The sequence below is a fragment of the Arthrobacter sp. SX1312 genome, assembly GCF_002929295.1.
Taxonomy (GTDB): domain Bacteria; phylum Actinomycetota; class Actinomycetes; order Actinomycetales; family Micrococcaceae; genus Arthrobacter_D.
In genome coordinates, this window is record NZ_PJIM01000001.1 from 912,218 (window position 1) to 1,107,297 (window position 195,080).

The 195,080-nt window shown below is 69.8% G+C and carries 187 protein-coding genes, 2 tRNA genes, 1 other RNA gene and 1 pseudogene (1 of these 191 cut by a window edge); 71 read left to right on the plus strand and 120 right to left on the minus strand.

The window, feature by feature from the left end:
- Together CXQ92_RS04320 and CXQ92_RS04325 are read right to left on the minus strand one after the other, a co-directional pair.
- Positions 1–1,219 carry the 5' portion of a PfkB family carbohydrate kinase gene (locus CXQ92_RS04320; protein ID WP_104165543.1) on the minus strand. The gene continues 341 nt to the left of window position 1, outside the view, so only the first 1,219 of its 1,560 coding nucleotides appear in the window; it begins with the start codon at positions 1,217–1,219; its stop codon lies off the left edge, out of view.
- A complete protein-coding gene (locus tag CXQ92_RS04325) occupies positions 1,219–2,628 on the minus strand; it encodes an aldehyde dehydrogenase (protein ID WP_104165544.1) in 1,410 nt (469 codons plus the stop codon). The genes CXQ92_RS04320 and CXQ92_RS04325 overlap by 1 nt, the downstream gene beginning before the upstream one ends.
- Positions 2,629–2,851: 223 nt before the next feature.
- Here CXQ92_RS04325 and CXQ92_RS04330 point away from each other — a divergent pair, with 223 nt between their 5' ends.
- Complete coding sequence (locus CXQ92_RS04330) at positions 2,852–4,003, plus strand: glycosyltransferase family 9 protein (protein WP_104165546.1); 1,152 nt, start codon at positions 2,852–2,854, stop codon at positions 4,001–4,003.
- Here CXQ92_RS04330 and CXQ92_RS04335 read toward each other — a convergent pair.
- From CXQ92_RS04335 to CXQ92_RS04365, 7 genes are all read right to left on the minus strand, one after another.
- Complete coding sequence (locus CXQ92_RS04335) at positions 3,969–4,679, minus strand: SDR family oxidoreductase (RefSeq protein ID WP_104166716.1); 711 nt, start codon at positions 4,677–4,679, stop codon at positions 3,969–3,971. The genes CXQ92_RS04330 and CXQ92_RS04335 overlap by 35 nt on opposite strands.
- Positions 4,680–4,768: 89 nt before the next feature.
- Positions 4,769–6,136: a PfkB family carbohydrate kinase gene (locus tag CXQ92_RS04340; protein WP_104165548.1), complete on the minus strand. Its 1,368-nt coding sequence runs from the start codon at positions 6,134–6,136 to the stop codon at positions 4,769–4,771.
- Positions 6,133–6,756: an SIS domain-containing protein gene (locus CXQ92_RS04345; RefSeq protein WP_258069795.1), complete on the minus strand. Its 624-nt coding sequence runs from the start codon at positions 6,754–6,756 to the stop codon at positions 6,133–6,135. The genes CXQ92_RS04340 and CXQ92_RS04345 overlap by 4 nt, the downstream gene beginning before the upstream one ends.
- A 29-nt stretch (positions 6,757–6,785) precedes the next feature.
- Positions 6,786–8,078, minus strand: coding sequence for a glycosyltransferase (locus CXQ92_RS04350; RefSeq protein WP_104165552.1), 1,293 nt, complete (start codon positions 8,076–8,078; stop codon positions 6,786–6,788).
- A complete protein-coding gene (locus CXQ92_RS04355; RefSeq protein ID WP_104165554.1) occupies positions 8,075–9,076 on the minus strand; it encodes a glycosyltransferase in 1,002 nt (333 codons plus the stop codon). Before CXQ92_RS04355 ends, CXQ92_RS04350 begins: the two co-directional genes overlap by 4 nt.
- Positions 9,073–10,176 (minus strand): glycosyltransferase family 9 protein, encoded by a 1,104-nt coding sequence (locus tag CXQ92_RS04360; protein ID WP_104166718.1) that lies wholly within the window; start codon positions 10,174–10,176, stop codon positions 9,073–9,075. Before CXQ92_RS04360 ends, CXQ92_RS04355 begins: the two co-directional genes overlap by 4 nt.
- The gene (locus tag CXQ92_RS04365) at positions 10,173–10,721 is read right to left on the minus strand and encodes an HAD-IIIA family hydrolase (protein ID WP_104165556.1); all 549 of its coding nucleotides are present in this window, start codon (positions 10,719–10,721) and stop codon (positions 10,173–10,175) included. Before CXQ92_RS04365 ends, CXQ92_RS04360 begins: the two co-directional genes overlap by 4 nt.
- A 117-nt stretch (positions 10,722–10,838) precedes the next feature.
- Between CXQ92_RS04365 and CXQ92_RS04370 the strand changes: the two genes are divergently transcribed.
- Positions 10,839–11,867 carry a glycosyltransferase family 9 protein gene (locus CXQ92_RS04370; protein ID WP_104165558.1) on the plus strand — a complete coding sequence of 343 codons (1,029 nt, stop codon included), beginning with the start codon at positions 10,839–10,841 and terminating at the stop codon, positions 11,865–11,867.
- Here CXQ92_RS04370 and CXQ92_RS04375 read toward each other — a convergent pair.
- Positions 11,864–12,691, minus strand: coding sequence for a sigma-70 family RNA polymerase sigma factor (locus CXQ92_RS04375; protein WP_104165560.1), 828 nt, complete (start codon positions 12,689–12,691; stop codon positions 11,864–11,866). The genes CXQ92_RS04370 and CXQ92_RS04375 overlap by 4 nt on opposite strands.
- Positions 12,692–12,972: 281 nt before the next feature.
- Between CXQ92_RS04375 and CXQ92_RS04380 the strand changes: the two genes are divergently transcribed.
- Positions 12,973–13,389 (plus strand): VOC family protein, encoded by a 417-nt coding sequence (locus CXQ92_RS04380; protein WP_104165562.1) that lies wholly within the window; start codon positions 12,973–12,975, stop codon positions 13,387–13,389.
- 180 nt (positions 13,390–13,569) lie between these two features.
- Here the strand turns inward: CXQ92_RS04380 and CXQ92_RS04385 are convergent, their stop codons facing one another.
- The 4 genes from CXQ92_RS04385 to CXQ92_RS04400 form a co-directional block, all read right to left on the minus strand.
- A complete protein-coding gene (locus CXQ92_RS04385) occupies positions 13,570–14,034 on the minus strand; it encodes a GNAT family N-acetyltransferase (RefSeq protein WP_104165564.1) in 465 nt (154 codons plus the stop codon).
- Positions 14,031–14,726 (minus strand): SGNH/GDSL hydrolase family protein, encoded by a 696-nt coding sequence (locus tag CXQ92_RS04390; protein WP_181033547.1) that lies wholly within the window; start codon positions 14,724–14,726, stop codon positions 14,031–14,033. The genes CXQ92_RS04385 and CXQ92_RS04390 overlap by 4 nt, the downstream gene beginning before the upstream one ends.
- A gap of 97 nt (positions 14,727–14,823) precedes the next feature.
- A complete protein-coding gene (locus CXQ92_RS04395; protein ID WP_104165568.1) occupies positions 14,824–15,171 on the minus strand; it encodes a hypothetical protein in 348 nt (115 codons plus the stop codon).
- A 308-nt stretch (positions 15,172–15,479) separates the two neighbouring features.
- Positions 15,480–15,998 (minus strand): MarR family winged helix-turn-helix transcriptional regulator, encoded by a 519-nt coding sequence (locus tag CXQ92_RS04400; RefSeq protein ID WP_104165569.1) that lies wholly within the window; start codon positions 15,996–15,998, stop codon positions 15,480–15,482.
- 169 nt (positions 15,999–16,167) lie between these two features.
- Here CXQ92_RS04400 and bcp point away from each other — a divergent pair, with 169 nt between their 5' ends.
- The 9 genes from bcp to CXQ92_RS04445 all read left to right on the plus strand — a co-directional run bounded on the left by bcp (position 16,168) and on the right by CXQ92_RS04445 (position 27,049).
- A complete protein-coding gene (gene bcp, locus CXQ92_RS04405; RefSeq protein WP_104165571.1) occupies positions 16,168–16,641 on the plus strand; it encodes a thioredoxin-dependent thiol peroxidase in 474 nt (157 codons plus the stop codon).
- A gap of 83 nt (positions 16,642–16,724) precedes the next feature.
- Positions 16,725–16,806 (plus strand) — tRNA-Leu (locus CXQ92_RS04410).
- Positions 16,807–17,015: 209 nt separating this feature from the next.
- Positions 17,016–17,657 carry a GAF and ANTAR domain-containing protein gene (locus CXQ92_RS04415; protein ID WP_104165573.1) on the plus strand — a complete coding sequence of 214 codons (642 nt, stop codon included), beginning with the start codon at positions 17,016–17,018 and terminating at the stop codon, positions 17,655–17,657.
- Between the two features lie 342 nt (positions 17,658–17,999).
- Positions 18,000–18,701 (plus strand): fasciclin domain-containing protein, encoded by a 702-nt coding sequence (locus tag CXQ92_RS04420; protein ID WP_104165574.1) that lies wholly within the window; start codon positions 18,000–18,002, stop codon positions 18,699–18,701.
- A gap of 205 nt (positions 18,702–18,906) precedes the next feature.
- Positions 18,907–20,637: an ABC transporter substrate-binding protein gene (locus CXQ92_RS04425; RefSeq protein ID WP_306738400.1), complete on the plus strand. Its 1,731-nt coding sequence runs from the start codon at positions 18,907–18,909 to the stop codon at positions 20,635–20,637.
- 119 nt (positions 20,638–20,756) lie between these two features.
- Entirely contained in the window at positions 20,757–22,241 is a 1,485-nt protein-coding gene (locus CXQ92_RS04430; protein ID WP_104166720.1) for a malate:quinone oxidoreductase, read from the plus strand.
- Positions 22,242–22,292: 51 nt separating this feature from the next.
- Complete coding sequence (locus tag CXQ92_RS04435; protein WP_104165577.1) at positions 22,293–25,466, plus strand: efflux RND transporter permease subunit; 3,174 nt, start codon at positions 22,293–22,295, stop codon at positions 25,464–25,466.
- Between the two features lie 86 nt (positions 25,467–25,552).
- Positions 25,553–26,074, plus strand: a complete 522-nt coding sequence (locus CXQ92_RS04440; RefSeq protein ID WP_104165579.1) for a MarR family winged helix-turn-helix transcriptional regulator — start codon at positions 25,553–25,555, stop codon at positions 26,072–26,074.
- A gap of 51 nt (positions 26,075–26,125) precedes the next feature.
- Entirely contained in the window at positions 26,126–27,049 is a 924-nt protein-coding gene (locus tag CXQ92_RS04445; RefSeq protein ID WP_104165581.1) for an oxidoreductase, read from the plus strand.
- Between the two features lie 20 nt (positions 27,050–27,069).
- Here the strand turns inward: CXQ92_RS04445 and CXQ92_RS04450 are convergent, their stop codons facing one another.
- From CXQ92_RS04450 to CXQ92_RS04475, 6 genes are all read right to left on the minus strand, one after another.
- Positions 27,070–27,855, minus strand: a complete 786-nt coding sequence (locus CXQ92_RS04450; protein ID WP_104165582.1) for a hypothetical protein — start codon at positions 27,853–27,855, stop codon at positions 27,070–27,072.
- Positions 27,856–27,890: 35 nt separating this feature from the next.
- Positions 27,891–29,060: a cysteine desulfurase family protein gene (locus CXQ92_RS04455; protein WP_104165584.1), complete on the minus strand. Its 1,170-nt coding sequence runs from the start codon at positions 29,058–29,060 to the stop codon at positions 27,891–27,893.
- Positions 29,057–29,998: a carboxylating nicotinate-nucleotide diphosphorylase gene (gene nadC / locus CXQ92_RS04460; protein ID WP_104165586.1), complete on the minus strand. Its 942-nt coding sequence runs from the start codon at positions 29,996–29,998 to the stop codon at positions 29,057–29,059. The genes CXQ92_RS04455 and nadC overlap by 4 nt, the downstream gene beginning before the upstream one ends.
- Positions 29,995–31,653: an L-aspartate oxidase gene (gene nadB / locus CXQ92_RS04465; RefSeq protein ID WP_104165588.1), complete on the minus strand. Its 1,659-nt coding sequence runs from the start codon at positions 31,651–31,653 to the stop codon at positions 29,995–29,997. Before nadB ends, nadC begins: the two co-directional genes overlap by 4 nt.
- A complete protein-coding gene (nadA, locus tag CXQ92_RS04470) occupies positions 31,650–32,942 on the minus strand; it encodes a quinolinate synthase NadA (protein WP_104165590.1) in 1,293 nt (430 codons plus the stop codon). The genes nadB and nadA overlap by 4 nt, the downstream gene beginning before the upstream one ends.
- Positions 32,943–33,029: 87 nt before the next feature.
- Positions 33,030–33,770 carry an NUDIX hydrolase gene (locus CXQ92_RS04475; protein WP_258069700.1) on the minus strand — a complete coding sequence of 247 codons (741 nt, stop codon included), beginning with the start codon at positions 33,768–33,770 and terminating at the stop codon, positions 33,030–33,032.
- A 153-nt stretch (positions 33,771–33,923) separates the two neighbouring features.
- Between CXQ92_RS04475 and CXQ92_RS04480 the strand changes: the two genes are divergently transcribed.
- Both CXQ92_RS04480 and CXQ92_RS04485 read left to right on the plus strand, forming a co-directional pair.
- Entirely contained in the window at positions 33,924–34,721 is a 798-nt protein-coding gene (locus tag CXQ92_RS04480; RefSeq protein ID WP_104165594.1) for an alpha/beta fold hydrolase, read from the plus strand.
- A 138-nt stretch (positions 34,722–34,859) separates the two neighbouring features.
- Positions 34,860–35,843 carry a serine/threonine-protein kinase gene (locus tag CXQ92_RS04485; protein WP_258069701.1) on the plus strand — a complete coding sequence of 328 codons (984 nt, stop codon included), beginning with the start codon at positions 34,860–34,862 and terminating at the stop codon, positions 35,841–35,843.
- Positions 35,844–35,964: 121 nt separating this feature from the next.
- Here CXQ92_RS04485 and CXQ92_RS18055 read toward each other — a convergent pair whose 3' ends face one another.
- The 4 genes from CXQ92_RS18055 to CXQ92_RS04500 form a co-directional block, all read right to left on the minus strand.
- Positions 35,965–36,120 carry a hypothetical protein gene (locus CXQ92_RS18055; RefSeq protein WP_181033548.1) on the minus strand — a complete coding sequence of 52 codons (156 nt, stop codon included), beginning with the start codon at positions 36,118–36,120 and terminating at the stop codon, positions 35,965–35,967.
- An 83-nt stretch (positions 36,121–36,203) separates the two neighbouring features.
- Complete coding sequence (locus CXQ92_RS04490; RefSeq protein WP_104165596.1) at positions 36,204–37,574, minus strand: MFS transporter; 1,371 nt, start codon at positions 37,572–37,574, stop codon at positions 36,204–36,206.
- Positions 37,575–37,644: 70 nt separating this feature from the next.
- Positions 37,645–40,713 (minus strand): AAA family ATPase, encoded by a 3,069-nt coding sequence (locus CXQ92_RS04495; protein ID WP_104165598.1) that lies wholly within the window; start codon positions 40,711–40,713, stop codon positions 37,645–37,647.
- 8 nt (positions 40,714–40,721) lie between these two features.
- The gene (locus tag CXQ92_RS04500) at positions 40,722–41,885 is read right to left on the minus strand and encodes an exonuclease SbcCD subunit D (RefSeq protein WP_104165600.1); all 1,164 of its coding nucleotides are present in this window, start codon (positions 41,883–41,885) and stop codon (positions 40,722–40,724) included.
- Positions 41,886–41,987: 102 nt separating this feature from the next.
- On the opposite strand from CXQ92_RS04500, the gene CXQ92_RS04505 reads away from it, so the two are divergent.
- On the plus strand, positions 41,988–43,082 hold the full coding sequence (locus tag CXQ92_RS04505; protein WP_104165602.1) for an ADP-ribosylglycohydrolase family protein: 1,095 nt from the start codon (positions 41,988–41,990) through the stop codon (positions 43,080–43,082).
- Between the two features lie 66 nt (positions 43,083–43,148).
- A complete protein-coding gene (locus CXQ92_RS04510) occupies positions 43,149–44,063 on the plus strand; it encodes an SDR family NAD(P)-dependent oxidoreductase (protein ID WP_104165604.1) in 915 nt (304 codons plus the stop codon).
- Positions 44,064–44,090: 27 nt separating this feature from the next.
- On the opposite strand, the gene CXQ92_RS04515 is transcribed toward CXQ92_RS04510, so the two are convergent.
- A complete protein-coding gene (locus tag CXQ92_RS04515; RefSeq protein WP_104165606.1) occupies positions 44,091–45,083 on the minus strand; it encodes an exonuclease domain-containing protein in 993 nt (330 codons plus the stop codon).
- A 95-nt stretch (positions 45,084–45,178) separates the two neighbouring features.
- On the opposite strand from CXQ92_RS04515, the gene CXQ92_RS04520 reads away from it, so the two are divergent.
- Positions 45,179–45,814: an HAD family phosphatase gene (locus CXQ92_RS04520; RefSeq protein ID WP_104165608.1), complete on the plus strand. Its 636-nt coding sequence runs from the start codon at positions 45,179–45,181 to the stop codon at positions 45,812–45,814.
- On the opposite strand, the gene CXQ92_RS04525 is transcribed toward CXQ92_RS04520, so the two are convergent.
- The 8 genes from CXQ92_RS04525 to clpS all read right to left on the minus strand — a co-directional run bounded on the left by CXQ92_RS04525 (position 45,792) and on the right by clpS (position 51,498).
- Positions 45,792–46,481 (minus strand): GNAT family N-acetyltransferase, encoded by a 690-nt coding sequence (locus CXQ92_RS04525; protein WP_258069702.1) that lies wholly within the window; start codon positions 46,479–46,481, stop codon positions 45,792–45,794. The two genes, CXQ92_RS04520 and CXQ92_RS04525, sit on opposite strands and share 23 nt — an antisense overlap.
- The gene (locus tag CXQ92_RS04530) at positions 46,478–47,140 is read right to left on the minus strand and encodes a DedA family protein (protein WP_258069796.1); all 663 of its coding nucleotides are present in this window, start codon (positions 47,138–47,140) and stop codon (positions 46,478–46,480) included. The genes CXQ92_RS04525 and CXQ92_RS04530 overlap by 4 nt, the downstream gene beginning before the upstream one ends.
- Before the next feature lie 154 nt (positions 47,141–47,294).
- Entirely contained in the window at positions 47,295–47,927 is a 633-nt protein-coding gene (gene rdgB / locus CXQ92_RS04535) for an RdgB/HAM1 family non-canonical purine NTP pyrophosphatase (protein ID WP_104165610.1), read from the minus strand.
- Positions 47,920–48,708: a ribonuclease PH gene (rph, locus tag CXQ92_RS04540; protein ID WP_104165612.1), complete on the minus strand. Its 789-nt coding sequence runs from the start codon at positions 48,706–48,708 to the stop codon at positions 47,920–47,922. The genes rdgB and rph overlap by 8 nt, the downstream gene beginning before the upstream one ends.
- An 83-nt stretch (positions 48,709–48,791) precedes the next feature.
- Complete coding sequence (locus tag CXQ92_RS04545; protein ID WP_104165614.1) at positions 48,792–49,589, minus strand: MBL fold metallo-hydrolase; 798 nt, start codon at positions 49,587–49,589, stop codon at positions 48,792–48,794.
- Positions 49,586–50,497, minus strand: a complete 912-nt coding sequence (gene murI / locus CXQ92_RS04550) for a glutamate racemase (protein ID WP_104165616.1) — start codon at positions 50,495–50,497, stop codon at positions 49,586–49,588. The genes CXQ92_RS04545 and murI overlap by 4 nt, the downstream gene beginning before the upstream one ends.
- Before the next feature lie 107 nt (positions 50,498–50,604).
- On the minus strand, positions 50,605–51,180 hold the full coding sequence (locus tag CXQ92_RS04555) for a DUF2017 domain-containing protein (protein ID WP_104165618.1): 576 nt from the start codon (positions 51,178–51,180) through the stop codon (positions 50,605–50,607).
- 9 nt (positions 51,181–51,189) lie between these two features.
- Complete coding sequence (clpS, locus tag CXQ92_RS04560; protein ID WP_104166730.1) at positions 51,190–51,498, minus strand: ATP-dependent Clp protease adapter ClpS; 309 nt, start codon at positions 51,496–51,498, stop codon at positions 51,190–51,192.
- Positions 51,499–51,633: 135 nt separating this feature from the next.
- Here clpS and CXQ92_RS04565 point away from each other — a divergent pair, with 135 nt between their 5' ends.
- Together CXQ92_RS04565 and CXQ92_RS04570 are read left to right on the plus strand one after the other, a co-directional pair.
- Positions 51,634–52,950, plus strand: a complete 1,317-nt coding sequence (locus CXQ92_RS04565) for a nicotinate phosphoribosyltransferase (protein ID WP_258069797.1) — start codon at positions 51,634–51,636, stop codon at positions 52,948–52,950.
- Positions 52,947–53,570, plus strand: a complete 624-nt coding sequence (locus CXQ92_RS04570) for an isochorismatase family protein (RefSeq protein ID WP_104165620.1) — start codon at positions 52,947–52,949, stop codon at positions 53,568–53,570. The genes CXQ92_RS04565 and CXQ92_RS04570 overlap by 4 nt, the downstream gene beginning before the upstream one ends.
- Before the next feature lie 17 nt (positions 53,571–53,587).
- On the opposite strand, the gene CXQ92_RS04575 is transcribed toward CXQ92_RS04570, so the two are convergent.
- From CXQ92_RS04575 to CXQ92_RS04585, 3 genes are all read right to left on the minus strand, one after another.
- Positions 53,588–55,366 (minus strand): DEAD/DEAH box helicase, encoded by a 1,779-nt coding sequence (locus CXQ92_RS04575; protein ID WP_104165621.1) that lies wholly within the window; start codon positions 55,364–55,366, stop codon positions 53,588–53,590.
- Complete coding sequence (locus tag CXQ92_RS04580) at positions 55,363–56,820, minus strand: MFS transporter (protein ID WP_104165623.1); 1,458 nt, start codon at positions 56,818–56,820, stop codon at positions 55,363–55,365. The genes CXQ92_RS04575 and CXQ92_RS04580 overlap by 4 nt, the downstream gene beginning before the upstream one ends.
- Positions 56,821–56,940: 120 nt before the next feature.
- Entirely contained in the window at positions 56,941–57,240 is a 300-nt protein-coding gene (locus tag CXQ92_RS04585; RefSeq protein ID WP_104165625.1) for a DUF3039 domain-containing protein, read from the minus strand.
- Positions 57,241–57,404: 164 nt separating this feature from the next.
- Between CXQ92_RS04585 and CXQ92_RS04590 the strand changes: the two genes are divergently transcribed.
- Positions 57,405–58,652 carry an HNH endonuclease signature motif containing protein gene (locus CXQ92_RS04590; RefSeq protein ID WP_104165627.1) on the plus strand — a complete coding sequence of 416 codons (1,248 nt, stop codon included), beginning with the start codon at positions 57,405–57,407 and terminating at the stop codon, positions 58,650–58,652.
- 35 nt (positions 58,653–58,687) lie between these two features.
- On the opposite strand, the gene CXQ92_RS04595 is transcribed toward CXQ92_RS04590, so the two are convergent.
- The 7 genes from CXQ92_RS04595 to CXQ92_RS04620 form a co-directional block, all read right to left on the minus strand.
- Positions 58,688–59,353 (minus strand): hypothetical protein, encoded by a 666-nt coding sequence (locus CXQ92_RS04595; protein WP_104165629.1) that lies wholly within the window; start codon positions 59,351–59,353, stop codon positions 58,688–58,690.
- Between the two features lie 298 nt (positions 59,354–59,651).
- Positions 59,652–60,314: a DUF6318 family protein gene (locus CXQ92_RS17785; RefSeq protein WP_146067382.1), complete on the minus strand. Its 663-nt coding sequence runs from the start codon at positions 60,312–60,314 to the stop codon at positions 59,652–59,654.
- Between the two features lie 235 nt (positions 60,315–60,549).
- Positions 60,550–62,112: a transporter gene (locus tag CXQ92_RS04600; protein ID WP_104165631.1), complete on the minus strand. Its 1,563-nt coding sequence runs from the start codon at positions 62,110–62,112 to the stop codon at positions 60,550–60,552.
- Entirely contained in the window at positions 62,094–62,903 is an 810-nt protein-coding gene (locus tag CXQ92_RS04605) for an ABC transporter ATP-binding protein (protein ID WP_258069703.1), read from the minus strand. The genes CXQ92_RS04600 and CXQ92_RS04605 overlap by 19 nt, the downstream gene beginning before the upstream one ends.
- A gap of 62 nt (positions 62,904–62,965) precedes the next feature.
- Positions 62,966–64,078 carry an NADH:flavin oxidoreductase/NADH oxidase gene (locus tag CXQ92_RS04610; RefSeq protein WP_258069704.1) on the minus strand — a complete coding sequence of 371 codons (1,113 nt, stop codon included), beginning with the start codon at positions 64,076–64,078 and terminating at the stop codon, positions 62,966–62,968.
- 64 nt (positions 64,079–64,142) lie between these two features.
- Complete coding sequence (locus tag CXQ92_RS04615; RefSeq protein WP_104165633.1) at positions 64,143–65,096, minus strand: tetratricopeptide repeat protein; 954 nt, start codon at positions 65,094–65,096, stop codon at positions 64,143–64,145.
- 60 nt (positions 65,097–65,156) lie between these two features.
- On the minus strand, positions 65,157–66,875 hold the full coding sequence (locus CXQ92_RS04620; protein ID WP_146067383.1) for a hypothetical protein: 1,719 nt from the start codon (positions 66,873–66,875) through the stop codon (positions 65,157–65,159).
- Between the two features lie 474 nt (positions 66,876–67,349).
- Between CXQ92_RS04620 and CXQ92_RS04625 the strand changes: the two genes are divergently transcribed.
- Positions 67,350–68,468 (plus strand): AI-2E family transporter, encoded by a 1,119-nt coding sequence (locus tag CXQ92_RS04625; RefSeq protein ID WP_258069798.1) that lies wholly within the window; start codon positions 67,350–67,352, stop codon positions 68,466–68,468.
- Between the two features lie 25 nt (positions 68,469–68,493).
- On the opposite strand, the gene CXQ92_RS04630 is transcribed toward CXQ92_RS04625, so the two are convergent.
- Together CXQ92_RS04630 and CXQ92_RS04635 are read right to left on the minus strand one after the other, a co-directional pair.
- Positions 68,494–69,303: an alpha/beta hydrolase gene (locus CXQ92_RS04630; RefSeq protein WP_104165637.1), complete on the minus strand. Its 810-nt coding sequence runs from the start codon at positions 69,301–69,303 to the stop codon at positions 68,494–68,496.
- A 61-nt stretch (positions 69,304–69,364) separates the two neighbouring features.
- Positions 69,365–69,688, minus strand: a complete 324-nt coding sequence (locus tag CXQ92_RS04635) for a hypothetical protein (protein WP_181033549.1) — start codon at positions 69,686–69,688, stop codon at positions 69,365–69,367.
- Positions 69,689–69,785: 97 nt separating this feature from the next.
- Here CXQ92_RS04635 and nucS point away from each other — a divergent pair, with 97 nt between their 5' ends.
- Entirely contained in the window at positions 69,786–70,481 is a 696-nt protein-coding gene (gene nucS / locus CXQ92_RS04640; RefSeq protein ID WP_104165639.1) for an endonuclease NucS, read from the plus strand.
- Between the two features lie 32 nt (positions 70,482–70,513).
- Entirely contained in the window at positions 70,514–71,722 is a 1,209-nt protein-coding gene (locus tag CXQ92_RS04645) for an N-acetylglucosamine-6-phosphate deacetylase (RefSeq protein WP_104165641.1), read from the plus strand.
- 32 nt (positions 71,723–71,754) lie between these two features.
- On the opposite strand, the gene CXQ92_RS04650 is transcribed toward CXQ92_RS04645, so the two are convergent.
- The 13 genes from CXQ92_RS04650 to CXQ92_RS04710 form a co-directional block, all read right to left on the minus strand.
- On the minus strand, positions 71,755–72,186 hold the full coding sequence (locus tag CXQ92_RS04650; protein ID WP_104165643.1) for a DUF2550 domain-containing protein: 432 nt from the start codon (positions 72,184–72,186) through the stop codon (positions 71,755–71,757).
- A 10-nt stretch (positions 72,187–72,196) separates the two neighbouring features.
- Complete coding sequence (locus tag CXQ92_RS04655) at positions 72,197–72,490, minus strand: F0F1 ATP synthase subunit epsilon (RefSeq protein ID WP_104165645.1); 294 nt, start codon at positions 72,488–72,490, stop codon at positions 72,197–72,199.
- 5 nt (positions 72,491–72,495) lie between these two features.
- Positions 72,496–73,959, minus strand: a complete 1,464-nt coding sequence (gene atpD, locus CXQ92_RS04660; RefSeq protein WP_104165647.1) for a F0F1 ATP synthase subunit beta — start codon at positions 73,957–73,959, stop codon at positions 72,496–72,498.
- 85 nt (positions 73,960–74,044) lie between these two features.
- The gene (locus CXQ92_RS04665; RefSeq protein WP_104165648.1) at positions 74,045–74,938 is read right to left on the minus strand and encodes a F0F1 ATP synthase subunit gamma; all 894 of its coding nucleotides are present in this window, start codon (positions 74,936–74,938) and stop codon (positions 74,045–74,047) included.
- A 92-nt stretch (positions 74,939–75,030) separates the two neighbouring features.
- The gene (atpA, locus tag CXQ92_RS04670) at positions 75,031–76,665 is read right to left on the minus strand and encodes a F0F1 ATP synthase subunit alpha (RefSeq protein ID WP_104165650.1); all 1,635 of its coding nucleotides are present in this window, start codon (positions 76,663–76,665) and stop codon (positions 75,031–75,033) included.
- Positions 76,666–76,764: 99 nt separating this feature from the next.
- Complete coding sequence (locus CXQ92_RS04675) at positions 76,765–77,577, minus strand: F0F1 ATP synthase subunit delta (RefSeq protein ID WP_104165652.1); 813 nt, start codon at positions 77,575–77,577, stop codon at positions 76,765–76,767.
- Positions 77,577–78,146, minus strand: coding sequence for a F0F1 ATP synthase subunit B (locus tag CXQ92_RS04680; protein WP_104165654.1), 570 nt, complete (start codon positions 78,144–78,146; stop codon positions 77,577–77,579). Before CXQ92_RS04680 ends, CXQ92_RS04675 begins: the two co-directional genes overlap by 1 nt.
- Positions 78,147–78,196: 50 nt before the next feature.
- A complete protein-coding gene (locus CXQ92_RS04685; RefSeq protein ID WP_104165655.1) occupies positions 78,197–78,412 on the minus strand; it encodes an ATP synthase F0 subunit C in 216 nt (71 codons plus the stop codon).
- A 75-nt stretch (positions 78,413–78,487) separates the two neighbouring features.
- Positions 78,488–79,309: a F0F1 ATP synthase subunit A gene (gene atpB / locus CXQ92_RS04690; RefSeq protein ID WP_104165657.1), complete on the minus strand. Its 822-nt coding sequence runs from the start codon at positions 79,307–79,309 to the stop codon at positions 78,488–78,490.
- Between the two features lie 88 nt (positions 79,310–79,397).
- Positions 79,398–79,712: an AtpZ/AtpI family protein gene (locus CXQ92_RS04695; RefSeq protein WP_104165658.1), complete on the minus strand. Its 315-nt coding sequence runs from the start codon at positions 79,710–79,712 to the stop codon at positions 79,398–79,400.
- A 1-nt stretch (position 79,713) separates the two neighbouring features.
- A complete protein-coding gene (locus CXQ92_RS04700; protein WP_104165660.1) occupies positions 79,714–80,223 on the minus strand; it encodes a hypothetical protein in 510 nt (169 codons plus the stop codon).
- 147 nt (positions 80,224–80,370) lie between these two features.
- Positions 80,371–81,393 carry a glycosyltransferase family 4 protein gene (locus CXQ92_RS04705; RefSeq protein ID WP_104165662.1) on the minus strand — a complete coding sequence of 341 codons (1,023 nt, stop codon included), beginning with the start codon at positions 81,391–81,393 and terminating at the stop codon, positions 80,371–80,373.
- Positions 81,390–83,297, minus strand: a complete 1,908-nt coding sequence (locus CXQ92_RS04710) for a nucleoside-diphosphate sugar epimerase/dehydratase (RefSeq protein ID WP_104165664.1) — start codon at positions 83,295–83,297, stop codon at positions 81,390–81,392. The genes CXQ92_RS04705 and CXQ92_RS04710 overlap by 4 nt, the downstream gene beginning before the upstream one ends.
- A 200-nt stretch (positions 83,298–83,497) precedes the next feature.
- Here CXQ92_RS04710 and CXQ92_RS04715 point away from each other — a divergent pair, with 200 nt between their 5' ends.
- Together CXQ92_RS04715 and CXQ92_RS04720 are read left to right on the plus strand one after the other, a co-directional pair.
- Positions 83,498–84,472 (plus strand): glycosyltransferase, encoded by a 975-nt coding sequence (locus CXQ92_RS04715; protein ID WP_181033550.1) that lies wholly within the window; start codon positions 83,498–83,500, stop codon positions 84,470–84,472.
- Positions 84,472–85,422, plus strand: a complete 951-nt coding sequence (locus CXQ92_RS04720) for an NAD(P)-dependent oxidoreductase (protein ID WP_104165667.1) — start codon at positions 84,472–84,474, stop codon at positions 85,420–85,422. The genes CXQ92_RS04715 and CXQ92_RS04720 overlap by 1 nt, the downstream gene beginning before the upstream one ends.
- A 1-nt stretch (position 85,423) precedes the next feature.
- Here the strand turns inward: CXQ92_RS04720 and CXQ92_RS04725 are convergent, their stop codons facing one another.
- The 10 genes from CXQ92_RS04725 to argS all read right to left on the minus strand — a co-directional run bounded on the left by CXQ92_RS04725 (position 85,424) and on the right by argS (position 98,433).
- Positions 85,424–86,143 carry an L-threonylcarbamoyladenylate synthase gene (locus CXQ92_RS04725; protein ID WP_104165669.1) on the minus strand — a complete coding sequence of 240 codons (720 nt, stop codon included), beginning with the start codon at positions 86,141–86,143 and terminating at the stop codon, positions 85,424–85,426.
- A 68-nt stretch (positions 86,144–86,211) separates the two neighbouring features.
- A complete protein-coding gene (locus CXQ92_RS04730) occupies positions 86,212–87,153 on the minus strand; it encodes a glycosyltransferase (protein ID WP_104165671.1) in 942 nt (313 codons plus the stop codon).
- Positions 87,150–88,022 carry a peptide chain release factor N(5)-glutamine methyltransferase gene (gene prmC, locus CXQ92_RS04735; protein ID WP_104165672.1) on the minus strand — a complete coding sequence of 291 codons (873 nt, stop codon included), beginning with the start codon at positions 88,020–88,022 and terminating at the stop codon, positions 87,150–87,152. Before prmC ends, CXQ92_RS04730 begins: the two co-directional genes overlap by 4 nt.
- 2 nt (positions 88,023–88,024) lie before the next feature.
- The gene (gene prfA, locus CXQ92_RS04740; RefSeq protein WP_104166738.1) at positions 88,025–89,104 is read right to left on the minus strand and encodes a peptide chain release factor 1; all 1,080 of its coding nucleotides are present in this window, start codon (positions 89,102–89,104) and stop codon (positions 88,025–88,027) included.
- Between the two features lie 183 nt (positions 89,105–89,287).
- Positions 89,288–91,477, minus strand: coding sequence for a transcription termination factor Rho (rho, locus tag CXQ92_RS04745; RefSeq protein ID WP_104166740.1), 2,190 nt, complete (start codon positions 91,475–91,477; stop codon positions 89,288–89,290).
- 330 nt (positions 91,478–91,807) lie between these two features.
- Positions 91,808–92,791 carry a homoserine kinase gene (gene thrB / locus CXQ92_RS04750; RefSeq protein ID WP_104165674.1) on the minus strand — a complete coding sequence of 328 codons (984 nt, stop codon included), beginning with the start codon at positions 92,789–92,791 and terminating at the stop codon, positions 91,808–91,810.
- Between the two features lies 1 nt (position 92,792).
- The gene (gene thrC / locus CXQ92_RS04755) at positions 92,793–93,896 is read right to left on the minus strand and encodes a threonine synthase (RefSeq protein WP_104165676.1); all 1,104 of its coding nucleotides are present in this window, start codon (positions 93,894–93,896) and stop codon (positions 92,793–92,795) included.
- The gene (locus tag CXQ92_RS04760; protein WP_104165678.1) at positions 93,897–95,228 is read right to left on the minus strand and encodes a homoserine dehydrogenase; all 1,332 of its coding nucleotides are present in this window, start codon (positions 95,226–95,228) and stop codon (positions 93,897–93,899) included. It lies immediately after the preceding gene.
- Positions 95,225–96,787 carry a diaminopimelate decarboxylase gene (locus CXQ92_RS04765; protein WP_104165680.1) on the minus strand — a complete coding sequence of 521 codons (1,563 nt, stop codon included), beginning with the start codon at positions 96,785–96,787 and terminating at the stop codon, positions 95,225–95,227. Before CXQ92_RS04765 ends, CXQ92_RS04760 begins: the two co-directional genes overlap by 4 nt.
- Positions 96,788–96,792: 5 nt before the next feature.
- A complete protein-coding gene (argS, locus tag CXQ92_RS04770; RefSeq protein WP_104165682.1) occupies positions 96,793–98,433 on the minus strand; it encodes an arginine--tRNA ligase in 1,641 nt (546 codons plus the stop codon).
- A gap of 213 nt (positions 98,434–98,646) precedes the next feature.
- Here argS and CXQ92_RS04775 point away from each other — a divergent pair, with 213 nt between their 5' ends.
- The 7 genes from CXQ92_RS04775 to CXQ92_RS04805 all read left to right on the plus strand — a co-directional run bounded on the left by CXQ92_RS04775 (position 98,647) and on the right by CXQ92_RS04805 (position 103,711).
- Complete coding sequence (locus CXQ92_RS04775) at positions 98,647–99,171, plus strand: hypothetical protein (protein ID WP_258069705.1); 525 nt, start codon at positions 98,647–98,649, stop codon at positions 99,169–99,171.
- Between the two features lie 10 nt (positions 99,172–99,181).
- Complete coding sequence (locus CXQ92_RS04780) at positions 99,182–100,042, plus strand: FAD:protein FMN transferase (protein WP_104165686.1); 861 nt, start codon at positions 99,182–99,184, stop codon at positions 100,040–100,042.
- Positions 100,039–101,550 (plus strand): FAD-dependent oxidoreductase, encoded by a 1,512-nt coding sequence (locus CXQ92_RS04785; protein ID WP_104165688.1) that lies wholly within the window; start codon positions 100,039–100,041, stop codon positions 101,548–101,550. The genes CXQ92_RS04780 and CXQ92_RS04785 overlap by 4 nt, the downstream gene beginning before the upstream one ends.
- 99 nt (positions 101,551–101,649) lie before the next feature.
- The gene (locus CXQ92_RS04790) at positions 101,650–102,045 is read left to right on the plus strand and encodes a VOC family protein (RefSeq protein WP_104165690.1); all 396 of its coding nucleotides are present in this window, start codon (positions 101,650–101,652) and stop codon (positions 102,043–102,045) included.
- Between the two features lie 65 nt (positions 102,046–102,110).
- The gene (locus CXQ92_RS04795; protein WP_146067384.1) at positions 102,111–102,527 is read left to right on the plus strand and encodes a hypothetical protein; all 417 of its coding nucleotides are present in this window, start codon (positions 102,111–102,113) and stop codon (positions 102,525–102,527) included.
- 90 nt (positions 102,528–102,617) lie between these two features.
- Positions 102,618–103,115: a tetratricopeptide repeat protein gene (locus CXQ92_RS04800; RefSeq protein ID WP_104165693.1), complete on the plus strand. Its 498-nt coding sequence runs from the start codon at positions 102,618–102,620 to the stop codon at positions 103,113–103,115.
- 56 nt (positions 103,116–103,171) lie between these two features.
- Positions 103,172–103,711 (plus strand): tetratricopeptide repeat protein, encoded by a 540-nt coding sequence (locus CXQ92_RS04805; protein WP_104165695.1) that lies wholly within the window; start codon positions 103,172–103,174, stop codon positions 103,709–103,711.
- A 42-nt stretch (positions 103,712–103,753) separates the two neighbouring features.
- On the opposite strand, the gene CXQ92_RS04810 is transcribed toward CXQ92_RS04805, so the two are convergent.
- Complete coding sequence (locus CXQ92_RS04810) at positions 103,754–104,704, minus strand: NAD(P)-dependent alcohol dehydrogenase (RefSeq protein WP_104165697.1); 951 nt, start codon at positions 104,702–104,704, stop codon at positions 103,754–103,756.
- Positions 104,705–104,849: 145 nt separating this feature from the next.
- Here CXQ92_RS04810 and CXQ92_RS04815 point away from each other — a divergent pair, with 145 nt between their 5' ends.
- On the plus strand, positions 104,850–105,638 hold the full coding sequence (locus CXQ92_RS04815; protein ID WP_104165699.1) for an SDR family oxidoreductase: 789 nt from the start codon (positions 104,850–104,852) through the stop codon (positions 105,636–105,638).
- Between the two features lie 58 nt (positions 105,639–105,696).
- Here CXQ92_RS04815 and CXQ92_RS04820 read toward each other — a convergent pair whose 3' ends face one another.
- Together CXQ92_RS04820 and CXQ92_RS04825 are read right to left on the minus strand one after the other, a co-directional pair.
- Positions 105,697–107,076, minus strand: coding sequence for a glutamate decarboxylase (locus CXQ92_RS04820; protein ID WP_104165701.1), 1,380 nt, complete (start codon positions 107,074–107,076; stop codon positions 105,697–105,699).
- 30 nt (positions 107,077–107,106) lie between these two features.
- On the minus strand, positions 107,107–109,179 hold the full coding sequence (locus CXQ92_RS04825) for a chloride channel protein (protein ID WP_104165703.1): 2,073 nt from the start codon (positions 109,177–109,179) through the stop codon (positions 107,107–107,109).
- A gap of 442 nt (positions 109,180–109,621) precedes the next feature.
- Between CXQ92_RS04825 and CXQ92_RS04830 the strand changes: the two genes are divergently transcribed.
- Together CXQ92_RS04830 and CXQ92_RS04835 are read left to right on the plus strand one after the other, a co-directional pair.
- Positions 109,622–110,350, plus strand: coding sequence for an ABC transporter ATP-binding protein (locus CXQ92_RS04830; RefSeq protein ID WP_104165705.1), 729 nt, complete (start codon positions 109,622–109,624; stop codon positions 110,348–110,350).
- Positions 110,347–111,108 (plus strand): ABC transporter permease, encoded by a 762-nt coding sequence (locus tag CXQ92_RS04835; RefSeq protein ID WP_104165707.1) that lies wholly within the window; start codon positions 110,347–110,349, stop codon positions 111,106–111,108. The genes CXQ92_RS04830 and CXQ92_RS04835 overlap by 4 nt, the downstream gene beginning before the upstream one ends.
- A 63-nt stretch (positions 111,109–111,171) precedes the next feature.
- Here the strand turns inward: CXQ92_RS04835 and CXQ92_RS04840 are convergent, their stop codons facing one another.
- The 6 genes from CXQ92_RS04840 to CXQ92_RS04865 all read right to left on the minus strand — a co-directional run bounded on the left by CXQ92_RS04840 (position 111,172) and on the right by CXQ92_RS04865 (position 115,894).
- Positions 111,172–112,254: an alpha/beta fold hydrolase gene (locus CXQ92_RS04840; RefSeq protein ID WP_104165709.1), complete on the minus strand. Its 1,083-nt coding sequence runs from the start codon at positions 112,252–112,254 to the stop codon at positions 111,172–111,174.
- Between the two features lie 345 nt (positions 112,255–112,599).
- Positions 112,600–113,400: an ABC transporter permease subunit gene (locus CXQ92_RS04845; RefSeq protein WP_104165711.1), complete on the minus strand. Its 801-nt coding sequence runs from the start codon at positions 113,398–113,400 to the stop codon at positions 112,600–112,602.
- A complete protein-coding gene (locus CXQ92_RS04850; protein ID WP_104165713.1) occupies positions 113,393–114,331 on the minus strand; it encodes an ABC transporter ATP-binding protein in 939 nt (312 codons plus the stop codon). The genes CXQ92_RS04845 and CXQ92_RS04850 overlap by 8 nt, the downstream gene beginning before the upstream one ends.
- Positions 114,332–114,369: 38 nt before the next feature.
- Positions 114,370–115,068 carry a TetR/AcrR family transcriptional regulator gene (locus CXQ92_RS18600; RefSeq protein WP_104165715.1) on the minus strand — a complete coding sequence of 233 codons (699 nt, stop codon included), beginning with the start codon at positions 115,066–115,068 and terminating at the stop codon, positions 114,370–114,372.
- A 240-nt stretch (positions 115,069–115,308) separates the two neighbouring features.
- The gene (locus tag CXQ92_RS04860) at positions 115,309–115,704 is read right to left on the minus strand and encodes a hypothetical protein (protein WP_146067385.1); all 396 of its coding nucleotides are present in this window, start codon (positions 115,702–115,704) and stop codon (positions 115,309–115,311) included.
- A complete protein-coding gene (locus CXQ92_RS04865) occupies positions 115,694–115,894 on the minus strand; it encodes a hypothetical protein (RefSeq protein WP_146067386.1) in 201 nt (66 codons plus the stop codon). Before CXQ92_RS04865 ends, CXQ92_RS04860 begins: the two co-directional genes overlap by 11 nt.
- Before the next feature lie 177 nt (positions 115,895–116,071).
- On the opposite strand from CXQ92_RS04865, the gene CXQ92_RS04870 reads away from it, so the two are divergent.
- The 3 genes from CXQ92_RS04870 (at position 116,072) to CXQ92_RS18610 (ending at position 117,141) form a co-directional block, all read left to right on the plus strand.
- Positions 116,072–116,362 carry a hypothetical protein gene (locus CXQ92_RS04870; RefSeq protein WP_146067387.1) on the plus strand — a complete coding sequence of 97 codons (291 nt, stop codon included), beginning with the start codon at positions 116,072–116,074 and terminating at the stop codon, positions 116,360–116,362.
- Between the two features lie 356 nt (positions 116,363–116,718).
- Positions 116,719–116,952: a hypothetical protein gene (locus tag CXQ92_RS18605; protein ID WP_258069706.1), complete on the plus strand. Its 234-nt coding sequence runs from the start codon at positions 116,719–116,721 to the stop codon at positions 116,950–116,952.
- 3 nt (positions 116,953–116,955) lie between these two features.
- On the plus strand, positions 116,956–117,141 hold the full coding sequence (locus CXQ92_RS18610; protein WP_258069707.1) for a hypothetical protein: 186 nt from the start codon (positions 116,956–116,958) through the stop codon (positions 117,139–117,141).
- 195 nt (positions 117,142–117,336) lie between these two features.
- Here CXQ92_RS18610 and CXQ92_RS04880 read toward each other — a convergent pair whose 3' ends face one another.
- The 11 genes from CXQ92_RS04880 to CXQ92_RS04930 form a co-directional block, all read right to left on the minus strand.
- Positions 117,337–118,173: an alpha/beta fold hydrolase gene (locus CXQ92_RS04880; RefSeq protein WP_104165724.1), complete on the minus strand. Its 837-nt coding sequence runs from the start codon at positions 118,171–118,173 to the stop codon at positions 117,337–117,339.
- Between the two features lie 655 nt (positions 118,174–118,828).
- Positions 118,829–119,665, minus strand: a complete 837-nt coding sequence (locus CXQ92_RS04885; protein ID WP_104165726.1) for a hypothetical protein — start codon at positions 119,663–119,665, stop codon at positions 118,829–118,831.
- A gap of 537 nt (positions 119,666–120,202) precedes the next feature.
- Positions 120,203–120,457: a hypothetical protein gene (locus CXQ92_RS04890; protein ID WP_104165728.1), complete on the minus strand. Its 255-nt coding sequence runs from the start codon at positions 120,455–120,457 to the stop codon at positions 120,203–120,205.
- A 224-nt stretch (positions 120,458–120,681) separates the two neighbouring features.
- On the minus strand, positions 120,682–121,143 hold the full coding sequence (locus tag CXQ92_RS04895) for a DUF1801 domain-containing protein (RefSeq protein ID WP_104165729.1): 462 nt from the start codon (positions 121,141–121,143) through the stop codon (positions 120,682–120,684).
- Between the two features lie 156 nt (positions 121,144–121,299).
- Positions 121,300–122,640 (minus strand): APC family permease, encoded by a 1,341-nt coding sequence (locus CXQ92_RS04900; protein ID WP_104165731.1) that lies wholly within the window; start codon positions 122,638–122,640, stop codon positions 121,300–121,302.
- Between the two features lie 393 nt (positions 122,641–123,033).
- Positions 123,034–123,738: a response regulator transcription factor gene (locus CXQ92_RS04905; RefSeq protein ID WP_104165733.1), complete on the minus strand. Its 705-nt coding sequence runs from the start codon at positions 123,736–123,738 to the stop codon at positions 123,034–123,036.
- Positions 123,739–123,895: 157 nt separating this feature from the next.
- Positions 123,896–125,542 (minus strand): MFS transporter, encoded by a 1,647-nt coding sequence (locus tag CXQ92_RS04910; RefSeq protein WP_258069708.1) that lies wholly within the window; start codon positions 125,540–125,542, stop codon positions 123,896–123,898.
- On the minus strand, positions 125,536–126,009 hold the full coding sequence (locus CXQ92_RS04915) for a hypothetical protein (RefSeq protein ID WP_104165735.1): 474 nt from the start codon (positions 126,007–126,009) through the stop codon (positions 125,536–125,538). Before CXQ92_RS04915 ends, CXQ92_RS04910 begins: the two co-directional genes overlap by 7 nt.
- A gap of 363 nt (positions 126,010–126,372) precedes the next feature.
- Complete coding sequence (locus CXQ92_RS04920; RefSeq protein ID WP_104165737.1) at positions 126,373–127,278, minus strand: YsnF/AvaK domain-containing protein; 906 nt, start codon at positions 127,276–127,278, stop codon at positions 126,373–126,375.
- Between the two features lie 148 nt (positions 127,279–127,426).
- The gene (locus CXQ92_RS04925) at positions 127,427–128,050 is read right to left on the minus strand and encodes a hypothetical protein (protein WP_104165739.1); all 624 of its coding nucleotides are present in this window, start codon (positions 128,048–128,050) and stop codon (positions 127,427–127,429) included.
- 426 nt (positions 128,051–128,476) lie between these two features.
- Positions 128,477–129,697: a beta-ketoacyl synthase gene (locus tag CXQ92_RS04930; RefSeq protein ID WP_104165741.1), complete on the minus strand. Its 1,221-nt coding sequence runs from the start codon at positions 129,695–129,697 to the stop codon at positions 128,477–128,479.
- 275 nt (positions 129,698–129,972) lie between these two features.
- On the opposite strand from CXQ92_RS04930, the gene CXQ92_RS04935 reads away from it, so the two are divergent.
- From CXQ92_RS04935 to hrpA, 12 genes are all read left to right on the plus strand, one after another.
- The gene (locus tag CXQ92_RS04935; RefSeq protein ID WP_104165743.1) at positions 129,973–130,764 is read left to right on the plus strand and encodes a ZIP family metal transporter; all 792 of its coding nucleotides are present in this window, start codon (positions 129,973–129,975) and stop codon (positions 130,762–130,764) included.
- A gap of 230 nt (positions 130,765–130,994) precedes the next feature.
- Entirely contained in the window at positions 130,995–131,435 is a 441-nt protein-coding gene (locus CXQ92_RS04940; RefSeq protein WP_258069709.1) for a hypothetical protein, read from the plus strand.
- Complete coding sequence (locus tag CXQ92_RS04945; RefSeq protein WP_104165747.1) at positions 131,429–131,665, plus strand: helix-turn-helix transcriptional regulator; 237 nt, start codon at positions 131,429–131,431, stop codon at positions 131,663–131,665. Before CXQ92_RS04940 ends, CXQ92_RS04945 begins: the two co-directional genes overlap by 7 nt.
- Positions 131,662–132,633 (plus strand): NAD(P)-dependent alcohol dehydrogenase, encoded by a 972-nt coding sequence (locus tag CXQ92_RS04950; protein ID WP_104165748.1) that lies wholly within the window; start codon positions 131,662–131,664, stop codon positions 132,631–132,633. Before CXQ92_RS04945 ends, CXQ92_RS04950 begins: the two co-directional genes overlap by 4 nt.
- Before the next feature lie 158 nt (positions 132,634–132,791).
- A tRNA-Arg gene (locus tag CXQ92_RS04955) sits at positions 132,792–132,864 on the plus strand.
- A gap of 103 nt (positions 132,865–132,967) precedes the next feature.
- Positions 132,968–133,699 carry a DUF4129 domain-containing protein gene (locus tag CXQ92_RS04960; protein WP_181033551.1) on the plus strand — a complete coding sequence of 244 codons (732 nt, stop codon included), beginning with the start codon at positions 132,968–132,970 and terminating at the stop codon, positions 133,697–133,699.
- Positions 133,696–134,160, plus strand: a complete 465-nt coding sequence (locus tag CXQ92_RS04965) for a hypothetical protein (protein ID WP_104165752.1) — start codon at positions 133,696–133,698, stop codon at positions 134,158–134,160. The genes CXQ92_RS04960 and CXQ92_RS04965 overlap by 4 nt, the downstream gene beginning before the upstream one ends.
- Positions 134,161–134,261: 101 nt before the next feature.
- Positions 134,262–135,197, plus strand: coding sequence for a MoxR family ATPase (locus tag CXQ92_RS04970; RefSeq protein WP_258069799.1), 936 nt, complete (start codon positions 134,262–134,264; stop codon positions 135,195–135,197).
- Complete coding sequence (locus CXQ92_RS04975; RefSeq protein ID WP_104165756.1) at positions 135,190–136,575, plus strand: DUF58 domain-containing protein; 1,386 nt, start codon at positions 135,190–135,192, stop codon at positions 136,573–136,575. The genes CXQ92_RS04970 and CXQ92_RS04975 overlap by 8 nt, the downstream gene beginning before the upstream one ends.
- A complete protein-coding gene (locus CXQ92_RS04980) occupies positions 136,572–137,099 on the plus strand; it encodes a hypothetical protein (RefSeq protein WP_104165758.1) in 528 nt (175 codons plus the stop codon). The genes CXQ92_RS04975 and CXQ92_RS04980 overlap by 4 nt, the downstream gene beginning before the upstream one ends.
- Positions 137,100–137,178: 79 nt before the next feature.
- Complete coding sequence (locus tag CXQ92_RS04985; RefSeq protein ID WP_104165760.1) at positions 137,179–138,195, plus strand: YafY family protein; 1,017 nt, start codon at positions 137,179–137,181, stop codon at positions 138,193–138,195.
- Between the two features lie 47 nt (positions 138,196–138,242).
- Positions 138,243–142,283 (plus strand): ATP-dependent RNA helicase HrpA, encoded by a 4,041-nt coding sequence (gene hrpA, locus CXQ92_RS04990; RefSeq protein WP_104165762.1) that lies wholly within the window; start codon positions 138,243–138,245, stop codon positions 142,281–142,283.
- On the opposite strand, the gene CXQ92_RS04995 is transcribed toward hrpA, so the two are convergent.
- The 4 genes from CXQ92_RS04995 to CXQ92_RS05010 form a co-directional block, all read right to left on the minus strand.
- Positions 142,255–142,857, minus strand: coding sequence for a hypothetical protein (locus tag CXQ92_RS04995; protein WP_146067388.1), 603 nt, complete (start codon positions 142,855–142,857; stop codon positions 142,255–142,257). The genes hrpA and CXQ92_RS04995 overlap by 29 nt on opposite strands.
- A gap of 53 nt (positions 142,858–142,910) precedes the next feature.
- Positions 142,911–143,336 (minus strand): HIT family protein, encoded by a 426-nt coding sequence (locus CXQ92_RS05000; protein ID WP_104165766.1) that lies wholly within the window; start codon positions 143,334–143,336, stop codon positions 142,911–142,913.
- A gap of 186 nt (positions 143,337–143,522) precedes the next feature.
- Positions 143,523–144,350 carry a sulfurtransferase gene (locus CXQ92_RS05005; protein ID WP_104165768.1) on the minus strand — a complete coding sequence of 276 codons (828 nt, stop codon included), beginning with the start codon at positions 144,348–144,350 and terminating at the stop codon, positions 143,523–143,525.
- 130 nt (positions 144,351–144,480) lie between these two features.
- Positions 144,481–145,140 carry an MBL fold metallo-hydrolase gene (locus CXQ92_RS05010; protein WP_104165770.1) on the minus strand — a complete coding sequence of 220 codons (660 nt, stop codon included), beginning with the start codon at positions 145,138–145,140 and terminating at the stop codon, positions 144,481–144,483.
- A gap of 77 nt (positions 145,141–145,217) precedes the next feature.
- On the opposite strand from CXQ92_RS05010, the gene CXQ92_RS05015 reads away from it, so the two are divergent.
- The 3 genes from CXQ92_RS05015 to CXQ92_RS05025 all read left to right on the plus strand — a co-directional run bounded on the left by CXQ92_RS05015 (position 145,218) and on the right by CXQ92_RS05025 (position 146,976).
- Complete coding sequence (locus CXQ92_RS05015; protein ID WP_104165772.1) at positions 145,218–145,715, plus strand: Fur family transcriptional regulator; 498 nt, start codon at positions 145,218–145,220, stop codon at positions 145,713–145,715.
- Between the two features lie 94 nt (positions 145,716–145,809).
- The gene (locus CXQ92_RS05020) at positions 145,810–146,361 is read left to right on the plus strand and encodes a MarR family winged helix-turn-helix transcriptional regulator (protein WP_104165774.1); all 552 of its coding nucleotides are present in this window, start codon (positions 145,810–145,812) and stop codon (positions 146,359–146,361) included.
- 75 nt (positions 146,362–146,436) lie between these two features.
- Positions 146,437–146,976, plus strand: a complete 540-nt coding sequence (locus CXQ92_RS05025; RefSeq protein WP_104165776.1) for a MarR family winged helix-turn-helix transcriptional regulator — start codon at positions 146,437–146,439, stop codon at positions 146,974–146,976.
- Between the two features lie 43 nt (positions 146,977–147,019).
- Here CXQ92_RS05025 and CXQ92_RS05030 read toward each other — a convergent pair whose 3' ends face one another.
- From CXQ92_RS05030 to CXQ92_RS05055, 7 genes are all read right to left on the minus strand, one after another.
- Positions 147,020–147,925 (minus strand): metal ABC transporter permease, encoded by a 906-nt coding sequence (locus CXQ92_RS05030; protein WP_104165778.1) that lies wholly within the window; start codon positions 147,923–147,925, stop codon positions 147,020–147,022.
- A gap of 3 nt (positions 147,926–147,928) precedes the next feature.
- Positions 147,929–148,708 carry a metal ABC transporter ATP-binding protein gene (locus CXQ92_RS05035; RefSeq protein WP_104166744.1) on the minus strand — a complete coding sequence of 260 codons (780 nt, stop codon included), beginning with the start codon at positions 148,706–148,708 and terminating at the stop codon, positions 147,929–147,931.
- A 133-nt stretch (positions 148,709–148,841) separates the two neighbouring features.
- Positions 148,842–149,882: a metal ABC transporter solute-binding protein, Zn/Mn family gene (locus tag CXQ92_RS05040; protein WP_104165780.1), complete on the minus strand. Its 1,041-nt coding sequence runs from the start codon at positions 149,880–149,882 to the stop codon at positions 148,842–148,844.
- A gap of 90 nt (positions 149,883–149,972) precedes the next feature.
- Positions 149,973–151,064 (minus strand): hemolysin family protein, encoded by a 1,092-nt coding sequence (locus CXQ92_RS05045; RefSeq protein ID WP_104165782.1) that lies wholly within the window; start codon positions 151,062–151,064, stop codon positions 149,973–149,975.
- A complete protein-coding gene (locus CXQ92_RS05050; RefSeq protein ID WP_104165784.1) occupies positions 151,061–152,485 on the minus strand; it encodes a hemolysin family protein in 1,425 nt (474 codons plus the stop codon). The genes CXQ92_RS05045 and CXQ92_RS05050 overlap by 4 nt, the downstream gene beginning before the upstream one ends.
- 2 nt (positions 152,486–152,487) lie before the next feature.
- The gene (locus CXQ92_RS17790) at positions 152,488–152,682 is read right to left on the minus strand and encodes a hypothetical protein (RefSeq protein WP_146067390.1); all 195 of its coding nucleotides are present in this window, start codon (positions 152,680–152,682) and stop codon (positions 152,488–152,490) included.
- Positions 152,683–152,806: 124 nt separating this feature from the next.
- On the minus strand, positions 152,807–154,258 hold the full coding sequence (locus tag CXQ92_RS05055) for a GuaB1 family IMP dehydrogenase-related protein (protein WP_104165786.1): 1,452 nt from the start codon (positions 154,256–154,258) through the stop codon (positions 152,807–152,809).
- Between the two features lie 167 nt (positions 154,259–154,425).
- On the opposite strand from CXQ92_RS05055, the gene CXQ92_RS05060 reads away from it, so the two are divergent.
- The 6 genes from CXQ92_RS05060 to CXQ92_RS05085 all read left to right on the plus strand — a co-directional run bounded on the left by CXQ92_RS05060 (position 154,426) and on the right by CXQ92_RS05085 (position 165,471).
- A complete protein-coding gene (locus CXQ92_RS05060) occupies positions 154,426–158,283 on the plus strand; it encodes a multifunctional oxoglutarate decarboxylase/oxoglutarate dehydrogenase thiamine pyrophosphate-binding subunit/dihydrolipoyllysine-residue succinyltransferase subunit (RefSeq protein WP_104165788.1) in 3,858 nt (1,285 codons plus the stop codon).
- A 114-nt stretch (positions 158,284–158,397) separates the two neighbouring features.
- A complete protein-coding gene (locus CXQ92_RS05065; RefSeq protein ID WP_104165790.1) occupies positions 158,398–158,997 on the plus strand; it encodes a GDSL-type esterase/lipase family protein in 600 nt (199 codons plus the stop codon).
- Between the two features lie 229 nt (positions 158,998–159,226).
- Complete coding sequence (locus tag CXQ92_RS05070; protein WP_104165792.1) at positions 159,227–161,011, plus strand: ABC transporter family substrate-binding protein; 1,785 nt, start codon at positions 159,227–159,229, stop codon at positions 161,009–161,011.
- A 102-nt stretch (positions 161,012–161,113) separates the two neighbouring features.
- A complete protein-coding gene (locus CXQ92_RS05075) occupies positions 161,114–162,646 on the plus strand; it encodes an ABC transporter permease (protein WP_104165794.1) in 1,533 nt (510 codons plus the stop codon).
- A 9-nt stretch (positions 162,647–162,655) separates the two neighbouring features.
- Positions 162,656–163,690, plus strand: a complete 1,035-nt coding sequence (locus CXQ92_RS05080) for an ABC transporter permease (RefSeq protein ID WP_258069712.1) — start codon at positions 162,656–162,658, stop codon at positions 163,688–163,690.
- Positions 163,690–165,471, plus strand: a complete 1,782-nt coding sequence (locus CXQ92_RS05085; RefSeq protein ID WP_104165797.1) for an ABC transporter ATP-binding protein — start codon at positions 163,690–163,692, stop codon at positions 165,469–165,471. The genes CXQ92_RS05080 and CXQ92_RS05085 overlap by 1 nt, the downstream gene beginning before the upstream one ends.
- A 69-nt stretch (positions 165,472–165,540) precedes the next feature.
- Here CXQ92_RS05085 and CXQ92_RS05090 read toward each other — a convergent pair whose 3' ends face one another.
- From CXQ92_RS05090 to CXQ92_RS05105, 3 genes are all read right to left on the minus strand, one after another.
- Positions 165,541–166,506 carry a zinc-binding dehydrogenase gene (locus CXQ92_RS05090; protein ID WP_104165799.1) on the minus strand — a complete coding sequence of 322 codons (966 nt, stop codon included), beginning with the start codon at positions 166,504–166,506 and terminating at the stop codon, positions 165,541–165,543.
- Between the two features lie 326 nt (positions 166,507–166,832).
- Positions 166,833–167,093: a mycothiol system anti-sigma-R factor gene (gene rsrA / locus CXQ92_RS05100; RefSeq protein ID WP_104165803.1), complete on the minus strand. Its 261-nt coding sequence runs from the start codon at positions 167,091–167,093 to the stop codon at positions 166,833–166,835.
- Positions 167,090–167,899 (minus strand): sigma-70 family RNA polymerase sigma factor, encoded by an 810-nt coding sequence (locus CXQ92_RS05105; RefSeq protein ID WP_104165805.1) that lies wholly within the window; start codon positions 167,897–167,899, stop codon positions 167,090–167,092. The genes rsrA and CXQ92_RS05105 overlap by 4 nt, the downstream gene beginning before the upstream one ends.
- A gap of 240 nt (positions 167,900–168,139) precedes the next feature.
- On the opposite strand from CXQ92_RS05105, the gene CXQ92_RS05110 reads away from it, so the two are divergent.
- The 11 genes from CXQ92_RS05110 (at position 168,140) to CXQ92_RS05160 (ending at position 177,816) form a co-directional block, all read left to right on the plus strand.
- Positions 168,140–168,655 carry a DoxX family protein gene (locus tag CXQ92_RS05110; protein WP_104165806.1) on the plus strand — a complete coding sequence of 172 codons (516 nt, stop codon included), beginning with the start codon at positions 168,140–168,142 and terminating at the stop codon, positions 168,653–168,655.
- 5 nt (positions 168,656–168,660) lie between these two features.
- Entirely contained in the window at positions 168,661–170,031 is a 1,371-nt protein-coding gene (gene aroA, locus CXQ92_RS05115) for a 3-phosphoshikimate 1-carboxyvinyltransferase (RefSeq protein ID WP_104165808.1), read from the plus strand.
- The gene (gene rsgA, locus CXQ92_RS05120) at positions 170,028–171,158 is read left to right on the plus strand and encodes a ribosome small subunit-dependent GTPase A (RefSeq protein WP_104165810.1); all 1,131 of its coding nucleotides are present in this window, start codon (positions 170,028–170,030) and stop codon (positions 171,156–171,158) included. Before aroA ends, rsgA begins: the two co-directional genes overlap by 4 nt.
- Before the next feature lie 162 nt (positions 171,159–171,320).
- Complete coding sequence (locus CXQ92_RS05125; RefSeq protein ID WP_043446208.1) at positions 171,321–171,524, plus strand: cold-shock protein; 204 nt, start codon at positions 171,321–171,323, stop codon at positions 171,522–171,524.
- A 134-nt stretch (positions 171,525–171,658) separates the two neighbouring features.
- Positions 171,659–172,468 (plus strand): histidinol-phosphatase, encoded by an 810-nt coding sequence (gene hisN, locus CXQ92_RS05130; protein ID WP_104165812.1) that lies wholly within the window; start codon positions 171,659–171,661, stop codon positions 172,466–172,468.
- A 30-nt stretch (positions 172,469–172,498) separates the two neighbouring features.
- Positions 172,499–173,260 (plus strand): class I SAM-dependent methyltransferase, encoded by a 762-nt coding sequence (locus CXQ92_RS05135; RefSeq protein ID WP_306738419.1) that lies wholly within the window; start codon positions 172,499–172,501, stop codon positions 173,258–173,260.
- A gap of 31 nt (positions 173,261–173,291) precedes the next feature.
- Entirely contained in the window at positions 173,292–174,215 is a 924-nt protein-coding gene (locus tag CXQ92_RS05140; RefSeq protein WP_104165815.1) for a metal ABC transporter substrate-binding protein, read from the plus strand.
- The gene (locus CXQ92_RS05145) at positions 174,212–175,012 is read left to right on the plus strand and encodes a metal ABC transporter ATP-binding protein (RefSeq protein ID WP_104165817.1); all 801 of its coding nucleotides are present in this window, start codon (positions 174,212–174,214) and stop codon (positions 175,010–175,012) included. The genes CXQ92_RS05140 and CXQ92_RS05145 overlap by 4 nt, the downstream gene beginning before the upstream one ends.
- 1 nt (position 175,013) lies before the next feature.
- Positions 175,014–175,910 (plus strand): metal ABC transporter permease, encoded by an 897-nt coding sequence (locus tag CXQ92_RS05150; RefSeq protein ID WP_104165819.1) that lies wholly within the window; start codon positions 175,014–175,016, stop codon positions 175,908–175,910.
- The gene (locus CXQ92_RS05155; RefSeq protein ID WP_104165821.1) at positions 175,910–176,662 is read left to right on the plus strand and encodes a metal-dependent transcriptional regulator; all 753 of its coding nucleotides are present in this window, start codon (positions 175,910–175,912) and stop codon (positions 176,660–176,662) included. Before CXQ92_RS05150 ends, CXQ92_RS05155 begins: the two co-directional genes overlap by 1 nt.
- 53 nt (positions 176,663–176,715) lie before the next feature.
- Positions 176,716–177,816 carry a glutamate--cysteine ligase gene (locus CXQ92_RS05160; protein WP_104165823.1) on the plus strand — a complete coding sequence of 367 codons (1,101 nt, stop codon included), beginning with the start codon at positions 176,716–176,718 and terminating at the stop codon, positions 177,814–177,816.
- Between the two features lie 4 nt (positions 177,817–177,820).
- Here the strand turns inward: CXQ92_RS05160 and CXQ92_RS05165 are convergent, their stop codons facing one another.
- The 18 genes from CXQ92_RS05165 to CXQ92_RS05250 form a co-directional block, all read right to left on the minus strand.
- Entirely contained in the window at positions 177,821–178,705 is an 885-nt protein-coding gene (locus CXQ92_RS05165) for an SDR family NAD(P)-dependent oxidoreductase (protein WP_104165825.1), read from the minus strand.
- Between the two features lie 123 nt (positions 178,706–178,828).
- Complete coding sequence (locus CXQ92_RS05170) at positions 178,829–180,973, minus strand: alpha-galactosidase (protein WP_104165827.1); 2,145 nt, start codon at positions 180,971–180,973, stop codon at positions 178,829–178,831.
- A 41-nt stretch (positions 180,974–181,014) separates the two neighbouring features.
- Positions 181,015–181,242 (minus strand): hypothetical protein, encoded by a 228-nt coding sequence (locus CXQ92_RS05175; protein WP_104165829.1) that lies wholly within the window; start codon positions 181,240–181,242, stop codon positions 181,015–181,017.
- Positions 181,243–181,287: 45 nt separating this feature from the next.
- Positions 181,288–182,421, minus strand: a complete 1,134-nt coding sequence (locus CXQ92_RS05180) for a D-alanyl-D-alanine carboxypeptidase family protein (protein ID WP_104165830.1) — start codon at positions 182,419–182,421, stop codon at positions 181,288–181,290.
- Positions 182,422–182,553: 132 nt separating this feature from the next.
- Positions 182,554–182,921, minus strand: a transfer-messenger RNA (tmRNA) gene (gene ssrA / locus CXQ92_RS05185).
- 146 nt (positions 182,922–183,067) lie between these two features.
- Positions 183,068–183,442: a hypothetical protein gene (locus CXQ92_RS05190; protein WP_104165832.1), complete on the minus strand. Its 375-nt coding sequence runs from the start codon at positions 183,440–183,442 to the stop codon at positions 183,068–183,070.
- The gene (gene smpB, locus CXQ92_RS05195; protein ID WP_043446231.1) at positions 183,439–183,912 is read right to left on the minus strand and encodes an SsrA-binding protein SmpB; all 474 of its coding nucleotides are present in this window, start codon (positions 183,910–183,912) and stop codon (positions 183,439–183,441) included. The genes CXQ92_RS05190 and smpB overlap by 4 nt, the downstream gene beginning before the upstream one ends.
- 64 nt (positions 183,913–183,976) lie before the next feature.
- The gene (locus CXQ92_RS05200; RefSeq protein WP_104165834.1) at positions 183,977–185,578 is read right to left on the minus strand and encodes a M23 family metallopeptidase; all 1,602 of its coding nucleotides are present in this window, start codon (positions 185,576–185,578) and stop codon (positions 183,977–183,979) included.
- Positions 185,579–185,583: 5 nt separating this feature from the next.
- Positions 185,584–186,498 (minus strand): permease-like cell division protein FtsX, encoded by a 915-nt coding sequence (gene ftsX, locus CXQ92_RS05205; protein WP_104165836.1) that lies wholly within the window; start codon positions 186,496–186,498, stop codon positions 185,584–185,586.
- On the minus strand, positions 186,495–187,199 hold the full coding sequence (gene ftsE, locus CXQ92_RS05210; protein WP_104165838.1) for a cell division ATP-binding protein FtsE: 705 nt from the start codon (positions 187,197–187,199) through the stop codon (positions 186,495–186,497). Before ftsE ends, ftsX begins: the two co-directional genes overlap by 4 nt.
- Positions 187,200–187,367: 168 nt before the next feature.
- On the minus strand, positions 187,368–188,483 hold the full coding sequence (gene prfB, locus CXQ92_RS05215; protein ID WP_104165840.1) for a peptide chain release factor 2: 1,116 nt from the start codon (positions 188,481–188,483) through the stop codon (positions 187,368–187,370).
- Positions 188,484–188,520: 37 nt separating this feature from the next.
- Positions 188,521–188,997 (minus strand): pilus assembly protein TadG-related protein, encoded by a 477-nt coding sequence (locus CXQ92_RS05220; RefSeq protein ID WP_258069715.1) that lies wholly within the window; start codon positions 188,995–188,997, stop codon positions 188,521–188,523.
- Complete coding sequence (locus CXQ92_RS05225) at positions 188,994–189,383, minus strand: hypothetical protein (protein WP_104165842.1); 390 nt, start codon at positions 189,381–189,383, stop codon at positions 188,994–188,996. Before CXQ92_RS05225 ends, CXQ92_RS05220 begins: the two co-directional genes overlap by 4 nt.
- 142 nt (positions 189,384–189,525) lie before the next feature.
- Positions 189,526–189,933 (minus strand): TadE family protein, encoded by a 408-nt coding sequence (locus tag CXQ92_RS05230; protein WP_104165844.1) that lies wholly within the window; start codon positions 189,931–189,933, stop codon positions 189,526–189,528.
- Positions 189,934–189,936: 3 nt separating this feature from the next.
- Positions 189,937–190,152 carry a hypothetical protein gene (locus CXQ92_RS05235; protein ID WP_104165846.1) on the minus strand — a complete coding sequence of 72 codons (216 nt, stop codon included), beginning with the start codon at positions 190,150–190,152 and terminating at the stop codon, positions 189,937–189,939.
- 33 nt (positions 190,153–190,185) lie between these two features.
- Entirely contained in the window at positions 190,186–191,127 is a 942-nt protein-coding gene (locus CXQ92_RS05240; RefSeq protein ID WP_104165848.1) for a type II secretion system F family protein, read from the minus strand.
- Positions 191,124–191,981 carry a type II secretion system F family protein gene (locus tag CXQ92_RS05245; protein ID WP_104165850.1) on the minus strand — a complete coding sequence of 286 codons (858 nt, stop codon included), beginning with the start codon at positions 191,979–191,981 and terminating at the stop codon, positions 191,124–191,126. Before CXQ92_RS05245 ends, CXQ92_RS05240 begins: the two co-directional genes overlap by 4 nt.
- Positions 191,978–193,204: a CpaF family protein gene (locus tag CXQ92_RS05250; RefSeq protein ID WP_104165852.1), complete on the minus strand. Its 1,227-nt coding sequence runs from the start codon at positions 193,202–193,204 to the stop codon at positions 191,978–191,980. Before CXQ92_RS05250 ends, CXQ92_RS05245 begins: the two co-directional genes overlap by 4 nt.
- A gap of 586 nt (positions 193,205–193,790) precedes the next feature.
- On the opposite strand from CXQ92_RS05250, the pseudogene CXQ92_RS18060 reads away from it, so the two are divergent.
- A pseudogene (locus tag CXQ92_RS18060) lies at positions 193,791–195,080 on the plus strand (M43 family zinc metalloprotease); the annotation flags it as partial.

Sequence of the window (195,080 nt, forward strand, 5' to 3'; positions counted from 1 at the left end):
CGTCCCCGAGCTGCTTCGCCTGGTTGAGGTAGCGCGTGTGTCCGCGGTGGAGCACGTCGAAGCAGCCGTTCGTGAGGACGATCCGCTTGCCCGCGGCGCGGTCCGCCTCCACCTTCCGCAGCAGCTCGTCCGTGGCGAGGGCGGTGTCCGCGAACTGCTGCAGGTGGCCCGTCAGGTCCGCCGTCGTGCACACGGACGTGCCGGGACGGTGGACGACGACGTCCGCCGCGGCCTGCGCGAGGTCCAGGCTCGTCGTGAGGGGCAGTCCGGCGGCGCGGGCTGCGGTGAGGCTCGCCACGAACGTGTCCCCCGCACCGGAGGCCTGCCGCTCGGTGGCGGGCTTGGCATACGTGCGGTGCTCCTCGCCGTCCGGCCCGAGCAGGACCGTGCCGTCGCGGTCCAGCGTCACGACGACGTTCACCGCGTTGGTCGCCGAGAGCAGTTCGCTGCGGCGCGCTGCGACGGCGGCGGCGCGATCGGTCCGGGTATCCAGGCGCATGCCGAGGACCTGGGCGGTCTCCTGCGCGTTCGGGGTGACGATGTCCGGGTGCAGGGCGGACCACGCCGCGGTGTCGTGGGCGTCGACCACGACCACCGCCCCGGGATCGAGGGTCGCGCGGCGCGCCAGGGCGGCACGGACCTCCCCGTCGAGCGCCCCCGAGCCGTAGTCGCAGACGATGATCGCATCGGCGCCCGTCACGGCGTCGGGGATCCGCGCGGCCAGGGCGGCGATCGAGGCCGGAGGCAGTCCGTCAGAGGTGTCGTCGAGCCGCAGCATCACCTGGTCCCCGGCGAGGATGCGGTACTTGGTGGTGGTGGAGACGCGCGGGTCCTGGACGAGGTCGGTGGTGTCCACGCCCGCGTCCGCCAGGATGTCGCGCAGGCGGCGGCCGGCGTCGTCGTCCCCGATCAACCCGCACATCCGCACGCGGGCGCCGAGCGCCGCGAGGTTCACGGCCGTGTTCGCCGCACCCCCGGCGGCGTACTCTCGGCACGCGATGTCGACCACCGGGGCGGGTGCCTCCCGGCAGAAGCGCTCGATGGTGCCGCTCCACCAGCCGTCCAGCATCGCGTCCCCTACCACCGTGACGGACGGTGCACGATCGGCGATGGCAGCGGGCACCCAGGCCGCGAGCCCACGCACCTGCGCCAGATCCGCCGTGCCGTCCCGATCCGAGGGCGCGGCGTCGGCGGGGTGGCGCTGCAGGGCGTCGTCCATCAGCCCTCCTGCGGTGGAGCGCTGATGTGCACGACCTTCACGAGGGAGAACTCGTCCAGCAGTTCGGGGCCGTAGCCGAATCCCGCCCCGCTGATGCCGCGGGGCTGCGCGGAACCGCCCGGAGCGCCCCCGAACACCGCGTTGACCTTGACGGTGCCGACGGGGAGCCCGGCGACGGCCTGCTGGGCGTGGGCGATGCTCCCGGTCAGGACGGACGCGGCGAGCCCGTACGGGCCGGCGGCAGCGAGGCGCAGGGCGTCGTCGAAGCTGTCGACGACGGTCACCGGCGCCACCGGGCCGAAGGTCTCCTCCGTCATGACGGTCATGGTCCCGGTGCACTCCGAGAGCACCGTCGCCGGGTAGTGGGCACCCGGCCCGTCGGGTACGGCGCCGCCCTCGAGGCACACGGCGCCCTGCTCGAGGGCCTCGCCGACCTGCCCCTCGACGACGTCCCGCATGCGGCGGTCCACGAGCGGGGGGAAGGACCCGCTCGCATTCCGGCTGCGGGCCTCGGCGGCGAGGGCGGCCAGGAACGGCTCCGCGATCGGCCTGCACACGTAGATCCGTTCCACCGAGGTGCAGATCTGCCCGGCGTTGGCGAAGGCGCCGAGTGCCGCCTGGCCGGCCGCCCACACCGGGTCGACGTCGGCGTCGACGATCAGGGGGTCGTTGCCGCCGTTCTCACGGATGACGTGGGCGTCGGTGAGGACCGCTGCGCGGGCGATCCTGGCGCCGGTGTCACTGGAGCCCACGTGCGCCACCACGTCGACATCCGTCTCCGTGGTGAGCTGCTGCCCCACCGCGGCGCCGCCCGTCAGGGTGACGAGGACGCCGTCCGGGAACGCCGGCTGGAGCAACCGGCCGAGGAGCTCGCCCACGTGCGGGCAGCGTTCGCTGGGCTTGTGGATCACCGTGTTGCCCGTGACGAGCGCCGCCCCGATCAGGCCGGCCGCCACCGCCACGGGGTCGTTCCAGGGTGTCAGGAGGACCGCGACGCCCCGCGGCTCGGCCACCGTGTAGTCGGTGGCCGTGACGGCCCCGCGCAGGCTGAGCCCGCGGTGGACGGGACCGAGTTCCGCGTACTGCTCGAGCGTGGAGATGGCCGCCTCGACGCCACCGAGCGCGTCCTCGGGCGGTTTGCCCGTCTCCCGGGTGTTGAGGTCGGCCAGTTCCCGGGCGCCGTCGCGCAGCGCCGCGGCCGCCCGCCGCAGGGCGGAGCCGCGCTCCGCCGGGCTCGTGGCCGCCCACTCCGGCTGCACGGACCGGGACAGGGCGACGGCGAGCGAGACCTGCTCCCGCACGGCGCAGGGCAGGGTGCCCACCGCGCTGCCGTCCCGGGGATCGACGATGGTGATGGACTCGTCGCCGAGCACGTCGGGCATCGTGGGTGTCTGGGAGTTGATGGGCATGGTGCTCCTCGAGGTCGAAGGCCGTAACGGCTGATCTACTCATCCCGTACCCGGCTCCCGCGCGTTCACACAGGCGGAGGGCCGCTTTCTCTCCTCCGTCCCGCAGCCATCAGCACGCTTAGCATATGGTGGCAGGAGGAGTGGGACCGGCCTCTTCCTTCGACGGGAAACAGCTGGACAGCGGTGGGTCGCAGGACTCTGCAGACGGACGGAGAGGACATCCATGCGGGACGGCACGACGGCGGATTTCGGCGGGCGGCAGGACACGGCGCGGGCGGTGGGCCCCGTGCTCGAACCGTTCCGGGACATCCGGCGGATCGCCGTCCTGCGCGGGGGCGGGCTCGGGGACCTCATGTTCGCGATGCCGGCGATCTCCGCCCTGGGTGCCCGCTACCCCGACGCCGCGATCACCCTGCTCGGCATGCCCGGCCACGCAGCCCTGCTTCAGGGCAGGCCGGGACCGGTGTCCTCGGTCGTGGAGCTGCCCGTCGCCCCCGGTGTCCGCCCCGGGGACGAGGATCCGGGAGCGGTGGACGCCTTCTTCGACGGGGTCCGGGGGTCCTTCGACCTCGCCGTCCAGCTGCACGGTGGCGGCCGCAACTCGAACCCGTTCCTCCTGCGGCTGGAGGCCCGCCACACGGTCGGCACCCGCACGCCGGACGCCGTGGCGCTGGAACGCACCATCCCCTACGTCTACTACCAGCACGAGGTGTTCCGTGCCCTCGAGGTCGTGGGGCTGGCCGGGGCCTCACCCCTCGGCCTGGAACCGCGGGTGACGGTCCTCCCGGAGGAGGTGGACCGGGCGGCGCAGCTGACCGGCGCGGGCGCCGTCGTCGCCCTGCATCCCGGCGCCACGGATCCGCGCCGCCGGTGGCCGCCGTCGTCGTTCGCGGAGGTCGCGGTGCGCGCGGCCGCAGACGGCTGCGAGGTGGTGGTGGTCGGGGACGCGACGGACGTGCCGGCGGCGGAGGAGATCGTCCGCCTGGCGCTCGCGCAGGATCCGGCGGCGGACGTCCGGTCGCTCGCGGGGCAGCTCTCGCTCGGTGAGCTGGCCGGCATGCTCCACCGCAGCGCCGTCCTGGTCGGCAACGACAGCGGGCCCCGGCACCTGGCACAGGCCGTCGGGACGCCCACGGTCGGCGTGTACTGGCTCGGCAACGTGATCAACGCGGGGGCCATCGGGCGGACCCTGCACCGCGTGCACTTCTCCTGGATGACCCATTGCCCGGTGTGCGGCGTGGACATCACCCAGGTGGGCTGGACGGCGGAACGCTGCGAGCACGATGACTCGATCGTCGCCACCGTCCAGCCCGGGGCCGTCTACGCAGACGTCGCCGAACTCAGGGCCACGAGCCTTCTTCTGCGTGGGCGATGACCATCTCGCGGATCTCGCAGCTCCTGGGCTGTGAGAGCGCGAAGAGGATCGCCTCGGCGACGCGCTCGGGATCGTTCAGGCGGGAGTCGTCCTGCGGCTTGTACTGCTCGTCGCGGTCGTCGAAGAAGCGCGTCTTCATGCCGCCGGGGATGATCGTCGTGACACCGATCTGCCCGGCGGTCTCCGCGGCGAGGGCCTGGGAGAAGCCCATGACCCCGAACTTCGAGGCGCAGTAGGCCGTCGCGTCGCCCACGGCCTTGATGCCGAGGGTCGAGGCGATGGTGACCACGCGGCCGTGGGTCTTCTTGAGGTACGGCAGGGCGGCGCGGGCGGTGGATGCCGTCCCCATCAGGTTCACGCCGATCACCTTCTCCCACTGGTCGGCGGGCACGGTGTCGAGCGCACCGCACCGGTCGATCCCGGCGGCGGTGACGACGGCGTCGAGCCCGTCCATCATCTCCGCGGCCTCACGGACCGCGGCCTCGACGGCCTCGCGGTCCGCGACGTCGACCTCGAAGGCCTTGACGCCGGTGACGCGGCTGATGTCGCGGTCCAGCACCACGGGGGTGCCGCCGGCGGCGAGGACGCCCTGGACGATGGCCGCGCCGAGGCCGGAGCCTCCGCCGGTCACCAGGACGCGCCCCGGGTTGAAGCCGTTGCCGGTCGTGGTGGTCATGGTGTTCCCGGTCATGGTGTTCTCGGTCATGTGCGTTCCTTTCGTAGCGTGCATGGGGCCGGCCGGACGGGCCGGAAGATCTGTGTGGGTCAGCCGACGCGGGCGAGTGCGGCTGCCAGGGTGGTGGTGGAGCGTGCGGGGATGTAGGGGACGGTGACGGTCCTGCCGCCCCAGCTGCTCACGAGTGCGGCCTCGGGGAGGTCCTCGGCGGCGTAGTCACCGCCCTTGACCCAGATGTCGGGCTGCAGGCGGGAGATGGCGTTCTCCGGCGTCGACTCGGAGAACACCAGGACGGCGTCCACGCACCCGAGGGCCGAGAGCAGCTCCGCCCTGTCCTCCTGCTTGATGATGGGACGGCTCTCCCCCTTGAGCCCGCGCACCGATTCGTCCGAGTTGAGGCAGACGATCAGGCAGTCGCCGAGCTGCCGTGCCGCGGCGAGGGTCCGCGCGTGCCCGGCATGCAGCAGGTCGAAGCATCCGCCGGTCGCGACGACGGTCCCCCCGGCCTCACGCGTCCGCCGTGCGACGGTCAGGGCGTCGAGCCCGTCGACCGGCAGATGCTGCGGCGCGTCCTCGCGCTGCCGGCCCAGCGCGCCGACACCCCCGGAGGCGAGGAAGTGCGCGGCGGCCTCGGTCGCCTGCTGGGCGGCCGCGTCGATCGGCAACCCCGCGGCGAGCCCGACGGCGAGCGCCGAGGCGAAGCGGTCACCGGCCCCGCAGGGATCGGGGGCGCTGACCCGGGGCGCGGGCACCACCTGCGGCAGGAGGCCCGCCGCGGCGACGAGGGCCCCGTGGTCGCCCATGGTGACGAGCACGGCCCTGCTCCCCCACGCGGCCAGCAGGACGTCGGCGGCTGCTGCCGCGGCCTGCGTTCCCGACCCCTGGACGTCGGCGAAGCGAAGGGCCTCCCCGAGGTTCGGCGTCACCGCGGCCACGCCCGGGACCGGCAGGGCGCCGGCGGGATGGGGATCCCACACCACCGGGATCGTCCGGGCGAGCGTCCCGAGGCGCGCGCGCAGGTCCTCGTTGGCGAGCAGGCCGCGGCCGTAGTCCGCCGCGATGATTGCATCGGCCCCGTCGAGGGCGGCCAGCATCTCGTCCGTGGATCCCGGCACGGGAGGCGTCGCGCAGCCCTCGTCGAACCGGACGACCGCCTGGCCCGAGGCCCGGACCCTCGTCTTGACGGGGGTGGGTGCGCCGGAGGGGCCCGCGACGAGGGTCACGCCGTCGAGCTCGGCCCGCAGGAGTCCCGATGCCTCGTCGTCCGACAGGACGGTGACCAGGACGGCGTCGTGTCCGTCGGCGTGCAGCATGCGGGCCACGAGGCCCGCGCCGCCGGCGCGGCGCTGGACGTCGTCGACGTCGACGACGGGCACGGGCGCGTCCGGCGACAGCCGTCCGGCCCCGCCGGAGAGGTCCGTGTCGAGGAGGACGTCCCCGACCACCACGATCCTCATCGCTGCTCCTCCCGACGGCGGCGGTGCACCTCGGCGTCGAAGGCCCGGCAGATCGCGTGCAGCGCGATGAGGTGGCCCTCCTGGGCGTTGGCCGACTGCGCGTCCACCGCGACGAAGTCGTCGACGCACTCGGTGAGCGGGTTGGGTCCCGCCCCGGTGAGCGCCCACGTGGTGATGCCCGCCGAACGGGCGGCCTCGACGGCGCGCAGCAGGTTGGGGCTCCTGCCGCTCGTGCTCAGGAGCACCAGGATGTCCCCCGCCCGGCCGTGGGCACTCACCTGACGGGCGTACAGGTGGTCGAACCCGTAGTCGTTGGCGATCGCCGTGACCGCGGAACTCTCCGCATGGAGGGAGATCGCCGAGAACGGCTCGCGCTCGCCGTCGAACCGGCCGACGAGTTCCGCCGTCAGGTGCTGGGCCTCTGCGGCGGAACCGCCGTTGCCGGCCGCGAGCAGCCGCCGGCCGGCCAGGAGCCGGTCCGCCATCTCCACGCCCCAGCCGGCCAGCGTGCCGGCGTTGAGCGCGAGGGATTCGAGGGCCGGTGTGACCGCCCGGAGGTGGTCCAGGACGAGTCGCCGCGAGTCCTCCTGCACGGTGTCCGGGACGAGGTTCGGACGGATGTCGGACTGGATGTCCGTGAGATGCGTGGTCACAGTGCCCTGCCTCCTGTGCTTTCGAGTCGACGCGCGGCACTACGCCGCGCGGTGGCCGGTTCTGCGGGTGCTGCGGCGGCGAGGGCCGCCTGGTAGGCCTTCTCCGTGTCGGCCGCGATGCGGCTCCATGAGTACCGTGCCTTGACGCGGCGGTAGCCGCTGGCGCCGAGCTCGCGGGCCCAGTCGGGCTGGCCCACGATGTCGGAGATCGCGGCGGCGACGGCCGCCGGATCCTGCGGCGGCACGTGCAGTCCGGTGGTGCCGTCCACCACGGTGTCGACGAGGCCGCCGACGGCCGCGGCGATCACCGGGACGCCGCACGCCATCGCTTCGAGCGGGACGATCCCGAACGGCTCGTACCAGGGGGCGCAGACCACCGCGTCGGCGCTGCGCAGCACCGCGGGCATCTCCACCCGCGACACCTGCCCGCGCAGCACCACGCGGTCGGCGACGCCGAGATCGACGGCGAGCGCGCGGAGGCGCTGCGCCTCCGGGTCGTCGTCGAGTCCGGTCGAGCTGCCGGCGCCGCCCACGATGTGGAGTTCGACGTCGTCGCGGCCCAGGTCGGCGAGTTCGCGCATCGCCCGGATGACGAGGTCCATACCCTTGCGCGGGACGAGCCGTCCCACGCTCACGATGCGGTGCGCGCGTCCGCGGCCCTCCACCGGCCCGTGCGGCGTGAACAGCTCGACGTCGACGCCGCACGGGGCGATCGACACGCGGCTCCCCGGGACCCCCATGGCCTTGAGCTCGAACACCTCGTCCGAGCAGGTCGCGACGATGCGGTCGGCGCTGCGTCCCACCATGGCCTCGAGCATGAGCCGCTCGGACGGGCTGGTGTCCTCGGCGCCCTGGTGGCGGCGCTTCACCGTACCGAGGGCGTGGAAGGTCTGGATGACCTGCACGGGCCGGCCTGCGGCGCGCGACCGTCCGGCGGCATCGAGGGCGGCGAGCCCGGACATCCAGAAGTGCCCGTGCACGATGTCCGGCGGTTCCGGCCCCCAGTCCTCCATGATGCCTTCGGCCAGCTCGCCCATGTAGGGCAGCAGCAGGTCCTTCGGGACGTTCCGCACGGGGCCCGCGGTGATGTGCACGACCTCCAGGTGCGGATCGGTGCGCACCCGGTCCGGCAGGGCCGGGTCGTCGCGGCGCGTGTAGACCGTCACGTCGTGTCCCCGGCGTGCCAGCGCGAGGGACAGCTCGGCGACGTGGACGTTCTGCCCCCCGGCGTCGACACCCCCCAGCGCGGCGAGCGGACTCGCGTGCTCCGACACCATAGAAATCCTCACTGGGCTTTCCTCTCTGTTACCGCCAGGACGCGGTGCCGCGTGGGTTCCTGCTCCAGGATGTCGTCCCAGTCGGCCAGGAACCGGGCCAGCCCGTACCGCGCCAGGACCGCCTCCCGTGCTGCCCGTCCCCGGGTCCGGGCCTCGTCGGGGTCGTCGATGAGCCGTGCCGCCATGCGGACGAGGTCCTCGACGCTCGTCGAGATCGCCCCCGCCTCGGGGGGCACCGCGCGTGCCGCCTCCGTGGTCGCGAGCGCGAGCACGGGGAGCCCCACGTGCATCGCTTCGAGGAGCGAGAGCCCGAGGGACGTCCAGCGCAGCGGGTGGACGTAGGCCCGGGACCGTCCCAGCCGTGCGTGCAGCTGCGCCATGGGCAGGTCGCCGCCGATGCGCAGCTCTCCGGGTGCGAGGTCGAGGGCATCGGCGAGCCCCTCGGTCCCCATCCCGAAGACCTCCAGGGGCGCGACGCCCGCGAAGCGCGGCAGCAGGTCGGTGCCGGTGATCCGGCCGCGGCGCACCGGCTCGTTGATGACGGCGGCGAGCTGCTCCAGCTCGCCCGTGTAGAGGTAGCCCGGGTCCACGATGCCGTGTTCGATCACGGTGGTGTCTGCACGGCCGTTGTCCCAGAAGAGGGCGTTGAAGTGCGTGACGTGGACGATCGGGATGGTGGTCTGGCCCGCCAGCGGATGGACCGTGCCGACGATGTCGCGGCGCGGTGTGTTGTGCTCGAGGAAGACCGCGGGGAGGTCGCAGCCCGGGGTGCGCCGCAGGAGCCGCTCGCACTCGGCGATCTCCGCGACCCTCTGCAGGACGACGACGTCGATGTCGGCGTCGGCGAGGTCATGGGGTGCCACCTCGATGACGGAGGCCGGCCAGTCGCGGCCCGCACGGCCGAGACCCCAGACTCCGCCGTCCGGCGTGGTCGGCAGCACATAGGTGTGCTCCCCCCGCACGAAGGCGTCGGTCCACCCTCCGTGCACGTGCCATAACAGGATCCTCATCGGTGTCCCCTCGTTGGTCGGCGGCCCTCGGTGCGGCCGATGCTGCGGCGTGAGCCGAGTGACGATATCCCGGAGCTGAGCCGGAGCACGGCGTCCATGACGTCCTCCGGGGAGACGCCGGACAGGCAGGGATGCCCCTGCACGGGGCAGACGCGGGCCCGGCTGAGCGCGCAGGCCGCGTCCTGGTCGCCCAGCAGTTCCACGGGCACACGGTAGGGCGCCCAGCGTACCGCCGGGACCACGGGCGAGAACAGGCAGACGACGGGCGTGCCGACGGCGGCCGCCAGGTGCGCCGGCCCGGTGTTGCCGGTGACGATGACGGACGCCCCGGCGATGACGGAGCCCAGCGTGGCGAGGTCCGTCCTGCCCCCGAGGTCCAGTGCCTCGGGGCCCGCGACCGTGGACGTCAGGTCGGTCTCGTTCGGCCCGCCGGTGACGACCACGCGGAAGCCCGCGGCGGTCAGGAGCTCGACGGCGGCCGCGTGGTGGAGCGGGGGCCAGGCGCGCGCGGGCACGGTGGCACCCGGGTGGACGACGACATAGGGTCCGCCGCCGACGAGGCCGGAGGCGTCGGTGAGGCCCGTGACCTGCAGCCGGCCGTCGTCCTCCGGGGGCAGGGCGTAGCCCGCCGCCTCGGCGATGCCGAGCGCCCGTTCCGCTTCCGGCTGGTCCTCCGGGAAATCCTCACCCGGCTTGAGCCGGACGTCGAGGAGCGATCCGGCGTAGTCGACGGACGCCCCCGCGATCCGGCGGACGCCGGCGAGCCGGAGCAGCAACGCGAGCGGCAGCGGCGACTGGTGGAACGAGGTCAGGAGCACGGCCTCGTCCACGGCGAGCGCCACCACGGCATCGTGCAGCTCGGTCATCAGCTCCGGCGTGGGCTCGGGGGCCGGGTCCACGATCCAGGGGGCGGACCAGGTGATGACGTCGACGACGCCGGGCAGCAGCCGCGCGGCAGCGGCGCCCTGCGGCCCGCACAGCATGACGACGTCGTTCGGGGAGTCCCCGTGGTCCCCCGCGGCGATGGCACGGACTGCGGGCCCGGCGAGGAGGACGTCGCCGGCGCTGTCCAGGCGGGCGACGAGGACCCGGCGCCTCACGGCGCCCCCGTCCACAGCGTGTCGACGGCCTCGGCGAGGGTCCGTGCGACGGCGGGAGCCGACCGGATCTCGTCCTCGAGCGTGACGCTCGTCGGGACGAGGACGGCCCGCGCACCCGCGGCGGCCGCGGCTCCCATGTCCGCCCCGATGTCCCCGATCACGGCGACGTCCCGGGCCTCGAGCCCCAGGCGGGAGCTGGCCGCCAGGACCATCCCCGGCGCGGGCTTGCGGCACGCGCAGCCGTCGTCGGACCCGTGGGGGCACAGTTCCCAGACGTCGAACGGTCCGAGCAGTTCCTCGACGCGGGCGTTGACGGCGTCCACCTGGTCACGGGTGATGAGTCCCCTCGCGATCCCCGACTGGTTGGTCACCACTCCCACCGGGATGCCGCGGGAGCGCAGGCCGTCGAGCACCTCGCGCGCCCCGGGCATGGGCCGGACGAGCGCGGGATCGCCGTTGTAGGGGACGTCCACGACGATCGTCCCGTCGCGGTCGAACAGGACAGCCCGGGGAGCTGTCCGCGTGGGTCCGGCCGAAGTATGCATACAGGCTTAGTTCCCGGACAGGAGCACTGCTAAACACTTTCCGTCGAACTTCTTCCCGGGAGGCGCTCTCGCATGCCCCGCGAGGTGCAGCACTCATCCTCTGGCAGGATCATTCCCATGACTCCCGAGGGCACCAGCACCACAGGCACGTCCGCTCGACCGTCCGGGCCCGATTCGGGGCCCGGTCCGTGGCCGGTGCCGGCCTCGACCCCCGCACCGGACGGGCGCCCCGAGATCCTGGCGCTGCGGGCCCTCAAGCTCGGGGACCTCCTCGTGGCGGTGCCCGCGCTGAAGGGGTTGCGGCGTGCCTTCCCGGAGCACCGCATCCTCTATGCCGCCCAGGAATGGCTCCGTCCGATCATTCCGCTCACGGACGCCGTCGACGACCTGCTGCCCACCCATGGTCTGGACGACCCCCTGCCCATCGAGCACGGCCGGATCGACCTCGCCGTGAACCTCCACGGGAGCGGCGGGGAGAGCCGGGGGCGTCTCGAGGAGATCGGCGCACGACGCCGGATGGGGCACCGCTCCCCGGGCTGGGACGGCCCCGAGTGGCGCACCGGCATCCTCGAGCGTGAGCGGTGGGCGTCGCTCATGACCTGGCACGGGGTCCCCGCCGACCCCCTGGACTGCAGGCTCCGTGTGCCCGACGTCGGGAATCCGGCGCCGGGCGCGGTCGTCGTGCATGTCGGGGCCGCCTACGGGAGCCGGCTCTGGCCTGTGGAACGGTTCGCCGAGGTTGCACGTACCCTGGCCGCCGCCGGACACCGGGTGGTGTTCACGGGTAGCGCCAAGGAGCGTCCGCGCGCTCTCGCGGTCGCCGACGCCGCGGGCCTGCCGGAGGCTTCGGTCGCCGCCGGGGACCTGCCGCTCCACGTCTTTGCGGGACTGGTGGCCGGCGCTTCCCTCGTGATCTCCGCGGACACGGGGGCGGCACATCTCGCCTCGGCCTATGCGCGGCCCTCCGTGGTGCTGTTCGGGCCCGCGCCGCCCTCGGAGTGGGGCCCGCCGCCCGGACCCCACACCGTCCTGACGGACGAATCGGTGCGGGTCGGTGAGACGTTCTCCGCCACACCGGATCCGGCCCTCCTCGCCGTCACCGTGGACGAGGTGCTGGCCGCGGCGGCGGACCACGGAATCTCCTAGGCGATACCGGACCGCACGGGGTGCTCGGCCTCGGCGACGGGGGCGCCCAGGAGCCTCTTCTGCAGCTTCACCAGGATGCGTGCCAGCGCCCGCGAGACCTGCATCTGGGACATACGGAGGTCGTCGCCGATGCCCTGCTGGGTCTGCTCCATGAAGTACCGGCGGTAGAGGAGTTCCTTCTCGCTGCCGCTCAGTTCGTTGACCGCACCGCGCAGGGAGATCAGGTCGTCGCTGCGCTCCGCGCCCCAGGTATCGCTCGCCAGGGTATCGGCCCACGCGCGCCCCTCGACGGGCGCGTCGAGCGACACCGGCCGGAGGCTCGACGAGCAGGCCTGCGCTTCGAGGACCCTGCCCTCGGGCCGGCCGAGCTCGAGCGCCAGCTCCCGGGCGGTGGGCTCCCGGCCGAGCCGCTGTGCCAGGGCGGGAGCCGTCCGGGCGATCTCCGTGCGGAGGTCCTGCACCTCCCGCGGCGGCCTGACGACCCAGCAGGAGTCACGGAGGTAGCGTTTGATCTCACCGCTGATGGTGGGGACGGCGAACGAGGCGAACGCGATGCCACGCGAAGGGTCGAAGCGCTGCACTGCCTTGATCAGTCCCAGATAGGCGACCTGACGGATGTCGGCTGCTTCGGGGCCGCTGACCGCGAAGGACCGCGCGACCGATTCGGCGATGTCCAGGTGCCGCAGGGCGATGTCGTCCTGCAGGGCGGCTTTGAGGGGCCTGTCCCGAGGTGCAGGACCGGCCTGAGCATCCACGGCAGCTGCATCGGCGGAACGGCTCGGGCGCGCCAGGACGGTCGGCCGGGCTTCGGCGGTGGTCTGCATGCTGTTCTCCGATGGGCGCTGGACACTCACGTGTCCCAACCAAACATCAGCACGCTTAGTAAGCAAGGGTGCTCGGCAAGAAAAGCACAATCAGCCGGGGGTCTTCCCTTTTCCGCCGCGTGGAGGTACAGCACGGTGGTCCGTGCCGGCCGCCGCCGGGCATCGTCCCTTCCGATGGCTTCGGACCGTTGTCACGGCGGGTGCGTGGTGGCAGGATCGCAGCGGGGTCACCCTGGGACCCCCGTGAAGTCATCGCACACGAGCGCATCGAGGAGTTGTTCATGAACTGGACGCTGGAGGTCGTGGTCGTGCCGGTGGCCGACATCGACCGCGCCAAGGCCTTCTATTCCGACAAGCTTGGCTTCGTGGTCGACCACGACATCACCATGGGTCCCGGCCACCGGCTCGTTCAGCTCACGCCGCCGGGCTCCGGCTGCTCGGTCGTGATCGGCGAGGGGGTCGTACCGCGGATGCCCCCTGGCTCCCTCCAGGGATTGCAGCTGGTCGTCCCGGACGTGGTCGAGGCGCACGCGCAGCTCATGGAGCGCGGCGTCGACGTCGGCGATATCCAGGTGATGGGCGGTGACCCGGATGCGGTGCGGCAGGGCGGGACGGCCCTCGACAACGTCGGGTTCGTGTTCTTCAGCGACCCGGACGGCAACGGCTGGGCGGTGCAGCAGATCTCCGCGCGGGCCTGATGGGGCGTCAGGAGCCGCATGGAAGTGCCACTGGCGGGTTCAGTGCAGCTCTGTCGGATTGCCCCCACTTCCCCCGTCAGGGAAGGCTCGCTGCTACGCCGGCGCCGCCGTCCGCATGCGGAGGGCCGGCGAAACGCTTCAGGGCGCTCCCATCAGAGCCGCGGCCGATCGACGATCCATCTACGGGAATGCCTTCCCTCGCATGCTGAGGTCCTTGAACGCGACCACCTCACCGAAGAGTTGCTCTCCGGTGGGAACGAAGCCGAGCTTGAGGTAGAACCCTTCCGGACCATGCTCGCCTCGCTCCCACAGGACGGAGATGCGCTCCACGCCGCGGTCACGGGCCTCCTCTTCCAGGGCATTCACGGCGAACCGTCCCACGCCGCGTCCTTGAGCGGACGCGGCCACGCTGAGTCGCCAGATGCCGGCACGGAATGCTTCGAGTTCGTGGTCGGGATCGAAGTTACCCATGATGAAGGCCAGCACGTCGTCGCCGTCAACCACGACCCGTGGCCAGGCCGTGGGGTTCACGTAAGCTTCGGCGATCGAGTGCACAACCGGTGCGACGAAGGCCTCCTGTTCGGGCCGGAGCGTGATGCCGACGGCCTTGCCGAGGTTCTCCGGAGTCAACGGCACAAGTCTCATGAACCGACAATAGGTGCAGTTGCGGTCACGTGCGGTCCTGATCGGCGAACAGGAACAGGTGCTTCAGACGATCCATACCGGGATAACGAGGCGTGCTGGATGAGGGCCTGCTGGACGAGGGCCTGCTGGACGTAGGGCGACAGAGCCGCCGTCATGACGGCGGCCAGGACCGCATGCCCCTGGTCGTTGGGGTGGAGTTGGCCTTCTTCGGGGTAGAGGTATGGGAGGTGGTCCTCACCGAAGATGCCCCGCTGTCCCTTGATGAATGGCAGTCCTGTTTCCTCGGCACAGTCGCCGTGCAGATCGAAAACCCGCCGGCCTTTCGGTGGTTCCTGGAGCGTTGATGGCCAGTACGGTTCCACGACGAGGACCTGAGACTCGGGCAGGGCGTCCCGGAGCGTGGTCATGTCCTGGATCATCACGCGGCGGAGTTCGCTCTCCCGGTCAGGGATGCACTCGTAGTCGTTCTGCCCCAGAGCGACCAGAGCAATTTGCGGTTGAGCGTTGATGACCATCTGCAAGGGGTGCAATGGAAACGCGTCTGTGTCGCGCCGACGGATGAAGCCCAGGCCGTCCACGGAGAAATTGTGCTCCTCCAGATTCAGGCCGGCACAGGTGATGCTCGTCCAGCGCTTGCTCGGGTCCGAGATCCCCCGCCATCCTGTGCCGATACTGTCTCCGTAGATCCCCATTCTTGTAGTCATCGGCTCACGCTAGCAACGCACCGGGCCGATGCCCTGCCATCACCGCGAGTGGCCGGCAGAGGATCCTTGACGATACCCGGCGGGTTCAGAACCGGAGATTCTCCGGAATCAGTTCTTCGGCACAATCTGTGATGTCGAAGAACTGATTCGTCACCGGGCCCAGGGGGTCTTCTACGGGGGCGCCGTCGAGCCACGCCTGCAGTCGGGAGGACAGGGCGGCGCCCGCTTGATCCCACCATTGGATTCGATCGGGAAGTATCACGCCGACGCGGACGTAGTCCGCCGCTTGGTGGAGCACGGCCCACTCGATGGAGTCTCGCCTGACGTTCATCGAACCGCGGTCCCGGAGGTGCTCTTCGACTTCAGCGAAGAGGATCCAGTCACGCCACCCTCGGGAAAGTGTTGTGAGGTCAGGAACCGGAAGCAAGGTCATGGCCATCCTTCCAGATGCATTCCCGGCGATACGGTGCCACCCTGCCCGTACCGAGCCCGGCCCTCCCGCCGAGCCCGGCCCTCCCGCCGAGAGGTCGCCCGTCGGACGTTTCGCCGGTGGGTGCGACGATCGTTGTCGGGGATCGGTCGGGTGATTGCCCATGTGGCGGTCGAGGGTCGATCGGAACGGGGTCGTGGGTACGGGTCGGCTCGCTTCGAGGCGGCCGGGAGTGCGGCGTCCGGACTTGCAAGAGGTCTCTGCCTCCCGGGCGAGGGGCTTTCATCAGGACACTGGGTCCCGCAGTCGGGTCAGTTGGGCACCGTAGGGACGGTGGCAGCGGGCCCGGCAGCGTTGGAGCCCTCGGCTGCGATACCCTCGCTCGAGGCCGCGCCCGCCGCCGTGTAGTTCCAGCGCGGCGCACCGAGTTCCCGGATGACGGTCTTCAGGTGGCTCCGCAGCTCCTCGGAGACCAGACCCCCGCCGGCCACCAGGGTGCGCTCGATGTCCTCGGAGGCCTCGAGGACCTGGCGCCCCGCGGGCGAGATCGAGACCATGTGGGAGCGCCGGTCCAGATCGTTCCGCACACGCGTGACATGGCCCCTGGATTCCAGCCGGGAGAGGGTCTTGCCCATCGTCTGCGCCTGCACACGCACGATCTGGGCGAGACTCGCCTGCGTCATTGCTCCCTGATCAGCGAGGACACCGAGGGCTATCACTCCGGCGTGGGTCACTCCGATGTCGACCAGACGCTCATTCCATGCGTGCTCGACCAGACGCGCCGCTGTCGTCAGCAGTCGACCGGTAGGCCATTGCTCCAGATCGGGCATAGAACCGTGCACTTCCTCTCGCTCACGAGACCGGCGGCCGCCATCGGCGTCGGACCTTCCAACTATGATAGCTAGGCTGGCTGCCCGATCTCTCCATTCCGGCCACCAGGGCCCCGGCCCTGCGGCGCGTCCCGCGACGCCGCCGTCCCATCGATTCCCAGGAGCATGCATGTCGCAACGACTGACCACGGGCGCTGGTGCCCCCGATTTCACGCTCAGGGATGCCTCGGGCCGGGACGTGACGCTGTCCTCCCTCAGGGGCACCAACGTCGTCGTGTACTTCTACCCGGCCGCCGCCACTCCGGGCTGCACCACCGAGGCCTGCGACTTCCGCGACAACCTGGCCTCGCTCGGCGCGGCCGGTTACAAGGTGCTGGGAATCTCCCCGGACCCGGTGGGTAAGCTGGCCGCCTTCTCCGAGAAGGAATCGCTCACCTTCCCCCTCCTCTCGGACGAGGACCACGCGGTCGCCGAAGCGTACGGGGCGTGGGGCGAGAAGAAGAACTACGGGAAGACCTACGAGGGCCTCATCCGCTCCACGGTGGTGGTGGACCCCGAGGGCAGGATCGCGATGGCCCAGTACAACGTGCGCGCCACCGGTCACGTCGCGAAGCTGCGTCGCGACCTCGGGATCGACCGGTAGGAAGTTTCCAGGAACCACGGACGCCGATCCATTGGCGTTACAGTGAAGGACAAGGAATGCCCTCCGCGTGAGCGGCATCCCGAGCGCGAGTGGCGGAATTGGCAGACGCGCTGGATTTAGGTTCCAGTGTCTTCGGACGTAGGGGTTCAAGTCCCCTCTTGCGCACGGTAGGACGCCCAGGCAGAAGCATTCCCGCGGGCTTGGGCCCGCCACTGTCAGCATGTGCTGATCGCGTTCAGTCATGGCGATCGAGGACGTACCGTCTCGCCAAGACCTGCGTCGATTTGTTATCGTGTCGACTTTGGAGTCGAGTTGAGGAAACAGCTCGGCTCAAGCACGGCGAACGGCCAGCTGTGACCCCTGCAAGTGAGAACTTGACCCCCCTACCGGGGGCTGTATCCGGTATCGAGTACTTCGTTGGTTGCCCGACCGGCACCGCCGAACAGTACTTCTCCGATGGCGCTCTCCGGTGGTCGGTCGGGCTGTACCGCATCCACGGCTACGAGCGCGGCGACATCATTCCCACTCTTGACCTGTGCCTGTCCCACATCGAACCCCCCGACCGCGATGCCGCCCGCAACTTCTGGGACGGCCTCTCCTCGACAGGGAAGCCCACATCGATATGCATGTCCATCCGTGACCTCAAGGGGCGAGCCCACAAGGTCCTCATCTTCGGCGACCGCATCCTCGACGGCGCGGAAGCGATCGGCCGGATGATTCTGGTCGTGGACCTCACCCGTTCGATCCACTCCGATACGCTCCAGGTCGCGAACGAAGCTGTCACCGCCTCGGCAGCGGGCCGCGCGGTCATCGAGCAGGCCAAGGGCGTCCTCATGGCCTTCGCCGGCCTGAACGCCGCAGAAGCCTTCGACCGGATCACCTCATACAGCCGGCGAACGAATGGCAAGGTCCTCATCGTGGCGCAGGAGATCATCGACTGCGCAGTCAAGCTCACCCCCGAGAATCAGCACCAATCCCGCGAGCAAGCCTTTCTGGACCTCGTCGTCGCACATTGAGTCATGAACTGAACGGGCGCCCGATGTCGCAGGCAGCGGCAGTGGGTGACCCAGAGCCCCTCCGTGATGGCGCCGGCTGATCAGAGGCGCGGCAGCTGGTGACCACTGCCCCCCTCTTGCGCACCATCACCACCACGCACCGGACCGGACCGACGCCGCATCCGCCCGCATCGTCGCAGGTCACGGCCCGGTCACGGAATCGGCCTGGGATACCTTCCCGAGAAATCCGACCCATCCACCTCTCCGGCACGCCCGAAGTACCTCCGAGACATCGACACGATGTGTTTCACACGACAGTCACAGACCGAGGCAGATGCCGGGTCGTAACTATGGAGGAATTTCATGCAGATCACCAAGCGTAGGAACCTGTCCATCCTGGGTATCGCGGCAGTCTCGATGTTCGGCCTCGCGGCCTGTGGCGGAGGCGACGAAGCAGCGTCCGGTTCGGACTCGAGCAGCATGGCCGAGGAGACCACCATGGCCAGTGAGTCCCCCTCGATGGAGGCCAGCATGAGCCCCTCCGCTGACGCCATGATGGACCCCGCAGCGAACCTCGTCGGCCCCGGTTGCGAGGGCTACGCCGCTGAAGTTCCCGAGGGCGACGGATCGGTGGCCGGCATGGCGCTCGATCCCGTGGCGACCGCCGCCGGCAACAACCCCCTCCTGACCCAGCTGACCGCTGCCGTCTCCGGCGGCATCAACCCCGAGGTAGACCTCGTGGACACCCTCAACGGCGGCGAGTTCACCGTCTTCGCACCGGTCGACGACGCCTTCGCGGCACTGCCGGCCGAGACCGTCGAGGGCCTGAAGACCGACACCGACGGCCTCAACAGCATCCTCACCTACCACGTGGTCCCGGGCAAGATCCAGCCGTCCGAGCTCGAGGGCACCATGCAGACCACGGTCCAGGGCGCGGAGCTGGAGGTCACCGGTTCGGGCGACGAACTCCAGGTCAACGGTGCCAACGTGATCTGCGGCGGCGTCCAGACCGCCAACGCCGTCGTGTACCTGATCGACACCGTCCTCACGCCCCCCGCCGGCTAAGGACTCCCCCGCCTCCCTGGCGCATCCCTCTAACATGTCCCAGGGATCACGGACGGGCCCTCGCACCCCTCGGGGTGGGGGGCCCGTTCGTGTGTCCGGACCGGCCAGTCCCTGGGCGGGCCGGACAGGACCATCGCCTACACTGGGGCATTCCAGCCACCGGCCCATGACGGACCGGCCCCCTGCCCTTCGGAGACCGACGCCAGTGAACAACCCTGCCGCGCGCCGCACCAGCCACGCACGGGCGACCCACGGTGTGAAACGCGTCGCCGCTATGGCAGCCGCCCTCGTCTCAGCGGTATCGCTCGCCTCCTGCACGGTGGGCCAGGTTCCGTCCCCCGAACCCGTGACGACGACGTCGGCCCCGGCCTCGGACGCCGCCACGTTCACGTTCGGCACGGCCGCGCATCCCCGCACGCTGGACCCGGCGCTCGCGAACGACACCGAGTCCTACCGCGTGAGCCAGCAGATCCTCCAGGGACTCGTGGGCGTCGATCCGCTGACCTCCGAGCCGACGCCGCTCCTGGCGGAATCCTGGGACGAGTCGGACGACGGGCGGACCTACGAGTTCACCCTGCGCGACGACGTCGTCTTCCAGGACGGCGAGACGTTCGACGCCGCCGCCGTGTGCGCCAATTTCGACCGCTGGTACACGCTCCCCGAGAGCGCGCGAGCCGCTACGAACCGGCTGCCCTTCGAGAACGTGTTCAAGGGATACTCCGACACCCCCGAGGTGAGCCTCTACGAGGACTGCACCGCGACCTCGGCCCACACCCTGGACCTCCAACTCACCTCCCGGATCACGGGGCTGATCCCGGCGCTCGCCACACCCGCCTTCGCCATGTCCTCGCCCGCCGCGCTCGAGGCCGGTGCTGCGGACGAGTTGACCGGGACACGGGACGGCGCCCCCATCTCCCGCTACGGCCAGGCGCCCGTCGGAACCGGACCGTTCCGACTCGTCTCCTGGGAGGAAGGGGATGTGGAGCTCGCGTTCTTCGACGACTACTGGGGTGAGCGCGGCGAGGTGGATCGCGTGGTCTTCACCACCATCGCGAACCCCGACTCCCGGGCGCGCGCCCTGACCTCGGGCCGGATCGACGGCTACGACTTCGTGTCCGTGGACAGCGCCGTCGACCTCGCCCGCAACGGTCTCCAGTTCCTGCAGCGCGATCCGTACTCCGTGCTCTACCTGGGCATGAACCAGGGCTTCCCCGGCGTCGACGACCCCCTGTTCCGCGAAGCCGTAGCGCACGCCATCGACAAGAGCGCCCTCATCGACGGCCGTTTCCTCAACGGGACGAAGCCGGCCCGTCAGTTCATCCCCGAGAAGCTCGGTGTGAGCAACGAGACGGTCGAGGATTACGGCTACGACGTCGAGCTCGCCAAGGACCTGCTCGAGCGCTCCGGGTACGACGGGCGCGAGCTGCCCTTCTACTATCCCCGCAACGTCTCCAGGGCCTACCTGCCCTCCCCCGAGAAGGCCTACGCGGAGCTGAGCCGGCAGCTGACCGAGGCCGGCTTCAACATCAAGCCGGTACCCGTCGACTGGAGCGAAGGCTACGTCGAGGCGGTCCAGCAGTCCGGGGACCGGGCGTTCCACCTGCTCGGATGGAGCGGCAGCTACCAGGACCCCGACAACTTCGTGAGTGCACTCTTCGGCATGTACTCGGAGGAGTTCGCCTATGAGGACCCGCAGCTGTTCAGCAAGATCAACCGGGCACGGGGACTGCCTGCGGGCGAGGACCGCACCGAGGCCTATGCGGACATCAGCGCGCAGGTCTCCGACCGGATCCCGGCCGTCCCGCTCGCCTTCCCGATCTCCGCGCTGGCGATGAGCCCGCGCGTGACCACGTACCCCGTGAGCCCCGTCATGAACGAGGTCTTCAACCGCATCGACCTGGCCGATGTCGAACCCCGGCCGACGCCGTCGGACTGAGCTGCCCGGCACGGCATCCCGGGGGCGGCCGCGACCTCAGGACGATTTAAGTTCGGTCACCACCAGACGCTAGTGTTTGTCTCCTAGTGACCTCGCGACTGGAGACTCCGTTGACCACAATCCATCAGGGCACGCCCGCCAAGACCACCGACGTCGTCCTGATCGGCGGCGGGATCATGAGCGCCACCCTCGGCGCGTTCCTCCGGCAACTGCAGCCCGAGTGGGACATCTCCCTCTTCGAACGGCTCGACGTCGCGGGCCTCGAGAGCTCCGACCCCTGGAACAACGCCGGCACCGGCCACTCGGCCCTCTGCGAGCTGAACTACTCCCCCGCGGGGAAGGACGGTTCCGTCGATCCGGCGAAGGCCGTGGCGATCAACGAGCAGTTCCAGGTCTCGCGCCAGTTCTGGTCGCACATGGTGTCCGAGGGGTTCATCGGCGACCCCCGCACCTTCATCAACCCGGTGCCTCACATGAGCTTCGTATGGGGCCAGGCCAACGCCGAGTACCTGCGCCGGCGCTACGAGGCACTCAGCCCGCAACCGCTGTTCAGCACCATGGAGCACAGCGAGGACCACGACACCATCGCGGGATGGACCCCCCTCGTGATGCAGGGCCGCAACCCCTCCCAGCCCGTCGCCGCCTCGCGCGTCGAAGGCGGCACCGACGTCGACTTCGGTGCCCTCACCCGCCACCTCACCACCTACCTCGAGGGAACCGGCGTCGACCTGCACTACGGATTCGATGTCCTCGACGTCGCTCGGGCGACGGACGGCCGCTGGGACGTGAAGGTCAGGAACAAGGCGACCGGCGAGACCAGCACCGTCACCACGAAGTTCGTCTTCATCGGCGCCGGCGGAGGCGCCCTGCACCTGCTGCAGCGCAGCGGCATTCCCGAGGGCCGCGGGTTCGCGGGCTTCCCGGTCTCCGGCCAGTTCCTGCGCTGCACCGATCCGGACCTCGTGGGCCGGCACAACGCGAAGGTCTACGGCCAGGCGTCGGTGGGTGCCCCGCCGATGTCCGTCCCGCACCTGGACACGCGCTTCGTCAAGGGCGAGCGCTCCCTGCTGTTCGGCCCCTACGCCGGTTTCTCCACCAAGTTCCTCAAGAGCGGCTCCTACCTGGACCTGCCGACGTCGATCCGCCCGTCGAACCTCGTGCCGATGCTCGCGGTCGCCAAGGACAACATGTCCCTGACGAAGTACCTCATCACGGAGGTCCTCAAGAACCGCGATGCCAAGAACGACGCCCTCACCGACTTCCTGCCGATGGCCGAGGGCGGAAGCTGGGAACTGATCTCCGCGGGCCAGCGTGTACAGGTCATCAAGAAGGCTCCCGGGAAGGGCGGCGTGCTGCAGTTCGGGACGGAGGTCATCACCTCCTCGGACGGCTCGGTCGGTGCTCTCCTCGGCGCCTCTCCCGGAGCGTCCACGGCGGCGCCGATCATGGTGGAACTGCTCAGGCGATGCTTCCCGGCCAAGATGTCCGGCTGGGAGCCGAAGCTCAAGGAGATGCTGCCCGGGTACGGCGTCAAGCTCAATGAGACCGCGTCCCTGGCAGCTGAGGTGCAGTCGATGACCGACCGGGTCCTCAAGCTCGCATAACGTCCGACGGAGCCAGCCGGCCGGTCGACCCCAGCATCAAAGGCAGGTTCCTTGTTCCGTCTGGCTCACTTCTCCCTGGGCAACAGGGCGCTGATCGCGCTGATCACCATCCTCGCTTCCGTCTTCGGCGTCATCACCCTCGGCTCCCTCAAGCAGGAACTCATCCCGTCCCTCGAGTTCCCGCAGATCACGGTCATCTCCGCGCTGCCCGGGGCGTCCCAGGAGTACCTCGACCAGCAGGTCGGCGGGCCGCTGGAGGCGGCGCTGAGCGGCGTCGAGGGCCTCGAGTCGTCGTCGTCCACCTCGCGCTCCGGCATCTCGACCGTCAGCCTCGTCTTCGTGTACGGCACGAACCTCGACCGGGCCCGGGCGCAGGTGGACCGCGCGATCTCCACGGTGCGCCCCACCCTGCCGGAGGACGTCGAGCCTCAGGCCCTCGCCGGCAGCATCAGCGACCTCCCGATCGTGTTCATGGCGGTCTCCTCCGACCAGTCGCTGAGCGAACTGAACGGTGACCTGGCCCGGTTGACCGTCCCCCGCCTGCAGAAGATCGACGGCGTGCGGACCGCCGACGTCTCCGGAGGATCCACCCAGCACGTCGCGATCCTTCCGCGCGAGGGCGCCCTCGCGGCCGCGGACCTGATGGTCGGCGACATCAGCAGCACCCTCGAGGACAACGGTGCCCTGTTCCCCGTCGGCAGCCTGGAGGAGGACCCGCGATCGCTGACCATCCAGGCGGGCAGCCGCATCGGGTCCCTCGAGGACATCGAGGCGCTCCCGGTGCTCCCCTCCTCGGACACCCCCTCCCCGGGTCCGGTCAGCACGATCGGCGACCTCGCGGACGTCGGCCTGGCCGACGACGAGCCCACCTCCGTCGCGCGTACCAACGGGATCGAGACGCTCGCACTGACGGTGACCAAGGTGCCCGACGGCGACACCGTGGAGATCTCCCAGCAGATCGTGGGCCTCGTTCCCGAGCTCGAGACCGAACTGGGCAACGCCGCGGACATCACCGTGGTCTTCGACCAGGCCCCGTTCATCGAACGCAGCATCGACGACCTCACCACCGAGGGGCTGCTGGGCCTCGGCTTCGCCGTGCTGATCATCCTCGTCTTCCTGCTCTCGGTCCGCTCCACCCTGGTCACCGCGATCTCGATCCCGCTGTCCCTGCTCATCACGTTCATCGGGCTGTACGTCGCGGGGTACTCCCTCAACCTGCTGACCCTCGGCGCCCTGACGATCGCCGTCGGGCGCGTGGTCGACGACTCGATCGTCGTCATCGAGAACATCAAGCGGCACCTCGGGTACGGGGAGGAGAAACGGGAGGCCATCCTCACGGCGGTGCGCGAGGTGGCCGGAGCCATCACCGCCTCGACGCTCACCACGGTGGCCGTCTTCGCTCCGATCGGCTTCGTCGGCGGCCTCGCCGGAGAGCTCTTCCGCCCCTTCGCCATCACCACCGGGATCGCCCTGCTGGCCTCCCTCGCCGTGTCCCTCACCATCATCCCGGTGCTCGCCTACTGGTTCCTGAGGCGCACACCCCCGGCACCCCCGGAGGCCCGCCACGTCGCGGCCCCGGCCGCCTCCGCCGTTCCCTCCACCTCCCTGACCGCCGCCACATCCCCCGCCTCCCGGGCGGAGCCGTACGATCGGCCGTCCCTCCTCCAGCGCGGTTACCTCCCGATCCTCACCGGCACCCAGCGCCACCCGGTGATCACCCTCATCAGCGGTGTGATCGTCCTCGGCGCCACGGCCGCCATGGTCCCGTTCCTGCCGACCAACCTGCTCGGCTCCTCGGGCCAGAACAGCTTCTCCATCACGCAGACCCTCGCCCCGGGCACCAGCCTGGCGACGACGGCGGAGACGGCGGCCCGGACGGAGGAGGTCCTCATGGACAACCCGGAGATCCGCGACGTGCAACTGACGGTCGGCAACGCCGACGGGGCATTCGCGGCGCAGTTCTCCGGCGGCGCCTCGGTGGCGACCTTCACCGTCATCACCGACCAGGACGCGGACCAGGAAGGCCTGCAGGAGTCCGTGCGCCAGGACCTCGAGGGCCTCGATGACGCGGGCACCATCTCCCTGTCCAGCCAGCAGGGCGGCTTCGGGACCTCCAGCACCATCGACATCGACATCACGGCGCCCGTCACCGCGGATCTGCAGGCCGCGGACCGCGCCGTCCTCGAGGGGCTCCAGGGGCTCGACGGCGCGGGCGAGATCACGAGCAACCTGGCGGCGGCCCAGCCGCAGGTCCAGATCGACGTGGACCGCACGGCGGCCGTCGAGGCGGGCCTGAGCGAAGGCCAGATCGCGGGCCTCCTCGGTGGCAGCATCAGCCCGGTCCCGGCCGGTTCGGTGCGCTTCGATACCGACGATTTCCCGGTGCTGATCGGCGAGGGGACCACGATCTCGAGCCTCGACCAGCTCCGGGACCTGCGGATCCCGACGGCGACGGGGCCGGTCCCCCTGAGCGACGTGGCGTCCGTCGAGGAGGTCCAGGTGCCGCTGTCGGTGACGAGCTCCAACGGTGAGCGCACGGCCCGGATCTCGATCACGCCGTCCGGTGACGATCTCGGCACCCTGACGGGGGCGGTGGACGAGCGCCTGGCCGGCATCGACCTGCCACCCGGTGCCACCGCGACCATCGGCGGTGCCTCCAGCCAGCAGGCGGAATCGTTCGACCAGCTGTTCCTCGCGCTGTGGGCCGCCGTCGCCATCGTGTACGTGATCATGGTCGCGACGTTCAAGAGCCTCCTCCAGCCCCTGATCCTGCTCGTGTCCATCCCGTTCGCGGCCACCGGCGCCATCGCCCTGCTGCTGATCACCGGGACCCCCCTCGGACTGCCCTCCCTGATCGGCATGCTGATGCTCGTGGGCATCGTGGTCACGAACGCGATCGTGCTGATCGACCTCATCAACCAGTACCGCCTCCCCCACGACGGCCGACCGGGGATGCCCGTCGCCGACGCGATCCGCGAGGGCGCCCGTCAGCGCCTGCGGCCGATCCTCATGACCGCGCTGGCGACCATCTTCGCCCTGACGCCGCTGGCCCTCGGCCTGACGGGGAAGGGTGGCTTCATCTCGCAACCCCTCGCCATCGTGGTGATCGGCGGACTCGTCTCCTCCACCGCGCTGACCCTCGTCCTGGTCCCTGTCCTGTACCGGCTCGTCGAGGGCCGGCGCGAGCAGCGGGCGCTGCGCCGGGAGGCCGTGGCCACCGCCTGACCGGTGGGCCGGCGGGAGGAGGACGGCGTAGACTCGATGCGTCCGTATCTAGTTGCCGGTGCCCCGGCAGGAGGCCCGAAACCGCCATGGCTGACCGCTTGCCCACCGCCGTCGACCCCGCCGACGAACCCGCCGACGGCCCGGCGAGCGTCGGGGGCGCCGAGTCGACGGCTTCCGTCCGCCAGGCCTCGGAGACCTGGGAGTCGCTCTTCCGTGCGCAGGTGGGCATCATGCAGCGCATCCGGCAGGATCCCTCCTTCAAGGACCTGCCCATCCGCGAGTACGACGTCCTGTTCAACCTCAGCAGGTGCCCTACGGGCTGGACGCGCCTCAACGAGCTGAACCACCACCTCCTGATCAGCCAGCCCAGCCTCAGCCGCATGGTCGATCGGCTCGAGGCCAGGAACCTCGTGCGCAGGCGGCCTGCCGCGACCGATCACCGGGGCATCGAACTCGCGCTGACCGAGGAGGGCAGGGCGCTCCAGCGGCGGATCGGCTCAGGCCATGTGCAGCGTATCCGGGAGGTCCTCGCGCCCGTCCTGGACCCCGAGGAGATGGACCAGCTCAAGGCCCTCACGGACAAGATCAACGCCCGGCTGGGCGCCTGACACCGAACCCCGCGGACCCCGGGGCAGGATGCACGAACAGTAAGGACCAGGATGAACGACGACTTCACAGCGGACGCGATCGGCGATCTCACGGGCAGGCGCGCGGTCATCACCGGGGCCAACAGCGGGCTCGGTCTCCAGACCGCCGTCGGGCTCGCGAGGAAGGGCGCCGAGGTCATCCTCGCCTGCCGCAGCGAGCAGCGCGGGCGCGAGGCCGAGCAGCGGGTCCGCTCGATCACGGGCAGCGAGAGGGTCGAGCTGCGCCTCCTCGATCTCGCCAGTCAGCAGTCCATCCGCGAGTTCGCGGCCGGGCTCAGCGGTCCCGTGCACCTCCTCGTCAACAACGCCGGGGTGATGGCGACGCCGCGGTCCACGACGGCCGACGGCTTCGAACTGCAGTTCGGCACCAACCACCTCGGCCACTTCGCCCTGACAGGCCTGCTGCTGCCGAACCTGCGCGAGGCAGGGTCCTCCCGCGTCGTCACGCTCTCGAGCCTCGCCCACAAGCGGGGGCGCATCGACTTCGACGACCTGCAGTCCGAGCGCCGCTACCGCCGGTGGGCCGCCTACGGACAGAGCAAGATCGCCAATCTCTACTTCATGGTCGAGCTCGACCGGCGCGCCCGTGCCGCAGGCTGGGACCTCACGTCGGTGGCAGCGCATCCGGGCGGGGCCACCACGAACCTGACGGCCGGCATGAAGATGCCCGCGGTACTCGACGTGCTCTCGGGGTTCGTCGCACTGATGGGCCAGTCCGCCGCGACCGGCGCGCTGCCCGTCCTCTACGCAGCAACGGCTGCCGACGTCCGGGGCGGGGACTACTACGGGCCGTCCGGTTTCGGCGAGACCCGCGGCGCACCCCGCCTCGTCGCCCCTGTGCCCCGCGTGCTGGACCGCGACGTCGCGGTGCGCCTCTGGAACCGCAGCGCCGAGCTCACCGGAGTGGACTTCGGGGCCCTGCAGCCCGTCGACTGAGGACTCGCTGCGCGAGGAGGTCAGCCGGTGGTGCCCGGGGCGATCCGGAGGGAGCGGAGCATCTCGCGGATGGTCGCGAAGTCCGGGGTGTCGTAGAAGGCCTGGGCCTCCCCGATCGTCCCGAAGGTGACCGTCTGCGGTCCGGTGTTCGCGGGCGCCTTCGGTGCCAGCACCTCGAGGTCGCCGAAGCTGACCCGGCCGAGGGCGTCGCCGCCATCGACGGTGTTGGACAGCGTGCAGGCCAGACCGTCCGCGCCGCCGGCCTGATCGGTGATGCCGTAGGCCGCGAAGAACCGGAAGCCCGTGATGAGCCGGATCACGAAGCGCGGCTCGACATCCGCATCCGCCGATGCTTCACCCGTGAGTTCGAGCGGTTCGCTGCCGATGACGTAGTAGGGCGTCCGCTCCGCCTCGGGGCAGGGCGCCTCCGGCGTCTGGATGCCGGTGTGCAGCTCGGCGGTCGTCACGCCCTCCGGCGTGCGGACCGCATAGTGCAGCGAATCGGGGGCGTAGACTCCGGGTTCCGGCTCCAGGAGCTGCACCACCCACGCCTCGGGGAGCTCGAAGCTCAGAAGCCGCCCCGGATCGGTGAAGACCTTCCAGCCCTCGCGTGCCTCACGCAGGGGCGCCGCCGCGGCCTCGGCCGGTTCGGCCGTCGCGGTCACGGCGGTCGTCGCGGGCGACGACGGCGCGCCGCCGTCGCCCCCGGGGCCCGTACACGCGGTGGCCAGCATCAGCGTCAGAGCGGCAGCGGCGAGGGCCTGCGGCAGTCGCCCACCCGGCCCTCCGGACGGTCCGTGCTCCATGGCGTCCTCCCTGGGTGTGGCTCGGTGCGGCCAGTCTAGGCTCCGGCGGGGCTGCCCGCGTGTGCCGCGCCGAGGGACCGGACGGCCTCCACGGCATCGACGACGGCGCGGGCCGCCTGGGCCAGATCGGCGGAGGACGTGTCCTGCGTCCAGGAGAGCCGCACGGCGCTCTGCGCCGTCTCGCCGTCCAGGCCGAGGGCCAGCAGGACGCCGGAGGGTTCGGAGGATCCCGCCGCGCACGCGGACCCGCTCGAGCAGACGACGCCGCGGCGCTCGAGTTCCAGGAGGATCGCCTCCCCGCTGACGCCGGGGAAGCAGAAGGAGGCGAGATTCGGGAGCCGGCGCACGGCGTCGCCCGTGAGGAGCGCCCCGGGCACATCGGTGAGTACCCGCGCGGTCAGGGCGTCGCGGGCGGTCGCCGACCGGTCGGCGGCACCGGGCAGGGCTGCCCGGGCGAGCTCCAGGGCGCGGGCGAGCCCCACCGCGCCGGCCACGTTCTCCGTACCCGACCTGCGCCCGCGCTCCTGGCCGCCGCCGTGGAGCACGGGTTCGCACGGCGTGCCGGAGCGCAGGTACAGCAAACCGATGCCCTTGGGTGTGCCGAGCTTGTGCCCCGAGATGCTGAGCGCTGTGACGCCGAGGCGGTCGACGTCCAGGGGAAGCCATCCCGCCGCCTGCACGGCGTCGGTGTGGAAGGGTACGCCTGCGCGCCGGCAGACCTCCGCGAGGGCGGGGACGTCCTGGACGGTGCCCACCTCGTTGTTCGCATACATCACGGTGCACAGCGTGGTTCCCTCCTCGAGCGCGGCGGCAAGGTCCGACGGCGAGATCCGGCCAGCGGCGGACACGGGCAGCACCGTGATCCGGAAGCCGTGGAACTCCCGCAGGTAGGCCAGGACCTCCAGCACCGCCGGGTGTTCGATCGCGCTGGTGACGAGGTGCCGACCGCGCGGGGCGGCGAGCGCCATGCCCTTGAGGGCCAGGTTGTCCGCCTCCGTACCGCCCGAGGTGAAGATGATCTCCCCCGGCCTGCAGCCGAGCAGCGCGGCGATGCGGGACCGGGCGCGGGCGTAGTCCGACGCCGCGGCCTCGCCGTAGGTGTGGTGGCTGGAGGGGTTGCCGAACGTCGTGGTCAGCAGGGGCCACATCTCCTCGAGGACCTCACGCCGGGCGGGCGCGGTGGCAGCGGCGTCGAGGTAGATCATGGCCGCCCTCCCGGGTCCGTAATCGCCGCCCGCTGCGCGACGAAGTCCAGGCCCAGATCGAGGGACCGCACGCTGTGGGTGAGCGCTCCCGCGGAGATGATGTCGACGCCGGTGGCCGCGATCGCCCGTACCGTGTCGAGGCGGACGTTGCCGCTGGCTTCGACGAGCGCGCGGCCGCCGATCCGCCGCACGCCCTCGGCGAGGTCATCCAGCGTGAAGTTGTCGAGCATGACGGTGTCCACCCCGGCGGCGAGCACGGGCTCGATCTGGTCCAGGCGATCCACCTCCACCTCGACGTGCACGGTGTGCGGGAGCCTCGACCGCGCCGCGCGGAGCGCCTCGGTGAGGGCCTCCGGGCCGTCCACGGCGAGGAGCGCCAGGTGGTTGTCCTTGACCATGACGGCGTCGGACAGGCCCGAGCGGTGGTTCGAGCCACCCCCGCACCGGACGGCCCAGCGCTCCAGGACCCTGAGCCCCGGCGTCGTCTTGCGGGTGTCGGTGATGCGCGCGCGGGTGCCGGCGGCGGCATCGACGAAGGCGCGGGTCATCGTGGCGATCCCGCTGAGCCGCTGGGCGATGTTGAGGGCGGTCCTCTCGGCGGTGAGGATGCCGGCGGCCGGTCCCTCGATCTCCGCGATGGTGTCCCCCGCGGCGAAGGCGCTCCCGTCGGAGCGGGGGAACGCGACGCGGATCCGCGGATCGGTGAGGCGCATCGCGGCCTCGATGGCGGCCGTCCCGCAGAGGACGCCCGGCTCGCGGGCCGTGATGGTCGCCGTCGCCCGCTGGTCCGGGCCGATCAGGGCCTGGCAGGTGAGATCCCCCCACGGCGCGTCCTCGGCGAGGGCGGCGGCGACGACGGCGTCGATCAGGTGCTGCGGTGGCCGCACGGGCTCGACGGCGTCCTGCCGGACGGGTGGGACGGTGGCGGTCTCGGTCATGGGTGGGTTCCTTCGGTGGCTCGAACGTAGGACCGGCTCGGGGCGGGAGCCGGAGGGGCGGCATCGGGCTGGTCCGAGCGGTGGTGCGCCCCGCAGGACGCGGAGCGTCGGGACGCCGCGTGCACGAGCAGCCGCGCACACAGCAGCAGGTTGGCCAGCTCGGGGTCGGTGTCCGGACGGTAGGAGGCGAGGTGCTTGCGGGCGAGGTCGAGGCCGGTGCCCGTGCGCAGCACTCCCGCGTGGTCGGTCATGACGGCCTGCAGGTCGCCGCGCGTGAACGACTGCGTGGCCGTCTCCTCCGCCTCGAGGTCGAGGTGTTCGACGTCGAAGGACGGCGCCCTCCCCCCGCCAGCGGCGAGCGCGGCGGCACAGCGGGCACCGAACACCACTCCTTCGAGCAGGCTGTTGGAGGCGAGCCGGTTCGCGCCGTGCACTCCGGTCCGGGCCACCTCACCGACCGCGAAGAGGCCCGGGACCGACGTCCGCCCCGAGGTGTCCGTCCGCACGCCGCCCATCCAGTAGTGGGCGGCCGGCACCACCGGGACGGGCGCGGAGGACCAGTCGAAGCCGTGCTGCACGGTCAGGGCCGTGAGGGTGGGGAAGCGCCGGGTCAGGAACGCACGGCCGAGCGCCGTTGCGTCCAGGTAGACGCCGGTACGCCGACGCCGTTCCGGTGTGCCGTCGCCGGAGGCGTTGCGGGAGCGGCTCCCGACGAGGTGCTGCGCGATGCTGCGCGAGACGACGTCCCGCGGCGCGAGGTCTCCGTCCGGGTGGTAGTCGGCCATGAAGCGGTGACCGTCGGCGTCGACCAGGCGTGCCCCCTCGCCCCGGACCGCCTCCGAGATCAGCGGATTGCCGGGGACGTCGAGGGAGGTGGGATGGAACTGGAAGAACTCGAGGTCCGTCACCGCGGCCCCGGCACGCCAGGCCAGTGCGACGCCGTCGCCCGTGGCGATCCGCGGGTTGGTGGTGGATTCGAAGAGCTGACCCGCCCCGCCGGTCGCAAGGACGACGGCGTCCGCCCGGAGGGTCCGCGCGACTCCGCCGTGGAGCACCTCGACGCCCGAGGCGCGCCGGTCGTCCTTGGAGGACGGGGCCGCCTCGCCGCCATCGCCGTCCTGGGTAGAACTGTCGTGCAGCAGCACGTGCGTCACGAGGGTGTCCTCGAGGACCTCGATGCCGGCGTCGCGGCGCACCGCGGCGGTGAGCGCCGCGACGAGCCCCGCCCCGGTGGCGTCGCCGCCGAGGTGCAGGACCCTCGGCGCGGAGTGGGCGGCTTCCCGGCCCCTGGCCGGCACCGCCGCGTCGGCCGGGGAGGCGTCGAAGACGACGCCCGCGGCCTGGAGGGCAGCGATCCCCTGTGCCGCCCCCTCGCAGAGCACGGCGGCGGCCTCGGGCTCGGCCAGGCCCGCACCCGCGGCCAGGGTGTCGGCGATGTGATCGGCGACGGAGTCGTGCGCGCCGGCGGCAGCCGCGTCCGGGACGACGGCGGCGATACCCCCCTGCGCGTACCGGGTGTTGCTCTCGGCGAGCGCCGTCTTGGAGACGAGGACCACCTCGCAGTGCGGCGCGAGCCTGCGCAGCACGAGTGCTGTCTGCAGTCCGGCGACGCCCGAGCCCACGATGACCGCGCGCTGCACGGCATCCGCCGTCATGGCCGGACCGCGAGCATCCGGTTCAGCGCGACGCGGGCCGGTTCGGCGACGGCGTCGGACACCGTGATGCGGTTGAGGACCCGGCCCTCCACGAGCCCCTCGAGCACCCAGGCCAGGTAGCCCGGGTGGATTCGGTACATCGTGGAACACGGGCAGATGACCGGGTCCAGGCAGAAGATGGTGTGCTGCGGGTACTGGGCGGCGAGGCGGTTCACCATGTTGATCTCGGTGCCGACGGCGAAGGTGCTGCCGGGTGCGGCGGCGTCGATCGCCTTGCGGATGTAGTCGGTGGATCCCGCCTCGTCGGCGACGTCGACCACGGCCATGGGGCACTCGGGGTGCACGATCACGCGCACGCCGGGGTGGTCGGCGCGGGCCTTCTCGATCTGCGCCACGGTGAAGCGCCGATGCACCGAGCAGAAGCCGTGCCAGAGGATCACGCGGGAGTCCCTGAGCGTCTGCTCGTCCGTGCCGCCCCAGGGCTTGCGCGGGTTCCACAGGGGCATCTGCTCCAGCGGCACACCCATGGCCTTGGCGGTGTTGCGTCCGAGGTGCTGGTCCGGGAAGAACAGGACCCGCTGGCCCCGCTCGAACGCCCACTCCAGCACGGCGGCCGCGTTCGAGGAGGTGCACACGATCCCGCCGTTCTCCCCGCAGAAGCCTTTCAGGGCCGCCGAGGAGTTCATGTACGTCACGGGGATCACGGGCCGGCGGCCGTCGGCGTCCGGCGCGGAGCCGAGGAGCGCGGTGAGCTGGTCCCAGCACTCGGAGACGGAGTCGATGTCCGCCATGTCCGCCATCGAGCAGCCGGCGGCGAGATTGGGGAGGATGACGGCCTGCTCCGGCGTCGAGAGCATGTCCGCCGTCTCCGCCATGAAGTGCACCCCGCAGAAGATGATCGCCTCGGCCGCGGTGCGTTCCGTGGCGGCGCGGGCGAGCTGGTAGCTGTCGCCCACGAAGTCGGCGTACTGCACCACCTCGTCGCGCTGGTAGAAGTGGCCGAGGATGACGACGGACTCGCCGAGGGTATCCCGGGCCACTCGGATACGCCGGTCGAGGTCCTCGGCGGACGCCGTCCTGTACTCCTCGGGCAGCTCCCCCTGCCGGGGGGTCGCGGCCGGGGCGGTGTCGAACATGGACGCGCCCGGGCCGTAGTCGGGCAGGGGAAGGGCATCGAAGGCCCAGGGGTTCTGCGCGAGGTCCGGCGTGCAGGTCCCGGTGGCGCCGGCGGCCCCGGGGGCCCCGGCCTCTCCGCGGGTGATCAACTGGATGGCGGTGGTGACGGACATGGGGCTTCTCCCTGGGATGGGGCCGGCACGGCGGTCGGCAGCGGGGCTGGAGGTGGGGCCGACCTCGGGTACGACGTCGGGGGTGGGCTAGGACGCCGGCGCGGTCGGTGGCTCGGCGCCGGAGGTCGACGTCCCGGGAGCAGGCGCCCCGGAATGCGGTCCCGTGTAGCGGTAGAGGCGCGGCGGCCGGTTCCGGCCGCCCTGGAGGACCTCGTCCGTCGCGGCGATGTCCTGCGCCGATCGGAGCTGGCGCCGGAAGTTGGCCGGGTCGAGGTGTTTGCCGAGCACGGCCTCGTAGACGCCCCGCAGTTGCGCGAGGGTGAAGCGATCGCCGAGGAAGTGATAGGCGACGGACCCGTAGGTGACCTTTCCGCGCAGGCGCTCCAGGGCGTAGGCGACGATCTCGTCGTGATCGAAGGCGAGGCCCACCGCCTCGGCGGCGCGGAACCAGCGCACGTTCTCCGAGTCGCGGGCCAGATCCGCCTGATCGGGACGGACGAGGGCCCAGTACACGATGGACACGAGCCGTTGGGTGGCGGACCTGTCCAGCCCGCCGAAGGCGTAGAGCTGCTCGAGGTAGGTCGGATCGAGCGCCGTCGTGTCCCGCAGGTTCCGTGAGGCGGCGTCCTGCAGCGACTCCCGGGCGCCGAGCGGGCCGCCGGGCAGCGCCCACTTGCCGAGGTGCGGCTGCCTGATGCGGCGGACGAGCGGCAGCCAGATCTCCGACCGGCCCGATGAGGGGTCGGTGCGGAGCGCGAAGATCACGGTCGAGATGGCGAGGGCGGGAGCCTGGGACTGCCGCTCCGAGACGTTGGCCGAGCCGTACACGCCCGTCCTCCGTCCGCTGGATGAGTCCCACTTGTTAGGGTCAGAATGACTATAACTCACGCCGGACGATTCGACCAGCCTTCTCGTCCCGCCTCGGCCCTCGAAGGGGTGTCCCGCGACCTGCCCGATCCCGGCGCGCTTACGATGGGAGGCATGGACCACCATTCCGTACACCTCGTCGAAGGCGTCGACCCCCGCCTGTCCATCACGCGCAGCGATGCGGGTGAGCCACTCGAGCTGCCGCCGGTCCTGCTGCTGCACGGCTTCGGCTCCTCGTCCCGGCAGAACTGGGTGGACACGGGCTGGGTCCGCTTCCTGAACGACGCCGGGCGAAGCGTCATCATGGTGGATCTCCCCGCGCACGGGGACAGCGCGGCGCCGGAGGACGCGGGAGCCTACGCGCCGAGCCGCATGCGCGCGGACATCCTGCAGGCCCTCTTCGACGAGCGGGTCCTCCCCCTGCGCAGTGACGTGCCGGGGTCCGGCGTGGACGTCGTCGCCTACTCCCTCGGGTCGCGCCTGGCCTGGGAGTTCGGCGCCACCCAACCCGAGCTGGTCCGCAGGATGGTGCTCGGCGGGCCGGGCACCGCCGATCCGCTCGCGACGTTCGATCTTCCGGGGGCCGAACTCCACCTCGCGGGCGGGCCCGCCTCGCAGGACCCGACGACGGCGGACCTCCTGCGCATGGCGCAGGCCGGACCGCACAACGATCTCCCCTCGCTGCTCGCGATGGTCTCCGCCATCAAGACGGAGCCGTTCGACCCGCAGCGGGCCGTCCCGAAGATGCCCCTGCTCCTGGTCGCCGGAGACCAGGACGAGTACGCGGAGGGCATCACCGACCTCCGGGACTGGGCGCCCGATGCCCGCATCACGACACTGCCGGGCAGGGATCATTCCAACGCCATCACCGCCAGGCTCTTCAAGGATGCGGCGGTCGCTTTCCTGGCGTGACCCACTCCTGATCAAGGTTTGGTAAAGGGCATGGCAGTGCGGTATCTTCACCGAGCCCTCGCGTTATACTGACATTTGATCAGCACACTTAGGGTGCGCCGGCGATCGCCGACCATCACCACCAGCGGGAGGACACGCGTGACCGTTCTCCTCGGGGACCGATACCAGACCATGGACCTGCTGGGGGTCGGCGGCACGGCATCCGTATACCGCGCGGTGGACCGCAACCTCGGGCGCGACGTCGCCGTGAAGCTCTTCAACCCGACGACCTCCACCGACGACGACTACCGCCGCCAGCACACCGAGACGATCCTGCTCTCCACCCTGAACCACCCGGGTCTCGTGACCCTCCACGATGCAGGGATGCACGAGGACCACGAGGGTCGCACGGCCGGCTTCCTCGTCATGGAGCTCGTGGACGGCGAGGATCTCCGGCACCTGCTCAAGCGCGGCGCACTGCCCGCCGACGACGTCGCGCAGCTCGGGGCGGACCTCGCCGATGCGCTGGCGTACATCCATTCGGAGGGCGTCATCCATCGGGATGTGAAGCCCGCCAACATCCTCATGTTCCACAGCGGGGACAACGGGACGCGGCTGTACCCGAAACTGACCGATTTCGGCATCGCCCGCATGGTGGAGGCCACCACGGCGACGGCCGTCGGCGCGACGATCGGCACGGCGAACTACCTGAGCCCCGAGCAGGCCAAGGGCGACCCCCTGGACGAGCGGAGCGACATCTACTCGCTGGGCCTCGTGCTCCTCGAATGCCTGACCGGCGAGAAGTCGTTCCCCGGCCCGGTGGTCGAGGCCGCGCTGGCCCGGCTCCTGCGCAATCCCCACGTGCCCGATTCCCTCGAGCCGGAGTGGAGCGGACTCCTGCGCCGGATGACGGCGAGGGATCCGGCACTCCGACCCGACGCGCACGAGGTGGCCCTGCAGCTCCGCAGCCGTGACGAGGTCCCGGTCGACGCCCGGGCCATGGCGTCCGTCGCATCCGTGGCCCGCCTCGCCTCGCCGGTGGACGCCGGCGGGACCGACGACGGCGACCTCGTCACCGGCGGTGTCTTCACGGGGAACGTCCACATCCCCGATCCGCCCGCCCGCGCTCCCCGCATCAGCTGACCCCGGGCGTCGCCGGCCGGACAGCCGGTGTGCTCGTGGTCCTCACCGTGGAACGGCGCCCCCCCGCCGGTCGATCCGGTGGGGGGCGCAGTTCCACGGTGTCGTCGTACGATCGAGCCGGCTAGCGCCCCTCGCCCGCATCTTCCTCGGGCTCGAAGTTGCTGGCCTCGTCCGTGGAGCCGGCTGCCACCCCGTCCTCACTGACCGGGATAGTGCCCTCGGGGCCGGCGCCCTGTGATTCTGCGGCGTCGTCGCGCTCGGTGCCTTCGGTGCTCATGCGTCCTCCTGGATCTGGGTGTCCTACGATCCTATGCGTGACGCGCGGCGATTGTCAGCCTGCTGAGCATCGGGGCGGGCGCCTCAGGCCCGGCTGACGTGCCGCAGCGCGATGGCGGACACGGACCCGAGGACGAGCAGGACGGCCGCGGCGGCTGCCGGGACGACGACGGCGGCCGCAGCACCCCCGGTCTCGGCGAGGATCCCTGCCAGTCCGGACCCGACGGCGGTGCCGGCGACGATGCCGCTCGCGAGGAGCGTCATGACCGTGCCCAGGCGGTGGGCCGGTGCGACCGCGGAGCCGATGGAGAAGATGGTGACCATCGTGGGCCCCACGAAGAGCCCGAGGAACAGCAGGGCGACGAGCATGGCGGCGATCGAGGCGGGCAGGGCCAGGGCGGCCGCGGCGACCGTCATGGCCGCGGCCGAGGCCATCCACCGGGTCGTGTGGCGGAGGCGCTGCGGCCAGTAGGCGACGGACAGCGCGGCGACCGCCGAGGTCAGGCCCATGACCGCGTAGAGCAGGCCCGACGACTCGGTCGCTCCGAACTGGCCCGAGAAGGCTGTCAGGAAGGTCTGGGTGGAGCCGAAGAACGTGCCCACCGCCACCATGCCCGCCACGGGCAGCAGGACGAGGGCGAATCGGGGGGCCCCGGCCGCGGAGGGGCGAGCCGCGTGCGACGCAGCCCTCAGGCCACCGTCGGCGAGTGTGCCGGCGTCGTCGGCGAGGGTGCGGGCGTCCAGGGATCCCCGATCGCTGTAGACCACGGTCCGGTGCACGGCGAAGGCACTCACGAGGGTGATGGTGAGGGTCGCGGCCAGCGCGAGCGGGAGCCACGGGGCGATCAGGCTCGCGAGCAGCCCGACGAGGGCCGGCCCGAGCACGAAGGTCAGCTCGTCCGCCGTCCCTTCGTACGACAGTGCGGTGTCCAGGGCCGACCGGGGGCTCCGCCGGGTCATCGCCATCCAGCGGACCCTGGCGAGGGGACCGATCTGGGGGCAGGTGAAGCCGACGGCGAAGGCTGCCCCGAGGACGAGCGCCAGCGCGCCCCCCGTGAAGACCGCGCTGGTCAGCGTCACGATCAGGAGGGCCACGATCGCCGCCGTGTTGAGCAGGGCCGAGACGAGCAGGACGATCCGCTGCCCGCGTTTGTCCGCGAGGAGACCGAGCAGGGGTGCCCCGAGCGCGGAGCCGAGGCCGACGGCGCCGGCCGAGAAGCCACCCGCGGCATAGGAGCCGCTCGCCGTGGTGACGAGCGTCAGGGCGCCGACGGTGAGCATGGCCAGGGGAAGGCGTGCGAAGAGGCCGAGGACCAGGAAGGAGGTGCCGGCGAGGTGCGGGAGGACGCCGAACCTGCCGAGGCGGGACCGCTCGGGGCCGGGCGGCGGCGGGGTCGAAGGGGCGTCCTGGGACGGCGTGGGGTCCGGCGAGGCCGGTGAAGGAGTCTGGTACATGCGCTTTCCGGGTGCATCGAACGCGCATCGTCCCTCCTCCCGATGCGCCCGACCCGGTAACGCCCCGAGTTTACACGCTGGCTGGCTGCTCCACATAGCGGAGGACCGAGCCCTGCCTGCCCTTCACGACCTGCAGCTGCGCGCTCACCCGCTGCTTCAGCTCCGGCACGTGGCTGACCAGTCCCACCACGCGTCCGCCGCTCCGCAGTCCCTCGAGCGCATCCATGACCTGCTCGAGCGCCTGGTCGTCGAGGGAGCCGAAACCCTCGTCGACGAAGAGGGTCTCGATGTCGAGCCCCCCGGCCTCCTGCTGCACCACATCGGCCAGTCCGAGCGCGAGGGCGAGGGAGGCCATGAAGGACTCTCCTCCGGAGAGCGTCGAGGTGTCCCGCCGGTTCCCCGTCCAGCCGTCGATCACGTTCAGGCCGAGACCGGACCGCCGGTTGCCCGCGGTGGCGTCGCTGTGGACGAGCTGGTACCGGCCGTCCGACATCTGCAGCAGCCGCTCGGTGGCAGCGGCCGCCACCTGTTCGAGGCGTGAAGCGAGCACGTAGGTGGCGAGGGACATCTTGTAGAGGTTCTCCCCGCCGCCGCGCGCGGTGTCGGCCACCGCCGCGGCCAGGTGGGCCTCCTCGCGGAGCGGCGCGATGTCCTTCTCGAGGTCGGCGAGCTGCCCGGTGTACGACTCGAGCTGTACCACCGAGTGCCCGAGCACCTCAGCGCCGATGCCCGCCCGGTGCGCCCTCGCCCTCAGGTCGTCGGCCGTGGCGCCGGCGAGTCGCTCGTCGTCGTCGGTCGGCGCGAGGATCCCCTCCTGCTCCTCGCGGAGGGTGTCCCGGACGGCGTCGTCGTCCTCCGCGGCATCGAGGCGGTGCCCGCGCTGCTCGTACTCCTTCAGCGTGGCCGCGAGGCTCGCGGAGCGCTCCTCCGGCAGGAGGGCGGTGCGCGCCTCCTCCGCTGCATCGAACGGTGTCCCCTGGAGGGCGTCCCGGAGCCGCAGGGCGTTCTCCTGCTGCGTGCCGGTGGCCCGGGCCAGCGCGTCGAGGGTCTCCCGGACGCGGTCGAGGTCGTCGTGGGCGCGCTGGACGGCGTCGATCCGGGCGGCGAGCGACGGTGCGTCCGCCTGCAGCCCGGCGATCCGCTGGGACAGCTCGGTGTCCTGGTCCGTCAGGGACGATCGCCGGCTCTCGGCGGCGGCGCGCTCCTCGCGCAGCGCGTCCCGCAGCTCACCGACCCTGGCCTCCTCAGCGAGCGCCCGGCGCATCCGCTCCTCGACGGCGGCGCACTCGACCTCGGCGGCCTCGGCGCGCTGCAGTGTGGAGCGCGCTGCCCGTGTCGCTGCCGCGGCGTCCTCGGGGACGGCCTCGCCGCCGCGGGCGGCCAGCTGCGCCACCGCGAGCCGCTCGTGGTCCCGCACCTCGCGCGCCGTCTGCAGGGCCGCTTCCGCCTCGGCCTGCAGGCGCCGTGCGGCCTGTTCCTCGTCGAGGCTGATCCGCTCGCCCTCCGGCGACGGCACGGGGGCCGGGTGCTCCGTGCTCCCGCACACGGGGCACGCGTGGCCGTCCTCCAGCTGTTCGGCGAGTTCCTGCGCCGCCTGCTCGAGCCGGAGCTGCAGCTTGGCCAGCCACTCCTCCTTGAGCGTCAGGAACTGCTCCGAGGCCAGCACGTAGCCGGCCTCCGCTGCGGCCTGGCGCTTCGTCGCGGCGCCGTACTGCTGCACCGTCTCCTCGGCGGCCACCGCGGCGGCGAGGCCCGTGCGGAGGTGGGCGAGCCCGTCGGCGGCCTCCCTCAGGGGCGCGAGGCTCCCGGCGTCGTCGGTGCGCTGACGCTGCAATCGCGCGATGCCCTCGCGGGCGTCGTCCAGCCCGTCATCAAGGCGTCGGATCGTCGACCCGAGGGCTTCCAGCCCCTCGCGGACGTCGAGCAGCCGCTGCTCGTCCGGCAGGGCCGCCCGCAGGACGGCCAGGACGGAGGAGGACGCCGTGCAGGCGCTCGTCAGGGCGTCACGTGAGACGCTGCCGTCCCCCTCTCCCCCGGGGATCCCGGGTCCGACGTCGAGGTACTCGCCGGCCGTGTCGTTGTGCCGGAGGCGGTCGAGCGCTTCCGTGTGCCGGGCGCTCGCCTGCTCGACCAGCGATGCCGCCTCGTCGTCGAGCCGGAGATGGGCGGCGAGCCCGCGGGCCTGGTCGTGGCGTCGCGCCAGGTCCACCAGTTCGGCGATCTCCTCCGCCCGGCCGCGGTGCTCCTCGCGCTGCGCCCGGAGTTGCGCCAGCGCGTCGAAGCGGTGCCGCCGGTGCCTGAGCGTCGCCAGCGCACCGTCGGCGAGTGCACTCTGCTCCGCGAGTTCCGTGGATTCGCGGGCGGCGGCGGCGCGGCGTTCGGAGAGCGCCAGGGACAGCGACTGCAGGGTTGCGGCCCAGGCGTCCGGGGCATCGGGATCGGCGCCCACGTCCGCGGGTGCGAGATCGTGGCGTCCGGCCTCGTCGACGGCACGCTGGAACAGGTGCCGCTGCCGGCCCTCCTGCTCCGCGAGGCGTCGGGCGGTCCGCTGGTGCTCCTCGGCGAACAGCCTTTCGAGGTCCTCGAAGCGTGCGGTCGAGAAGAGCCGCTGCAGCAGTTCCCGGCGTGGTTTGGCGTCCGCCCGCAGGAAGGCCGCGAACTCGCCCTGCGGCAGCATCACCACCTTCGTGAACTGCTCCTTGTCCATCCCGAGCAGCGACTGCAGCTCGAGCCCGGCCTCGTCGTTCCGCGCGGACTTCTGGACCCAGTCGCTGCCGATCCGCTCACTGAGCAGGGTGCGCGCCTGTTCGGTGGTCGTGCCGCTCCCGCGTCGCGACGGCCTGTCCCAGGCCGGTGACCGTTCGACCCTGAAGCGGCGATCCGAGACGGAGAACTCGAGGGAGACCTCCGGGGCGAGGGACTCGGCCGCGTGGTCGCTCCGGAGTCTCTTCGCCGCCTGGCGCGCCCCCGGGACGGAGCCGTACAGCGCGAAGCAGACCGCGTCGAGCACGCTCGACTTGCCCGCGCCCGTGGGCCCGTTGAGGAGGAACAGGCCCTGGGCCGAGAGGGCGTCGAAGTCGACGCTCTGCCGGTCGGCGAAGGGCCCGAAGGCCTGGATCTCGAGGTGATGCAGTCTCATGGGGTGGCCTACCGTTCGTGGGCGAGGCTCAGTGCGGCGTCGACGGTCGACCGGACGAGCGCCTGCTCCTCGGACGACGCCTTCCGGCCACGCACGTGCTCCAGGAAGCCGCAGCAGATCTCGGCGTCGTCCCGGGCCTCGGCGAGGCGCTGGCTGTACGTGCGGGTGTCGGCCTGCTCTCCACCGTCGGGCGCGAAGGCGAGGACGAGCGTGTCCGGGAACCGGGCGCGCAGGCGCTCCATGGCCCGCGCCGGCCGTTCGGGGTCGGTGAGTGTGATCTGGCAGTAGGCCTGCTCGGCCCAGGCGAGGTCGTCCCGGACCAGCAGGTCCTCGAGCCGCCCGCTGAGGACCGCGAGGTCGCGGGGCGCGGGCCACTCCACGGCCTGGATACCACCGATCCCGTCCGGGGTGACCTCGACGAGCCAGGCACCCTTGGCCTGGTTGGCCTCCGAGAAGGAATATGCGAGGGGGGACCCCGAGTAGCGCACGGTCTCCGAGAGTCTCTGCCGTCCGTGGAGGTGCCCCAGGGCGCTGTAGTCGAAGCCGTCGAAGAGGGAGAGCGGCACGGCTCCGAGACCGCCGATCGCCAGATCGCGTTCGCTGTCCGAGCCGGCACCCCCCGCGGCGAAGGTGTGGGCGAGGACGATCGAGACCGTGCGCCGCGCGGCCGATCGCTGGACCAGGTCCTCGCGGATGCGGTCGAGCGCCGCCGTGGTCACCGCCGTATGCGTGGGGGCCTCCGCCTGCAGGCTCTCCGCGACGACCCGCGGTTCGAGGTAGGGCACACCGTAGATCGCGAGGTCGGCATCCCCGCCGAGAGGGAGGACGACGGGGACGGCGATGTCCTCGAGGCGCGTCCGCAGGTGGACCCCGCCGCGGGCGAGGATGCGCCCGCCGAACCCGAGCCTGGTCGCGGAGTCGTGGTTGCCGCTGCTGATGACCACCTGGGCACCGGCGATCGTCAGCCGGTCCAGCGCCTCGTCGAACAGTGCGACGACGTCCACCGCGGGCAGGGCCCGGTCGTAGACGTCCCCGGAGACCAGGACGACGTCGATGCCCTCCTCACGGACCGTCTTCTCCATGTTGTCCACGAAGATCCGCTGGGCGTCGAGGGTGCCGGTGCCGTGGAAGGACCGGCCCAGGTGCCAGTCGGACGTGTGAAGGATCTTCATGATTTTCACGCTACCGCTGTACGCCGACATTCCATGGATCAGCGCGCGGCGGGGCCGCGATCGGGTGGGGGTCCGGGCCCCGCCTCCTAGACTGGTCGGGTGATGACGAACAACACCGCCGCCGGCGGCGACACGGACTTCGGCACGGGCGACGCGCAGGCCGCCGGGGATGCACGACAGGGGGCCGCAGCCGCCTACGAGGACCGGGTGCTGGGGTGCCTCCTCGGGACGATGGCGGGTGACGCCTACGGCCTCCTGTACGCAGCGGGGGACGATCCGCTGCCCGCCCTGGTCGATCCCTCGGACCTGGCCGTCTCGGACGCCACCCACCTGACGCTGTACACCGTCGACGGGCTGACGGACGCGCTGGAGTGGGCGAACGACGGCGTCGCAGCCGACGAGACCGCCTGCCTGTGGCTCGCCTATCTGCGGTGGCTCACGCGCCAGGGAGAGCACCTCCCGCCCAGGGCGCCGGCAGCGCCCGCCCGGTGGCTCGACCGGCAGGAGGACATCCTCCCGGTGCACGAACCGGACGCCGACACCGTCCGGGCCCTCCTCACCGGCGAGATGGGGACCCGCGCGCGGCCGCTGAACCCGGAGGCGGAGGGAGCGGGTGCGCTGATGCGTTCGGCACCCTTCGGCCTGGTGCCCCGCATCCCGGCCAGCCTGGTCGAGCGGCTGACCGTCGAGGCCGCCGCCCTCACGCACGGGTCCGCCGCCGCCCGGGCCACCGCGGCCCTGTACAGCGGGGTCATCCGCTCCCTCGCCATCGACGGCCTCACCCTCGAGGAGGCCGTCCTCGCCGAGCGCGGCGAGGAGCGCCACCTGGCGGAGGACACGGGGACGGATCCGGCACGTGCCGCCTCGGAGGGGGTCACCGCGCACCGATCCCCCGCCGAACGGACGGGGGCGGACGCGACGACGGCCGCCGCGACCCTCGAAACGGCCCTCCAGGCTGCTCGCGAGGGGGCGTCCGCGGCATCGCCCCGCCAACAGCTCGCTGCAGCGCTGGCACATGCGGCGGCCGCCGGCCGGCCCGACGCCTCACCCGTGGTCGCGGCCTCGCTCGCGGGCGGCATCGTCGGAGCACTGCACGGGACGATCGCGCTGCCTGACGCCTACCTGACCGCTCCCGGGGCGGCCGGCGTCGTCCGGTCCATGGCCAGGACCCTCCTGAAGGCGACCACCGGCTCCTGACCCGTCCCGTCCGCGGCCGCCGGATCCCAGCGGCCGGGGACGGCGGAGCGCTCTAGGCTTGGTCCCATGTGGAACCCTGTCCAGCTCCCTCCGCTCACCGGCGAGCGCATCCTCGTCACGGGCGGCAACGCCGGTCTCGGCTACTTCGCCTGCGAGCAGCTGGCCGCCGCGGGCGCCCACGTGATCCTGGCGTCACGGAGCGCCGACAAGGCCGCGCGGGCCATGGACGCCATCCGCGGCCGGTATCCCGGCGCCGGTCTCTCCTTCCAGCCCCTCGACCTGGCGGATCTCGCGTCCGTCCGCACGGCCGCCGCGACGATCGCTGCCGGAGCGCCGCTGAGCGGCCTCCTCGCGAACGCCGGCGTGGTGGGGTCCGGGAGACGGCGGACGACGGCCGACGGCTTCGAACTCCAGTTCGGCACCAACCACCTCGGGCACTATGCGCTGATCGCCCGCCTCCTGCCGTCGCTGTCCGCCGCGGGCACGAGGATCGTGCACCTCGGCAGCATCAGCCACCGCTGGGCGCGGCTCACGCCGTCGTTCCTCCAGCCGTCGTCGTACAGCAGTGCGCGCGCCTACGCGACGTCGAAGCTCGCCGTCATGGCCTTCGGTTTCGAGCTCGCCCGGCGCCTCGACGCCACCGGCAGCCAGGCGACCAGCGTCGTCGCCCACCCGGGACTGGCCCTCGGCATGCTGACCCCGGACCGCCCCGGGGTCGCCGCGCACCGCCCCGCGCCCCGGTGGAGGCAGCGGGTCATGGAGCCGGTGGCGCAGGGGAAGGACGACGGCGCCTGGCCGCTGGTCCGCGCCACGATCGACCGTCAGATCCCGAACGGCGCCTACTGCGGTCCGGACGGCTGGTTCCAGCTCACGGGGCAGCCCGTCGTCGTGCCCGCGAAGCGGCATGCACTGGAGCGCAACGCCGCGAGCCGGCTGATCGACCTGTCGGCCCGGCTGACCGGCGTCGACCTCCGCTTCTGACCGGAGGGCGGGCAGCCGGCGTCGCGGTCACTGGCTGTCGGCAGGCCAGCGTCCGCCGGTCATCTGCAGGAACTCCGCCTCGGACAGCACCTCGATCTCCTGGCCCCGCTCGTGCAGTTCGAGCACCCGCCGTGCCTTGCCGGTGACGCGGCCGTTGCGGAGGTCGGATGCCACGAAGCCGTCCCCGACCACGAGGACCGTGGTACGCCGGGTGACGGAACTCGCCGGCTGCGCTCCGAGGCGCGCCGCACGCTCCTTGGCCTGGGGGCGCGGGATGCCGAGATTGCCGGTGAAGACCACGGTCTGCCCGTACAGCGGGTGCCGCGGATCGGCCTGGGCGTTCGCGTGGGGGTTCTCCCCCTCCTCCGGCCAGCCGGACCAGCCCGTGGGCGACGTGCCGCGCTCGAGGGCCGTGCGCGTCGCCTTCGACAGTTCGTCGACGCCGGGCGCGTAGGGCTCGGCGCGCGAGAGCGGGAGGTTGTGGCGTTCGAGCACGCCCTCGACGGTCGGCGCGTCGTACCGGCGCGCGATGTCGATCATGATGCCGGCGCAGGCCCGGGCGTCCTCCACGGCGTCGTGATGGTTGAGCAGGGGCACCCCGGCCGCCTCCGCGACGAACGGCAGGGAGTAGGAGGGCAGCGAATAGCTCTTGCGGGAGAGCACCACGGTGCAGGCGTAGTCCCACGCGGGACCCGACAGCGCGGAGACCTCGAGCGCCGACCGGATGACGCCGAGATCGAACGCCGCGTTGTGCGCGACCAGGACGTCCGAGCCGATGAAGCCGCCGATCTCGGGGAAGAGCTCACCGAAGCGGGGGGCGTCCTCGACCATCGCCGAGGTGATGCCATGGATCGCGATGTTGCGGGAGTCGAAGTGGTCGTGGCCCACGGGCGGGCGCATCAGCCAGGAGGCCTCCTCGACGACCCGGCCGTCCCTGACCTTGGTCAGGCCGACGGCGCACGGGGAGCCGCGGAAGCCATTCGCCGTCTCGAAGTCGATGGCCGTGAACGCGATTCCCACGGTCCCCAGTTTACCGCTGCCCCGGCGCCGACCGTTCACCCGAAGTTCACCGCAGCATCGGTGCCGTATCCCGGGGCGCGTTCCTATGCTGGACCATGGCCCGCACTGACAGTCAGCACCGGTGGTACCTCTTCGACTACGGCAACGTGATCTCCACGCCCCCGACACCCCAGGACTGGGACCTGCTCGCGGAGGCGGCCGGCATTGACCACCTCCAGGACCAGGGCTCCGCCTACTGGCGGCACCGCTTCGCCTATGACGCCGGGTCCCTGACCTCCGACGAGTACTGGTCGCTCGTGTGCGGCAGCCGCGTCGGGTCCCTCCGTGCCGGCTGGCTCGACATCCTCGACGCGAACCAGTGGTCGCACCTGAATCTCGACACACTCGACGTCCTCGAGGACCTGGACGCGCGGGGCGACCGCCTGGCGGTGCTGTCCAATATGCCGGCGGCCATGGCCGCGCGGTTCGCGGGCGCATCGTGGACGAGGCTCTTCAGGCACAGCTTCTTCAGTTCGTCGCTGCGGCTGGTCAAGCCCGACCGCGCGATCTTCGACCACGTCCTCGCCGAACTCCGGGCCGGGCCGGAGCAGGTGACCTTCGTCGACGACTCGCCCGCGAACATCGCCACGGCGAAGGAATTGGGCATCCACGCGGTGCTGTTCGACCCGTCGGCGGACCTCTCGCGCCTGCTCACGGAGAGCCGCGCGGTCAGTGGTGCGTACCGGGAATGAGCAGGTCCTGGACGGCGTCGGCTCCCTGCACGTCGGCCACCCAGTCCGGTCGGACGAAGTCCTCCCGGGCGAGCAGGAGGTTCTGCTGCACATCGACGTGCCCGCGGCGGGCCTCCACGAGCGAGGTCCCGTTCGGGGCGTAACCGAGCCGCGTGGACACGCCCAGCGAGGCACCGTTCCAGGCCGCGGCCTCGGACACCGCGGAGGTCGCCCCGAGGTGGTCGAAGGCGAACTGCAGCACGGCCGCCCGCATCTCGGTCCCGAGCCCCCGACCGTGGACGGACCGGGTGAGCCAGGAGCCGGAGCCGACGCGCCGGAGCAGCGGGAAGGAGTGGGCGGTCAGGTCCTGGACGCCGATCACGCGGCCCTCGTGCAGCACCGCGAAGTTGATGGTCCAGGCGTCCGCCGAGACCCCCGCGCGGATCCGCCACTGGTGCTTCGCCGTCTCCGTGATCAGGACCTCCCGCGGCGCGTCCGTCCACGGGACGCTGAAGGGCATCTCCGCGGGGTCGTGGATGCCGGCAAGGACGGCGTCGACCAGCTCCGGCAGGTGATCGTCGCGGACCGGGGTGAGCACCAGCCGCGGTGTCGTGAGCACGAGCCCGAACAGCGGCCAGACGCGGACCAGGGGGTCCGCGGCGGCACCGGCGGCGGGCCCGCCGGTCACTGGATCCGCTTCTTCGCGCGGTGCTTGCGCACCTTGGAGACGACGAAGTAGACGGCGAACAGGACGACGGCGACGATCACGAGCTTCTGGAACGTGTCCGCGTACTGCTCGACGATGTGCCAGCTCTCGCCCAGGTAGAACCCGGCCATCACGAAGATGGTGTTCCAGATGAGGCTGCCGGCCGTGGTGAGGAGGAGGAACTTGCCGATCGGCATGCGTTCGATGCCCGCCGGTATGGACACGAGGCTCCGGAAGAGCGGGATCATGCGGCCGAAGAAGACGGCCCGGTAGCCGTGCCGGTCGAACCAGGCCTCCACCTTGTCGACGTCCTCGAGGTCGATGAGCGGCACCCTGGACACGAGCCGCCGCATGCGGTCCCGGCCCAGCCACGCCCCGAGGGCGTACAGCGCGTAGGCGCCGACGACCGAGCCGATGGTGGTCCACAGGATCGCCTCGAACAGGGAGAAGTTGCCGCGGCTGGCGGTGAAGCCTGCCAGGGGCAGGATGACCTCGCTCGGCAGGGGCGGGAAGAGGTTCTCGAGGGCGATGGCCAGGCCGGCACCGGGCGCTCCGATGGTCTCCATCAGGTTCACCGCCCAGTCCGTGACGGCGCCGAGGGCCGAGCCGTCCGACGTCGTGGTCGCCGCTGCGACGTCGATCGTCTGGACTGTCTGGGTGATGCTCACGGTGTATCCGTCCCTCTCATGGTCCGCCCTGCGGGACGGTCGGCGTGCGGTGCTGGCAGGTGGTGCTGGCAGGTGGTGCTGGCAGGTGGTGCTGGCAGGTGGTGCTGGCAGGTGCGTCGGTCGACCGCTACTGCAGTGCCTCGACGAGGTGCGGCAGGAGCGCCCTGAACGCGATGCCGCGGTGGCTGATCGCGTTCTTCTCCTCCGGGGCGAGTTCTGCGCACGTCCGGTCGAGTCCTTCGGGGACGAGGATGGGGTCGTAGCCGAAGCCGCCCGCGCCACGCGGTGCGGTCAGGAGCGATCCCCGCAGCTCGCCGCGCTCGGTGTACCCGGCCGGCCCGCCGTCCGGGTGTGCGAGGGCCGCCGCGCAGACGAAGGCCGCGCCGCGCCGCTCCTGCGGGATGTCGGCGAGCTGCGCGAGGAGGAGGTCGAGGTTGGCGGCGTCGTCGCCGTGCCGGCCCGCCCACCGGGCGGAGAAGATACCAGGGGCCCCGCCCAAAACGTCCACGGCCAGCCCCGAGTCGTCGGCGACGGCGAGGAGGCCGGTGGCCCGCGCGGTCTGCTCGGCCTTCAGCAGGGCGTTCTCCTCGAACGTGACACCGCTCTCGACGACGTCCGGGGCGCCGACGGCGGCGGCGTCGACGACCTGCGTGTCGACGTCGAGCCCGGGCACCTGCCCGCGGAGCAGCTCACGCAGTTCGCGCAGCTTGCCGGCGTTCCGAGTGGCGAGGACGAGCCGGGGCCGGGACGGCTCAGGCATCCTGCGAGTCCCGGAGGGTGTCGATCTGGATCTGCGTGAGCTGGGCCGTGCCCACCAGCGCGAGGTCGAGCAGGGCATCGAGTTCGGCGCGGTCGAAGGGCGCGCCCTCCGCGGTCCCCTGGACCTCGACGAAGGTACCCGACCCGGTGACGACGACGTTCATGTCCGTCTCGGCGCGCACGTCCTCGACGTAGGGCAGGTCGAGCATGGGGACGCCGTCGATGATGCCGACGCTCACGGCGGCGACGGTGTCCGTGAGCGGGGAGGCCGAGGCGGGGATGAGCTTCTTGTCCTTGGCGTACCGGATCGCGTCGGCAAGCGCGACATACGCTCCCGTGATCGCGGCCGTCCGCGTGCCGCCGTCGGCCTGCAGGACGTCGCAGTCGAGGACGATGGTGTTCTCGCCCAGCGCCTTCGTGTCGATGACGGAGCGCAGCGACCGTCCGATCAGCCGGGAGATCTCGTGCGTCCTGCCGCCGATCTTCCCCTTGACCGACTCGCGGTCGGAGCGCGTGTTGGTGGCGCGGGGAAGCATGGCGTACTCGGCGGTCACCCAGCCCTTCCCCTCCCCCTTGAGCCACCGCGGCACCCCGCTGGTCAGCGATGCCGTGCAGAGCACGCGGGTGTTGCCGAACTCGATGAGGGCCGATCCTTCGGCCTGCTTCGACCAGCCTCGCGTGATGGTGATGGTGCGCAGCTGATCGGGTGCCCGACCGTCCGCGCGGAGGACGGGGGCGGTGCTCCCGGGGGCAGGGACGGACGTCGGGTTCGCGGGGGTCATGGCTTCCAGTCTAGACGGGGACGCATGGGAGAACGCTGGCAGGGACGACCACCGCTCGTCACCGGGCGGGCCGGCGCCGTCCGTCAGACCGTGTAGGAGACACCGGCGACGGCGACGGCGAGGTGGCCGTCGTAGCTCTCGCGGGCCTCGCTCACGGCGACGTTGGCGTCGTTCCAGACCGGCAGGTGGGTCAGGAGGAGGCGCTTGGCCGACGCCCGGGTGGCGACGTCGCCCGCCCGCTTGCCCGTGAGGTGCACCCCGGAGATGCCGTCGTCGCGGCCTTCGTGGAATGCGGCCTCGCACAGGAAGATGTCCGCGTCGCGGGCGGCGTCCACCAGGCCGTCGCACGCGTCGGTGTCGCCGGAGTAGGTGATGACGCGCGTGCGGTCCACGCCGTCGGCATCGGCCTCGGCCACCTCGACGCGCAGCGCGTACGCCTCCTCGATGGGGTGGAGGACCTGGAACGGGGTGATCGTGAAGGGCCCTACCGTCACGGGGCCGCGGTCGGTCCAGGACTGGAAGTCGAAGTCCTCGTGCATGCCCGGGTCGGGGTCGAGTCCGTAGGCGCTGGCCATCCTGTCCGCCGTCGCCGCCGGTCCCCAGACGGGGATGCGGGGCAGCCCCCAGCCGGAGGGATCCCAGTGGACGGCGACGTGCAGGCCACACAGGTCCATGCAGTGGTCGGGGTGCAGGTGGGAGAGGAAGATGGCGTCGATCTCGCGGAGGTCCATGTGCCGCTGCAGTGCGCCGAGCGACCCGTTGCCGAGATCGAGGAGGATCCGCCAGGTGCGGCCCTGCCAGTGCGCGCTGAGCAGGTAGCAGGAGGCCGGTGACTGGGGACCGGGGAAGGAGCCGCTGCACCCGACGATCGTGAGCTTCATGCCCGTGGGAACCCCGCGGCCGCGATCATCTCGGGCGTGATCCGCGCGAGGCTGCCCGTCGGGTACTGCGCGGCCACGTGGTCCACGTGCTGCACGCTGAGCACCTCGGGGCCGAGGAAGCGGCGGGCGAGGACCTCGAATCCTGCGGCGTCGCCGGTCGCGATGAACCGATGCACGCCCGGTGCGGTGGTCTCGCGCTCGAGGCCGTGCAGGACGAGGGCGCGGTAGACGTCCTTGGCCGTCTCCTCCGCGCTCGAGACCAGGGTGACGGAGTCCCCCATGACGTAGGAGATGACGCCGGTCAGCAGCGGATAGTGGGTGCAGCCGAGCACGAGCGTGTCCACGCCCGCTGCCTTGAGGGGTCGGAGGTACTCCTCCGCCGTCCGCAGCAGGGCCTCACCGCCGGTGACACCGGCCTCCACGAACTCGACGAACGCAGGGCAGGCCACGGAGGTGATCTCCAGGTGCGGGGCGGCCGCGAAGGTGTCGTCGTAGGCGCGGGAGCCGACGGTCGCCGTCGTCCCGATGACGCCGATCCTGCCCGAGCGCGTGGCCGCGACGGCCCGGCGCACCGCGGGCTGGATGACCTCGATCACGGGGATGCCGTAGCGGGCCGTGTACCGCTCCCGCGCATCGCGGAGGACCGCCGCCGAGGCCGAGTTGCACGCGATGACGAGCAGCTTGACGCCCGAGTCCACGAGTTCGTCCATCACCCCGAGCGCATGCGCGCGCACCCGGGCGATCGGCAGCGGGCCGTACGGGCCGTTGGCGGTGTCGCCGACGTACATGACGGACTCGTGGGGCAACTGGTCGATGACCGCTCGGGCGACCGTCAGTCCGCCGACGCCGGAGTCGAAGATCCCGATGGGCGCTTCGCTGCGGTCCGTGTTCGCTGGCTCTGGGCTCATGATCCTTCGACAATATGACGTGTCGCCGTTGAAAACTATTCGCCGATCCGTGGGTTCTGTCACAGCCCCCGTCCGACCGCACGCGGCCGGTCCGGTGGGCCGACGGGTCAGCGCTCCAGCTTCGCCGCTTTCAGCATCGCCTGCACGAGCGATTCCTGGAGCCACGTGATGAAGTTGTAGACGAGGGCGAGGTAGGACTCGACGTCGTCGACGTCCTTGGAGTCCGCGATGTCGTGGAGCCGTTCGGCGTCCTCCTCCGTCTCGATGCTCAGCCGGTCCGCGAGGACCAGCCGGACGTCGTTGAGGGCCTGCGCGAGCAGGCGGGCCTGCTCCCCGGTGAGCGTCATGGGGCTGGACTCGAGGAGCAGCGCACTGCTGCGGAGGGCGCCGATCTTCTGCTCCCGCAGGGAGCGCTCCGTCAGGCGGCGGAAGGCGAGCGCTTCGTCGTCGTCGCCCCGCACGGCATCCGGCAGGAGGCGCCGGACGGCGGAATCCTCGGGGGCCGTGGCCTCGGCGTCGGCACCGGACATGCCGACCAGCGCCGCCAGTGGATCCTCGCTGGGAGCGGACTCGGGCTCGAGCATGGAGATGACGTCGTCGAGGAGGGCGCCGAGCAGGCGCGCCTCACCGGGCTCCAACGCTCCGGTGATGCCCCGGCGCGTCGATTTGAAGGGTTTCGCCATGGGGTCCGCCTACTCGCTTCCGGCTTTTTCGAAGGTGGCCCACAGCCCGTACGAGTGGAGGGCGACGGTGTCCTGCTCCACCTTCTCGCGGGTTCCCGAGACGACGGCGGAGCGGCCCTGCTCGTGCACTTCGAGCATGAGCGTGCGCGCCTTGGCCTCGCTGTAGCCGAAGTAGGACTGGAAGACGAAGCTCACATAGCTCATGAGGTTCACGGGGTCGTTCCACACCACCACGACCCAGGGCTGGTCGAGGTCGGTCTTCTCGGCCGTCCCCGTCTCTTCCTGGGTGTCGGTACCGGTTGCAAAGCCAACTGTCATGATCGCCATTCTAGGGCGGCTCGCCCGCGCGGGGTGGCCGGGTACTCTCTCGGCGGACGCCCGGCTATCGTTTTCAGGGTGACCGATGCCCTGACCACGAACCCGCCGGCCGCTGCCGGTCCCACACCGCCGGCGGTGACCGCGCCGAACAGTGCCCTGTTCACCGACCAGTACGAACTCACGATGCTGCAGGCCTCGCTGCACTCCGGGGCGGCCCACCGCCGCTCGGTGTTCGAGGCCTTCGCACGCCGCCTCCCCGCGGGCCGCCGCTACGGCGTCGTCGCGGGCACGGGGCGGCTGCTGGAGGCGCTGGCGGCCTTCAGGTTCGACGACGTGCAGCTCGCGTTCCTCAGCGACCACCGGATCGTCGACGACGCCACGCTCGCCTGGCTGGCCGGCTTCCGCTTCACCGGATCGATCTCCGGATACGCGGAGGGCGAGGCCTACTTCCCCAACTCCCCCATCCTGACGGTGGAGTCGACCTTCGCCGAGGCCTGCATCCTCGAAACGCTCATCCTGTCGATCCTGAACCATGACAGCGCCATCGCCTCGGCGGCCTCCCGCATGACGGGCGCCGCGGCAGGACGCCCCTGCATCGAGATGGGTTCGCGCCGCACGCACGAGGAATCCGCGGTGGCCGCGGCGCGCGCCGCGATCATCGGCGGCTTCGCCAGCACGTCCAACCTGGAGGCCGGCCGGCGGTACGGCGTCCCCACGGTGGGCACGGCCGCGCACTCCTTCACGCTCCTGCACGACTCCGAGCGGGCGGCCTTCGAGGCGCAGGTCGCCGCCCTCGGACGCAGCACCTCGCTCCTGGTGGACACGTACGACGTCGAACAGGGCGTCCGGACCGCCGTCGACGTGGCGGGGCCCGAGCTGGGCGCCGTCCGGCTGGACTCCGGCGACCTCGTGGCCCAGGCGCGGTGGGTGCGTGAACTCCTCGACGACCTCGGCAACCACCTCACGAAGATCGTCGTGACCTCCGACCTCGACGAGTTCGCCATCGGGCTGCTCGCCTCTGCGCCCGTCGACTCGTACGGCGTGGGTACGTCCCTCGTGACGGGCTCCGGCGCGCCGACCGCGGGCATGGTGTACAAACTCGTGAGCAGGCAGGACGACCACGGCACCTTCGTGTCCGTCGCGAAGGCGGCCAAGAACAAGGCGTCGGTCGGCGGACACAAGCGCGCGCTGCGCCGCCTCGACGAGCACGGCCGGGCGCAGGCCGAGATCGTGGGGATCGGCATCAGCCCCGGCGACGACGGCAACGACCGCCCGCTGACGCAGCAGTTCGTCAGCGACGGCGTCGTGCTGCCCGGCTGGACCGGACCGGAGGCCGTCACCCGCGCCGCCGAGCGGCACCTGCGCTCCATCGCCGAACTGCCGGGAGCCGTCCGGCGGCTGCAGCGCGGCGAGCCCGTCATCCCCACCGAATACGAGGAGGCAGCATCATGACGCGCGCACTGATCATCGTGGACGTGCAGAACGACTTCTGTGAGGGCGGGTCGCTCGCCGTCGTCGGGGGCGCGCAGGTGGCCGCCGACATCAGCGACCACATCGACGAGCACGCCGCACGGTACGACTACGTCGTCGCCACCCAGGACTGGCACATCGATCCGGGGACCCACTTCTCGGAGACGCCGGATTTCGTCGACTCCTGGCCCGTCCACTGCGTCGCGGACACCAAGGGCTCCGACTTCCACCCGGACCTCGACACCGAGAGCATCGACGCGGTGTTCCGCAAGGGCCGGTTCGAGGCCGCCTATTCCGGGTTCGAGGGCGTCAAGGCCCCCGACGACGAGGTGCCGACCGGCGACCAGAAGCTCAGCGGGGCCGCCGTGGACAGCGATGAGGATCCGATGACCCTCGACGACTGGTTGCGGGACCACGACGTGGACGACGTCGTGGTCGTCGGCCTGGCGACGGACTACTGCGTCCGGGCGACAGCGCTGGACGCACTCCAGGCGGGCTACACGGTCACCGTGCAGGCCGGGCTCACGCGCGGCGTGCACGAGGACAGGTCCGAGGAGACCCTCGACGAGCTGGAGGCCGCGGGCGCCGAGCTGGTCCGCTAGGGCCTTCGCTCACTTCCTTACTTCTTCCCGATGAACCAGTCCTGCAGCTTCTGCAGGCGTCGCTGGAGCTGGTCCTCGTTGGCCTGCGCCACCGCGGGTCCCCCGCACTGGCGCCGCAGCTCCGTGTGGACCTGGCCGTGCGGCATGCCGGTGCGGGCCGCCCACGCCGAGACGTTCTTGGCGAGCAGGCCCCGCAGCTCCGTGAGCTGGCGGTGATCCACCACGAGCGGCTCGGCGGCGGGCGCTGCGGCCGGCCTGGACTTCCGGCGGACCTGCTGCTCCTGCTGGCGCTGGCGCAGCAGCTGGCCCACCTGGTCGGCGTCGAGCAGTCCGGGGATGCCCAGGAAGTCCTGCTCGTCCTCGCTGCCCATCTCGCCGCCGGTGCCGAACTCGCCGCCGTCGAAGAGGACGCGGTCGAAGGACGCCTGTGACTCGAGCGCCTCGAACTTCTGCTTGGTCAGGGAGTCCGACGCCTTGTCCTCGCGGTTCGCGGCCTCCATGAGGGCGTCCTCGAGGCCGAACCCCTCGTCGTCCTTCTCCGGGCGGTCGAGCGCGTGGTCACGCTCGAGTTCGAGCTGGTTGGCCAGCGCCATGAGGTTCGGCACCGAGGGGAGGAAGATCGACGCCGTCTCCCCGCGCCGTCGCGCCCGGACGTACCGGCCGACGGCCTGGGCGAAGAACAGCGGGGTCGCCGTCGACGTCGCATAGACGCCCACCGCGAGACGCGGGACGTCGACCCCCTCGGACACCATGCGGACCGCGACCATCCAGCGCTTGTCCCCCGCGGAGAACTCCTCGATCTTCGAGGACGCCTTGGCGTCGTCGGACAGGATGACGGTCGGGGACTCCCCCGTGATCCGCTTGAGCTGGCCGGCGTAGGCGCGGGCGTCGTCGTGATCGGTGGCGATGACGAGGCCACCGGCGTCGTGCACGGTGCGCCGCACCTCGGTGAGGCGCTTGTCCGCGGCGGCGAGGACGGCGGGGATCCATTCGCCCGTCGGATTCAGTGCCGTCCGCCAGGCCTGGGCGGTGATGTCCTTCGTGACCGAGGCCTCACCGAGGGACGCCGCCATCTCCTCGCCCGCGCTCGTGCGCCAGCGCATCTGGCCCGAGTACGCCATGAACATGACGGGGCGGACCACGTGGTCCTTGAGGGCCTGGCCGTAGCCGTACGTGTAGTCGGCACGGGAGCGGCGGATGCCGTCGCGGTCCTCGGCGTACTCGACGAAGGGGATGGCCGCGGTGTCCGAGCGGAAGGGCGTCCCCGTGAGGGCGAGGCGGCGGGTTGCGGGCTCGAAGGCCTCACGGATGCCGTCGCCCCATGAGAGGGCGTCACCGCCGTGGTGGATCTCGTCGAGGATCACCAGGGTACGGGCGGCTTCCGTCTTGGCGCGGTGCAGCATGGGCTTGCTCGCGACCTGCGCGTAGGTCACGGCGACGCCGATGAACGCCCCGCCGTGGCGTCCGTCGGCGTTCTTGAAGTTGGGGTCGATCGCGAGGCCCACCCGGGCTGCGGCGTCGGCCCACTGGCGCTTCAGGTGATCGGTGGGGGCGACGACCGTGACGCGGTTGACGATGCCCCGCTCCACGAGCTCGGTCGCCACGCGGAGCGCGAAGGTGGTCTTGCCGGCGCCGGGCGTGGCGACCGCGAGGAAATCGCTCGGGGATTCCTGGAAATACTTCTCCAGCGCTTCGCTCTGCCACTGGCGCAGCTTGGGGGCTGTCCCCCAGGCGGCGCGCTCCGGGTACGCGGGAGGCAGGGCTGCGCCGGCACCGAACAGGGTGTCATTACTCACGCCGGGACAGTACCTTCCATTGACTTTCTGGGGGAGAGACCGGGGCCGTCACCGGGTGACCGGGCCCCTCTCAGACCCGAAACTATACCTGCTGCCGTGAACACCCAGAGAGCCAGCCAGATCGCAACAAAGGTGGGGACGTGTCCCGGATCGGCGTCGTCGTGCAGGAGGGCGAAGAGGGCTCCCGCACCCGCCGTGCCGACCACCCCGCCGAGCTGGTCGGAGATCTGCAGGGCTGCGGAGTTGCGCCCCTGCTCGTTCGGCGCCGACAGTTTGAGCACGAGCACCGAGGTACTGGAGAGCGTCATGCCCATGGCGAAGCCCGACAGTCCCCACACCACGGCCAGCACCCACAGCGGCGCCTCCACCGCCGTGGCCAGGGCGAAGCCGCCGAGGCTCAGCGACAGGATGGAGGACCCGGCGACCAGCAGCCACTGGCGCGCGAAGGTCACGCGTGCCTGGACGAAGGACCCCGCGCTCCAGCCGAGCGCGCCGGCGCTCAGTGTCAGTCCTGCCGTTCCCGGGCTGATGTCGCGCGAGCTGACGAGCATGAGCGGGATGAAGGCCTCGGTGCCGAAGAACGCGACATTGACGAAGCCGCGCGTGGCGATGATGCTCGGCAACCCGCGCCCCAGGACCAGCGTGCCCTTCGGCAGCAGGGCGGGGAGCACGAGGAGGGCGACGACGACTCCCGCGGCCGCGAGGCCCACCAGCCCGACCACCGTCGCACCGCCGGGATCCTCGGTGTCCGCGAGATGTACGAGCGACCACTGCGCGGCGAAGACGCCGGAGGCCAGCGCGAGGCCACGCAGGGTGCGGGCCTTCGCCGATCCGGCGTCGGGGGCCTCGACCGGTCCCAGGTTCCTCGTCTTCGGCCAGACGATGACGACCGCGGCGAGCACGATCGGTACGACGCCGAGGAACACCCAGCGCCAGCCGAGGTGCTCGGTCACGAACCCGGCCACCACAGGACCGATCAGCGCGGGCAGCACCCACGCAGCCGCCAGCCAGCCGAAGACCACCGGCCGGGCCTTCTCCGGGAACGACCGCCCGATGACGACGTACACCGCGACGATCATGAATCCGCCGCCCAGCCCGGAGATCGCGCGGCCCACCGTCACGAGCCAGAAGGCGGGTGCGGCACCCGCGGCCAGCAGGCCGAGGACCATGAGGCCCAGCCCGACGGCGAGCGCAGGCCGGGGCCCCTTACGGTCACACCATGAGCCGGCGACGACGGTACCGAGCAGCGACGCCGTCAGATACATCGAGAAGGCGAGGCCGTAGCTCGATTCCCCGGAGAGCTCACGCGCCACCGACGGCATGGCCGTCACCACGGCCATCGCCTCGAAGGCCGCGCACGTGATGATCGCCAGGATCCCGATGGTCAGGGGGCGCAGCTCGGGCGACATCGCCCCTCCGGTTGCACCCGTGGATGTATCCGCAGTCTTGCTCATGTCACCTCGGGTTCAGGTCGGGGCGCGTCCCGCCGCGAGTGATGGGGTGCTCCCATCGGGGCGCACCAGTGGCGCCGACCATGGGCCGACGCCGAGTGGCGCTCCGAAGGTCCGCCGCTGTCAGTCCTTCGGCTTGTCGTTGCCGGGGCGGAGACCATTGTAGATCTCCTTGCACTCGGGGCAGACGGGGAACTTCTCGGGATCGCGTCCGGGGGTCCACACCTTGCCGCAGAGGGCGATCACGGGCTCGCCGGTGAAGGCCGACTCCATAATCTTCTCCTTGCGGACATAGTGCGCGAAGCGCTCTGCGTCGCCGGGCTCGACCTCCTGGCGGACTTCCTCCCGCTCGATGGTCGCAGTCGAGCCACCGGTGCCGGGATCGCGTGGATCGTTTGCAAAGGGATCAGCAGGCATAGTCATGGAGCCAGTCTATCGCCCGTCCCCCGCGCCCTCGAGGCCCGGGAGCACGCCCCGCATATCGGCGTCCGGAGTACGCCCGACCCCGGAATCGCATTGTCCGAGGGGCGCGACAATGGACTGGCGAGCGCCCGGATAATGTCGGTGGCGGGCGGGAGAATGTCTTCATGAGGACGTCGACGGAACACGGGGTGGAACTCGATCGGATATCCGCTCGGATCACCGAACTGAGTGCCGAGAAAGCGCGGATCGACGCCGAACTCGCCGCGAGTACCGAAGAATTGCGGAAAGTCTTCGAGACGAAGATGATGGACCATTTCTGGCCCGGTCGGCCCGGACCGCACCGCACCAATCTCGCCGACACCACCACCGCCACGGAGATCGCCTGCCTGCTGCGCATCTCCGAACGCACCGCGCACCGTCTGGTCCAATACTCCGCCCTGCTGGTCAACTACCATCCCCGGACGCTCACCGCCCTCCGCGACGGTACGATCTCCTGGCCGCACGCCACCACACTCCTGCACGAATACCTCGGCCTGCCCCACCACGCCGCCGCCCGCCTCGAAGAGGCCCTGCTGCCCATCGCCGCGGACACCACCGTCTCCCGCCTGAGCTACCGGGCCCGCCAGCTCCGTACTCAGCTCCACCCCGAAGCCCTCGAGGAGCGCGCCCGCACCGCGGCCCAGGGACGGCGCGTGGACTTCGAACCCGCCGACGACGCCATGGCCTGGCTCCACGTCCACCTGCCGGCCACGGATGCCGCCGCCATCGATGCACGACTCACCTCCACGGCTCGCGCCCTCCAGGCACCCACCGAACGCCGAACGCTCCCGCGGCTGCGCACCGACATCCTCACCGATCTCCTCCTCGGCGAGCCCGAACGCCAGGACGGCATACCCGGGCCCGATTCCGGCCCGGTGGCACCGGACGGATACCCGGTCCGGGCGCACATCAACGTCACCGTCCCGGTCCTGACCCTGCTCGGTGTCGACGACGCCCCCGCGGATCTGGAAGGCTACGGGCCCATTCCCGCCGACCTCGCCCGCCGGCTCGCCGCTCACGCACCCTCCTTCACCCGGCTCCTCACCCACCCCGAGACAGGGGCCGTCCTCAGCGTCGGGCGCACCACGTACACCGTTCCCGCGGACCTGAAGAAGTGGTTGCGGGTCCGCGACCGCACGTGTCGACACCCGGGGTGCAGCGTCCCCGCGGCCCGCTGCGAACTGGACCACACCACCCCCTGGTCCCGCGGCGGACCCACCAGCCACGACAATCTCGCCCACCTCTGCCGCAAACACCACATGCTCAAGAGCGAAGGCCTCTGGCACTATGACCAGCCCGCGCCGGGCACCCTCGTAGCCACCTCACCTGCGGGCAGGACCTACGCCTGCGATCTTGAGCCTCCACCCTTCTGATTGGAACCACCACGTCGCAGGAGAACATCGGCGGGCTATCGGGTAGGAGCTTCGCAGCCGATCCCTCGGGGATTCTCGATACAGTTCTCGCTCACGTTGTGCCCCTTGGTGCGCCAGATACTCATGAGGTGGGGCTCCGACACGACCGCCGCCTGACCGGCGACCGGCTGGAAGGGCCCTCCATCCACCGAGTAGTCACCGGCGAAGAAGGTCGTCAGCGTGAGCTGGAAATCACCGGTCTGCGTGTACTGGTGGCTCGTCGGCGTCTGGGTGTCGAAGGCAGCCCCGTCCACCGGGCCTCCCGGGGTGGACGTCGTAGCGCTGGTCCCGTCGCCGTAGTTCCACTGGTAGGACACAGGGCGGGCCTTCAACACGATGGAGGCGTCCTGGAACTCGAAGGTGAACTCCTGCTCCTGCGCCTGCGCGTAGATGTTGGAGTGCGCATTCCTGAGCCCGAAGTTCGAGGGCTGCGACACGATGGTCGCTGCAAGGACGGGCTGCTTCTGGAACTCTTCGAGGGTGATCACGATCGGTATCTCCTCGGCGACCTCTGCTCCCTCGACCGGCGGTGCGGGGGGCTCTCCGGGATACATGCAGGACGACCTGCCGGTCGGCGTCCGAGTTGCCGGCTGTGCGTTGTTGTTCACCTCGATCCAGTTCACGAGGATGCCGTCGTCCTGGGCGTCGCACTGCGCGTCCATGCGAGGGCAGGTCGCCGGATCCAGGGCACTCCCGGCGCCGGCAGTGCAGGCGCGGACGTAGGTGTAAGAGATCGTGTCGTCCTGAGGAAGTACAGCGGGCTGGGCATCAACCCGCTCGACTACGTCCGCTCGTTTACCCCCTCCAACGACCTGTCTTATGGTATTGCTGGCATTGACCCACCCAGATTCGGAGATCCCAGCCGATGGACCACTTTCTTCAGCAGATGCGGGCAAGGGGATAGCAAGGATCGCAAGCGAGAGAAGAACAAGTGCGGTAGATTTCTGCGCCGTAGTCATTTCAGGTGCCTTCAGGCGATCCGAAATCGAGCATTACCCAGCGGCCATCTTCCCAAAAAGCAATAGAAACTCCGACGATCGAATCCGTATTATCTGTCCGCTTAAGTTCCAGGCCACTCGAGTCGTAGTAAAGTATGTTTGCCTGCTTGATATCAATGAAGGAGTTGATTGACCCTTCGGTGTTTCCTATAAAGTCTGTACTGGTCGATTTCAGAGATATCTTTCCCCCTTCGATCCAGCCGCCATTCTTATAGTGCTCCTGAACCTCCGCCTTAAGGTTGCCGCAGGTTCTACAACCAGGGTCCGTCGCCTCATCAAATTCTGCCCAGTCATTCGTCTCGTAGCCGTAGGAGAACAGCTCGAGCCAGTACTCCGTGAAGGCCTCGAGACCTTCGGCCGTGTTCTGGTCCGCGAGCGCCGGCTTCACTGGGACGGGGATGTTGGTGGCCGGACCGGCCGACGACGCCGGCGATGGTTCAGGTGCGGCCGAAGGGGTGGACGCCCCAGCGGTCGAGGGCACGGCCGTTGACGGCGGCGGATCGGAAGTCGGTGCGGGCGAGGCGTCCGCACCGTTCTGGCAACCGGTCAGAAGCGCCAGCGCCACTGCTGCCCCGGCAAGGATCGGTGCTGCCCGTCGATGGCCCTCTGCACGCACAGGAAACACGCAACTCCCCCATCACTTCGCCGATCTCGCCGGAATGGGCCTCAGCATAGCCCGGAGCAGTCGGCGTCCAGAAGGTTATGCACAGCCGGGAGGGCAGCCGCACTACTCGAGTCGAACCACCCTTGTCAGGCGGATCTGCTGGCCTTAGGGTGACCGCCGGCGTACGTCCGGACAGCCCGCCCGGGCCGGGGGAGCGCTCCGGGGCAGGAGACCTGCGCGGCAGGTGGCCAAACCTTCAGCGGTTCGCCGAGACCGCCAGCAGCAGTTCGGGAGCCCTGCGGTCGTACCATCGGCCTCCGGTCCGGATCCCGACCACCAGCAGGACTGCGCCGAGAACCACTCCGACCAGCAGGCTCAGCCACCCGAACAGTGCGTCCCCGGTCACGAAGTAGGCGATCGTCAGGGCGATCTCCGGCAGCGCCAGCAGCAGCATGACGATCCAGCCGATGAACTGCACGGCGAACATCAGGAAGTTCGTTCCCGGCGGTGTCTTGAAGGCGCTCTCCCCCGGGAGCGGAACGTTGTAGGTATAGCGCGCGGACACGAGGCTCGACAGCCCGGTCCCAGCCAGTAGGAGACCGATCCCCAGGCCGAGCATCACCGGCAGGTCCTCGAGCCGTCCCATCATCAGCAGCGGACCCACGGTGAACACCAGGGTGGTCGGCACCGCGAACACCAGCAGTGCGAGCGCCCGGCCCAGACGATCGTCGCGTCCGCTGACGCCCGTCGAGAGGTGCAGGCTGAACGCCGTGTTGTCGTAGGAGATGTCGGCGGAGATGGACCAGGCCAGCAAGAATGCCGTGATCGGACCGAGGTACGCGAGGGCCCCGCCTCCACCGCCCGAGAAGAAGAGCAGCACGGCAATGAAGGGGATCACCGCGAGCGAGGCGGAGTAGCGCGGATCCCGGAGCCAGTAAGTCAGGGCACGCGCGGCCACAGCACCCGCGGGCGTGGGCGGGAACCGGCCGAGCCACCCCAGGTTCCCACCCGCGCGCTTGGCCACGGCGTTGTACGGAGGAGTGACCAGCGCGTGGCTGAGGCTGCGGCTCCACAGCAGGAGGAACAGACCGAGCGTCCCGAGGCCGATCAGGAACCGGAGCGCAGCGATCCCGGCGTTGCCGGCGGCGACGTCGGCGGGCGCGGCCCACAGCGCACCCAGCGGCGTCCAGGCGAGGACGTCGGCCAGCGTGGCGGCGAAGCCGGGAGAGTTCTGGAACCCTGCCGTCACTCCCCCGATGATCGGCCCGAGGAAGATCAGCGGGATGAAGGCGACGATGCCGTTGATGTCCTTGAACCTGCGCGAGCCGGTCATCGAGGACACCGCCGTCGTCACCAGCCGTGAGGCGACCACACACAGCAGGACGGCGACCAGCCCGCACACCAGCGCGGTCACCGCCGCGGCCGGATACCGGATCCAGGTGAACACCTGCGCCAGGGCGGCGACGAGGGTCACGACGCCCGGGATGCCCACGAGTCCGCCGAGCACGAGCCCCGTGAGGAGCTGCCGCTGCGGGATGGCGAAGGTCACGAACCGTGCGGGGTCGAGCGTCATGTCGATACCGGTCGCTGCGATCGGGATCACGATCCAGCCGAGCACCACGGCGGATCCTCCGAGCACGAGGACGGTCCGGATGAACTCGGGGTCGGCTGCACCGAGGAACACGAGCCCGACCACGATCGTCCCCAGGACGCCGAGCCCGTACAGGCCGCCGAGGATCACGCCGACCAGTTGCGCGGTGCTCCGCTTGAGCGAGTTGCGCAGGAGGAGGAGCTTCAGCTTCAGGAGGTCCGCAACCACGACAGCCCCTCCGACGTGTTGCGTCCACCCACGAGTTCGACGAAGCGGTCCTCCAGCGTCGCGTCGCCGCGGACCTCGTCGATCGTCCCTGCGGCGAGGACGGTGCCCGCGGCGATGACGGCGACGTGGTCGCACATGCGCTGCACGAGGTCCATGACGTGGCTGGAGACGATGACCGACCCTCCGGACTCCACGTAGCCGGCCAGGATGTCGCGGATGTTCGCGGCCGAGACCGGATCCACGGACTCGAACGGCTCGTCGAGAACCAGCAGGCGGGGGGCGTGGATGAGGGCGGAGGCGAGCGCGATCTTCTTCGTCATGCCCGCCGAGTAGTCCACCACGAGCGTGCCGGCGTCGTTCGCGAGATCGAGCGCACGCAGCAGGTCGCCGGTCCGTTCGGCGACGGTCTCACGGTCCATGCCGCGCAGCAGTCCTGCGTAGGTGACCAGCTGCTCACCGGTCAGCCGGTCGAACAGCCGGACGCCGTCGGGCAGGATCCCCATGAGTTTCTTGGCTTCCAGCGGCCGGCCCCAGACGTCGACGCCGTGGACGAGCACCTGCCCGAAGTCGGGGCGGAGCAGACCCGTCGCCATCGAGAGTGTGGTGGTCTTGCCGGCACCGTTCGGCCCGACGAGCCCGTAGAAGGACCCCTGCGGGACCTCGAGGCTGACGCCGTCGACGGCGATCTTCTCGCCGAACCGCTTGGCCAGCCCGCGGATGCTGAGGGCGGCGCTGCCGGCTCGCCCCCCGGGTTCGTTCTCGACGGATGGCGACGGCGCAGGGGAACTCATGGCTCCACGCTAGCAACGCGCCGCTCCGCCGATCGTCATCCCAAAGGAGGAAAAGGGCGTCGTCAGTAGGACCCGGCACGCTCGTACTGCGGGGCGGGTGCCAGCTCGTGTCCGAGCTCGTGGGCAGCGCGCATCCACCAGTGCGGGTCGCGCAGGGCGGCCCGCGCGATGAGCACGACGTCGGCCCGCTCCCCGCGGATGATCTCCTCCGCCTGGCGCGCATCATCGATGAGGCCGACGGCGCCCGTCGGGACGCCGGAGGACCGCACCTCCTCGGCGAGTGACACCTGATAGCCCGGCCCCACGGGGATGGCGGCGGCCGGGACCGCACCGCCCGAGGACACGTCGACGAAGTCGACGCCCTCCTCGGCCGCCCGCTTCGCCAACCGGGCGGAGGTGTCGCCGTCGAGCCCGCCCTCGGTCCAGTCCGACGCCGAGATGCGCAGCAGGAGCGGCATGCCCTCCGGGATGGCCCGGCGGACCGCCCGGACGACCTCCAGCATGAGCCGGAACCGGGCCTCCTCCGAGCCACCCCAGCCGTCGGTCCGCGTGTTGACCAGGGGTGAGAGGAACTGGTGCAGCAGGTAGCCGTGCGCGGCGTGGATCTCCATCGTGTCGAACCCCGCGTCCACGGCGAGCGACGCGGCGGCGCCGAAGTCGCGGATGACGTGCTGGATGTCGTCCTCCGTCATCGCGCGCGGCGCGGCATACGCACCGAACGCCTCGTCCGTGGGACCGAGGGTCTGCCAGCCGCCGTCGGCCTCCGGCACCGAGTCGCGCCTGCCGCTGAACGGCCAGTACGTCGAGGCCTTCCGGCCGGCATGGGCGAGCTGGACCGCGGTCTTCGTGCCGACGGCGCTGTGCTCGTGGATGAAGTCGTTGATCCGGCGCCACGCCTCGGCCTGCTCCCGCGTGTAGATACCGGCGTCGCGCGGGCTGATCATGCCCTCGGGGCTCACCGCGGCCGCCTCGGTGATGATGAGCGCCGCACCGCCGAGGGCGAACTGCCCGAGGTGCACGAGGTGCCAGTCGGTCGGCACGCCGGCGGCGCCGACGGGGTCGCACGAGTACTGGCACATCGCTGCGACCCAGCCGCGGTGCGGCAGCTCGAGGGATCGGAGCGTCAGCGGATCGAACAGGCCGGGCACGCCGGCCGGGGAAGCTGCGGGAGTCATCGTGGTCCTCCGGTGGAGAGTGGGTCGACGCCGGGGCGCCCGGCAGGGCGTCCGGGAGAAGCGCCTAGAACAGGGCTCGGGCCAGCGCGCTGCGCGCCTTCGTCACGCGCGGGTCCGTGACGCCGACGACGTCGAACAGTTCCAGCAGCCGCCTGCGGGCCGCTTCCCGGTCCTCGCCGGAGGTCCTGCCGATGAAGGCGATGACGCGGCCGAAGGCGTCCTCGACATGCCCGCCCGTCAGGTCCAGGTCGGCGACGGCCAACTGGGCCTCCAGGGCGTCGGGCTCGTCGGCCCCGCGCTGACGGACGCCGGCGGCGTCGAGGTCCTGGACGCGCTCCATGAGTTCCACCTGCGCGAGGCCGGCCTTCGCGTCCGCGTCGGCCGGCTGCTCCGCGAGGGCGCGACGGTACGCGATCGCGGCCGCCCCGTAGTCGCCGCGCTCGATCGCATCGAACGCCTCCTGATGGAGGGGCGGCAGCGGCGGCTCCTCCGCGCCGGCCGGTCCGGGCTGGGAGCCGTCGTTGAGCGTCCCGGTCACACCGTTCGCCTCGGCGACCTTCATCAGCTCGTCGAGGTAGGCGCGGATCTGGGGGTCCGGGAGGACACCCTCGAAGAGGGGGACGGGCTGGCCCTTCACCACGGCGACGACGGTCGGCGCACCCTGGGCCTGGAAGGCCTGCGCGATCTGCGGCTGCGCCTGGAGGTCGACGTTGGCCAGCAGCATCCGCCCGTCGAACTCGACGGCGACGGCCTCGAGCACAGTGGTGACCTGGGTGGACTGGTCGCTGTAGGTGGCGCGGAGGTTCACGACCACGGGCACCTGCGACGAGAGCTGCACGAGCTGCGGGAAGGTCTGTTCCGTCACCTCGACGATGTACGGGCTCGGCGCGGCGGCCTGGCGTGCCGCGGCCGGCCGTGCGGACGCATCCGCGCGCGCCTTGAGGGCGGAGAGGTCCACCGCTCCCCGCAGGTTCATGCTCGACGGCGGCATCCCGCCCCGCTGTGCTGGTGTGGACAATGCTCTGCCTTTCTGTGACTGCTACTGGTTGGAGCCGGAGAGGACCGGGAAGGGCGCGGGTCAGCGGAGGGTGGCCGACAGCAACTGCTGGGCGGCACCGATGACCCGGATCCTATCCTCGCTGCCGGCGGGCGGTACGTACATCATCACGGCCTCGCCGGAGTTGACGTCGATGCCCTTCCCGCTCACGGCCTTCCCTGTCAGTGACTGGTACACCGTGCCCTTGAGGTCGATCGTGTCGCCGCGTGCCTTCGGGACGCTGGAGTAGGTGTGGGTGAGGTATCCGAAGACCATGGCCCCGCCGTCACCGGTCAGGAGCGCCTGCGTCTGGTCCTCCTGTGCCGCGTGCGTGAAGGTGATCCTCGCCGCCTTGTTGCCGGGATCTGCGACGACGTCGGCCTGGAACCCGGTGATCGCCTCGGCGAAGGAGTTCTCCTCGAACGTCTCCGCGTTCGGGCCGGAGGGCTTCGTGAGGAAGTCGGCGATGGACGCGACGGAGGCCTGCGGTGCGCTCGCCAGGACGCCGGCGTCGTCGAGGGGCACGGGTCCGGTGGCGCCCGGAGCCGGCGGCGAGGGGAACGTGCTGCCCGGCAGCATCTGCACGGCCGAGGTCAGCCGGTAGTTCTCCCGCGGCGCCTCCTGGACCAGCAGGAGCGCCTGCGGCACCGGGTTGTCCTCGCCCTGCGTCAGGGCGACGATCGTCCGGGGCCACCCGGTACCCGTGGGGACCATGTCGAGCAGGAGCGGCGTCGCGGCGACGGGCACGGGCGCCGTGGCCTCCTTGTCCTTAGCGCCCACCGCGTAGGCGCCGGTGCGGAGCTCGAGGGCTGCGCCGTCGACCCGAGGGGCGAGGAGTTCCGCGTCGGCGGCCGCGTCGGCGTCGGTCACGGTGGACGCGACGGCTCCGAGGATGCGGTCGAGCTGGGCGTCGAGGACCACGGGAGGTCCGCTGGCCTCGCTGCCGGCCGACGGCGCCCCGTTGACGGCGGCCGCGGAGGACGGCGCGGGCGACGGCGTCGTCGTCGCCATCGAGGGAGCGATGCCCAGGAGCGACCCCGACCCCACGAGGCCTGAGACCAGAAGGGCCGCGCCGGGGGCGGCGATGCGGGAGGCTCCGCCGGGAGTGCCGGCCGCGGCGTGGCGGCGGGCGTAGGCGCGCGTCCCCTCGACGGGTGCGGGCCGGTGCCCGTTCCCGGGTCGGCGGGGCGGGATCAGGAGGAGCGCGATGCCGAGCACGACGACGACTGCGCCGCCGATGATGAGCGGCAGGGCGAGGGGGGTGGACTGGTCGTTGGGAGTGGTAACGGACACCTGCGTGGGGGCGGGCGCGTCGCCGTCGGCCGCGAGCAGGATGGACCAGTCGCCTTCGATGGGCGCGTTCCAGCGGTAGGTCAGCGATCCGTCCCCGGATTCCTCCGCGATCCAGAGATCGCTGCCGCGCGGATCCGGTACGGAGTCCTCGCCCTCGGAGAATCCGGATGCCAGCGCCTCCTCGCCGGGCCCCGTGATACTCAGGTGCGCTGCGTCGCCCACCCACGCCTCCACGTCGGACGCACGCCCGACGGCGAGGGTGAAGGGACCCTCGGCCTCGACCGTCACCTCCACCGGGCCCTCGACGTCCCCTCGGGCGCCGGGCTCGATCACCGTGACCGGTCCGGCCTCGGCGTCCTGTGCGACGCCGGCGGTCACGGTCTCGGCAGGAGCCCAGACCGTCCGCTGTCCGATGCCGAGGAGCATCAGCAGGAGCCCTGCCACGATGATCGGTACTGCTGTCTTCACGCGCACTCGTTGCCTATCGTTGTCCGTGACGGCGGACCGCGTGGCCCCTTCCGCTCTGATTCCGCTCGGGTGGTGCCGCATGCCGCTGCGGCCCCACCCCGGAACAGTTCCTCAATGGTAACGACAATCGTCCGACCGATCCGGCCCCGCGCGAGCCCGGCGCACCCGGACCGTCGTTCGTCAAGAACCCGGCCGTCGGGACCCGGCTGTTAGGGTTTCGCTAGTCCTTCCTCCCGCGGCCGGACACCGCGTACGTGAAAGCAGAGCCCTTCGTTGACAGACCCCCAGGACGTCCCGCTCGATCAGCCGCTCCCGCGGCCCGAGGCGTCCGCGAACGGCAGCGACGAACGGTCGACCGACGATCAGGCACGGCCGGCCACGCGGCCGTCGTCGGCGTGGCGCTCCCTCTTCACCCTCGCCCGGAACTCGTTCCCGTCCGCCCAGCCGCGCCCCCGCTTCGAGTTCCCGCCGGACGTGGAGCCGTCCGAGGTGGCGGTGGACCATGACGTGTCCCTGGCCGACGAGCGCCTGAAGTTCGGAGGCAACAACGCGCCCACCATGCGCGCGCACCCCATCCACTTCGGTTTCATGATGAGCGTCGGCGTCGGGCTCGCGCTGCTCGCCTTCTTCATCATCACGAATGTCGGCCAGCTCCTGGTCTGGATCGGAGCGGCGCTCTTCATCGCCCTCGGCCTGGACCCGATCGTCCGCTGGCTCGAGACGAAGTACGTCCCGAGGCCCGCCGGCATCGCCGTCTCGCTCCTGATCCTCATGGGCGTGGTGGTGGGGTTCTTCGCGCTGCTCATCCCGACGATCGTGAGCCAGACCTCGCAGATCGTCGACCGCGCGCCGGGCTACGCGGACAGCTTCCTGAACTCGGAGTTCTTCACCAGCGTCGACCGGCAGTTCCAGGTCCGCGAGCGCGTCAGCTCCGAGATCGACAAGTTCTTCGCCAACAGCGAGGCCGTGGGCGGGATCTTCGGCGGCGTCCTCGGGGTGGGGACGGTGATCGTCAACGGGCTCTTCGGAGCGCTCGTGATCCTGGTCCTCGCCCTCTACTTCCTCGCATCCCTGCCGGGCATGAAGAAGTGGGCCTACCGGCTGGCCCCCCGCTCCCGTCGGCCGCGCGTCGAGGTGCTCTCGGAGGAGATCACGCGCAGTGTGGGTCTCTACGTCATCGGCCAGGCGTGCGTGGCGCTGCTCAATGCCACGTTCGCGTTCATCGTGATGTCGATCGCGGGTGTGCCGTTCTCCGTGCTGCTGACCTTCGTCGTCGTGCTCCTGGCCTTCATCCCGCTGATCGGTGCGGCCACCGCGGCCGTCCTCGTCTCCCTCATCGCCCTGACGGTGGGCTGGCAGACGGCCCTGCTGTTCGCGATCCCGTACGTCGCCTACCTGCAGTTCGAGGCGTACTTCATCTCCCCGCGGATCATGCACCGCGCGGTCGCGGTGCCCGGGGCTGTCGCGGTGATCGCGGTCATCGCGGGCGGCAGCCTCCTCGGCGTCCTCGGCGCCCTGATCGCCATCCCGACGGCGGCAGCGGTGATGCTGCTGCTCAAGGAGGTCTTCATCGCCCGCCAGGACCGTCTGTAGACCGGTCCGCCGTGCGCGGGCCCGGTCAGCGCGTTGCCGGCGTGGACGGTGCGACGGCGGCCGGGCCGGTCCACTGCGTGGGCAGCGGGAGGTCCACCTCGGGGCGAACGACGCCGACGATCTCGTTGAGGGCGCGCGCCGCGTACTTCTCCCCCACCCACAGGTGCTTCGCCCCGTCGATGCCGACGACCTCGGCCTGCGGCACGCGGGAGAACCGGGCGGCGGCAGCGTCGGGCACCAGGTAGTCGTCGAACTCCGGCACCAGGACCTTCAGGGGCAGGCCGCTGGCAGCCCAGGCGTCGAGGTCGGCGTCGCCCGCGCGGTGCAGCGGTGGCGACAGCAGGATGGCCCCCTCGACGAGTTCCGCCACCGGGTCCTGGGCGCCGTACTTCAGGCACAGCTCGGTGCCGAAGGACCAGCCCACGAGCCAGATGTGGTGCAGCCCCTGCGCCACCGCCCAGTCGACGGCCGCCTGCAGGTCCAGCCGCTCGCCGTCGCCGCCGTCGAACTCCCCGTCGCTGCACCCGCGCGGGGAGCACGTGCCGCGCGTGTTGAAGCGCAGGACGGCGACGTCGGCGAGGGCGGGCAGCCGGAAGGACGCCTTCCTGTAGACGTGGGAGTCCATGAAGCCGCCGTGCGTGGGCAACGGGTGGAGCGTCACGAGGGTGGCCTTCGGGGTACGGCCGCCGGCCGGCGCGGCGAACTCCCCCACGAGCGTCAGACCATCGGCAGTGTGCAGCTCGATGTCGCGCCGATCGGCGGGCAGGACGGTGGACGCGCGGATCTCGATCGGCTCGTCGGTGGTGGAGGTGTGGTCGGTGCTGTCGCTCGCCATGCCCCCAGTCTAGGTCGGGGCGGGCCGACGCCCGGCGCGCGAGGGCTGGACGCGTGCGCGGTCAGTAGCGGAAACTCCGCGTCTGCCAGCACCGCACGTGCCAGTGCCTGCGGTCGGCGAGGGCCGTCTCGGGGCCGAAGAGCGAGTCCTCCCGCCACACCACGAGGTGGGCGATCCCCGGCAGGATCGATGAGTTGCACCCGGGACAGGTGTAGGTCTTGGCGGCGTTCCGCTCCGTGATGCGGCGCACCGACCACTCGCCGTCGGGCGCGCTCTCACGGCTGGGGATGCCCGCACGGGCGCGCTCGAGGTCCAGTTCGGGCGGCGGGGTCCACTTGCTCCGCGCACCACCACCGGGTCGGCTGGGTCGGTTGAAACGGGGCACCGCTCCAGTCTGCCACCCGGCCCGGTGCTGAGGCGGTCCTACCGGGGACCGGTCCGCGAATCATGCGCTGCGCTCCCCGCCCGGTAGAGTCGTCCCCGTGCGTCTTGTCATTGCCCGCTGCTCCGTCGACTACATCGGCCGCCTCCGCGCCCATCTCCCGCTGGCCACCCGGCTCCTCATGGTGAAGTCGGACGGCTCCGTGCTGGTGCACTCCGACGGCGGCTCGTACAAGCCCCTGAACTGGATGAGCCCGCCGGCGAACCTCCGCGTGAGCGCGCCCGACGAGGCCGATCGCGCCGAGGGCATCACCGAGGTGTGGACGGTGCAGCACGCCAAGAGCGACGACCGGCTGGTCATCAACATCCGCGAGCACCTGCACGATTCCTCCCACGACCTGGGCGTCGACCCTGGCCTCGTCAAGGACGGTGTGGAGGCCGACCTGCAGCGCCTCCTCGCCGAGCAGATCGAGTTGCTCGGGGCAGGGTTCACGCTGATCCGGCGCGAGTACATGACGGCCATCGGTCCCGTGGACATCCTCGCCCGCGACGCCCAGGGCCGCACGGTGGCCATCGAGCTGAAGCGCCGGGGGGACATCGACGGCGTCGAGCAGCTCACCCGCTACCTCGAGCTGCTGAACCGCGACCCGCTCATGGCCCCCGTGCGGGGTGTGTTCGCGGCCCAGCAGATCAAGCCCCAGGCCCGCGTGCTCGCCACGGACCGCGGCATCGACTGCCTGACGCTGGACTACGACGCCATGCGCGGAGTCGACGACAGCGCGTCCCGGCTCTTCTAGGGCGGCCGCGCCCGGCCCCCTACACTCGGACCATGGCTCTCTCCAGCAGAACGCCCACCGCCCTGTCCGGCCGACTGGTGACCGGCGAGGGGATCGTCGACGACGGCGTCCTGCGATGGCAGGGCTCACGCATCACCGAGGCCGGGACGTCGCACGGCGGCGCACCCCCGGAGCAGCTGCCCGAGGGCTACTTCATCCTCCCGGGACTCATCGACCTGCACTGCCACGGCGCCGGCGGGGGCGATTTCACCTCGGGCTCGGACGCCGACATCGCAGGCGCCGCGGCCCACCTGCATCGCAGTGGTTCGACGACGGTGCTCGCGAGCACGTGCGCGGCGCCGCTGGTGGACCTCGAGGCCGCTTTCGGCAGGCTCGCGGGGGCCGCGGAGTCGGGGCTGATCGCCGGCATCCACGCCGAGGGTCCGTTCCTGTCGAAGAAGCGCCACGGCGCCCAGGATCCGGCCTTCCTGATCCTGCCCACGCAGGAGGACGTCGCGCGCCTCGTCACCGCGGGCCGAGGGCACCTCACCTCGATGACGTACGCCCCGGAGCTGCCGGGCTGCGACGTCCTGGTCTTCGAACTCGTGACCCACGGCGTGATCCCCTCGATCGGGCACACGGACAGTTCGACGGAGGAGACCTCGGACGCCCTGGACCTCATCAACGAGGAACTCGCCTCGACCGGTTTCGCGGGCTTCAGCGGACGCCCGACGGCGACGCACCTGTTCAACGCGATGCCCGTGATGCATCACCGCTCCCCGGGTCCGGTCCCCCTGCTCCTGCAGAGGGCGCGCGCCGGGGAGATCGCCGTCGAACTCATCGCCGACAACGTCCATCTCCACCCGGAGACGATCCGCATGGCCTTCACGATCGCGGGCTCCGAGAACATCTGCCTCGTCAGTGACTCAACCGCGGCAGCGGGCCGCACGTCCGGTGAGTACCGCCTCGGTCGGGCCGCCATCACCGTCGTCGACGGCGCGGCCGTGCTGACGGCCACGGGTGTCCTGGCCGGCGGTGCCGGGAGCCTGCTGGACATCGTCCGGTGCACGGTCGGAGCGGGGGTCGACGTCGTCGACGCGGTGCGCGCAGCGACCGCGGTGCCCGCGATGGTCCTGGGGCTCGGCGACGAGGTGGGCAGCCTCCACGTGGGGTTGCGCGCCGACGCGGTCGTGGTCTCGCCCGACCTCCAGCTCAAGGGCGTACTGCGCGACGGGACGTGGGTCAGGCCGATCGAGGACTGAGGCGGGCGCCTGCAGGACGACGCCGCCGGGGATCAGCGCCAGGTACCGATGCCGATGACGGGGCCGGCCTCGATCCAGGAGGAGAGGCCCGCGTACACGTCGTAGCGCATGGCGAGGTCGAACGGCTCGCCCTCGTGGGCCAGCTGGACGATGATGGCGCCGGGCTGGATCCGCACGCGTTCGGCTTCGGTGGGCGCACGCCAGCCCTCGACCTCGAGGGAGCTCCGGAGGAACCGGAACTTCGGGATGGGGCTCAGCGAGAGCAGGCTGAGCCACTCCAGGTGATTGTCCGTGTAACGACAAACCCCCACCCGCCATCCCTGGGGAGGGAGGCGGATGGAGGCGTCGAATGTGCCGAGGGCACGATTGAGCTGGAACCGGCGGAGGAGGAATGCTCCGATCACGAGCACGAGCAGGCCGAAGGCGACCGCAAGGCAGATGAACGTCACACCCAGTGCCTCCATGCTGGAAGGCCTAGGCGGATTCCGGAGTCACCGAACCGCCGACCCTGGCGTTGTCCGCCACGATCACGACGCGGTTGGAATCGACCGAGAAGAATCCTCCGTCCACGCCGACCACCAGGCGCTCGCCGCTGACCGGTTCCACCGAAATCTCGCCGGCTTCAAGGATCGCGAGGATCGGTGCGTGACCGGGGAGGATCCCGATCTGTCCGTTCGCCGTGCGTGCGTTGACCTTGCGTGCCGCGCCCGACCACACGAAGTGGTCGGCCGCGACAACTTCGACCTCGAGTTCGCCCTGTGATGCCATGGGCGTTACTTACCGGTCTGCTGTTGGATCTTGGCCCACTGGCGCTCGACGTCATCGAGTCCGCCGATGTTGAAGAACGCCTGCTCCGCGATGTGGTCGAGGTCGCCGTTGCAGATCGCCGCGAAGCCCTCGATGGTGTCCTTGATGGAGACCGTCGAACCCTCGACGCCGGTGAACTGCTTGGCGGTGTAGGTGTTCTGCGAGAGGAACTGCTGGATGCGGCGCGCACGCGCGACGACGACCTTGTCCTCTTCGCTGAGCTCGTCGATGCCGAGGATCGCGATGATGTCCTGCAGTTCCTTGTTCTTCTGCAGGATCTGCTTCACGCGCACGGCCGTGTAGTAGTGGTCGTGGCCGATGTACTGCGGATCCAGGATGCGCGAGGTCGAGGCGAGCGGGTCCACGGCCGGGTACAGGCCACGGGACGCGATCTCACGGGAGAGCTCGGTGGTCGCATCGAGGTGCGCGAACGTGGTTGCCGGAGCCGGGTCGGTGTAGTCGTCGGCGGGGACGTAGATCGCCTGCATCGAGGTGATCGAGTGGCCCTTGGTCGAGGTGATGCGCTCCTGCAGGAGACCCATCTCGTCGGCCAGGTTCGGCTGGTAGCCCACGGCGGACGGCATACGGCCCAGCAGGGTCGACACCTCGGAACCCGCCTGCGTGAACCGGAAGATGTTGTCGATGAAGAGCAGCACGTCCTGGTTCTGCACATCGCGGAAGTACTCCGCCATGGTCAGGGCCGAGAGCGCCACGCGGAGACGCGTTCCGGGTGGCTCGTCCATCTGGCCGAAGACGAGCGCGGTGTCCTTGAGGACGCCCGCCTCCTCCATCTCGACCCAGAGGTCGTTGCCCTCACGGGTGCGCTCGCCCACGCCGGCGAACACCGAGGTGCCACCGAAGTTACGGGCCACACGCGTGATCATCTCCTGGATGAGCACGGTCTTGCCGACACCGGCACCACCGAACAGGCCGATCTTTCCACCCTTGATGTACGGCGTCAGCAGGTCGATGACCTTGATGCCGGTCTCGAGCATCTCCGTCGAGCCCTCGAGGGAGGCGAAGCTCGGGGGCTTGCGGTGGATGGGCCAGCGCTCCGTGATCTGCAGCTCGGACTCGTCGACGTCGAGCGGCTTGCCCAGGACGTTGAAGATGTGTCCCTTGACGCCGTCGCCGACGGGCACCGAGATCGCCGCTCCGGTGTCCTGCACCACGGTCCCCCGGACGAGGCCGTCGGTGGCCTGCAGGGAGATGGCGCGCACGAGGTTGTCGCCGAGGTGCTGCGAGGTCTCGAAGGTGATCAGGCGGGTCTCACCGTTGAGAGTGATCTCGGTGGTGAGGGCGTTGTACATTGCGGGGATTGCGTCGGCCGGGAACTCGACGTCGACAACCGGGCCGATGACACGTGCAATACGGCCGGTGGCGCCGGGGGCAACTGAGTCCGTACCGTGTTCAACAGTCTGGGCAGTCATCTCTCTCACTTCATTTACGTAGATGGCGTGGAACTAAGTCTAGCTGTGCACCCGGCACCCTCGAGGGCCCGGATGGGGAGGTGCGTCAGGAGGCGCTCAATGCGTCCGCGCCGGCCACGATCTCCGAAAGTTCCTGGGTGATCTCGGCCTGGCGGGCCGTGTTGCGGAGGCGGGTGTACTTCTTGATCAGCTCCGTCGCGTTGTCGCCCGCGGACTTCATCGCCCGCTGGCGGGCGGCGAGTTCGCTCGCAGCCGCCTGCAGCATGGCAGCGAAGATGCGCGATTCGATGTAGCGCGGCAGGAGGGCGTCCAGGACCTGCTCCGGCTCCGGTTCGTACTCGTACAGCGGCAGGAGGTCACCCTCCTGGGTGACTTCCTCCTCCACGACCTCGAGCGGGAGCAGACGCATGACCGACGGCTCCTGCACGACCATGGAGCGGAACTTCGTGTAGACGACGTGGATCTCGTCCACTCCGCCGTCCTCGTAGTCCTTCAGGAATGCCGCGAGCAGCGCCTCGCCGACCTCGCGGGCCGTGGAGAACTCGGGAGCGTCGGTGGAACCCGTCCATACCTTCTCGTAGTCGCGGCCACGGAAATCGAAGTAGACCTGGGACTTCCGGCCGACCAGGAAGGCCTGGATCTCTTTGCCCTCCGATCGGAGCGTCTCGAAAAGACCCTCCGCCTGCTTGAGCGCGCTGGCCGAGTACGACCCGGCGAGACCGCGGTCCGAGGTCATCACCAGGACGGCGGCACGTCGGACCTCGCCGTGCTCGGTGGTCAGCGGGTGGTCTATTTCAGACTGCGACGATACGGCCGAAACGGCACGGGTGATCGCGTTGGCGTACGGCAGTGCCGCCGCTACACGCGAACGTGCCTTGCCGATGCGAGAAGTCGCGATCAGCTCCATCGCCTTGAAGATCTTCCGCGTCGACGTGGTCGAGGCGATCTTCTGGCGGTAGACCCGGATCTGGGCTCCCATTGTTGTCCTTTCCTTCGCCCCCGCTACGGGAAGCGATCAGGCCAGGGTCCTGCCGACGGGAGGGGCCGTGCCCCTCCCGTCGTGCAGATCCTCTAGCGCTTCTGTCGAACGATCTTCTCCTGCTCGACCGAATCCGCGTCGATCGCCTGGAATTCCTCGTGACCTGCGCCGAAGCCGTCCGCGCCGGCGCCGAAGAAGCCCTGCTTGAAGCCGGTGATCTGCGACTTCAGCTCCTCGGCGGTCGAATCCTCGAGCTTGCCCGTCTGGGCGAGCGTGGTGAGGATCTGCGACTTGTGCCCGAGGTGCTCCAGGAACTCCGTCTCGAAGCGGTTGATGTCCTCCACCGGGACATCGTCGAGGTGGCCGTTGGTCCCGGCCCAGATGGACACGACCTGCTGCTCGACCGGCATCGGCGAGTACTGGCCCTGCTTCAGCAGTTCCATCAGGCGTGCGCCGCGGGTCAGCTGCTGGCGTGACGCCGCATCCAGGTCCGAGGCGAACATGGCGAAAGCCTGCATGTCGCGGTACTGGGCAAGGTCCAGCTTCAACGTGCCCGAGACCTTCTTCATCGACTTCACCTGTGCGGCACCGCCCACGCGGGACACCGACACGCCGACGTCCACGGCGGGACGCTGGTTGGCGTTGAAGAGGTCCGACTGCAGGAAGATCTGGCCGTCGGTGATGGAGATGACGTTCGTCGGGATGTACGCCGAGACGTCGTTCGCCTTCGTCTCGACGAGCGGGAGGCCCGTCATCGAACCGGCACCGAGCTCGTCGGAGAGCTTGGCACAACGCTCCAGCAGGCGGGAGTGCAGGTAGAACACGTCGCCCGGGTAGGCTTCGCGTCCCGGCGGACGCCGCAGCAGGAGGGACACCGCACGGTAGGCCTCGGCCTGCTTCGACAGGTCGTCGAACACGATGAGGACGTGCTTGCCGCCGTACATCCAGTGCTGCCCGATGGCGGAACCGGCGTAGGGGGCGAGGTACTTGAAGCCCGCAGGGTCGGAGGCGGGAGACGCGACGATGGTCGTGTACTCCAGGGCGCCCTTGTCCTCGAGGGTCTGGCGGACGGCGGCGATGGTCGACGCCTTCTGGCCGATGGCCACGTAGATGCAGCGGACCTGCTTGTTCACGTCACCCGAAGCCCAGTTGGCCTTCTGGTTGATGATGGTGTCCACGGCGATCGCGGTCTTGCCGGTCTGGCGGTCGCCGATGATCAGCTGGCGCTGTCCACGGCCGATCGGGATCATCGCGTCGATGGCCTTGAGGCCGGTCTGCATGGGTTCGTGCACCGACTTGCGCTGCGTGACGCCAGGAGCCTGGGTCTCGAGGGCACGGCGTCCTTCGGCGACGATCTCACCGAGGTCGTCGATCGGCTGGCCCAGGGGGTCGACGACGCGACCGAGGAAGGCGTCACCGACGGGAACCGAGAGGATCTCGCCCGTCCGGTGTACTTCCTGGCCCTCTTCGATCCCGTTGTAGTCACCGAGCACGACGACACCGATTTCTCGGGTGTCGAGGTTCTGGGCGAGTCCGAGCGTGCCGTCCTCGAACCGCAGCAGCTCGTTGGCCATGACGGAGGGAAGACCCTCGACACGGGCAATGCCGTCACTGGCGGTGGTCACGCGGCCGACTTCGACGCGCTCCGCGTTTCCGGGCTCGTAGGACGCCGCAAAGTCGTTCAACGCACTACGGACGTCTTCGGCGTTGATGGTCAATTCGGCCATCTCAGTCCCTGCTCTCCTGTGTTGTGATCACCATGGGATGCGTGGCGACCGGTGTGTGATTCAGTGGGTGTGGCGCGGATCGGATAGGGCGCGAGCGCCCTATCCCGCCAGCTTGCGGCGCAGTTCGGACAGCCGCGTGATGACGGTCGAATCGACCATCTCGTCGCCCACGCTGACACGGACTCCGCCGATCAGTGTGGGGTCTACCTTGACGTTGACCTTGAGCTCGCGGGCGTACATCGCGTTGAGGCCGGACTCCAGCCGATCGAGCTGGCTTGCCGTCAGCGGACGGGTGACGCTGACGTTGGCAATCCAGCGCTGCTGGCGCGCGGCGACCAGTTCGAGGAACCGTTCGACGAGGATCGCGGGCTTGAGTCCGCGCGGCGAGCGCACGGCCTGGCTGATGAGGAGCCTGCCCGCGGGCCCGGCCTGCGGCACGAGCTTCAGGCCGAGGACGACCTTCGATTCCGGGGTGGCCTGCGCATCCGAGAGCGCCCTCTGCAGGGCGTGGTTCGAGGCGACCACCTGGGTGAAGGAGTACAGCTCGTTCTCGAGCCGGTCCAGGCCCTCCACACCGCTTCCCTGCTCGGCCACCGCGATGACCACGGTCGCCGCGAGGGTCTCCAGGGCATCACCGATGTCGCGGGCGTTGGCCCACCGCTCGCTGACGAGGTCCCTGACCACGGCTGCGGCTTCGGACGAGACACGGCCGGCGATCAGCTGGTCGACGAGCACCGCCTTGTCCTTGCCGGTGCGGGACGGGTCGGTGAGCGCACGGCGCAGACCGGCGTTGGTGTCGAGGATCGACAGCACGCCGAACAGCTCTTCCGCGAGGCCGAGGGTTGCGCCCTGCAGTCGGGACTCCAGCCCTTCACGGACCGTTGCCAGGGACTGGCTCGATACTCCTGCCATTACTTCGCCGCACCTGCACTGTTCGAGACCGCACCCTGCGACGAAGTCTCGAGGTCGGCGAGGAAGCGGTCGATGACGCGGGAGGAACGGGCGTCGTCGGCGAGGGACTCCCCGACGATCCGGCTGGCCAGATCGGTCGCGAGCGTACCGACCTCGGTACGGAGCGAGACCACGGCGGCCTGGCGCTCGGCCTCGATCTGCACGTGGGCCTGCTCGGAGATGCGTGCCGACTCCGCGGCCGCCTTCTCCTTCAGGTCCGCGAGGATCTGCGCACCTTCGGCGCGCGCTTCCTCACGGATGCGGTTGGCCTCGGTGCGGGCATCCACAAGCTGCTGCTTGTACTCCTCCAGCGCCGCGTTGGCTTCCGCCTGGGCGGCTTCCGCCTTGGCGATACCACCCTCGATGGCAGCCGTTCGTTCTTCGAACGTCTTCTCGAATGCCGGCATGACGTACTTGATGACGATGAACATCAGCACGGCGAAGCCGGCCAGTGTCACGAGGAACTCCCACCAGTTCGGTGCGAGCGGGCTCGAGCCCTCCTCCGCCGCCATAATCGCTGCGTTAAGCATTTTTCACCCGTCTTTCTTCAGCTTGTCTTCGGTCGGTCAGGGCGGCCTTGTCAGGCGCCGATGACGAAGGCGAAGACGAGGCCCAGGATCGCGAGGGCTTCGGTCAGCGCGAGGCCGAGGAAGGCGATGGGCTGGAGGACACGCTGTGCCTCAGGCTGGCGAGCTACGCCATTGATGTAGGCCGCGAAGACGAGACCCACACCGACACCACCGCCGATTGCGGAGAGACCGTATCCAACGAGGTTGAGGCTACCCTGTACTTCCATTGTGTTCCTTTCAAGATGCCGCCTTGATGCGACAGGTTGTTTGGGATCATCCCCGACGGGGAAGACTTGTGTGAATCAGTGGGCGTCGGCGTTGAGCGCGCCTTCGATGTAGATCGCGGCCAGCAGCGTGAAGACGTAGGCCTGGAGGACCATGATCAGGGCCTCCAGCATGTACATCGCGACGGCGCCGAGGAGGACCAGGACGCTGGTGCCCTGCAGCAGGATGTTGCCCGTCATCACCATGTACTCGATGGCGGATCCAGCGAGGGTCACGATCAGGTGGCCGGCGAGCATCGTGGCGAACAGTCGCAGCGAGTGGGTGACCGGACGGACGATGAAGTTCGAGATGATCTCGATCGGCACGACGATCGGCAGGATGTACCAGGGGACGCCCGAGGGGACGACGGCCAGCTTGAAGTACCGCAGGCCGTGCTTCCGGATACCGATGCCTACCCAGAGGAGGTAGAAGATCGCCGCGATGGCGTAGGCACTGCCCGGGTGCGAGAAGGTGGGCAGCTGCAGGAACGGGATGGCCCCGAAGATGTTGTTCACCAGCACGAAGAAGAAGGCGGTGAAGAGCCAGGGGACGTACTTCATGAAGTCCCGGCCGCCGATGATGTCCTTGCCGATGGAGTTGCGGACGAAGCCGTACGCCGACTCACCGAGGAACTGCACCTTGCCGGGGACCATCTGGCGGCGTCGTGACGCGATCAGGAAGAAGGTGGCGATGATGACCACGGACAGGATGACCATGAGCATCTGCTTGCCGAAGCCGGGGTCGAACCAGACGCCGTAGGGGTCACCCCAGGGGAGGATGTCCCGGTAGTGGGTGTCCTCGATCGTCGGGGCTACGAATCCCTCTTCGGTAGTTGCGGCCGGGAGCGCAAGCGCGATCAACGCGTTTCCTCTCTGCAGTGTCCATCGTTGGGCAAGATCTGTTCGGCCGCAGCGTGACTGGTCCGACTCATGAAGTTATGGGGATTCACTACGGTTCTTCCTCGGCACCGGGCGTCGACCGGGATCCGCCGTGCGGATTCGGTGTGTGGTTCCGGGTGAGGTTGTGCATGTGGGAGAGATAGAAACCCCCTGCTGCACCTAAGAACGCTCCCGCCAGCACCAACCAGCGCGTGTCGAGGAGATTATCCAGCCCCCAGCCTATCAAACTCCATACCGCGATCCCGCCAATCATGTAGCTCAGGACGGCGATGCCGGCGTTGTAGCCGCCGTTGGAGAAACGGGCCTCGCCCGGCGCCGGACTGCCGTCGGAGGGGTCGTCGGGACCCGGGGAGACACCGCTCATATCAGGGTCCTTCCGGTGGCCGCGTGGTCGGGCGCGTCGCGGCCGTCCCGGGCTGGTCGTCGTAGAGGGGCGTGCGGAGCCGCGAGAACGCGACGACCTCGGCCACTTGCCAGACGATCACGGTCGCGAGGGCGCCCCAGAAGAACCACGTGCGCTCGAGCCAGTCCGGGGTGCCGAACAGGAACAGGACGGCGCCGAATCCGACGACCTTGATGGCGTAGGTGACGGCGAACAGTCCGAGCGCCCCGGACGGATTGGTTTTGCCCGTGAAGTGGCCGATCAGGAGGCTGATGCCGAAGAACACGATGACGAGGGCCGCGCCGAACAGCACGCTCAGGCCCGCGGCCGGTGAGGCCGCGACCAGTGCCGCGGCAGCAAGCAGGACCGCGGTCGCCGCGCCCCCGGCGGCACTCCACCCGAGGATGCGGAGCCAGGGACTCCGGGTGGGTCCCGACGCCGGGATGAGCGTGGCGTCGTCGGCTCCGGTGGCCGGGTTCTCCGGTCGTGGCACGTGCTGTCCGCTCTGTTGGCTGCGCCGTGGGCGCCCTGCTGGTCCCCGGTCGACGGCGTCGTGAGGGTTGGAGCCGGATGCGCGGGACCGCAGGTCACCGCGCCCGGCGCCTGAAATTCTACCCCACGGCGGGGTTCGCGCCCCTGCTCAGGCCCCCACCGCCGTCCGACGACGGGCGATGGCACGGAAGATCCTCGGCGAGAAGAGGTACAGCGCGACCACGGCCGCGGCGAACAGCGAGGTGGACACCGCGAGGGGTGCGGCGGCGGTGGCGAGCACGAAGCCCGCGGCCCCGGTGAGCGCGGACAGGACACTCACGAAGAGTGCGACCTGCACGTGGGTGAGCCCGGTGTCGGTGAGCCTCTGGTACACGTGCTGACGGTGTGCGACGTAGAGACGCTCCCCGCGTCGTGCCCGGCGCAGGAACGTGGTGAACGTGTCGGCGAGATAGATGAGCACCGGCGAGAGGAGGTACTCGAGGTAGACGCCCGCGAGGAGCCCCGTGACCGCGATGGCCGCGACCGACGCTCCGAGCAGGTAGCTGCCGACGTCGCCCAGGAACACGAAACCCCGGCCGAGGTTCCAGGGCAGGAAGCCCGCGAAGGCGGCCGCGACCACGAGCCCCGCGACCGTCAGCCACAGCTGGTCGCTGAGGACCCCTGCCCACGAGTAGAAGAGGCCCACGACCATTCCGTGCATGCCGGAGATCCCGTTGATGCCGTCCATGAAGTTGGCCGCGTTGATGTAGGTGGCCACGGCGACGGCCCCGACCGGCACCCACCAGTAGCTGCTGTCCTCGATCGTCGTGGCGAGGACGATCGTACCGAGCGCACCGATCAGGAGCTGCGCGGCGGCGCGCACCCTGACGGACAGTCCCCTGAGGTCCTCGATCCAGCCGAGCGTCGCTGCGGCGGCCACCATGCCGATGACGACGAGCACGAGCGAGCGGTCGACGGCGACCAGGCGGATGGCGAGGGAGACGGCGAGGGCCACGAGGATCGCGATCGCGACGGCCATCCCCATGCCCCGGATCACGACGGTGCTGTGCGAGGAACGGCTGTTGGGGATGTCGACCACGCCCCACCGCTTCAGCAGGGGCTTCACGACGAAGGGCAGCGCGAGGGACAGTCCCAGGGCGACGAGCCCGACGATCACCAGCTGCGCGGTCATGCGACGGGCCCTGCGGTGCCGGCGGTGGACGGTGAGGTGCGGGCCGAGTGCTCCACGGCGTCACCCAGGAGGACACCGATCTGCCCCTGCCCGAAGCCGCCCTCGGCCTTCCAGCGCTGGAGGCTCAGCGTCTCCGGATGCAGCGGCGCCACCGACGTGTGGGAGATCTTCGGGTGGAGGGGGCGGGAGTCGTTCTCACCGACGCCGATCAGGTCCTCGTGCATCTTCTCGCCGGGCCGCAGGCCCGTGAAGACGATGTCGATGTCCTTGCCGGACATCGCGATCATGCGCTGGGCGACGTCGAGGATCTTCACGGCCTCGCCCATGTCGAGGATGAGGACCTCCCCTCCCCTGCCGATCGCCCCCGCCTGGACGACGAGCTGGCAGGCCTCGGGGATGGTCATGAAGAAGCGCGTCACCTCGGGGTCGGTCACGGTGATCGGACCGCCGTTGCGGATCTGCTCGGTGAACAGCGGGAGCATGGACCCGCGGCTGCCGATCACGTTGCCGAAACGGACCGACACGTACCCCCTGCCCGTGTCCTCCGCATGCCACGAGGTGAGTTTCTCGGCGACGCGCTTGGAGTGCCCGAGGACGCTCGTGGGGTCCGCCGCCTTGTCCGTGGAGATGTTGACGAAGTTGGTCACGTCGACGGCGGCCGCGGCACGGAGGACGTTCAGCGAACCCTGGACGTTGGTCTTCCAGGCTTCCTCCGGATACTGCTCCAGCAGCGACACGTGCTTGAGGGCGGCCGCGTGGAAGACGACCTCGGGCTTGCGGTCCTCGAAGATGTTCAGCAGCGCGTCCGCGTCCCGGATGTCGGCGAGGACGGTGTCACGACCGGTCAGCAGGCCGCGCCCGGTGAGGGAGATCTGCGTGGACTGGAGGCCCGTCTCGTCGCGGTCGAGCATGATGAGCTCCGCCGGGGCGAAGGTCGCCAGCTGGCGGCACAGTTCGGAGCCGATCGACCCGCCGGCCCCGGTCACGAGCACGCGCTTCCCGGTCACGTACCCGGCGACCTCGTCCGGATGGATGTCCACGGGACGGCGACCGATGAGGTCCTCGACGGCAACCTCCCGAAAGTCCGCGATGGCGGCGCCGGCGGCGCCGAGCATGTCCCGCAGCGGTGGCAGGACGAGCACCCTGATGCCGAGCCCCGCGACGAGGTCGGAGACGCGGCGCACCTGTGCGGCCTCCACCTCCGCGAACGCGATGACCAGGACCGAGGCCTGCGTCCTCGCCACGATGTCGCGCAGGTCGTCGACCCGCCCGAGGACCGGCACGGTGGAGAGCCGCAGGTGCTTCTTGGCAGGATCGTCGTCGATCAGGCCGACGGGGAAGTAGGGAGAGCCCGGGTCCTGCATCATGCGGCCCACGAGCGAGTTGCCGAGGAACCCCGCCCCGTAGATCAGCGTGCGCTGCGCGTCCTCGCCGGGCTTCGCCTTGCTCTCCACGTACATGCGCTTCAGGTAGCGGGTGGCGGCCAGGAACATGCACGCGAAGGGGAAGGCGATGATGCCGATGCTGCGCGGGACCTCGATCACCGTGAAGAACGCGACGCTGACCAGCACCAGGATGACGGCGACGAGCACCGCCACGATGACGAGCAGCTTCGCCTCGTGGAAGCTCCCGAAGCTGTACCTCCCCCGGTACAGCGCGAAGCTGAGCCCCACCACCAGCTGGGCGACGACGGCCACCGCGCAGAACGTGGCGATACCCGGGACGTTGATCTCCTTGACGAGGAGCTCGTAGCGGAGGATCAGCGCGAGGAGGATGGCCACGATCCAGGCCGCGGCGTCGAGCAGGTACTGCGACCACAGCCAGATCGCCGGTTTGTCGCCGGAGGAGGCTACGGCCGTGGAGCCGGGTGTCCGGGCGGAGGCCCGGCCTTCGTTGAGTCCCATGATTCCTAACGGTGTCATGCAGGCGTCCACCGCGTCACCGGGCGTGGCTGCGGCCCGGAAGCCCCGCACCCGTGGTGTGGGGACACGTCCGACCGGGGCTGGAACACGGTGTAATAGACTGCTATTACCCCAGAATACTAACTGCCCCACCTGTGCCAGGCCCGTTGCGCACTGTCGGGGCGCGGTCCGGAAGGAACAGGTTGCACGTCCCCGACGCCGGCTCGCCCCGTGTCTTCCTCGTGATCACGACGTTCAACCGGGCGGCCCTCCTGCGGGAGCTCCTCGACTCGATCGCGGCCCTCGAACCCGCGCCGGCCGGCGTCGTCGTGGTCGACAACGCCAGCACCGACGCCACCGGCGACGTCCTCGCCGATGCGCACCTCCCGGTCCCCCTCTTCGTGGAACGCCTGCCCGTGAACGTGGGCGGCTCGGGCGGGTTCGCGGCCGGCGTCGCGCGCGCCCTCGAGGAAGGAGCCGACTGGCTCTGGCTGATGGACGACGACGTCGTCGCCCTCCCCGACGCCCTCGCGTCCTTCGCGCCCTGGATGGGGCGGTACTCGTGCATCCACGGACGCCGCTACGACGCCGCCGGCCGGCCCTTCTTCTGGCAGCACGTCCTCGACGAGTTCACCGGCGTCCACTTCCCGGTGCGGGGCGACGTCTTCGCGGCGTCGCCGGTCTTCCACACCAATGTCGCGTGCTTCGAGGGCATGCTGGTCGCGGCCGACGTCGTCCGCGAGATCGGCCTGCCCGACGCCCGGTTCTTCCTCAACGGGGACGACCTCACGTACGGGTGGCTCGTCTCGCAGCGGTACCCGGTGGCGTACGTCGACGCCTTCGTCCTCCGGAAGACGCGCGCGCAGCGGCAGGTGGACCTCGGCGTCCGGCACCTGAACGAGTCGAGCGACCTGTCACGGTTCTGCGGCATGCGCAACCGCGGGTACCTCGCGCGGTACCTCCGGCTGCACGGCCGCTACCACCGGGTGGGGTTCGGCCTCGGGACGCTCCTGTCCGCCGGCAAGGAGCTCGTCCGCCTTCTCGCCGTCGAGCGCTCCGTCTCCGGCGCCTCCCAGGTGTGGCGCGGGTGGAGGGCCGCCCGGGTGATCCTGCGCGATCCCGACTGGCAGCCGGAACCGCCCCTGCGGGACCCGGCCGGCCGGACGGGCAGATCCTGATGCGCTGGCTGGTGCTCGGCGGTTCCGGCTTCGTCGGCTCCGCCGTGCTGCGGACCCTGCACGCGGCGGGCATCGACGCGCACGCGCTGCCGGCGCCACGGCTGGCGACGACCGCCGATGCGCCGCAGGCACTCCTCGCCGCCGCGGATGCCACGGACACCACCGGGCTGGAGGCCGCGATGGCAGCGTACGACGTCGTCGTGAACGCGGCCGGCCTCGCCACCCCCTCGGCGACCGCCGGGGCGGACCTGCTCGGCGCGAACGCCCTGCTGCCCGCCGTCCTCGCCCGGGCAGCGTCGGCCGCCGGCGCGCGGCGCCTCGTCCACCTCAGCAGCGCGGCAGTGCAGGGCCGGACGCCCCTGCTGGACGAGACCGGGACCGTGCGTCCCTTCTCGGCGTACTCGCGCAGCAAGGCGCTCGGCGAACAGGTCCTGGACCTCGTGGCGGCGCGGGAGCAGTCCCTGTCCGTCGTGACGGTGCGGGCCACCTCCGTGCAGGGCGAGGGGCGTCCGACGACGGCGGCCCTGGCGCGTCTCGCCCGCTCGAACCTCGCATCCGTGGCGTCCCCGGGCACCGCGCGATCGCCGATCACCTCGGTGGACTCCCTCGCGGACCTGGTGCTGGCCCTCGGTGCCCACCCCGGGGCTCTTCCGGCGCGCGTCCTCCAGCCCTGGGAGGGACTCACCGTGCGGACCGTCCTCGAGGCGGCGGGCGGACACCCCCGGGTGCTACCGGCGGCGCTGTGCCGGGCGGCGGTCCGTGGCGGCTACGTGGTGTCGTCCCTGGTGCGCGGTCGCCTCGACGGGCATGTTCGCCGCGTCGAACTCATGTGGTTCGGTCAGGACCAGGCGCCCGGGTGGGCCGACGCGCAGGGCCTGACCCCCACGGCCCGGATCCGTGAGGTCCTCGCCGGCGCGGACCGTGCGGCGAAGGATGCCCGCGGGCTCTGACCTACTGCCCGGCGGCGGGCTCGGACCTACTGCCCGGCGTCCCCGCCTCCGGCCCGGCCGGGGTCCCGCCGTCGATCCCTACGACGCCGGGCACCACGTCCCGCAGCTGCTCGAGCGACACGGTGCCCTGCCGGACCACCCGGAGCACCTCCCCCGTCGTGTCGACGATGGTGGATCCCGTGCCTCCGGCGTCGGCCCGCGGCCCGGCGTCGAGGTAGACGGCCACCGACTCGGCGAGCTGCTCGGCGGCCTCTGCGGCCGTCGTCGCGGCCGGCCGGCCCGTCCGGTTCGCGGAGGACACCGCGAGCGGTCCCGTGAGCGTCAGCAGTTCGAGGGCGACGTCGTCGTCGGGCATGCGGAGCGCGACGGTCCCGAGGGTGTCGCCCAGATCCCAGGTGAGTGACGGTTGTGCCAGGCAGATGAGAGTGAGGCCACCGGGCCAGAACGCCTCGGCGAGACGGCGGGCGTCGGGGTGGATCTCGGTCGCCAGGCCGTCGAGGGTCTGGATCCGCGGGATGAGCACCGGCGGTGGCATGTTCCGTCCGCGTCCCTTGGAGGCGAGCAGGGTGGCCACGGCCTGCGGCGAGAAGGCGTCCGCCCCGATGCCGTAGACGGTGTCGGTCGGCAGGACGATGCATTGCTTGAGCGCTACCGCGCGCTGGGCGGCCGCCAGCCCTTCGCTTCGCTGGGTGGGCTCGGAACAGTCGTAGCTCGTTGTCACCCGATCATCCTTTCACTGCTACCCGCGGCCATGCACATCGGCGCGTCCGCCGGCCGGCCGGCGGGCGGTCAGGACGGGGGCGGCGGCCCGAAGCCGGTGCCGCGGAGCCCCGCGGAATACGCCGTGAACCACGCGCGCAGGCCGGTGAGGTCGCGCTGCGTGATGAAGTAGTAGGGGAAGCCGATGACGTCCGCCCCGAACCACCGGAGGTTGCGGTACTTGCGGGCGAGGTAGGCGCGGTTCCGGAAGTAGGAGAACCGCTTGAAGTCGCCGTCGGGGATCACCGGGGTGATGAAGCCACCGAAGATCGGCTTCATCTCCGACCACGTGGCCGGGTGGCGCACCGCGACGGTCGCGAGCGTCCCGTACCTCAGGCCGGCCTTCCGCACGCGCGCCAGGAAGTCCACCTCGTCGCCGCGGATGAAGAACTTCATGTCCGGCAGGCCGATCTTCGAGAACACGTCCGCGCGGATCAGCGCGCCGTTGAAGAAGTGCACCATGTCGGGCAGGTAGCCCCTGGACTCGAGCACGGCGCGGTCGTTGGTCAGCAGCCCGTTGATGCGGAAGTTGAAGGACAGCCGCGAGGGGTCGGACGTCGCGGCGACGAGCGGGCTCACGATGTCGAGGTCGTGTTCCAGCGCGGCCTCCAGCAGCTCGGCGAGGCAGCGCCCGTCCTCGGGGTGGCCGTCGTCGTCCATGAGCCAGATCCACTCCGCTCCGCTCGCGATGGCCGCGAGGATGGCGAACGCGAAGCCCCCGGCTCCGCCGAGGTTGGCCTCCGACCGCAGGTAGTGGATGGCGCCGCCGGCCGCCGTGGCGGCGTCGACGACGTCCGTCGCGGGCTTCGTCCCCGAGTCGACGAGGGCCACGATCCCGATCGGCGCGGTCTGCTCCGCGAGGGACCGCAGGAGCTGTGCCAGCTCATCGTGCCGGTCGTAGGTGACCGCTGCGACGGCGACCGTCGCCTGCGGGGCGGCGTCCGGCCGTCCGGGTGGGGTGTGCTCCGTCATCGGTGTGCCTCTCGGGGGGTGTCGGGGGATGTGCGGGCGGTCGTCGACACGGCACTCGTGGCGCGATCGCGGCCGCTGAGGTCCTGATGCGTGGTGATCGCGGTCCAGGCGCCCATCCGCTCGAGGAAGGCGGCGACCCACGGCGCCTGCACCTCCGCGTGCTCCATCACGAAGTACCCGCCGGGCCTGAGCAGGCGGGCCGCGGACCGGGCAGCCGCGCGGGGCAGTTCCATGCCGTCCGCTCCCCCGCCGTACAGCGCCATCCGTGGATCGTGCTCGGCGACCTCCGGTTCGTTGGGGACGGCCTCCGCGGGGATGTAGGGCGGGTTGGAGACCACGACGTCGAAGGTCCCATCGTGCTCCGGCAGGGCGGTGGCGAGGTCGCCCTGCACCAGGTGGACCCCGAAGCGCGCGAGGTTCGGTCCCGCCCAGGCGAGTGCGAGGTCGCTGAGTTCGACAGCGTACACCTCGGCGCCGGGTACCTCGTCGGCGACGGCGGCGGCGATCGCCCCGGACCCCGTGCCGAGGTCGACGATCCTGGGCGCGGCGAGACCCAGCGCCCGATCGATCACGAGTTGCGCGACGGTCTCGGTCTCCGGCCGCGGGACGAAGACACCGGGCCCCACGGACAGGTCGACGCGGCGGAAATGGGCCACCCCCGTCAGGTGCTGCAGCGGCACGCGCCGGGCACGCTCGTCGACGAGGGCCTGGAAGCCTTCGGGGACGGGCGTGCCGATCAGGGCCAGGGCACGCACCCGACCGCGTGAGACTCCCAGCAGGTGGGCGGCCAGCAGCTCTGCGTCGACCCGCGGACTGGGCACCCCCGCCGAGCGCAGCTGCCGTTCGGCGGCCCGCAGGGCCTCCTCCACGGCTACTCGTCCGCGCCGATGGCGTCCAGGCGGGCCTGCTCGTCCATCTCGATGGCCGACTGCACCACCGGTTCCAGATCGCCGTTCATGACGGCGTCCAGGTTGTAGGCCTTGTAGCCGGTCCGGTGGTCGGCGATCCGGTTCTCCGGATAGTTGTACGTGCGGATGCGCTCCGAGCGGTCCATCGTCCGGATCTGCGACTTCCGGATGTCCGAGTTCGCGGCGTCGATCTTCTCCTGCTCGTGGGCGAGGATGCGTGAGCGGAGTACCCGCATGGCGGCCTCGCGGTTCTGCAGCTGGGACTTCTCGTTCTGCATCGCGACGACGATCCCGGTGGGGAGGTGCGTGATGCGAACGGCCGAGTCGGTGGTGTTCACGGACTGGCCGCCCGGGCCCGAGGACCGGTAGACGTCGATCTTGAGGTCGTTCTGGCTGATCTCCACCTCTTCGGGCTCGTCCACCTCGGGCAGCACGAGCACGCCCGCGGCCGAGGTGTGGATGCGGCCCTGCGACTCGGTGACGGGTACGCGCTGGACGCGGTGCACCCCGCCCTCGAACTTGAGGCGGGCGTAGACGCCCTCCGCGGGGTCGTTCGAGGACCCCTTGATGGCCATCTGGACATCCTTGTAGCCGCCGAGATCCGACTCGTTGGCGGAGAGGAGCTCGGTCTTCCAGCCACGGGACTCGGCGTAGCGGGTATACATGCGCAGCAGGTCGCCGGCGAACAGTGCGGCCTCGTCGCCGCCCTCACCGCCCTTGACCTCGATGATGACGTTGCGGCTGTCGTTCGGATCGCGCGGGATCAGGAGCCGGCGCAGCTTCTCCTGCGCTGTTGCGAGCTGCTCCTCGAGGATGGGGACCTCGGCCGCGAACTCGGGATCCTCGGACGCCATGCCGCGGGCCGCCTCGAGGTCGTCGTCGAGCGCGCTCCAGCGGTTGTGCGCGTCGACGATGCGCCCCAGCTCGGCGTACCGGCGTCCGAGCCTCCGGGCCAGCGCCTGGTCGGCGTGGACGGCCGGGTCGGCGAGCTGGTCCTGCAGCTCGGAGTGTTCGTCGAGCAGTCCCTGGATGGACTCAAACATCGGATGTACCTCTTTCGGCTTGTGCAGCCAGTCTACGAAGGTCGAGAAGGCAGAGAGGACCACGCGGCGGTGCTCCATCCGGCCGATCCAGCCGTCTCGACGCAGGATGCCGGTTAAAGGAGGAAGCCGTCCGGGACGAGCCGGCCAGGATATGGCCCGCTCGTCCCGGACGGCTGCCCGGTGCTAGTCGGAGTCCTTGGAGCCCAGGGTGGTCTTCTGGACCTGCATCAGGAACTCGACGTTGGACTGCGTCTCCCGGATCTTGTTGGTGAGCAGCTCCAGTGCCTGCTGGGTCTCGAGACCCGACAGCACGCGGCGCAGCTTCCACATGATCTTGACCTCGTCGGGCGAGAGCAGGTTCTCCTCGCGACGCGTGCCGGAGGCATTGACGTCGACGGCGGGGAAGATGCGCTTGTCGGCGAGGTTCCGCGAGAGGCGGAGCTCCATGTTGCCGGTGCCCTTGAACTCCTCGAAGATGACCTCGTCCATCTTGGAACCGGTCTCCACGAGGGCGGTCGCGAGGATGGTGAGCGAGCCACCGTTCTCGATGTTGCGCGCGGCACCGAAGAAACGCTTCGGCGGGTACAGCGCCGCGGAGTCGACGCCACCGGAGAGGATACGGCCCGACGCCGGAGCGGCCAGGTTGTAGGCGCGGCCGAGGCGGGTCATGGAGTCGAGGAGGACGACGACGTCCATGCCCATCTCCACGAGGCGCTTGGCGCGCTCGATGGAGAGTTCGGCGACCGTGGTGTGGTCGTCGGCGGGGCGGTCGAACGTCGAGGCGATGACCTCTCCCTTGACCGTCCGCTGCATGTCCGTGACTTCTTCGGGACGCTCGTCGACCAGGACCATCATGAGGTGGACCTCAGGATTGTTGATCGTGATGGCGTTGGCGATCGCCTGCAGGATCAGGGTCTTGCCGGCCTTGGGCGGCGACACGATCAGGCCGCGCTGGCCCTTGCCGATCGGGGCCACGAGGTCGATCACGCGGGGACCGATCTTCTTCGGGTCCGTCTCGAGGCGCAGACGGTCGGAGGGGTAGAGCGGCACGAGCTTCGCGAACTCGACGCGGTCCTTCAGCTCCTCGGCAGGCTTGCCGTTGATGGAGGTGACGCGGACCAGGGCGTTGAACTTCTGGCGTGCGCTGGCCTGGGTCTCGCCCTCGCGGGGGGCGCGGATGGCGCCCACGACGGCGTCGCCCTTGCGGAGGTTGTGCTTCTTGACCTGGGCGAGCGAGACGTAGACGTCGTTCGGGCCCGGCAGGTAGCCGGAGGTGCGCACGAAGGCGTAGTTCTCGAGGACGTCGAGGATGCCCGCAACGGGCAGCAGGACGTCGTCGTCGGTGACCTCGACGTCGTCGACCTCGGGGTTCTGGTTCCGGCCACGACGGCGGTCGTTGCGCTCGTTGCGGTCGCGGAATCGGCTGTTGCGGTCCTCGGGACCGTTGCCACCGTTGCGGTTCGCACGGTTGCGGCGGTTGCGCCCGCGACCCTCGTCCTCGTTAGAGCCGTTGCGGTTGTCACTGCGCTCGTTGCCGCTGCGGCCGCCGTCGTTCTGGCCGTCGTTGGTCGACTGGCTGGTCGACGGGCTGTTGAACTGGCTGCCCGACTGGCCGTTCGACTGGTTGCCGGACTGGTTGTTGGAGCCGTTGCCCGAACGGTCGTCGTCGCGACCGTTGCGGGAGCGGCTGCGTCGCTCACCGCGGTCGCTGCGCGCGTCGCCCTGCTGCCCGGACTGGGACTCGGCCTGCGCCTCGCCCTGCCCGGCGTTCTGGGACTCGCCCTGCGAACCGTTCACGGACTCGTTCTGGCCCGACTGCGCGTCCGGGCGGTCCTCGCCGCGACGGTTGCGGCGGTTGCGCTGGTTACGCCCGCCGTTCTCGCGGTCGCCGCGGTCCTGCTGCTCGGAGCCCGAGCCGTCCTCGGCGCCGTCCCGCGACGGGGCTTCGGCCTGGTCGGCGGTCTCGGTCGTCGGCACGGACACGACGCCGTCGCTGCCTGCTCGGCGGTTGCGGTTGCGGGTGCGGGGCTGGCGCTCGGCCGGGGCGGACTGCGCGTCCTGGTCCTGGCTGTCCTCTGCCCCGCCCGGGGTGCCCGCCGTGGCCGGGCGCTCGGCGTCGGCGCTGCGCTCGGTGCGGACGCTGGGGGCCTTCTGGCGGTCGGCGACCGCGGAGCCGCGCTGGTGGTCCGAGATCGCGGAGACGAGATCGCTCTTGCGCATCCTCGATCCACCGGTGATGCCGAGCTGACCGGCAAGCGCCTGCAGCTGGGCGAGCTTCAGGCCGGCAAGACCGCTGCTCTTGGAAGTTGTTGCGCCGGTTTCTTCAGCGTCTTGGGTGGCCACACCTGGTAACAGGTCAGTGGTTTCAGTCACGAAGGATCCTTCCCCCTCGTCGGGCGGCCACATGATCAGTGGTCCGCGGTGGTTTGCCCCGTGCCGCATATGAAGCAGGCGGGGGATCAGCCGAACCGGATGAGATCCGGCAGACCTGGGTGATGCTGGGAGCCTGAGAATGTCCCTGCGCGGGAGGTTGAGTCCATACGCTCCGGGATAGATCGGAGGCTACACCGTCAGGATGTGCTGCTGCTGATGGGACCTGCAGTGTTGCGGCGGTCCAGACAGGACGGCCGACTCAACAGAAGCACACGGTACTTCCCGAAACGTACTCTTCGAGATGCACAGTAGGTCGGCGTGACTGCCTCGCTACCCCTGGTGCCCTCCTATTTTAGCACCTTCCCGCTCCACTGCCAGCCGGAGGACCCGCCACGCCCCCGGCGTGTCGCCGGTATCGATCAGGCGTCGGAGTTCCCCCTCGGCGGCGTCGGCACCGGACTCCCCCACGGCGAGGGTCAGCACGCTGGGTCCCGCCCCGGAGATGGTGCTGGCGAACCCGGCGGCACGCAGTCCGCGCAGCAGGGTGGCACTCGGCAGCATGGCCGAGGCGCGGTAGTCCTGATGGATCGCATCCTGTGTGGCGGGGAACAGCAGGGACGGATCGGTGCCGAGCGCGTGCACGATCAGGGCTGCCCGCCCGGCGTTGGCGGCGGCACTGGCGTGGGACACCGACGCCGGCAGCAGCGCCCGGGCGCTCTCGGTGGACAGCGCCCGGTCCGGAACCGCGAGGATCGGGATGACGTCCGGGTGCACCTCGACGCGCGTGCTGTGGAACGCCCGCCCGCTCTCCCAGGAGATCGCGAGGGCGCCCACCAGGGCGGGAGCCACGTTGTCCGGGTGTCCCTCGATCGAGGCCGCCCACTGCAGGAGGTGTGCGGCGTCCGTACGTTCCCCGACCGGCAGCAGCGCGTTGCCTGCGAGGACCCCCGCGACGATCGCCGAGGCCGAGGACCCCATGCCCCTGCCGTGCGGGATCACGTTCACCGTGTCGAGTTCGAGCCCCGGAGCGCGGCGCCCCGCCCGGTGGAGGGTGCTGATCAGGGAGCGTGCCACGAGGTGGCTCCCGTCGAGCGGCAGGTCGCCGGCGCCCTCCCCGGTGGGTCGCACCGTCACCGAACCCGACGTCGTCGTGCGGACGCGCACGGTGTCGTAGAGCGAGAGAGCGAGTCCGAGCGCGTCGAAGCCCGGTCCGAGGTTCGCGCTCGTCGCGGGGACCCTGACCTCGACGTCCTGGCCGGCGTCGACGGTCGGGAGGTCGAGCACATCCTCCGGCAGGGGTGCCGCGTGCAGCATGTCAGTCCTCGAGTCCCAGCGCGGCGGCGACGCTCACGACGTCGAACTCCACCTTGGTGGGCTCCACGTCGGCGCCGTCGGCGGTCCGCAGCGCCCACTGGGGGTCCTTGAGGCCGTGGCCGGTGACGGTGATGACGATCGTCTTGCCCTCCGGGACGAGGCCCTCGGCGTGCTTCTTCAGCAGGCCGGCCACGCCCGCGGCGGACGCGGGCTCCACGAAGACGCCTTCGCGGGAGGACAGCCAGCGGTGGGCGTCGAGGATCTCGTCGTCGGTCACGGCCTCGATGAGTCCGCCGGACTCGTCACGTGCGGCGACCGCGAAGTCCCACGACGCCGGGTTGCCGATGCGGATGGCGGTCGCGATGGTGTCCGGCTCGGTGATGGGGTGCCCCTTGACGAGCGGTGAGGCGCCCTCCGCCTGGAAGCCCCACATGATCGGGGTGTGCGTGGCGACGGCGGGGAGCTCCCCGTGGTACATGGAGTCGTAGGGCGCGGCGTACTCCTTGTAGCCCTTCCAGTACGCGCTGATGTTGCCGGCGTTGCCCACGGGCATCAGGTGGTAGTCCGGGGCGTCGCCGAGGGTGTCGACGACCTCGAAGGCCGCCGTCTTCTGACCCTCGAGCCGCGCGGGGTTCACCGAGTTCACGAGGAACACCGGGTACGCCTCCGCGAGCTTCCGGGCGACGTCGAGGCAGTTGTCGAAGTTGCCGTTGACCTGCAGCAGCTGCGCGCCGTGGGCGATCGCCTGACTCAGCTTGCCCATCGAGATCTTGCCGTCCGGCACGAGCACGGCGCACGTGATGCCGGCCTGCGTGGCGTAGGCTGCGGCCGAGGCGGAGGTGTTGCCCGTGGACGCGCAGACCACGGCCTTCGCCCCGGCGGCTACGGCAGCGGTCATCGCCATGGTCATGCCGCGGTCCTTGAAGGACCCCGTGGGGTTCATCCCCTCGACCTTGAGGTAGACGGTGGACCCCGTCAGCTTGCTCAGGTGCCGGGCGTGCACGAGCGGCGTGCCGCCCTCGCCGAGGGTGATGACCTCGGTGGCGTCGGTGACGGGCAGGCGTTCTGCGTATTCGCGGATGACTCCGCGCCACTGGTGGGCCACTTAGATTCCCTCTACTCGGAGCACGGATGAGACGGCGGTGATGACGTCGAGCGCGGCGACCTGCCGGACGGTCGCGGCGAGGGACGCCTCGGGCGCGCGGTGGGTGACGATGCGCAGCTCGGCGGTGGTGGCGCCGTCGGACCCGCCCTGGTGGATGCGCTGGCGCATCGTCTCGATGGAGACGCCGTTCTCGGCGAAGATCTGGGCGATCCGGGCCAGGACGCCCGGCTGGTCCGCGACCTCGAGCCCGATGCAGTAGCTCGTGCGGACGGTGTCGATGCCGAGCGGCGGGACGTGCCCGGTGGTGGTCTCGGTGCGGCCCGGGCCGCCGAGCACCATGCGGCGGGCGGCACTGACGACGTCGCCCAGCACCGCCGAGGCCGTGGGGGTGCCGCCGGCGCCCTGGCCGTAGAACATCAGTTCCCCGGCGTTCTCCGCCTCGATGAACACGGCGTTGAAGGCACCGCGGACGGCGGCGAGCGGGTGGGAGCGCGGCAGGAGGGTGGGGTGGACGCGCACGCCGATCCCTGCCTCACCGGCGTCGTCGGTGAGGATCTCCGCGATCGCCAGCAGCTTGATGACGTAGCCGTCCTCCGCCGCGGCCGCGATGTCGTCGGCCGTGACCGAGGTGATGCCCTCGCAGTGGACGTTGTCGAGGGCGAAGCGTGTGTGGAAGGACAGGGAGGCGAGGATCGCGGCCTTCGCGGCGGCGTCGTGGCCCTCGATGTCGGCCGTGGGATCCGCCTCGGCGTAGCCGAGGTCCTGGGCTGCCTTCAGCGCATCCGCGAACTGGGCTCCCGTGGAGTCCATCTGGTCGAGGATGTAGTTGGTGGTGCCGTTGACGATGCCGAGCACCCGGGTGATGCGGTCGCCGGAGAGGCTGTCCCGGATGGGCCGCAGGATCGGGATCGCACCGGCGACGGCGGCCTCGTAGGAGAGCTGGACGCCGGCGGCGTCGGCCTGCTCGTAGAGCTCGGGGCCGTCCTGCGCGAGGAGCGCCTTGTTGCCGCTGACCACCGTCGCCCCGTGCTCGATCGCGCGGAGGATCAGCGACTTGGCCGGCTCGATGCCACCCATGAGCTCGATGACGATGTCGGCGTCCTCGACGAGCTTCTCGGCGTCGAGCGTCAGGAGCCCGGCGGGCAGCCGGACGTCGCGCTCGGCGTCCAGGGTGCGGACGGCGACCCCGATGAGTTCGAGGGGCGCTCCGGCACGGCGGCCGAGGTTCTCCGCGTCCTCGAGCAGGATGCGGGCAACCTGCGAGCCGACGTTGCCGCAGCCGAGCAGGGCGACGCGGAGGGGCTGGCGGGAAGGCGTGGCTGGAGTGTTCATGCGGTCCGAGGGGCTCCTGGTTCCGGGGCGGGCAAGGCGGGGTCGTGCGGGGCCGGGTGACGCTGGACGTCCCTGCGGAACAGGTCCTCCTCGGTCTCGCCGCGCACGATCAGCCGGGCACGGCCGTCGGCCACCGCCACGACGGGCGGACGGGTCAGGTAGTTGTAGTTGCTCGAGAGCACCCAGCAATAGGCTCCGGTGCCCGGCACGGCGAGGAGGTCACCGGCACCGGTGTCCTTGGGGAGGTAGACGTCCCGCACCACAATGTCACCGCTCTCGCAGTGTTTCCCAACCACGCGGGAGAGCACGGGGTCCGCCTCGGGCGTCCGGGACGCGAGGACGGCCGAGTAATCCGCGCCGTAGAGCACCGGACGGGCGTTGTCGCTCATGCCGCCGTCCACCGACACATAGCGTCGCGGGTGCGTAACGGAGGCGTCCTGCAGCTCCTCGGAGCCGCTGGCCGCGGCGTCCACCCGGACGGTCTTCGTGGTGCCGGCGGTGTACAGCGTGAACGTCGTGGGGCCGACGATGGCGCGGCCCGGTTCGATCGAGATCCGGGGGACCTGCAGGCGCAGCTCGCGGCAGGTCGCGCCGACGACGGACGCCATGGCGCGGGCGATCTCCGCTGCCGGTCGCGGCTCGTCCTCCTCGGTGTAGGCGATGCCGTAGCCGCCGCCGAGATCGAGTTCGGTGAGCTCGACGCCGTGCCGGTCCCGGACCTCCGCGAGGAAGCCGAGCAGCCGCTGCGCCGCCAGTTCGAAGCCCTCGGGCTCGAAGATCTGGGACCCGATGTGGCAGTGCACACCGAGGAGGTTGATGCCCGGGTGGGCGAGGGCGTCCGCGACGGCGCGCGCGGCGGGCGACGAGGCGCCGTCGTCCTCTGGCGGGCGTCCTCCCCCGACCTGGCCCGGGCCCTGCTCGGTGGTCAGCGACAGGCCGAACTTCTGGTCCTCGTGCGCCGTGGCGATGAACTCGTGGGTGGAGGCGTGGACCCCCGGCGTCAGGCGGAGCATGACGTTGGCGCGGCGCCCGCGCTGCACGGCCAGGTCTCCCACGAGGGCGACCTCCTGCAGGCTGTCGACGACGATCCGGCCGAGGTCGGCGTCGATGGCGCGCGTGATCTCCGCCGCCGACTTGTTGTTCCCGTGCAGCCCGAGCCGGTGGCCGGGCATGCCGGCGCGGAGGGCGACGGCGAGCTCGCCGCCGGAGCAGGTGTCGAGCCCGAGTCCCTCCTCCCGCACCCAGTGGGCCACCTCGGTGCACAGGAAGGACTTGCCCGCGTAGAACACGTCCACCCCTCCGCACAGGTCGCGGAAGGCCTCGTTGAAGGCGTCGCGGAACGTGGCGGCACGCGAGCGGAAGTCGCGCTCGGACATGACGAACAGCGGGGTGCCGTAATCCGCGGCGAGATCGGCCACGGAGACGCCGTCGACGCGCAGGACGCCGTCGTCGCCGCGCTCCACGTCCTCGGCCCACAGCTTCGGCTCCAGCCGGGCCTGGTGCTCAGGGAGCGACAGCCAGGCGGGCGCGAGCGGTGACGCTCCGTCCGGCGCAGTCATGCCGCTCACATCCTCTCCGGCGCGGAGACACCGAGGAGGTCGAGGCCGTTGGCCAGGACCTGCCGGGTGGCGTTGTTCAGCCAGAGGCGTGAGCGGTGGACGTCCTCGATCGGTGCGTCGCCGAGCGGCGCGACACGGCAGGCGTCGTACCAGCGGTGGTAGGTCCCGGCGATCACCTCGAGGTGGCGGGCCACGCGGTGCGGCTCCCGGAAAGTGGCGGCCTGAGCGACGACGCCGGGGAACTGGCCGAGCGCGGCCAAGAGCTCACCCTCCGTGGGGTGGCTGAGCGACGCCGCGTCGAAGGAGCCGGTGTCCACTCCCGCCGAGACCGCGTTGCGGGCGACGGCGTGGGTCCTGGCGTGGGCGTACTGCACGTAGAACACGGGGTTCTCGTTGGTGTTCTTCCGCAGCAGCTCAGGATCGATGGACATGGCCGAGTCGGCCGGCGAGCGCCCCAGGGAGTACCGCAGCGCGTCCTTGCCCAGCCAGTCGAGCAGATCCCGCAATTCGATGATGTTGCCGGCACGCTTGGAGAGCCGGGCGCCGTTCACCGACACCATCTGGCCGATCAGGACCTGGATGTTCTGTTCCATGTCGTCGCCGGCACAGGCTGCGATGGCCTTCAGGCGGCCGATGTAGCCGTGGTGGTCCGCCCCTAGGAGGTAGATCTTCTCGGGGAAACCACGGTCCTTCTTGGAAAGGTAGTAGGCGGCGTCGGAAGCGAAGTAGGTGGGTTCACCCTTGGCTCTGATGAGGACGCGGTCCTTGTCGTCACCGAAGTCGGTCGTACGGAGCCATACGGCGCCGTCCTCGTCGAAGACGTGTCCCTGCTCCCGCAGGCGGTCGACTGCCTGCTCCACGGCGCCGCCGTCGTGCAGCGCCGACTCCGAGAAGAACACGTCGAAGTGCACACCGAAGTCCGTCAGCGTCTCCTTGATGTCGGCCATCTGCGCTTCGTAGGCGAGGGCCCGCACGATCGGCAGCGCGGCGTCGTCGTCGAGGTCCGCCACGTCGGGGCGGGCGGCGAGCACCGTGCGGCCGAGATCGGCGATGTATTGGCCCGGGTAGCCGCCCTCGGGTGTCGGGCGGCCCTTGATGGTCGCGAGGACGGAATCCGCGAAGTTGTTCATCTGCGTGCCGGCGTCGTTGATGTAGTACTCGGTGGTCACGTTCGCGCCGCTGGCCCGGAGGACGCGGGCGATGGAATCACCGAGGGCTGCCCAGCGTGTGTGGGCCAGGTGCAGCGGTCCGGTCGGATTCGCCGACACGAATTCCATGTTGACGGTGTGGCCCGCGAGCGCCTGGTTGGTTCCGTAGGCCGGGCCCGCCTCGACGATCGTGCGGGCGAGCTCGCCCGCTGCTCCGGCGTCGAGCGTGATGTTGAGGAAGCCGGGGCCCGCGATCTCCACGCTCTTGACGCCCTCGATGCCGGCGAGGCGCTCGCTGAGGATCTGGGCGAAGTCGCGGGGATTCATCCCCGCCTTCTTGCCGAGCTGCAGGGCGATGTTCGTCGCCCAGTCGCCGTGCTCACGATTTTTCGGCCGCTCGACCCGCACCTCCGAGGGAAGGTCGATGGTGAAGTCACCGGCCTCGACGGCGGCCTTCAGGCATGCGGAAATGGCGGCAGAGAGTTCTTCGGGAGTCACTCGTCCAGCATAGCGGCGCGGCCCCGGCCCCCCGGATTTTCGTGACGAGGGTCAAGCGCACGCGGAATCCACGGTTGAACCGTCCGCAGCGGCCACGGAAACGAATGGACGCATAGATCGTTGGGCTGACCACTGATGTTAGTTTCAGGTTCAATGATGTCGACGGTTCGGATGCCCGCTCCGTCCCGTCGCGGCACCCGACAGGAGCACCCAGTGACCAGAACGAGCCTCACCCGAACGGCTACCCGCGCGGCGGCCGGCACGCCCGGCTTCCCCCGCCAAAGGAGGGTCCTGACGGCGCTCGCCGCCGTGTCGATCCTCGGCGCTGCAGGCTGCGCCGGCGCCGACGCAGAAGAACCCGCCCCAGGAGCGCCGGCCTCCGGACAGCCGGCGGCCGACGCCCCGGTCGAGACGCCGGCTGCCGGCGGATCCACCGGCGAGGCCTACAGGGACGGCACCTACACCGGGACGGGCAGCTACCAGTCCCCTGCGGGGCAGGAGGAGGTGGGCGTGACGCTCACGCTCGAGGCCGACGTCGTCACCGCCGTCGAGGTGGAGCCGATGCCCGACAACCCCACCACAACCGAGTACCAGGGCCGTTTCGCGGGCGGCATCTCCGACGCCGTCGTCGGGAAGAAGCTGGACGAACTCTCCGTGGACAAGGTGGCCGGTTCGTCCCTGACGAGCGGCGGGTTCAACGACGCCCTGGGCAAGATCAAGAGCGAAGCGCAGCTCTAGGCGAGTCGGCGTGGCGGACTCCTTCAGCTTCGAGGCGATCGGCACCGGCTGGCGCGTGGACACCGGCGCTGCACTGGTGCCCGGCCAGCGGGCGGAGCTGCTACGCCTTGCCGGGGAGTACGACGCCCTCTACTCGCGGTTCCGCGCCGACTCCGGCGTCACGGCCCTGGCCGCTGCCGGCGGCTCGCTGCCCCTGCCTCCCCACGGCGCGGAACTCGGGCTCCTGCTGCGCTCGCTGTACGACCTCACGGACGGCGGCGTCTCGCCGCTCGTGGGTGACCCTCTCGCCGCGCTGGGCTACGACGCCGACTACTCGCTGACGCCCGCGAAGGGGCCTGCCCCCGCCCGGGCCTGGGACGACGTCCTGACCTGGACGGACGACGGCGTCACGCTGCGCGAACCGGCGATCCTGGACGTCGGTGCCGCCGGCAAGGGACAGCTCGTCGACCTCATGCTGGAGTACCTGCGCGCCGAGGGTCACGGGGACGTCGTCGTCGATGCCAGCGGGGACATGCGCAGGGCGGGCGACGGCACCATCACCGTCGCCCTCGAGCACCCCTACGACCCGTCGTCGGCGATCGGTGCGGTTCGCCTGGGGACCGGCGCGCTGTGCGCGTCCGCGTCGAACCGCCGAGCCTGGGGCGATGGCCTGCACCACGTCCTGGACGCGAGAACCGGCCGGAGCGTGGACACCGTCGTCGCGACCTGGGTTCTCGCGGAGGATGCGATGACCGCCGACGGCCTGTGCACCGCCCTGTTCCTCACCGATCCCGCGGACCTCGCGGGATCGTTCGAGTTCGACTACGTCCTGATGTACTCGGACGGACGCGCCCGCTATTCCGCACCCCTCGCAGGAGCCCTGTTCTCATGACCGCAGCACTCGACGGCCTCCTGGGCCGCATCACCATGTACCGGCTGACGCTGGCACTCCTGGCGATCCTGACCGTCGAAGCGCTGGTCCTCTCGCTGGCCGGCCTGCTGGCGTTCACCCCCGCCGAGATCGGCGGAACCCTGGTGGCTGCCGTGGGCGGCACGATCATCGGCACCCGCCTGATGGCGCTGATCCTCCGGCTCCGGCCCCACGGCGAGTCCTCGCTCATCACGGGACTGATCCTGTTCCTGATCATGTTCCCGTCGGGCACGGGAGCCGGGCTCGGGGGCATCCTCGCCGCGGGCGTGGCGGCAGGAGCCTCGAAGTTCCTGCTGGCCGTCAGGGGACGCCATGTCTTCAATCCGGCGGCGACGGGGGCAGTTGTCGCCACCCTCCTCGGAGTGGGGGTTGCCGGGTGGTGGGTCGCGAACGCCTACATGCTTCCCGTCGTCGCGGCCGGCGGTGCGCTCCTGCTCCACCGGACGCGGAGGATGTCCATGGCGGCAGCATTCCTCGTGGTCACCGTCGGCATCCTGCTCTACGGCCTGGTGCAGAACGGCATGATGCCCGGAGCCGGCCTCCAGCTCATCCTGACCTCGTACCCTGTGCTGTTCCTGCTCGGCTTCATGATGACGGAGCCGCTGACCCTGCCGCCGCTCCGGTGGCAGCAGTGGCTCGTCGCCGCCGTCGTGGGCGTGGTGTTCGCCCTACAGCTGTCCATCGGACCGGTGTTCCTCGGGCCCGAGTTCGCCCTCGTGCTCGGCAATGCCGTCGCGTTCGCCATGGGGCAGCGCCGGGGCGTGCGGCTGTCCCTTGCGGGAAGGCGGCAGTTGACTCCGACCAGCACGGAGCTGGTCTTCGCGACCCGGCGCCCCGTACGGTTCCGGGCCGGGCAGTACATGGAGCTGGACCTGCCGCATCGCGGGGTCGACGGCCGCGGCAGCCGCCGGGTCTTCAGCATCACCTCCGCGCCGCAGCGGCGCGATGCCGTGACGTTCGGCCTGCGGACCACGGAGGCGGGCAGCTCCTTCAAGAACGCCCTCCTCGACCTCCCGGACAACGCGCAGGTCACCGGGACGCTCGTCGGGGGCGACTTCCACCTCCCCCGCGATCCGGCGGTCCCGGTCCTGCTGGTGGCCGGCGGTATCGGCGTGACGCCGTTCATCAGCCAGCTCCGTGACCTCGGCGAGCGCGGCGAGGAGCGCGACGTCGTGCTCGTCTATGCGGTCCGCAGCGAGCAGGAGATCGCCTTCCGCGACGAGCTGACCGGCCTGGGGACGCGCGTCGTGCTGTACATGCCGACGTCCGGTGATGCCCCGGCCCTGCCCGCGGGGTGGACCCTCGCGGGGGCCGAGCCGACGGCGGACAACCTCCTCGCGGCGGTGCCGGACCTGCCCCGCCGCAGGGTCCTCGTCTCGGGCTCCCCCGCCTTCATCGGACGCCTGCGTGCGGCGGTACGCACGGCGGGCGTCTCCCGTGTGACCACGGACGCCTTCCTGGGCTATTGAGCCGACGGTTGATCGGCAGCCCGGTTCGGGGCCTGTTCCGCACTCGCGATGCGGCATACTCTGGGCCTCACGGTGGTCGGTGAGGAAGAGGAGTGAGCGATGAAGATAGCCCTGACGAGTCTGTTCGTCGATGACCAGCGGGAGGCACTCGCCTTCTACACCGATGTGCTGGGCTTCGTGAAGCGCCAGGACATCCCTCTCGGCATCCATTCCTGGCTCACCGTGGTGTCCCCCGAATCGCCCGACGGACCCGAGCTGCTCCTGGAGCCGTCCAGCCACCCGGCGGTGAAGCCGTACCGGGACGCCCTTGTCCATGACGGCATCCCGCTGGCCCAGTTCGCGGTCGCGGACGTCGAGGCCGAGCACGCCCGACTGACCGGCCTGGGCGTGGTCTTCACCCAGCCGCCGCTCGACATCGGCGCCGCCGTCGTCGCGATCTTCGATGACACGTGCGGCAACCTCATCCAGCTCATGGAACCGAAGCCGGACGAGTGATCGCTCCCGACTCCGGTGCCGGGGTTCACCGCCTTCGGCGACCGAGGGGGCGCGGCGCGCGGTCCGTGCCGGCCGTCCTTGCCGCGTGCGCCCTTTCGGGATGTGGCTACGGGTCCGTCTCCTGCCCCAGCTGGGCGGGCTTTCCGACGCCGCAGGAGAAGTACGACGCCGCCGACCTCGTGATCGTCACGTCGTCGAGCACGCGCGACGGGACAGCGCGCATCTTCGGGGTCGATGCCCACGCGTACGAGGTCCGGGCGGACGAGGTCCTGAAGGGCCGAGTCGATCAAGGAAGCGTGCGTATCTCGTCGATGCCCGACTCCTGCAGCGGCACCGCGGAGTACCCGGACGGCGACCCCCTGGATACCTCCGATGCTCTGCTCGTGTTCGCCACCCGGCAGGACGGCGAGTGGTTCACGCTGACACCGCTCGACGGCACCCTTCCCTACACGCAGGAAGCGGTCGATGCCCTCGCCGGATAGGTCTCGTGGCGACGAAGGCACGTCGATCCCTCGGAAGGGCATCGGCGAGGTCGATCCGACCGTGCTCGTGCGACATGGCAAGCTGGCGGGATGGCTGACGCAGCGTGGCACCAGGCGATCGACCGCTTCTACGAGCAGGAGTTCGACGACGCCGATCCGCAGGGCTCGATCGCGAGGATGCGGGATCTCGTCTCGGTTCGGCCAGAGGGCGATGCAGAAGCACTTTTCGAGTTGGGCGGAGTCCACGATGCCCTCGGGCTCGAGAACGAGGCGATCCCGCTGTACCGGCGAGCCATCGGAGCAGGGCTGGAGGGTTCGAGCGCGCTGCGCGTCTCCATCCAGCTGGCGAGCACGCTGCGCAACACCGGCAACCCCGCCGAAGCCGTGGCGATCCTCGAATCGATGCCCGACGCCGGCGTCGATGAAGGCGCACGGCAGGCCTTCCTTGCCCTGGCACTGCATGACGCAGGCCGCCACGGGGACGCACTGAGGACAGCGCTCCTCGCCCTCATCCCCACCCTCGACGGTTACCGCAGGGCGCTCACCGACTACGCGGCTGAACTGCCGGGTACGGTCACGAAACGCTGAGGGAGCCGCACGCCTCGGAAGGGCCTCCGGTGCGTCACCTGTGCGAGAGTGGCGCCATGACTCTGGATGACGAGCTCGACCTGATCGTCGGGCGTCGGGACCGCGACAACATGCGGCCGACCATCGATGCGCTGCTCCCCCTCCACGCCGCATACCCCGAGGATGCGCGCGTACTCTACGAGGTCGGCGGGGCCTACGACACCGCCGGCCAGGAGGACCTCGCGCAGGGATTCTATGAGAAGGCTCTTGCTGCCGGACTCGAGGGGGACCTGCTGCGCAGGTGCTACCTCCAGTACGGATCGACGCTCAGGAATCTGGGCGAGTACGGGACGTCGCTCGAGGTCCTCGGAACCGCGCGCGGATTGTTTCCCGACTCCCCTGCCCTGGCGGTCTTCGAAGCCATCAGTCTGCAGGCTGCGGGCGGGTCGAACGAATCCGTCGCGTCACTGCTCGATCTGGTGGTGGCCCACCTCGGCGCTTCCGACATCGGGCGTTACGAAGCGGCGATCAGCGGCAACGCGGCCTGCATCCGCTCGATGGAAGGGGCCGTGGAACACCTTCCACGAGCAGTGGACACGGACGAGCCCCTGGCCTGATGGACTCACGGCAGGGTCCCGGACCTCCGGGCGCGAGCGACGTCACGGGACAACGACCACCTTGCCGAGCGCGCGCCCCTCGCCGACATGGGTGAGGGCCTGCGGTACCTCGCCGAGCGGGAAGGTGCGGTCGATGTGGATGCCGAGATCGCCGTCGATGCACTGCTGCGCGACGGGTTCGAAATGCGCTGGGCCCTGTCTGACAGCGAGGACGCCGAGCCGCCGCCCGGTGAGGAAGCCCGAAGCGGCTCCGACGGTGACGACCTGCAGGAGCATTCCCAGGGTTCCGCCCACGCAGAGATACCGGCCGCCCCGGGTCAGCGCCCTCCGGTAGGCGAACGCGGATCGCTGGGCGACGAGATCGAGCACCAGGTCGTAGGGCTCGAGTCTGGTGAAGTCCTGGCGGCGGTAGTCGATCACCTCGTCGGCCCCGAGGTTCCGCATGAAGTCGAGCTTGCCGGCGTTGTCCACGCCTGTCACGTGTGCGCCCGAGAGCCTGGCGAGCTGGATCGCGAAGGATCCCGAGCCGCCGCCCGCCCCGTTGATCAGCACGCGCTGCCCGTGGTGCGCGCGGGCGGTTCCCTGGAGAGCGATCGAGCCTGCCTGCGGTAGCGTCGAAGCCTCCGCGAACGTCAGCTCGGCAGGCTTGTGGGAGAGCGCGGCGGCGGGGACCACTGCGTACTCGGCGAAGCCGCCCTTGAGTCCCAGATTGTCGCCGTACACCTCATCGCCGACCCGGAACCGGGTGACGCCAGAGCCGACGGCGGTCACGCGTCCGGCGATGTCGGAGCCGAGCACCCGGCGGGCCGGGGCGCGCAGCCCGCCGAGCCGCGCGTACATCGGCTTGCCGCGGAGCCCCTCCCAGTCCGACAGATTGACCGACGTCGCAGCGACCTCGACGAGCACCTGATGTGCTCCGGGCGTCGGCATCGGGACGTCGCTCAGCCTCAGCACGTCCGGTGGGCCGTAGCGCTCGTAGACGACGGCCTTCACGCGGCTCTACCCTCCAGGCAATACACGGAACCGACCATGCGCATCAGGATACTCACGCTGGAAGGAGGCGGATCGAGGGCACGGCTGTCCCTGCGCATCGTTGTCAGTGTCATCACCCGATTGTCCTTTCACTTAGGAGCCCCCCATGTCTGTTCAGTTCGCTGGTACAACCGCTCTTGTGACGGGTGCCAGCTCCGGCTTGGGCGCCGAGTTCGCCCGGGTCCTTACCGCCCGCGGCGCCGATCTGGTCCTGGTCGCCCGACGCCTGGAGCGGCTCGAGGCGATGGCTCGGGAGCTGGAGGCACGCCACGGCATCATGGCACGGGTTCTCGGTACCGACCTGGGCGTGCCCGCGTCGTGGGGTCAGGTCAGGGCCTTCACCGACGCGGAGGGCGTCCGGGTGTCCACCCTGGTGAACAATGCCGGCTTCGGGACGTACGGGGTCCTCGCCGAGGCCGACCCCGCCCGCGCCGACGAAGAGGTCCGGCTGAACGTGGGCGCCCTCACCGCACTGACCCGGGCGTACCTGCCGGATCTCATGAGCGAGGGCACCGGCGCTCTGGTCAACGTTGCCAGTACTGCGAGTTTCCAGCCCGTCCCCGCGATGGCGGTGTACGGGGCCACGAAGGCCTATGTGCGCAGCTTCACCGCCGCGGTGGCGTGGGAGACGCGCAACACCGGCCTGCGCGTCACCGCCCTGTGTCCCGGCGCGACGAGGACGGAGTTCTTCGACGTGGTCGGGTCCGAGCATGCGAAGGTCGGACGCTACCAGAGCCCCGAACAGGTTGTCCGAACAGCGATGCGCGCTCTCGATGCACGGCATACCCCTCCCGTCGTCGTGTCGGGCGCCGCCAACCGAGTCGTCGCGGTGCTCGGTCGGCTGGCACCGGCCCGGGCGGGGTTGCCGGTGACAGCGGCCCTGATGGGACGCTAGTCCCACCGTCCGGGAAGGGCCTGTAACCGCAGCCCGGCGAATTCCCCGTTGCAGGGGGTCAGTGGCCGGATCCGGTGACGATCCTGTTTCGTTCCGACTCGTGCGCGCCGCCCTTCTTCGCCAGCGTGGAGCACGCTTCTTCGATGTCCCGGGCGAGCGTATCGACGTGCTCGCGGCTCATCGTCTCCTTGACGAGGGCCCGCATGATCGTGATGTCCTGCGCGTTCGGCGGCAGGGTGTACGCCGGCACCATCCAGCCGCGCTCGGCCGAGAGCTGCCAGGCGATGTCGAACTCGTCGTACCCGGTGTCGGCGGCCAGCCGGAACGCGACCAGGGGAAGTTGTTCCTCGTCGGCGCCGATGATCTCGAACCGCCCCATGGCCTCCAGTTTCTCGGCGAGCACGCGGGCGTTGGTCTGCATGTTCTGCATGATGTAGGTGTACCCGGCACGGCCGTAGCGCACGAGGTTGTAGTACTGGGCGAGGACCATCGCCGAGCCGGTGGAGAAGTTCAGGGTGAAGGTCGAGTCGGTCTTGCCGAGGTAGTTCTCCTCGAAGACGAGGTCCTTGGCGAGGTCGGCCGTCTCCCGGAAGATCAGCCAGCCGATGCCGGGATAGACCAGTCCGAACTTGTGCCCGGAGACGTTGATCGAGCGGACCTGCTCGAGCCGGAAATCCCATGCGGAGTCAGGGTAGAGGAAAGGCCAGACGAACCCGCCGCTCGCCGCGTCCACGTGCATCGGCACATCGATACCTCGTTCACTCTTGATCCGTAGCAGCAGGCCGTTGATGCCGACGACGTCGTCCTTGTGCCCGGTGAACGTCGTCCCCAGGACGGCCGCGACGCCGATGGTGTTCTCGTCGATGTGGGCCTGCACGTCCTCGGGGCCGATGGTGTACTTCCCCGGCTGCAGGGGCACGATCCGCGGCTCGACGTCGAAGTAGCGGCAGAACTTCTCCCACACGACATGCACGTCGCCGCCGAACACCAGATTGGGGCTCGGCGTCGACGCCCCGACGGCCTCGCGACGCTTGCGCCAGTTCCACTTCAGGGACAGACCACCGAGCATGATCGCCTCGGATGACCCCTGGGTCCGGGCCCCCGTGGTCTCACCGGGGGCGTGGAAGAGATCGGCGAGCATCCGGATACACCGCTGCTCGATCTCGGCCGTGCGGGGATACTCGGCGTGGTCGATGAAGTTGCGGTGCAGGTTCGCAGCGATGATCCGCTGGGCCTCCGGCTCCATCCACGTCGTCACGAAGGTCGCCAGGTTCCGGGCCGGATCGCCCTCCAGCGCCAGGTCCTCGGACACCAGTCGCAGGGCATCCTGAGCAGGGATGCCGGTCTCCGGGAACTCCCGGCTCGGAACCTCCTGGGTGACGAATCGGTTGCCGAACAGTGCTGCGTCGGCTTCCGCGTGCTGGGAATCCACTGACATGACTACTCCTTCAGAAACAATCGACAGGGCTTACGGATGAGCTCCCCGGTGCGCAGGGACTGTGGCGCCGGCGGGCTCCGGACTCAGCATCAGAATCGCGCCGGCGAGGAAGCACAGGGATCCTCCCAGTGTGCCGAGACCGGCCAGCTCGGCGTTCCAGGCCTCGCCGCTCGACGGAATGACGAAGGCCGAGACAGCCGAGATGCCGAACACAACCGAGCCGGCCATGTTCACCACGCCGATCTTCCACGTCCGAGGTCTGGGACGGGCCGCAGCAGCGCTGCGATGGGCATACCGCAACGCCACGGCGCTCGAGACGAGGAATGCCACGGAGCCCAGTGCGTCGGGTCGCCACACCCGTTGCTCGGTGAGCGCCGGGTCGAGATTGACCAGCAGCGCGTTCGCCGTACGCCAGTTGAACCACAGTGTGCCGGCGAGCTGGATCGCGCCGGCGAGCCACACGAGATCACGCGGCTCCCAGACCCAGAACGAGCGGTGCCGCGCAGATCCCGGGACCGGGAGGGCATCGACGGCTTCGCGGTATTGCAGATACGCCGCGCAGGTGAAGAACAGCGAACCGACGAAGAAGGTGAGTCCACACACGTGCGATCCCACGGCCTCGGCGTACGGCGGCACCGTGCCCAGAGCGAACAGGCTCGAGCCGATGATGAACAGCCAGGCGATGCGCCGATCCTGGACGGCCGATCGGCCCGCCCCCGAAATCTGAGGTGCACGGTCGGCCCTCGAGCGAGACTGCGATGTGGGGTGATCGACGTCGTCCGGTGTCCTGGACGCCTTCGGGCCCGGGTCCGGGAGCACATTGATGATCACGAAGGCCACGGCCACAGCCACCACCACCTGGGGTGTCACGGCCACCCCGTCGACGCCCAGCAGCAGTGTGGCCAGTAGTGTCGACGTCAACGGCAGTCGCAGCATGGCTGCGCACATCGCCCCCATACCCATACCGATCCCTGCGGCGAGGTCCATGCCGGGCAGTCCACTCATGGCGATACCGAGCGCCGCGCCGATGAACATCGAGGGGAACACCGACCCACCCCGGAAAGCACTCAGCGAAAGCCCGTAGACCAGGGTCTTGCCGACGATCAGAAGGACCAGCACGGGGAGCGAGTAGGCAGCGGCGTTCCCGACCAGCTCCGGAAGTGCGTCCTGCCCGGAGAACAACACCTGCGTGAAGCTGAGACCGGAGATCAACTGGTACGCCATCGCGGTCAGACCGATCAGCAGGCCGAGCGCGGTCGTCACCAGGACGCGGTTCCGGTGCACGACTGGCCGGAGCGACAGTGCAGCTTGGCGGATCACCCATCCCAACAGGGCACCGACGACACCCATGACCACCGCCCAGCCCAACGTCGCGATCGTCGGCTGAACCGCGGGTGGCACCTCGGGCAGCGCCAGCGAGAAGCTGCCCAGCCCGGTCCAACCGTCCAGACCGACGAACACCAGCGCCCCGACGCCGGAAGCGAGCAGTCCTGGCAAGGCCACCAGACTCAGTGTCATCCCCCCGATCCCGGCAGCCTCCATGATCAGGAAGGCACCGAGTACAGGAGAGCCGAGCAGGGTACTGACCGCCGCGAAACTGCCGGCCGACGCCATGATCGTCAGGGCCATCGGCGGGGCATCCTTCTTCACCAGGTGCACCGCCAGCGCACCCAGGCCGCCACCGATCGCGATCAGCGGGCCCTCCGGACCGAGCACCGCACCGAGGCTGAGCGTGGTCAGCGCCGCGAGGACGATCCCCACGAGCTCCCGGCCCTTGGGCGGAGCGCCGCCCGACCTGAATCCCTCGGCGGGTGAATGACCCCCGGTTCCCGGCAGATACCGGATGGTCAACGCCGTCAGCAGCCCACAGAGCACCGACCACGGAACAGGCCACCACGCAGGAGCGGGACCCCCGAGGAACTGATCCGGCAGCCCGACGAAGACGAACTGCTGGACCGCCGCGACCGAAGCGAGAAAGCCGTACGCAATGATCGAGATGGGAATACCCAGAACCGCTGCCAGAACGAGCGCAGCGATGTAGGCCTTGGAACGAATCACGGCAATCGGATCGATACCGGGCGGTGATACGGCCGCCCCGCTCATTCCCGGCAACCCGACACGCAGGCAGCCCACGTTCGCCCGGAAGGCGGACTCCCCGTGGACTGAGGCACCGAAGTACTCGACAGAACGGTGTCGGTGCGCCCTTGCTCGCAGGTGGGCATCCCTTCTCCTTCCGCCGGCCACACGGTTGCCAAGCTATTGCTTTCGGTGCACGCGACCATCACCAGTTGCGGGTGAATCAGAACCAGACCCCCCGCCCGATGAAGGCACCGTCGCCGCGCTCGTCCTGTACTCCACACTGCCGAATACCTTCACACCTTCGCCGGCTCTGCCCCGGCAGACGCCGCGTTCCTTCGCTGCCTTGATCCCCTCGGCCCGCCGACGGTCCCGCCGTCGGGCGAACGTGAGGTCCGCGAGCCGTCATGGATCGTCCTCGGTTGGGGTTGTCTATCGCGGGCGGATCGGTTCTCCTAGGGTATGAAGCATGGACGACGTCGGCGGGTTGCGCGCGGACCAGGTGCGCCGCCGGCTGGGTGACACGCTCGCCCTCGATGGGGTTTCGCTCGCTGTCGAGCCCGGGCAGGTGCATGCCCTGGTCGGCCTCAATGGTGCGGGCAAGACCACTCTCCTGCGTGTGCTGCTCGGCATGCTCAGTGTTGACTCCGGATCGGTCACGCTCGGCGGTGTTGCGCTCTCCGGGGTCGAGCCCGCGGCATGGGCGGGGGTCGGGCACACTCTCGAGACGGCTTTTGCGTACCCGGAGCTCGATGTACGGCAGAATCTGGAGATCGCCGCGCGTCTTCGCCTCGTCGGGTCGGACCGGATCGACGGAATGGTCGAGTGGTCTCTGTCTGCCTTCGAACTCGGTGCATATGCCGGGGTGGCCGCGCGGCGGCTCTCGCAGGGCAACCGGCAGCGGGTCGGGCTCGCGGCGGCGCTGCAGCACGCTCCGGGCACCGTCGTGCTCGACGAGCCGTCCAACGCGCTCGACCCCGCCGGCGTTCTCCTGCTGCGCGAGACCCTGCTGCGACGTCGCGATGATGGCGCCGCGATTCTCGTGTCCAGTCACCACCTCGACGAGGTCGCCCGGATCGCGGACCGCATCACGCTGATGAACAGGGGACGTGTCATCGGCAGCCTCGATCCCGACACCCTCGACCTCGAACGCTCCTTCTTCTCCGCGGTACACGCCGACGACGAGGCACGACGATGAAGTGCCTCGGCGTCGCGTTCGCCGTCGAGGCGCGGAAGGCCGCGGCTTCCCAGGTCTTCCGTACGATCACGTGGCTGCTCCTGGCCGGCCTCGGCGTGCTGAGCGGCAGCCTAGTGCTGGCCGTGCAGGCCGGCAACGAGCAGGTCGCCGGGCAACTCGGACCGCTCGGCGCCCTCGACGGCTGGCCATTGCTCATCGGCGCGGTGATGCAGATTGCAGCCGCCGGAGGGCTGCTCGCATTCGGCGTCGCCGTGAGTTGGATCGTTGCACGTGAGTTCGCCGATGGCACGATCACCGGCCTCTTCGCACTCCCCATCCGCCGGTCGACCATCGCGGTCGCGAAACTCGCGGTGTTCCTCGTCTGGGCGGTGATGGTCGCGCTCGGGCTGACGGTGACGACGGGGCTGCTCGGAGTGCTGCTGGGATACGGGCTTCCTACGTACGAGAGCGGTTTCGCTTTGCTCCGGTTGTTCGTGCTGTCGGTGTTCACCGCGCTCTCGGCGGCGCCCGCGGGCTGGGCCGCGACGCGCGGTCGCGGGATCCTGCCGGGCATCGCGGCCACGATCGTGATCCTCGTGATCGCTCAGGTGGGCGTGCTGTCCGGCCTGGGTGGATGGGCACTGTTCGGGGCTCCCGCCTTGTGGGCGATGACGCCAGGAGCCGTGACGCCGGTCCAGCTTCTACCGACACTGCTCGCCTCCGCGGCATTCGCCGGTGCAACCGCCGTCGCCTGGAACCGGCTGCAGCTCGACCGGTGACAGGAGGCTCGCGTGTGCGACGCAACGGGACATCCCCATTTCGTCGATGTCTTCCGTCTTCACCTATTTCCTGGTGTCGTGCTGCTCGGAAGCCGGCTGCCGCGTGGTCCGGAGGCGGGCATGGGCGGCGTCGAGGTGGTTCGTGATCGCGGCCGTCACCATCGGCATGTCAGGGTAGGGGAACGGGTGACCGGCGTCCTTCAGCCACAGGCCGCGGGCGGACGGGATGGCTGCGGCGAGGCGGTGGCCGTGCTCGATCGGCAGGAGCGCGTCGGCGTTGCCGTGTATCACGAGGGTGGGTGCCGTGATGCCGGCCAGCAGGTGGTATCGGGAGCGGGTGACAGCGACAGCAACCTGGTGCTGCAGCAGTGCGCGGAGGTTGAGTCCGTGTCGTTCCCGCAGGTCGTAGAGGATGATCCTGGTCCACTCTTCCACGTCGACGGGTTCGTCTCCGCCGTGCGCGACCAGTCCCGTCAGGAGCTCCTTCACGCGATTCGTTTCCCCACCGAGCAAGCGGTATCGCAGCAGTGGGAACCCCGCAATCGCAGACCGGATCAGCGGCCAGGTCCGTGGTCCGGGCATCGAGGGGTCGGTCGGGTCCGCCGAGGTGGACATGAGGGTGAGGGAGCGGACACGCTCAGGGTGGGCGAGCGCGACCTCCTGGGCGACGAATCCTCCGAGGGATAGCCCGACGACGTGGATCCTATCGACGCGGAGCTCGTCGAGGACGGCGATCGCATCGTTCGCCATGTCGATCAAGGAGTACGGGTGCTTCCGGCTCCAGCCTGTCATCCAACTGGACGCGCCGGTGCCCCGGTGGTCGTACCGGACCACGCGGTACCCCGCCGCCGCCAGCCCGCGCAGGAACGCGGGCGGCCAGAACAGGGAGCCCACACCGAGTGAGGAGTCGAGCAGTACGACACCCCTCTCCGCACCGACAGGAGGGAGGGACTCGTACCAGATCCGGACCCCGCCGGACCGGGCGTACCCCGATGTACCGCTGACGACTCCCGTCACGGGGCCGGCGCGGATGCGGGCAATCGTTCTCCCGGTGCCGGGCGGCAGGCGAGGCCCTCGCCACGTCAGAAGCGCCGCGAGTCCGGCAAGCCCCGACGCCGCCGATGCCAGCACCACCCGTCTCCTCATCGGCTCAGCATAGAAGACACCAGCAGGTATGCGGGCCGGCCGGATGGGTTTCTCTCAGGGATACCAAGGGCTGCCTTCAAAGGGAGTTATCTGTCCTCCTCGTGTCCAGCTTCGAACAACAGCATCCGGGTACGACCACTCGAATCCCGCACCTCGAAAGGATGCAGCACGGCCGGTCGAACCATCACCACTCCCCGTGTGAACCGCAGCGGTAAGCGACGTTCTCTGGTAGCGCACCAGGCTCGGGCGGTGCGCGGCATCGCCCCCACCGTCGCTTGCAAGCGGCTGCAGCTCGGTCGGTGACAGGAGGGCACGGTGGCGCGACACGCCACCTTGCCGAGGATGTCATCCGATCACGTCACGTCGTCGAAGCGCGATCGTCGCCAGGACGACCAGGACTGTGCTCACCCCCCACAGGAGCACGAGCCCTGCCCAGTCGGTGCCGTCGGTGAGCGGCTGGTCGCGGTACGCCCAGGAGTACGGTGAGACCGCGCGAAGCCACTGTGCGTCTGTCACCTGGTTCGCTATCGCGTTTCCCACGTATGCAAGGACGGCGATGCCCGCGCCGGCACCTATGGCGAGGATCCGTCGGCCCGTGACGGCGCCGACGAGAAGGGCGAACCCGCCCGCCAGGGCTGCGAGTCCGACAAGCGCCGCGGAGGTGCCCACTGCATCGGGCGGGTCGATGGCGAGTTCGGCTGGTTCGATGAGCATGACCACGATCGCCGCGGCGAGCAGCCCGAGCCAGGCCAGTCGAACGATCACCGACAGTGCCGACTCGAGTGCGACCTGCGTGCGGCTGACCCCGTGCGCGAGTGTGAGCTCGAGCTGGCCCGACTCCTCGGCGCCGGCAATCGCCGACGACCCCCAGGACACCGCGGCGATGACCAGCAGCAGGAATCCGATGAGCCCGTAGAACGTGCTCTGCACGTACCCCGGACCTGACGCGATCTGCTCGTAGCCGAGCGTTTTCACGAGCTCGGGCGGGAGACTGTCGATGATCTGCTGCATCTCACCGTTGCCTCCGATGCTCGGAAACAGTGGCAGGTACAGCAGCAGCGCGGCTGCGACCCCAAGACTCCAGCCCAGGAGTGAACGCCACGAGTCACCGAGCGAACGACGGAAGACCGGCAGGATCCTAGACATGAGTCGCCTCCTCGACGCTGCCGGAACCGTAGAGCTGGAGCACCGACTCCTCGAGATCCGGTTCCTCGACCGTGAGGTCGACAACCCGGTGGCGGGCCAGCAGCTTCACGAACGGATCGATGTCGCCCTCGACTTTCGCCCCGAGGCGCGCGATCCCACCGCCTTCGTCACCGGTGACGGCTATGTCGCTGAGTCCGGGCAGTTTCTCGAGGTCCCCGCGCAGCAGTGCAAGGGAGGTCCCGTCGACGCCCGCCCGCACATGCCGGACGCTGCTGAGGCGCAGCGAGTCGACGCGACCCTGAGCGACGATCCTGCCACCACTGAGCACCGCGACTTCGTCGGCGGTCTGCTGGATCTCACTGAGCACGTGCGAACTGAGCAGAACCGTCTGACCCGCGTCGCGCGCCTCGCGCACCATTTCAAGGAAGGTTCGCTGCACGAGTGGGTCGAGCCCGCTCGTCGGCTCGTCGAGCACCAGCAGTTCAGGGTGGTGCATGAATGCCTGGATGAGTCCGAGTTTCTGCTTGTTGCCCTTCGAGAGCGCGCGGACCGGTCGGTCGAGGTTCACGCCGAGCCGATCGGCGAGCCTGTCGATCGTCCCTGGTGGAACCGGACCGCTGATCTCGGCGAGATGCCGGAGCAGTTGCCGGCCCCGAAGGCGTCCCTCGAGCCGCAGTTCCCCGGGGACATAGCCGATACGCCGCCGTAAGGCCGGGCCGCCCTCGCCGGGCGTGGTACCCAGGATCCTCGCGGTTCCGGACGTCGGCCGGATGATGTCGAGCAGGATACGCAGGGTCGTGGTCTTGCCGGCCCCATTCGGGCCGATCAGTCCGAACACCGCCCCTGGTGTCACGTCGAGATCGAGGCCATGGAGTGCTTGATGTGCGCCGTAGCGTTTGGTCAGTTCGAAGGTTTCGATAGCAGGGATCATCGCCCCGTGTTCCTTTCGTGCGAATGAAGTGGATGGAGTCAGGACCGGCGGGGGCGCGGCGGGTCCGGGTCCTGATTGGGGTCGTTCTCCCCTTTGTCGGAGCGAGGTCCACTCGTCCTCGTCAGTGCCTCGCGCGCGGCGACAAGCATCCGATCGTCGGAGTAGAGGCCGTGCGTGTAGAGGTCGAGAATCGGGATCGTCGATCGACGGATGCCTTCCTCGCTCAGTTGGTCGAGGCCGAGACCCCGCGTGACCTGCCGTCGCATCACCAGTGGGGCCAAGCCGTGCAGCGTGAGGTACAGCGCGAGGATGTCGCGGTCTTCGGGCTCCCGCATGATGCCTGCGGCGATTTGCTCGTCCAGCATCCGGGACGTACCGGTGAGCAGCGCGTCGAAAAGCTCATCCGCGGCGGTTGTTCCCGAGGACAGCATGCGGGCGAGGTAATCGATGAGCGGATGAAACCGATCAACATCGGCTAGCCAGCGAGCAATTGCCGAGGTCGCGTCTCGGGTCATTTCGTCCTTCCGGCCGACGAACTCCTCCACCACGTAGCGGTCGCACGCCTGACGCAGTCCATCCTTCGAGCCGAAGTGATGGAGCACGAGCCCAGGGCTGACATCCGCCGCAGCGGCAATCGCACGAACAGTTGTTGTGCCGAAACCGTCGCGCCCGAAGAGAGCCACCGCAGCGTCACGTATCCGCGCGCGGGTGCTCAGATCTTCGGATGCTGAACGCATGTTTAATATGCTAGACGCCTGTTCAGGTCACCATTAGACCTGGAACGACTTCTTGTCGTCCTCCTACAACGGGCCACTCCGTTCCTGAACGACCATCCGCGCAGAGATATTCGAAGTCACGTGTGCCCGACGTGGTTTTGATCGACGTCGTCTGCTCCGGCCGTCGAGTGGTTCGGGGAATCACTTTCGGGTACATCTCGCCGAAGCGCATGCGGACTTACCAGGTGAGGCTGTTTGAAGTCACTGTTGATCGGAGGGTTCGTGGAATCGGCCTATGCGTTGGGGTGAGCTCTTGGGGACGCGCTCGACGAGTCCGCGGGCTTCGAGGTCGACTTTGGTGTAGCGGACGTAGTTGGCGAGCCGTCCGTTGGGGAAAGCCGGGTGGGACCCGAGTCTGGTTTGCCCTTCGTTGACGATGACCTGCAGCGGCACGGTGCCGTCGTCGGCGGCGAAGGCGTCGATCGTGGTCAGGATGACATCGACGAGCAGCTCGTACTGCTCGAGCGCGATGGTCCATCCGTCCAGGCCATCAGGCCGGGTCGCGTTGAACACCTGCACCCGCCCGCGTTTCCGGGCACGTTCATCTTCAGCCCATGCCCGTGGAGCAACGGCCGCCGAGTGTGGGTCAGCGGACATGCGGCGCCTCTACGAGGTCCTTGAGTTGCTGCAAGTCCTTCACGTGCAGCGGCCGGATCGAGCGGCGCAGCCACCTGTTCGCCAGGGGTTTCAGGATGCGCGGCACGGGAGGATCGACATCGAAGGCAAGCGCCACCCGGGTCCGGGTCGGTGTCGCGGAATCGATAGGGAAGTCGACGTTCGGGCTCACCCAGTTCCCGGGCGGCAAGGAACAGATCCATGTCGACGTGATGACAGCCAGCTTCCACGAACATCGCCGCGGACTCGAGGAAGCCGTCGCGACTGCTCCTTCCGGAGTCCGGGGCCCGCTCTACGCCGTGGCGGATTGGTTCACCTCCCACCCCCGGTCGATGTGGCGAGGATGGCGTTGGCCGATTTCCCTGCCCTCCCTCCAGCCGCGGCGGACGAGCTCGCTGCGCTGGCGTACGACTCGCTGCGAGAACCGATCTCGGCCGCACTCGCGGCGGCGCGGGATGCGCAATCCGAGACGCTGTCGATCACGGACCTGAATCAGGCAGCGATGGCCCTGGTAGCCCTCGTGCAAAGCGTCCACTCCGTGCCGGCCCGGTACCTGCAATCCCCCGAAGCGAAAACGGAGCTTGGCCGCGGTTTCGTGGATATGCTTCTGGACGGCTGGATACGGAGGGAACAGAAGTGACTCCCGAAGAGCTGCCCCCGTCACCGAACCGGACTCCAGACCTCGACGACAACTTCTCGGACGGACTGTCCACGCGGTGGTGGGTCCCGCACTATCTGCCGCATTGGACGACGCCGGACCGATCCGAAGCCCGCTAACGCGTCACTCCGGAGGGCGTCGAGCTCAGGATCGAAGCCGACCAACGCGACTGGCGGCCCGAGTACGCGCCTCTGCGCGTCTCGAACCTCCAGACCGGCACCTATTCGGGCCCGGTCGGATCTCCGAACGGAACACACCGCCATCGCGATGACGAACTCCACGTTCGAACCCAGATCCCACAGCGACTGCTGTTCGCGCCCTCCAGCGGGCGCATCGACGTGACCGTCACGGCCAGCCGAGACGAGGGCTGCATGCTGGCGGCGTGGCTGGTCGGCACCGAGCATCTCTCTGCCGAGCATTCTGGAGAAATCTGCATATTCGAGATCGACGCTGAAATGATCGGCGAGACCACCATTTCTCGTTCCGGTATCAAGGCGCACCACGACTCCCGATTGGTCACGGACCTCGCCGAGGTCGCCGTCCCCCTCGACGCCGCCGAGCCCCACACGTGAACCGTGATCCGGGACAACAACGAAACGATCGTCGGCTGTGAAGGCCGCGTTGTGCGGCGCCTGACCCAAGCGTCGACCTACCCGCTGCTCCTCATGATCGACCTCTTCGAGATCGGGCCCGCCTCAGGCCGCTACCCCAAGGCAGCAACCATCCACCACGTCCAGGCGTGGAACTTCAGCCGCACGTAGCTGCCTTCAGCACCATGGCCCGGTCAGTCGATGCGATCCACGAGCCGCGCATGCACCTCCTCAACGGAACGTCCGTCCCCGCCAAGGAGGCACCTCATCCGCTGATGGGTTCTGCGACTTCTGCAAACTTGCCCTAAGCAATTGTGAGCGTCGCGCAACTTCCTCGGGCACAACGGATCCCTCGCTGGGTATGGCTTAGTGGTGTGCGGCGCTTCGGACCATCTCCGCGATGAGTACGGGCTGCTCGAGGCTAGGCAGGTGTGCCACGTCAGGGAGGACGCGTCCTGCCCCCTGTCCAATGCGGCGTGCGGTCTCCTTGTAGAACGGCACGTCGCAGGGCAGATCGAGGTCACCCCAGGTGCACAGCACCGGCACGGTCGCCTCGCCGAGTCGGGTCCAGGCATCGACACCGGCACTGCCGGCAGAATCGGGTGCAGCGGCCGCCAGGATCTTCCGGTTCATCGCCTCGAAGAGGGCACGGACATCTCCTGCGACGCGGCCTTCCGCGGCTCCTGGGCCGTCCAACCACAGGTGAGCAAGCGCCCGAATCCTGTCGTCATCTGCCACGGTCGGGTCGTCTGCACGTGCCATGAGCGGGGCGGAGGCGTCGTCCGGTTCCCAGTCGAACGGGGTGTCCTCGTCGGTCATTCCTGATACCGCAGCGCCGATCAGCACGACTTCGCTGACGCGATCAGGATGCAGCAGCGCCGTATCCAGCGCGACTGCCCCGCCCATCGAGTTGCCGACGAGAAGGGCCCGGTCCAGGGCGAGTTCGTCCATGACGTGAAGCAGGTCGTCCACGTGTGTGAATGACGATGAGTCCGCCGCTGCCGGGGTGTCTCCGTAGCCGCGTCTGTCATAGGCGATGAGATCGAGACCGTCGCCCTGCAGCGCGTCCGCCACCGTGGTCCAGGATCGCCGGTCGGCGACACCAGCGTGCAGGAGGACAACCGCAGGTCCCGGTGCTGACCACCGCGTCACAGCCAGCTGACTGCCATCCGAGGCCGTGACCATGAGTTGCTGAGCATCCATGGACCTGAACCTACTTCAAACACAAGACCATCCACAGAGGTCTTCGTCCTGACGGGGTGCCCACCAGCCGATCGGGAGCGCCACCACGATGCCGCGGATGATTCCGGTGTCATGGCGGCCCACCCCGATCGATCAGGGAGGGATGAAGAAGTAGCCGACAGCATTGATGAGACGAAGCGCGATGACGCTGACCGCGTATTCTTCGGCATGCGGACCACCGGGGTACGACGGAAAGGCACCGGCCGGTAACGGATGCGTTTGCGCGCACCAATGCGTCGGCGTCGCCACATCCGATGAGAGCACCCAGGCCTACATCGGTGGTTCGCGACCATACAAGTCCGGGAGCATCGAATCATCACCGTTCGCACCGTCGTTCTGCCCGGCGGGCTGGTCAGCACCATGACCGGGACACCGTTGGAGTTGAACCGGGCGAGCATGTCGCCAAGCCCGTCCGTGCGAGCCTCGGTGACCGCAGCCACGTCCTCCGTCGGCTCGAGCGTCAGCAGGAGCATTCCGCCGTCCTGCCGTAACTGCTCCGCGGCGGACTCGATCAGGTCAGGATCTCTTCCTCGTCGAAGGAGAAGTCCGACAACGTGACGGCCGCTGCGGGCCGCTCACCGAGTTCCGCGGCGAAGCCGGCTCGGACGACATCGCGTCACGAACCGATCGGTGAGTTCGTCCCGTCCGCGCTGTCCATGGCGTAAACGACCTCGGAAGGATCGGGCCATTCCGTCAGGAGACTTTCGACGAACTCGACGGTCTCCTGGTCGGACGCTTCTGCAGTCAGGTGATCCAACCGGCCGGCGGAAAGCTGCAGAAGGACCTGATGCGGCGCACCTTCCGGTCCGACGAATTGAGCGCGCACCGGGAAGACCTGGTCATGGGGCACTGCGCGCGGCACGTCGGCTGGGACTTCGAAGTACACGGTCGAGGTGAATTCGTCGGCCCAGTGGACCTCGTGCGCGACGGCCAGCTGCGCGCGGAGCTCGCGAACTCCCGCTGTTTCGGTCGCATCGAGCATGCCTTCGATGAGGCCTCGAATGCGCGGGTCCAGCGACCTCACCTGCTCAGGTTCATCGTCCAGCATCGCCATGAACTGCTCCCTCCTGGCTGCAGCACGGTCACCGAGGAAACCAGCGAAGGTGAATGCTGCGGTGCCTGCTGCCATCCACCGGCGCGGGTGCCGCGTGCCGGCCCGCCGAAGTTTCTCCTCGAGACGGGCATCGATCACATCTCCGACATCGGCAAAGCGAAGGGCGGCGGCTGCTGCCGCAAGCCCCGCAAGTGCCCGCAACAGTGATCGCCTGCCACCGACCGTGACGCCGATGTACAGGCCGGTGACAGCAGCGGTCGCGACGTGGACAACGCGGCGCTGCTGGTCGTCCAGCTTGGATGGATCGATGAGGGTAAGACCCCCCATGATCGCCGTCGATGTGATGCCGAAAACCGGTGACGCCGGATCGGCCAATAGGTGCTGCTTCGCATGAGTCACGAGTGGTCCTCCATCGATGAGATGATCCTTGTCTACCACGGAAGAACGAGACCGCTGTGGTGTTGATCGGCCCACGCACGCCTAAGTGTTGGCAGAGCCATCGGGCCAAGCGGGGTTCTCGGTGCAGACGGTGGGGTGGAGCTTGTTGCAGCCTGCCTGCGCTGCGCGCTGTTCCACCCGGGCGCAGAGCGCTGCCGGGACCGGCGCCTCACAGGAGGCCTGCAACGGAACTGTTCAATGCATGAAGCCACTGCTGTCTCTGTCGCGGTCGTACTTCCCGCAGTGCCCGCAACGCCTGTAACGACTGCCGTCGTCGGTAGATTCGATGTGCCAGAGATGGCGCAGATTCGGTGTGCACAACACGTTCTGAAGCATGACCCTTCCTCTCGAGAGCACAATCGGCACGTACGCTACCTGAGCAGACCTCATGGGGATGACGGGCAGGGCGTGACGGCCGACCAATGATCAGGCAGCCGGCCGTCAGAGCGACCTGCAAGCCACGGCTGGGCCCGGCCATGACGCCCGGTCTCGTAGGGGCTAGGGAGATACCACATCGTCGTCGAAGACGGCCCTGGGCCGTTGCGGCAGATCGTCGATCAACTCGTTCAGCGCAAGGGCTACGAGGTTACGGTCCCCCACCGGAAGCGGATAGACGCCGTTGAGATAGGCATCGAGCTCGAAGGCCCGGACGTTGCCCCCGATGCTGAAGTAGTGCAGCCAGAGCTCCTGCACGGTCAGTTCCGCGGCGTCGGCGGCGAACCGTGCGCTGCGCTGTTGAGCCTGTGCGGTCATAGCGAGACCTGCTTACACGTGCGACCGGAAACGAAACGTGCCCGTGCTCCTTGAAACACCACTGAAGAACCGGAATATCTTCAGATGGACACTCAGTACCTCAAGTTTAGGCCTGGGCGGGAGGCGCCGGGAAAATACCAAGAGCCCTGCCTCTACGAGCAGCTCCGGATGATCAGCACTCACGCCAGACCACTCCTGAGAAGTAGGACCGGTGCGCCGACGGTTCAGCGCACCGCGTCCTTGACGAGGGCAATGATCGCCCTCTCGGCCTCGTCGGTCAGCTCGTTCACTGCGTAGGACGTGGGCCAGAGTCCGGAGTCATCGTCGAGGCGGGCCTCGGTCGAGAAGCCGAAGGTCGAGTACCGTTCGCTGTCGGTGTGCCCACTCCTGAAGAAACACACCACTTTCCCCTTGCGCGCGTAAGCGGGCTGACCGTACCAGAGCTTCGGTGACAGCTCGGGGGCATGGGTGGTGACGATGGCGTGGATGCGCTCCGCTGCGGCGCGGTCGGGCATCTCCATCCCAGCGATCTTCGACAACACCTCCAGTTCCTCGGCAGCTGCTTTACCACCGCGTGTTCGGCTTGCTTCTTTCTTGAGTTCGGCGGCACGCTCTGTCATGGCAGTCCGCTCCTCCTCCGAGAAACCACCCGAGTTGGTGCTGCTCTTGCTGGTATCCGCACTCATCAATGTCACTTCCTTCTCGTGGCTGTCTGTACTTCCGACGCCGGCGGGTTCACGTTGCGGGCTGCTGTCCGGCGCTTGGGAACCCGAGCCCGTGCCTTTGCTTCATGGTTCGGTGCCCTGAGTAGGTCCGATCGGTTCCAGCAGCGGGGCTGGTGGTCAGCTGGCGCGGGCGCGGTCTTCGCGTTTGCGTCCGGCGCGCGCGGCGAGGAACAGCAGGGACCCGACGATGATGTAGGCGACGGCGCCGAGCCAGACGATCCCGGTCTGCTGCGTGAGGAGTGCGATGCTGGCGATGATCGCGAGTACCGGCACGACCCGCGGGGCTGTGAAGTGGGCGTGGTCGACCTTGTCATTCTTGAGGACGAGGACACTGACGTTGGCCGAGAGGAACACCAGGAGCAGTAACAGCACGGTCGTCTCGGCCAGTGTCGAGAGGTTTCCGGTGAGGGTCAGTGCGATGGTCAGCGCGGCGACGACGACGATCGAGACCCATGGGGTGCGGCGTCCCGGCAGCACACGACCGAATGCGCGCGGGAGGAGTTCTGCTTCTGCCAGTCCGTAGCCGACGCGGCTGGCCATGACCATGAACAGCAGCGCACCGTTCGCGATGGCGATCAGGGCGATCAGGCTGAACAGTCCGAGCGGAATCCCCACCCCGCTGGCGGCGACGACGTCGAGCAGCGGGCCGGTGGATTCGGCCAGGTCGGCCGGGGGCAGGACGATGACCGCGCCGAGGGCGATGAGGAGATAGACGACGGCCGCGGTGCCGATGGCGCCGAAGAGGGCGCGAGGATAAGCCCTGGAGGGGTTACGGACCTCCTCAGCCATGTTGGCGGCTGCCTCGAAGCCGAGGAAGGAGAAGAACGCGACGATCGATGCGGCGAACGCGCCCTGGAGCGGTGGTACGTCCGGCGCGAACTCGAGCAGCCGGGATGGTTCACCGTTACCGCTGGCGAGCACGATGGCGGCAACGACGATGACGAGCACGAGGCCGGTCACCTCAATGATCGACGCGATGAGGTTCGCGGTGAGGGACTCCCGGACGCCGCGAAGATTGATCAAGGTCAACAGGATGATGAACACCACCGCTGCGGGAGCGGCCGGCACATCGATGAGCGCTGTCAGGTAGTCGCCGGCGAAGGCATTCGCGAGGGCAGCGGCCGTGGTGATGCCCGAGGCCATCATGAGGAAGCCCACGAGGAAAGACAGATAGGGAATGCCGAAGGCCCGGTCGACGTAGCGTGCGGCTCCTCCCGCGTGCGGGTACTTTGTGATGAGTTCCGCGTATGTCCCGGCAGTGAGCAGTGCTACGACCAGTGCGATAAGCAGCGGTATCCAGATCGCACCCCCGATGTCAGCCGCCATGGTGCCCACAAGGGTGTAGATGCCGGCACCGAGGGTGTCTCCCACGATGAACGCGAACAGCAGCGGGGCTCCGATCGCCCGCTTCAATCCACTTGGTGCACTTGATGTAGTCGTGCCGGGGTCGTTGGTCATCGCACTATTGGAGTCCGATTTCCCGCCCAACGCAACCGACTCGATGAATGCAGGACACCGCGGACCTGCGATCCAGTTCGCTCGACGCCGGTGCTGCACGGCTCAAGATCCTCTCGCGGACAACCTTCACCATGGCCGCAGCGCACCTGGACTCCCGGACGCATCCAATGCAGAACGGCCACGACCTCAATGTCACAGGCCCCGACCTCGATAGATGTGTGGCGTCGGAATGTACTCGACCAAGTGGCGTTGCGACGTGCCCGACGCAACATGTCCAACCCCTTTATGCGTCCTTTTCGCACGCGTCTCCGATCGGAACTCTGCAGTGCACCCTGTCGATCTCGGGGGCGCTCGGTCCAGGACCGAGGTCGTGCTCGCTGTGCCCCTGCGCAGCTAGCTGGGCAAGGGCTCGACCGATGTGGAAATGTAGACGGCGGCCTGGGTCCGCCGCTGGAAGCCCAGTTTCGCCAGGATCGAGGACACATGGTTCTTGATGGTCTTCTCGGCCAGGAACAGTTCGCCGGCGATTTCCCGGTTCGACATGCCCTTCCCGATCAGGGTCAGGATCTTCCTTTCCTGCGTCGTCAGACGGGCAAGGCGGGCATCTTCCTCCGGTATGTCGTGCAGCCCGGCAATGATGCGCTCCTTCATGCCGGGCTCGAACAGGGACTCACCCGCGGCGGCCCGGAGGACTTTCCCGACCAGATCGGAGCCGAGAATCTCCTTCAGGATGTACCCCGAGGCCCCGGCGAGTACCGCCCCGCGCACGGCCTGGCGATCGTCGTAACTGGTCAGAATGACGCAGGAGAGGGAAGGGTTGATGGAGCACACATTCCGGCATACCTCGATCCCCGTTCCATCCGGGAGCCTCACATCCAGGATCGAGACGTCCGGTGACAGGGCCGGGATCCGGCGCGTGGCTTCCTCGGCGGAACCGGTTTCCCCGACAATCACACACCCCTCGGTCTCCAACAGTTCTCGCAGCCCCCGCCGCACCAGTTCGTGGTCATCGAGGAGGAATACCGTGACGTCCTTCACCTGCTGAGCCTTATCGCCTGCATACGGGCCCCCTTTCACGCCATCCAACTGGCTCTTCATGAATTCGTGATGACACCAAATGTCAGCTTCATCCCCTGCCAGCCGCGCCTGCTAGGGCCATACGTCCCTGAAAGGACGGGTGGATCCTAACGATCATCGCCGCCTTCGACGGCTTCTTCGTGGGACTGATGACGGCTCATTGGTCGCCGTGGGAAACCTAGCGGGACTCTGCGGGTTCCGTAGGCTCCGCACGGTGTGGGGTTTCGTCCGGCGCTCCGACGGCCTCTTCGGGGAGCCGTCCGGTGAGGAACAGGGCGGCAGTCGCCAGCAGTGCGGCCAGAGCCAGTGCCACCCGCAGTGCTTCCAGCCGCGAGTCCGAGTTGACCGCCATGATGGCATCAGCGGCTTCCTGGTCGATGTCGGCGTTGTCCAGCGCTTCCTGGAGCTGCGTATCGGAGATGAACGGGATACCACTGGCCAGCTGGACCGATGCTTCCTCCTGCACCGAACTCGGAACCGCGGGATTATTCTGGATGCCGGCCATGAACGAGGTACTCAGGGTCGCGATGAGTACCGACCCGATCAGCGCGGTACCCAGGGAGGCCCCGAGGTTGGTGGCCGTATTCTGCAGCCCGCCGACCTCCGCGCTCTGGGAGTCCGGGACCGCCGACACCGTGATGGCGCCCAGCTGCGACGACAGCGCCCCCAATCCGAAGCCCATCAGCAGCATCGGGATTGCGACGATGCCCGCATCCGCCCCTGGATCCATACCTCCCACGAGGATGAGAATGCCGACGATCATCAACATCAGACCCAGGCGGATGACACGGCGCGGGTTTGCACGGGGCCACACCTTCGGGATTCCTGCCGCAGCTAGAATCAGCGCCACGGACAGCGGGAAAATCCGGATCCCGGTCTCCAGAGCGCTCAGTTCCAACACCACCGACAGGAACAGCGGAATGGTGAAGAACACGCCGGCCTGCACGAGGAATTGAGCGAAGAATATACTGAGCCCCCCGGTGAGGCGCTCGTTCCGGAACAGTCCGGGGTCGATCAGCGGCTCGCCGCCCACTGCGGCAAGATGCGTTGTTCTCCGCAGGAACACATAAAGGACGAGCAGCCCGCCGATCATCAGCCACACCACAGGGGACAGACCCAGAACCGTCGGCGCGCCGGGCTTCGACTGCACCCATCCCCACTCACCCGAACGCAGCACGGCATAGACAACCATGGCCAGTCCCACGATCGACAATGCGGATCCTACGAAATCGAGCCGGACCTTGGCCGCAGGGACGTCCTCGACCCTGCGCAGAACCAGCAGGATCGCCAGGACGATGATCACCTCGCCGACGAAAACATAACGCCACGATGCGAACGTGGTCACGGCGCCACCGATGAGAGGACCTGCGGCGACCGCCATGGCCCCTGCAGCGGCCACCAGTCCGTAAGCCCCGGCTCGGCGTTCCGGCGGGAAGTTGGCCGCGACGAGCGACACGATCGCGGGCATGATCAATGCAGCCCCTATACCCTCCAGAAGGGACCAGCCGAAGAGCAGCACTCCCAGGTTCGGCGCAAGCGCCGTCGTCAGTGAACCTGCGGCATAGATGATCAGACCCAGCGCGAAAGCACGCCGACGGCCCATGATGGTCCCCACCTTGCCGCCGGTGATCATCAGCGACGCCATGACCAGGGTGTACAGGGTGATAGCGGTTTGGATGCCGGTGATCGTCGTCCCAAGGTCCGCGGCCACCGTGGCCATCGAGACGTTCATCACGGAACTGTCGAGAGTCATCAGGAACTGGCCGGACGCCAGGACGGCCAGAACAAGCCCGGAGCCGGCCCGTGACTTCTGCACACTCAACACGTGGCCTCCGCCTGCAGATCACTGACCGTGGCCTGGACGTCGGCGGCTTCATCCCGCAGGGAGGCGATCGCCTGACTCAGGGTGGCATCGTCGGGAACAGCCTCGACGGCTCGAACCAACTCATCCTTGGCCGTCCGCACAGCGCCCACCTGGTCCTCCGCGACGTCCTGACTCGCTTCGATCAGGTCGTCGTAGGTTGTTACGACCTCATCTCGCGCCGCATCGAGCTGTTCCACGGTGACACCCGGCGTGAGTGTCTGTTTGAAAGCTGTCAGGGCTGCAGCAAAGTCGCTCGCTGCCGTGCACACCTCCGAGACGTTCTCCGGCGCCCTACTGCTGGCGCTTGTACTGGGGATCGAGGTGCTGGGAGTCGACGTGCCGGGGGTCGACGTATTGCAGCCCGTGAGCACTGCGACAGCTACCCCGAGTGCGATGAATCCAGCAAGGATCGAACCTGATCTCGACATCGGAGGCTCCTTTGCAAAAGCATTCCCGGGACCGTCTCAGCCAGGCTGAAGGCCCCCGTTTTCTCAGTGTCGGGCGGTCCGACAGGCCGCCGCAGTCACATCCTGTGTGCCGGTGCCGAGCGGCGCGTCACCCACCCGGGGTGACCCCACTCGGGCGCTGGGCTTGAAGACCTGACCTGGCAGTTCGGCGGGGCGGCCGTGAGGTTCCTACCGCGTGGCTGATGTAGGACTGTCGAAATACCCACCACGACGCCCGTTAGCATCGGTCCTACGGTGGAACTCCTGGACAATGAGGAGGGGCGCTGCCCAGGCAGCGCCCCTACGTGTAGCTGGTGGTGCCGGCGGATCTACCCGCCGTTGACCCTACTGTGTGCGGCGGCCTGTGCCGTCGGTGGTGTCGCCGACGTCGGTGCCATCGGCGTCGAGGACCTCGATCTTTTCCTTGCGGACCTCTTCGGTGACGGTTTCCTGGGCGGTGACGGTTTCCTTGTCGAGGCGCACGCGCTCGACCGGAACGGCTTCCTTCTCGACCACGGGACGCTCGGCGTGGAGGACGACTTCGTGTTCCTCTTCGCTGATCGACGGACCGTCGAGGGCGTCACCCCGGTTGGCGTCGGTGATGGGCTCACGCTCGATGCGAACCTCTTCGTGCGTGACGGGAACAGTCTTGGTGACGTTCTCCGTGACGACGTACTTGCGCAGACGGGCACGGCCGGCCTCGCGGCGCTCGGTACCCACGTGGAGCTGCTCTTCCGAGCGGGTCATCGCGTCATCGGTGGTGGGGCCGGAGGTGTCATGACCCACTGTGGTGCCCGAGCGGTCGTGACGCTCGTCGCCGGCCTGGTACCCCGCCTCGTAGCCGGCAGTCCCGTTCGTGGTGCGGGTGGTGTCGCTGTCGAGGAAGTCGCCGCCGGACTTGCCCGTGGTCCCGGCAGGCGTACCGGTGGTGTGTCCGGAGAGGCCGTAGTGCCGGTAGAGGCGGTCCTCTTCTTCGGGGCTGAGGTCTCCGTCGGACTCGATGCGGGGCGCGTCCTTGACCTGATCCTTCGTGTACCCGATGGTCACATCGTTGCCGTTGACGTTCGCTCCCTGCAGGGGCGCGAAGGACTCCGAGGTGCCGAACAGGCCGGTCTTGACGGTGACCCAGCTCGGGTCCTGCGTCTGGTCATCCAGGTACACCTGGCCCACCGATCCGATCTTGGATCCGTGGGAGTCCAAAACGTGGCCGCGGCCGGAGAGGATGGTGTCGATGTCGTTCTGCGTGATCATAAGATCTCCTTCCGGAGGAACCGGGAGTGATACCCGGCTTCCTCCGATCTACGTGAGGCAATGACTGATGCGGAACCGGACCCGTGTGGGGCCGGTCGATGTCGCTGGTCCTGCTGATGTGTTGCTGGGGCGGTGCCGGAGGCCGGTGTTAGTGGGTGATACCGGCCTGGTGGTCGATGCCGGCCTGGTCGACCTTGCGGTGGAAGCGCATGCCGGCCTTTCCGCCGAGAATGGCCCCGATCAGGGGGACCAGGACGGCGATCGCGAGGGCGATGAGGCCGCTGGCGGTGAGCAGGCTGCCGTCGACGGGGATCTGCGGCGCGCCGCCGATGCTCGAGAGGACGTTGAACTGGTCGCCGGCGATGGCGGCGAGGATCGCGACGATGATCGCGATGATGATGCCCCATACCCACACGGCGACGCCCTGCTTCACACCGTCGAAGCGGGCCATGCGCCCGGCGACGTACCCGCCGCAGTAGTAGGCGACGAACAGGATGATCGCGAGGACGATCCCGCTGACGATGCCGAGGGTCTCCGCGTTCTGCGTAGCCTGGTTCGCGGCGTCCGAGGCGCCGCTGGTGTTCGCGGCCCCTACACCTGCACCGACTGCGGTGGCGAGCGCGCTGAGCAGGACGGTCAGTCCGATGGCGGTGAGCCAGCCGAAGAACGCCGAGCCCCACTTGATGCCGCCGAAGCGTTCCTTCTCCGCAGCGACGACGTCGTTCCTGCGGCCCTTGGGGGTACTCGCCCCGGAAGTGTTGTTCTCTGCCATGTCAGATCTTCTTTCGTCTCAGTCATACACGTGCCGCTTCGTGGGAACCTTCTCCGAACTGCACCTCCGACGTAGCGTCGGAGGGTCCGAAATGGAAGGCCGCGGCAGCGCGCGGTTGATTGTTCGCCGCCTTCAGGCGTTGAAAGAGCCTCGTCATAACTCCTTCGCAGAGGCATGCCTCCACGTCCACAACCTAAGCATACTGATAGTAAGGATGCTTTGCTTCACGGGCTGAGCAACCTACTGGGGCCTTGACATCTGCAGGCATCACCATCGCTGCGGCTGCTGCTGCTACGCGCCGAAGGTCGATCAGGCCCTCGAGCTGTGGCTCGGACCGGAGCCGTATCTGCGTGCTCTTCTTCGTGCCACAGCTGCGTGCTGGAGCGACTGGAGGGCGGCGGGACACCGCCCTCCAGGAGGAGTCCGTCAGGCAGCGGTGATGATGAGGGCGGCGCTGTGGCCGCCGAATCCGAAGGCGTTGGTGATGGCAGCTTTCGAGGCTGCACATCCCGTCGTCGTATTGATGATGTTCAGATGGATCTTCGGGTCGGGATTCTCGTAGTTGAGCGTGCCGGGAAGCTGTCCTGTCCGAAGGGCCTCGATGGCCACGATGGCGCCGAGCGTTCCGGCTCCTCCCAGCAGGTGACCGGTCATGGACTTGGTCGAGGTGACAGGCACATCATCGCCGACCACCGCAGTGATCGCACCGGCTTCGAGCAGGTCACCGATGGGGGTGGACGTGGCGTGCGCGTGGACGAAGTCGATATCCGACCCTGTCAGCCCTGCCGTCGCAAGAGCTTTTTGCATGACCCGGTGTTGGATGGCTTGATCCGCGGCCACGATATCCCCTGCATCAGAGGTGACGGCGGCCCCTGCGATCCGCCCCAGGATCTCGGCTCCCCGCGCCCGGGCGAAGTCCTCCCGCTCGAGGACGACGACGCCGGCACCCTCGGCGATCACGAACCCGTTCCGGTCCCGATCGAAAGGCCGCGAAGCACCCGCCGGATCCCCTTCGCTCGTGGACAGAGCCCGGAGCTGAGCGAAACCGCTGATCGCCAATTCGTTCACGCAGGCATCCACTCCCCCGGCCACGACGACGTCGACCGCCCCCGACATGATCATCTCGACGCCCTGGGCGATCGCTTCGGCCCCGGAGGCACAGGCACTCACCGGCGTCCGGGCGCCTCCCTGCGCGCCGATATCGATGGACACCCACGCCGACGGACCATTGGCCATGATCTGCGTCAACGTATGCGGAGACACTCGACGCGAGCCCTGGGCATCCAAGGTCCGGACCTGGGACAACACCGTACCCAGACCTCCGTAACCGGACCCGATGACCACGGCGAGCCTGTCCGGCTCGACGGCCGGCTTGCCGGCCTGGTGCCATGCCTCCCTCGATGCGACCAGTGCGAAATGCCCACACCGATCCATCCGCCGATACTCCCTGGTGGAGAGCGATGCCGCGGGATCGGCGGCAACAAGACCGGCAACCCGTACCGGCAGCTCCTGCGCCCATGGCTGGTCCAGGACCGCGATGCCGGACCGACCCTCGATGAGGCTGTCCCAGGTTCGGGCGACCGTCTCTCCGACAGGAGTCATGGCCCCCATCCCTGTCACCACCACCCCGAGTGCATTCGCGACCATCAATCCGTCCTTCCACTGTTCCGATAGAGGTGTCCCGCTCGCCCGCGACACTGCCCGTCAGCGGCTGGGACTCATCCCAGTACCTCACGAATACTTCCGCAATCCCATTGAACAGCCGCCTGAGGAACAGGATGCGTATCGGAGCTGGAGCGGTTCGTGGTGGGCGAATCCGATGAGGCCGTCCTTGGAGCAGTTGACCGAGCACCTGACTGGGCACCCGATGCATTTGTCGCCGCACTCCTTCACCCCGTGGCACGGATTCCTATACTGGGCCCATGATGATGTCGCTGATGTTCGGTGTGGTGGCTTCCAGTGCGCTGATCATCGGAGCAGTGATCGGGGTCCGGTTCGATCTGCCCAAACGGGTGCTGGCGATCCTTCTGTCCTTCGCGGCGGGGTCTCTCATCACCGCGCTGGCGTTCGAGCTGTTCGAGGACGCCTTCGAACAGGGCGGGATCTGGCGGGCAGCGCTTGGCCTGCTCGCGGGCGCCCTGGTCTTCACCGTTCTCAGCGCACTCCTCGACCGGTGGGCCCAGGCCGGTCCCGAACCGGAGGCCGCAGACGACTATCAGGGCAGCGCCAAACTGGACACCGACGCCGCGGCGACTGGGGAGACATCCTCCAAGGCATCGACGCGCGGCGCAGCAGGTCTCGCTCTTCTGGCCGCTGTCACACTCGATGGCGTGCCCGAGAATGTGGCGCTGGGCGTCGCCCTCGGCGGAGGAACCGGCGGACTGGCCCTGCTGGCCGCGATCTTCGTGTCCAACCTCCCCGAAGCTCTCGTAGGAGCATCATCCATGCGCGCCCAGGGCAGGTCCACGGGACGCATCCTCGGACTGTGGGGCGCCTGCGCGGTGTTGCTGGTCCTGGCCGTCGTGATCGGCGCCGGCCCCCTGTCCGGGGCAGACCCGGAAGCCATTTCCCTGCCCCTGGCCTTCGCCGCCGGCGCTGTGATCGCATCCCTGGCCGACACCCTCATGCCCGAAGCCTACGAGCACGGCGGACCCGCAGTTGCCATGAGCACCGCCGCCGGCTTCGTCCTCTCCTTCGTCCTCTCCCTCATCTGACCGCCGGCAGAGATCGCTCGAGATCGACTCCCGCAACGGCGCAGACCATCCCTCTCGGCAATCGGTGCAGCACCACTCCGCGTTCGACGTCGCCGCCCTCCTGGCGAGTGGCTTCGTCCTGACGGCCGGCGTCGTGTCACAGGGGCCCGACCACCCGGTCATGTAAAAGATCCTTGACACATCCCCGAGGCAGGCATAGCTTGTGCGTGTCAATAATGTTTTACAAGGGAGTGGCCTTGTCAGCGCAGGAGAAGAACGCGTGGATTCTCGGAATGGTCGCGGTGCTCGGGTACGCGGTCTACCTCCGCCTGCTGCTCGGCAGCGGCTTCGGCGCACTGACGGAGCGCCCTTACGCGCCGATCATGCTCTGGACCATCGTGGGCGGGATCGTCGCCGGCATCGTGATCAACATCCTTGTCGGCATCGTCTCCGGTATGTTCCGACGGGATGCCGGGCGCGTCGACCAGCGGGACCGGCAGATCGCGCGATTCGGTGACCAGGTCGGCCAGTCGTTCGTCATCCTCGGCGCTGTCTCGGCGCTGTTGCTCGCGATGCTCGAGGCGGACTCCTTCTGGATCGCGAACGTCATCTACCTGGGGTTCGTGCTGTCCGCGGTCCTCGGATCGATCACCAAGGTCGTCGGCTACCGGCGGGGGCTGCCGGAATGGTGAAGCCCACCCGCGTCCGCAACAGGATCCGCGCCCTGCGCGCCACGCACGGCGAGATGACCCAGGCCGAGCTCGCAGACCGGATCGGCGTCACCCGCCAGACCGTGATCGCCATCGAGCAGGGCCGCTACTCCCCCACACTCGAGCTCGCGTTCCAGATCGCGCGAGTCTTCGGCGTCGGACTCGACGCCGTCTTCCAGTACCCGGACACCGACGAAGGAGCATCCACATGAGGGCGATCGTGCAGGACGAATACGGAGACGCGGACGTGCTGCGCCTCGAGGAGGTCGAGCGGCCGGAGCCCGGGCGCCACCAGGTCCTCATCCGCGTCCGCGCGGCGGGCGTCGATCCCAGTGTGTGGCACATCATGGCGGGCCGGCCCATCGGCGTGCGACCTGCCTTCGGCGTCCGCAGGCCGCGGCAGCGCACCCGCGGGGCGGATGTCGCGGGCATCGTCGAAGCGGTGGGCCCCGAGGTCACTCGGTTCGCCCCGGGCGACGAGGTCTTCGGCGTCGCATCCGGCAGCTTCGCCGACTTCGCGCTCGCCTCGTCGGAGAAAGGGCTGGCGCCCAAGCCTGCAGGGTTGAGCTTCGCCGAGGCGGCGGTCCTCCCGATCTCCGGCTGCACCGCGCTCCAGGGTCTCCGCAGGGGTGGCGTGGCAGCGGGCACGCGCGTGCTCGTGCTCGGCGCTTCGGGTGGCGTCGGATCATTCGCGGCACAGTTGGCGAAGGCGTCCGGCGCCCACGTCACGGGAGTAGCGAGCACAGGCAAGCTCGACTTCGTCCGCGGCCTCGGCGCTGACGAGGTGCTGGACTACACCCGGCAGGACCCGGTGGACGGCACACGCCGCTTCGACCTCATCCTCGACACCGGCGGCAACCGCCCGCTGCGGAAGCTGCGGCGGGCCCTCGCCCCCGATGGAACGCTCGTCCTCGTCGGCGGGGAGGGCGGCCGTGGACTGCTGGGCGGCTTCGAGCGGGCCATGGTCGGCGCACCGGCCCTGTCGCTCGTCACCCGTCAGAAACTCCGGGGTCTCATGGCCGTCACAAGCCGCGACGATCTCGCCGCCCTCACGGGGTTCGTCGAGGCGGGCCGGCTGCGCGCGCCACTCGAGCGTACCTTTCCCCTGGAAGAGGCTCCGGACGCCATCCGCTACCTGCACGCCGGGAAGGTCCGCGGCAAGGTCGCCATCACACTCTGACCGCTGGCGCGGATCACCGTGGGGCGCCCCGGTCGCGGGCGGACACTTCCGCGGACCCGAGTGCCCGGCGCTCCGCTCCCCGCGCCGGCGTTTTCCCCACACAAGCGCCACCTGCTAAGCTCGATGAGTCCCTAACGGGTACGGGAGTTCCCGTATCTGCCTTCGTAGCTCAGGGGATAGAGCGTCTGCCTCCGGAGCAGAAGGTCGTAGGTTCGAATCCTATCGAGGGCACATCCACCGCCGTCGGCCATCAGGCCGGCGGCGGTCCTGTTTTGGTAGGCTCCACAGGATGCGGGCCTCGGGGTGCGCACGGGCACCGACCGGCGGGGGGATCGTGGGGACAGCAGCCGGACCGCCGCGCGCCTCCGCCGCCCTGACCCTGGTCGTCCTGGTCCTCGTCGTCCTCGCCGCAGCCTTCGTCGGCGACTTCTCCGCCGATCCCGTGATGGACCCGGCGGTCAGCTCCCCCCGACAGCCGGAGTCCCCCGCCCCGACCGTGACGGTCACGGCCTCCTCCCTGCCCGACGGCGAGCGCATCGTCGTCGACGGAGGCCCCCTGGCGGCGGTCACGCTTGTCCTCCTCATGCTCGCGCTGGCCCTCCTGACGCGGTTCCTGCTGCGCTTCCGCGGCCGGCACGGACCCGGCGGGGCTCCCCTGGAGCAGGCCGATCTCGACCACGCCGGCACCGTCGCCCTCGCATCGGTGACGCTGCCGGCGTGGGCGGCGACGTCGCATGCCGCGCTGGTGAGCGGCGGCGCCACCTCGGACACGATCATCCGGTGCTGGCTCGACCTCGAGCGCATGTGCGCGGAGGCGGGCGCCGGCCGCACGCCCTCGCAGACGACGTCGGACTTCGCCTCCGCCCTGGCGGCCACCCTCGATGTCCCTCCCCTGCCGCTGACCACCCTCAACCACCTGTACCAGCGCGCCCGCTTCGGGCAGGCAGGCCGGAGTCGCTCCACCGATCCCCTGGGTCCCGCCGATCGGGACACGGCGGTGGCGAGCGTGGACGAGCTGACGCGGTCCCTGGCCGCACGCGCCCGGCACCCGGGGGTCCGGCCGTGAAGCGGTCCGCATGGGCCGTCACGGTCGTGCTCGTCGGCCTCGCGCTCGTCGCCGTCTGGTTCTTCGGGCTCGATGCCCGCCACGGCGTCGTCCTCGTCGGCGCAGCAGGCGCTGCGGGCATCGCGAACGGTGTCCTCGAGGCCGTCGATGTCCCGCGGATCGTCCTGGCGCGTCCGCCCGAGCCGGAGCGCGGCCTCGCGGACGTTCAGTCGCTCGAGTTCTCCCTCGCGTCGACGGACCCCGGGATGCGCGCGGTCCTCGAGGTGCACGGCCTTGCCCGCTCCGTGGCGGCGGCTCGGCCCGGCACGCCCCGCAGTGAAGGGCTCGATGCCTTCCTCGCTGAGGTCCGGCCCCCCGCGCTGACCCACCGCGAGCTCCGGGAGCTCGGCGCGGAACTGGAGCGCATCGTCCTCGCCCCGCAGACCGATCCGACGCCGATCCATCGCCAGGAGGCCCCATGACCGAGCCGAGCTCCTCCCCGCCGAGCGCCGCCGCGGACCCCGGCGCGGTCCTGACCGGCCCTGCCGACACACCGGGCGCGGATCGGCTCGATGCCGCTCGCATGGGCCGCGAGGTCCTCGCCCGCGCGGGGACGGTCGTCGTCGGCGCCGAGGGCGCCCTGCGCCTGGCCCTCGCGGCCGTGCTCGCGGGTGGCCACGTCCTGTTCGAGGACCTGCCCGGCCTCGGGAAGACCCTTGCGGCCAAGACCCTCGCCCAGGCGTTGGGGCTCGACTTCCGGCGCCTGCAGTTCACGCCGGACCTCCTGCCCTCGGACGTGACCGGCTCGTCCATCTTCAACCCGGCCACCCGGGAGTTCGAGTTCAAGCCCGGCCCCATCTTCGCGGGCCTCTTCCTCGCCGACGAGATCAACAGGACGTCCCCGAAGACCCAGTCCGCGCTCCTCGAGGCCATGGCGGAGGCGCAGGTGTCCGCCGAAGGCACCACCCTGCCGCTCCGGCGCCCCTTCCACGTGTTCGCCACCTCCAACCCCATCGAGTTCGAGGGCACCTACCCGCTGCCCGAGGCGCAGCTGGACCGCTTCCTGGTCCGCCTGCGCTTCGGCTACCCCGGCCCCGGCGGCGAGCAGGACATCATCACGCGACGCATCGCGCGGCGGCAGGACGAGACGCGGGTGGCGAGCGTGACCACGGCCGAGGGACTGTTGCGCCTGCAGGCCGCCGTCGAATCCGTGGGCGTGGACGACGACGTCATCGACTACGCGGTCCGGCTCACCGCCGCGACGCGGAACCATCCGGCGGTCGAGGTGGGCGCATCCCCCCGCGGGTCGCAGGGACTGGTCCTGCTCGGCCGCGCGCTCGCGGTCCTCGACGGCCGCACCTTCGTGCTGCCGGAGGACGTGAAGGAGGGCGCAGCGGCCGTCCTCGCGCACCGGCTGACGCTGACGCCGTCGGCCTGGGCGCAGGGCGTGGCGACGGAGAAGGTGGTGCGGGACGTGCTGGCCGAGGTGCCCACCCCGCCGACCGTGCCCCGTGGCTAGGGCCGCCGCCGTCCGGTCCCCCGTCTGGGCTCTCGCCGTCATCATCACGCTCGTCTGCGTGGTGGCGGGCCTGGTCTCCGGCCGCCCGGACACCGTGGCACTCGCGGCACCGCTCGCCTTCCTCGCGCTCGCTGGGCGCGCGGGGCCGCAACCCGGGAGCGCGTGCGAGGTGCGCATCACCGCGGACCGGCGGACCGAGACCCGGGGCCCGCGCCTGCGCCTGCTGCTGGCCCCGAGGGACGACGGCGGCACCCCGGACCCGGGACGCCTGGTCGTCACCACCCTGGCTGCCCCGGGGTACCCTCCGGACGCCGTCGTCCTGCTGGCCGGAGAGGAGTGCCCCCTGCTGGTGGACGCGCCGCCCTCCGGGGAGCGGGACGTCCTCGCCTACGGCGCCGCGAGTTTCGGTGCCGACCTCGCCCGGCCGTCCGCGTTCGTGGCCGCGCCACCGGTGCGCGTGGGCATCCTGCCGCCGATCGGCGCGACCCTCGCGCGCCCTGTCTCCCGACGGCTGGTGGGCCTCGCCGGCACGCATCGCTCGGGACGCCCGGGCGACGGCGGCGAGCTGCGGTCCGTCGCTCCCCTGCAACCCGGAGACCAGCTGCGGAGGATCGACTGGCGTGCCACGGCCCGCCGGTCGGCCGACCAGGACCGGCTCATGGTGCGGCGCACCTTCGCGGACGCGGAGGCCTCGGTCCTCCTCGTCGTCGACCAGGCGCACGATCTGCCGTCCTCGACCGCCGACTGGTTCGCTGCGGCTCCTCCACGCCTGGCGGCCGGATCGCTGCACGTGGCACGGACGGCCGCCACGACGGTCGCGGCCTCCTACCTCTCCGTCGGTGACCGCGTGGGCGTCGACGACCTGTCCGGCACGCGGCGCGCCCTGCGCTCGGCAGCCGGAGCACGGCATCTCGAACAGATCCGGGTCCGACTCGCCGGCACGGCGGTGGTGCCGCGGCGGCGGCGCCGGAGGGATCCCGTGCCGCCGCAGGGCGCCGTCGTCGTCGTGTTCTCCGCCTTCCTGGACAGCGAGCCGGCACGCCTGCTGCGGCTCTGGCACGCGCAGGGGCATGTGGTGGCGGGGGTCGACTGCATGCTGCCGCTCGACCGGACGGAGACGACGGCGGCGCAGGCCGAGGCGGTGCGGCTCACGCTCCTGCGGCGTCGCCTCCTGCTCGAGGACCTGCAGGGCGACGGCATCCCGGTGATCGCCGGGGCGACCGCCGACGCGCAGCCGGCCGCACGGCTCGCTCCACAGCCCGACCGGGCGGGCGGCCTCGGTGCGCCTTTCGGGCCGGACCTCGAGACCGGATTCCGGCTGCTGGCGCACCGGGCCGGGCGGCGTACGGGCCAGGGGTCCGCCCGGAGGACGCCATGACCCTGCAGCGGGGTGCCCGGACTCCGGGTTCGCCGGCCGTGCCCGACCGGCGGGGCCTCGTACCCCTGTGGGTGGTGCGCAGCGCGACCGCCCTCCTTGCCGTTCTCCTCGGCAGCATCGCCTGGAGCGGCTCCCTGTGGATCGTCCTGCCCGTCGTGGTGGCCGTGGGCGCGGCGGTGCTCCCGTCGATCGGCGTGGTGGCCCTGTCCCTGCTGCTGCTCGTCGTCGCCTACGCGGTGAACGTGCCCGCCGGGTCCCCGTGGCTCCTCGTGGTCGTCGCCGGGCTGCACGCCGTCTTCATCCTCTACCTCCTGCTCCTGCACCTGCCCCTGCGGGGATGGGTCAGCGTCGCGGCGCTCCGTCGGCTCGCCGTGTCCTTCCTCCGGATCCAGGCCGTGGCGCAGCCGGTGGCCGTCCTCGCCCTCCTGCTGGGCGATGCCGGATCCAGCCTGCCCGCGGTGCTGGCCGGTGTGGCGGCCCTGATCGCGTGGGCGGGATGGCTCATCCGGCGCCCGGGCCCCTGACACGCACCACGGCGGACCATCCGGGGAAGAGACCTGAATCAGGACAGCTCCCGTCCGCTTTCCGCCGTACCGTTGACCCATGATCGAGACCTCGGCGCGCCTGCTGCAGCTCCTCTCGCTCCTCCAGCTCCGGCGCGAGTGGACCGGACCCGCCCTCGCGCAGCGCATGGCGGTCACGGAGCGGACGGTCCGGCGGGACATCGGGAAGCTCCGCACGCTCGGCTACCCGATCAACGCCTCCCCCGGGGTAGCCGGCGGATACCAGCTCGGCGCCGGGGCCCAGCTGCCGCCCCTCCTGCTCGACGACGACGAGGCGCTCGCCGTCGCGATCGGCCTGACCGCGGTGACGGCCAGCCCGGTCTCCGGCGTGGGGGAAGCCTCGGTGCGCGCGCTCACCAAACTCGAACAGGTCCTGCCGCCCCGGCTGAGGCCCCGGTTCGCGGGACTGCGCTCGGCGGTGACGCGCATGGCCGCGGTGAGCACCCCGGTGGACCCGGAGATCCTGACCGCCCTCTCCGCGGCGATCACCGAGCGTCGCAGCGTCGCGTTCCGCTACGACCGGCACGACGGCGAGTCCTCCCGGCGCGTCGTCGAACCGTACCGGCTCGTGGACACCGGCCGGCGGTGGTACCTGGTGGCCTTCGACCGCACCCGGGAGGACTGGCGGACGTTCCGCGTGGACCGGTGCCGGAGCGTGCCGGTGGCACGGGACCGCTTCGTGCCGCGCCCGCTGCCCGCGCCCGACCTCGCGGTCTACGTGCAGGAGTCCATCACGCGCTCGCCCTTCTCCTACGATGCCCTCATCCGGTTCCACGCGCCGCTCGAGGAGCTGGCAGCGCACGTCCCGCCCAGCACGGGCACCCTCGAGGCCGACGGCGACCACCACACGCTCCTGAGGGCGGGCTTCGACTCCCTCGACTTCCCGCTGGCCTACCTGGCGAGCTGGGACATCGACTTCGAGGTCCTCGAACCGGCCGCGATGCGTGACCGCGCCGCCGTCGTCGCCGACCGGCTCCGCCGCGCAGGCGAGGCCACAGGGACGGCGGCGCCGGGCCTGCTGCACGACGGCGGAGGGCCGGAGCCCGGCCCTCGGTGAACATCCCGCCTGCGGCCCGGTGCGAGGAACTAGACTGGCAGGCAACTATGCCACTGACTATTTCCTACCCCGCGGATCTTCCCGTCTCGGAACGCCGGGCCGACATCATGGCCGCCATCGCGGCCAACCAGGTCACCATCATCGCCGGCGAGACCGGGTCCGGGAAGACGACGCAGATCCCCAAGATGTGCCTCGAGCTCGGCCTGGCGGAGCACGGGCTGATCGGTCATACCCAGCCCCGGCGCCTCGCGGCCCGCACCGTCGCCGAGCGCATCGCCGAGGAGCTGCAGGTGCCGCTCGGCGAGGAGGTGGGCTACCAGGTCCGTTTCACCGGGTCGGTGGGCCGCCGGACGAAGATCAAGCTGATGACGGACGGCATCCTCCTCGCCGAGATCCAGCACGACAGGATGCTGCGCAAGTACAGCACGATCATCATCGACGAGGCCCACGAGCGCAGCCTCAACATCGACTTCATCCTCGGCTACCTCAAGCGGATCCTGCCCGAGCGCCCGGACCTGAAGGTCATCATCACCTCGGCGACCATCGACCCCGAGCGCTTCGCCGCACACTTCGCCGCCGATGCCGCCGTCGCGGACACCTCCCCCGCACCCATCATCGAGGTCTCGGGCCGCACGTACCCGGTCGAGATCCGCTACCGGCCCCTGGACCAGCCGCCGGGCGGGCTCGACGACGGCGAGGGCGGCGCGGACAGCGAGCTCGAGGAGGAACGCGATCCGCTCGACGCCGTCTGCGACGCGGTGGACGAGCTGTCCCTCGAAGCCCCCGGCGACGTCCTCGTGTTCTTCTCCGGCGAGCGCGAGATCCGCGACGCCGCCGACGCCCTCCGCGCACGCATCCAGTCCACCACCCGCCTGCGCGGCACGGAGGTCCTCCCCCTCTTCGCGAGGCTCTCCCTCGAGGAGCAGCACCGCGTCTTCCGCCCCACCGGCAGCCACCGCCGCATCATCCTCGCGACGAACGTCGCGGAGACCTCCCTCACCGTACCCGGCATCAAGTACGTCGTCGACACCGGCACCGCACGCATCTCGCGCTACTCGCACCGCACCAAGGTGCAGCGGCTGCCGATCGAGCGTGTCTCCCAGGCCTCCGCGAACCAGCGGTCGGGCCGCAGCGGCCGGGTGTCCGACGGCATCGCCATCCGCCTCTACTCGGAGGAGGACTACGCGTCGCGGCGGCCGTTCACCGAGCCGGAGATCCTGCGGACCAGCCTCGCCGCGGTCATCCTGCAGATGGCGGCCATGGGCGTGACCCGCAGCCCCAAGGACATCGCGGAATTCCCGTTCGTCGAGCCCCCCGAGACCAAGGCGATCAACGACGGCGTCGCCCTGCTCCGTGAGCTCGGTGCGCTGAAGGACGACGGCGGCCTGTCCCCGGTGGGCCGCAAGCTCGCCCAGCTCCCCGTGGATCCCCGCCTCGGGCGCATGATCGTCGAGGCCGGGACGCGTGGCTCCGTCAAGGAGGTCATGGTGCTCGCCGCGGCGCTGACCATCCAGGACCCGCGGGAGCGGCCGTCGGCGGACCAGCCCGCCAGGCAGCAGCAGGCCGCGGAGAAGCACAAGCGTTTCGTGGACGAGAACTCGGACTTCACCGCCTACCTCAACCTGTGGCGGTACCTGCAGGAGAAGCAGGACGAACTCTCGTCCACGCAGTTCCGCAAACTGTGCCGCACCGAATTCATCAACTACCTGCGCGTGCGCGAGTGGCAGGACCTGTTCCAGCAGCTGCGCCAGCTCGCGAAGCCGCTCGGCATCACCCTGCCCGCGGGCCCCGTGGACCCCGTGGGACTCCATGAGCAGATCCACATCAGCCTGCTCGCGGGCCTGCTCGGCAACATCGGCCTCTACGACCAGCGCAAGCGCGAGTACTCCGGCGCACGCGGGACCCGCTTCGCCGTGTTCCCCGGGTCCGCGCTGTTCAAGAAGTCACCGGACTGGGTCATGGCCGCCGAACTCGTGGAGACCTCCCGGCTCTGGGCACGCGTCGTGGCGCGCATCGACCCCCTGTGGGCCGAGCAGGTGGCGCCGCACCTGGTGAAGCGCACGTACAGCGAACCGCACTGGTCCCGGAAGATGGGCTCGGTCATGGCGTACGAGAAGGTGACGCTCTACGGCGTGCCGATCGTGCCCCAACGCCGCATCAACTACGGGCGGATCGATCGGGAGGTGGCCCGCGAGCTGTTCATCCGGCACGCCCTCGTCGAAGGCGACTGGAAGACCCACCACACGTTCTTCAGTCGCAACCAGGCCCGCCTCGCCGAGGTGGAGGAACTCGAGAACCGGCTCCGACGGCGGGACCTGCGGGTCGACGACGAGACCCTGTTCGAGTTCTACGACCAACGGATCGGCCCGGACGTCGTCTCCGAGCGGCACTTCGACTCCTGGTGGAAGCAGGCACGCCACGAGCAGCCCGACCTGCTCGACTTCGACCCGGAGCAGCTCCTCAGCGAGGACGCGGCGGAGCTCGACGAGACGGCCTTCCCCAGTGCCTGGCACCAGGCGGGCTTCGAGCTGCCCCTGGCGTACGAGTTCTCACCCCTCACCCCCGGCGCGCACGACGGCGTGACCGTGACCATCCCCGTCCTGTTCCTGAACCAGCTGGACCCGAAGCCGTTCCGCTGGCAGATCCCCGGCCAGCGCGTGGAACTCGTCACCTCACTCATCAAGTCGCTGCCGAAACAGGTGCGGAAGAACTTCGTGCCCGCCCCGGACGTCGCCCGGAGCGCCGTCGCCGCCCTCGCGGCCGACTTCGATCCCGCGCAGGACGACCTCGAGGCGTCCCTCGAGCTCGCCCTGCGCCGCCTGCGGGGCCATGTCATCCCGCCCGGGTCGTGGACCTGGTCCGCGGTGCCGCCGCACCTGCTCATGATGTTCCGCATCGTCGACGCCGGCGGTCGCGTGCTCGACGAGTCCCGCGATCTGGAGGCGCTCAAGGAGGCCCTGGCACCGGCGGTCAGCCGCGCGATCGCGGAATCCCTCGGAGCGACGCCCGGGAGCACCCGCCCGGCGGGCGGTCCGGGCCGCGGGGGCCGCGGGAAGGCGTCCGCCGGTCCCGCCGGCCGGAACGGCACGCGGACCGAGCCGGCAGGCCGCGGCTCCGGGCGGACGCACGCAGCGGACACCGCGGCGGGCGGGCAGGCCGAGCAGGGCGCCGCCCTGCCCCACGGAGCGGTGGCCGTGGCGGAGGCGCCCGCGGTCGCCGAGCGGACGGGCGAGAGCACCTGGGTCTTCGGGGACATCGAGCGCGAGGTGTCCCGCACGGTCGCCGGGCACCGTGTCACGGGGTTCCCCGCCGTCGTGGACGAGGGAACCTCGGTGGGCCTGCGGGTGTTCCCGACCGCCGGCGAGCAGTCGACGGCGATGCGGGCCGGGATCATCCGGCTCCTGTCCCTGCGCATCCCGAGCCCGGCGAAGTACGTCCTGGAGCACCTCAGCAACACCGAGAAGCTCACCTTCAGCCAGAACCCGCACGGCAGTGTCGCCGAGCTCATCCGGGACTGCTCGCTCGCGGCGATCGACAAGCTCGTCCCGGAGCAGCTGCCCTGGACCGAGGAGGCGTTTAACCGGCTGTACGAGGAGGTCCGCGCGGAGCTCATCGACACGGTCTTCATCGTGACCGCGACGGTGGAGAAGGTGCTCGCCAGCAACCGGCGCATCCAGAAGCAGCTCAAGGGGACCACGAGCCTGGCACTGATCACGGCCCTGAACGACGTCCGGAGCCAGCTCGAGCACCTCGTGCGACCCGGCTTCGTCGCGGCCACGGGCTACGCCCAGCTGGCGCACCTCCCGCGCTATCTGCGGGCCGTCGAGGTGCGGCTCGAGAAGCTGCCGACCAACGTGCAGCGCGACGGCCTCGCAACGGCGGTCGTCCAGCGGCTCGAGGACGAGTACGACGACGCCGTCGCGTCCCTCGCTGCAGGACGGCACCGGCCGGCGTCCCTGGCCCGCGTCCGCTGGATGATCGAGGAACTGCGGGTGAGCCTGTTCGCACAGGACCTCGGCACCGCCTACTCGGTGTCCGAGAAGCGTGTCAGGACGGCCCTCAACGAGGCCCTCGCCGAGACGCGCTGACCGCGACCCGCAGGGCGCCGTCCGGTGACGGAGCACCGGACGGCATCCGGTCGCCCCTGGCCCGGGCGGTGAGGTTCCGTGCCCTCTCCGCGACCGACGTCCGCGGATCGCCGGCCAGGCGCTCGAGCTGGGGGTCCAGCCACGCACGCAGGGCGGGATCGCCGGCGGACCAGGCGGACAGCGTCTCCATGGTGTTGATCAGCACGATCCAGTCGTGCTGCTGCTCCAGGTTGCGCTGGAGGATCACCGTGGCGCGGCGGCGCTGGTCCGGCGTCAGGTCCGGGGTGAGCCGCAGGAGCAGCTTCGCGAGCGTCCACTGTGCGGAGGGCTGGTCCAGCATGCCGACGTCGTCGATGAGCCGGTCCGCGAACGGGACCAGCCACTCGTGCCGCGCGGCCTCGAGGCGTTTGAGGGCGCTCGAGGTGCGCAGCCGCACCACCGGGTCGGTGCTGCCGTAGCACCCGAACAACTCCTCCAGCCGCGACCGGTCCGCCACCACGAGCTCCACGACCTCGACCGTGCGCCCCATCGAGTTGGGATGCCCGCCGGTCAACATGCTCTCGATAGCTTCCATGCACCGGCAACCTACCAGCGGGGAGCGGTTCGCGGTAGCGGCCGGCGGCCCGTTCAGGCGGGGACGGAGGCGGAGTGTCCGGCGTCGCGCAGCGCGCTCCGCAATGCCTCGGCACTGCGGTCCATCGCGGCGGGGTCCGGTGCGTGGTCCACGCGCCGGACGTCGAAATCCTCCGGTGACTGCGTCGGCCAGACATGCACGTGCAGGTGGGGCACCTCGTAGCCTTCGAGCAGGACCCCCACGCGCTTCGCGCCGAAGGCCGTCTCCTGCGCCCTGCCGATGGTCTGGGCGACGGCCATCACCCGGGTCAGGGTCTCCGGATCGGCCTCGAGCCAGTGCGCGATCTCCCGCCGCGGGACCACGAGTGTGTGCCCGGGGGTGATCGGGGCGATGGTGAGGAACGCGACGACGTCGTCGTCCTGCCACACGAAGCGTCCGGGGATCTCGCCGTCGATGATTCTGGTGAAGAGCGTGGCCATCGGTGGTCCTCCTGGGATTGCTGCCGGCGGGACACCGCGGCGCCCCCGACCTGCGGGCAGCGGGATGCCGCCACGCAGGGGCGGCGGCGCGGGTCGTCCTGGGGTCATGCCCCGACGCTACCGCGCCACCGTGCGGCGGGGCCACCACGGGCCCCGCCGCACGGTTCGTCCCGCACCCGGGCGGCGTCAGGCACCCGTCGCGACGGGCAGTCCCTCGGTCGTCGACCACTGGGACCACGAGCCCGGGAACAGCGCCGCGTCGAAGCCGGCGATGTCCAGCGCGGCGATGGCATGCGCCGCGGTGATGCCCGACCCGCAGTAGACGGCGGTGCGCCCGCGGCCGGCACCCAGGGCGCCGAAGCGGCGGCGGATCTCCTCCGCGGACCGGAAGCGGCCGTCGTCGCCGAGGTTGTCGGCCGTCGGGGCGCTGACGGCTCCGGGGATGTGCCCGGCCTGCGGATCGATCGGCTCGTGCTCCCCGCGGAAGCGTTCACCGGCGCGGGCGTCGAGGATCACGTCGCCGTGCGCGGGGTGGAGCAGGTCGGGGATGGAGACGACCGGCATGTGGCCCGAGGTGAGGTGGACGCTGCCCACGCAGTGCCGCTCCTCCCCGCCCTCGACGTCGCACCCTGCCGCGCGCCAGGCCCCCAGGCCGCCGTCGAGGAGGCTGACCGACGCGAAGCCGGCGTCGCGCAGGAGCCACCAGAGGCGGGCCGCCGCAAGGTTCCCGGAGTCGTCGTAGACCACCACGGTGTCGCCGTCGTTGAGTCCCCATCGGCGGGCCGCCTCCTGGAGGGCCGCCGCGTCGGGAAGCGGGTGGCGCCCGAGCCCGGGACCGCCCGGGGCACACAGCTCCGTCTCCATGTCCACGTACACGGCGCCGGGTATGTGGGCTTCGCGGTAGTGTCCGTGGCCGTGGGGGTCGCCCAGGGCCCAGCGCACATCCAGCAGGATGGTCTGCGCACCGGAGGTCATCCGGTCCCGCAGCTCCTGCACATCCATCAGAGTCTTCATCGAGATCTCCTGTCGGAACGTGTGACCGGACCGCGGGCTCACCGCGGCCGGTCCTGATGCAGGCCAGTCCACCACACCGGCATGCGCCCACCAAGGAACCCGCCCGGCGACCGGGCAGGGCGGGCCCGGGTCAGACGTCCGCGCCCTCGCGGACCGCGAGGTGCCGGAAGGACGTGCCGTACCGGGCTCCCAGGCGCGTGAGGTGGCCTTCGACGATGCCGAGCCCGGCCTCGTTGAGGAGGGCGTCATGGATCTGGAACGCGCGGGGCGCCCGGACCGACGCCACGAAGTCCACGACCTCGGCGAGCTTCGACCACGGCGCGTGCACCGGGACCAGCAGGGTCCCGACGGCGATCCCGTGCGGCACGATCAGCGAGTCGCCCGGATGGTAGACGGATTCCTCGACGAGGAAGCCCACGTTGGCGATCACGGGGATCAGGGGGTGGATCAGGGCGTGCTGTCCGCCGAAGGTCCTGACCCGGAACCCGCCGGCCGTGAACTCCTCGCCGCCGGCCACGGGATGCACGCGCTCCCCCGCCGCAGCACCCAGACCCTCGACGACGGCGTCGACCACGGCCGGCGGCGCCCACAGTCCCATCGAGGGGTCCGCCGCGAGCACGGCGACCACGCGGTCGACGGCGACGTGGTCGGGGTGCTCATGCGTGATGAGGACGGCGGCGGCACCCTCGAGCGCCTCCTCGACCTCGGAGAAGGACCCTGGATCGACCACGAGCACGGAACCGTCCTGCTCGAGCCTCACGCACGAATGGGTGTACTTGGTCAGCCGCATCGCCTCAGACTACCGCTGCCCGCGCTGATAATCTTGACTCTGATCCCGGGCACCCGAGCCCGCAGGAAGGGTAGGACATGACGCCTGAGGCGACCTCCGAGGCAGGACCGCGGACGGGGACGGCCGCGCCGTCAGCGCGACCCACACCGCCCGCACCGCCCACCCGCAGGGGATCCGAGCAGCGCGTCACGCGGCAGCGGCGTGCGGTGAGCGCCGCCCTCGACGCCCTCGACGACTTCGTGAGCACGCAGGAGCTCCACCGCGTGCTCCACGAGCGCGGCGAATCGGTCTCGCTCGCCACCGCCTACCGCATCCTCCAGTCCATGGCCGACGACGGCCTCGTGGACGTGCTGAGGAACGGCGACAACGAGGCGGTCTACCGGCGTTGCGCCGTGGAGCACCACCACCACCACCTGCTCTGCCGGAACTGCGGACGCGCCGTGGAGATCGAGGCGCCCGCCGTCGAGCAGTGGGCCGCCCGGATCGCGGCGGAGCACGGCTTCTCGGACGCCGCCCACACCGTCGAGATCCAGGGCCTGTGCCCGGAATGCACGGCGGCGAGGGACCGGCCCTGAGCCGTCCTCCCACGGTGCACAGCATCTCCCCTGCCCGCGCCACCGCAGTCCTGGCGCTGATCATGTCGGTGCGGGCGACTAGGCTGGTCCCGTGATGTCCCCCGACAGCTCCGTCCCCGCCGGACCGGCCCCGGCCGGTGCCGGACGCGGTCGTGCCGCCTCGGCCGGCGACGCGGATCCCGTCCTCGATCTCGTGGACGCCGTGCGCCGCTACCGGGATGCCGAGAGTTCCATGCGGGGCCAGAGCAGGGAATCCATGCACCTCGGCAGGACCGACATGACAGCGCTGCGCTTGATGCTGCGTGCGCGCCAGGCGGGGCACCCGCTCAGTGCCGCTGCCCTCTCCCGTGAGCTCGGGATCTCCTCGGCCGCCACCACGGTGCTGGTCGACCGCCTCGAGCAGAGCGGCCACGCCGAACGGCGTCGGAGCAGCACGGACGGGCGTGCGATCGAGGTGTGGCCGACGGCGACGACCGAGCACGAGGTGCGGTCGACCATGGGCACCATGCACGAGCGGATGATGCAGATCGCCTCCGCACTCCCGCCCGAAGACTGCAGCACCATCCACCGCTTCCTCGACGCTTTGGGGCAGGCGATGACGGAGCTGGACTTCCCCGCGACCGGGACCGCCGGCCCGCCTGCCTGATCCGGGATCCCGCGAGGATCCGCAACCGACCATGTATCTAGGGAGATTGACTACTAGATGATCTAGGATAAGGCCATGGATCCTTCGGACGAGCGGCAGGGAGCGGGCTACTGGTACCCCCCGTCCGGCGGGGGTGCCACCCACCAGCCGGCGACCGGCGTCGACGTCCTCAACGCCCTTCGCGCCTACCGGACCGTGGAGAGCGGCCTTCGCCGGGAGCTCAGCCAGCGACTCGGCATCAACGAGACCGATCTCGGAGCGTTGCGCTACCTCCTCGGCGTCTGGCAGGAGGACGAGGGGGCCAGCCCCAAGGAGCTCGCGCTCGCGCTCGGGATCTCGAGTGCATCGACCACCCTCGTCATCGACCGGCTCGAGAAGGCCGGCTTCATCCGGCGTCGCCGCCACCCGGTCGACCGCCGCGCGGTGATCCTGGAACCCGGCGACAGGGCCACCGAGGACTTCCGGTCCGCCTTCGACATCGAGAAGCGTGGTGTCCTCGCCGCCGCCGACGGCCTCACGGGCGAGGAGACCGAGACGGTCACCCGCTTCCTGCGGAACATGGAACGAGCGATCGCCGACGCCGTCCAGCAGCCGGGTCATACCTCCGGCTCCTAGGCCTTCCCGGTTCCCGGGATCGTCCGTGCCCGGGCGTCCGCGCTCAGGCCTGGACGCCGGCGGCCATCCGCCGCGATCCGGTCGCGTCCCCGGGCAGGCGCGATCTCCGCACCGAGCGGCGGGACCCGATCAGGCGGCACAGGAGGTAGATGGCGAACGAGATCGTCGTGACGTACGGGCTGATCGGGATGCGGCCGCCCAGCGCGAGCAGGATCCCTCCCACCACGGAGGTGCACGCGAACACCACGCTGAGCAGGACCACGACGCCGGGCGCGGACGAGACCTTCAGGGCAGCGGCGGCCGGCGTGATCAGCAGCGCGAGGACCAGCAGGGCACCGACCACCTGGATGGACAGGGCCACGGAGATCCCCAGCAGGACCATGAACAGCATCGAGAGGCCCCGGACCGGCACGCCGCGGGCCTCCGCGAGATCGGGATCCGCGCTCGCGAACGTGAGCGGGCGCCAGATCGCGGCCAGGGCGAGCATGACGACGACAGCGCACCCCACGAGCAGGTTCAGCTGCACGTCGTCGACCGAGACGATCTGCCCGGTCAGGAGGCCGAACTTGTTGGCGGCACGCCCCTCGTAGAGGGCGAGGAACAGGATGCCCAGGCCGAGGCCGAAGGGCATCACGACGCCGATGATCGAGTTCCGGTCACGGGCGCGGATTCCCATGAGTCCGAGGACGAGCGCGGCGAGGACGGAGCCGACGAGGGAACCGGCAACCACATTGGCCCCGACGAGCAGCGCGAACGCGGCCCCGGCGAAGGACAGTTCGGCGATGCCGTGCACCGCGAAGGCGAGGTCCCGCATCATGACGAAGATCCCGATCAGCCCGCCGAGGAGTCCGAGCACCGCCCCGGCGATGAGCGAGTTCCGGACCAGCGGCAGCAACTGGGCGTAGTTGTCGAACGTGAAGATGGCGTCGAAGACGTCCTGGAAGTCCATGGCCTAGGCGCTCTCGTGATGGTGGGTCGTGGCGTCCGGCAGACCGACGACGACGATCCTCCCGTTGCTGTGGAGTACCTCGACAGGGCTGTCGTAGACGTCGGAGAGCACTTCGCTCGTCATGACCTCGGCGGGGCTGCCCACACGGAACTTCCCGTCCGCGAGGTACAGCACGCGGTCCACGTAGTCGATCACGGGGTTGATCTCGTGGGTCACGAACACCACGGCGCTGTTCTTCTCATGGCACTGCCTGTTGATGAGCGAGCTCACCGCCTGCTGATGGTGCAGGTCCAGCGACAGCAGGGGCTCGTCGCACAGGAGGACGGCCGGGTCCGTGGCGAGGGCCTGCGCGGCCCGCAGGCGCTGCTGCTCGCCTCCCGAGAGGAGGCCGACGGGCGCATCCGCATAGGAGTCGGCGCCGACGTCGTGCAGGAGCCGGTCCACCTGCTCGCGGTACCCGCGGCCCCTCAGGCGCAGTCCCCAGCGGTGGCCGTCCACTCCGAGGCCCACGAGGTCGCGGGCCCTCAGCGGCGTCTCGGCGGGAAAGGATTTCTGCTGCGGGATGTATCCGAGCGCCCGGCTGCCACGCGTGATCGGGCCGCCGTGGACGGTCGCCGTGCCGGAGTCGAGCGGCTGCAGACCCAGCAGGACCTTCAGGAAGCTCGTCTTGCCCGAGCCGTTGGGGCCCAGGACCGCGAAGAACTCGCCGGGCATGATGTCGAGGTCCAGCCCCTCCCACAGGGTGCGGTCACCGAAGGACAGCGCCGCGTCCCGCAGGCTGATCGCCGGCCGGGCGTCCGTCCCCTCGGAGGAGGAGGACGCCGACCGGGGCACTGTCGAGGTCATGCGGAGCGGCTTCCAGTCTGTCGTGGTTCAGGAGTGGTTCCGGGTGGTGCAGGAGCGTGGTGCGGGTTCTTCAGGAGCCGAGGGCGGCTTCGATGCTGTCGGTGTTGCCCGCCATCCAGGACACGTAGTCCTCGCCGTCGGGCAGGGTCTCGGTGAACTCGACGACGGGCAGGCCCGCCTGGTCGGCGACGGAGCGGACGGCTTCCGTCTGTGCTCCCTCGGTCTGGCCATTGTAGGCAAGGAAGGCGAGGCTGCCACCCGAGACGAGGGCCTTCATCTCCTCGAGCGCCGCCACGGGGACGTCGGACTCCTCCTCGATCGCCTCGATGAAGTCCTCCGGTGTGACGTCCTCGAGCCCGGCCGCCTCCAGAAGGTACGCGGGGACGGGCTCCGTCACCGCGACCTGCGCGCGGTCGCTCCCGCGTGCCGACGCCAGTGCGGCCAGCCGGTCCTGGAGGGGCTGCAGATCCTCGATGAAGGCGTCGGCACGCTCGCGGTAGGCATCGGCGTTCGGCTCGTCGAGTCGGGCCAGCTCGTCCGCGATGGCGTCGGCGAGCGTCGCCATGGCGGGCAGGTCGTACCAGAGGTGCTCGTTGAAGGTCCCGTGGCCGTGCTCCTCCTCGCCTGCGTGCTCCTCGCCTGCGTGCTCCCCGTCCGCGTGCTCCCCGCCTGCGTCCTCCTCGCCGGCATGCTCCTCGCCTGCATGCTCCCCTGCGCTGCCGGGCTCCTGGAGGCCGGACAGCTCGACGGCGTTGAGCACCGTCTCGACGCCGGTCTCGTCCGCGAGGCGCCCGAGGAAGGTGTCATACCCTCCGCCGTTCTCGATGACGAGGTCCGCCTCCGAGACGGACAGCTTGTCCTGCACGGTCGGCTCGTACGAATGCGGGTCCTGGCTCAGGCTGTTCACCACCGAGGTGACCTCGACGTCGTCGCCGCCGACGGCCGCGGCGATACCGCCGTACACGTTGGTGGCGGTGACGACCGTGATCGCGCCCCCGCCGGCGTCCGCCTGCCCGTCCGCGGCATCGGACCCGCCGTCTCCGCAGGCGGCAAGACCGAGGGCCGAGACTGCCACCAGGGCAGGAAGAGCGAGACGGCGGGGAACTGGCATCGGGGAACCTCGATCAGACTAATGAGAATTGTTCAGGTTAGTGCTTCGAGCATAACCCAGACGCGAACCGTTCGCATTTCACCGGACCTGTCAGGAGGTGACCGGCGCGTCGGGACCGCCGATGCCCTCCCCCGACCTCCGCGCGCCCTGGTTCTGCGTGGCGTCGCGGATCTCGCCGATGAGCTGTTCGATCACGTCCTCGAGGAAGAGCACGCCGCGCGTCGAGCCATCGGGCCCGAGGACGCGCGCCAGGTGCGAACCTGTCCGCTGCATCACGGTCAGGGCGTCCTCGATCTCGTCGTGCAGCGACAGGTTGGCCAGCGTGCGGACCTTGTTCTCCGTGATGGGCCTGCGGTACATGGCCTGCGGCATCGACATGATGTCCTTGAGGTGCATGTAGCCGGTGAGGTTGCCGTGTTCGTCCACCATGACGAACCGGGAGAACCCGGTCCGGCCGACCGCGCGCTCGAAGTCCTCCGGCGTCGCATCGGTGCGGACGGTGACGAGCCCACTGAGCGGCACCATCGTCGTCTCGGCCGTCTGCCCGGAGAACTCCAGCGCACCGGTGATGAGACCCGACTCGTCGTCCACGAGTCCACTCTTCGTGGACTCCTCGACGATCGACTGCACCTCCTCCAGCGTGTAGGTCGAGGACACCTCGTCCTTCGGCTCCACCCTGAGGGCGCGGAGGATATGGTTCGCGGCCCAGTTCAGCGAGGAGATCACCGGGTTGACCACCCGCGCGATCATCACGAGCGGCGGGGCCAGGAGGAGGGCGGCCTTGTCCGCGACGGAGACCGAGATGTTCTTCGGCACCATCTCGCCGAAGGTCACGTGCAGGAAGGTCACCAGGACCAGGGCGATCCCGAAGGCCAGCCCTCCGGCGAGGCCCTCGGGGATGCCGACGGCTTCCAGCGGCACCACGAGCAGGTGGTGGATCGCGGGCTCCGCGACCTGCAGGATCAGGAGCGAGCAGACCGTGATGCCCAGCTGCGCGCAGGCGAGCATGAGGGAGACGTGCTCCATGGCCCAGATCGTCGTCTTCGCCCGCTTCGACCCCGTGTCCGCCAGGGGCTCGATCTGGCTGCGGCGCGCCGACATGATGGCGAATTCCGCGCCGACGAAGAACGCGTTGCCGGCCAGGAGGACGACGAGCCAGACGATTCCCGCCCAGTCGCTCATCGGTGGTCCTTTCGGTAGGCCGTGCTGCCGGCGAAGACGGGCCCGGTGGTCGATTCGGCACCCGAGGACCCCTGGGGCACGGGCTGGTGCTCGGGCACGACGGCGCTCTCGTCGTCGTGCTCAGGGGTGGGCGCGGGCCGGAACTGGACGCGGTCGATGCGCCGTCCGTCCATGCGTTCCACGGTCAGCGTGCCCGCGGGGACCTCGACCGCGTCCCCGGGCGCTGCGACCCGGCCGAGCTCGGCCATGATGAACCCGGCCACGGTCTCGTAGCCTGCCTCGTCCGGCACCACGAGCCCGGGGATCTGCAGGGTGACCTCGTCGGGACGCATGAGACCGGGGAAGAACCAGTCCCCTGCAGCGCTCTGCAGGACGCCCAGTTTCAGTTTGTCGTGCTCGTCCGCGACCTCGCCCACGATCTCCTCGACCAGGTCCTCGAGCGTGGCGACACCGGCGGTGCCGCCGTACTCGTCGAGCACCACGGCCAGCTGGAGGTTCGCCTCGCGCAGTTCACTGAGGAGCGAATCGAGGTGCACCGTCTCGGGGACACGCAGGACGTCGGTCATGATGGTGCCGGCGGGCAGGTCCGCGCGCTTGTGACGCGGTACCGCGACGGCCTTCTTGACGTGGACCACGCCGCGGATGTCGTCCGCGGAGTCGCCGATCAGCGGGAAGCGCGAGTAGCCGGTGCGGCGCGCGGCCTCGACGACGTCGGCCACGGACTGGTCCGAGTCGATCACCTCCATGCGGATGCGCGGGGTCATGACGTCGGCCGCCGTCCGCTCGGAGAAGCTGAAGGTGCGCGCCAGGAAGTTCGCGGTGCCCTGGTCCAGCGTGCCCATCTCGGCGGATCGACGCACGAGCGAGGAGAGCTCCGACGGCGTCCGCGCGCCGGAGATCTCCTCCTTCGCCTCGAGTCCGAAGATGTTGAGGATGCGGTTGGAGAACCCGTTCAGCACGAGGATGGCGGGCTTGAAGACGGCGGTGAACATCAGTTGCGGGCGGGCCAGGGCACGGCCCACCCGGAAGGGCAGCGCGATGGAGAGGTTCTTGGGGACCAGCTCGCCGATGAGCATCGACAGCAGGGTTGCCAGGACCATCGCGATGATGAGCGAGGCGGACCCGACGACGGCCTCCGAGAGGCCGAGCGCGGAGAGCGGCGTCTCGAGGAGCTTGCCGACGGAGGGCTCCATGACGTAGCCGGTCAGCAGCGTGGTCAGCGTGATGCCCAGCTGGCAGCTGGAGAGCTGGGTCGAGAGCGACTTGAGGCAGCGCAGCAGGGGTGCGGCCTTCGTGTCCCCCTCGTCCACGGCGCGCTGGACGTACGTCTGGTCGAGGGCCACGAGGGCGAACTCGACGGCCACGAAAAAACCCGTGCCCAGCACGAGCAGGAGGCCCGCAGCCAGGTAGATCCACTCCACCGCTACTTCCCCTCCCCGATCAGGTCCGGGCGGGAGAGCAGCGGTCCGCGTTTAAGGGGGTCCGCGGTGTCCGACAGGGCAGGCAGCGCGCCCTGGTCGGAATCGGCGTCCACGGCTCGTCCGGGGTCCCCGGGCAGCGGATGGGCAAGGGAGGAGGGTGCGCCGGCGTCGAGCCGGCCCCTGGGAGGACTGTCCATAAGACTCCCAGTTTACGTGCCGGACCCCCGTCCGGCAGACGCAATCCGCGCGGCACCCCCGGCGTCTTCGCTCACAGCGCAACGGGGGGTCCGGGCGCCGCGGCATCGGCGCCCGGACCCGCCCCTACCAGCTCTGCGGGAGCGGGCGCCCCTCCTCGTAGCCGGCGGCGGACTGCACGCCGACCACCGCGCGGTCACGGAACTCGGCCAGCGTGGCCGCCCCGGCGTAGGTCATCGAACTGCGGACGCCGGCGGTGATCATGTCCAGGAGGTCCTCGACGCCCGGCCGTGCCGGGTCGAGGTACATCTTCGAGGTGGAGATCCCCTCCTCGAACAGTCCCTTGCGGGCTCGCGCGAAGACGTCGTCGCTCCGGGTCCGGTTCTGCACGGCCCGGGCGGAGGCCATACCGAAGCTCTCCTTGTACCGGCGCCCGCTGCTGTCGGTCTGCAGGTCGCCCGGGCTCTCGTAGGTCCCGGCGAACCAGGAGCCGATCATCACCTGGCTCGCGCCTGCGGCGAGGGCGAGGGCGACGTCCCGCGGGTACCGCACGCCGCCGTCGGCCCACACGTGGGCGCCGAGCTCGGCGGCCGCCCGGGCGCACTCGTGGACGGCGGAGAACTGCGGGCGGCCGACCGCCGTCATCATGCGCGTGGTGCACATGGCACCCGGACCCACGCCCACCTTGACGATCGAGGCCCCGGCGGCGACGAGGTCGCGCACTCCCTCGGCGCTGACGACGTTCCCGGCGACGATCGGCACCGTCGGGTCCAGGCCGCGCACGACGGCGAGCGCGTCGAGCATCTTCCGCTGGTGGCCGTGGGCGGTGTCGACGACCAGGACGTCGACACCGGCGTCGAGCAGTGCTGCCGCCTTCGCCCCGACATCACCGTTGATGCCGACGGCGGCCGCCACGCTGAGCCTGCCCGCGGCGTCGAGCGCGGGCTCGTAGATGGTGGAGCGCAGCGCCCCGGTCCGGGTGATGACGCCCTGGAGCACGCCGTCGCGCACCACCGGCGCCAGGGAGACGCGGGACCCGTCGAGGTCCTCGAAGGCCTTCTGCAGCGCGACCGCCGGATCGGCGTCGAACATCGACGCCTCGAAGGCGGCGGGCGCCGGGCGCATCACCGACTCCAGCGAGGCGAAGCGGTCCACCCCCTCGCAGTCGTCCGCGTCGACCACGCCGACGCACGCACCGGCGTCGTCCGTGACGAGGACCGCCCCGTGCGCGCGCTTGTGCATGAGGTGCAACGCATCCACCACGGTGTTGCCGGGCTGCAGCTGCAGCGGTGTCTCGAAGACGGGATGGCGTTCCTTGACCCACGAGGTGACCTCGGAGATGACCTCCACGGGGACGTCCTGCGGCAGGACGCCGATGCCGCCGCGCCGCGCGATGGTCTCGACCATGCGCCGCCCGGTCACCGCCGTCATGTTGGCGACGACGAGCGGGATCGTGGTGCCCGTGCCGTCGTCCGAGGACAGATCGACGTCGAAGCGGGAGATGACCTCGGACGTGGAGGGCACGAGGAACACATCGGAGTAGGTGAGGTCGGTGGTGGGCGGATTGATGAAGCGCATGGTTCTCCTTGATAGACAGCCGCAAAGAGTCTAGTGCGTCCCGGCCCTGCTGATTGGATTGTTCCTTCCTCCTGTCACTACACTTGGACAGGGTCCAGACACGGCGTCGCGCCGATCCTGCCGACCGCACCGCGCTCAGGGCAACTTACGGAAGAGGCGTATACCAAGTGCCAGAACAGACCAGCCACCGTCTACCTGAAGAATTCGGCGGGAACGAGTGGCTTGTTGACGAGCTCTACGAGCAGTTCAAGCGGGACCGCCACTCGGTGGACCGCAAGTGGTGGGAACTCTTCGACTCGTTCGACGCCGAGGGTGCGCCGTCGGGGAACGGCCGCAGCGGCGCGGACGCCCCGGCGGACAGGGCGACGCCGCCCGCCGTCACGAAGCCCGCCGCCCCGGCACCGGCCAGCCCGCCGTCGGCCTCCCCGTCCGCAGCGAATCCCTCCACGCGGGAACTGCCGGTCGTGAAGACCGAGACCGCGGCGCCGAAGGCCTCCGGAGAATCGCCTGCGAGCACCCAGGAGAGCGGCAAGCCTCCCGTCGCCAACGAGCCGGCGAAGAAGCCGGACTCCTCGCGCGAGGACAAGCCCGCAGCAAAGCCCATCCCCGCACAGCTTCCCGCCTCGGACCGGAACCCCGAGATGGATGAGAACAAGGTCAGCGTGCTGCGCGGCCCCGCGAAGGCGATCTCCACCAACATGGAGGCGAGCCTCAGCGTCCCGACGGCGACGAGCGTCCGCGCCATCCCCGCGAAGCTGCTCATCGACAACCGTGTGGTCATCAACAGCAACCTCGCCCGCGCCCGCGGCGGCAAGGTGTCCTTCACCCACCTGATCGGGTACGCCATCATCCGCGCGCTCGCCCAGTTCCCGTCCCAGAACGTCTACTACGACGTCGTCGACGGCAAGCCGTCCGCGGTGCAGCCCGCCCACGTGAACTTCGGCCTGGCCATCGACATGCCGAAGCCGGACGGCACGCGCTCGCTCGTGGTGCCGAACATCAAGAAGGCCGAGACCATGAACTTCTCGGAGTTCTGGCACGCCTACGAGGACCTCGTGAAGAAGGCCCGCGCCGGCAAGCTCGGCGCCGACGACTACGCGGGCACCACGGTGTCCCTGACCAACCCGGGCGGCATCGGCACGGTGCACTCGGTGCCGCGCCTGTCCAAGGGTCAGGCCTGCATCATCGGCGCGGGCGCCCTCGAGTACCCCGCCGAGTTCCAGGGCTCCAGCGAGAAGACGCTCGCGAAGCACGCGATCAGCAAGACCATCACCCTGACCTCGACCTACGACCACCGCGTGATCCAGGGCGCCGGCAGCGGCGAGTTCCTGCGCATCATCCACCAGCTGCTGCTGGGTGAGCAGAACTTCTACGACGAGATCTTCGAGTCGCTGCGCATCCCCTACGAGCCCGTGCGCTGGAGCGCGGACATCCAGGTCGATCCGATGGACCAGATCAACAAGGTCGCCCGGATCCAGCAGCTCATCCATGCGTACCGCGTGCGCGGGCACCTCATGGCGGACACCAATCCGCTCGAGTACGTCCAGCGCAAGCACGCCGACCTCGACATCCGCACGCACGGCCTGACCCTGTGGGACCTCGACCGCGAATGGCCGACGGGCGGCTTCGGCGGTCAGCCGTCGCTCAAGTTCCGCGACATGCTCGGGGTGCTCCGCGACGCCTATTGCCGCACCACCGGCATCGAGTACATGCACCTGCAGGACCCCGAAGAGCGCCAGTGGTTCCAGGACGAGCTGGAGCACCCGTACTCCAAGCCCAGCCGCGAGGAGCAGCTGCGCATCCTGCACAAGCTGAACTCCGCGGAGGCGTTCGAGACGTTCCTGCAGACCAAGTTCGTCGGCCAGAAACGCTTCTCCCTCGAAGGCGGCGAGTCCCTGATCCCGCTGCTCGACGCCGTCATCTCCGGCGCGGCCGACGACGGACTCGACGAGGTCGCCATCGGCATGGCGCACCGCGGGCGGCTCAACGTCCTGACCAACATCGCCGGCAAGACCTACGCCCAGGTCTTCCGCGAGTTCGAGGGGACCCAGGATCCGCGCTCCGTCCAGGGCTCGGGCGACGTCAAGTACCACCTCGGCACCGAGGGGACGTTCACCTCCGACGCCGGCAACGAGACGAAGGTCTACCTCGCTGCGAACCCGTCCCACCTCGAGGCGGTGGACCCCGTGCTCGAGGGCATCGTCCGCGCCAAGCAGGACCTGCTGGACCAGGGTGAGACGTTCCCCGTCCTGCCGATCCTCATCCACGGCGACGCGGCCTTCGCGGGCCAGGGTGTGGTGGCGGAGACCCTCAACCTCTCCCAGCTGCGCGGCTACCGCACCGGCGGCACCATCCACGTCATCGTGAACAACCAGGTCGGCTTCACCACGAGCCCGACGTCGTCGCGTTCCTCGGTGTACTCCACCGACGTCGCGAAGATGGTCCAGGCACCCATCTTCCACGTCAACGGCGACGACCCCGAGGCCGTGGTCCGCGTGGCCCAGCTGGCGTACCAGTTCCGCCAGAGGTTCAACAAGGACGTCGTCATCGACATGGTCTGCTACCGCCGTCGCGGCCACAACGAGGGCGACGATCCCTCGATGACGCAGCCCATGATGTACAACCTGATCGAGGCCAAGCGTTCCGTCCGGAAGCTGTACACCGAGGCGCTGATCGGTCGCGGGGACATCACGCAGGAGGAAGCCGAGCAGGCACTGCGCGACTACCAGGAGCGCCTCGAGCGCGTCTTCGCCGAGACCCATGCGGCGCAGACCTCCCCGATCCCGGTCATCGCCAAGGACCCGCAGGCGGTCTCGGACCTGGAACGGCCCTACGCGCAGCAGTCCGACAGCGAGGCTGCAGCCGCCCCGCAGACGGCGATCAGCACGGAGACGCTGGCGCACATCGGAGCGGCGCACACCGCGATCCCGGAGGGCTTCACGGTCCACCCGAAGCTCAAGGCACTGCTCGACAAGCGCGAGCAGATGTCCCGCGAAGGCGGGATCGACTGGGGTTTCGGCGAGATCGCGGCCTTCGGCTCCCTCCTCATGGAGGGCGTCCCCGTCCGGCTCGCGGGCCAGGACTCCCGCCGTGGCACCTTCGTGCAGCGGCACGCCGTCTTCCACGACCGCGCCACCGGGCACGAGTGGCTGCCGCTCGACGACCTCAGCGAGGACCAGGCCAAGTTCTGGATCTACGACTCCCTGCTGAGCGAATACGCGGCCATGGGCTTCGAGTACGGCTACTCGGTGGAGCGTCCCGACGCCCTCGTGATCTGGGAAGCGCAGTTCGGTGACTTCGTCAACGGCGCGCAGACCATCATCGACGAGTTCATCAGTTCCGCGGAGCAGAAGTGGGGACAGCGGTCCTCGCTCGTCCTGATGCTGCCCCACGGCTACGAGGGCCAGGGCCCCGACCACTCCTCCGCACGCATCGAACGCTTCCTGCAGATGTGCGCCGAGGAGAACATGGTCGTCGCGAACCCGAGCAACGCCGCCTCGCACTTCCACCTGCTGCGCCGGCACGCCTACACGCGGCCGAGGAAGCCGCTGATCATCTTCACCCCGAAGCAGCTCCTCCGCCTCAAGGCGGCCGCGAGTTCGGTGGAGGACTTCACGCAGGGCACCTTCCGGCCCGTCATCCCCGACACGCTCGAGACACCCGGGAAGGACGTCGAGCGGGTCATCCTCGTCTCCGGCCGGCTCTACTACGACCTGCTGGCCTCGCGCCAGAAGCTCGACGACGGCAGGACGGCCATCGTTCGCGTGGAGCAGCTCTACCCGCTGCCGGTGGAGGAGATCAGGGCCGCACTGGACACCTACCCCGGGGCGGAGCTCGTATGGGCCCAGGACGAGCCGGCCAACCAGGGACCGTGGCCCTTCATCGGGCTCAACCTCCCCCAGGAGCTCGACCGGCCCCTCCGGCTCGCGTCGCGCCCCGCCTCGGCCTCCACGGCGACGGGTTCGGCGAAGAACCACGCCAAGGAGCAGGAACTCCTGATCAAGCTGGCGTTCGGCCGGCAATAGTAAGCCATCAGTATGATGTCGGGTGGGGCTCCGGTCCCACCCGATGTCTTTAAGGGCCTGTCAGCGGCATGCCCGGGCAGCCATGCACTTTTCGACGAGTACACCGAGGAACCAGTGGAACAACGCAGAATCCGGCTAGCAGCAGTGGGCGACGAACTCCTCGCAGGGCTCGGTGATCCGAGGGCTCTCGGCTGGCTCGGTCGCGTGATGGCGCGGACCCGACCCGACAACGTGTCCGTCGAGGCGTACAGCCTGGCCGCTCCCGGTGAGGGCACCGAGGCCCTGGCGAACCGCTGGCTGCAGGAGGCGGGGCGCCGCTTCGCCGACGGCTACGACAACCGCCTGGTGATCGGGCTGTCGGACCGCGACCTGGACCTGGAGCTGTCCACCGCGAGGAGCCGCCTCAATCTCGCGAACATCCTCGACGGCGCCTCGCAGTCGAGCGTCAAGGCACTCGTCGTCGGACCTCCCCCCGGGCTCGACCCCGAACGGAACCGCCGCCTGGCCGATCTCTCCGCCGCCTTCGGTGACGTGACCACGCGCCGCAAGCACGTCTTCGTCGACACCTTCAGCCCCCTGCTCGCCCACGAGCAGTGGCGCCACGACCTCGCGTCCAACGGCGGGACGCCGGGCCAGGCCGGCTATGGCCTGATGGCCTGGCTCGTGCTGCACCGCGGGTGGTTCCAGTGGCTGGAAGTGCCCGCGCCAGAGTAAGGCATCCACGAGCTGGAGGGCCCCGGGGACACGCTGTCCGCGGGGCCCTTCTCATTGCTCAGACGCCTTATGTTTCGCCGGGGTAACAAATGGGTTATCAGTGACTTACTGAGTGTCCGAAGGCAACGATCCTTCGCTATGCTGACCGAGTGTGATTGCCGTCACGGCGGCAATCCGCCTCGTGGGACATTGCTGCGTCCCTCGCGCCCAGCACAGTAAGGACTATCGAATGCGTAATAAGCGCACACTGACGCTCGCCGCACTGTCCATCGGAGCGCTCGCCCTGAGTGCCTGTGGATCGGCGGGCGGGACCGCCGCGGCCCCGGCCTCGGAAAGTGCCGAGGAGAACCTGGCCACGACGATCAACGTCGCGATCAGCCAGGCTCCGACCGGCTACAACGGCAACACGGCCGCCACGAACTCCGTCTACAACACCTACGTGGACAACCTGACCTCGGGCGGGTTCGCTGCCTTCACGGCGGCAGGGGAGCTCGAGGCCAACCCGGACTTCGGCTCGTACGAGAAGGTCAGCGATGACCCGCTCACCGTCAAATACACCATCAACGAAGATGCCGTGTGGTCCGACGGCGTGCCGATCGACTACGACGACGTCCTGCTCACCTGGGCAGCCCTGTCGGGCACGCACCCCACCGGTGAGAAGGATCCCGAGACGGGCGCCGAGTCGGACCTCTTCCAGGCCGCTTCGACCAACGGCTTCGCCCTGATGGACATGATCGAGGGCGAGCCGGGCGACAAGGAGTTCGAGGTCGTCTTCTCGGAGCCCTACGCCGACTGGGAAGCCCTCCTCACGCCGGGTACCCTCATGCCCGCGCACATCGCCGCCGAGCAGGGCGGGCTGTCCCCTGAGGGTGACGGCGCCGAGCTCGTCGAAGCCGTCAAGGCGACCGACATCGCAGCACTCACGCCCGTCGCGGAGTTCTGGAACACCGGCTGGGACTACGAGGTGGACCTGCCGACCCTGCCGGACACCGCGCTGCTCCCCTCGTCCGGCCCGTACAAGCTGGACAACGCGACCAACGGCACCCTGACGCTCGTGAAGAACGACCAGTACTGGGGTGAGGAGCGGGCGGGCCAGACGGACATGATCGTCTTCAAGACCGTCGTCGACGAAGAGGCCGTCCAGGCCCTCCAGAACGGCGACGTCGACGTGATCGACCCCTCCAGCCCCACGGTCGACACCAAGGCCGCCCTCGAGCAGATCGGCGAGACCGTCACGGTCGACACCGGCACCTCACTGACCTTCTCGCACATCGACCTCGACCAGCGCCCCGGCGCCGTCTTCGAGGACCTCAAGGTCCGTCAGGCCTTCAACGCCTGCACGCCCCGCGCGGACATGGTCGACAAGTTCGTGACGCCGATCGATCCCGAGGGAACGGTCATGAACCTGCGCGAGTACCAGCCCGGACAGCCCGACTACGACACGGTCCTCGACGGCGCTCCCGCCGCCCAGGGTGACGGTGCCGCGGACATCGAGGGCGCCAAGGCCCTGCTCGCCGAGGCCGGCAAGACCGAGCCCGTCAAGGTCTCGCTGATGTACGCGTCCACCAGCCAGCTGCGCGCCGACATGGTGGCACTGGTCAAGGACTCCTGCGACAAGGCAGGGTTCGAGATCATCCCGCAGCCCGAGGCCGAGTGGAGCGCCAAGCTCTCGCAGCCCGGCGCCTGGGACGCAGTGCTCTTCGGCTGGGCCGGTTCCGGCCTCGTCGCCTCCGGTGAGTCGATCTACGTCTCGGGTGGCGAGCAGAACTTCGGCGGCTACGCCGACGAGGAGGTCGACCGCCTCTGGAGCGAAATCGTCACGAACACGGACGAAGAGCAGGTCGTGCCCCTGAAGACCGAGCTCGAACAGCGTCTCGCCGAGACGCAGTACAACGTGGTGCTCTACGCGAACGCCGACATCATCGGGTCCTCCTCGAAGCTCGAGGGCGTCGAGATGAACCCGACGCAGACCGGTATCACCTGGAACGCCTACAGCTGGACGAAGCAGAACTGATTGCAGCCTTGCGCTGACGCATGAGGACGGGCAGGCTCGCGGGCCTGCCCGTCCCTGTGCCCGGCACCGCTACAGCCTGCACCGTTCCCAAGGAGCCCCCACGTGTTCTACTTCATCGCCAAACGAACGATCATCTCGTTCTTCATCATGCTTGCAGCCACCACGCTGATGTACTTCCTCACCATCTCGTCGGGTGATCCCTTCGAGGACCTCGGTGAGACCAGCGGCCCGGAGAAGGCCGCCACCATCGCCGCCCGCACAGCGGCCATGAACCTGGACGTCCCTCCCATCCCCCGCTACTTCCTCTGGTTGCAGGAGGTCGGCCACTGCCTCGTCCCCGGCGGAGTGAGCTGCACCCTCGGCATGGACCGCTCCGGTGCCGCAGTCCTCCCCCAGCTCGAGAACGCGATGGGCTCGACGCTGCGCCTCGTCGTCGTGGCGACCGTCCTCGCCCTCGTGCTCGGCGTGATCGTCGGGATCGTGACGGCGATCCGCCAGTACAGCGTCTTCGACTACTCGATCACCTTCATCTCCTTCCTGCTGTTCTCGCTGCCCCTGTTCTGGCTCTCCACGCTCCTCAAGCAGTATCTTGCGATCGACCTCAACACGTGGCTGGCCAATCCGCAGTTCTCCTATCTCACGATCGCCCTGATCGGGGTGATCGCCGGCGTCATCTGGGCGGTGGTCGTCGGTGGCGACCGGAGGCGGCGCCTGGCCACCTTCGGCATCACTGCCGCGGCCACCGCCGTCGCGCTCTACCTCCTCCTCGTCACCGGCTGGTTCGTCAGCCCGGGCCTCGGCGTCGTCGGGATGCTGGTCTCCGCCGCGGGCATCGCCGTCCTGTGGACGGCCCTCCTCGCCGGCTTCCGCCGTCGGCGCGTCCTGAACGCCGCCCTCGCGGCCGCCGGCGTCAGCTTCCTCGGCTACCTCGTCTCGCTCCTCATCCTCGATGATCCGACCTGGTTCGTCGTGCTGGCGCTCGTGATCGTCACGGCGGTGCTCGCCTACGTCGTCGCCGGGGTCGTCGGGGGCCCGTTCCGCGCCCAGGCCGCGAAGATCGGCGCCGTCATCGCGGTATCGGTGAGCCTGCTGATCCTGCTGGACCGTCTCCTGCAGGCCTACCCGACCCTGTCCGCCAAGGCGGGAGGACGGCCCATCCCCACCACCGGCTCGCAGTCCGCCAACCTTGCGGGAACGTTCTGGGAGATCAACCTCGACTACGCGCTGCACCTGATCCTGCCGACCATCGCGCTGACGCTCATCTCGTTCGCCACCTACACCCGGTACACGAGGGCCAGCCAGCTCGACGTCATGAACCAGGACTACATCCGCACTGCACGGGCCAAGGGCCTCAGCGAGCGCACCGTCCTGGTCAAGCACGCGTTCCGCAACGCGATGATCCCGATCACCACCCTGATGGCGTTCGACTTCGCCGGTGTCCTCGGCGGCGCCGTCATCACGGAGCAGGTCTTCGGCTGGAACGGCATGGGCAAGATGTTCATCGACGGCATCAACCACGTGGATCCCGGGCCGGTCATGGCCTTCTTCCTCGTCGTCGGCACCGCGGCCGTACTGTTCAACATGCTCGCCGACATCGCCTACGCGTTCCTCGACCCGCGCATCACCCTGAGCTAGGACCCGATCATGAGCAATCACCAGAACCCGCGGGACGATTCCCGCCCGTCGGTCGAATTGTCCGAGATGACCCTGCAGAGCCAGGACACGGACATCGCCACGGCCATCCCCACCCGCGAGCAGACCGACCGCATCCGGACCACGGAGGCCAAGAGCCAGGGGCGCCTCATCCGGGACCGGTTCTTCCGGCACAAGGGCGCCCTCGCCGGCATCGCGCTCCTCACGCTGATCTTCCTCCTCGCCTTCACCTCGATCGGCTTCGCGGGCATCCCCGGCTGGTGGGACAAGGACTACGACGTCCTCGCTGACCGGTTCAACGAAGGCAAGCCCACCCTGACGCTGTGGCCGTTCAGCCTGGGCGAGCACCCGTTCGGCCAGGACGTGCTGGGCCGCGACTACTTCGCCCTGACGATGCGCGGCATCCAGACCTCGCTGATCATCGCGTTCGTCGTCGGCATCGTGGCCATGGTCATCGGCACCACGGTCGGCGCCGTCGCCGGCTACTTCCGTGGCTGGACCGAGGCCTTCCTCATGCGCATCACCGACGTCGTCATCACCATCCCGACCGTCGTCATCGCGGCCGCGGTCGCGGGCATCGTCGCCGAATACGGCATCATCCCCTTCGCCGTCTTCCTGGGCCTCGTGACCTGGACCGGCCTCGCGCGCCTGGTCCGCGGCGAGTTCCTGTCCCTGCGCGAGAAGGAGTTCGTCGAGTCCGCGAAGTCGGTCGGCGCCAGTTCCGCCCGCATCATCTTCCGCCACATCCTGCCCAACACGGTCGGCGTGATCATCGTCTCCACGACGCTCGCCATCTCCGGGGCCATCCTCCTCGAGACCGCCCTGAGCTACCTCGGCCTCGGCGTCACGGCCCCCGACACCTCCCTCGGCAAGGCCATCAACGACAACCGCTCGGCGCTCACCGTCCGGCCGTGGCTGTTCCTGTGGCCCGGCGCCTTCATCATCGGCATCGCCCTCGCCGTCAACTTCATCGGTGACGGCCTGCGCGACGCATTCGATCCCAAGCAGACAAGGGTGAAGCAGTAATGAGTTCCAGTACCGTCACCATCTCGGACGAGCAGGCACCCCCCGTCGACGGACCGATCCTCGCCGTCCAGGGCCTCGGCGTCGAGTTCAACGTCGACAACGAGTGGGTCATGGCCGCCGAGGACGTCTCCTACGAGATCCACCCCGGCGAGATCCTCGCGATCGTCGGCGAATCCGGTTCGGGCAAGAGCATGTCCTCCATGGCCCTGCTCGGGCTCCTCCCCCGCAACGGGCGCTCGCACGGCAGCGCGAAGATGCTCGGCAAGGAACTCATTGGCGCCTCGCAGGGCACGCTCCGGCGGGTCCGCGGCAACGAGATCGCGATGATCTTCCAGGAGCCCATGACCGCCCTCAACCCGGTGCTGACCGTCGGCGAGCAGATCCGCGAAGCCGTGGAGCAGCACACCGAGCTCTCCCCCGCGCAGGCGAAGAAGCGGTCCATCGAGCTCCTGCGCATGGTGGAGATCCCGGAGCCGGAGCGCCGCTACGACAACTTCCCGCACCAGTTCTCGGGTGGCCAGCGGCAACGCGCCATGATCGCCATCGCCCTGGCCAACGACCCGATGCTGCTCATCGCGGACGAGCCGACGACGGCGCTGGACGTCACCGTCCAGGCCGAGGTCCTGGACCTCCTGCGCAAGCTCAACAAGCGGCTCAACAGCGCCGTGCTCCTGATCACCCACGACATGGGGGTCGTCGCCGACCTCGCGGACCGCGTCGTCGTAATGGAGCGCGGGCGGATCGTCGAGGCTGCGCCGACGGCTCAGCTGTTCGCGGCCCCGGCCGAGGCCTACACCAAGCAGCTCCTCGGGTCCGTGCCCCACCTGGGCTCGAAGGTGGGCGGCGTCCTCACGGACGTCGAGGTGGTCGACGGGCACCTGAGCATCCACGAGGAGTACGCCGCGGCGACCCTGCGCGCGCGCGAGTCCCACACCGCGTCCGGCGTCGTCCCGGCGCTCGAACTCACGGACGTCGACATCGAGTACCCCGGGCGCTTCCGCCAGCCGCCCTTCAAGGCGGTCTCGGGTGTCTCCCTCACCATCAACCCGGGCGAGGTCATGGGGCTCGTCGGGGAGTCGGGCTCGGGCAAGTCCACGATTGCGCGCGCCGTCACCGGCCTGATCAGGACCTCCGGGGGCCGGGTGCGGATCGGCGGCACGGACATCACGGAGCTCAGCGCCCGCCAGCTCCTGCCGCTGCGCAAGCGCTTCGCGATCGTGTTCCAGGATCCCGCGGCGTCCCTCAACCCGCGGATGTCGATCGGTGAGAGCATCGGCGAGCCGCTGTTCCTGCACGAGAAGCTGAACCGCGCGGACCTGGACAAGCGGGTCGCGTCGCTGCTGGAGGACGTCCAGCTGCCGGTCGCCTTCCGCAACCGGTACCCGCACGAGCTCTCGGGCGGCCAGCGCCAGCGCGTCGGGATCGCCCGCGCGCTGTCGCTCCAGCCCGACCTCCTCGTCGCGGACGAGCCGACGTCGGCCCTCGACGTCTCCGTGCAGGCGAAGGTCCTCGACCTGCTGCAGGAGCTCCAGCGCGAGCGGGGCTTCGCGTGCCTCTTCGTCAGCCACGACCTCGCGGTCGTCGAACTGCTCGCGAGCCACATCGCGGTGCTCAACAAGGGCGTACTCGTGGAGCAGGGCAGCACGGAGCAGATCCTGAAATATCCCCGTGACCCGTACACGCGCCGGCTGCTCGCGGCGGCGCCCGTGCCGGACCCGACGGAGCAGTCGCTGCGGCGCCGGCAGCGCTCGGCGATCCTGGCGGCAGGCGTGGCCGAGTAGCAGTCCCCGCACGACGACGAAGGACCCCTCCAAGCGGAGGGGTCCTTCGTCGTCGTGCGGGAGTCCCGCTCAGTGGCGGAAGACGATCTTCCCGAACAGGTCGCCGTCGAGCATCCGCTGGAACCCCTCGGCGGCGTCGTCGAGCGGGAGCACGGCGTCGATGACGGGCCGCACCCCGGTGGCCACCAGGAAACGCGTCAACCGGACGAGCTCGTCCCGTGTCCCCATGGTGGAGCCCAGCACGCGCAGCTGCAGGAAGAACACGCGGTTGAGGTCCGCCGAGGGGGCCGGGCCGCTCGTCGCGCCGCACGTGACCACGGTGCCGCCCGGTACGAGGGACTTCAGGGAGTGGGCCCACGTGGCCTCCCCCACGGAATCGAAGACGACGTCGACGCGCTCCGGCAGGCGGGCTCCGGCATCGAACGCCTGCTCGGCCCCGAGGTCGAGGGCCCGTTGCCGCTTCTGCCCGCTGCGGCTCGTCGCCCACACCCGGAAGCCGGCCGCGGAGGCGAGCGCGATCAGGGCCGAGGCGACCCCGCCTCCCGATCCCTGGACGAGCACCGTCGAGCCGGGGGCCGCGGGCGAGACCGTGAACAGCATGCGGTACGCCGTCAGCCACGCGGTGGGCAGGCAGGCCGCCTCCTCGAAGGACAGTTCCGCCGGCTTGGGCACCAGATTGCGCTCGGGGACCCAGACGTAGTCGGCCATCGTGCCGGGGTGGCGCTCGGACAGGAGGGAGCGCTTCGGGTCGAGGGTCTCGTCACCGCGCCAGCCCTCCGAGGAGACGACGCCGTGCACGATCACCTCGTTGCCGTCGTCGTCGATCCCCGCCGCGTCGCAGCCGAGGATCATCGGCAGGCTGTCCTCCCGCAGGCCGACGCCCTTCAGCGACCACAGATCGTGGTGGTTCAGGCAGGAGGCAACGACCCTCACCCGGACGAAGCCGTCCGGCGCAGCGGGGGTGTCAAGGTCCCCGACGGTGAGGCCGGCGAGAGGGGTGTCCGCGGACTGGGTTGCGGCGTAGGCGGCGCGCATACACAAGCTCCTTCGATCATGGATGGTCCCCCAATCCTAGGCGGCGGGCTGTTTAGGCGACGCCCCTCGCCGTGTGGGAGACTTGGGTGCAGTTCTGCACGACTACAGAGCCTGAAGAAGAAGGAGGCAGCCATGAGCAAGCGAGCACGCAAGCGTCGCGACCGGAAGCGTGGTGGCGCGAACCACGGTAAGCGCCCCAACACCTGAGTCCAGGCGTACGAGGCGTCCTCCGACACCGGAGGACGCAGACACAGAACCTCCGGTCCCTGAAGGGGCCGGAGGTTCTGTGTTGATCGGGTGAACCGGGTTCTGTGTCTCCCGGGTCGTCAGTGGTCCACGGTCTTGAGGTGGCTGATCCGGTCGAGGATGCTCGCCTTCAGGGTCGAGGGCGCCACCTCGGTGCAGGATCGCTTCACGACGGACCGGATGACGCACTCGAGGTCGTGCTCCTCGGCGCACTGTGGGCAGTCGTTGAGGTGATCCTTGATCTCGACGAGGTCCTGGTGGGACAGCGCACCGTCCAGGTACTCGTACAGACGTTCGATCCTCGCATCGGCGCAGTCGCCCATGCTCCCGCAATCGCTCATTTCTCCATCTCCTGTTCCTTACCCTTCGCGCCCGCTGCGACCTTGGCCTTCGCGCCAGCACCGGTGCTGGCGCCCAGCCCGCGATCACGCGCGTACTCCGCGAGATGCTCGCGGAGCAGCTTGCGGCCGCGGTGCAGCCGGGACATGACGGTCCCGATGGGCGTGTTCATGATTTCTGAGATCTCCTTGTACGCGAAGCCCTCGACGTCCGAGAAGTACACCGCGAGCCTGAATTCCTCGGGGATGGCCTGAAGCGCGTCCTTCACGTCCGAATCGGGCAGGTGGTCGAGCGCCTCCACCTCGGCCGAGCGGAGCCCGAGGGAGGTGTGCTCGGCAGCCTTGGCCAGCTGCCAGTCCTCGATGGTGTCCGAGTGCGACTGGAGGGGTTCGCGCTGCCTCTTCCGATACAGGTTGATGTAGGTATTGGTGAGGATGCGGTACAGCCACGCCTTCAGGTTGGTGCCCGGCTTGTACTGGTGGAAGGCCGAGAACGCCTTGGTGTAGGCCTCCTGCACCAGGTCCTCCGCATCGCTGGGATTGCGGGCCATGCGCATGGCGGCCGAGTAGAGCTGGTCGACGTACTGCATCGCATCACGCTCGAAGCGTGCCTTGCGGTCGGCTTCCGACTCCGTCGACACGTCCAACTGTGCATCTTCGGCCTGGTTGCTGCCTGCGGGGGCTGTGGTATTCATCGAGCCAAAGTCTACGCGTTCCCGCCGTTGCGACACCGTGGTGTCGACCCGCCCGGGAGACGTCGACAACTGGAAATCCGGTCTTTCGACCGTCGCGGTGCACGCACCTGTCATCCCGAATCCCTTCTCCCGTTCCCATATCCGTTACGCCTGTTCCAACCCCTCCCCGCGCCGCCTTATTCCTGTCCCCGCGCCCCCCGTGCGCGGACCGTCCCCTCCCGGCCGCGCCGCAACCCCACGCGCTCGCGGGCTCGCGGATCGTCCCCGGTGGTGGGGCATGCAAAACTAGGACCAGCGTGCTTCGTACCCGAGAAACCGATGCCCGGCCGACCCGCCGGCAACCAGGAGGCAGTTATGACCCTTGTCCGCGTAGTAGCCCGACCCTTGATCGCCAGCAGCTTCGTCGTGAGCGGCGTCGATCGACTCCGTACGGCGGGTGCCACGGCACCGCAGCTCAAGCCCGTCCTCACCGGCGTGGCGAAGATCGTCCCCTCGGCCGGCGCGATCACCGGCAACGAGAAGCTCGTGGGTCAGGTCCTCGGTGCCACGCAGGTCGGCGCGGCCATCCTCCTGGGTATCGGCCGGTTCTCCCGGGTGGCGGCGCTGCTGCTGACGGTCACCACCACGGTGAACGCGCTCGTCGACTACCGCTCGGCCGATGCATCGAGCCCCGAGGGCAAGAAGGCCCGCCGCTCGCAGCTGCTCAAGAACCTCTCGCTGATCGGCGCCGTCCTGCTCGCCGCCGTCGACACGAACGGACGCCCCGGCATCGCCTGGCGCGCCGAGCACCTCGCGACGGATGCCAGGAAGCAGCTGAAGAAGGCCGACAAGGCCGTCCGCAAGACCGCGTCCGACGTCGTCGGTTCCTAGGCTCCATGGCAGCGTCATCAGGCGGGGTGCCCCACCGGACCGGATGGAGGGCGCCCCGCCTGACCCGGCCCGTGGACGCCGACATCTCGGTTCCCGGTTCCAAGTCCCTCACCAACCGCTATCTCGTGCTCGCCGCCCTGGCGGACGGCCCCTGCCGCCTGCGCCGGCCCCTGCACTCACGTGACTCGGCCCTCATGATCGCCGCACTGCGGGCGCTCGGCGCCGTCATCGAGGAGGTCCCCGGCGACGGCGACTTCGGCCCGGACCTCCGGGTGAGCCCCCTGCGGAGCGGCGGGCCGGCCTCCCGCGCCGTGGACTGCGGCCTCGCGGGCACCGTCATGCGCTTCGTGCCCCCGCTGGCCGGCCTGGTGTCCGGCACCACCACGTTCGACGGCGATCCGCACGCGCGCCGCCGCCCCATGGGCAGCATCATCGACGCCCTCCGGGGCCTCGGCCTCAGGATCGACGACGGCGGGGCCGGGTCCCTCCCTTTCTCCGTGCAGGGCGAGGGCCGGGTGCGCGGCGGGCACCTGGTCGTCGACGCCTCCGCGTCCTCGCAGTTCGTGTCGGCGCTGCTGCTCGTCAGCGCGCGCTTCACGGACGGGCTGCACCTCGAGCACGTGGGCAAGCCCGTGCCCAGCCTCGACCACGTCCGCATGACCGTCGAGACCCTGCGGGCGGTCGGCGTGGCCGTCGACGACTCCGTGCCGAACCACTGGCGCGTCTCCCCCGGGCCGATCACCGCGTTCGACGCCGCCGTGGAACCCGACCTCTCCAACGCCGGCCCCTTCCTCGCCGCCGCCGTCGTCACGGGCGGCACCGTCCGTGTGCGGAACTGGCCCGAGGCCACCACGCAGGTCGGCGACGCCTGGCGGCGCATCCTGCCGCTGATGGGCGCCACGGCGGACCTCGACGGCGGGGTCCTCACCGTCACCGGCGGGGCGTCGGTCGACGGCGGGACCTTCGCCGACACCTCCGAGCTCGCCCCCACCGTCGCCGCGCTCTGCGCCCTGGCCACGACGCCGTCGACCCTCACCGGCATCGCGCACCTCCGCGGGCACGAGACCGACCGGCTCGCTGCGCTCGTCGCGGAGATCAACGGGCTCGGCGGGGACGCGGAGGAGACGGCCGACGGCCTCGTCATCCGCCCGGCACCGCTCCACGGCGGTCTCTTCAGCACGTACGACGACCATCGGATGGCCACCGCGGGCGCGATCATCGGACTCGCCGTGGACGGCGTGGACGTCGAGAACATCGGCACCACGGCCAAGACCATGCCGGAGTTCCCCGATCTCTGGGCTGCCCTCGCGCGCACCGCGGGCGAGCCGGGATCCGACGGCGCGCCGCTCTCCACCGCACCCGTGGCCAGGGCATGAGCGAGACCGGCAACCGCCGCGGATCGCGGGCCTGGGACGAGTCCGACGTCCGCATCCGCCCCAACAAGAAGGGGACCCGTCCGCGGACCAAGAACCGCCCCGCCTACGAGGACGCCGAGACGGGCCGCGTCGTGACGGTCGACCGCGGACGCTACACCACCGTGGTCGACGAGGGCAGCGCCGGCGAGCGGACGGTCATCGCCGCGCGGGCCCGCGAACTGCGCCGCAACGCCGTCGTCGCCGGTGACCTCGTGGCCCTCGTCGGTGATCTCTCGGGCGGCCCCGACTCCCTCGCGCGGCTCGTGCGCATCGAGGAACGGACGACGGTCCTGCGCAGGAGCGCGGACGACACCGACCCGGTGGAGCGCGTGGTGGTCGCCAACGCGGACCAGCTCGTGATCGTGGTCGCGGCCGCCAATCCCGAGCCGAGGACGGGCTTCATCGACCGGGCGCTCGTCGCCGCCTACGACGCCGGTATCGAACCCCTGCTGTGCATCACCAAGGCCGACCTCCGCGACCCCGCGCCCCTGCTCGCCAACTACGAACACCTGGACCTCCGCGTGATCATCAGCCGGACGGACGACAGCACAGGCATCGAGGCCACCTCCGACGACGGCGAGTCCGCGCACCTGTCCTCCACCGCCGTCGACGCCCTGAGGGAGGAGCTCGACGGACAGGTGAGCGTACTGCTCGGCCACTCCGGCGTCGGCAAGTCCACCATGGTCAACGCCCTGACGGGTTCCACGCGCGCGACGGGCGGCGTGAACGCGGTGACCGGCAGGGGACGGCACACGTCCTCCTCCGCGCTCGCACTGAAAGCCGCGGATGCCGCGCCCGGCACCTGGATCATCGACACCCCCGGCATCCGGTCCTTCGGGCTCGCGCACGTGGAGGCCGACAGGATCCTCAAGGCGTTCCCCGACCTCGACCCCGGGACCGAGCGCTGCGAGCGTGGCTGCCGGCACGACGACCACGCCGTCGGATGCGGCCTGGACAGCTACGTGGCCGAAGGCCTCGCCGGCGACTCCGGGCCCGTGCGCCTGGCCTCGCTGCGGCGCCTGCTCAGCGCCGGGACGGCCGAGGCGCGAGGCAGCTCACACGACGCCAAGGAACTCGGACACCAGTGATCGGCCCGATCACTGGTAGGCTCGATCCTGTTGTTGTTTGCGCATTACATCTCTAAGCCTTGACCCTCCACCTGGAGTTCGACAGCTTTTTTGATAAGCGGGTAACGAACTGCACGATGAGCCCCGAACGTCGGGACGCTCTCACATGGTAAGGAAATCTCAATGGCTACTGGCACAGTGAAATGGTTCAACGCCGAAAAGGGCTTCGGCTTCATCGCTCCCGAGGACGGCGGCGCTGACGTGTTCGCCCACTTCTCCGCGATCAACTCGAACGGCTACCGTTCCCTCGAAGAGAACCAGAAGGTCAACTTCGAGACCACCCAGGGTCCCAAGGGTCCCCAGGCCGAGAACATCACCGTTCTCTGACTCCTCCGACACCGCCTGGCGGTGACGGTCAGAAAGCCACCGCGCGGCGCGAGCCCCCGGTGGCTTTCTGCTGTTCCGGGCCACTCCTCGCGCCCCGCACGGGATGCGCCCACCGAGACGATAGGTTGAACGGTATGAGTTTCACGCAGGGCTACAACGACGACCTCCGCCTCGCCCACATCATGGCCGATTCGGTGGACGACCAGACCATGTCGCGCTTCAAGGCGCTCGACCTGCGGGTGGAGACCAAGCCGGACCTCACGCCGGTGACGGACGCCGACAAGAGCGCGGAGGAGGCCATCCGCGGGCAGCTCTCCCGGGCACGGCCCCGGGATGCGATCCTCGGCGAGGAGTTCGGCAGCACCGGGTCCGGTTCGCGCCGCTGGGTCATCGACCCGATCGACGGCACCAAGAACTTCGTCCGCGGCGTCCCGGTCTGGGCCACGCTCATCTCGCTCATCGACGACGGTAAGCCCGTCGTCGGCCTCGTCAGCGCTCCCGCCCTGGGCAAGCGCTGGTGGGCGGCCCAGGGCACCGGCGCCTACACCGGGAAGTCCCTCGCCGCCGCACAGCGCCTCCGGGTCTCCAACGTCTCCCGCCTCGAGGACGCCTCGCTGTCCTACTCCAGCCTCTCCGGCTGGCGCGAACGCGGGACGCTCGCCGAATTCGTGAACCTCACCGACCGGGTCTGGCGCACGCGTGCCTACGGTGACTTCTGGTCCTACTGCCTCGTGGCGGAGGGAGCGGTGGACATCGCCTGCGAACCCGACCTGAACCTGTACGACATGGCGGCGCTCGTGCCGATCGTCACCGAGGCCGGAGGGCGCTTCACCTCCCTCGACGGCGAGGACGGACCTCACGGCGGCAACGCCCTCGCAACCAACGGCACCCTGCACAGCGAGGTGCTGCGGACCCTCAACCCCGATGTGGATGACCTGCTCTAGCAGCACGCGCAGCGCGGCGGGCGCGCCGTGGTGAAGGGCGGGCCGCGGCTCGGGGAGGAACGCCGGAGGGATCTCGCCGCCGCCTACCTGTCCGGAGCCGGGCGCTACGATCGCGTACGCCCCGGCTACCCCGAGGCCGCCGCCGACTGGATCATCCCCGCCGGCGCCCGCCGCGCAGCCGACCTCGGCGCCGGGACCGGCCTCTTCACGGAACTGCTCGTGGAGCGCGGACTCGCGGTGACGGCGGTGGATCCCTCCGAGGACATGCTCGCCGTCCTCGGAGACAGGCTGCCCGGGGTCCCCGCCGTCCGGGGCACGGCGGAGGAGACCCACCTCCCGGAGGCCTCCCTGGATCTGCTCACCCTGGCGCAGGCGTGGCACTGGTGCGACCACGCCGCCACGGTCCGGGAGGCAGCACGGGTCCTGAAGCCGGCGGGCCGGCTCGCCCTCCTCTGGAACCAGCTCGACGTCTCGGTCCCGTGGGTGCACCGGCTGTCCCGCATCATGCACGCCGGTGACGTGTTCTCGCCCTCCTACCGCCCCGTGTTCGGGGCCGCCTTCGACGCCCCGGAGGACCTGGTGGTGCACTGGACCCAGGAACTGGACGTCCCCGGCATCCTCGACCTCGCGCGGTCCCGCAGCTACTACCAGCGGGCGGCGCCCGCGCTGCAGGGCCGCGTCGAAGCGAATCTCCGGTGGTACCTCACCGATTACCTCGCCTTCGCCGGGACGGCAACGCTCCGCCTGCCCTATTACACCCACGCCTGGCGTACCTCCCTGCGAACGGCCTAGATTTCGGCATGCCTAAACGGTAGGTTTAGGCATGCCTCAAAACCGGTGGTGGACGTCCTGCCGGGCCACGGTGCTCCAGTGCCTGGTCCTCGCCGTCCTGGTCACCGGGTGCGCCCGTCAGGCCCCGCCGTCCTCCGCCCCCGACGACCGCCCGCGCGTCCTGACGACCTTCTCGGTCCTCGCCGACCTCGTCGACACCGTGGGCGGCGGGCACGTCCGCGTCGAGTCGATCACCAAGGTGGGAGCGGAGATCCACGGGTACGAACCCACGCCGTCCGACCTCGTGCGGGCCCAGGACGCAGACCTCGTCGTCGACAACGGGCTGGGGCTGGAGCGCTGGTTCGAGCGGTTCCTGAACTCCGTCGACGCACCCCATGTGGTCCTGTCCGACGGCGTCGAACCCGTCGACATCCGCACCGGCGACTACCGCGGACGGGCGAACCCCCACGCATGGATGTCCCCCGTCGCCGCACAGACCTACGTGGACAACACCGTCGCGGCCCTCTCCGCACTCGCCCCGGAGCATGCCGCCGACTTCGAGGCGAACGGCCGGCAGCTCAAGGCCGAGCTCGCGGCCCTGCTGGCCGACTTCCGCGAGGACCTGGCGGACGTCGACGCCGCGGCACTCGTGACCTGCGAGGGGGCCTTCTCCTATCTCGCGCGCGACGCCGGGATCCAGGAGGCGTTCATCTGGCCGGTCAACGCCGACTCCGAGGGGACGCCACGGCAGATCCGCGGTGTCATCACGTTCGTCGAGGAGAACCGCGTGCCGACGCTCTTCTGCGAATCCACGGTCAACCCCTCCGCCCAGGAACAGGTGGCCCTCGCCACCGGCGCCCGGCTGGGCGGAACGCTGTACGTCGACTCGCTGTCCGGACCCGAGGGGCCGGTGCCGACGTTCCTGGACCTCATCCGCTACGACCTGGCCACCATCGCGGAAGGACTCACACGATGACCACCCCCCGGGAGGCAGAGCCCGTGCCTGTCATCGACGTACGGCACCTCACCGTCCGCTACGACGACGTGCTGGCCCTGGACGATGTCAGCGTGCACCTCGCGCCCGGGAGGATCTGCGGGCTCATCGGCGTCAACGGGTCCGGGAAGTCGACGCTCTTCACCTCCCTCATGGGTCTCCTCACGCCCCAGGCGGGGTCCGTGAAGCTCTTCGGGAGCTCCATCGCCCGGGCGAGGAAGAGCGGGCTCGTCGCCTACATGCCGCAGGCGGAGGGCGTCGACTGGACCTTCCCGGTGTCGGTGTCGGATGTCGTGGGCATGGGCCTGTACGGGCGGCTCGGGACGGCACGCCGGCTGCGGGCGGCCGACAGGGCGGCCGTCGACGACGCACTGGAGCGCGTCGGGCTGTCGGAACTGAGGAAGCGCCAGATCGGGCAGTTGTCAGGCGGGCAGCGCAAACGCGTGTTCATCGCGCGGAGCATCGCCCAGGACGCCCGGCTCCTGCTCCTCGACGAGCCGTTCGCGGGGGTCGACCAGTCGAGCGAGCACACCATGACCGCACTCCTGAAGGCGTTGCGGGACGAGGGGCGATCGGTGCTCGTGTCCACGCACGACCTCGCGGGGGTGCCGGACCTCTGCGACGAAGCCGTCCTCCTGCACCAGCGCGTCCTGGCGCAGGGCGAGCCGTCGCAGGTCCTGACCCACGGAAACCTCGCCCTCGCCTTCGGCCCCCTGCCCGCCGGTATCCCCTCCGCCTCCCCCGGTGCGGCTCCCTCCTCACCGAAGGGAGCGCCCTGACATGGACGTCCTCGCGTTCCTCCTCGAACCGCTCCAGTACGGCTTCCTCACGAGGGCCCTCGCCGTCACCGTCGCAGCGGCCGTCGTCGCCGCGGTGCTCTCCTGCTGGCTCATCCTCATGGGGTGGTCCCTGATGGGGGACGCCGTGTCGCACGCCGTCCTGCCCGGCGTCGCCCTCGCCTACATCCTCGGCATCCCCTTCTCCATCGGAGCGTTCGTGTTCGGCGTCGGGGCCGTGGCTCTGATCGGGCTCGTCCGGTCCACCACCAAGCTGAAGGCCGATACCGTGATCGGCGTGGTCTTCACCGGCCTCTTCGCCGCCGGTCTGGCCATCGTCTCGGCCACGCCGTCGCAGATCGACCTCATGCACATCCTGTTCGGCAACGTCCTCGGGGTGTCCGCGGGCGATGTCCGGCAGGTGCTGATCCTCGGCGCGGTGACCCTCACCGTCCTCCTCGTGAAGCGGCGCGACCTCACCCTGCTGGCCTTCGACCGCACGCACGCCCACGTGATCGGCCTGAACACCCGGTTCCTGTCCGCGCTCCTCCTCGGCCTGCTCGCGCTGACCGTCGTCGTTGGCCTCCAGGCCGTGGGCATCATCCTCGTCGTGGCCATGCTGATCACGCCGGGCGCCACGGCGTTCCTCCTCTCCCGCAGTTTCGACCGCATGCTGGCGATCGCCGTCGTGCTGACCGTGGCCGCGTCCGTGGCCGGCATCTATGCCAGCTACTACCTCGACATCTCCACCGGTGCCGCCGTCGTGCTGTGCCAGGCCCTCGTGTTCGCCGTCGTCTACCTCGTGGGCCGGCCGGACGGCATGCTCTGGCGGGCACGACGACGCCGCAGGACGGTCGCCCCGTCCAGCACGCCCGCCGCGACGTCGCTGGGGGACGCCTGATGACGGGCCGCAGGGGAGCCGTGCTCAGCATCGAATCGACGAGCGTGCAGGACTACGTGAAGGCCATCTACGCCTTCACGGAATGGCAGGCGGAGCCGATCACCGCCACGCACCTGGCCGTCCGCCTCACCGTCGCGAACTCGTCCGTCACCGGGATGGTGGGCAAGCTGGTGGGCCTGGGCCTGGCCGAGCACCGCAAGTACGGGCCCATCGGCCTCACGCCGTCGGGCCGGGCACTCGCCCTCGCGATGGTCCGCCGCCACCGGCTCATCGAGACCTTCCTCGTCACGGAGCTCGGCTACGGCTGGGACGAGGTGCACGACGAGGCGGAGTTGCTCGAGCACACGGTCTCGGATGCCTTCGTGGAGCGCCTCGACCACAAACTGGGCCGGCCCACGCGCGACCCGCACGGTGATCCGATCCCGAGGGCGGACGGCCGCGTCCACTACCCTCCGGCGCACCGGCTCGACGGCCTGGACGAAGGCCACCTCGGCAGGCTCGCACGGGTCAGCGACGACGACCCCGAGGTGCTACGCCTCCTCGACCGGCACGGTGTCGCCCTCGACGCCGTCCTCCTCGTGGCCCGCCGCGGCCCCGGGCCGTCGATCGAGCTGCGCCTCGGTGCAGACCCCTCGGCGCCCGTCCTCGCCGCGGACGGCGCCCTCGCGCGGTCGCTGTGGATCGAGAGCACCGTCCCGCACGAGGACTGCACGATCGACGCCGCGTCACGACGGCGTGGCGTCTCCTCCTAGACTGGTCGGGACCCGCCTTGCCCCGCGCCCTGCCAGCTGAACGGAGTGCCCCGATGACCACACTCGGACTCGAAGAGGAGTACCTGCTCCTCGACCCGCGGTCGGGGCTGCCCGCCCATCACGCCGCCGAGGTGGAGGGCATGCTCGAATCCCACCCGGAGGTCGACTCGGACGAGATCCAGCGGGAGTTGCTCTCGTGCCAGATCGAGACGGCCACCCCGGTCTGCTCGACCCTGACGGAGGCCGAGGAGTCGCTGCTGAACTTCAGGAGGAAGTTCGCGGACGCTGCCGCCCGGACGGGGAGTATCGGCGCGGCCACCGGCACGGCACCGCGGATCCCCCAGGCGTATCCGGAGCTCACCGACAAGCAGCGCTACGAGGACCTCCGGGCCAGCGCGCCCGGCATCGTGGGCGACCAGTTCGTCAACGGCCTGCACGTGCACGTGGGCGTACCGGATCCCGAGCAGGGCGTGCAGGCGCTCAACCGGATCCGGCCCTGGATCCCCCTGCTGGCCGCCCTGAGCGTGAATTCGCCGTACTGGCTGGGCCGCGACAGCGGGTTCGCCAGCTGGCGGGTCATCCACTATCGCCGCTGGGCCGTCCAGGGAATCGCCCCGTACTTCGCCGACGCCGCCGACTACGAACGCCGGATCACCCGCCTGGCCGCCACGGGTGCGATCCTCGACCGCGGTGTCCTCACCTGGGTCGCACGGCTCTCCGACCACTACCCCACGCTGGAGCTCAGGGCGTGCGACGTCCAGCTCGAGGCCCGGGACTCGGTGCTGCTCGGCGCCCTGACGCGCGCGCTCGTCGTCACGGAACTCCGGGCGGCCGAGGCCGATACCGCTCCCCTCGTCCCGGATCCGGAGCTGCTGGACGCAGCCCTCTGGCAGGCCGCACGCGACGGCATGGGGCGCCACCTCGTGGACCTCGCCACGGCCGAGCCCGTGCCCGCGGAGCGGCACCTCGCGGCCTTCCTCGAACACATCGGCCCCGCCCTCGAGGACGAGGGCGACACGGACTGGGTCAAGGCAAGCATCGAGACCATCGCCGAACGAGGCACCGGCGCGCAGCGCCAGCGCCGCGCCATGCACGACGGCGGCATCGACTCGCTGCTGTCTCTCTTCGGACGGACTCTCACCGAGGGCGCGTAGGGCGTCAGGCGGGCGGTGCGAAGGGATCAGGGAAGGCCGGGGTCGGCTCACCGCTGATCGCCGGCCGGTTCGAGTACGGCTGATGTCCGTGCTCGTCCTTCACCCCGTAGGCGCGGGCCACTTCCGCGGCGACCAGCGGCAGGCCCGTGAGACGGAGAACGTGAGGGTCGGCGGCCAGTGCCACGACGGCCCGACCGACGAAGAGGGGCGTCTCGCGGTTCGTCTCGTGCTCGAAATGCTCGATGTTCGCAAGTACGCCTTCCGTGAGGACGAGCCCCGGATAGAGGGACACCGACGTGATCCCGTGCTGTTCGAGGTCCACAGCCATATCCGCCGCGAGGCGGTCGATGGCCGCGTGCGCAACCCCGTAGGGCACGGGCGGCACGAAGACCTGGCCGGCGAAGGAGGAGAGGGTGACGATCAGCCCCGTGCCGGCTTCGATCAGGAGTGGTGCGGCGAACGACGACGCCACGTAGTGCGCCCGCAGCCCTGTGCGGTGCATCGAATCCCACAAGGACAGGGGCTGGTGCCAGAACGGACCGGGATTGAACTCGCTGCCGTCGGTGAACCGTTCATAGCCACCCCAGGCGCTGTTGACCAGCACATCGAGGCGTCCCTGCTCGGCGTCGATCCGGGCGAGCGCGGCCTCCACCTGACTGTCGTCACTCACGTCGAGTCTCAGGGGGATCCCCGTGCCGCCCGACTCCGTGACCAGCCTCGCGGTGTCGTGGATGGTTCCCGGCATCCGCGAGGGCGCTGTTCCTTCGGTGGTCGTCCGGCCGCCGACGTATACGGTGGCTCCTGCCTCGCCGAACGCCCGTGCGATACCCCGGCCCACGCCACGGCTGCCCCCGGTGACGAAGACGACCTGCGGTTTCGGGATGGTCATGGGGCCGAGGGCCTGGAGCGCCGATGCATCGCGCCAGTATGCCCCACGGTCGGGGCCGTCACCAAGACCCCGACCGCTCCGGCAGTCAGTGTCCGTCACGGGTCGGGGCCGCCCGGGAATCCGCTAGGCGCCGACCGCGCGGAACTCGATCAGCATGCTCTGTTCGGGGAGCAGGACGGGCGCCTGCAGACCGGCCTGCGCCAGGGCGCGGCCGGACAGGCGCACCGGGTCCCCGTCGAGTGCCCGCTGCAGCCAGGCCAGCGGCGACTGTCCGTTGCCCGGATGCCCCTCCTCCGGTACCGCGGGACGCACCTCGTACAGCGCGTCGGGGTCGAGGCCCGGGAAGGTCACGGGACCGGGCGGGTAGCTCGCGCTCGACGCCGTGAGCGAGTAACCGAACAGGGCGCGGCGCCGGTCCTCGGACACGATGCCCCGCAGGTCCATCGCGGGGTCCGGACACTCGGCGTGCACCACCCTCCCCCGGTGCAGGTCGTCGCGCCAGGACCGGTGGAGGGCCACATAGCGGCCGAGGACCCCGTACTCCGCCTCCGTCAGGTCCGAGATGTCCCACTCGATGCCGAAGTGGCCGAAGATCGCGGTGGCGGCCCGGAACGGCAGGGTGTGGGCGCGGCCCGTCGAATGCGAGACGGGGCCGCCGATGTGCATGCCCAGCAGTTCGGGCGGCACGACGAGACCCGTGTACTTCTGGTTCACGAGCCGTTCGATCGGGTCGATGCAGTCGCTCGTCCAGATGCGGTCCGTCCGTGCGAGGATCCCGAGGTCCACGCGTGCACCGCCCGAGGCGCAGCTCTCGATCTCGAGCCCCGGATGCCGGCGCCGCAGTTCGTCGAGCAGCCGGTAGAGCGCCTCGACGTGCCGGTGGACGGCGGCCCGGCCCGTCCTCGCATCCGCGGCCTCGAGCAGGTCCCTGTTGTGGTCCCACTTGACGTAGGCGATGTCGTTGGTCGTCAGGATGTCGTCGAGGCGTTCGAGGATGTAGGCGTAGGCGTCCGGATTGCCCAGGTTCAGTACCTGCTGCTGGCGGCCCGGAAGTGGCAGGCGGCCTTCCGCCTGCAGGATCCAGTCCGGGTGGGCGCGCGCGAGGTCCGAGTCGGCGTTGACCATCTCGGGTTCGAACCACAGGCCGAACTCCATACCGAGGTCCCGCACGTGGTCGATGATCGGAGCGAGTCCGTCGGGCCAGACGGTCTCGTCCACATACCAGTCGCCGAGGCTGGAGGTGTCGTCGCGCCGCCCACGGAACCAGCCGTCGTCGAGCACGAACCGTTCGACGCCCAGGGACGCCGCGCGGTCCGCGAGGGCCAGCAGGCGCGGGAGGTCCAGCGCGAAGTAGACCGCCTCCCACGTGTTCAGTGTGACCGGGCGGGGGCGCTGCGGGTGGGAGTCACGGGCCCGGAGGTCCCGGTGGAACCGGCCGGACAGCTCGTTCAGGCCGTGCCCCCAGGAGCCGACGGCGGGCGGGGTGGAGTAGCTCTCCCCCGGCGCCAGGACGACCTCGCGGGGGGACAGCACCTCGCCCGCCGAGAGGAACACCGCGCCTGCGGGGGTCTTCTCCGCGAGCACCTGCTGGTTGCCGCTCCATGCCAGGTGGATGCCCTGGACGAGGCCGTGCTCGAACCCGAAGCCGCGGTTACCCGCGGCGAGGAGGACCGTGGCGTCCGCTCCCGGCCTGCCGCGCCTGCTCGTCCGCGAGTAGGTGCCGGTGGTCAGGTCGTGGCGCTGCGGCGACCGTTCGCGCAGGTGCCGCCCGGTCGTGTCCAGGATCTCCGCCGCCGTGTGGTGCAGCGGGAAGAACAGATTGAGCGCGCGCACCTCGTAGTCGTCGTCGCCGGTGTTGGTGAGCTCCAGAGCCTGCGTGAACAGGCCCGACGCCGTGAGGCCGAGGCGGGCGCGCACGGCGAGTCCCGCGTCGTCGTCGCATGCCTCGACGAGTGCGCCGCCGGCTTCCCGCTCCATCGAGGTCACGGTGAACCGCGGGTAGAGCTGAGCGCCCGCGCGGTCGCCCACCAGTCCGGGGGTCCCCTGCCAGCCGGCGGACTCGAGGGGCAGGAGCGTCAGGAGGGCCGGGACGTCGATGCCGCCGGACACGCGCTGCGGCTGGTGCGCTGCGGTGATCCCCCGCAGTTCGTCGAGGCCGACGTCGCCGAGGGCCGGACCCCAGTAGGCGATCGTCGGCATGCCGTGCGGATGCGGATCGAGCACCACGCTGGTGCCGCCGCGCGAGAGATGGAGGGGTTCGGAGGTCATTGGTTATTTTTACCGTGTAAATAACCCCCCGGACAAAATACCTACCGTGCGCGCGTGTCCCGCCGGAGCAGGCCGACGATCAGGCAGAGGAGACCGAGCAGGAGGGGGACGAGGGTGTACAGCGTGTGCGTCCCGCCGAAGTAGCTCATGGCGAAGATGTACACGAAGGTGCTCCCCACGAGGATCCAGCCGAGCACGATCAGGGCGCGTCCCCGGCGGGGCGGCGGTAGTGGAGGGAGCCACGACGGCGTCTTGTCGGTCCAGCTCATGGCCCCAGTGTAGTTCCCGGAACGGCCCTCCCCATGGGCGATCGATCAGTAGGACGGCGCCGCCGGGATCGACAGGTAGTGCTCGAGTGTCGGCAGCCTGTGGGCACGCATCTCCGAGGAGATCGTGGTGCCGACGTAACGCAGGTGCCAGGGCTCGTACGCGTACCCGGTGGTCGAGGTCCGGCCCTGGGGGTAGCGGATGATGAATCCGTACCGCCACGCGTTCTGCGCGGCCCAGGCCCCCGCCGGCGTGCCCGCGAAGCATTCCTGCAGACCGCACGATCCATTGCGGTTCCCGATGTCGATGGCGAGGCCTGTCTGGTGTTCGCTGTAGCCAGGACGCGCCGAGATGAGGTCTGCCCTCGCCTGACCGTACCGGTTGACGTAGGAGGCGTAGAGGGAGGCCTGCGTAGCGAACGACCGGTATCCGCTGACCGGTACCATGGCGACACCCGCGGCCCTCGCATCGGCGAGGAGCCGGGTGAATTGCTGCGCCGCGTCGCTGCGCAGCAATGAGCCCCCCACGTTCACCAGCGGGCCCGGGGTATAGCCGGCGGGATTCAGCATGCGTCGCTTGTTGACGACGACCACCGACGATGCGGCGACGTCGATGTCACGGCTCAGCACGGTTCCACCCCTGGCGGTCCAGGTGATGACACCACGCTGGTACCGCTGCTTGCAGGCTCCCGCGCTGCACGATTCGTCGGAGATCGGATAGCCCAGGGCGCCGTTCTCGAAGTTGGTGGAGGCCCACCGGGCCCTGATGGCCCCGACCGAGATCCTTGCTCCCGTGGTCGGGGACCAGATGATCGAACCGCCCTGGTAGTTCTGGTAGCAGCCGCCGCCGCGCAGGCCGCACACCTCGGGCCCGGTGGGGTACCCGAAGCGGCCGTTCCGGGAGCCATGGGCCCGCCAGGTCTGACCGATGGCGCCGTACGAAGGCTGTGCCCCGGTGGCCGGCGACCAGACGATGACGCCGCGCTGATAATTCCGCTGGCACCCTCCGTTGCGGAGTCCGCAGAACTCGGCACCCGTCGGGGGGCCGAGGCGCCCGCCTGCGCCGCCGAGTTGCGCGTGCCGCGCGTCGATCGCCGTCCGGGCATGGCTCGACGGCGCCGTGGCGAGGCTTCCAGCGGTCATCAGGGCGCAGCACAGGGCGATCAGCAGATGCACGAGCATGCGGTTCACCCTGTCCCCCGGACGTCGGCGTGGCTCAACGGTAGACGCGCCGATAGCGCCGGACAAGAGTCGGCCGGACGGAGGAACGACGAAGCGCCCTGCCGGGAACCGGCAGGGCGCTTCGTCGTGGAGCGGTGGAGATGGCGGGAATTGAACCCGCGTCCGATGCAGTGTAGTCAGGGCTTCTCCGGGCGCAGTTCGCGTCGGTTTTTCTCGGCTCCAGTCATCGTGCGAACGAGTGACTGCCAAGCCCAGTTGTATAAGAGTCCCCCCGGTCCCTACAACGAGGACCGGGAGCAGTGGCCCTCTAAATGACGCCAGTATCCGGGGCGAGAGCAAACCCGGGCTGACGGACTAGCTAGGCTGCTTAGGCAGCGAGAGCGAAGTCAGTGCGCTTTTGTTCGGCACTTATTGTTTTACAAGGAGCGTTTACGAGATAACCCTGTGTCCTCGGCCCGCTTCCCCTGTCGCGACTAACATCGTCGAAACCTGTCATCCCCATGTTCAGTTATCAAGGTGCTCAGGCGTCAGATGATTCCTGAGCGTGATTCCTGCGCTGCCCGGCCCACCGGCCGTCCAGTTCCTCCACTCTACCGCACCCGTCCGGTCTGCCGGCAGGGCTTCGCCGCAGGTGAACGAGGCCGGGTCACTGCCCCAGGGTGACCCCCAGGATGACGACGGGCGACTGCCAGAGGCGCACGATCACGAAGGCGAGGGTGACGAAGGCGATGCCGAGGGCGGCCAGCGCGGTGGTTGCAGCCTGCTTGCGCCGGAAACCCCACCAGAAGATGGCTGCGTTCAGCACCACCAGGACGGGCGAGACCCAGACGAGGACCTGCGCGAAGTAGACGTAGACGAGGAAGACGAACGGGATCAGGGAGAGGATGCCGACCGGCACCACGATCAGCAGCAGGACCAGGTCCACCAGGGCGCCGAGCGTCACCCACCAGGGCCGCCTGTACCGCAGCTCCGACGGATCGGGTCCGTCGTCCTCCTGGGTCTCCCAGAAGACATCGCTCATGCGCCGAGGTTCTTCTCGCGCATGGCGCGCAGCGCTTCCCGGTTGTCCTGCTTCTCGCGCAGGGTCTGCCGCTTGTCGTAGTCGCGCTTGCCCCGGGCGACGGCGATCTCCACCTTGGCCCTGCCGTTGAGGAAGTAGAGCTGCAGCGGGACGAGGGTGAAGCCGGACTCGCGGATCTTCTGGGAGATCTTGGTGAGTTCCTCGCGGTGCAGCAGCAGCTTCCTGCGGCGACGCGCGGCGTGGTTGGTCCAGCTGCCCTGCGAGTACTCGGAGATGTGGATGCCCTCGAGCCAGAGCTCGTCGTTGTAGAAGACCGCATAGCCGTCGACGAGGGAGGCGCGTCCGGCACGCAGGGACTTCACCTCGGTGCCCATCAGGGCGAGCCCGGCCTCGTAGGTGTCGAGCACGGCATAGTCGTGGAAGGCCTTCCGATTGGTGGCCACCACTTTCCGGCCACTTTCCTTCGGCACGGCGATACTCCTTCTCGCGACACTGCTGCGGACGGCGGCCCGCGGGTGGGCAGTGCCTTCCATCCTACGACCCGAGCAGGCCCAGCGGGTCCACGAGCGTACCGTTCAGCATCGTCTCGAAGTGGAGGTGGCAGCCCTGGGAGTTCCCCGTGGTGCCGGTGTGGCCGATCAGCTGGCCTGCGCTGACGCGCTGCCCGACCGAGACCACGTAGCTCGTGAGGTGGTAGTAGTTCGTCGCGAGCGCGTTCCCGCCGATCACGCCGTGGTTGAGGACGATCCGGTTGCCGGCACCGGGCAGGACGTTCGAGTCCGCGTACCAGACCTCGCCGGCGGCGGGCGCGTACAGGGGCGTGCCGCAGCCCACCCCGTAGTCGATGCCCGTGTGCACGTAGCCGCCCGTGCCGTTGAAGTCGATGGTTCCCACCGGTGTCGGGCGCCACCCGAAGCCGGACGAGATCGGGGCGCCGACCGGCGACCTCAGGCCGAACGCGGTGGGGTTCGACGGCGCAGGGGCAGGCAGGTCCGGGATGACGGGGACGACGGGCGCGACAGGAGCAACCGCCTTGGGCTGTACGGGAGCGGGCGCGGGCCTGTTCGCAGCGGCGGCCTCGGCTGCACGGCGTGCCGTCTCGGCAGCTGCGACAGCTACGGCCTCGGCTTTCCGGCGGGCTTCCTCGGCGGCGGCCGCCGCCTCCGCCTCGGCGCGGAGGCGGTCCTGCTCCGCCTTCTGGCGGGCCTGCTCGGCCTTTTGGCGGGCCTCCTCGGCCTTGCGCGCCTCCTCGATCTGACGGCGCTGGCGCTCGGCGATGTCCGCGTTGACCTGCTGCTGGGCCTTCTCGACGCTTGCGAGCTTCGCCTCGATGACGGGCTTCTGTTCCTGGAGTTTCGCGGACAGGGCGGAGGTGTCCGCCACGAGCCGGTCCACCTTGGCCTTCTCCCCCGCCGCGGCATCCCGTGCCGACTGTTCTGCGGCAAGTGCGTCGTCCGCCTTCTCCTTGAGTCTCGCGATCTCGGCCTCGACGGCGATCAGGCGTGCCTGGCTGTTCGCGTTCGTCGCGTTCTGCTCGGACAGCCGGGCCATTGCGGCGTTCTGGCTGCGCAGGGCCTGGTCCACCATGTCCATCGACCGGGTGAAGTCCTCGACGCCGTCGGCACCCAGGAGCAGCGACACGTTGGTGGGGACGCCGCCGTTCTTGTAGGCCTCCGTGGCGATCTGGCCGATCACCTCGCGGGTCTCGTCCATCTCCTGCCGGTCGGCGCGAAGCTCCTCGGTGATCTTCGTCTTCGTCTCCTGCGCCAGGTCGACGCGCACCGCGAGGGCTCCGACGTCGTCCGCAGCCGTCTCGACCCGGCCCTGGGCCTCAGCCAGGGACTGCTGCGCTGCGGGGAGCTGGCCCTGGTAGGTCCTCAGCGCGCCGATGGTCTCGGCGATGTCCGCGTCGAGGTACTCCATGGATTGCTGCACCTCTGCCACCTCGTTCTCGAGGGCACTCTTGCGGTCCTCGAGCTCGTCCGCGACCACCGGGGTACCGGAACCGAGGGCGAGGGCCGCGACGAGTGCGATCGATGTCCCTGCGGTGGCGCGGACAAGATAGGTCCGCCTGTCCTGCCGTGGTCGCCACGATGATCCTGGCGGGCGCACGGGTCCCCTGGCGCTGGGCGTCATCGCTGTCAGACCTTTACGTATCGTCGGAGGGTGAGCAGGGATGAGATCCCTGCGAGGAGGGCACCGAGCAGGATGAGCACCGGAACCAGGAGCAGGACCTGCTGGGAGGAGATGAACGCCGTCTGCGGGAAGGTGTTCACGAGCCAGCCGTCGATCAGGAAGCGGGAGGCCCCCCACAGCGTCGCCGACGCGAGGACCGCCCCGATCACGGCGGCGATGACGCCCTCGAGGATGAACGGCAGCTGGATGATCGCCTTGGACGCGCCGACGAGGCGCATGATGCCCGTCTCACGGCGGCGGCTGAAGGCCGAGAGCCGGATGGTCGTGGCGATCAGCAGGATCGCGCAGAACGTCATGATGCCGGCGATCGCGAGCGCGACGACGGACGCCCAGTTCATGTAGCGGAAGATCGCCTCCAGGAAGTCCCGCTGGTCGCTGACCGCATCCACGCCCGGTTCGGAGGAGAAGGCCTCGTCGATGACCTCGTACTTCTCGGCGTCGACGAGGCTGACCCGGAAGGACTCGGGCAGCTGCTCCGCGGTGACGGAGTCGACGATCGGCGAGTTGGCGAACTGGTCGCGGAAGTGGACGAGTGCCTCCTCCTGCGTCTCGTGGGTGACGGTGTCGACGTACGGGGCGAATTGATCGGATTCGAGCCGGGCCTCGATGGCAGCACGCTGGTCCTCCGTGACCGGTCCGGCAGCGCAGCTCGCCTCGGAGGAGTTGTCCACGCAGAGGTAGATGGTGACCTGGACGCGGTCGTACCAGTACCCCTTCATCTGGTTGATCTGCAGCTGGAACAGGCCCGCCGCACCCACGAAGGTCAGCGAGATGAAGGTCACCAGGATCACCGAGGTGACCATCGACAGGTTGCGGCGGATGCCCGAGCCGATCTCGGACAGGATGAAGGCGACCCTCATCCGGCCATCGCTTCGGGGCGGCCCGCGTAGATGCCCTGGGCGTCGTCGCGCACCACGGACCCGCCGCGGAGTTCCACGACGCGCTTGCGCATCGTGTTGACGATGTCGTCGTCGTGCGTGGCCATGACCACCGTGGTGCCGTTCTGGTTGATCGTGTCGAGGATCTTCATGATGCCCATGGAGGTGGTCGGGTCGAGGTTCCCGGTGGGCTCGTCGGCGAGCAGGATGCCGGGACGGTTGACGATCGCGCGCGCGATCGCGACGCGCTGCTGCTCGCCGCCGGACAGCTCGTGCGGCATCCGGTTGTCCTTGCCCTCGAGGCCTACGGTGGCGAGGACGTCCGGCACGGTCTCGCGGATGACGGCCCGGCTCCTGCCGATGACCTGCATCGCGAAGGCGACGTTCGCGAAGACCGTCTTGTTGGGGAGGAGGCGGAAGTCCTGGAAGACGACGCCGATGCCCCGGCGCAGGCGGGGCACGCGCCAGCTGGGGATGTTCGCGACGTTCTGGCCGGCCACGTAGACCGCGCCCCGCGAGGCCCGGTCCTCCTTGAGCACCAGACGGATGAACGTCGACTTGCCGGAGCCCGAGGCGCCCACGAGGAAGACGAACTCGCCGCGGTCGATGTCGAGGGAGACGGCATCGAGGGCGGGCTGCGACGTGGGGTCGTAGGTCTTCGTGACGTCGTCGAATCTGATCATGATCACTCTGCGCCCGTGGATCGCCGGGGCACGGGCATTGGCTCGGGGAAGGAAGCGCCGGCTCCTCGACTATAACGACTTGTCGAGAAACGCCCTTTACCTCTGCGGTGTGTCGCGGGCAAGAGCTCGAGCAGAAAACAAGTGGTTTGCGCCGGAAGACGCGTAGCCCTACCCGGCGTCGTTGCGGTTGTTCGTGCGCCAGCGGATGCCGGCGTCGATGAAGTCGTCGATCTCGCCGTCGAACACCGACGACGTGTTGCCGACCTCGTGATTGGTGCGGAGGTCCTTGACCATCTGGTACGGATTGAGCACGTAGGAGCGCATCTGGTCACCCCAGGAGGCCTTGACGTCGCCCGCGAACGCCTTCTTCTCGGCGTCCTCCTGCTCCTTCTTGAGCAGCAGCAGCCGCGACTGGAGCACCCGCATGGCTGCAGCGCGGTTCTGGATCTGCGACTTCTCGTTCTGCATGGAGACGACGACCCCCGTGGGCAGGTGCGTCAGGCGGACCGCCGAGTCCGTCGTGTTCACCGACTGGCCGCCGGGTCCCGACGACCGGAAGACGTCGACGCGGATCTCGTTGTCCGGGACCTCGATGACGTCCGTACCCTCGATCAGCGGGATGACCTCGACCGCGGCGAAGGAGGTCTGGCGGCGGCCCTGGTTGTCGAAGGGGCTGATGCGGACGAGGCGGTGCGTCCCGGCTTCCACGGACAGCGTGCCGAAGGCGTAGGGGGCCTTGACCTCGAAGGTCGCGGACTTGAGGCCCGCCTCCTCCGCATAGGAGGTGTCGAGGACCTGCGTGGGGTAGCCGTGGCGTTCGGCCCACCGCAGGTACATGCGCAGGAGCATCTCGGCGAAGTCGGCGGCGTCCACGCCCCCGGCGCCGGAGCGGATGGTGACGACGGCCTCGCGCTCGTCCCACTCCCCGGCCAGCAGCGTGACGATCTCGAGGTCGTCGAGGGATTTGCCGAGGGAGACGAGCTCCCTCTCGGCCTCGGCCAGGGTGTCCTCGTCGCTCTCGTCCTGCGCGAGTCCCACGAGGACCTCGAGGTCGTCGATCCGGCTCTCGAGGGTCTCGAGGCGCTCGAGGGCGGACTGCCGGTGCGACAGCTTCGAGGTCACCTTCTGGCCCGCGGCGGGATCGTCCCAGAGGTCGGGGGCTCCCGCTTCCTCGCTCAGCTCCTCGATGTCCTTGCGGATTCCCTCGACATCGGAGACCTGCTCGATGGACTGGTACTTGGCGCGGAGGGCGCGGATCTCTGCGGGAAAATCAGTGGTTGCCATGGTACTTCCAGCCTACGTCATGGGCTCTCCCGCCCGTCTATCGGACCAGCTCGGCCCGTGCATCGGCCTGCGCGACGATCGGGATGCCGGCGGGCACCAGGAAGTTCACGATGGGTGGGCGTACGACGGCGGTGAGCACGACCCGCGCGGTCCGCCCGTCCTCCGCGCCGGAGGACGGGTCGACGGCCAGCTGCTCGAACCGCGCCGCTGCCCCGGTGGCGGCGAGGTAACCGGCCGCCGACTCCTCCACGCCGGAATCCTGCAGGGCCGGAAGGGGCGGCGTGGGGTCCCCTCCGCCGACTCCGACGTCGATGCTGTAGCTGTCGGCGGCAGCGAGTGCCGCACCGTCCGCCACCGACAGCAGCTTCTTGTGCTCGATGTAGACGGCCGACACCGCGAGGACGACGGTGATGACGAGGAGGCAGACGAGAAGGTAGCCGATGACAAGGACACCGATCTGCCCCTCCTCCGAGCGGTCGGCCGTCGTGTCTGCACCGCCTGTGCGCCTCGTCACCCGAAGCGCTCGACGATCTGGGTGGAGGTGGCGTCCACGGTGGCGGCCGAGGGGTGGGTCCCGGCGATCGCGGGGACCAGCGGGAGGGGGACGTCGAGGCGGACGACGACGGTCACGGTCGTCCCCGGCGCGAGGCATCGACCGCTGCAGGCGATGTCCACCGCGGCCTGCTCCGCCCCGAAGCCGAAGTTCGCGAGTGCGATGCGGGCCGCCTCGCGCGCCAGTGCGTCGGCTTCCTGGGGCGACGCGGCATCCACGTACACCTTCGCTGCCTGGTCGGCCGCCCCGACGACGGCGAAGGAGCCACCCTGGAGCTGCCCGACCGTCAGGACGAGGTAGACGACCGGCACGAGGAGCAGGACCCCCAGGAACACGAACTCCACCACGGCGCTCCCGCGCTCCGCCCCGAACCCCGGGCCTCTTGGGGACGGGTGTCCCGGGCTCGGACGTCCCGGGCTCGGACGGACTGCCGCCGGGACAGCGCAGGCCCGTGGCCCTGCGCGCTCCCCGGACCGTCCGGGGTTGCACTCAGGACGGGAGCGCTGCATGGCCGCGCACCTCCATGATTCCTGCCGGTCCGATCAGTCCGATGACGGGCAGCGGAGCGCGGACGACCACTTCGAGGGTCCTCACGCCGCCGACCGTGCTCTCACCGACCGAGACGTCGGACCCGTAGGAATCCGCGAGTGACCCGCGGATCAGGTCCTCCGCGCGTCCGACGGCGTCCTGCGGGGAGCGGTCCGCGAGCGTGCCGTACCGTGCTCCCGAGGCGGCGGCGTCGATGAGCGTGTTCCGGACGTGCAGGACGAGCGTCAGCTGGAGGATCGCGATGAAGACGACCGTCAGCAGGCCCCCGATCAGGGCGAAGTCGACGACGGCGGCACCACGCTCCGGGTCCTTCCGAGCGGTGCGTGGAACGACCAGCGCGAGGGCCATGGCCTAGGGCGATACCTGGTCGATCGCCTGGTTGAACAGGCCCTCCAGGGCGGGCCCGGCGATCGCCAGCAGGGCGGCGACGAGGACCGCCGACATCAGCGTGATCATCACCCAGCCCGGCACATCCCCCCGTTCCCGGTCCCCGGCTCCGGCCAGCAGGGCTGCGATGGCGCCGAGGAGGAGTTGGGCGAGGCGTGAGGCTCCGGTAAGGATCTTCATGGCGTTCCCCTTCTTGTCGTCGTGGTTGTGGTGTCAGAAACCGAGGTTGATCAGGGCGATGCCTGGGTAGACAGCGAAGAGGACGGTCAGCGGAAGGACACCGAACACCAGCGGCACCATCATCGCGATCTCCTTCTTCCCGGCGGACTCCATCAGTTCGCGCTTCGCCAGGTCGCGGACGTCCTGCGCCTGCGCGCGGAGCACGTCCGCCAGCGGCGTCCCGCGCTGCACCGCCACGGTGATGCCGTCGACGAAGCGCGCGAGCGGCGCGAGGCGGGTGCGGTGCGAGAACTCCTGCAGCGCCTCCACGAGCGGCTTGCCCGCCCTCGTCGCGGCGAGCACGAGGGCGAACTCGCCGGCAAGCTCCCCGGTGGCAGTCCTGCAGATGCGCTCGAGCGCGCCCGTGGTGCTCTCCCCCGCCGAGACAGCCAGGGCCATGAGCTCGGCGAGGCTGGGGAACTCGGCGAGCATGCGGGCCTCGCGTCTCCTGATCTCGGACGAGAGGACGTAGTCGCGGCCGACGAATCCCAGAACGGCGCAGGCGAGGACGATCACGACGGCGAGCGGCACGTTGACCGACCCCGAGGCCGCCAGGAGCACCATGATCAGGGTCGATGCGGCGAGTCCGCCCGCAGCCCAGAGCAGCTGCTGAGCCCGGAAGTCCGCGGCGGTCTGCGCCCGGCCGGCCTGGGCGAGCCTGCGCGCGAGGGTCGCGGCTGCCGGGTTGAAGCGGTGCGACCACGCGACGGCGTCGGCGAGCAGGGGGCGGAGGATCCGCTCGAGCGGCCCGAAGGGTGTGGCGTTGCCCGGCGCGTCCGCGAGCAGCCTGGACCGGAGGTCCACCGCGCGCAGTTGGGGTGCGATGCGCTGTGTCAGGGTTGTGGCGCGCATGGCCGGCAGGCGGACGAGGACCAGCCACAGACCCGCTCCGAGCAGGAGACCGCAGAGCGCCGCCAGCGCGAGGGTCGGCGTCATCGGAGCACCCGCTCGTCCTCGGGCAGCGCCCCGATCCGGAGCATGACGCGGTAGCAGACCGCGGACACGAGGAGCCCTCCCAGCAGCACGACCGCGCCACCTGCCGTGTTGTAGGCACGCACGGCCTCCGGACGGGTGGACAGGAGCATGAGGACGAACCACGGTGCCGCGACGGCCAGGCGCGCAGCGTTGATCGTCCAGGACTGCCGCGCCTCCAGTTCGCTACGGGTGCGGGCGGCGTCCCGCAGGAATTCGGACAACGTGCCCAGGAGGCGGCCGAGGTCCGACCCGCCCACCTCCCTGGTCATGCGGAGTGCCTCGACGATGCGGTCCGCGACCGGGTCCGCCAGCCGCTCCTTGAGCCGGTTGAGCGCGTCGTCGAACCGTCCGCCCGCGCGGTAGTCGGAGCCGAAGGCGCGGAAGGCCGCCCTCAGTTCGACGGGCCCCTTCTCTCCCAGCTGGATGAGGGCCTCGGGAAGCGAAAGCCCTGCGCGGATGGCCGACCGGAGGTGGTCCACGACGTCGGGCCACAGCTCGCGCAGCGAAGCGGTGCGCTTCGTCGCACGCCATTTCACGATTGAGAACGGCAGGAATCCACCGAACAGGGCGAAGCACAGCGCGATCGGTGCCGAGCCGGTCACCACGAACCCAATGAGCAGCACGATCAGTCCCGTGGCGGCGCAGGTGGCGAGCAGCCCGCGGGCCGAGACACGCTCGATCCCTGCACGCAGGAGGAGGTCCTCGAGTGGATACCGGCGCGCGGGGGCCCGACGGTCGCGCGCGGGCCGCTCCCAGCACGACCACCAGATCAGGAACAGGCCGACGCCGAGGCCCGCCCCTGCCGCAGTGTTCACGCCCGCACGCCCAGGACGGACGAGACGTCGACGCCCGCGGCCGCGAACTTCTCCTCGGCGGGCATGCCGGTGGCCGTCAGCTCCAGGCTTCCGTCGATCCGTGTGAAGACCGGGGAGGACTCGATGACGCCGTTCTCCACCCGTCGTCCAAGGGCCATGATCTCGGTGACCCGGCGCTGACCGCCGGGCAGCCGTGCGCAATGCACCACGAGGTCGATGCAGGAGGCGACGGTCGGCACCACGAAACTGCTCGAGATGTTCTCCCCCGCCAGGAGCGGCAGCGTGCAGATCTTGGTGATGGCGTCATGCGCACTGTTGGCATGGACGCTGCACATCCCGGGCAGGCCGCTGTTGAGGGCGATGAGCATGTCCAGGCTCTCGGCCTCGCGCACCTCGCCGACGATCAGCCGATCGGGGCGCATCCGGAGGGCCTCCTTCACGAGGCGCCGCAGGGGTATCTCGCCGTGTCCTTCGAGGTTGGGCTGGCGACACTGCAGGCCGACGACGTCGCGCAGCGGCAGCTGCAGTTCGAAGATCTCCTCGACGGTGATGACCCTCTCCCGTGGGCCGATGGATGCCCCCAGACAGTTCAGCATCGTCGTCTTGCCTGCCTGGGTCGCTCCGGAGACCAGGATGTTCAGGCCACTGGCGACAGCTGCTCCGAGGAATCGCGCCGCCTGGGGAGACAGCGTCCCCAGCTCCACGAGGTGCTCGAGCCTCGAAGCACGCGCGACGAACTTCCGGATGTTCACGGACCAGTGGTTGCGGGTCACATCCGGGATCACGACGTGCAGCCTGGAACCGTCGGGCAGGGAGGCGTCGACGAACGGCGAGGACAGGTCGAGCCGCCGCCCGGAGGACTTCAGCATCTTCTCGACGAGGTCCCGGACCTGCTGGTCGGTCAGCGACAGCGCCGTGAGCTCCGACTCCCCGTCCCGTGCGATATAGATCTCCGCGGGCGCATTGATCCAGATCTCCTCGATGGTCGGATCGTCGAGCAGGGGCTGGAGGGCACCGAACCCGGCGACGGCGTCGTAGATCTGCTTGCGCGCGGCGTCCAGCCGCCCGAGCGGCGGGAGGACCCCGAGCACCGAACGCTCCTCGTAGTCGGCGACGGCGTCGTGCACGAGGAGTTGCACCTCGCCGACCTGGCGGGCGGGGTCGAGGCCGCGCCGGCGGATGAGTTCGCGCACCTCACCCTCGACCAAGCGAACAGCATCCATTGATGTCCCCCATATGTCCGCCCGCCGACGTCTCTCCGCCGTTCGGGCGCGGAATTGCTTCCGTCGCCTTCACCCTACTGAACAGGAGCCTGCCCGAATAGAGCGTGCCAGGCATGTGCATAAATCCGGAGACGAGATGACAATCACGGCAACGGGCACCGCGCAAGAGCGACACGCCAGCGCGGATACGGACATAAGCGCAGGTTTTGCCTAAGATTCCACTTTCACTTCCGAAACGTTAGTCACGTTCGTAACAGAACTGTAGTCTGCACGGGAATTCAATCAGCTGGCTGACGCCCGGAATCTGCTGGAGAAACCCGTGACTTTGCCCTTCCCCGCCCGACTTCTGAGCGCAGCCCTGCTGTCCTTCGGACTTCTGGGCAGCGCCGTCCCCGCTGTAGCAACCGACACGGTGACCGCCCCGTCGCCGTCGGCGACAGCGACTCCTGTCGCCCCATCGACCACCCCAGCTGCCCCGACCGCTGGGCCGACCCCTCCGGCGAAGGCCCCCACGCCGGGTGCAGCTCCGGCGCCGGCTGCGACGGTCGCGCCCACTCCTCCTGCCGCCACCAAGGAAGCCGCGCCGGTGAAGCAGCCCGCGGCGCAGGATGAAGTGACCTCGTTCGTGCCGGATCTGAACTGGAATCCGCTCGACGAGCCCGGGTCGAACGCCCGCTACGGCGAGCATTATGCGGAACCGGTCACTCCGATGAAGACGGCGTCGCCGCTGAACCTCGACGGCAGCGGCGGGAGCGCGGCGCTCGCCCCGCGGTCCGGGGCCTTCAAGGTCACGCTGGTCACCGTGCAACTGTCGGGGAAGACAGTCGCCGACACCGATGCGATCAATCTGGCGGCGGCCCGCAATTCGATCACGAACGCCAATTCGTACTGGAATTCGGTCTCCGCGGGGCGGCTCTCGATGACGAAGGTGAACGAATACCGCCACAAGTCGGCCGCGAAGATCACGGACTCCTACGGCACGATCATGGCGACAGTGACCAAGGAATTGAACTGGCAGTACCGGCCCTATGAAGCCCTGGTGATCTTCGTGCCGCATGCGGACCTGAACTACAACGGGTCGTGGGGCATTCTCGGCGGTGGTTTCACGGACGGTCCTACGAGCGGACGCGTGATCATGCCGTATCCCTCGGCACTCACGAACAACGTCGTGACGCACGAGTTCGGGCACGTGCTGGGTCTCCACCACGCGAACTCGCTGGCCTGCACGAGCGGCCGCACGGATGCTCCGATCTCGGGCGGATCATGGGCGGACCCGGCATGCTGGTCCTCCGAATACAGCGACATGTCGGATCTGATGGGCTACGCCCAGGTCGCGTCACCGGTCATCAACGCCTTCCTCTGGGAGTACGGCGGCTTCGGGTCTCCCGCGGACATCCGCGATATCGGCACACCATCGGACCGTCAGCGGTTCACCCTGAAGCCTTGGGCCGGCAAGGAGGCCGGCAGGGCCCTCAAGTTCACCGATCCGGTCAGCGAGGAGGTCTACTACCTCGAACTGCGCGTGCCCGTCGGATTCGACAGGACCAGCGCGGTCGGCGGTAATCAGGGCGTCAAGATCACCAAGCAGGACATCCTCGGCTGGAGCGGGAACGCCTCCGCGGTCCTCACCCCCAACAGCAGGCTGTCCGGCTACTCCCATCGCGCGCTGACGTGGGCGGCAGGACAGACATTCGTCACGCACTCGGGAACACGGGTGGAAATCAGCTCGATAGCCATTCCTGCGAATCCGGAGGGTGCGAGTGCCGTCGTGACGATCACTCCCCCCGAGACGAATGCCACGCGGGCGGCGGCGGCGATTGCGGCGGTGGTGTCTTCTGCCCCGCAGCTCGGTGCTGTGCAGTCCGGTGTGGTCTGT

Coding starts and splice junctions, on each gene's coding strand:
- CXQ92_RS05125 (WP_043446208.1), top strand. CDS start 171,321: ATGGCTACTGGCACAGTGAAATGGTTCAACGCCGAAAAGGGCTTCGGC.
- CXQ92_RS04705 (WP_104165662.1), bottom strand. CDS start 81,393: ATGACCGCGCAGCTGGTGATCGTCGGGCTCGTCGCCCTGGGACTGTCC.
- CXQ92_RS04905 (WP_104165733.1), bottom strand. CDS start 123,738: ATGAAGAGCCAGTTGGATGGCGTGAAAGGGGGCCCGTATGCAGGCGAT.
- CXQ92_RS04500 (WP_104165600.1), bottom strand. CDS start 41,885: ATGAAGATCCTTCACACGTCCGACTGGCACCTGGGCCGGTCCTTCCAC.
- CXQ92_RS04785 (WP_104165688.1), top strand. CDS start 100,039: ATGACCGCAGCACTCGACGGCCTCCTGGGCCGCATCACCATGTACCGG.
- CXQ92_RS05165 (WP_104165825.1), bottom strand. CDS start 178,705: ATGACCATCCCGAAACCGCAGGTCGTCTTCGTCACCGGGGGCAGCCGT.
- CXQ92_RS04505 (WP_104165602.1), top strand. CDS start 41,988: ATGACGAACAACACCGCCGCCGGCGGCGACACGGACTTCGGCACGGGC.
- clpS (WP_104166730.1), bottom strand. CDS start 51,498: ATGACAGTTGGCTTTGCAACCGGTACCGACACCCAGGAAGAGACGGGG.
- CXQ92_RS05145 (WP_104165817.1), top strand. CDS start 174,212: ATGACCACCCCCCGGGAGGCAGAGCCCGTGCCTGTCATCGACGTACGG.
- CXQ92_RS04645 (WP_104165641.1), top strand. CDS start 70,514: ATGGCTCTCTCCAGCAGAACGCCCACCGCCCTGTCCGGCCGACTGGTG.
- CXQ92_RS04440 (WP_104165579.1), top strand. CDS start 25,553: ATGGCTGACCGCTTGCCCACCGCCGTCGACCCCGCCGACGAACCCGCC.
- CXQ92_RS04820 (WP_104165701.1), bottom strand. CDS start 107,076: ATGTCAGTGGATTCCCAGCACGCGGAAGCCGACGCAGCACTGTTCGGC.
- CXQ92_RS04420 (WP_104165574.1), top strand. CDS start 18,000: ATGCAGATCACCAAGCGTAGGAACCTGTCCATCCTGGGTATCGCGGCA.
- CXQ92_RS04630 (WP_104165637.1), bottom strand. CDS start 69,303: ATGGCGAGCGACAGCACCGACCACACCTCCACCACCGACGAGCCGATC.
- CXQ92_RS04340 (WP_104165548.1), bottom strand. CDS start 6,136: ATGAGGATCGTGGTGGTCGGGGACGTCCTCCTCGACACGGACCTCTCC.
- CXQ92_RS04675 (WP_104165652.1), bottom strand. CDS start 77,577: ATGGCAGGAGTATCGAGCCAGTCCCTGGCAACGGTCCGTGAAGGGCTG.
- CXQ92_RS04890 (WP_104165728.1), bottom strand. CDS start 120,457: ATGACCGCACAGGCTCAACAGCGCAGCGCACGGTTCGCCGCCGACGCC.
- CXQ92_RS05045 (WP_104165782.1), bottom strand. CDS start 151,064: ATGAGCGACTGGGCGGGAATCGTCTGGCTCGTCGTCCTCCTGGCCGGC.
- CXQ92_RS05015 (WP_104165772.1), top strand. CDS start 145,218: ATGACGCCTGAGGCGACCTCCGAGGCAGGACCGCGGACGGGGACGGCC.
- CXQ92_RS04880 (WP_104165724.1), bottom strand. CDS start 118,173: ATGGATGCTCAGCAACTCATGGTCACGGCCTCGGATGGCAGTCAGCTG.
- CXQ92_RS04325 (WP_104165544.1), bottom strand. CDS start 2,628: ATGCCCATCAACTCCCAGACACCCACGATGCCCGACGTGCTCGGCGAC.
- CXQ92_RS04480 (WP_104165594.1), top strand. CDS start 33,924: ATGGACCACCATTCCGTACACCTCGTCGAAGGCGTCGACCCCCGCCTG.
- CXQ92_RS04335 (WP_104166716.1), bottom strand. CDS start 4,679: ATGACCACCACGACCGGCAACGGCTTCAACCCGGGGCGCGTCCTGGTG.
- aroA (WP_104165808.1), top strand. CDS start 168,661: ATGGCAGCGTCATCAGGCGGGGTGCCCCACCGGACCGGATGGAGGGCG.
- CXQ92_RS04830 (WP_104165705.1), top strand. CDS start 109,622: ATGGACGACGTCGGCGGGTTGCGCGCGGACCAGGTGCGCCGCCGGCTG.
- rph (WP_104165612.1), bottom strand. CDS start 48,708: ATGACCCCCGCGAACCCGACGTCCGTCCCTGCCCCCGGGAGCACCGCC.
- CXQ92_RS04665 (WP_104165648.1), bottom strand. CDS start 74,938: ATGGGAGCCCAGATCCGGGTCTACCGCCAGAAGATCGCCTCGACCACG.
- CXQ92_RS04395 (WP_104165568.1), bottom strand. CDS start 15,171: ATGACCTTGCTTCCGGTTCCTGACCTCACAACACTTTCCCGAGGGTGG.
- CXQ92_RS05055 (WP_104165786.1), bottom strand. CDS start 154,258: ATGCGCTTCATCAATCCGCCCACCACCGACCTCACCTACTCCGATGTG.
- CXQ92_RS04835 (WP_104165707.1), top strand. CDS start 110,347: ATGAAGTGCCTCGGCGTCGCGTTCGCCGTCGAGGCGCGGAAGGCCGCG.
- CXQ92_RS05070 (WP_104165792.1), top strand. CDS start 159,227: ATGCGTAATAAGCGCACACTGACGCTCGCCGCACTGTCCATCGGAGCG.
- CXQ92_RS05000 (WP_104165766.1), bottom strand. CDS start 143,336: ATGGCCACGCTCTTCACCAGAATCATCGACGGCGAGATCCCCGGACGC.
- CXQ92_RS05155 (WP_104165821.1), top strand. CDS start 175,910: ATGACGGGCCGCAGGGGAGCCGTGCTCAGCATCGAATCGACGAGCGTG.
- CXQ92_RS05030 (WP_104165778.1), bottom strand. CDS start 147,925: ATGGACTTCCAGGACGTCTTCGACGCCATCTTCACGTTCGACAACTAC.
- CXQ92_RS04610 (WP_258069704.1), bottom strand. CDS start 64,078: ATGACTCCCGCAGCTTCCCCGGCCGGCGTGCCCGGCCTGTTCGATCCG.
- CXQ92_RS04800 (WP_104165693.1), top strand. CDS start 102,618: ATGGCTGACGCAGCGTGGCACCAGGCGATCGACCGCTTCTACGAGCAG.
- CXQ92_RS04585 (WP_104165625.1), bottom strand. CDS start 57,240: ATGACTATGCCTGCTGATCCCTTTGCAAACGATCCACGCGATCCCGGC.
- CXQ92_RS04390 (WP_181033547.1), bottom strand. CDS start 14,726: ATGGGGATCTACGGAGACAGTATCGGCACAGGATGGCGGGGGATCTCG.
- CXQ92_RS05170 (WP_104165827.1), bottom strand. CDS start 180,973: ATGACCTCCGAACCCCTCCATCTCTCGCGCGGCGGCACCAGCGTGGTG.
- CXQ92_RS04355 (WP_104165554.1), bottom strand. CDS start 9,076: ATGAGGATCCTGTTATGGCACGTGCACGGAGGGTGGACCGACGCCTTC.
- prfB (WP_104165840.1), bottom strand. CDS start 188,483: ATGGCAACCACTGATTTTCCCGCAGAGATCCGCGCCCTCCGCGCCAAG.
- CXQ92_RS05090 (WP_104165799.1), bottom strand. CDS start 166,506: ATGCGCGCCGCCTACGCCGCAACCCAGTCCGCGGACACCCCTCTCGCC.
- CXQ92_RS05040 (WP_104165780.1), bottom strand. CDS start 149,882: ATGCCAGTTCCCCGCCGTCTCGCTCTTCCTGCCCTGGTGGCAGTCTCG.
- CXQ92_RS05175 (WP_104165829.1), bottom strand. CDS start 181,242: ATGAGCTGGACCGACAAGACGCCGTCGTGGCTCCCTCCACTACCGCCG.
- CXQ92_RS04605 (WP_258069703.1), bottom strand. CDS start 62,903: ATGAGTTCCCCTGCGCCGTCGCCATCCGTCGAGAACGAACCCGGGGGG.
- CXQ92_RS18600 (WP_104165715.1), bottom strand. CDS start 115,068: ATGCGTTCAGCATCCGAAGATCTGAGCACCCGCGCGCGGATACGTGAC.
- CXQ92_RS05020 (WP_104165774.1), top strand. CDS start 145,810: ATGTCCCCCGACAGCTCCGTCCCCGCCGGACCGGCCCCGGCCGGTGCC.
- CXQ92_RS04555 (WP_104165618.1), bottom strand. CDS start 51,180: ATGGCGAAACCCTTCAAATCGACGCGCCGGGGCATCACCGGAGCGTTG.
- CXQ92_RS05105 (WP_104165805.1), bottom strand. CDS start 167,899: ATGACAGGTGCGTGCACCGCGACGGTCGAAAGACCGGATTTCCAGTTG.
- CXQ92_RS04365 (WP_104165556.1), bottom strand. CDS start 10,721: ATGCATACTTCGGCCGGACCCACGCGGACAGCTCCCCGGGCTGTCCTG.
- CXQ92_RS04330 (WP_104165546.1), top strand. CDS start 2,852: ATGCGGGACGGCACGACGGCGGATTTCGGCGGGCGGCAGGACACGGCG.
- CXQ92_RS05140 (WP_104165815.1), top strand. CDS start 173,292: ATGCCTCAAAACCGGTGGTGGACGTCCTGCCGGGCCACGGTGCTCCAG.
- atpD (WP_104165647.1), bottom strand. CDS start 73,959: ATGACTGCCCAGACTGTTGAACACGGTACGGACTCAGTTGCCCCCGGC.
- CXQ92_RS04570 (WP_104165620.1), top strand. CDS start 52,947: ATGACGCGCGCACTGATCATCGTGGACGTGCAGAACGACTTCTGTGAG.
- CXQ92_RS04710 (WP_104165664.1), bottom strand. CDS start 83,297: ATGGGACTCAACGAAGGCCGGGCCTCCGCCCGGACACCCGGCTCCACG.
- CXQ92_RS04920 (WP_104165737.1), bottom strand. CDS start 127,278: ATGATCACGCAGAACGACATCGACACCATCCTCTCCGGCCGCGGCCAC.
- CXQ92_RS04815 (WP_104165699.1), top strand. CDS start 104,850: ATGTCTGTTCAGTTCGCTGGTACAACCGCTCTTGTGACGGGTGCCAGC.
- CXQ92_RS04490 (WP_104165596.1), bottom strand. CDS start 37,574: ATGTACCAGACTCCTTCACCGGCCTCGCCGGACCCCACGCCGTCCCAG.
- CXQ92_RS05005 (WP_104165768.1), bottom strand. CDS start 144,350: ATGAAGACTCTGATGGATGTGCAGGAGCTGCGGGACCGGATGACCTCC.
- CXQ92_RS05235 (WP_104165846.1), bottom strand. CDS start 190,152: ATGAAGATCCTTACCGGAGCCTCACGCCTCGCCCAACTCCTCCTCGGC.
- CXQ92_RS05160 (WP_104165823.1), top strand. CDS start 176,716: ATGACCACACTCGGACTCGAAGAGGAGTACCTGCTCCTCGACCCGCGG.
- CXQ92_RS05230 (WP_104165844.1), bottom strand. CDS start 189,933: ATGGCCCTCGCGCTGGTCGTTCCACGCACCGCTCGGAAGGACCCGGAG.
- CXQ92_RS04680 (WP_104165654.1), bottom strand. CDS start 78,146: ATGCTTAACGCAGCGATTATGGCGGCGGAGGAGGGCTCGAGCCCGCTC.
- prfA (WP_104166738.1), bottom strand. CDS start 89,104: ATGTTTGAGTCCATCCAGGGACTGCTCGACGAACACTCCGAGCTGCAG.
- thrB (WP_104165674.1), bottom strand. CDS start 92,791: ATGCTGCACGCGGCACCCCTGCCGGAGGATGTGCTCGACCTCCCGACC.
- CXQ92_RS04970 (WP_258069799.1), top strand. CDS start 134,262: ATGGGCCGCGAGGTCCTCGCCCGCGCGGGGACGGTCGTCGTCGGCGCC.
- CXQ92_RS04445 (WP_104165581.1), top strand. CDS start 26,126: ATGAACGACGACTTCACAGCGGACGCGATCGGCGATCTCACGGGCAGG.
- CXQ92_RS05150 (WP_104165819.1), top strand. CDS start 175,014: ATGGACGTCCTCGCGTTCCTCCTCGAACCGCTCCAGTACGGCTTCCTC.
- CXQ92_RS04850 (WP_104165713.1), bottom strand. CDS start 114,331: ATGATCCCTGCTATCGAAACCTTCGAACTGACCAAACGCTACGGCGCA.
- CXQ92_RS04900 (WP_104165731.1), bottom strand. CDS start 122,640: ATGACCAACGACCCCGGCACGACTACATCAAGTGCACCAAGTGGATTG.
- CXQ92_RS04765 (WP_104165680.1), bottom strand. CDS start 96,787: ATGACTGCGCCGGACGGAGCGTCACCGCTCGCGCCCGCCTGGCTGTCG.
- CXQ92_RS04825 (WP_104165703.1), bottom strand. CDS start 109,179: ATGAGCGGGGCGGCCGTATCACCGCCCGGTATCGATCCGATTGCCGTG.
- nadA (WP_104165590.1), bottom strand. CDS start 32,942: ATGTCCGTCACCACCGCCATCCAGTTGATCACCCGCGGAGAGGCCGGG.
- CXQ92_RS04545 (WP_104165614.1), bottom strand. CDS start 49,589: ATGAAGCTCACGATCGTCGGGTGCAGCGGCTCCTTCCCCGGTCCCCAG.
- CXQ92_RS05180 (WP_104165830.1), bottom strand. CDS start 182,421: ATGCTCGTGCATCTGCTGATCGCCCTGTGCTGCGCCCTGATGACCGCT.
- bcp (WP_104165571.1), top strand. CDS start 16,168: ATGTCGCAACGACTGACCACGGGCGCTGGTGCCCCCGATTTCACGCTC.
- CXQ92_RS04595 (WP_104165629.1), bottom strand. CDS start 59,353: ATGGACGCGCAGTGCGACGCCCAGGACGACGGCATCCTCGTGAACTGG.
- rsgA (WP_104165810.1), top strand. CDS start 170,028: ATGAGCGAGACCGGCAACCGCCGCGGATCGCGGGCCTGGGACGAGTCC.
- CXQ92_RS04730 (WP_104165671.1), bottom strand. CDS start 87,153: ATGACGGAGCACACCCCACCCGGACGGCCGGACGCCGCCCCGCAGGCG.
- CXQ92_RS04985 (WP_104165760.1), top strand. CDS start 137,179: ATGATCGAGACCTCGGCGCGCCTGCTGCAGCTCCTCTCGCTCCTCCAG.
- CXQ92_RS04980 (WP_104165758.1), top strand. CDS start 136,572: ATGACCCTGCAGCGGGGTGCCCGGACTCCGGGTTCGCCGGCCGTGCCC.
- CXQ92_RS04790 (WP_104165690.1), top strand. CDS start 101,650: ATGAAGATAGCCCTGACGAGTCTGTTCGTCGATGACCAGCGGGAGGCA.
- CXQ92_RS05240 (WP_104165848.1), bottom strand. CDS start 191,127: ATGACGCCGACCCTCGCGCTGGCGGCGCTCTGCGGTCTCCTGCTCGGA.
- CXQ92_RS04950 (WP_104165748.1), top strand. CDS start 131,662: ATGAGGGCGATCGTGCAGGACGAATACGGAGACGCGGACGTGCTGCGC.
- CXQ92_RS04455 (WP_104165584.1), bottom strand. CDS start 29,060: ATGATCTACCTCGACGCCGCTGCCACCGCGCCCGCCCGGCGTGAGGTC.
- atpA (WP_104165650.1), bottom strand. CDS start 76,665: ATGGCCGAATTGACCATCAACGCCGAAGACGTCCGTAGTGCGTTGAAC.
- CXQ92_RS04995 (WP_146067388.1), bottom strand. CDS start 142,857: ATGGAAGCTATCGAGAGCATGTTGACCGGCGGGCATCCCAACTCGATG.
- hisN (WP_104165812.1), top strand. CDS start 171,659: ATGAGTTTCACGCAGGGCTACAACGACGACCTCCGCCTCGCCCACATC.
- CXQ92_RS05190 (WP_104165832.1), bottom strand. CDS start 183,442: ATGAGCGATGTCTTCTGGGAGACCCAGGAGGACGACGGACCCGATCCG.
- CXQ92_RS04685 (WP_104165655.1), bottom strand. CDS start 78,412: ATGGAAGTACAGGGTAGCCTCAACCTCGTTGGATACGGTCTCTCCGCA.
- CXQ92_RS04925 (WP_104165739.1), bottom strand. CDS start 128,050: ATGGCAGAGAACAACACTTCCGGGGCGAGTACCCCCAAGGGCCGCAGG.
- CXQ92_RS04385 (WP_104165564.1), bottom strand. CDS start 14,034: ATGAGACTTGTGCCGTTGACTCCGGAGAACCTCGGCAAGGCCGTCGGC.
- CXQ92_RS04720 (WP_104165667.1), top strand. CDS start 84,472: ATGCGCTGGCTGGTGCTCGGCGGTTCCGGCTTCGTCGGCTCCGCCGTG.
- CXQ92_RS17790 (WP_146067390.1), bottom strand. CDS start 152,682: ATGGACAGTCCTCCCAGGGGCCGGCTCGACGCCGGCGCACCCTCCTCC.
- CXQ92_RS04580 (WP_104165623.1), bottom strand. CDS start 56,820: ATGAGCAAGACTGCGGATACATCCACGGGTGCAACCGGAGGGGCGATG.
- CXQ92_RS05080 (WP_258069712.1), top strand. CDS start 162,656: ATGAGCAATCACCAGAACCCGCGGGACGATTCCCGCCCGTCGGTCGAA.
- CXQ92_RS04450 (WP_104165582.1), bottom strand. CDS start 27,855: ATGGAGCACGGACCGTCCGGAGGGCCGGGTGGGCGACTGCCGCAGGCC.
- CXQ92_RS04510 (WP_104165604.1), top strand. CDS start 43,149: ATGTGGAACCCTGTCCAGCTCCCTCCGCTCACCGGCGAGCGCATCCTC.
- CXQ92_RS05010 (WP_104165770.1), bottom strand. CDS start 145,140: ATGCGGCTGACCAAGTACACCCATTCGTGCGTGAGGCTCGAGCAGGAC.
- nadB (WP_104165588.1), bottom strand. CDS start 31,653: ATGACGGCGGATGCCGTGCAGCGCGCGGTCATCGTGGGCTCGGGCGTC.
- ftsX (WP_104165836.1), bottom strand. CDS start 186,498: ATGAGGGTCGCCTTCATCCTGTCCGAGATCGGCTCGGGCATCCGCCGC.
- rsrA (WP_104165803.1), bottom strand. CDS start 167,093: ATGAGCGATTGCGGGAGCATGGGCGACTGCGCCGATGCGAGGATCGAA.
- nadC (WP_104165586.1), bottom strand. CDS start 29,998: ATGACCGAGACCGCCACCGTCCCACCCGTCCGGCAGGACGCCGTCGAG.
- CXQ92_RS04805 (WP_104165695.1), top strand. CDS start 103,172: ATGACTCTGGATGACGAGCTCGACCTGATCGTCGGGCGTCGGGACCGC.
- CXQ92_RS05025 (WP_104165776.1), top strand. CDS start 146,437: ATGGATCCTTCGGACGAGCGGCAGGGAGCGGGCTACTGGTACCCCCCG.
- CXQ92_RS04650 (WP_104165643.1), bottom strand. CDS start 72,186: ATGGAGGCACTGGGTGTGACGTTCATCTGCCTTGCGGTCGCCTTCGGC.
- CXQ92_RS05250 (WP_104165852.1), bottom strand. CDS start 193,204: ATGGATGCTGTTCGCTTGGTCGAGGGTGAGGTGCGCGAACTCATCCGC.
- CXQ92_RS04590 (WP_104165627.1), top strand. CDS start 57,405: ATGAGGACGTCGACGGAACACGGGGTGGAACTCGATCGGATATCCGCT.
- CXQ92_RS05085 (WP_104165797.1), top strand. CDS start 163,690: ATGAGTTCCAGTACCGTCACCATCTCGGACGAGCAGGCACCCCCCGTC.
- CXQ92_RS04400 (WP_104165569.1), bottom strand. CDS start 15,998: ATGCCCGATCTGGAGCAATGGCCTACCGGTCGACTGCTGACGACAGCG.
- CXQ92_RS04520 (WP_104165608.1), top strand. CDS start 45,179: ATGGCCCGCACTGACAGTCAGCACCGGTGGTACCTCTTCGACTACGGC.
- CXQ92_RS04495 (WP_104165598.1), bottom strand. CDS start 40,713: ATGAGACTGCATCACCTCGAGATCCAGGCCTTCGGGCCCTTCGCCGAC.
- CXQ92_RS04840 (WP_104165709.1), bottom strand. CDS start 112,254: ATGAGGAGACGGGTGGTGCTGGCATCGGCGGCGTCGGGGCTTGCCGGA.
- CXQ92_RS04945 (WP_104165747.1), top strand. CDS start 131,429: ATGGTGAAGCCCACCCGCGTCCGCAACAGGATCCGCGCCCTGCGCGCC.
- murI (WP_104165616.1), bottom strand. CDS start 50,497: ATGAGCCCAGAGCCAGCGAACACGGACCGCAGCGAAGCGCCCATCGGG.
- CXQ92_RS04845 (WP_104165711.1), bottom strand. CDS start 113,400: ATGTCTAGGATCCTGCCGGTCTTCCGTCGTTCGCTCGGTGACTCGTGG.
- ftsE (WP_104165838.1), bottom strand. CDS start 187,199: ATGATCAGATTCGACGACGTCACGAAGACCTACGACCCCACGTCGCAG.
- CXQ92_RS04915 (WP_104165735.1), bottom strand. CDS start 126,009: ATGTCGAGATCAGGTTCGATCCTTGCTGGATTCATCGCACTCGGGGTA.
- CXQ92_RS04370 (WP_104165558.1), top strand. CDS start 10,839: ATGACTCCCGAGGGCACCAGCACCACAGGCACGTCCGCTCGACCGTCC.
- CXQ92_RS04895 (WP_104165729.1), bottom strand. CDS start 121,143: ATGAGTGCGGATACCAGCAAGAGCAGCACCAACTCGGGTGGTTTCTCG.
- CXQ92_RS04860 (WP_146067385.1), bottom strand. CDS start 115,704: ATGTCCGCTGACCCACACTCGGCGGCCGTTGCTCCACGGGCATGGGCT.
- CXQ92_RS04930 (WP_104165741.1), bottom strand. CDS start 129,697: ATGGTCGCGAATGCACTCGGGGTGGTGGTGACAGGGATGGGGGCCATG.
- CXQ92_RS04380 (WP_104165562.1), top strand. CDS start 12,973: ATGAACTGGACGCTGGAGGTCGTGGTCGTGCCGGTGGCCGACATCGAC.
- CXQ92_RS05200 (WP_104165834.1), bottom strand. CDS start 185,578: ATGACGCCCAGCGCCAGGGGACCCGTGCGCCCGCCAGGATCATCGTGG.
- CXQ92_RS04695 (WP_104165658.1), bottom strand. CDS start 79,712: ATGAGCGGTGTCTCCCCGGGTCCCGACGACCCCTCCGACGGCAGTCCG.
- CXQ92_RS04935 (WP_104165743.1), top strand. CDS start 129,973: ATGATGATGTCGCTGATGTTCGGTGTGGTGGCTTCCAGTGCGCTGATC.
- rdgB (WP_104165610.1), bottom strand. CDS start 47,927: ATGCCTGAGCCGTCCCGGCCCCGGCTCGTCCTCGCCACTCGGAACGCC.
- CXQ92_RS04760 (WP_104165678.1), bottom strand. CDS start 95,228: ATGAACACTCCAGCCACGCCTTCCCGCCAGCCCCTCCGCGTCGCCCTG.
- hrpA (WP_104165762.1), top strand. CDS start 138,243: ATGCCACTGACTATTTCCTACCCCGCGGATCTTCCCGTCTCGGAACGC.
- CXQ92_RS18055 (WP_181033548.1), bottom strand. CDS start 36,120: ATGAGCACCGAAGGCACCGAGCGCGACGACGCCGCAGAATCACAGGGC.
- CXQ92_RS04375 (WP_104165560.1), bottom strand. CDS start 12,691: ATGCAGACCACCGCCGAAGCCCGGCCGACCGTCCTGGCGCGCCCGAGC.
- CXQ92_RS05110 (WP_104165806.1), top strand. CDS start 168,140: ATGACCCTTGTCCGCGTAGTAGCCCGACCCTTGATCGCCAGCAGCTTC.
- CXQ92_RS04655 (WP_104165645.1), bottom strand. CDS start 72,490: ATGGCATCACAGGGCGAACTCGAGGTCGAAGTTGTCGCGGCCGACCAC.